Source organism: Herbiconiux sp. 11R-BC (assembly GCF_049472555.1).
Classification (GTDB): domain Bacteria; phylum Actinomycetota; class Actinomycetes; order Actinomycetales; family Microbacteriaceae; genus Herbiconiux.
The window spans coordinates 283,585-514,270 of the sequence record NZ_JBCEBO010000001.1 but is presented as its reverse complement, the minus strand read 5'-3'; the positions used below and the strand labels follow the sequence as shown (position 1 = coordinate 514,270).

Here is a 230,686-nt window from a genome sequence, read left to right as displayed (position 1 = left end):
GGCGATCATCACGATGCCGACGACACGCTGCCGCCGGAGACTCTGGCGCTGCTGAAGGAGTGAGGGTTCCACGATGCATCCAGTACACCCGAATGCGGCCGCTCACGCGAATCGACGGCTCGGCCCCGCGAACCCCGCCGCAGGCATCCGGCCACCGCGCATCCGCCCCGGGGCAGTGCGGGCCGGGAAATCCCCACCCGCCGGCCCGCCACGCCCGGTTGATCGGATCGCTGTTCCAGACGTGCGCCCACGCGCCTTCCGGGGGAAAGGTGCGCACGCGACTTCACTCCCCATTGAGTGCGTGGTCGCCCTCTTGCGGGTTCGGGCGAACGCTCCGATGCTACTCAGCCCAGTGCCCCAGGGGAAGAGCCGATGCGTGCAAAGGCATGCAAACCGTGGTCAGGCGCTCTGCAGCGGAGCCTTCGACGCCTGCGAGACCAGGTTCGTCAGCACGAGCATGATCGTCTCGGTGCTGGCCTGCGAAGAGAGGTGCGCAGCGGCGTGCGGCCACCGCTCCGCGAGCCGCCCGGTCACCGGATGCGCCACATCGATGGCCACGAGCAGCCCGACCTCCGAGGCGATCGCGTCGATCTCCACGTCGTGGTTGTGGTCGGCATCCGTCGAATCCACGAACACCACGGCGAGATCGATGGCCGGATGCACCGGCAGCGGTCCGTGCGAGCTCGACGAGCGCACGGCGACCTCGAACTCGGAGGGCCGTCGGTCGAGGGCGTTGACCAGCGCGGGCGCGGGATGCCGGCGGCGTGAGGCAGGCGGACGCCGGTCGATCAGGGCAACTCGTGCGCGCTTCATCCGTCGCTCCACTCGTGCGGTTCGGGGCGTCGTCGGCGCCCTCGAGACCAGTGCCGGCAACCGCCGGTGAGGCGATCGTATCGAGCGCTTCTTGGAGCAACATGTCAGGCGGGTTACGACTGTGAGAAATTCAGTCGTTCGTCTGGCGAAAGCTGCGGTGCTCTCGGTGCCGCGGCGCGCCTCCGGCCCGGCGGAGCCGCCTCAGAGAATGACGCCGCGGCTCGCCGCGATCACGAGCAGAATCGCCGTGAGGGCGATGAGCCCGGTGACGCCGAACACCTTGACGGCGAGGTTCGAGCGGAGCTTCTCGCCCTTCGAATACAGCTCCGGCCGGTAGAAACGGCCCTTCGGATGCGACGGGCCGGCCTTCGGCTCGGCCTCGCGAGCGGTCTGGATGCGCTCGACGTCGATGATGAACTCGTCGCCTCCGCCACCCGGTGGGGTGGGGGAGACGGTTCGATCGTCGTTGGCCATGTCGCTACTGTACCCCGAAGGGGGTACTTCGACCCAGACGGCGACTCAGTCGGCTCTGTAGATCGGGTACGGGATGTCGCCCGCGGGCGTGAAGAGCACCGGGAACCAGGGGAATGTGATCGATGCAGTGCCGACAGAGCAGCTGAACATCGACCAGGGCACCGTGTTGGTGGTGTCGACCACGGTGAAGTCGACCTGGGAGTACGCGAGATCCCAGGCGTCTCCCACAGCCGTCTTGAGGGGCCCCATGCTCACGTCGTCGGGCATGTTGGGCGGGAAGGGGGAAGGCCCGAACTCGTCGATCAGATCGGTGGCCGAGATGTCGATCCCCGGTAAGGCGAACTTTCCCATCCAGCTGTTGGTGATCGTCACCCATGAGTTGAAGGGAGGTTGGCACGGCAAGGCGGCCCAGGCGTACTCCTCGTCGAAGCTGTCGCCGAACGAGGCGCTCTCGACCTCGACCGCCTTGCCGTTCCCCGTGAACAGCGAATCTGAGACGAACACGACGTTCCATTGCCCCACGTCGATGGCTGTGGAGAGATTGCGGAAGACCACTCCGCTGATCGTTGCTTCGGCTCGGTTCTCTGTGGCCGGATCTCGGTCGTGGAAGGCGATCGCGACGGAACCGGAAGGCCCGCCGCCACCGTCGTGACCGACGTTCGTATCGCCCTCGATGGCGTCATCCTCCAGGGATGTGAAGATCACGGGATCGTCATCCGTGCCCTGCACATCGAGTGACGCGCCGGGCAACACCGACAGCGTCCCGTTCTTGAAGACGGTGCCTGGGTTGACGTGGAGGGTTCCGGCGATGGTGAGTGCATCGGTGAAGATGGCTCCGCTATCGGACCCTATCGTCCACTCGGTGCCGGGCTGCACGGTGGAGAATGTGAACGAGACCAGGCGGGATTGGGCGTCGCCCACGAAGCGGTTTGCGTCGGTGCCGGCGAGCGCCACGCCCGTGATGTCTGCTCGTTCGAGCTGCAGGGCCGGGGTGGCAATAAGCGGCAGGCGGGGGCCCCACGAGTAGGGCCGGATGTCGAAGGTGTTGCGCACGATCTCCACCTCGCCCTCGAAGTCGCGCAAGAAGACGCGACCCCGCGAACTCGAATCCGCGATCCGAAGACGGGACCCCTCCGTGGAGACGCCTGGAGCGGTCACGTTCGCTGCCACCATGCTCACGCTCCAGTCCACTGTCGCGTGCTCGATGTCGATGGTGCTGTGGGGCCCGCGGAACTCGAAGAGAGGGAAATCGGTGGAGACGTTGCTGGTCGGCTGAACCGGTAGCCCATCGCTGTCTCCGCCGGCCGTGTCATCGAGGAGGCTCGTGAAGATCACCGGACGTGCTGCGGTTCCGTTCACGTCCACGGTGCCGCCGTCCATGACCATGAACCGCGAATCCTTGAAGATGGTGCCGGGCTCCACGGTGAGGGTGCCGCTGACTGCTGTCTCGAGCGTGAAGAGCGCATTGCTGTCGGGCGAGAGCCTCCACTCGGTACCCTCCGGCACGAAGCTCGACCCGCCTGCGACGAACACATTGGTTCGGCCGCTCCCGATGAACGTGTTCATGTCGGGCCCATCGAGGATGATGCCGTCCAACCGACCGGACGACACCTCCAGTGCCGGGGAGACGGTCTGATCCGGATCGGCCGGCACATCGAACACGGTTCTGGTGATGGAGACAGTCGCCTGCTGTGCCGAGACCCGAATCTGCCCGCGAGTGATGGAGTCGCTGATGCGGAGACGTGAACCCTGCTGAGCCTCGGCTTCGTGCCAGTAGACGGCGTTGCCGTGGTCGAAGGTGGCATGGTCCACCGTGACGACTGCAGGCGATGTGAGCGCTGCTGCCTCGATGAACGAATGACCACGCATCTCGGCGTCGGGGATCGGCACTGCGCCGGCCCCATCGCTGTCGCCCGCGATGCTGTCGTCGTAGTAGCTGGTGAAGTGAACCGGGTCGGCCTGTGTGCCCTCGACCGACAGCGAGCCCTCTGTGACCTCGAAGTGTCCGCCTTTGAAGATGCTCCCCTTCGCCACCGTGACATGGCCGCTCACGCCGATGGTTCCGGTGAAGACCGCCCCACCGTCCGAAGCGAGTGCATACGACTCGCCTTCGGGCACGGTCCCGCCCAGGCTCACCACTCGTGCGGCACCGATCCCGGCGAAGGAGTTGCGGGTGCTCCCCGTGAACGAGACCCCGGTCAGGTCCGTGTCCCACACCGATAGGGGCTGAGCGATCCCGCCGAACGAACTGCTTCGCACTTCGACGTCACTGCACCGTTGTGAGATCAACCGAGATCGATCGAAAGTGGTGGACACCGCGGACAACGAGACACAGCTGGTGAGCTCGAGGTCGAGGCCACGAACGGTGGCTCCGTCAAGACGCAGAGTGCCGCTCCCGGTGAGCTGAGCACGCCCACTCCCAGCAGCACGAATGACCGCGCTGTCACTCCCGCGCGCAGTGACGAGGCTGCCCGCAACCCCGATCCCGCGGCCAGCGGGGATGATCACGTCTGCACTGCCGGTGAGAGTGACGGTGGCACCCTCCGCTACCGTGACGTCGCAGGCGAGAGTGACCTTCGACGCCCACGTCTCGTCGCGCGAGATCGTGCCACAGGTCGTGGGCGTCGGTGGCACAGTGGGTGGGACCACGAACCGCGCGAGCTGCTCCTCCACCCCGGTCGAGACACTGTTCGGGCCTCCCAGAATCACGATCCGCCCCGGATTGAGTCGTTCGAGCTCGGCGATGATCGGTGCCGGGATGCTCGTGCCCGGCACCAGCAAGACGGGTCCCCTGGTGATGCCGGCCACCGGCGCTCCGGAGAGCGCATCGGCGAACGTCGCGCCCGTCGCGATGTATGCCACCGGCACACCCTCGGCGAACGTGCTGCGGGAGATGAGCGCGGAGACGTCGTAGCGATCCGCGCCGGAGATTCTGGTCACCGCACCATCGGTGTACGGGTCGAGGGAGGCTTCGACTGATGTCGAGACGCTATTCGGGCCGCCCAGGATGACGATCCGACCCGGATTCAACCGGTCGAGCTCTGCGGCGATGGATGCCGGAATCAGGGTGCCCGGCACCAGCAGCACAGGCCCCCGCGAGATCGCCGCCGCCGGCGCCCCCGAGAGCGCATCCGCGAAAGTCGCTCCGGTCGCCAGATAGGCCACAGCCACACCGCTCTCAAAGGAGCGTCTGGATATCTCCGCAGACACCTCGTAACGATCCGCTCCCGCAATCCGCTCGACCGAGCCGCTGGTCAATCGTCGCAATTCGGCTTCAACGTCCGTCGAGACGCTGTTCGCCCCGCCGAGAATGACTATGCGCTGAGGCTTCAGCCTCTTCAGTTCGGTGAGGATCGCGTCGGGCACCCGATCCTTCGTGACCAGCAGCACCGGGCCCCCGGCAGCTCCCGCCGCCGGTGCACCCGAGAGCGCGTCGGCAAAGGTCGCACCGGTCGCAACGTACGCCACGGCGACATTCGGCGTGAAGTTCTTTGCCGAGATCAGCGCGGAGACCTCGTATCGATCCGCTCCGGCCAGCCGTTGCACAGGTGACTCGGCCGCCTGAGCGGGGAGGAACGCAAGAAGAGTGGACAGAGCGAGCGCCACTGCGGCCGCGAAGACCGCCGACAGACGACGAGACACGTGATTCCCCTGGTCGGTGTGTGGGTGTCGCAGCACGGACGAAGCAGATCCCCGCCCCTCCCCTGCGGCTCGTGCCAAGCGTGGCAACTCCGCCACCGACCGCGCAAGGAGAGGCATCTGGGCTAGGAAGCGCAGGCGGTGAGCGACTCCACCGCGGTGGTGAGCGTCGCCGTGCCGCCGAGCAGCGTGACGTGCGTCACGCCCTGGGCGCTCATCGCCGAGAGGGTCGCCTGCGGCACGCAGCTGCTGTTCACCACGTAGAGCGGGGCGCCGATCGCGCCCGCCCAGGCGGAGCCGGCCAGGGCATCCGGGAACTTCAGGCCGGTCGCGAGGAACGCCCGGCCGGCCGTCGGGAACGCCCGGTTGTTGATGTTGGCCGAGGCGGCGAAGCGGTCGGCGCCGCCGTCGCGTACCACCGAGGTGATGCCGGCGACGGAGGCCAGGGAGGCTTCGACGCCCGGGCTGACCGAGTTCGGCCCTCCGGCGATCACGACGTTCTTCACGCCGAGGGTCGCGAGGGTGGCGATAGTGGCCGCATCGAGGCTGCCCGCGCTGCCGTTCACGAGCACCACCGGGCCGTAGGAGTTCGCGGCGGCCGCGCCGGCGCTCAGGGCGTCGGGGAAGTTCGCGCCGGTGGCCACGTAGGCGGTCTCGGTGTGGCTGCCGAAGGCGTACTCGCTCAGCTTGCGCGAGACCTCGAAGCGGTCGGCGCCGTCGATGCGCTCGGTGTTCGACTGGATGCTCTTCAGCTGGTCGAAGACGACGCCCGACACGGAGTTGGCGCCGCCGACCACCACGATGCGACCCGGCTGCAGGCGTTCGATCTCGGTGCGCACACTGCTCGGGAGCGCATCGGAGGGAGTGAGCAGCAGGGGTGCGTTGAACCGCGCAGCGGCCGGCCCGGCGGAGAGGGCGTCGGGGTAGTTCGCGCCGGTGGCGACGAACACGGTGAAGGCGCCGCTCGGGTAGGCGCGCTTCGAGATGTTCACGGCCACCTCGAAGCGGTCGGCACCGGCCACGCGGTCGGGCCCGGCGGGCGGGGTGAGCACGGCCGAGGCGAAGAGGTCGTCGCCGCCACCGCATCCGACGGGCCCGGATGACGGGTCGCATCCGGTGCTCGTGTACAGAGCGATGACGAGCGGGTCGGCCCGGTTGATCGTGTAGCTCTGTGTGAAGTGGCCGCTCTGCTTGGTCGCGGAGGTGGCATCGAGGCCGAGGGCGGGTTCGTCGTAGAGCAGGGGCGGCCCGCCGATGACGGGAGCCGGCCGAACCGGCGTCGAGGCGTTGCCGTAGTCGACCAGCAGGGTGACCAGCCCGCCGTAGAACAGGTTCGGAATGGTGGGGCTCGGCACGGAGGCGTAGTCGAAATCGACCGTGAACCCGTCGCTCGTCGCGGTGATCGCGAGGTTCTGCACCTCGGGCCCGTTCCAGTCGCGCGGCCCCAGCGTCGGGGGAGTGGCGTAGCGGATCGACAGCGGCCCGTTCGAGTCCGCGAGCTGCGGCGTCGCGGTCGTCGCGGCACCGGCACTGGCACCGGCGACAGCGGCACCGGCGACACCGGCGGCCGAGGCCGAGGCCGGCGCGATCAGAGCGAGGGCGATCACGGCGATGGCCGAAGCGGCGACGGATGCGGTGGTTCTGAACACAGACGGGTTCCTCTCGAGGAGCGACACGGGCCGCCCTCACGCTATCGAGCGCATCCGCTCGCCTGCTGCCCACACTTTCAGGGGCACCTCGTGCGGAACCGGCCGCTTGGCGTGTCCGCCTCGCATGCGCTACTACTGGATATTCGAACATATGTTCGATTCGATGTTCGAGCGGGAGAGAGCGGGAGTCCGATGAATCAGGCAGTCCAGACGGACGAGATCACCCTGTGGCAAGACCACTCCGGCATCCCGCTGCGCATGATCTGGCGCGGTCGTCGCTGGCGCGTCTCCGACACGCCCACCGAGCCCGAGGGCTTCTACTGGACCACGCATCTCCCGCCGATGCAGTCGTGGCGATTCCAGGCCACCGCCGACGACGGAGGCTCCCTGGTCTTCGACATCGTCGAGCGGGCGGGCACGTGGCACGTCGTGCACACCTACGGCGACTCCGACTGAGCGCCGAAGACCGGAGCGGCCCCTGGCCACGCGAGTCGCGTGACGAGGGGCCGCCGGCAGTGGGCAGTCGCCAGTCGTCAGTCGGCAGGCTACGAGGCGCAGGGCTTCAAGGCCGCGACATCCGGAGTCAACGACGCCGGCCCGCCCAGCAGGGTGACCCGGTGCACGTTCTTGGCCGCAATGTAGTCGAGCACGCCTTGCGGCACGCAATCGCTCGGCACGACGAAGAGCGGCGCTCCGACGCTGCCGGCGAAGGCGCCGCCGGCCAGCGCATCGGGGAACTTGTAGCCGGTGGCGAGGAACACCCGTCCGGCCGTCGGGAAGGCGTCGGCGTTGATGGCGAGCGATGCGGCGAAGCGATCGGCGCCACCGAAGCGATGCACGGTCTGATCCTGGGCGAGCTCGGCCTCGATCCCGGTCGACACCGAGTTGGGACCTCCGGCGATGTTCACCGTCGGCACGCTCAGGTCGGTCTTCAGTATCTGGGCCGACGGCGCGTCGAGGGTGGGCGCCGCACCGTTCACCAGCACCACCGCCGCTCCGGCCTGGCCGGCTGCCGGCCCCGCCGACAGCGCGTCGGGGAAGTTCGCGCCGGTGGCGACGTAGGCGACGGATGCCGCGGAGGCGCCCGAGAAGTAGGCCAGGTTGCGCGACGCCTCGTACCGGTCGGCTCCCGAGATCCGGGTCACGGATGCCTGCGGGATCTCGCTCAGCAGCGCGGCTTTCACGTCGTCCGACACCGAGTTGGGTCCGCCGACGATGACGAGGTCCGTCGCCCCGAGGCGTTTGATCTCCGCCAGCACCGCGGGCGGAAGAGTGTCCGTCTGGGTCAGCAGGAGCGGGCCGCCCAGCTTCACCGCGGCCGGCACTGCGCTCAGCGCGTCGGGAAAGTTCGCTCCGGTGGTGATGAACGCCGTCGACGAACCTGACGAGTACGCCTGCAGGGAGATGTTGACCGCCACTTCGAATCGGTCTGCCCCCTCGATGCGGTCGACGACCAGCGCCGGCGGCGCCCCCTGCGCCGAGCTCGGGCTCTGCGAGAGCAGCGCCCCGAACGCGAGCATGAAGACGATGAACCCGAGGAACGCGGTTCTCCACCTCCGCGTCACGGCCTGCTCCTGCGGCGAGACGGATGAATCGGGTCTTGTCAGCATGTTTCCCCCAGTGAATCGGTGCTGCGGCGGGCATGGTGCCCGACCGCATCCGCTGCGACGCCTGTAGGCAGCGCGGCCTGGCTTCCGACACTAGGTGTGCGGTTGTCGGAGGAACACCCGCCACTTCAGGTGCCCACGGTTCCGGGGGCGGCCGGCCGGATGCGGCGCTACGGGGTCGATTCGGCGTCGCGCGCCACCTCGTCACGCAGCGCCGAGGCCTCCGGATCGGCGGGCGAGAGCTCGACGACGCGGTCGAGAGTGGCGAGCTCGCCGATCAGATCGCCGGCGGCATCCTGCGACGAGGCCAGTGCTCGCAGCGCGGGGAGGGAGTCGGGCGTGACGGCGAGCGCCCGACGTGCCCATGCCTCGGCGAGCGGAGCTGCACCGGGAACGCCTTGCACGGCCGTGCTCGAGAGCGTCTGTGCGGCGATCGACGCGACGTCCGCATCCCACGGTCGCAGGTTCTGGGTGGTCTCGAACGCGGCCTGCGCGCCCGCGATCGAGCCGCGCTGTGCCAGCACGAACGCCTGTGAGAACGGGATCTCGGCGGCGGCCGAGACCACGAGCCAGAGGGCCCACGCGCCGAGGAGTCCGGTGAGCGCGAGGCGGCGCATCCGCGGCGGCGGGGCACCGGGCTCCGCCGCCACCAGCGCTCCGACCACGAGACAGGCGAGAACGGCCGTCGCGGGCACCGTGAACGAGGTGAGCAGCGCGACGGCGATCGCGGCCAGCGCGGCGATGCCGCCTGCGAGCAGATTCGCGCGCCCGACGACCACCGGGGGAGTCGCCGGCCGTGCCCGCCCCTTCGCCGCCGCGGGCCTGATCGAGGCCGCGACCGCGCCGCGCCACCGCCGCACGCCACCCCACAGCACCGCCGATCCGGCGGCCAGCAGCACCAGGGGCAGCACGATCCCGCCCCCGAGGGCGGCCTGCAGCAGCACGTTGTGAGGAGAGTCGAGCACCGTCTGCGAACCGACCACGCGGTACCAGGTGGCGTCATGGATGCGCGGCGCGGCATCCACGAACCCGCTCGGCCCGACGCCCACCAGCGGTCGCTGTGCGACGAGGATGAGGGCTTCCTGCCAGATGGTGAATCGGTCGGAGATCGTGCGGAACGACAACGGGCTGAACCCCAGCAGCCGGTCACGCGTCAGCGGCACGGCCAGCGCGATGCCGGCCACGACGACGAGCATCGCGCCCGCGACGAGGGCGGCGCGCACCGAGCCGCGTGACGATGGGGTCGAGCCGGATGCGCGACCGCGTGCCCGTGCCTGCACGAGCAGCAGCGCGGCCAGCACCACGACGGCCACGCCGGCGGCGAGGAACGCCGCCCGTGATGCCGAGACGATCACGGCGGAGAGGCCGCCAGCGAGGCCCCCGCCCATCAGCAGCACTCGTCGGATGCGGGCGCGGCCGCCGAGCCATTCGCCGAAGACCGCGATGCCGGGCGGAACCAGCAGGGCGAAGAGTGCCGCCCCCACGATGCCTTGGTCGGTGGCGTTGCCGAGCAGGGCGCCGGCGCGGTCGAGGTTCGTGGCGATGGGGCTGAGTCCGAGCGCCTCGAGCACGCTGACGGCCCCGAGGGCGATGGCGGCCGTCGAGACGGCCGACCACCACGAGATCAGTCGTCGTTCTCCGGCCGATGGTCCGAGAAGCCGGGCGCCCGACCACACGGCAACCGCATAGACAGAGAGGGAGACGATTCCTTCATAGCGCGGCCATCGCCCCCAGAGCGCCGCCCACGGGCTGGCCGAGAAGGCGACCCCCACCGCGAGCAGCGCGACGGTCATCCCCATGGCCACGAGCATCCACCGCGGCAGCCGCCCCTTCGCCACCGACGCGGATGCGACGACAGCGGCCACGGCGAGCATCGCGTCTTTGGGCAGGAACCACCGGAAGAGCCCCTCGGGCAGAAAGACGATCACCGCCCCGACGGCCACCCAGATCGCCACCCGCGCGATCGTCTCCGATCGGGCGGAAGGTCCGACCCGCACGACCGTCTCCGTTCGCGCGGCACTTCTCGGCATTCGCACTCTGCATCCCCCGCGAGCGCTCTCGCTCCCCCCGAATTCTCACTCCCGCCGCGCTTGGTCGACAGCCCCTCACCGGGTGCCTACAGAACCAGGGGCACCCGCCGCTTGCGGAGAAGCAGAGCGCTGTCTGCAGGGATGGCGGTGGTTCAGCCTCCCAGGTACCGCCGCAAGATGATCTCGTGCGTCTGGAACCGCCACCGAACCCGCACCATCGTGATGCCTTCGTCGCGCATCTCCTGCGCGGTCTCCTCGGTGAGGTTGATCTTCGAACCGACGGGCTGCCATCCGCCTGCACCGGCGTAGACGCCGGTGATCTGAGGTGTGGCGGTGGCCTTGCCGAACTTGTGTTGCGCGTAGTTGGAAACAGCGTTGGATGGCACGAGTGGCTCCGGCATCGGGTCATTGGCTGGAGGTCTCGGCTACGACGCCTCGGCATCGCTTTGGCGACGTAGCCGAGGTATCGGGGAGGGCCCCGGGTGGGGTTGGGGCCCGTCGATGAGTTAAGGGTATGTCGCGGCGCTCGATGCATACGCATCAGAACCACCCCCAGAACAGGGCACCCCGGAAACGCGGGCGCGAGGTTCTGAAAGGACCGACCCGGTGCACCGTTCGGTGGGGCGTTCGGCGCACCGGATCCCTCTCAAGCTACGCGACTATCCGTCATCTGTTGCTCCCCCAGTACGGGGCACGTGAGGCATTGCAACACCCTCGTTTGTCGAGAGAATCCGGCGCGGGATGCGTTGATCTCGACCTGAGGTGGGTGGTGCGCGGAATCATCGGATGGTTCGGGTTCTCGCGTGCGGCAGGGGCAACGATGAGCGGCATCTGGTGGCCGATCAGCCAGGCGGCGGATCGGCGTCGCGCTGTGGACGAGACGGCAGTGGAGGGGCGGAGAACCGCTCGGGCAGCCACGGGCGGATCCGCCGGTCGGAGGCGCGCCCGGGCGGCCCGGATGATCCGAGAGCTGCAGCCGCTACGGCGGACGCGCTCGCCAGCCCGGGCATCATCGTGCGTCGGCGAGTGCACGCGATCGGAGTCTGGCGCGGGTCGACGAAGGCCGGTGGCACCAAGTGCGGCACACCGTCATCCATCACCAGCTTCCAGCTCGATTTGTGGAGCCGAGCGTGGTGGAACGCGCACACGAGCGCGAGGTTGTCGATGTCGGTTCGCCCGGGTTCGTAGGCCGCGGATTTCCAGGCGTCGACGTGGTGGGCCTCGCAGTAGGCCGGTGGCCGATCACAGCCCAGCCAGACGCATCCGCCGTCGCGCGCGGTGGCCGCGCGAACTTGCGCCGCGGTGAACAGCCGGCGGGCCTTGCCGTGGTGGAGAACCGCGCCGCGGCCGCTGAACACGGTGCCGACGAGGGGAGAGTGGCACAGCATCCGCTCGACGACCGAGGGCGCCAGCGGCTCGTCGATGCCGTCGGCCCAGCCGGCTCCGTGGCCCCGGTCGTCGTCGGTGGCGACGGTGTGAACCTGCACGAGCGTTTCGGAGCCGGCCACGCGCGACATGTCGGATGCGCGAGCGGCGCGGGTGATGAGTTCGGTGAAGGCGTCGCACCGCTTCTGAGTGGCCGTGCGGTCGTCGGCCACGAGCATCCCGTCGACGAACTCGTCTTCGCCGGCTGCGCTGCCGGTGCCGGCGCCGGCGCCAGCCCCGGCATCCGCTTCGGCCCGCGGAAAACGCGGCCCGGTTCGCGGGCTGTTGATCGCGCGTTCGGCCGCGATCCAGACCGCCGCCTGGTCGGGCGGAAGCAGCCCGACCACCCGGTACATGCCGTCGCGGGTGTGGGTGATGCTCATCGACCGGCGCAGCTGCTGACGCTCCTCACGCGGTTCGGCGCCGTCGGGGTCGAGGTGGGCCCGGATGCGGCAGGCAGCTCGAGCCACGTCGTCGGCCCCGAGCATCGGCTGACGCGCGACGTCGACGAGCACCCTCTCGGCGTCGGCGACGAGTTCCGCGCACGCGCCACCCTGCGCCAGCGTCCCGCACTCCTTCGTGATGACCCGGGCCGCACCGACGTCGATGTCGCCGTGAGCCAACGCTTCAGCCACGGCAGGAAACGGCTCGGCACCGGGCATCCCACCGAGAAGCTCCCGCCGCCGAAGTGCCTGCCCCACCTCGAGCCGCTGCTTCGCGTCGTGGGCGCTCGCTCCGGTGAGCGCCACCACCAACTTCACCGGGCTCGTGAAATTCTCCGCCCGGCTCAGCCCCTCATCACCCAGTTCTGACCGCGATCGATACCCGACCTCCCCGGCAGCCGCCACCTCGATCGCCTCGCCCAACCGCCGGATCTTCGCCCCCTCGGCCAAGCGCCGCATCAGCTCGTCGTCGGTCGACCCGCTCGTGGGCGCGCCGACGAGGGAGAGAAGACCATCAATGATCTCCCCCACGCTGAGCGGCGACGTTTCCATGTCTTCATCCCATCACCAACGACTGACATTCACTCACTTCCCGAAGTGAACCCTTCGATAGGTGGCTAAACCATCCAGTCCGACGCCGCGCCACCAGCAACGCCTGACCAGGCCCCACCCCGAGCTCGGACTTCGCGCCCCCTATATAAGGAGTATCGAGATCCGGTCTCTACCCGTGCTCAGGACACCCGTCCTTGATCCACAACTCGTCCGCGCAATCCTCCGAGCATGCACGCGCCCAGTAGACCATCTCGTCACGCGGAACCCGGATGCCGCAGTGCCGGCACCGCCGCAGCCGCCCGTTGAATCGAGTGGCGATTGTAGTCATCTCTGCTCCCTCATCTCGACCGTGTTCTCGCTTGCTTCGCGGAACGATGCATAGTGCTTCATGGCATCGCTGATGACAGCCTCGGGCGACTGCTCAAAGCGAAGCGCAACCGCTGCCACGAGTTCGCACACTGCACCCTCCAAGCGAATCTCGGGAGGTGTCATGCACCAATTCTAGTAGGTGCAACACACCTTCGCAAGAGATCCTCATGTCACTATTGGTGCATGCCAAATCAGCCGAAGACCCCGACGCGAGCGTTCCGGATCTCCGACGAAACCTATTCGGCCATCGTCGAGTTGGCCCGCGCCCGCAACCTCACCGTCAGTGACGTCGTCCGCGAAGCTCTCGAGAAGTATTTGCGAGACGAACTCTGGGAAAGCAGATAGCCCTCGCTGAGCTTCGCGTTATGACTGTACGGAAGCTTTAGCCCCACGCCTACCAACGATCGCGAACATCGCCGTCCGCCACGCACCCATACGCTTCTCGGATATCAAGAAGAGCGGGTATGTCGCGGCAACTGCTATCGCCGCAGTTGCGTAGATCATCACTAGCAGCAGTGGGGGTGGTGCATCGGGCAGGAGCAACGCGAACAGCTTCACGATAGGAAGATGGAAAACGTAGATGGAGAACGACCACTCGCCTATCCAAGCGAGGGACATGAACAGCCTTCTTGACCGTCGTGGCGCTGGGTCAGTGAGCGCGAGTATTCCGATGAGGGGTGCTGTCGTTAGCCCGATGATCGCGAACTTGATCGGCTCTACCACGTGCAAGAACGACGGCGCCACTATGCCGACTAGTGCGAGCGCGAGCGCAAGTGTGATCGCCATCGCACGGTGCTGAATCGATCGGGACCGCATCGAGACGACGGCTGCGACGCCGACACCCACAAGCCAAGCTGGTATGAGCGCGAGTAGCTCAATTCCAAACAACAAGACGCACGCTAAGCCAACTGCCGTGGCGATTGCGCCGGCAAGCCATTTTTTGCGGAGGAAGAAGCTGCCGCCGACCGCGACAGCTGCGAAAAGGATGTAGAACCAGAACTCATAGCCGAGTGACCATAGCGATTCGTCGGTGCCATACGCAAGACAACGTGTGGGCATGAGGAATGCGGCATTGCACAGTGCCGTCAGAGGGTTGTCGTCAGCGATATCCAGAAGACGAAGGTTTCCTGGCAATATCGACCTAATAACGATGTCAAACGCGGCGGTGAAGATCAGCCCCGGAATAAGGACGGACCAGAGTCTTGAGAGCCGCTTGACGCCATAATCGACTGCATCAAATTTCCCAGCTTTCACAAGCCGAACCACTTGGCCACCCACAAGAAAACCGCTTAGCACGAAGAAGATCGCGACGGCTTCTCGGCCGAAGCCCGTCGGGGCCAGCAGCAACTGTGCCCAGGATGGCAACGAATTCAGCGGTGTTCCTGTCGCTGTGAGGCTGTACAAGCGAGCGTGACTGACGACGACGAGAAGTGCGGCCACGCCGCGAACGACGTCGAGACTGTGGTTGATGTGCCGAACCTGGCGTATTCCCGCAGTAGTCAAAGTGTGGATCCCCCATAGATCAGATCGCACCGGCGTTCGGTGCTCGATTCCACGGCGAACCATGTAGATCGTATGCGGGCGCCCACCTAGTCACATGACGCGCCGGTTACGGCTGTGAAAAAACTCCGCGCGCAGGGCGACCTGATTGCCTGTCGTTTCTCGCTAGGACTCAAAGCAAGTCATCAGGAAACCGTAGCGCCGACGAAATGTGGTGGTAGCGGAGCATCGAATGCCATGTGAGACGATTGTCGCGACACATCTGTGATCTCGGTGCGTTTCGTTATTGGGGAGAGGGCACACCTGCGTGGAACTACGTGACTACTTAAGAGTTTTGCGCAAGGGATGGATCTTCATCGTCGCGTTGACCCTTCTCGGTGTCGCAGTCGGATCGATCTATTCGATCCTCAAGCAGCCCGAGTATCAGGCGACGTCGAAAGTCTTTGTCTCGGTGCAGTCATCGGGCTCCATCAGCGAACTGACTCAGGGGAGCAGCTTTGCTCAGGGGCAGGTCAAGTCGTATGCCGACATCGTCACGACACCGGTGGTCTTGCAGCCTGTCATCGCGTCCCTCGGTCTGAATCTGGATGTGCAGCAGTTGGCGGCGAGGGTTTCGGCGACGTCACCTCTGGATACGGTCATCGTTGAGATCACAGCGACGGACCCCAACGCCAGGACCGCGTCAGAGATCGCAAATGCAGTTGCATCCAGTTTTCAGAGCACGGTTGCTAACCTGGTGCCCGCACCGACCGATGGAGTTCCGCCGGTAAAGATCACGGTTCTTCAGCAGGCTTTGATCCCAGCAGCTCCATACACGCCGAACGTCCCGCTGAACATCGGGATCGGGGCTCTCATCGGGCTGCTTCTGGGTGTGGGCGTGGCGATCCTTCGTGAAGCACTGGACACCCGCATCCGAAACGAACACGACGTCGAGGCGATCACCGACGCGCCGATCCTCGGTGGCATAGCCTTCGATGCGCGCACTCCGCAGAACCCGCTCGTTGTGAAGGACGATCCGCGAAGCCCCCGGGCAGAGTCGTTCCGAACGTTGAGGACGAACTTGCAGTTCCTCAACGTGGGCGACACCGAGCGGAGCTTCGTGATCACCTCCTCCGTGCCAGGAGAGGGAAAGAGCACCTCCGCGGCGAACCTCGCGATCGTCATGGCCTTGTCAGGGCAGAAGGTCTTGATCATCGACGCAGATCTCCGAAAGCCGAAGCTCGGGAGTTACCTCGGCCTCGAGGGTGGAGCAGGTCTCACGGACATACTCGTCGGGCGCGCTCAACCCAATGAGGTCATCCAGCGTTGGGGTGAGACGAACCTTTATGTCCTACTTGCAGGAAAGATCCCGCCGAACCCGAGCGAGTTGCTGGGATCAAAAGCCATGGTCAACCTCATCTCCGCATTGGAGAACACCTTCGACACCGTCTTGTTCGACGCTCCGCCCTTGCTTCCCGTAACGGATGCTGCTGTGCTCGCGAGGAACACCGGCGGGGCACTCCTGATGGTCGCAGCAGGACGCGCCCACAAGTCGCAGTTGCGAGGCGCGGTCACTGCACTCACGAATGTCGGGGCCAAGACGGCCGGAATTGTGATCACTATGCTGCCTACTCGAGGCCCGGATTCGTACGGCTACAGCCGGTACGGGTACGGGTATGGCTACGGGTACGGGTACTCATCTGTCGATGACACGGAGCCCGCGACATCGAAGCCTAAGAAGCGGGTGCGGTGAGTCGGAATCGCGGTGGCAGAGGGGGTCGTGTCGCGGCCCCACTCCTCGTCTGCGTTTTGGCTGTCGCCGCGTTTCTTCTCGTGGTGTATGCGCTCCGCAGTCCCGTTGTCCCGGGTAGTGGGGAGCTACCAGGACCTGCACCCACGTGGGGTGGGCAAGACACGTCGACCTCGACGGCTCTAGCCCCTACTCCGACTCCGACGGCGGAGCTGACGGCGGTGGGGCAGACGACGACGTTCCTGGAGATGTACGACGGCAATCTGGGAGCGAGAGCGACGGCGGGGTCATGCTCGGGAATCAGCGCCACTCTCGAACTGACGGCCGACGGCGGCTCCACGTGGGTTCCTGTGAGTTTCGGAGCGACAGTGGTCAGGAACGTGCTGTCCTTGACCTTTGTGAGTGACACCCAATTGGACGTCGTCGCCAAGGTGGGAACGGCATGTTCTCCCGCTGTCGTCACCTCCTACACCTCGGGTCAGTTCTGGCAGGCCTACCCCGACCGTCTGGCTGGATCGACGTACGTTGATCCGTCTGCCCCGTCGAGCATTTCGCTCCAGGGCGTGCCGATTGCCTCCCCGTGCGCGCAGGTCTTGCAACTCGAACCACTGGGCGATCAGGTCGTCGCCCGATGCGCTGAAGGTCTTTTTCTCTCTGGTGGTGGTACGTGGACCCACGTGACTCTGGACCCGACGATCGCGATTGCGGTCGACCAAACCACTGGCCGTCTCTTCGGAGCCACGGTCGGCGGTGCTGACTGCGACGGGGTTCTGATACGAAACTATTCGCCGACTGCGGACGGTGCCCAGATAACGGACACCGGATGCGTCTCAGTTGCCGAGCCCATAGCCGACCCTGCGATCGAATGGGTTGGGACGACCGCATGGTTCTGGAACAAGGGAGTGCTGCACACCTCGACTGATTCGGGGGCGACGTGGAGAACGATTCCGTGAAAAACAGTCTCCACGGATTCGCTATTGTGAAAAACGAACGCTGACGTTCTCGCACGGGGCTTATTGATGGGGGAATGATGGTCAGCGACACGGGTAAGGCAACTGTTCGCGAACGAGCAGAGTTCGAACAGATTCATTGGCGCAGGCTGTTCGCGCGGCGGCTGCTCGTAACCGACCTGCTCGTGCTGATCTGGGTGGTCTTCGGGGTGCAGATCGCCTGGTTTGGTGTCGATTCGGCCGATGTGTCGTTGCGCCAGGACCTCGGAGGACTGGCGGTCAGCTACACCACTATCTCGATCGTCATTCTGGTGAGTTGGCTTGTCGTGCTCCAGATCTACGGCACCCGCGGCTACCGGGTCATCGGCACGGGGACGCAGGAATACCGCCTCCTCGCGGACGCGACGCTGAGGCTCTTCGGCCTCGTCGCCATCGTTGCGTTCATCTTCAAGATCGATTTTGCTCGCGGTTACGTCTTGATCGCGCTCCCGCTCGGTCTACTGGTCCTGATCTTCTCGAGATGGATGTGGAGGCAGTGGCTCAACGTGAAGCGGCTGCAGGGGTCGTACACCTCGCGTGTTCTTCTGGTCGGATCTGCGGAATCCGCCGTGCACATTGCGCACGAGCTGAATCGTCAACCTGAGGCCGGCTACATGGTCGTCGGAGCGTGTGTCCCGACGTCGCTCGTCGGTGATGAGCTGCCGGGAACGTCGATCCCGATCTATGGGAATCTCGATCGGGTGATGAGAGCTTTGGAAGTGACGGGCGCCGACACGGTTGTGATTACCAGCGCCGACGAGCTTTCGCCGCAGCGGGTCCGGGAACTCAGCTGGGGGCTTGAGCCCGGACGGCAGCACCTCGTCGTTGCGCCGAGTCTGATAGACATCGGCGGCCCTCGAATTCATACGCGCCCCGTGGCAGGGCTCCCTCTCATCCACGTAGAGACGCCACGCTACGAAGGCGGCAAACGGTTCGCCAAGCGAACGTTCGATGTCATGGCAGCGAGTATCGGAATCCTCCTGCTCTCTCCCATCCTCGCGCTTATCGCAATGATCGTGCGTCTGAGTACGCCTGGGCCGGTCTTGTTCAGGCAGGAGCGTATCGGCTATCACGGCGAGAGATTCAACATGCTGAAGTTCCGGTCGATGGTGGTTGATGCTGAACAGCGACTGGTGGGACTGCAGGACGAGAAGCGCGATGAGGGCAACACAGTGTTGTTCAAAATGAAGGATGATCCGCGAGTGACTCCCGTGGGCAAATTCCTGCGTCGATACAGCCTCGACGAACTGCCCCAGCTCTTCAACGTATTCGGCGGAACGATGTCGCTGGTCGGACCCCGTCCGCCACTCGAGCGCGAGGTCGTGCAGTACGAGACCCATGTTCATCGCAGATTCCTTGTGAAGCCGGGCATCACCGGACTCTGGCAGGTCAGCGGGCGCTCGAACCTCTCGTGGGAGGATACCGTCCGCCTGGATCTGTACTACGTGGAGAACTGGTCGCTGACCGGGGACATCGTTATTCTGTGGAGGACGGCGAAAGCAGTCCTGGGTAGCGATGGGGCCTACTAGCTTGATGAGCTGCATCGGAGATCCTTGCCGAGCCCGAGCAGGGGAGTGTCATCGTGTCGACTAATCTGGCGGCGGCTGGCGCGCGCGGCGGACTGGTGACGATTTTCTCGCAGGTGCTGTCGCTCATCACGCGCATGGTGGGTCTGATCTTCTTGGCCCGGCTCCTTCCGCCCGAAGTCTTCGGACTCGCCGCCATCGTGGTCGCGATCACCACGTTTGCGTCTGCAGTCATCTTCCTCGGGCTTCCCATGGCGACGGTCCAGGCCACCACACTCAGCCAGCGCGCAAAGTCGAGCCTGTTCGTCATCAACACTGGGTTGGGTGTCGGTCTAGGGCTCATCTTGTTCTTCTCCGCGGGATTGATTGCGAGCTACTACGGAGATGACCGCCTTGTGCCAATGGTGCAGTGGCTGGCCCTCGTGCCGACCTTGAGCGGAATCCAGTCGCAATTCCGCCTACAGTTGGTGCGAAATCTTGAGTTCACGGGGCTCGCGGCGAGCGAGGTCGTTTCACAGCTCCTCGGCACGTGCAGCGCGATCGTGCTCGCTCTGATGGGCAAGACCTATGAAGCGATCATCGCCCAAAGTGTCGTGCAGTCTCTTTCGCAACTCCTGATCGTCACGATCCTGTCGAGGTGGTTGCCCACCATCCCAGGAGCATGGGCGACAGAGGTCAAGGAGCTCTTGATCATCGGCCTTCGGATCTTCGGAACGAATCTCCTGCGGGACGGCTCCCGAAGCATAGTGGTGCCGATCATGGCGGTGTTCAATTCGCCAGCGGCGATCGGAAATTACGATCGCGCCCAGCAACTCGCCATTGTCCCGATCAATCTGACCGTGGATCAGTTGCAGCGGGTGGCGATTCCGATCCTCTCGCAGTTCAGGGATGCTCCGGCGCGGATGCTCGCCTATATGCGCCGAGCTCAACTCGCTGCCGCCTATGGGACCGCAACCGGCTTTCTCGTTGGCGCGGCGCTCGCACAGCCGTTGCTCACGTTCCTTTTAGGACCAGACTGGACTCTCGCAGGCACGATCCTGCAAGCCTTGGCCATCGGCGCCGTGTTCAGGACTCTAGGTCAATCCATGCAGTGGATTTTCATCTCTGCAGGCGCGACCAAGCAAGGATTCACCTTCAGCCTCTGGTCGCAGCCCGCGATCGTGCTCATTTCTCTCGCCGGCCTCCCGTGGGGCGTCTTGGGTGTGGCCATCGCGAATGCCATCGCGTGGTCTCTGTATTGGCCTGCCGCCACGATCGTGGCGTCCAGGGCCGCTGGGTTTGCGTCCGCGCCTTTGATCACGGACGCTCTGAGGGCCTTCTCCTGCTTCGGAATACCCGTGGGTCTCGCCGCCCTCATCGCGAGGTTCCTCGGGCTCGACGATCTCCCGACGATTCTGGTGGGCATCGGCTTCGCGGTGGTCATGGCGGCGCTCCTAGCCATTCTGATTCGACCGATCAGAAACGATCTCTTGGCGCTCCTCGACGTATTGAAACTTGCACTGCAGAAGCGTTAGCCCTCTGTAGCCGTCCCCAATAGTGACTCCAACCAGCCAGATAGGAACTGAATTGAACGAGCGCAGCCCGAGTGTCCTGTTGATTGGCGCATATGAGCGTGAGAACTTTGGCGACCTACTCTTTCTCCTACGCACGCGCGCGTACCTCGGTGACTCCGAGACCACTGCATCCGCACCCTTTAGCGGCGAGATGCTGGAACTTCTAGGTGAGCGGATTCCTGCCTACTCTGAAGCGCTCGCGGAGCGCCCGCACGATGCGGTCTGGGTCGTCGGCGGGGAAGTCGGGGGCACTACGGTCTCTGACGCTTATCGTATGTCGGCTACGGACGAAGAGTGGACGCAGTATCAGCAATCGCCGCAGAAGGAACGCTGGGCGCGACTGGAGCAGGTGTCGGGGATGCGTGTCGCTGCTTCTCCCTACTTGCCCCGGATGTCGGCATTTCCCCAGACGTATGGCTCCGCTCTCGTCGTGAATTCTGTGGGGCTCAGCGGAATGCGCCGACTGCTGGGAGACCGGCGGGACGAGACTCTGGGAGCCGTGCGAGAGGCGGCATTCGTGTCGGTCCGTGACAGGCAATCCAGCGATCTGCTTCGTCAGCTCAGCATCACGCATACCTTGGCGCCGGATCTGGTCCACACCTTGACTATCGACGAGCCGGGAATCGCCGACAAGCAGTCCGATCTGGCATTAGTCCAGGTGAAGGGCAACGTCCTTTCTCGATACGGGGCAGCTGAACTTGCGCGCGTCCTCGCGACGAGCCGGAATCTTGCGGACTACCGGATCCGGCTCTTCAGCGCTGGCTCAGCGCGTGGGCATGATTCGTTCGAGCTCTACCAAGACGTGGTCGACGAATTCAGGAAGATGGCTCCGGGCCGTCAGATTGACATCTCGACCCAGATGCGGCCGATGGACAAGGCCGCCGAGATCGCCAGCGCGGGTCTCTGGTTGGGTACGTCGCTCCACGGTCTCATCATCTCCACGGCATACGACGTGCCGCGGGTCGCCCTCGAACTCGACAAACTCGTGAGGTATGCCGAGACGTGGGAAGAGACAATGCCCTTCGGTGTTGCGCTCGATGATATCGATGCTGCAGTCGATTCCGCCTTGGCTGCGTCGGAGGCGTCGGTCAAATCGAAAAGATCGCTCGATCTCGCGCAACAGGCGCAATCCAGTATTCGTGAAGCGGTTTCCGCCGCGGCATCGGGGTTGTCGCAGGCGGACTTGAGCGCCCGACGGGAGCGCATCGCCCGCCGAGTCGATCGTCGCCGCAAGTCTCCGGTCAACGCTCTCGTCCGAGCTGTGAGGCCCGGAATCTAGGGTTTCTTTGCGATCGAGGTCTCGATCGCGCGAGCGAATGACGGAGAGATACTCGTCACCGCGAAAATTTCGAGGGCGCGACGACGCATCTCAGCACCCAACTTCGCTCGCACCGATGGGTCTTTGAGCAGTAGCAGCTGTTCCGCCATCGCCTCGGCATCTTCATGGGGTACTACGACCCCTAGTTCTCCAACGGCCCAGGGCAGAGGATCGACGTCGGTCACCACGACGGCGCGTTCCAGCATCATCGCGTCCACAAGCTTCACCGGCAGTTGCCCGATTGAGTTCGCGTTCCGCTTGCTCGGAATCGCGACGATGTCGGACTCCGAGACGATCTGAAGCCCGCGCTCGAACGGGACGTTTCCGATCCAGTTCTCCCAGGGAGCAGCGTCTGCGGGAGCCTCATCGGTGATCGTCAGGGTGAATCCCTCGTCTGCGACCGCTTTGGTGGCCTCGCGAAGAACGTCGATACCCTTGTGCGCGCGGGCGGTCCCGACGAACGCAATCGTCGGAGTGTCCGACGTGTGGGCGTGGATGGCGATGTCATCGAGCCGGGCGTGCGGCACAATGATTCCGCCATACCTCGCCTCAAGGGTTGGGTTGCTCACCATGATCGTGGCTCGACGGGCCAATCGCCCTTTGCCGCGAACCGAGGTCCAGAATCGGAAATAGCGAAGTCGCCACAAGAGCGCCCGCCACAACGGCTTCCAGGCCAGGCGAGCTTCAAGGTCTGGGTCATCGATATCCACGACGAGTGGGAAAGGTCTCTTCTTGAGGGCGCTCAAGGCGAGCCCGAGTGACTGCCTGAGTGGTTTCACCGCGACGACCGCGTCGTACTTTTGCGCTTCTTCGAGGAGGTAATCAACCTGCGCGCTTCGACTTGTCAGTCGGACGCGATGACATGCCGCGGCGAATTCTGTTCCGCTTAGCGGGCCCCAGACGTCCTCACCGTGGAAGGAGATCACGGTCGCGTCCCACCCCAGCGATTTTGCCAGCAGCCACAAGGAATAGGTTCGTCCCGTGGAGTTATCGTCAAGAAAAGGCGTGAGAAACAGGACAGAGCGAACCGGCGCTGTGGTGTCCAATCAATGGCTCCCTGGTTTTCATCGTACGGGGGCTGAAGCGGAACTTTCGGTGTCGGACCCGATTGTTCTTGCAGTCTAGTTGTGAATCAGGACGGTCTCGAATAGAGGTACGTTATAGCTGGGGATCACGGATGGATTCAACCAATCGTGACAGTTCACCATTGTTATGCGCTCCCACCAATCCACACTTCATGTGCCGACTGAGAGAGACAGAATCTAATGGCAATTGCGTCGAACGTCGAATGGGGCGGACTGCGGTTTACCGCTGCGAACGTTGACACTGCGGCTGACATGGTGTTGAAGATGGCGGCGGAGAGCTCGTCCGGTCATGTCCATCTCTGCAACTCTTGGACGGTCGTCGTAGCCAACGATGAGCCCGCCGTCATGGAGGTGTTGAAAGACGCCGGAGCCGTAAACCTCGTCGATGGCGTGCCTCTCGCCAAGGTGCTCTCGGCCAAATCGGGATCGGAATTCTCCACCTCGCGGGGCCCGAGCCTGTTCGAGACAGCCGTGCCGCGAATTGCGAACGCAGGGCTAAAACAGCTGTTCCTCGGGTCGACTCCAGAGGTACTTGCGCGAATCGAAGGACGTCTCGGCGGCCTGGGCCTCGATCCCAGCCTCTTCGCCTTCAATTCCCCGCCATACGCACCGGTAACACCGGAGAGCACCGCTGCGATAGTCGAGATCGTGTCCGATGCCCGGCCGGACATCGTATGGGTGGGTCTCGGAACACCTAAGCAGGACTTGATTGCCCGTAACATCAGTGAGGAACTCGGCATTCCGGCGATCTGTGTCGGCGCCGCATTCGACTTCTACGCGGGATCTGTCAAGGAAGCGCCCAAGTGGGTGCAGGGGTCAGGCTTCGAGTGGCTGTACCGGTTCGCCGCAGAACCTCGCAGACTATGGCGGCGATACACCTACGGAAACGTCAAGTTCGTCCGCCTAGCTCGAACCGTCAAGTAGACGATGGCAGCGAAGCCGAGGGTCCTTCTCTTCGCCTACGCGTGCGATCCTCGTCGCGGCAGTGAGCCGGGTGCGGGTGCGACTGTCGCGGGGGTGGTCTCCGAGATAGCCGAAAGCGTCGTCGTGATCACGAGGATCGAGGCGGATCTGCCCCCAGAGGAACTGCAGAAGCAGTTGGGCTCGAACGTCCGCGTCATCACAACGGGACCGCGAACCGGTGGCATGCCAACCTACCTCCGCTACTTCCTCTGGATTCTCGCGGCGTCGAAGGTGGCTCGCAAGCTCCGCTCCGAGAGTCAATTCGACGTTCTTCATCATGCGACCTACGCCACCGATTGGTTCGTGAACCCCTTCGTCTTCCTTCGGAAGCTCGCCACCGAAGTCTGGGTCTGGGGACCTGCCGGAGGTGCCAGTTACGCGCCCGCCGCCGTCTCCCGCATCGTTCTCGAGTCAGCGGCTCTCAGTGAGCGTGTGCGTACTTGGTCTACCAACAGCATCAGGGCCGTCGTGCACAGGCTCTTGCGGGCGAAGGTAGACACCGCCATAGCGTTGAACCTGGATTCTGAGAGGAGCTTCGTTCGTGGAAAGTTCGCAAAGGTACTCACGCACTCGAATGCGGTGCTCGACTACGAAAACTTGCCGGTTCGCGGTGTTCCCGATGAGCGCGTCTTGGTCTACGCGGGGCGTGGGGTGTCCTGGAAAGGTCTCACGATTGCGATCAAGGCAATGGCTTTCCTCCCCGATTGGAAGTTGAAGATCGCGGGTCCGGGAACCAACTCCGACTCCTATCGGGCGATGGCGCGCGAGATCGGCGACCGAATCGAGTTTCTCGGGGCTCTCGATAGAGCGAGTACATTGTCGCTCTTCGCGAGTGCAACGGCGATGGCGTTGCCGAGCTTGCATGACTCGGCGCCGTGGGCGGCGGGTGAAGCCGCCGGAATCGGAACTCCGGTTGTGTGCCTAGACCTCGGGGGAGTGGCGACGATGGCAGGTTCGATGGCGGTGGTGGTTCCGACCGGCTCGGACGGCGATCTCCTCCAGAAGTTCGCGAGTGCAGTCAGAACAACTCCTCATATGGACGCTGCGCCCGACCGATCGCACACCAAGCTTGCGCTAGCCGAGACCTTCGTCAACGCATATCGGAGGTCGCCCCGGTGAAGGTGCTGATGCTGTACAACGACTACCTTCAGGCGGGTGGCGAGCGGGTCTCTGTGGCGACGGAGTTTGAGGCTCTTCGTGCCGCCGGCGTCGATGTCCAGATGCTCTCCGTCAGCAACGAAGACCTCGCTGCTTCCGGCGCGATCGGAAAGATCAAGGCGACCTTCCCCCGAGAGCAAGCACGCACACAAGTGGCCGCCGCGATCGCGGAATTCGAGCCCGACTTAGTACATGCACAGAATCTCTTTCCGCAGCTCGGAGCTGGCGCAGTGCGCGCGATTCGCGACGCAGGCTTGCCTTGGGTGAGAACGATTCGAAACTACCGCAAGGGTTGCATTGCCGGCACTCTGGTGCGAGACGGACAACCATGCACGGACTGTGCTGGGTCTCTGGGACGACTCCCGGGTGTCATCCACGGTTGTTACCAAGGAAGTCGAGCAGCTTCGGTCGGCGCGACGAACTATGCGTATTGGGACGCGGCCGCTGAGAACGAGCACCCGCCCGCTTCGTACATTCTCATCAGCCAAGCGATGTGCGAGAACATCGAGTGGGCCCTGAACGCGACCCCGAATGTCACAATCTCACACAATGCGGTTTCTGCAGAGGACAGAAAGCGGCGGCGAATGGAAGAGCGCCGGTACGACATTGCATTCATCGGGCGACTGACTCGAGAAAAGGGCGTCCATATCGCGCTTGAGATGGCGCGAATTCAACGATCTCGGCGCTTCATCTTTGTGGGTAGCGGACCGATGCTTGGAGAAGTGGAAGCGGCCGCAGTTGAGCTGGAGAATGTCGAATGCCGTGGGGTACTCAGCCCCCATGAAACAGCCGAGGTAATGGAGAACTCTCGGTTGGTGATCGTGCCGTCGATGTGGGAGGAACCGTTCGGGCGCGTTGCGGCGGAGGCCCTCGCGTACGGCGCAGTTCCTGTCGTCTCGTCGCTCGGGGGCCTTCCGGAGATTGCTGAGCCGCTTGATCCGGCGCTAGTCGTTAGGTCCTCGGAAGCGAAAGATTGGTCAAGGACGGCTGAACGTATCCTTTGTGCATCATCGATCGAGCTGCAAGATCGGTCAGATGCGGCTAACGATCGCTGGCGCTTGCACTTTTCGCCAGGGTCACTTGCGACGCGTCTCGCCGCGATCTACTCTGCAGCCCTTTCGCTCTAACCGTTGGACTCGGCCACGCGCTGTGGCAACGCGTTGGATCGGCTCACTTGTGCCTGGGTGCGAGGGTCGGCCTGATCGATACCTCGTTGAGATGCCAACGCGATGGCGAGGGCCATCGTCATGTATCCGAAGGGGGATTCGAGGATCACTCCTGCTGAGGCTGCTGAGAGCAGCCCGATAGCCAGTCCCAGACCGATCGAATTCAGCCCTCGATACTTGATCGCTCGGCGAATTGCCAAACCGAGCCAGCCGGCGAATGCGACGATGGCCAGGCACAACCCGACAAGGCCCACCATTGCGAACCATGTCACCCAGTTGTCGTGTGCAGCTCGAACAGATGGATCGCCCGACAGATAGCGGACCGCTCCACTGTTGAGTACTGGGTTCGCTCCGAACCCGAAGCCCAGCCAAGCGGTGCTTCCGTGATCAATTGAATAGTTGATCAGCAGAGCCCATGCATCCAGGCGGGCCGTCCAAGTGTTTTGCCCGGACTGGTAGACCGAGCTGCTGTTAGGCACCAGTTTCTGGAGTGCTACAGCCCATTCGGGAGGGGCGCTAGTTACGGCGACCACAATCAGAAGCAGTGGGGCCGCTGCGAGAGCCGTAACCGCCAATCGAATGGGGCCCTTTTTCGCGTCCGAGAATGGGCGTTCCAGCAGGGCCACAACCGCTATTAGGACGACAGCGGAGATCAAGCCAGCGCGACTACCGTTGAAAAGGATCGCCGCCGACCCAACAAGGCACAGTGCGCCTCGCAGAAGTGACGGCATGCGCCTGTCCATAGCTATGACGACCACTGTCAGGCCGCCGATGAGGAGATCGAAATCGCCGCGAGGCTGAAAAGCCGCCGTGCCCCCGATGAGCGGGATGGTAACGGACGGCAGAATTTTGAACACCGCTGGAGCAAACCAGAGAAGGTGAAGAAGCAGGGCGTTCCGAAGCCACCGGAACGCGCGCTCCCGGCCCAAGGACTCAATCGCGCGGTAGAACACAGGGATCAGAAGGAAGTAGACGAACGGAAGAGAATCGCGAATAGCGAAGATCGAGAAACCCGGACTTCTGAGTGCGCCAATCAAGAAGATGGCTCCGGCACAGAATGATCCAACCAACAGCGCTCGTGGGATCGGTGGAGGTGACATTCGTAGAGCCGCTGAGCGAGTATCGAGCCGCGATAGCAGAACGAAGAGAACGCCGAGGAATACCGACAGATCTGAAAAGTAGATCGGTACGCCGGGCAGGCCGAGATAGCTTCCCCACCGCCCGCCTGCCACGGCGATCAGCGGACCGATGACGATCATCCGTAGACCGATGTGATGGAGGTCAAGCAGCCGGGAACCGCTGCGAGGCAGCGAAGCGACGCTTTTCTCCGACATTAAGGGTTTCCTCACCGACATCGGGTGGCTGACGTGTGTGCAGTACTTTTCGTTGAGTCTATTCAAACCACAACCACGGTCGAGCCGATTCGGCCAAAGGCCCGGCTCTATGACGTAACTGGCATGAATCGGTCACAGGCACGCAATCAGATCGTAATGTTCTGCCCATTAGGCTTGGATCACACGGCGACTGGGGCTCTCGCCTCGTGGCTGCATCAATCATGGGGAGAGACTTGGGCAAGCGCGCGTTCATCACAGGAATCACGGGTCAGGATGGCTCATATCTCGCAGAGTTGCTCCTGCGCAAGGGCTACGAGGTCCACGGACTGATCCGCAGGGCTTCGACCTTCAACACCGCTCGGATTGATCACCTCTATGTGGATCCGCATGACCCTAAGGCGCGGCTCTTCTTGCATTACGGCGACCTCAGCGACGGGGCGCGCCTAGTGACGCTGCTGTCCGAGATCAAGCCTGACGAGGTCTACAACCTGGCCGCTCAGTCTCACGTGCGCGTGTCGTTCGATGAACCGGAGCACACCGCGGACACAACCGGTACGGGCACTATCCGCCTCCTGGAAGCCGTGAGGCTGGCGGGCATCGAGACGCGCTTCTACCAGGCGTCTTCTTCGGAGTTGTACGGGGCAACCCCGCCGCCGCAGAATGAGGAGACGCCCTTCTACCCGCGCTCGCCCTATGGCGCCGCCAAGCTCTACAGCTTCTGGATCACGAAGAACTACCGCGAGGCGTACGGAATGTTCGCAGTGAACGGCATCCTCTTCAACCATGAGTCTCCGCGACGCGGTGAGACGTTCGTGACCCGCAAGATCACCCGGGCGGTCGCGGCCATCAAGGCCGGCACTCAGGATGCGGTCTATCTGGGAAACCTCGACGCGATTCGCGACTGGGGCTACGCAGCCGAGTACGTCGAGGGAATGTGGCGCATGCTTCAGGCCGATGAGCCCGATGACTACGTTCTGGCGACCGGGGGTAACTTCACTGTGCGTACCTTCCTCGAAACCGCGTTCTCCCACGTCGGCCTCAACTGGGAGGACCACGTCCGATTCGACGAGCGTTACCTGCGACCGACTGAGGTGGACGCCTTGATTGGAGACGCCACGAAGGCCAAGGTGAAACTGGGTTGGGAGGCGACTGTGGACACGGCCGAGCTCGCCAGGATCATGGTCGACGCTGATGTCGCTGCGCTGGAACACTCCGGCAAGCCGTGGATCGACTCGGTGAAGCTGGCTAGCTGGGGGACGGCATGACGATCTCAGATGATGTCGCGTACTCGCCAGCGCCACTGGACCGTTCGGCACTGATTTACGTCGCTGGTCATCGAGGCCTTGTCGGATCGGCGATCTGGCGAAATCTCGAAGCCGAGGGCTTCACCAATCTCATCGGGCGTTCATCCGCTGAGCTCGATCTGAAGGATCGCGACGCCGTCTTCGCCTTCTTCCGTGAGCACAAGCCGGATTACGTCATCCTTGCTGCGGCCAAGGTCGGTGGCATCCTGGCCAACAGCACATACCCCGTCGACTTCTTGAGCGAAAATCTGCGGATCCAGGTCAACGTGATGGATGCCTCACTTGAGGCCGACGTAGAGCGCCTACTATTCCTGGGCTCCTCGTGCATCTATCCGAAATTCGCGGCCCAGCCTATTCGCGAGGACTCCCTGCTGACGGGGCACCTCGAAGAGACCAATGATGCCTATGCGATCGCCAAGATCTCGGGCATTCTTCAGATTCAGGCCGTGCGGCGGCAGTACGGCAAGCCATGGATCTCCGCCATGCCCACGAATCTCTACGGGCCAGGCGACAACTTCTCGCCGAAGGGGTCCCATGTGCTTCCCGCGCTCATTCGTCGCTACGACGAGGCTGTGAGTAACGGCGAGTCCGTGGTGACGAATTGGGGTACAGGTACTCCGAGGCGCGAATTCCTCCATGTTGATGACATGGCGGCAGCATGCCTGCACCTGCTCGAGAATTACGACGGCCCGGAGCAGGTCAATGTCGGTACAGGTAGCGACGTCACCATCAAGGAGATATCCGAGGTGATCGCCAAGGTCGTTGGTTTCGAGGGCGTCACGGAGTGGGACACCGATAAGCCGGACGGTACGCCCCAGAAGCTTCTCGACGTATCCAAGCTCGCGGGTGCTGGATGGACCTCCAAAATCGGCCTGGAAGATGGATTGCGCTCGACGGTGGACTGGTACCACGAGCACATCGATTCCATCCGCCAGTAGATACGCAGCGACACGCGACGCCTGGCTGGGATTCGTCAGCCGAACCAGAACCACGTTAGGAAAAGATGAAGATCTCTGTTGTCGGTTGCGGATACTTAGGGGCCGTTCATGCGGCGGCGATGGCGGAATTGGGTCATGACGTCGTCGGCATTGACGTCGATACGGCCAAGATCGAGTTGCTCGCTAGCGGGCGGGCGCCGTTCTTCGAACCCGGGCTACCTGAAATCCTCACTTCCGCCCGAGACTCGGGTCGGCTGCGATTTACAACGGACATGTCCGAGGCTCGAGGGTCGTCCGTGCACTTCATCGCTGTGGGCACTCCGCAGAAGAAGGGTGAGTACGCCGCGGACTTGACGTATGTCAATTCGGCTGTGGATGCTCTGATCCCGTTCTTGACCGACGGCGATCTAGTGGTCGGGAAGTCGACGGTTCCCGTGGGAACCGCCGCCGACCTCGCCGTTCGGGTGTCCAGCGGGGCCCCCGGCGCGATGCTCGCCTGGAACCCGGAATTCCTCCGAGAGGGCTTCGCTGTCAAGGATACGATCTCGCCGGACAGGCTCGTCTACGGAGTCAGTTCGGATCACGATGGCGCTGTCGCCAAAGAGATGTTGGACGAGGTTTACGCCAAGGCCCTGTCGGAAAATACACCACTCGTCGTGACGGACTATGCGACCGCGGAGCTGGTCAAGGTCTCTGCGAATGCCTTCCTGGCGACCAAGATCTCGTTCATCAACGCCATGGCGGAGATCGCGGAGGTCGCGGGGGCGGACGTCACCCAGCTCGCGGACGCGATCGGATATGACGCCAGGATCGGGCGTCGGTTTTTGAACGCAGGCGTGGGATTCGGAGGTGGTTGCCTCCCGAAGGACATCCGGGCTTTCTCGGCGAGAGCTGAAGAGCTTGGTCGCGGTGAGTCAGTCGCTTTCCTGAAGGAGGTCGACGCCATCAACCTTCGCCGTCGGCAGCGCGTTGTGGACATGGTTCGTGAATCCCTGGGTGGTGAGGTGTACCAGAAGAAGGTCGCCGTTCTCGGTCTTGCCTTCAAGCCAGATTCGGACGACGTTCGCGACTCGCCTGCACTTGACGTCGCGGTTAACCTCCACGGCCTTGGAGCAGACGTCGTGGCCATGGACCCGCAGGCGATCGAGAACTCCAAGCGTCTGCATCCCCAACTGCTTTTCACCGAGAGCGTCGAAGCTGCACTTCGTCACGCGGACGCCGTCGTGATTGTCACCGAATGGAAGGAATTTCGGGAGCTTGATCCTGTAGCCGTCAAGGCGTTGGTCAAGTCTCCCGTGATCATCGACGGCCGAAACTGTTTGGACGCCATCGCGTGGCGAGAGGCTGGCTGGACATATAGGGGAATGGGGCGACCCTAGTTCTCAGGCATCCTCTGATTGAATGGTGCCCGTGACGGACGAGGCTGGTGACCTGGAGCGTAGGTGGGCGGATTCTGAAGCTTCGCCTCGGCGCTCGAGCGGGCGTGGTCACTCATCATCAGGCCGTCGGCGTGGAAGCAGACGCCGGAGACAGCGCAATCGTCGCATTGTCATCTGGAGTGTTGTCGGAGCACTCGTGCTTCTGGCGCTCGTCGCTGGGTGGGTTGGAACCCGAGCCTGGTTGGCAAAGGGGGAACTCGAGGCGGCTGTGCCGTTGGCTTCGACCATTCAATCGGAGGTCGGATCCGGCAAGGTCGACGAAGCCCGCGCGACAGCCGATGAGCTTCGCAGACATGCCCAGTCCGCCGCGTCGCTGACGGATGATCCGATCTGGCGTTCTGTGGAACTTCTCCCCTGGGCCGGAAGCAATCTCACTGCGTTCCGCGAAGCGGCCGCCGTGACCAACGATGTTGCCAGTAACGCTGTCTGGCCGCTGGTGTCCAACGTGGCCCAGCTGGGAGTGGGCAGCTTCCAGCCGGTCAATGGCACGATCGACCTTGCAGCGCTTGCATCGGCGGAGGCCAGCGTCACGAGCGCTGCAAGTGCGCTGGACCGAGCCGCTGTCGACGTGAATGCCATCGACACCTCAGCGACCATCGTGCCGGTGACTCAAGCAGTTGGTCAGTTGCAGGCCACTGTGCAGCGCGTCGACGATCTCATGGCCGGAGTGAGTAAGGCGGTCACGCTGATTCCGCGGATGCTCGGGGCAGAAGGCCCACGGAATTACCTTCTCCTGTTCCAGAACCCTGCTGAGCTGCGGGCGGGCGGAGGAATCACCAGCGCGCTCGCCTTGGTCTCGACGCAAGATGGGTCCGTGCGTCTAGCCAGCCAGGCCTCCTCGAGTAGCTTCCCGGTGTTCCCGAGCCCGGTGCTCGCCCTCCCGGACGAGACCCGCGGGCTCTACACGGATCGTGTATCCCGTTATGTGCAGAACACGACGCTGACACCAGACTTCGATCTCTCGGGCCAGATCGCGTCGACGATGTGGACAGATCGATTTGGTGGATCGGTCGACGGCGTGATCTCCTTTGATCCCGTTGCGCTGAGCTACCTCCTGAAGGCCACCGGCCCGGTCGTGCTGCCTTCGGGAGACAAGCTCACGGCTGAGAATGCCGTCAAATTCTTACTCAGCGACGTGTACACGCTCTACCCGGAGCCGGTTGTTCAAGATGCCGTTTTCGCATCGGCGGCGAAGGCGGTGTTCGATCGCGTGGCTGGTGGTGACATCGATCCCAAGACCCTCATCGACGCACTCGTTCAATCGGGTCAAGAAGGCCGCTTCAAAATCTGGAGTTCTCACAGCGACGACCAGGCACTCTTGGCTGGGACTACGCTCGCCGGAGGTATTCCCGGTAATGCCGGCGACAGCACTGGCATAGGCGTCTATTTCAACGACGCTACGGGCGCGAAGATGGACTACTACCTAACAACTGCGGTCGATGCTCAGTCGGAAGTGTGCAGAGCGGATGGGCGGCCGGCGATCCGGGTTCGAGTGACGCTCACGAACACTGCACCGGCCGATGCAGCAACATCCTTGCCGGCCTACGTCACCGGCGGCGGCGGATTCGGCATTGCACCCGGCAACATCAAGACCCTGGTTTACGTGTACGGGCCGCACAGCTCTGGTGAGATGAATGACGCCACGATCGTCACGAGCGTCGATCCCGGAATCCCCGGTGGGACCTACCGGGCTGCCCTCGATCAGGGGTACCTGGTTGCCGAAGTGCCAGTCGAATTGGCGCCGGGAGAAACGCGAACGGTCACGGTTGACTACCTCGCGCAGCCGGGGGACTCCTTGCTGCTCAACGCGCAGATAACCCCTACGATCAACCCAACTGTTTACTCAACCGAAATAAACACGGGTTTCTCAGGCTGCCCTATCCGCTAGCATGGTGAAAGATTCATCTGCAACACGACAGCGTCGGTCGTCAGACTCGACGCTGTTTTTACGCGCTGAACCTTAAACAACAAAGGGTGGGGAACCTCAATCATGATGAAAAAAGCACTGGCCGTCGCGGCTCTCGCGATCGTCGCCATCTTCGCAGTACCGACCGCAGCCAACGCTTACGTGCCGCCGTCGAACATCTCGTCTCCGGGCTCTCTCGCTCCGGGTGAAACGGGAACCGTCAGCTTCGCTCCGGGCTCGTTCACTCCGGGTGAGCCTGTCTCGTTCACGCTCACCGGTGAGAACGCATCCGGTGCCACGCTCGCTTCCGTGGTGAGCGCAGTCGACTCGCAGTCGATCACCAAGTCGGCGGATGCCAGCGGCTCCGCAGCACTCTCCGTTACTCTTCCGCTCAACGCTTCCGGCGCTTACAGCATTACGGCGACGGGCCTTGAGTCCGGTCGCATCGCGACTGTCGCGATCTCCACGGGTGCCCCCAGCGATAGTGGAACCGGGACCACCAGTGGCACCGGCTCTTCGTCGGGCAGCCTGCCCAACACGGGTGCCATGGACCCGACGCTCGGCATCTGGGCCGGTGGCGGACTGCTCGCCCTCGGCGCGGCGTTCGTGATCGTTCTCACGATCGTCCGTCGCCAGAAGTCCTCGGTCAACTCCTAGTAGCCGCGAACATCCCATACCCGATGCCCGGGGCCCTCGCCGAAAGGCGGGGGCTTCGGCATTTAACCCGAGCGTCACCAGTGCAGTGGCGGCGGCTTGTATACAACCGGCGTAAACTCTCCTCGTGAGCACAAAGAATGTCGACGTCGCATTGATTGGCGGTGGCATCATGAGTGCCACCCTCGGCACCATGATCAAGCAGCTGCAGCCCGACTGGTCGATCATGATCTTCGAGCGCCTGAGCGACGTGGGGCAGGAGAGCTCGAACCCCTGGAACAACGCCGGCACGGGCCACGCCGCCCTCGCCGAGCTCAACTACATGCCCGAGGCCGCCGACGGCAGCATCGAGCCCACCCGGGCCGTGAAGATCAACGAGCAGTTCCAGGTGAGCCGCCAGTTCTGGGCCTCACTGGTGGAGCAGGGCATTCTGCCCCACCCCACCTCCTTCATCAACCCGACCCCGCACATGACCTTCGTGCGCGGGGAGGACAACGTCGACTACCTGCGCCGCCGCTACGAGCTGCTGAAGAACGAGCCCCTGTTCGCGGGCATCGAGTTCAGCGACGACCCGAAGGTGGTCTACCAGTGGGCGCCGCTGCTGGTGCGCGACCGCCAGAAAGGCGAGAAGATCGCCGCCACCCGCGTGCCCTCGGGCACCGATGTCGACTTCGGCTCGCTCACCCACGAACTCTTCGACTACCTCGTGGCCAACGGCGCCACGCTGCGACTCGACACCGACGTCAAGAAGCTCAAGAAGCAGAAAGACGGCAGCTGGAACGTCTCGGTGCGCGAGCGCATCGGCAACACCCCCTACACCGTGAACGCCAAGTTCGTGTTCGTGGGCGCCGGCGGGCACGCGCTCCCGCTGCTGCAGAAGTCCGGCATCCCTGAGATCAAGGGCTTCGGCGGCTTTCCGATCAGCGGCAAGTTCTTCCGCACCGACAACCCCGCCGTCGTCGCCGAGCACCACGCCAAGGTCTATGGCAAGGCCGCCGTCGGCGCCCCGCCCATGTCGGTGCCGCACCTCGACACCCGCGTGGTCGACGGTCAGTCGTCGCTGCTCTTCGGCCCCTACGCCGGGTTCAGCCCCAAGTTCCTCAAGTCGAGCTCGTGGCTCGACCTGCCGGCCAGCATCCGGGCGCACAACATCGGGCCGATGCTCGCCGTGGCGCGCGACAACGGCGACCTGATGAAGTACCTCATCGGGGAACTGCTCGCCTCGCGCAAGAAGAAGCTCGCCGCTCTGCGCGAGTTCATGCCCACCGCCGACCCCAAGGACTGGTACCTCATCACCGCTGGCCAGCGGGTGCAGGTGATGAAGAAGGATGCGAAGAAGGGTGGAGTGCTGCAGTTCGGCACCGAGGTCATCACCGCCGCCGACGGATCCATCTCGGGGCTCCTCGGGGCCTCGCCCGGCGCATCCACGGCCGTGCCGATCATGCTCGACCTTCTCGCGAAGTGCTTTCCCGAGGAGTACCCGGCGTGGGAGAAGCAGCTCGGCAAGCTCATCCCCTCGCTCGGCACCCAGCTCAATGAGCACAAGCGCCAGGCCGAGAAGACCCTCGAGTCGACCGCAGAAGTGCTGGAACTGACCCGCGGATGAGTTCTCCCCCGGGAGAGGCCAGCGCCCTTCCCGGGCCGGATGCTGCTGCCGCGGCCGGGCCGGGCCGCATCGTCGGGCTCGACCTGGCGCGGTTCGTGGCTATTGCGGGCATGATCGCCACGCACACCTGGCTCTACGCCGACATGCCGTCGGGGGAGCGCATCGCGGGGAGCGCTCTGTTCGACGGGCGCGCATCCGCTCTGTTCGCCGTGCTCGCGGGGGTGGGCATCGTGCTCTCGACGCGGGTCGCGGTGGCCTCCGGGCGCGTGGGCTCGGCGCGGATGATGCTGCTCGGGCGGGGAGCTGCGCTCATCGCGCTGGGGCTCACGCTCGACCTCGTCGACGTGCGGCTGCTCGTGATCCTCGTGTACTACGGCGTGATGTTCTGGCTGATCGCGCCGCTGCTGACGGTGCCGACGTGGGTGCTGGCGGTGGTCACGGGGGTGGTGGCCGTGGGGGCGCCGGTGCTCGCGTGGCTGGTGGCGTTGTGGAGTGCACCGTCGATCGGCGCTGCCCGGGCGGCGGGGGAGCACGTGGTGAGCGGCAACGTCTCGTGGGCCGACCTCGGCGACCCTGTGGGGGTGCTGCGCGAAGTGTTGTTCACCGGGTCGTATCCAGCCATCATCTGGCTGGCATATGGGCTCGGCGGTGTGCTGATCGGGCGGGCTGTGGTGCGCATCCGGTCGGTGGCGGCGCTGCGGTCGGTGGGGGTGCGTGTCGCGCTGGCGGGGGGTGCGGTGTGGGTGCTCGGGATCGTGGTCAGCCTGCTCGTACTCGGGCCCGTGGGGGCCGCGGCCGGCGTGGCGGCGGATGCGCGCATCCCGGCCTCGCAGGGTCTCGGCCTGCTGCTGCAGTCGGGCAGCGGGCATCCTTCGGCCAGCAGCGCCTGGTATCTGCTGACGCCGGCGGCGCACACCGGGTCGACGGTCGACCTGCTGCTGACCGGCGGGTTCGCGGTGACGGCCGTCGGGGTGCTGATGCTGGTGGGAAGCGTGCTCGGGCTTCTCGCGCAGCGCATCCTGACGCCGGTGATCGGGGCGGGGCGAGCGCCGCTCACGAGCTACACGGCGCACGTGCTGCTGGTGGCGGTGGTGACGGGGCTGCTGCTGCCGGCGCCGTGGTCGTCGCTGAGCTACGCCGACTACGTGGCGCTGGGAACGCCGTGGTATCTGTCTAGCTTCGGGATGTTCGCGCTCAACCTCGGGCTGGTGCTGGTGATCGGCACGGTGCTGGTGCTGCTGGGGCGGCGGGGGCCGCTCGAGTTCTGCGTGACCTGGGCGGGGCGGGCTGCCGGCGGGTTGGTGAAGGCGCGGCGGTAGTGGTTTGGGAGTGGGGGGTCTCGCGCCTTCCGGCCTAGGCTGAATGAAAGTAAGGAGATCGATGCGTTCATCTACTCCGATGCCGGGCAATCCGTGGCCGCACGACATGCAGCTCACGATCGAGAACTCGCCGCACGCGCTCCACGAGCTTCTCTGGATTCGAGAAGCGTGGGGCTTGCAACCCGAGGGGGAGGATCTCCCGCCTCTGCTCTCGGACACCCCCGCTGCGGTTGAGGGCGATCGCCCTGGCGCCTGGACGGACTGGCAGGAGGCGTGGCCGGAGCTGTGGGGGGCGTGCGTGGCGCACGCGGGAATCCCGGCCGACCCGACCATCTTCGACCGGCTCACGGCTGCGACGGTCGGGTCATCGGAACGGGCCGAGCTGCTCGCGCAGCTGGTGGGACCGTCTTGGCGTGAGCGATTCGGCGACGACGCGTTGACGACGGAGTTCAACGACTGGGAGGCGGCGCGATTCGAGGAGCTTCGCTCGCAGGTGCACACACCGGCTGCGGAATCTCCCGAGTGGAAGGCGCTGGACGCCCTGGTTCCGGCCTGGCGGGCGGGGCTCACCAAGCTGGTTCTCATCCCGTGCCGCGGGTCGTACACGCGGCCGATCGGTTCGGCGGGCCTGCTGCTCACCGAGGAGACGCGGAACGATCCTGCGCGCTACCAGGCGGCCCTGCGAAGCCGGTAGGTGTGCGGCCCGACGCGCGGCTCTCGACGCGGTCGTTCGCCTCGACGAACAGTTCAGCGAGCGCGCTTCGCGCGCGATGTCGCCAGACGGTAGCCGCCCCAGAACGCGAGGGCGGCCAGCCCGAGCACGGCGACGACGGCGCCCGCGACCGCACCCCGACCGACGACGAGGGCGGCATGGGGAGTGAAGACCGTGCCGGAGAGCGGGGCGTAGGCGAACCATCCGAAGGATGCGTCCTGAGACGTGGAGATCACGATCGCGATGACCCCTGCCACCATCAGCACGACGGCGGCAACGGGGAGAACGAACAGGGTGCTGCGACGAGTCGGGGCCATGTATCCACGCTAACTTCTGCGCTCGCAGACGACTAGGCGCGGACGGACGGCGCGGCCGGGTCAGCGCCGGGTCAGCGGCCGAAGAAGTCGTCGAGGCCGGGGAGGGTGAACCCGGATGCGAGACCGCTCACCTGGTCGCCGAGACCGCTCACCTGGTCACCCAGGCCGGCAACCGACTCGCCTGCGCCCGTCGCCAGTTCGCCGACCCCGCCGGCGACGCCATCGAGTCCGCCCGTGAGGCCCTCGAGATCGAGGGAGCCGGCCAGGGCGTCGAAGTCGACGCCGAACGAGGCGGCCTGCTCCAGGAGCGGGCCGGCCACCGAGCTGACGACGGCGCCTCCGGCGACCGCGGCGAGCACGCCGCCCGCCGCAAGACCGGCACCCGCGACGGCGCCGGCGCCGGCGCCGCCGGCGAGCGCACCCCGGCCGATTCCGCTTCCGTTGCGGTAGCCGCCACCACCGGGTCCTGCCGCGACGCCGGCGCGGGCCAGCAGGCCGCGGAGGGCTCCAGGCCGCGACGCCTCCGTGCGGGTGGCTGCTCGTGCGAGGTCGTCGGGCCCGGATGACCGAGGGTGTTCCGATCCGGGCAGTTCGGCGCGCATCCGATCCTCGATCTGGGCGCGCTGGGCTGGGGTCAGCCGCGCGAAGGCCTCCCGATGGACCTGTTCGATCTGGTGGGGGTCGGCGGTCTGCAGGAGGTAGTCGTAGCGGGCGATCGCCGCCCGGTCGGCCTGGGTGGCCGGGGCGGAGGGGGCCCCACGGCCGGCTGGGGCCGTGTGCGGGGAGGGGGAGGCGGCCGAGGTGCGCCCGGTCTGCGCGCCAGGGGCGGCGGAACGCCCCTCGCCCGTCAGCGCATCCGCCGCGCTGCGCACGACTGAGCGCCAATCGGGCTGCCCGGATGCGCCACCAGGAGTGGAGCCTGACCCGGACCCGGAGCCGTCGAGAGCCTTCTTGGCCAGATCGCCGAGTTTCGAGAACATGCTCACTTGGAGGCATCCTTTCGCTCGAGAGACGAGGCAGAGGATGAGGGAGGCGTCGCCGCGGCGACCGGTTCGCGCCGCCCGTCGGCCCGCGTCTTCAGCAGGCTCGCGGTCGTCGCGACGGCGATCGTGGCTCCGATGAACAGCAACGAGAACCAGATCGGGATCTCGGGCACCCACAGAACGGGCTCACCGCCGTTGATGAACGGCAACTCGTTGACGTGCAGGGCGTGGAACACGAGCTTGACCCCGATGAACGCCAGGATGACGGCGAGCCCCTGCGAGAGGTACACGAGGCGTTCGAGCAAGCCTCCGATGAGGAAGAACAGCTGCCGGAGCCCCATCAGCGCGAACGCGTTCGCCGTGAACACGATGTACGCCTCGTTGGTGAGGCCGTAGATGGCGGGGATGGAGTCGACCGCGAAGATCAGGTCGATGAAGCCGATGGCGATGATGGTGAGCAGCATCGGCGTGACGAAGCGCTTGCCGCTCTTCACCACGGTGAGCTTGTCGCCGTCGTACTCGTCGCTGACGGGCAGGATGCGGCGCACGAGACCCATGAAGCGACCGTTCGCCGGATCGGACTCGTGGTTCGAGAAGGCCTGCCGGTACGCGAGGAAGAGCAGGAGAGCGCCGAAGAGGTAGAAGATCCACGAGAGGTTCTCGATCAGCGTCGCACCGACCGCGATGAACCCGCCGCGCAGGATGAGCGCGATGACGATGCCGATCATCAGCACCTTCTGCTGATAGGCCTTCGGCACCGCGAACGCCGACATCACGAGCAGGAAGACGAAGAGGTTGTCGATCGACAGGGCCTTCTCGGTGAGGTAGCCGGCGAAGTACTCGCCGCCGTAGTTCCAGCCGGAGACGGCGCCGATCCCCACCCCGAAGAGCAGTGCGAGGCCGATGTAGAACGCCGACCAGCGTGCGGACTCGGCGATGGTGGGCTCGTGCGGCTTTCGCACATGGGCGAAGAACTCGTAGACGAAGAAGGCGATCGTGACGAGGATCGTGATGATCCAGATCAGCGGGGTGACCTGCATGGGTGTACTCCAAAGGGAATCGGCGTGAACGATGACGCCAAGGTCTCCTCCGCCCCGATCGAGATCGGAACCTGTGGCCCGGGACGCTTCGACGCATCCGTATTGACGGGCTCACCGCAGACGGGAGTACTCCCCTTGTTGCCTCCACGATACCGCACGCCGCCCGGAGACGCGACTCGGAGCGCGATCGGCCGGTGGCGGGCGAGCGGCTGCGAGAATCAGGTGTGAGCTCGGACTCGGCGACAGCGGCGGAACGTCTCCTACGGCGCGGGCGCGCACTGGAGATCGCGACACTCGCCTGGAACGTGGTGGGGGTCGTCGTGCTCGCGGTGCTCGCCGTGAGCGCTTCATCGGTCGCGCTGCTCGGCTTCGGGCTCGACAGCCTGATCGAGATCGGCGCGAGCACGGTGGTGCTGTGGGAGCTCTCCGGCACCGGCGAAGCGCGCCAGCGGCGGGCCCTGCGCTTGATCGGCATCGCCTTCGTGCTGCTGGCGGCCTACCTGTTCGTGCAGTCGTCGCTGGCCTTGCTCACGGCGCATCACGCCTCGCCGAGCACCGCGGGGATCGTGTGGACGGGGGTGACCGCACTGGTCATGTTCGCCCTCGCCTTCGGCAAGGCGCGCACCGGGCGGGCGCTCGGCAATCCGGTGCTGATCACCGAAGGCCGGGTCACGCTCATCGACGGCGTGCTGGCCATGACCGTGCTGCTGGGCATCGCCGCGGACGCCGCACTCGGCTGGTGGTGGGCCGACCCGGTGGCCAGCTTCGTGATCGTGTACTACGCCGTCCGCGAGGCCGTGCACATCTTCAGACCGGCGCCGGCGTGACGACCCGGATGCGCCGGCTCAGTCGGCGCGACGGCGCAGCCACGCCCGCGCCAGCAGGGCCCCGACGAGAGCGCCGAGGGTGTTCGCGATGACGTCGTCGACGGTGCCGTAGCGGCCGGGGAGCAAGAAGAACTGGGCGGTCTCGATGAGCGACGACACCCCGAAGCAGATGAGGACGGCGAAGCCCCAGCGGTGCCGGCCGAACAGCACGCCGATGAGCAGACCGAGCGGCACGAACATCGCCACGTTCGCGAGGAACTCCACCTGCGCGTAGTTGATGAACATGAGCACGTGCAGTTTGTGCACGGCCCGGAGCAGCGCCAGCAGCGTCGAGTGCGAAGGGGCGTCGACAGGCGTCGGCCACGCCACGATGAGCAGCACCACGAGCGAGTAGGCGATGAGCAGCCCGGCCGCGATGGGCCGCGCGTGCCGGCGTGACGGAGTGGGGGAGGAAGGCTTCGGCGACGGCCGTGGCGACGACGCCGTCGGCATGGTCAGGGCGTCTCGCTCTCGAGCGACAGGGGCAGCAGCAGTCGCTGCGTACCCGGCTCGGGCACTCCGCCCGCGCCGCCGCTCTCGCGCACCCGGTCGAGCTCGCTCGTGAGCGGCACCACCACGACGGTGTCGCGCAGCAGACCGTCGACGTCGGCGGCGCCGAGCCCGGCCAACAGCGTTCGCCACAACGCCTTCAGCTCGCGACGGCTGTCAGCGGCCTGCAGCCCGCGGTTCTCGGCCTCGAACAGGCCCAGGCTGGCGTTCAGGATGATGCCGGTCGCCGCGCTCACCTCGGTCGCGTCCGGCAGCTGGCCGAGCCGCACGGCCTCGTTCAGCTGTGTTCGCGCCGAGGCCCGCCATCCGAAGGCCCCCGGCGGCAGCTCGAGGCCGTTCGACTGCCGCTCGAGCAGCAGCCGCAGTGCCGCCAGGCCCAGCGGGTTCTCGCGAGCGTCGAGCGCGGCCGTCAGCAGCAGGCTCAGCAGCCGGGGCACGCCGGGCCGCACGCCGTTCTGCACGGCGACCCGCAGCTCTTCCCAGCGCGCGTTCTGCAAGTGCACGACGGCTGCCGCGAGCTCTTCTTTCGAGCGGAACTGGTGGTAACCCAGCGCCGACTTCGGCCGGCCCATCGCCTCGGCGATCGACGCGAAGCTCGTGCCCCGGTAGCCGTGCACGCCGAACTCCTGCGCGGCGGCCTGGATGATCTGCGCGCGGGTCTCGGCTTTCTGCTCGTGTCGCGTCGGCATCGCCCCAGCGTACCGGGCGCACCCGGGAGCCCGATCCACGACGAGAGGGCGGTGCGCCGACACCGGGCGTTTTCGCTATACGATCGCCTTGTGGCGAACGTCGGGGGGATCCCGAGCATGCAGGCGGGGCTCGCTCCGGCCATCCTGGCGCGCGCCGTTCTCGTGACCGGCACTTGTGTCGATGTGGTGTCGGATCCCGGCACGCGGGCCACCTCCGAGACCTGGGAGTTCCGGCTGCACCTCGGCGACGGTGACGGCCTGGTCGTGGCCGTCGACCGCGTCGCGCTGCCCTCGCCGACCACGGCCGAGGTGCTGCACGAGGCCGCCCGGGCCATCTACGAGCCGCACGGCCTCACCATCGCCCACATCTCCGCGCGCCCCCGCCTCGGCGTCTTCACCGCTCAGGTGCATCGGGCGCCCCCGCCCTCGTAGGCTTGTTCCAGGGGGAGACGATGACACTGGGGATGCCGCACGGCTCGGGCGCGGAGAGCGCGGCGAACGCCCTCTCCCGCGCCACCCTCGCGCTCGGCTCGAGCGCCCTCATCCTGGCCGCCGCCCTCGTGGCCCTGCGCAGCATCAACGCGCACGGGCCGGGGCCCTGGCCGGCGCTGCTCCTGCTGATCCCGATCGCGGCGCTGATGGTGACCACCTTCGTGCGCCGCGACCTCCCGAGCATGATCGCGTATCTCCTGCTCGGCAGCGCGAGCATCGGCGTCTACACGGCCGTCATCCTGCACGACGCCACGAACACGATCGCCGACTCGCCCTACATCCTCGCCCTGCCGCAGATCGCCTTCATCTACACCATCGCCCCCACCGTTCTGGGTGCGCGGGCGCTCGCGTTCATCGTCGCGGCCTACGTCGCCGGCCAGGCTGCCACCCTTCTCGCCGCGCTGAACGCCGGCGTCGCCCTCTCCTTCGACTTCATGACCGCTGCGGCCGCCGTCGTGATCACCGTCACCTCGGGTGTCAGTCTGCTGCTCGACCGCCGCAACGGCCGCGAGCTGCGCACCGTCGAACGCGCGCTGCGGGACACGAGCGCGATGAGCTATCAGCAGGAGATCGAGAGCCAAGTCGTGGCCCTCTTCCACGACACCGTGCTGAGCGAGCTCACGGTGCTCTCCCACCAGCAACCCGGGCCCCTGACCCCGGCGCAGCAGGCCGCGCTGCGCCGAGACCTCGCGATGATCGCCGACGGCGCCTGGTGGCCCGACGACGAGGCCGCAGCCTCGCCCGACGACGGCATCCCGCCCCGCGTCGCCGCCGTCTTGGCCGAGACCCGCGCCGGCGGGTTCAGCGTCGACGTCGCCGGAGACCTCGCCTCACTGCACCGGCTCACGCCGGCCGTGGCCACCGCGGTGTCGCTCGCGCTGCGGCAGGCGCTCGTGAACGCGCGGCAGCATTCCGGCGTGCAGCGCGCCGAGGTCGTGGTCGACGGGGCTCCGGATGCGGTGGTCGTCATGGTCTCCGACGCCGGCCGCGGCTTCGACCCGGCCGCGGTGCCGCCCGACCGTCTCGGGGTCGCCCAGTCGGTGCTCGCGCGCATCCGCGACGCCGGCGGCGAGGTGCAGCTCTGGACCGCGCCCGGCAACGGCACCGCCTACATGTTCACCCTGCCGGTGGCGCCCGAGCACGCCTGGGAGGCCGAGGAATGAGAGGGTTCCTGTTCTGGCGCGGGGTGCCGCAGCGGTCCGATCCGGTGACCGCCCGGTCGCTCTACCCCCTGATCGTCTGCGCGGGCGTGGGGGCGCTCGCCTACGCCCTCGTGCGGACGGTCGGCGAGGTCGACGCCATCACCGACCCGTTCTTCGCCCTGACGGCGCTGTTCTTCGTGATCGCCGCCACGGTGCTGCTGATCGTGGTGACCGACCCGGTGAACACTCCCGTGCGCTTTCTCGGCTTCGGCGTGGTCATCGCGGCGGCGAACCTCGCCAGCGTCGCCGCGAGCCTCGGGACCTGGGGCGTACCCGGCCACTTCTGGCAGAACTGGGGCCCGCTCGTGATCGGGGTGTTCATCCTCGCGTTCTCCGAGTTCCGGCCCGGGCGCGACCTCGCGCTCGCCACCGTCGTCTCCTGCTTCGTGGTGGGGGCGATGGCGGGCCTGCAGACCGCACTCGGCCCGGCGGACGGGGTGCTGCCGTTCTCGTCGTCGATCATCGCCGTGATCCCGGTGGTGCTCTTCGGCGTGGGCGCCTCGGTGTTCTCCTACCGGCTGAGTCTCGGGCTCTCCCGGGTGGCCGAGACCGCTGCCCGGGAGCAGAGCGGACTGAGCCGGCGGGTGCGCATCCGGCTGCGGGAGCTGCTGAGGGAGTCGGGGCGCGAGGCCCTGTCGGTGGAGCTGGTGCCCTTCCTCGAGGGGGTGCTGGAGCGGGGCGAGGTCACCGAGGCCGACGCTGCCCGGGCCCGCCGCATCTCTGCGCTGCTGCGCTCGGTGATCATCACCGACATGGGGCTGCCCTGGCTCGAACGGCTGGCCCGCGCGCATCCGGGCGACCTCGTGGTGCACGACGACACCGCGCTCGCCGACCGCTTCACGATGGAGCAGAAGGTGGCGCTCAGGGCTCTTCTGGCAGCCCTTCTCGCGGCCCGCGCCGAGCAGCTCGGATCGGCGCCGGGCGAGGCCCCCGAGGCCCCCGGTGCTGCCGGTGCTGCCGCCAGGGCCGCAGCGGCCGCCTTGGAGCCGCCCCACGTGCGCGTGAACGGGGTGGGGCGTCACCGCAGCGTGTTCGTTCGTGCGCCGTTCGACGGCGGCGACACCGCCGTGCGCTCGCAGTTCGGCACCGCCATCACGGTCATGAACTCGGTCTTCGGGCGCGCCAACGTCACCGTCGGCGGCGGCGAACTCCGGATGCTGTTCGCCTACGAACCCGAGTCGTCGATTCCGTCGTAGTCGCGGCTGCGCGGCTGCACCACCGGCATCTCGTCGATACCCGAGCTGAGGCGGGCGATGGCCGCTTCGGCGTCGTAGTTGGGGTCGGGCACGATGAACGCCATGATGATGGCGTGGTAGGAGATCGCCGCGAGCGACACCTCCGCCGGCCGGCCCTCGTTGTCGACGTTGTAGCGCGCCTCGACGAGGTCCGGGATGGTGGTCCGCGAGATTCCGAGGCCCTCGATGATGGCCGCGGCCGCCACCACCAGGGGGCGGTAGTCGTCGTTGAGGTCGGGGCGCAGGCGGTAGCCCACCGCGGGAACGATGTTGCGGTAGAACACCTCCATCTGGTCGAGGAAGGCCAGCTCGCTGTTGCGCAGCGCCTCGATGATGCGCTCGCGCACGCGCGTGTCGGGATAGGAGAGCGCGGTCGACGAGAGGGCGACGTAGGTGCGCCACTGCACCGAGGAGGTGACCGATTCGAAGTTCTGCTCGGCGGCGATACCGGTGACGTCGACGAGGATGCGGCGGCGGCCCTCGGCGGTGCGCAGCTCGTCGGCGCGGAAGCCGAGGTACTCCCAGGTGGCGACGAGCGATTCCTCGTCGGCCCGGCCCGGAGAGACCTGGTTGGCCACTTCGCTGAGGAGCTCTTCGAAGAACGCCTCCTTCGACTCCCAGATCCGGTACACGGAACTGCGCGGAACCCCGGCCTCCTTGATGAGGTCGTCCATCAGCAGGTGCTCAAAACCGACCGTGAGGCCGTTGGCCTGCACGAGGGACATCGCCGTGTCGAGCAGCTTCGTGCGCACTTCGTCTTTGGGCACCCGGGTGCGGCCGGCTCCGGACTTCGTCCAGCTGTTTTCAGACATAGTTGCCCCTTCTCAGCACCATTTTGAGACATAACGTCCCAAGTTGCAAACGAATTGCCGCGCTTCTATGCTCGGGACAACGGCAGCGTGCTTCGCGCGGACACGCCGGACGGCCATCCACTCCTTGATTACGGAGGATCTGAAGTGCTCCGGTTGATGACTGATGTGATGGCAAAGGCTCGGAAGCTGACCGGTGTCGCGAATTGATCGTTCGGTAACCAACGCGGAGGTCATACCGGTCATCGCCGATTCCGCCGCGTTCGCGGCCGACCCCGAGGCTCGCCTCGCGACGGGGATCATCGGCATCAACGGTGTCGCGCTCCCCGGTTTCGAGACGGCCTACCGGGAGCACTTCGAGTTCCGGCGGCGCGTCTACGTGGATCAGACCGGCCAGCTCGCGCCGTCCGACCTCTCCTCCGACGGCACCGACCGCGACGACGACGACGCCCGCTCCATCACCTTCGGTGTGCTCGAGAACGCGCCCGACGGCGTGCGCGTGGTGGGCGTGGCCCGCACCATCATCAAGGGGAACGACGGTACCGACCGGCCCCTGCCGGTGGAGGAGTTCTGCCCCGAGCTGTTCGCCGACGACCCGCTCGACCTCGGCAGCGTCGAGGTCTCGCGCGTGATCGCGCGGCACGAGCGCGTGGCCATGCAGGAGCTCATCCAGTGGCACCTGTTCGCCCTCATGTCGGCCTACTTCTCTGGCCACGACGTGGGCCGCACCTTCGCCATCATCGAGCCGTGGCTCGAACGCCACCTCGCGGGCTGGCTCGCCATCTCGCGCATCGGTGAGCCCCGGTACATCGAGCACTACCTCGACTACAACCTGCCGGTCGAGTTCGACCTCGCCGGATCGGCCGCGCGCATCACCGAGCGCAACGCCACCATCCTCGGCACGCTGATGGCGGCCGACGGCGAGCTGGAGTACTTCGGTCGGGTCTCGCGGGCGCAGCGCGAGGCAGCGGCCGCACCCGCGCCCGTCGCGGAGTTCGCCGCGACGGCGGCGGAGCCGGCGACGGCCGTCGACGGCGGATGAAATCGCTCGGCTCCCCGGAGTTCGCCCGCAACTACGGGTTCTGGAACGAGGCGGAGCAGCAGGCCCTGATGGGCGCCCGGGTGGCCATCGCCGGCGTGGGCGGCGTCGGCTTCCAGGTGGGCCTCAAGCTCGCGCGCATGGGCGTGGCGAGCTTCAGCATCGCCGACCCCGAGGACTTCGAGCCGCAGAACGCCAACCGGGTGCCCGGAGCGACCACGGCGACCTACGGTCGTGCGAAGGCGGAGGTGTTCCGCGAGCAGGTGCGCGAGATCAACCCGGCCGCGGTCGTGCACATCTACCGCGACGGCGTGACGGTCGAGAACGTCGGCGAGTTCCTCGACGGGGCGACGCTCGTGTTCGACGAGTCCGAGACCACGCATCCTGAGATCGGCACCACCATCGCGCGCACCGCGCGGCTGCTCGGCATCCCCGACCTGCTCGTGGTGAACGTGGGGTTCGCCGCGCAGGTGACGGCGTTCCATCCGCGCAGCCGCTTCACCTTCGAGCGCTTCATGGGGCTCCCGGCGGAGGCTTCACTCGAGGAGATCGCGGCCTCCACCGTGGACTACTCCAGGTTCCTGCCCTACATCCCGCCCTACAGCGACCTGCGGGGCCTGGTGGCCATGACCACGGATGCGCCCGACGGCTCCCGCATCTCGCTTCCGTCGATCTCGCCCGGCGTCGACCTCGCGAGCGCCATCGGCACCACGCAGGCGTTCCTGCACCTCACGGCGGCGGCCGGGGTGGACAACCGCCGCCGCAAGCCCATCTGGGCTCCCCGGCTGGCCTACCTCGACGCCTACTCGCTGCGCGGGCGCGTGCTGCGTGCGGGCCGCGTCGCCCACCTCCGGCACGTTCTGCGCGCCGCCGTGCGCGACCGTTTCGGCCGCAACCCCCGCGCGGCCTACAGCCACGACGACATCGCGCGCCGCGCCTCCGGCTCCGAGTAGCGGCAGCGCGGGTTGAGGAGGAGCGACGCGGGCTGTTAGTGTCGTGGGGCTATGAAGAGATGACGCCCCTCCGTCCCGCGCCCGAGGCCGGCTGATCGCGATCGCGGTCGCCAGCGCCCGGCGGGATCCCTCGTTCTTCGAGAAGGGCGGCCTCCGTGGCCCACCGCGACAACTCTGCCTCTGCGCCCGCAATCGGGCCTCTGCACCACACCACCGGCGGCCCGGAGCATCTGCGCGCCGACGGCGTCTCGCACGCGTACGGCGATCTTCCAGTGCTCTCCGGCGTGAGCATCGTGGTCGACCCCGCCGAGCGTCTGGGCCTGATCGGCGAGAACGGGGCCGGCAAGTCGACCCTGCTGCGCATCCTGGCCGGCGTCGAGGTCCCGGATGCGGGACTCGTCTCGCGTCCGGCATCCGTGGGCCTGCTCTGGCAGGAGCTGCCGGCGCCCGACTCGCAGACCATCGGCGCCCTGCTCGACGACGCACTCGCTCCGGCCCGCGCCGCCGTACGCGAGCTCGAGGAGGCGGCTCTCGCGCTCGCCGGGCCTCCGGCGGGCGAGGATGCCGGGACCGGGGCCGGGGCGACGGGGGACACCGCGGCGCGCTACGCGAACGCGCTCGAACGCGCCGAGCGGCTCGACGTGTGGGCCGCCGAGGCGCGACGCGACGAGGTGCTCGCCGGGCTCGGCCTCGCGGCGCTGTCGTTCGAGCGCCGCCTCGGCGAGGTGAGCGGGGGCCAGCGATCCCGCCTCGCGCTCGCCGCCCTGCTGCTTCGCGCCCCCACGGCGCTCGTGCTCGACGAACCCACGAACCACCTGGACGACGACGCCGTCGACTACCTGCGCCGCGCCGTCGTGAACTGGCGCGGCCCCGTGGTGTTCGCGAGTCACGACCGGGCCTTCCTCGACGACGTCGCCACCACGGTGGTCGACATCGACCCGGGCGCCACGAGCCCGGCCCGCCGCTACGGCGGCGGCTTCAGCGACTACCTCGCGGTGAAGGCGGCCGAGCGCGGCCGCTGGCAGCAGCACTACGAGGCCGAGCAGCAGGAGCTGGTGCGCCTCCGTGCGGCGGTGGACATCACCAGCCGCCAGGTCTCGCACGCGGCCCCGCGTCGCGACAACGAGAAGATGAACTACGGCACCACCGGCAATCGCGTGCAGGCGCAGATCGGCCGGAGGGTGCGCGACGCCCGCGGCCGACTCGACGCGCTCACCGCGTCGCAGACCCCGAAGCCGCCGGCCCCGCTCTCGTTCGCGGGCATGCCGCACGGCGCGCATCCGCTGCCCGACGACGCGGGGCCGCTGCTGGTGCTCGACGGCGCCCGCATCGACGGCCGCCTCGCCTCCGTGAGCATCGCCGTGGAGCCGCGCTCGCGCATCCTCGTCACCGGAGCGAACGGCGCCGGCAAGTCGACGCTGCTCGGGGTGCTCGCGGGCAGGGGTGCGGGAGGCGGTGCGAACCCGGGCGCGGGCGTCGGGCTGGAGACCGTCGACAGCGGCACGGTGTCACGCCGCCGGGGACTGCGGGTCGGCCTGCTCACCCAGGACGTGCGCTTTGCCGACCCGGATGCCTCACCCCGCGTCCTCTACCGGCGGGCTCTGGGCGAGGCGGCCGCCGAGCGCATCCCGCTCGCCTCCCTCGGGCTGTTGGCCCCGCGCGACCTCGACCGCGCTGCGGGCGCGCTCTCGGTAGGACAGCAGCGCCGGCTCGCCCTCGCCATCATCGTGGCGAAGCCGCCGCACCTCTTTCTGCTCGACGAGCCCACGAACCACCTCTCGCTCGGCCTCGCGGGCGAACTGGAAGACGCGTTCGGCGACTATCCGGGCGCGGTCGTGGTCGCGAGCCACGACCGGTGGCTGCGCCGGCGCTGGAACGGTGAGGTGCTGGCGCTGCGAGGCGCGTCAGCCGTCGAGGCGCCTCAGACCGCGAGACGCGGGATGGGCCCGGTCGCCTCGACCGGCGTGTAGTTCTCGGCCGCGTCGGCGGGCGAGGCGTACGGCCCCGACCACGCGAACCGGTCGTGCCGGTGCGTCAGCTTCATGTGCCAGCCGTCTTTCAGCAGATAGACGGTGGCCAGCGGCGTGCTGGTCTCCGGGTCGTCGCCCGCCCGCCCGAGCGTGGCGATGGTGCCCGTCTGCGCGAAGATCACAATGTCGTTCACGATTCCCCCGATCGATTCCCCTGTTCTCATTATCGAGCGTATCCACCCCGTATTGACACTGTGTTACGAGAATAATAAGAATCCGAGACGCCGCCGAGGGTGCGACGACAGGCTTCTGTCAACCCGCTTCCGTGAACCGCCCGACCGTGTAATGTGAGGCCAACGGGGACGTCTGAGGCGGGCCTGGATCATGGCCGTAAGGGTAACGGCTCAACATGGCAGGTCCGTTGGCGTCTCCTTGCGGGATGAGAGTATCGGGTCCTCTCATCCCGCTAAATTCTTTAAGCCCGCTCGGTGGTCCGGCCCGCTACGGTGTCTGGGTGAGACTGAATCGCGTGCACCACATCGCCGTCATCGCCACCGACTACGAGCGGTCGAAGGCCTTCTACCTCGACATCCTGGGGTGCACCCTCCTCAGTGAGGTCTACCGGGCCGAGCGCGACTCGTGGATGGGCGACCTCGCCCTGAACGGCGAGTACCTCATCGAGCTGTTCTCCTTTCCCGATCCGGCCGTGCGCCCGAGCTGGCCCGAGGCCACGGGCCTGCGCCACCTCGCCTTCGAGGTGGACTCGGTGGCGGAAGCGCGGGCCGAGCTCCTGGCGGCGGGAGTGCCCTGCGAGGAGCTGCGCACAGACCCGCACACGGGGCGCGCGATGATGTTCTTCACCGACCCCGACGGGCAGCCGCTCGAACTCTACGAAGCGGCCCCCGCTCTCTGAGCGCGGCCGCCGCCGGCCGCGGCGCGGTCAGGATGCGGGCAGCGCGCAGCGGTAGAGCGTCGACGCCCCGAGGATGAACAGGTCTCGCCGGTGATCGACCCCGTCGGGGTTCGCCGGGTCGAGCAACCACTCGAGCGTGGCCACGTCCTCGTCGTTCAGATACTGCCGGGTGTCGCCCGTGAGGTGGTGCTGCAGCGTGGAGCGGATGTGCGCGCGGGCCTCGTCGGAGACCGGCGCCGGGACATCCCAGAGAAAGCTCTTCGTCTCCTCCACCACGAGCCCGGCGCTCTCGAGCACGACGTTCCAGCCGTAGCGCGAGGTCACCGGATGCTCCAGCTCGCGTCGCATGCCCGTGAACCGCGCCGACTCCGCGGCTTCCAGTCGCGACATGAGGCCCGGGCGGCCGTGCCCGAGCTCGAAGGGCAGGCAACTGGTGGGCAGGCCGCCCTCGCCGACGATCAGGCGGCCTCTCGGCGAGAGCCGGGCGGCGAGCATCCGGAGCCCCTCGACCTGGTCGGGGAGGTGGTGGGCCATCTTGCGGGCGATCACGAGATCGAACGGGCCGGGCTGGCTCCCCGGATCGAGCGCGTCGCCGTGCTCCACGAGCACGCGGTCGCCGAGCTCGAGCGAGGCCACGAGCGAGCGAGCGGCGTCGAGGGACTCGTCGTCGTGGTCGGCGCCCACGATGTGCGTGCGCGGGGCCGCGTCGGCCAGATAGGGGAGCAGGCCGCCCGGGCCGCAGCCGATGTCGAGCACGGTGGCGTGGGCGGCCGGGTCGATCCACGCGGTCATCGCCTCGTAGAGCGCGGCGGAGAGGCGATCGGTCGCCTGGATCTGCGGAACCCAGCTGTGTTCGTGGGCCATGGTGTCCACCGTTCTCGTGTTCTGCTCGCTCGCGCCGGACGCGCTCTGATCATTGTGCACCTTGACGCCCGTTCGAATATCTGTTCGAATGTCGGCATGCGTTGGACCGGCCAGACCCTCGACTCGGAAGCACCGTCCACCCTGCCCGGGTTGGCGCGTTTGAACAACCTCGTGCGCTCGGTGCAGACACCCGAGTTCGCGGGGATGACCTTTCACGAGGTGCTCGCCAAGAGCGCGCTCAACCATGTTCCGGGCGCCAGCAAGGTCATGCCGTTCGCGTGGACCGTCAATCCCTACCGGGGCTGCTCGCACGCCTGCGTCTACTGCTTCGCCCGGCCCACGCACAGCTATCTCGAGCTCGACGCCGGCAAAGACTTCGACCAGCAGATCGTGGTGAAGCTGAACGTGGGCGAGGTGCTCAAGCGCGAGCTCGGCAAGAAGTCGTGGGAGCGGCATCCGGTGGCCCTCGGCACCAACACCGACCCCTATCAGCGCGCGGAGGGGCGTTACGCCCTCATGCCCGGCATCATCGACGCCTTCGTGAGCTCGGGCACGCCGTTCTCGGTGCTCACCAAGGGGTCGTTGATGCGCCGCGACCTCGAGCTGATCGCCTCGGCGGCCGAGGTGGTGCCCGTGAGCCTCGCGATGTCGATCGCGATCTACGACGACGAGCTGCAGCAGTCGATCGAGCCGGGCACCCCGAGCACGAAGGCGCGGCTCGCCACGGTGACGGCCGTGCGCGAGATGGGCCTGGAGTGCCAGGTGTTCCTCATGCCGATCTTGCCGCTGCTCACCGACACGAACGAGCACCTCGACCGGGCACTCGGCCTGGCGGCCGCGGCCGGGGCGTCGAGCGTGGTCTATTCGGCCCTGCACCTCAAGCCGGGGGTGAAGCAGTGGTACTTCGCGTGGCTCAGCCGCGAGCATCCCGAGCTGGTCGCGCCCTACGCGCGTATCTACGCCAAGGGAACGTATGCGCCCAAGGAGTACCGCGATTGGCTCGCCGCCCGAATCAAGCCCCTCGTGCGCAAGCACGGATTGCAGCGCGGGCGTCCGTCGGAGGTCACCGGGGGAGTGGCGCCCGGGGTGCCGCTCGCCCGGCCCGGCCGCGCCGATGCGCTCACCGTGCCGAGCTTCGGGCCGGTGGGCGACGCGCAGCCGATGCTGTTCTGAGGGCGACGCCGGATGCGCTTGAAGACGCCGAAGAGGCTTCCCGTCGAAGGCCGCCCGTTAAAGAAGGGCGGCCGGCCGCAGGATGGGGAACCGAGCGGCCGGCCGAGTCGATCGGCCATTGAGGATGGGGAATCTTCGGCCGATCTGCAATTCGGGTGAACTGATGAATCAATGGTGCGCTCCGAAACCGGGAGTTGACCGCATAACAGGGGTCAATTCACCCTCGGAGTCACCCTCGAATGAGGGCATAGGGTGTTCGAGTGGCGAAACTGTACTTCCGATTCGGGGCGATGAACAGCGGCAAGAGCACCGCGATGCTCCAGGCCGCCTTCAACTACGAGGAGCGCGGCCAGCAGGTGCTGCTCGCGAAGCCCGCGATCGACACCAAAGGCGACGTGCAGATCGTCTCCCGGCTCGGCGTAACCCGTGACGTCGACTTCCTCATCGCACCCGACACGGAGGTGCGGGTGGAGTTCGCCGCCCGCCGCGAGCAGGTGCTGACCGAGACCGGGGTCGACGTGAGCTGCCTGCTCATCGACGAGGCCCAGTTCCTCAGCCCCGCCCAGGTCGACGACGTCTTGCGCATCGCGATCATGGACGGCGTGCCGGTGCTGGCCTACGGCATCCGGAGCGATTTCCAGACGGCCGGCTTCCCGGGGAGCATCCGCCTGCTCGAGATCGCCCACAGCCTCGAAGAGCTGAAGACCATCTGCCGCTGCGGCCGCAAGGCCATCTTCAACGCCCGCAAGGTGGGCGACTGGTATCTCTTCGACGGCGCGCAGGTGGCCATCGACGGGGAAGACGTGACCTACGAGTCGCTCTGCGGGGCCTGCTACCTCGAGGAGTCGCACGGGGTGCTCGGCCGCGCCTGAGCGCCGCCGGGGCGGAACGGGCCCCGAATGCTACCTTTAGCCGTTGGAATCGAACACCAGGGGGCAGCAATGCAGAACACATCGACCCGGATCCTCGCCGCCGCCGCGCTGGCCGCGGCCGCTGCACTGGGTCTCGCTGCCTGCTCTTCGGGCTCCGGCGACAGCGGAGCGGCGACACCGACCGCGGTGGCGCCGTCGAGCAGCGCCTCGAGCACGGCGGGCTCCGCCGGCATGCTCCCGCCCATCATCGTGAACGTCGCCGACATCGACGGCACCACGGTCGACGTTCCGCTCGGCAACACCATCGACCTCGTGACGGCGAGCGGCGAAGACCCCACGGTCTGGACCGCCAAGATCGCCGACCCCGCGATCGCGGAGTTCGTGCCGGGAAAGAACGACGGCAGCGCCACCTTCAACCCGGGCATCACGCCGCTCGCGGTCGGCTCGACCGACGTGGTGCTGTCGAACCCCACCACCGACGCGCGGGTGTCGTTCACGGTGAACGTCACCGCCGCGAAGTAGCTGCGGGGCGGCGTCGGTGACCGAGCCCGTTCCGCCGGGCGCCGGTGAGGCGCATCCCGTTCCGAACGGCCGGCGTCCGCTGCCTCCGCTGAACCCGGTGCCCGGCGAGAGGGCCCCGGCTCCACGCGCTCAGCGCGACCCCCTGATCGAGCGAGTGGCGGCGCGCGTCGAGGGCCGGCATCCGGGCTGGGTGGTCGAGCACTCCTTCGCCGCCGGCTGGATCTGGTTCCTGGCCTGGTCGCTGCTGCTCGTGCCGGCCTGGTTCCTGCAGTGGCACGCGGCGGTGTTCATGGCGATCGGCGCCGTGGCGAGCCTGCCCACGGTCGTGGCCAGTTCGATCTGCCTCTGGCGTACGCCGGAGTCGCACCTTCGGCGGGAGTCGTCGGTGCTCGGGCACTTCCTCTCCCGGTTCTTCGCCTACGTGTTCGGCTTCGGAGTGTGGACCCTCTCCGTGGTGGTCAGCACCGTGCTCGCACTCGTGCTGCCCTCGCTCGACCGCCACAGCGACGCGAGGGCGATCGCGAACGGCTTCGACATCCTCGTGGCGTCCATTCCGCTCGTGGCCTCGCTGCTGCTCGTCATCCTGACCGTGCGGTGCGCCTACTTCCTGTTGCGGCTGCGCGGGCTGGCGCGCCGCCCGAGCCACACGCGGATGCCCGAGCACTTCCTGAGCGAGAGCCCGCGCACGCACCGCCTGCTGATCGGCCTCGCGCATCCGCTTCTGCTCCTCGCGGGAGGGGGGCTCACCTCGCTGATCATCGTCGTCGCCACGGTGATCGACATCACGCTGCGCTTCGTCTCGCAGGTCTGAGCGCACCGCGCGCCGCGCCCGGGAACCGCTGCCGGGGTTGCTGGTCGAGGGCCTCGGGGGCAGGGTTGAGGACATGAAGAGTGTCTCGTATGCCGGTCTGACCTTTCAGACCGCCGATGCCATCGCCGATGCACTCCTCCAGCTCGCCGCGGCGCTCGGGCAGAACGAGCGCGCCGAGACCGTGGACATCCCGGTGATCGACGACAGCGGGAGGCCCACGTCGGTGCAGCTCGTGATCGGCCCGGCGAGCCAGTTCATCAGCCGCCCGGTGGAGTCGCCGTTCGACGATCCGCAGGGCGAGGAGATCATCGACTACCTGCAGCGGCGCACCCGGCTGCTCGACCTGCCCCGCGCAGCCGCGATGTCGGTGAGCGAGTTCGACCGCTTTGATCTCGACACCCCGAGCTGACGGAGCTCCTGGCGCCGCGGCGTGACGGGAGACGCAAGAAGCCGGTCAGAGAGTGATTCTCTGACCGGCTTCTTTCTGTCGGGGTAGCGGGATTCGAACCCACGACCTCCTCGTCCCGAACGAGGCGCGCTACCAAGCTGCGCCACACCCCGAAGTGGTTCGCCGTGTCTGGAAGACCCGGCTGAGGCCTCAATAAGGATAGCCGATATTCTCGCGCTCCGGGACCGCCCCGCTCAGCGGGAACGCGCCGTGAGGGTGAGCAGGCTCGCCTCGGGCGGGCAGGCGAAGCGGACGGGGGCGTAGATCGAGGTGCCGAGCCCGGCCGACACGTTGAGGAACGCCGAGTGGAAGCCGTGGCGCCAGAGGCTCAGGCCCTTCACCTGCCTGCGCGGGATGTCGCAGTTGGTGACGAGCGCGCCGTAGCCGGGCACGCAGACCTGCCCGCCGTGGGTGTGCCCCGCGAAGATCAGCTCCGCGCCGTGGGTGACGAAGGAGTTGAGCACGTACTGGTAGGGCGCGTGCGCCACGCCCACCGTGAGCCGGGGACCGCGGTCGTCTTCTTCGCGCAGCTCGTCGAGCGCGCCCGGGATGCGGTCGAGTCGGTCGAAGTGCCGGTGCGGGTCGTCGACGCCGAAGAAGTCGATGATGGTGCCGTCGATCTCGACGGTGGCGGCCGCGTTGTTGAGGCCCTGCCAGCCGAGCGAGGCGAAGTAGCTCTCGAGCGCTGCGGTATCGAGCCGTTCGGCTTCGTGGGCGTGCTTCGATGGGCCCATGAAGTAGCGGAGAGGGTTCTTGAACGTGGGCCCGAAGTAATCGTTCGAGCCGTTCACGTAGACCCCCGGCACGCCGTGGAACACGTCGAGGGCCGCCTGCACGCCGCGCAGTCCGTCGCGGTGGCCGAGGTTGTCCCCGGTGTCGACGATGAGATGCGGGTCGAAGCGCGCCAGGGCCCGCACCCAGGCCTGCTTGTCACGCTGCCATGGGGCCATGTGCAGGTCGGAGAGGTGCAGCACGCGGATGTCGGCGGCGCCCGGCGGGAGCACGGGCACCGTCGCGGTGCGTAGCGTGTAGCGCTTCCGCTCGACCGCGGCGCCGTAGGCGAAGGCGCCGAGGCCGGCCGTGGCCGCTACTCCCAGAGCGGCGGCCACGGCCCGCGACGTGCGTGTCACTTTGTGGTGATGCGGAGTTGGTCGGTTCCGTACCGGATCACGCTGCCGCCACCGGGGTTGGTGCCGGTGACGATCGAGTTGTCGTTGTTCGGGCCCTGCACGATGATCTGGTTCGCTTCGATGCCTGCGCCGGTGATGGCGGCCTTGGCATCTTTCAGGGACTTGTTGTTGACATCCGGAACCGTGCGGAGCTGCCCGTTCGAGGTGTAGACCACCACGGTCGAGCCCTTGTTCGTCTGGCCCTCCGGATTGCTGCTCGCGACCGTGCCGGCCGCGGCGGTGCCGTCGACCTGACCGCCGTCCTGGAAGTCGAAGCCGGCGGCCGTGACGGCGGCCTTGGCCTGGTCGATGGTCATGCCTGCGAGGTTCGGGATGGCCACCTTGACGCCGTTGAGCAGGGTCTGATCGGGCGCCGGGAAGGCGTCGCCGCCGTACTTCCCGTCGGCATCGGTCATGTACTGCTTCCAGATGTAATGGCGAACGTTGCCGCCGGAGTTCCCGGCGATCGTGGTGTTGCGGATCGAGACCTTGCCCACCACGTTGCCCACCCAGACGGCGGTGGCGAGGGTCGTGCTGCCGCCCACGAACCAGGTGTCCTTCTCGGAGTCGGTGGTTCCGGTCTTGCCGAAGTGGGGGATGCCGTCGTTCGGGTTCGACAGCGTCGCCGTTCCGCCGTTGATCACACCCTGCAGCGCCGTCAGCATGGTGGAGGCCACGTTCGCGGGAACCGCCTGCGAACAGGTGGACGTGGGCGCAGGGAGCTCTGCGCCGTTCGCGTCGAGGATCTTCGAGATGGCGATCGGGGTGCAGAAGTTACCGTCGGCCGCGACGCCGGCGAAGGCGGCGGCCATCGTGAGGGGCGCGACCTCGTTGGTTCCGAGCACGTCGGACGGGAACTCGGTGAGCGCACTTCCGTCGGCGCGATGCACTCCGAACGACTCGGCCGTCTTGCGGATCTCGCACTGGTCGAGCTTCTGCGCCATGCGGAGGAACGCGAGGTTCACCGAGTTGGCCGTCGCTTGCATGACCGTGACGTTGCCGGGGTTCGAGCCGCCATCGTTGACCACGGCGTACGGGCCGGAGTTCGGGTCGTTCAGGCAGCTGTCCTTGAACTGCGCGAGGTTCAGCGTGCCGGCGTTGCCGTTGATCACGTCGTTCAGCGAGTGACCCGTCTTCAGCCACTCGGCGAGCGTGAAGATCTTGTAGGTCGACCCCACCTGGAAGCCGGTCGATCCGCCGTAGTCGAAGTCGGTGCTGTAGTTGATGGCGGTGGCGCCGTCGTTGGTGGCCGTGACGTCGGGGTCGGCGCTGAAGTCCTTGTTCTGCACCATCGCGAGCACCTTGCCGGTGCCCGGCTGCACGGTGACGAGCGAGGAGCCGAGGTCGAAACCGGCCTCGGCCTTCGACTTCGGTACGTAGCTGTTCATCGCCGCCATGGCCGCGTTCTGCAGGTCCATGTCGAGCGTGGTGTAGATCTGGTAGCCGCCGGTCTTGAAGTTGTTCCAGCGGGTGTCCTCGTCGGCGCCGAACGCGGGATCGTTCTTCACGATGTGCGTGACGTAGTCGCAGAAGAAGCCGGCCGCGTAGTCGTTGGCGGTCTGGCATCCGGTGGACGGCTGCGAGATCTTCGGGGTCACCGGGGTGGCGATGGCCTCGTCGTACTGCGCCTGCGTGATGGTGTGCTCCTTGAGCATCGACGGCAGGACGTCTTTGTCGCGACGGGCCTGGTTGTCGGCCACGTTGGCGGGGTTGTCGATGTTCAGGTCGTTGGGCGCGTTCACCGTGGCCACGAGGCTCGCGGCCTGGGCGATGGTGAGGTCGGAGGCGTTGACACTGAAGTAGTACTGCGCGGCCGACTGGATGCCGTAGACGCGGCCGCCGAAGGGAGCGATGTTGAGGTAGCCGAGCAGGATGTCGTCTTTGGAGTACGACTTCTCGAGGCCGATCGCGAGCTTCATCTCTTTGAGCTTGCGGTCGATGGAGGTCTTGGTGGCCTCGGCGTAGGCGGCGTCGCGCTGCGCCGGGTCCTGGATGGCCTCGGCCTTCTGCACCTGGATGTTGCGCACATACTGCATCGAGATGGTCGACGCGCCGCTGGCCGAGGTGCCGGCGGCGTTGCCGGCCGCCGCACGGAGGCTCGACGCCACGTCGACGCCGCCGTGGGTGTAGAAACGCGGGTCTTCGGTGGAGACGACGGCGTCTTTCACGTACTGGGAGATCTGGTCCCAGCCCACCTCTTCGCGGTCCTGCTCGAACACCGAGGCGAGCAGCACCGGGGTGCCGTCGCTCTTGGTGGCGAAGATGTTGGTCTTCTGCGCGAGGGTGTCGGGCTTGATGTAGCTCGGCAGGTTCTCGAACATACCGATGGAGTTGTTCGCGGCAATGCCGGTGACAGCGAGTGCGGGCGTGACCATGGCTGTGACGAGGATGCCCGCGATTGCGCTCATACCGACGATGCCCAGAATGGCTCCGACCACACCGCTAGCCGAGGCTTTTGGGGCAGACATAGGATCAAGGGTAAGTGACAAACCTGCGATTAGCCGTGAAAGGGGCCCCGTGCCTGCCTGGGAATACGTTACGACGCCACTGATGATCCACAACACCGCCGCGATTCTCAACACCTGGGGTTCTGACGGCTGGGAGCTGGTGCAGATCGTGACCGGGCCCGAGGGAGGGCTCGTCGCCTACCTCAAGCGGCCCGCCGCGACCGCCGGGGCGGGTGCCTGATGTCCGAGCTGAGCATCCGTCTCTCCGAACTCGGCGTCGAGATCCCCACCGTCTCCGCACCGGCAGGGGCCTACGTGCCCGCCGTGGTCACGGGGAACCTCGTCTACACCGCCGGCCAGCTGCCGTTCGTGGGGGGAGTGCTTCCCGCCGTGGGCAAGGTGGGCGAACTCCCCGGCCTGGTCACGCCCTCCGAGGCCAAGGCGCTCGCGCAGACCGCCGCGCTCAACGCGCTGGCCGCCGTGCAGAGCGCCATCGGCTCGCTCGACCGGGTGACCCGCATCGTGAAGGTCGTCGGGTTCGTGTCGTCCGACCCGTCGTTCTCCGGGCAGCCCGGGGTCATCAACGGCGCATCCGAGTTCCTGGTCGACGTGTTCGGCGAGATCGGCGTGCACGCCCGCTCGGCCGTGGGCGTCGCGGTGCTGCCGCTCGACTCGCCCGTCGAGGTGGAGCTCATCGTCGAGTTCGCGTAGCGCTCCGGTCCTCCTCGCGAGTCGCCAAAAAACGCCCTAAAGCCTGCGGCTTAGGGCGTTTTTTGGCGACTCGCGAGGAGGACTACTTCATGGTGTCGGTGATGGCCGACATCACCATGGTGTCAGCCAGGGTGGTGGTGTCGCCGACCTCGCGGCCCTCGGCGACATCGCGGAGCAGGCGCCGCATGATCTTGCCCGAGCGCGTCTTCGGCAGCTCGTTCACGATGAAGATCTGGCGAGGGCGCGCGATGGCGCCGATCTGCTGCGCCACGTGGGCCCGCAGCACGCTCGCCGCGTTGTCGGCGTGGGCGGCATCCGCGTGGCTGGCCCGCGTGATGACGAACGCGACGACGGCCTGGCCCGTGGTCTCGTCGCTCGCGCCGACCACCGCCGCCTCGGCGACCATCGGATGCGAGACCAGGCTCGACTCGATCTCCGCGGTGCTCAGGCGGTGGCCTGACACATTCATCACGTCGTCGACCCGGCCGAGCAGCCAGATGTCGCCGTCCTTGTCTCGCCGCGCGCCGTCGCCGGCGAAGTAGGTGGTGGGCCCGAACTTCGACCAGTAGGTCTCGATGAAGCGCTCGGGGTCGCCCCAGATGCCGCGGAGCATGCTCGGCCAGGGCTGCGTGATGACGAGCAGGCCGCCTTCGTCGGCGCCGGTGGAGTGGAACCGCTCGTCGACCACGTCGATCTCCACGCCCGGCACCGGCACCTGGGCGCTGCCCGGCTTCAGGGTGATGACGCCGGGGAGGGCCGAGATCATGATGGCGCCCGTCTCGGTCTGCCACCAGGTGTCGACGACGGGGGTGGTGCCGCCGCCGATGACGTCGCGGTACCAGACCCAGGCCTCGGGGTTGATGGGCTCGCCCACGCTGCCGAGGAGTCGGAGGCTCGACAGGTCGAACTGCTGCGGGATCTGACGGCCGAGCTTCATGAAGGTGCGGATGGCGGTGGGTGCGGCGTAGAGGATCGTCACCTTGTGCTTCTGGATGATCTCCCACCAGCGCCCGGGGTGCGGGGTCTCGGGGGTGCCCTCGTAGAGCACCTGGGTGGCGCCGTTCGCGAGCGGGCCGTAGACGACGTAGCTGTGGCCGGTGATCCAGCCGACGTCGGCGGTCGACCAGTAGACATCCGTCTCCGGTTTGAGATCGAAGACGTTCTTGTGGGTGTAGGCCACCTGGGTGAGGTAGCCGCCGCTCGTGTGCAGGATGCCCTTGGGCTTTCCCGTGGTGCCGCTCGTGTAGAGGATGAAGAGGGGGTTCTCGGCCGGGAAGGCCTTGGCCACGTGCTCGGTGTCGACCTGCGCGATCTCGTCGTGCCACCAGAGGTCGCGGCCCGGAGTCCAGTCGACGTCGTTGCCGCCGCGCTTCACGACGAGCACGTTCTGCACCGTGCTCGGGGTGATCTCGCCCTCCATGGCGAGGGCGGCGTCGACCGCGGGCTTCAGCGGGAAGACCTTGCCCTTGCGGTAGCCGCCGTCGGCGGTGATGACGAGCTTCGCGCTCGCGTCGTCGATGCGGGCGCGCAGGCTCTCGGCGCTGAAGCCGCCGAACACCACGGAGTGCACGGCGCCGATGCGCGCCACGGCGAGCATGGCGATGACGGCTTCGGGGATGAGTGGGAGGTAGATGGCCACGCGGTCGCCCTGACGGATGCCCAGGGCCGTGAGCAGGTTCGCCGCCTTCTTCACCTCGGCGGTGAGCTCCGCGTAGGTGAAGGTCGTGCTGTCGCCGGGCTCGCCCTCCCAGTTCAGGGCCACGCGGTCTCCGTTGCCGGCCAGCACGTGGCGGTCGAGGCAGTTGTAGGCCACGTTGAGCTCGCCGTCGTCGAACCAGGTCGCGAAGGGCGGGTTCGACCAGTCGAGGGTGCGGGTGAAGGGCTTGTGCCAGTGCAAGGACCTGGCCTGCTCGGCCCAGAAGGCGAGCCGGTCTTCGGATGCCCGGGCGTAGATCTCGGGCTGGGCGACGGCCTGTTCGGCGAACTCCTCCGCCGGCGGGAACCGCCGCGATTCGTGCAGCAGGTTGTCGATGTTGTTCACCGTCATGCGGATAGTCGCTCCTTCGCGAGTCACAGAACCTCTTCGACGATACTGCACCCGGTGCGGGGCGGGGTTGCAGAGTGTTGCCTGCTGTGACGGGGGCGGGGTGGGGCGGGGCCGGTGTCTGGGTCTGGTCGGTCTCTGGGCCTGGCCGGGGGCAGGGCCGGTGTCTGGTCGGGCCTGAGGCGGGTCTGGGTCGGAATCGCTGAGAATTCGCTGGAGCGATTTGCGTGAATGTTTCGGGCGGGTAAACTCGTTCCTACCAGACCTCGTGTCTGGATGCAGCGCAACAGTGATTCCCCCCAATCCAGCGTTGCTGCGGCGGCACCCTTCCCCCCATTGGGTGCCGCCCCTCTCTCTTTAAGCGGTGTGCTCGGCGATGCCGGTAGCTCTTCTCCCGTCGGTCGGTCGTTCTCCACAGGGCGAGCCGGCGCCGTCTTCTCCACAGATCGGGCAGCTGCCCCTCGGATCCCGGATGCCAGACCGTAGCGTCGGCGCATGACCAACCGGCCCCGTGCATCCGCCGACTCCTTCGGCCCACTCTCGCCCTATCTCGACGATCCGCGCGTCACCGACCTGTTCGTGAACGGCCACGAGAGGCTCTGGGTCGACCGGGGCGGGGGAGCGGAGCGCGAGGCGTCGTGGTCGTGCCCGAGCGAGGCGCGGCTGCGGGAGTTCGCGGTGCGCCTGGTGTCGAAGGGCGGGCGGCACATCGACGAGGCCGCGCCGTGCGTCGACGTGCGGGTGGAGGGGTTCCGGGTGCACGTGGTGCTGCCGCCCGTGGCGACGGCGGGCACGCTCATCTCGGTGCGGGTTCCGCAGCGCGGATGGCCGAGTCTCGACGAGCTCGCCGCCCGGGGGCTCTTCGGTGCGGGTGTCGCGGCCGACCGGCGGCGGGAGGTGGTCGAGCGGGCCGTGCGGTCACGCACGAACGTGCTGGTCACGGGTGCCGGGGGCAGCGGCAAGACGACGTTCCTCTCGGCCTTCCTGGCGGCGGCCTCTCCGGCCGACCGCATCGTGGTGATCGAAGACGTGGCGGAGCTGCGCATCGCGCATCCGCACGTGGTGGCGCTCGAGGCGCGCCAGCCCAACCTCGAAGGAGCGGGCGGCATCGGCCTGGCCGAACTGGTGCGGCAGGCGCTGCGCATGCGGCCCGACCGCCTCGTGCTCGGGGAGTGCCGGGGCGCCGAGCTGCGCGAGCTGCTGGCTGCGCTCAACACCGGCCACGACGGCGGGGCCGGAACACTGCACGCGAACGCCATCGCCGATGTCCCGGCACGGCTCGAAGCGCTCGGAGCCCTGGCCGGGCTCGACGCCACGGCCGTGGCGCGGCAGGCGGTGAGTGCCATCGGCCTCGTCTGCCATCTGCGGCAATCGGGGCGGCGGCGTGGGATCGAGGAATTCGGGCGGTTCGCGCTCGACGGGCGCGATCGCCTGAGGGTGGTGCCGTTGTCGGGGTTGCTAGAGGCGCCTGAGGTGTCTGACGTGTCTGAGGTGCCGGGTGTTGTGGGGTGCGCGGTGCCGCGTCTTGTGGGGTGCGCGGTGCCGGGCGCAGGCGTGCGGGGGGAGGTGCTGTCGGTGCCGGTGCCGGTGCCGGAGCCGGTCCTGGTGCCGGAGCCGGCGCGCGCGGAGTCGCCGGGGGTGAGTGCGCCTGCCGGGGTGCCGGGCGGTGGTGCGGTCGGCGCCCGTCTGCCGCGAGGGATGCCGCACGTGATGTTCGCTGCTGCCTCGAGCGCGGTTTCGGAGCCGGCGATCGCGTGCGCTGGCGCCCCGGGCAGGGAGCCGTGATGCGCGCGGGCCGGCGGCCGGCCAGCGAAGAGCTCGGGGCCACCGTGGAGAAGCTCGCCGTTCTCGTGGGAGTCGGGATCTCGCCGGCGCAGGCGTGGCGCTATCTCGCGGAAGCGGGCGAAGAACCGGCGGCCACGGAGGTCGTGCGCATGCTCGACCGAGGGGCATCGGTGCCGGAGGCGGTGGCCCGCATGGCCGGTGCGGGTGTGGCGGCCGGACGGCCTTCCCGCCGCGGCACCTCGCGGACGGAGCACGGTGCGGTGGCGTCGACCCGAAGGGCTTGGGCCGTGCTCGCCACCGCCTGGGCCGTGGCGATCGAGGCCGGTGCGCCGCTCGCCCGGTGCCTCGGCGACATCTCCGACGCTCTGCGCGCGGCCGGGAGGGTCGAGCGCGACATCACGGCGGCGCTCGCGGGGCCGACGGCCACCACGAGGCTGGTCGTCGCACTGCCGCTCGTGTCGCTCGCCGCGGGCGCACTGATGGGGCTCGACACCCTCGGTGCGCTCCTCGGATCGGCCGCGGGCATCATCTGCCTGCTGTTCGGACTCGCGCTCGTCGTGGTCGGCCGGCTCTGGAGCGGGTGGTTGCTCCGCCGCGCCCGCACGACTGAGCCCGTCGCCGGTGTCGCGCTCGATCTGGTCGCGGTCGCGCTCTCGGGCGGCGGATCGCTCGAGGCGGCGACGGCGCTGGTTCACGAGCGCTGCGGGGCCCACGGGCTCGCCGCCGAGAACGATATCCCGGCGATGCGCTCCGTACTGGTGCTCGCCGCCCGGGCGGGGGCGCCGCCGGGCGAGCTACTCCGTCACGAGGCCGCCCGAATCCGGCGCGACGCCGTGAGTGCGGCCACCGAGCGGGCCGCCGCCCTCGGTGTGTGGCTGATGGTGCCGCTCGGCGTGTGCATCCTGCCGGCGTTCTTCCTGCTCGCGGTGGCTCCGGTACTGCTCGGGGTGCTCGCCTCGACGGCCTGGGGGTGATCGCCCGGTCAGAACACACCGTCGTTCGGCGACGCCTCTCTCGCTCATTCGTGCCCATCGAAAGGAAAACCCATGACCACCGCCCAGAACACGCTCGTGACGCCTCGAGTCCTCCGAGATCCGGCCGGACGGTCGGCCGTGCGCCGGCTGGCTCGCGCCCTGGCCGACGAATCCGGCGCCGCCACGGCCGAGTACGCGATAGCCACGCTCGCCGCGGTCGGACTCGCGGGCCTGCTCGTCGTCGTCCTGCGCGGCGACGACGTCAAAGGCCTGCTCGTCGACCTCATCCACCGTGCGCTCACTTCGGCGGGCTGAGCGGTGGCGATCGGGCCCGGGGAGATCGGGCTCGGGGAGATCGGCCCCGGGGAGATCGACCCCGGGGAGATCGGCTCTGGGGAGATCGGCCCCGCGGCGATCGGGTCCGGCCCGGCCGGCGCCCGGGCGGTCGGAGTCGGCCCCGTGGCGGTCGGAGTCGATCCCGGCGGGCCCGTGGTGGTCGGCGTGGCGATCGGCGTCGGCCGCGACGGGCTCGTGGCGATCGGAGTCGGGGTCGGTCACCGCGGAGTTCGCCATGATCCTGCCCGCGATCGGGCTCGTCCTCGCTGTCGGGCTCGGGGCTGCGCAACTCGGAGTCGTGCAGGTGCGGCTCACGGATGCGGCGGCCGACGCGGCGCGGATGCTGGGCCGCGGCGAAGGGCCGGGAGCCGCATCCGCGCGCATCTCCCAAGCGCAGCCCGCCGCCGCGATGGCGATCGCCCACTCGGGCGAGCTGGTCTGCGTCACCGCGTCGGCGCAGCCCTCGCTCGGGCTGCTCGGCGCGCTGTTCGCGGTCTCGGGCACAGGCTGTGCGCTCGACGATGCCGACGATGCCGACGATGTCGGCGGTGCCGAATCCGGGTGACGCTCGCTCGGACGTTCGCGTCGCGCCGCACACCCTCACGGCTGAGGCCGACGCCGGCCGACCGCACTGCGCTCGCCGGCGAGGAGGGAAGCGGCAGCGTCGCCGGGGTGGGAGTGCTGCTCGCCGTGTGCGCGGTCCTGCTTGCGCTCGCGCCCCTGGGGGCTGCCGTCGCCGCCCGCCAGCGGCTCGTCGGTGCGGCCGACTCCGCGGCACTCGCGGCCGCCGATGCGAGCTCTGGGCGACGACCGGACTCACCGTGCGGCATCGCCGCCGCTGTCGCTGCGGCAGACGGGGCGCACCTGACCGCCTGCGCGGTCGATCCGGCGGGTGTCGCGGCCGTCACCGTCTCGACCACCGTGGTGGGCTGGCCGATCACGGCCGCGGCGCGCGCCGGACCTCCCCCCGGTCAGTCGACGATGGCCTCCACGTAGCGGTACTCCACCGCGCTCGGCCGGTCGGAGTCGGCGAACTCGAGGCCGGCGGACCGCCGGTAGAGGTAGGTCTTCTGATTCGCCGCCGCCGGGATGCTCAGGCGCGCCTGCGGTTCACCTGCATCCGTGAAATCGGTGCGGACGGTCTTGCCTTCGAGCGGACCGTCGGTGAGTTTGGCGGTGTAGGAGGTGTTCTCCAGAGCCATCGGTTGTGCCCCTCTCCATTGATGTGGACACCCCCATTCTGCGCCGTTACGCCGTGGGCGCAATGGGCGTCGTTTCCTCCTCGGCGAACCCGGAGATTAGGTTCCTGCGGGGATGGTGTGTGTATGGTGTGCCTGATGGACCAGCGGGTCCGTCATCGGCCGGGAGCGTGCACGGAGCGTTCCGACGCCCCTCGGCCGCGAGTGACATATATAAGGAGAACAGTTGCCCGGCCAGAGAAAGCTCGTCATCGTCGAGTCCCCGACGAAGGTGAAGTCGATCGCCCAGTACCTGGGCGAGGGCTTCGACGTGATGGCTTCCGTCGGGCACATCCGAGACCTCGTCGAGCCCAAGAACCTGCCGGCCGAGCTCAAGAAGGGGTCGCTCGGCAAGTTCTCGGTCGACGTCGAGAATCGCTTCGAGCCCTACTACGTGGTGTCGGATGCGAAGAAGAAGACGGTCGCCGACCTCAAGAAGGCGCTCGCCGGCGCCGACGAGCTCTACCTCGCCACTGATGAAGACCGCGAAGGCGAAGCCATCGCGTGGCACCTCCTGCAGGTGCTGAAGCCCAAGGTGCCGGTGCGCCGGATGGTGTTCCACGAGATCACCAAGGAGGCCATCGAGCAGGCCCGCGACAACACCCGGCAGATCGACGACGCCCTCGTCGACGCCCAGGAGACGCGCCGCATCCTCGACCGTCTCTACGGCTACGAGGTGTCGCCCGTGCTCTGGCGCAAGGTAGGCCCCGGGCTCTCCGCCGGCCGTGTGCAGTCAGCCGCCACCCGCCTGGTGGTCGACCGCGAGCGCGAACGCCTCGCGTTCACCAGTGCCAACTACTGGGACCTCACGGCCCAGCTCGCCCCAGACGCCGCCACCCCCGAGATCGACGCCTTCGAGGCGCGCCTCGTGCGGCTCAACGGTGAACGGGTCGCCTCCGGCCGCGACTTCGACGAGTCGGGAAAGCTGAAGAGCAAGGCGGTGGCGCTCGCCGAGCCCGCCGCATCCGCCCTCAAGGCCGCGCTCTCCGCCCCCGGCGTCGAGATCGCCGTCACGAGCCTCGAGTCGAAGCCCTACACCCGCAAGCCCGCCGCGCCGTTCACCACGTCGACGCTGCAGCAGGAGGCCGCGCGCAAGCTGCGGTTCTCGGCACGGCAGACCATGAGCGTGGCCCAGTCGCTCTACGAGAACGGCTACATCACCTACATGCGAACCGACTCCCCGTCGCTCTCGCAGCAGGCCATCAACGCCGCCCGCGCCCAGGCCACCACGCTCTACGGTGCCGACACCATCCCCGAGAAGCCGCGCCTCTACACCGGCAAGGGCAAGAACGCCCAGGAGGCCCACGAGGCCGTGCGCCCCGCCGGCGAGGTGTTCAAGACCCCGTCGGAGCTGAGCGGCGTGCTGCGCGGCAACGACTTCCGCCTCTACGAACTCATCTGGAAGCGCACGGTCGCCTCGCAGATGGCCGACGCGAAGGGCTCAACGGCCTCCGTCACCATCAGCGCCGGCCCCGTGACCGTCGACGAGCTGGGCGGCGCGACCACCGCCGAGTTCTCGGCCTCCGGAACCGTCATCACCTTCCGCGGATTCCTGCACGCCTATGAGGAGGGCCGCGACGAGGAGCGCAACGCGACCGCGGAGCCCAGCGAGGCGAAGCTGCCGCCGCTGAAGGAGGGTCAGGCGCTCGCCGCCGTCGAGATCGACGCGGCCGGCCACGACACCACCCCGCCGCCCCGTTACACCGAGGCCAGCCTCGTGAAGGCTCTCGACGAGCTCGGCATCGGCCGCCCGTCGACCTACGCCTCGATCATCTCCACCATCATCGACCGCGGGTACGTGACCCCCCGCGGCCAGGCCCTGGTGCCGAGCTGGACCGCGTTCTCCGTGGTGCGCCTGCTCGAGGACTTCTTCGCCGACCTCGTCGACTACGACTTCACCGCGGCGCTCGAGGCCGACCTCGACAAGATCGCCGACGGCGAGGAAGACCGTGTCGACTGGCTCAACGGCTTCTACTTCGGCAGCGAGGGCCACCCCGGCCTCCGCAACGTGATCGACAACATGGGCGAGATCGACGCCCGCGCCGTGAACTCGGTCACCATCACCGACGACATCACCCTCCGCATCGGCAAGTACGGCCCCTACCTCGAGGTGCTCGACCCCTCGGGCGACCTCGACGCGCCCCCGCGCCGGGTGAACCTGCCGCAGGAGCTCGCGCCCGACGAACTCACCCCCGAGAAGGCGCGCGAACTCGTCGACGCTCCTGTGGTGACCGACCGCGTGATCGGCGTCAACCCTGCCAACGGCAAGGAGATCGTGGCGAAGGACGGGCGCTTCGGTCCGTACGTGACCGAGCTCGAGCCGGCCCCCACCGAGGCGGAGGCCGCGACCGAGGCCGCAGCTGCCGCCGCCGTTCCGGCCGCCGAGACCACCGAGGCCGGCGCGAGCGCCGCGCCCGCGAAGAAGGCCCCGGCGAAGAAGGCTCCCGCCAAGAAGGCGGCGGCCGCCGTGAAGCCGCGCACCGCATCCCTGTTCAAGTCGATGGACCTGGCGACCATCGACCTCGACACCGCGCTGCGCCTGCTCGACCTGCCCCGCACCGTCGGCGAAGACCCGGAGTCGGGCGAGCCGATCACCGCCCAGGGCGGCAAGTTCGGGCCCTACCTCAAGAAGGGCACCGACACCCGCTCGCTCGAGAGCGAAGACCTCATCTTCGAGATCGACCTGCCGGGCGCCCTCGAGCTGTTCGCCCAGCCGAAGTACGGCGCGCGTCGCGCCTCCAGCGCCCTCAAAGAGTTCGAGGCCGACCCCGAGAGCGGCAAGCCGATCCGGGTGAAGGACGGCCGCTTCGGGCCCTACGTGACCGACGGCGTGACCAACGCGACCATCCCGCGCGGTGAGACGGTCGAGGAGATCGACTTCGAGCGCGCGGTGCAGCTGCTCGCCGACAAGCGCGCCAAGGGCCCAGCCAAGCCGCGCGCGAAAGCCGCCACCACGGCCGCGAAGAAGCCGGCGGCCCGTAAGGCTCCCGCACGGAAGGCCGCCCCGAAGAAGTGAACGGCGTGTTCATCACGCTCGAGGGCGGTGACGGCTCCGGCAAGTCGACGCAGGCGGCCCTGCTCGAGGAGTGGCTCACCGCTCGCGGGCGCACGGTCGTGCGCACGCGCGAGCCCGGCGGGACCGATTTCGGCAACGAGGTGCGCGAGATCGTGCTGCACAGCCGCGGCCACATCTCTCCGCGCGCCGAGGCGCTGCTCTACGCCGCCGACCGCGCCCACCACATCGAAACGAAGGTGCGCCCCGCGCTCGCCCGCGGCGAGATCGTGGTGCAGGATCGCTACCTCGACTCCTCGGTCGCCTACCAGGGCGCCGGCCGCGTCCTCGACGGCGACGAGATCCGCTCCTTGTCCCTCTGGGCCGCCGAGGGGCTGCTGCCGCAGCTGACGATCCTGCTCGATCTCGACGAGGCCACCGCGCGGGCCCGGCTCGACGGGGCCAACAAACGCTTCGACCGGCTCGAGGCCGAGAAGAGCGACTTCCATCGCCGGGTGCGCGCCGCCTTCCTCGAGCTCGCCGCCCGCGAGCCCGATCGCTTCCTGGTGGTCGACGCGGCGCTCCAGCCCGAGGAGATCGCCGCCGCCATCCGAGCCCGGGTCGAGCCGCTGCTCGCCGAGTGATGCTGCGGACAGCCGCCTGGGAACTGTCAGCGGCGGACGATAGGTTGAACACATGAGTGTGTGGGACGACCTCACCGGCCAGTCGGCCGCCATCGAGGTGTTCCGTGCTGCCGCGAATTCCGCGGGCCCGGCGGGCTCGACGCCCGCCTCCGCATCCCCGGGCGCGGCCACCGCCCCCGATTCCATGACGCACTCCTGGCTAGTCACCGGCCCTCCCGGTTCGGGTCGCTCCAACCTCGCCTACGCCTTCGCCTCGGCCCTGCTGTGCCGCAACGGCGGATGCGGGGTGTGCGCCGACTGCCGCCAGGTCGCGGCCCGCACGCATCCCGACCTCGCCATCCTCGCCACCGACCGCGTGATCATCTCGATCGACGAGGTGCGCCGGCTGGTGTCCTCGAGCCAGTTCTCGCCCTCGGTGTCGCGCTACCGCGTGGTCGTGATCGAAGACGCCGACCGCATGGCCGAGCGCACCTCGAACGTGCTGCTGAAAGCGCTCGAGGAGCCGCCCGAGCGCACGGTATGGATCCTCTGCGCGCCGAGCGAGGCCGACCTGCTGCCCACCATCCGCTCCCGCGTGCGCTCGGTGCGCCTGCGAGTTCCGAGCACGGCCGACGTCGCCGCCCTGCTCGTGAAGCGCGACGGCGTCGACGAGGCCACCGCCCTGCGCGCGGCCCGGGAGTCGCAGAGCCACATCGGCATGGCCCACCGCCTCGCCACCAACGACGAGGCCCGCGCCCGCCGGGCCGAGACCATCCAGCTCGCGCTCTCGGTGCGCTCGGTGGGCGACGCCGTGCGCGGGGCCGCCCGACTGCTCGACATCGCGGGCGCCGACGCGCAGGCCATCACCGAGGAGCGGGATGCCGAGGAGCGGGCCGCCGCACTCCGCTCGCTCGGCATTGAACCCGGCCAGGCCATCCCGCCGGCGCTCCGCTCGCAGATCAAGAACCTCGAAGACGACCAGAAGCGGCGGGCGACCCGCAGCCTCCGCGACGGCATCGACCGCATCCTCACCGACCTGCTCTCGCTCTACCGCGACGTCCTGCTCGTTCAGCTCGGGGCGCAGATCGAACTCGTGAACGAGGCCATCTCGGCGCGCGTGCGGGCGCTCGCCGAGGGTAACGATTCGTCATCGACTCTCGCGGCGATGGACGCGATCGCCGACGCCCGGCGCAGGATCTCGGCTAACGTCGCACCAGCGCTCGCCCTCGAGGCCCTGCTCGTCACGGTCGCCGCGGCGAACAGCTCCGCTCCACGAAAGGTGCCCCAGTGACCCGTCGTTCTTCTCGCACCCCTGCTCGCGCCCGCACCCGCGCCGTCGGTCTCGTCGCGATGGCCGCCGCGGCCGCCCTCGCGCTCAGCGGATGCGTCTCGTGGTTCGCCGGGCAGAACGGCGCGAGCGTCGCCCCCACAGCATCCACCTCGAGCCCCACCGGCGAGAACGTGCCCGCCGCCCTCCAGCAGTTCTACGGCCAGGTGCTCGACTGGCAGCCCTGCGGCGGCAGCTTCGTCTGCGCCGACGCCACGGCCCCGCTCGACTGGGCGAACCCGGGCAGCGCAACCGTGAAGCTCGCCCTCATCAAGAAGCCCACCACCTCGTCGAACAAGCTCGGCACGCTCTTCGTGAACCCGGGCGGCCCGGGCGGCTCGGCCTACGACTTCGTGCAGCAGTCGGCCGACTACGCCGCCCACCCCAGCCTGCAGGCGCAATACGACCTCATCGGCTACGACCCGCGCGGCACCGGCCACTCCGACGCCGTGCACTGCCTCACCGACGCCGAGCGCGACGCCTACCTCTACGACATCATCCCGGGCACCCGCGGTTCGCAGCAGTGGATCGACGCCTACACCGCCACCTCGAAGGACTTCGCACAGAAGTGCGCCGCCAACACCGGGCCGCTGCTGCAGTTCATCGACACGGCGAGCACCACGCACGACCTCGACATGCTGCGTGCGGTGGTCGGCGACCCCAAGCTCAACTATCTCGGCTACTCCTACGGCACCTTCCTCGGGGCCGAGTACGCGAACAACTTCCCCGACAAGGTCGGCCGCATGGTGCTCGACGGCGCCGAAGACCCCACCTCGAGCGGCTTCGACGTCAGCATCTCGCAGGCCGTCGGTTTCGAGCAGGCCCTCAAGAACTATCTGAGCGATTGCGTGAGCCGATCCGGATGCTGGTACACCGGCACCGCAGACGCCGCGCTCACCGAGATCCAGCGTCTCCTGGCGCAGGTCGACGCGAGCCCGATCCGCGCCTCCGACGGCCGCGAGCTCGGCTCGACGAACCTGCTCACCGCGATCTTCTACCCGCTCTACAACAAGGGCAACTGGCCGAGACTCGACGACCTGTTCACTTCCGTCGAGGCCGGCCAGGCCGACTACGCCTTCCAGCTCGCGGATGCCTACAACAGCCGCAACCCCGACGGCAGCTACGCCGACAACCTGATCGAGTCGTTCAACGCGATCTCCTGCGCCGACTACCCGGCCACCACCGACCCGGCCGTCATCGCGCAGCAGAACGCCCAGATCGTCGCCGCCTCGCCGACCGTCGGCCCCTACTGGACCTACGGCGACATCCCCTGCGCCCAGTGGCCCTACCCCTCCACCCGGGTTCCGGCCGCCGTCACCGCGGCGGGCTCCGACCCCATCCTCGTGGTCGGCACGACCGGCGACCCGGCCACCCCGTACAAGTGGGCCGAGGCGCTCGCGAGCCAGCTCGAGAACGGCCACCTCGTCACCTTCCAGGGTGACGGCCACACCGCCTACAACTCCTCGAGCTGCGTGGCCGCCACGGTCGACGCCTACTTCCTGCAGGGCACGGTCCCCTCCGCCGATCCGAAGTGCGCCGCATGACGAGCGGGGGAGAGGGCGCGAACACCGCTGCGGGCGCGGTGGCCGGCCGCGACAGCGAGGAGCTCGGACTGCGCGAGCGCAAGCGGAGGGCCACCCGCCGCAACATCCAGCTCGCCGTGCTTCGGCTCACCGCCGAGCGCGGTCTCGACCAGGTGACCGTCGACGACATCAGCGGAGCGGCGGGCGTCTCGCCCCGCACCTTCTTCAACTACTTCCCCACGAAGGAGGCCTCGCTCGCCGGCGACGCGCCCTTCATGCTCACCGAGGCAGTCACCACCGCCTTCGAGGCCGCCGGGCCCGACGGCGATCCGCTCGAAGACCTCATCGCCATCATGGCGGCGCAGGCGACGGAGGAAGACGCGCTCGACCCCGAGCTGCACCAGCTGCGCCGCGCCGTGATGAGCGACTACCCGCAGATCGTGGCGGTGAAGATCGACCGGATGCGCGAGTTCGAGGCCGAGCTCGCCGCCTCGGTGGTGCGCCGGCTCGAGATCGACGCCGAGAAGCGCGGCACCGGCTTCGACCCGGCCGACGCCGCCGAGCGTGCGCGCCTGATCGCTCTGCTCTCGCTCACCATCGCCCGCGCCGCCTGGATCTCGTGGGCCGCGCATCCCGACACCGAGCTGTTGCCCGAGCTCGTGATGCGCAGCTACGAGCGGCTGCGCGAGGTCGTGGGAGTGCCCGTGCGCCTCTGATCCGGTGTCACGGGAGGCCCCACGGATCGGCTATGCTTTGTTGCTGTGCCGCGCACCGAGTGCCGGCCAGGCCGCCTTAGCTCAGTCGGCAGAGCGATTCACTCGTAATGAATAGGTCCCGGGTTCGATTCCCGGAGGCGGCCCCAGTTCTGCTCCACCGCGGTACCCACCTCTGCCCGAACGGGAGACATCGATGTCAGAATCCATTCGCTGGGGAATCCTCGGCACCGGCTGGATCGCCGAGACCTTCGTGACCGACCTTCTCGCCGCCGGACTCTCGGTGACGGCCGTCGGCTCGCGCAGCCAGGAGTCGGCGGATGCCTTCGCCTCGCGCTTCGGCATCGCGACGGCCCATCCGAGCTACGAGGCCCTCGCGGCCGACCCCGAGGTCGACGTGGTCTACGTGGCCACCCCGCATCCGCTGCACGCCGAGAACGCCCTCCTGGCGATCGCCGGCGGCAAGCACGTGCTGGTGGAGAAGCCCTTCACGCTCAACGCGGCCGAAGCGCAGCAGGTCGCCGACGCGGCCGCCGCGGCCGGGGTCGTGGTGATGGAGGCGATGTGGACGCGCTTCCTGCCGCACATGGCCCGGCTGCGCGAGATCATCGCCGCCGGCACCCTCGGCGAGGTGCGTACCGTCATCGCCGACCACGACCAGAAGCTGCCGAGCGACCCGGCGCACCGCATCAACAACCTCGCCCTCGGTGGAGGCGGTCTGCTCGACCTCGCGATCTACCCGGTGTCGTTCGCGGTCGACGTGCTCGGGCTGCCCACGCGCATCCTCGCCCACGCCACGATGAGCGCCACCGGTGTCGACCGGCAGACCGCGCTCATCTTCGAGCACGAGGGCGGCCGGCAGTCGATCTCGCACAGCGCCATCGACGCCTCGGGGCCGGTGCGCGCGGCGGTCATCGGCACCGACGCCTGGATCGACATCGAGCGCTGGTGGTACAACCCGACGCCGTTCACGGTGTTCAGTGCGGAGGGCGAAGTGCTCGAACGCTTCGACCAGCCGGTGGAGTCCCGCGGGATGCAGTTCCAGGCCATCGAGCTGGAGCGCGTCATCCGCGCCGGCGAGAGCGAGAGCCCGCTGCTGCCGATCGCCGAGACGGTGGCCATCATGGCGGTGCTCGACGAGGTGCGCGAGCAGATCGGACTCCGTTTCCCGTCGGAGTGATGAGGGACGCGGGACGCGTGGCGAAGGGCTCGTCACGAGGGGCTCGCAGCGACGGCGAGTGACCGGTGACGGCGCCGAGGGGGTGCGGGTACCATGGCTGGGATGTCCGACGACCAGGTGCCTCTGACGCGGCGTGAGCTGCGAGAAGCCGAAGCGCGCGCTGCTGCGGCCGCTTCGGCCGACGAGCAGGTGACCGGCGACACCCTTCCCACTGCGCGATTGCCGAAGGTCGGCAGCGGGGCCGCGCCTACGCTCGTGGTGCCCGCCGCCATCCCGCCCTCGGTCGCCGCGATGGCCCTCGACGACGATGCGGCGACGGCGACGGCGGCGACGGGCGGTGCCGCGGCAGGCCGCGGGGCCGGTGGTGGCTTCTGGGCGCTGGTGCGCCGTCATCCGCGGATCTGGGGCGGATCGACCGCCGCCGTCGCCCTGCTCGTGCTGGGCGGCGGAGCGTTCGCCGCGGGCGCCGCCGTGGCGGGCGGCTCGAGCGCGCCGGTGGCCGTCGTCGACAGCGCGACCGCCACGCCCACCCCGAGCGCCACGGCCACGCCGACCCCCTCGGTGACGGCCCGGGCGCAGCCGCAGGCGGCCGGGGCGCCGTCGCCCATCCGAACCTGCTCGGTCGCCGACCTCGCCACCGACTCGCGCCTCGGCACCTTCCTCGGCAGCGTGCGCAACGCCGCCACCGGCGAGGTGCTCTTCGACCGCAGCGCGAACACCTACGCCCGCACCGCCAGCGTGATGAAGGTGCTCACGAGCTCGGCCGCACTGGCGGTTCTCGGCCCCGACTACCGCGTTCCCACCACCGTGGTGAAGGGGGCGAACCCGGGCGAGGTCGTGCTCGTCGGGAGCGGCGACATCACTCTCGCGAGCACCGGGTCGAACATCTACCAGGATGCCGCGAGCCTGCCCGAGCTCGCCGCGCAGGTGAAGGCCGCCTGGGCCGCCGACCCCTCCACCGCCGGCACGCCCATCACCTCGATCGTGCTCGACGCCTCCGCTTTCTCGGGCGACCGCTGGCAGCCCTCGTGGAACCGCAAGGAACTCTACGACGGCTACTCCTCCGAGGTCACGGCGCTGCAGGTCGACGGCGACCGCGACGACCCTTCGGCCAACGTCTCTGCCCGCAGTGAGAACGCGGTGCTCCGGGCCGGCCAGAGCTTCGCCATCTCGCTCGGCGTGCCGAACGCGACCCTCGCGGAAGGCACGGCATCGGCGGGCGCCGCGCAGCTCGGCCAGGTGCTCTCGGCGCCGGTGTCGACGATGATCCCGGATGCGCTGCTGCGCTCCGACAACACCGAAGCCGAGATGCTCGCCCGGCTGGTGGCCGTGAAGCTCGGCGTCGGCAGCGATTTCGGCGCCCTGCAGAAGGCCATTCCGCAGGCTCTCGCCACCTACGGCCTCGACACGAGCGGTCTCACCATCGTCGACGGATCGGGCCTCAGCGACGACAACGGGGTGTCGCCGAACTTCCTCAGCCAGCTCTTCATCAAGATCGACGACCGCGAGGGCAATCTCGGCATCATCGCCGACGGCCTGCCGGTCGCGGGCCGCTCGGGAACGCTCGCCGGCCGGTTCAACGGCACGCCCGCGGCGGGCAACGTCATCGCCAAGACCGGCTGGATCGACACCGGCTACACGCTCTCCGGCATCATCGATGCCGCCGACGGCTCGGTGCTCACCTTCGCCTTCTTCGCCCTCGACGACGTCGACGACAGTGCGAAGACGGCCATCGACGCCCTCACGAACGGTGTCTACGCCTGCGGGAACAACCTCGCCAACACCTGAGCGCCCGGGTCGTCAGGGCCTGTGCGGCCGTAGAATCGATCCAGAACGGTTCGACGGATTCGGGAGTCAACGATGTCCAAAGCCCTCTTCATCATCGACGTGCAGAACGACTTCATCGAGGGCGGGGCCCTCGGGGTGGAAGGGGGCACCGCGGTCGCGAACGGCATCTCGCGACTGCTGGCGGAGCATCCGGACACCTATCAATTCGTGATCGCCTCGCGGGACTGGCACGACCCCGACAACGACAACGGCGGCCACTTCGCCACCGATGCCGAGCCCGATTTCGTCACCACCTGGCCGGTGCACTGCGTGGCCGGAACGTACGGCGCCGAGTACCATGACGAGCTCACCACGCGGTCGATCGACCACCACGTGCGCAAGGGGCAGGGGCAGCCGGCGTACTCGATCTACGAGGGCACCACCGAAGAGGGCGGCACCGTGCACGAACTGCTCGACGCGAACGGGGTGACCGAGGTCGACGTGGCCGGGCTCGCCACCGACTACTGCGTGCGCGCATCCGCCCTCGACGCGATCGAGCACGGCCGGCACGTGCGCATCATCACCGACCTCGTGGCGGGGGTGTCTCCTGAGGCGTCACGCGCGGCCATCGCCGAGCTCGCGCACGCGGGAGCCGACCTGGTGACCTCGGAGCTCGTGGATCGCTGAGCTGCCGGCGGCTTCGGCGCGCGGCTGGGGCTGCGGGGCTCGCTGCGCGCCGCTGCGAGAGGTGAATGGGCGCGTGCGGGTCAGCGCGCAGCCGAGACGGAACCGGCCTGCAGCAGCACCCAGAGCTCGGCTCGGTCGGCGAAGCGGTCGACGTCGAGGTCGAGGAGCTCGCCGAGTTCGGTCATCCGGGCCTTGAGGCTGTGGCGGTGCAGCCCCAGTTCGCGCGCCGCGGGCTCCCAGGCGCCGTTGTGCCGGAGCCACACCTCGGCCTGCCGAAGCAGCCCGGGGCCGTCAGGGCGAGCCTGCACCGGTGTCAGGCGAGCGCGGGCGAGGCTGCCGAGCGCTCCTCCGGGCATGCCGGTGCCGGTGCCGTCGTCGGCGTCTCCGCCGCCCCCGCTCGAGGTGCTCAGAGCGCCGAGGAGGCCTAGCAGCCCGCCGGGCACCGTGTCGGCGAAGTCGGTGACGCCGGTGTGGGCGTCGGCACCGCCCGCTGCGCGGAAGGCGCCGGCGCTCAGGGCGGCGGCCGACTGCGTGAGCCCGGTGTCGAGCTCGCTCCAACCGAGGCGTCCGGAGGCTCCGGCCGTGGCGCCGCGCCGCTCGAGCAGCCGGCGCAGGCGGGGCCAGCGCTGCTCGTCGACGAGCAGCACGAGGTGGGATGCGCGCCGCACCACGAAGACACCGCTCGCCGCGGAGGCGGCCTGCCGCTCGATCCAGTCGACGAGAAGCGGAGGCTGATCGGCCTCGATCATGCTCACGACCACGAAGTGCTCCTCGGGCAGCGACACCGGGAGCGCGGCTGTGGCCTTGCGCACCGCGCCGAGCTGACCGTCGAGCAGCAGCTCGAAGAGCTGCTCGGAAAGCGCACGAAGGCTCTCGCGCACGAACTGGGCCTGCTCGAGCGAGACCTCGGCCAGGGCGGCGAGGGTCGTGAGCACCGAGAGATCGGCCCGGTCGAACGTGTGATCGCGGCGCGCGACGAGCACACCGCGGAGCCGGCCCGTGCCACCGAGGGTCTGGAGCACCGCGTGGCCGCCACCCGCCGTTGCGGCGTCACCGCTCGGGCCGGCGAGGCCGGGGTTCTTCATGGTCTCGGCGGCGATCGTCGGCTCCTCGTCGCGGGCGCCGCTGCCGTGCCGCGGCCCGCCGGGCGCCGGGGCGCCGTCCGGAGACACGCCCGTGGCCGGGTCGTCGGCGCCGAGGGCGATCCGGGCGCGACGGCCGGCACGCAGCAGCCTCCGCACCTGGGGCAGCAGCTCGGCGAACGGGGCCGCCGCGCGCGCATCCGCCGCCGGGTCGCCGGCCGCGATCACCTCGCCGTCGGGGTCGAACACCGCCACCCGGCACGCCAGTCGCTCGGCCGCCCGGGCCGCCGCCGCGCCGAGGCCGCCGTTGCCGAGGATGGCGAGCGAGAGCTGACGCTGCGACTCGAGCGCCGCATCCAGACGCGCTCGTTCCTCGGCGGCGTTCGCCTCGGCGACCCACCGGGCGAGAGCGATGAACGGGGTGCGGTAGGGAACCTCGAAGAGCGGCATGGCGTGGGCGCGGCACGCGCGTTCGAGTTCGAGCGGCGTGCCGTCGCGCACCACCTCGGTGCCGAAGCCGAGCGCCACCACGCCGAGCTCGCTTAGGCGCCGCACGTAGTCGTCGAAGCGCGCGGCCGGCCAGTCCCCGAACTGCCGGCCCGTCGTGAGCAGCAGCTGGCCGGCAGCGAGGAAGGGAGTGGGGTCGTCGAGGTCGGATCCGTGGGCCCAGGAGATCGCGACGGCGGGCGGATGCGCGGGGCCGAGCGGGCGCAGCCCGAACGTCGGCTGCGCCAGGAGCTCGGCGAGGGTGGCGGCCATGCGACGAGCCTACGAGAGAATGCCGGATCGGCACAGCCGTGCATCCGAATTGCCACAATGGCAGCAACGGTGGAGTCCGCTCGGGCATAGTTTCGAGAGCGGGGCCTGCCGACCGTGCCCGGCCCGCGAAAGGACCACGATATGAGCGCCGCATCCGAATCCGAGCTCCTCGCCACGGTTCCCGACCGCTTGTTCATCGGCGGAGAATGGGTCTCCGGCTCGGGCGGCGGAAGCATCGACGTGCGCGACCCGGCCACCGGCGCGGTGCTCAAGACCATCGCCGACGCGACCCCGGCCGACGGCCTCGCCGCCCTCGACGCGGCCGTCGCCGCCGCCGACTCCTGGGCCGCCACGGCGCCCCGGCAGCGCGGCGAGATCCTGCGTGGAGCATTCGACCTTCTGCAGGAGCGGCGCGACGACGTGGCCCTCCTGATGACTCTGGAGATGGGCAAGCCGCTCGCCGAAGCCGCCGGCGAGGTGAGCTACGGGGGAGAGTTCCTGCGCTGGTTCAGCGAGGAGGCGGTGCGCATCTCGGGGCGCTACGGGCGCAACCCCGAGGGCACCGGCCAGATGGTGGTCTCGCAGCGCCCGGTGGGGCCGTGCTACCTCATCACGCCGTGGAACTTCCCGCTCGCCATGGCGACGCGCAAGATCGCACCGGCGCTCGCGGCCGGCTGCACGGTCGTGGTGAAGCCCGCCGAACTCACGCCGCTCACCACGCTCTACGTGGCGCGCCTGCTCGAAGAGGCCGGCCTGCCCGCCGGAGTGCTGAACGTCATCACCACCTCCACCTCGGGGGCGGTGTCGGAGCCGATCATCGCCGACCCGCGGCTGCGCAAGCTCAGCTTCACCGGCTCGACGCCGGTGGGCCGCACGCTCATGAAGCAGGCCGCCCAGAACGTGCTGCGCACCTCGATGGAGCTCGGCGGCAACGCGCCCTTCGTGGTGTTCGGCGACGCCGACCTCGACAAGGCCGTCGAGGGTGCTCTGCTCGCGAAGTTCCGCAACATCGGCCAGGCATGCACGGCTGCGAACCGCTTCATCGTGCACCGCTCGGTGGCGGCGGAGTTCTCGCGTCGCGTGGCGGAGCGCGTCGGCGCGATGCGCATCGGGCGGGGCACCGAGGAGGGCGTGGCGATCGGTCCGCTCATCGACGACCGGGCCGTCGACAAGGCCGACGAGCTGGTTCAGGATGCCGTCTCCCGCGGCGCCACCCTCGTGGCCGGCGGGCACCGGGTCGACGGGCCGGGCTCGTTCTACGAGCCCACCGTGGTGACCGCGGTGCCGCTGGACAGCGAGATCCTCCGCGAGGAGATCTTCGGCCCGGTGGTGTCGGTCGTCGAGTTCGACGACGAGGAGGAGGCCGTGCGGCTGGCGAACGACACCGAGTACGGGCTGGTCTCCTACGTGTTCACCGAGAACCTCGCGCGCGGCCAGCGGATGATCGACAAGCTCGACACCGGCATGATGGGCCTCAACGTGGGCGTGCTCTCGAACGCGGCGGCGCCGTTCGGCGGGGTGAAGCAGTCGGGACTCGGCCGCGAGGGTGGCCTCGAGGGCATCCACGAGTACCTCTCGACCAAGTACACGCTCATCCCGAACGGCTGATCCTCCTCGCGACTCGCCAAAAAACGCCCCAAACCTCAGGTTTTGGGGCGTTTTTTGGCGAGTCGCGAGGAGGTCACCAGCCGAAGGTGAGCACCTCGTCGAGGGTGTCGGCGAAGAAGTCGGCGCTGGCGATGGTGAGGGTCATCGGCGGCTTGATCTTGAGAACGCATTGGCGGTCGGAGGTGGGCTGCACGATGACGCCGAGTTCGAGCATCCGCTCGCACAGGGCCGCCGTCTCCTCGGTGGCCGGTTCGCGGGTCTCGCGGTCGCGCACGAGCTCGACCCCCAGGTAGAGCCCGCGGCCGTGCACGGCGCCGATCAGCGGATGCCGCTCGCCGAGCTCCTCGAGTCGCCGCTTGAGGTGGGCGCCCACCTCGCGGGCGTTCTGCTGCAGGCCCTCGTCGGCGAGGATGTCGAGCACTGTGAGCCCCACCACCGAGCTCACCGGGCTGCCGCCCGCGGAGGAGAAGAAGTAGCCCTGCGAGCGGTACTCGTCGGCCACCTCGCGCCGGGTCACGACGGCGCCGAGCGGATGCCCGTTGCCCATCGCCTTGGCGATCGTGACGATGTCGGGCACCACGCCTTGCAGCTCGAAGCCCCAGAAGACGTCGCCGAGGCGGCCGTAGCCCACCTGCACCTCGTCGGCGATGCAGAGGCCGCCGTGCGCGCGGACCGCCTCGTAGACTGCGGGGAGGTAGCCGTCGGGGAGCGGCATCCCGCCCGCGTTGCCGTAGAAGGCCTCGGCGATGAAGGTGGCCGGCGGGCGGCCGGCCGCGGCCAGCCGTTCGATCTCGGCGACGGCCTCGGGGGCGTAGTGCCGGGCTTCGTCGCCCCGGTGTCGTCCGCGGTAGGCGTTCGGCGCGTCGAGGGTGTGCACCCACTCGGGGCGGGTCTCGAGCGCGTTCGGATTGTCGGCCACGGAGGTCGAGACGGCGTCGCTCGCGTCGGACCAGCCGTGGTAGGCCTCGCGCACAGCGACGACGTCGCGGCGCTTCGACCAGGCCCACGAGATGCGCAGCGCCAGATCGACCGCCTCGGTGCCGCTGTTCACGAGGAAGACGGTGTCGAGCGGGTCGGGGAGCAGGACGGTGAGGCGCTCGGAGAGCTCGACGATCGCCTCGTAGTTGAATCGGGAATTGGAGTTGAACAGGCGCAGCTGACGGTCGACGGCGTCGGCGATGCGCGGATGCGCGTGGCCGACCGCGGCGACGTTGTTCACCATGTCGAGGTAGGGGCGGGCCTCGGTGTCGAAGAGGTTGTGCCGCCAGCCGCGCTCGATGCGGGGCGGATGCGCGTAATAGTGCTCCTGCACCTCGGCGAGCGAGCGCTCGCGGCGCGCGAGTAGGGCATCGGTGCCCTCGGAGACGCCCGCGTCGGAGGAGGGCGCGGCGACGCTCTCGCGCCCGCCACGCTCGGAGGCGACGGCTGCCGTCGTGCGGGATGCCGGGGTTTCCGGAGCGGTGGAGGGCGCGGCGATCAGCGGGGTGGGGTCGAGGGCGATGCTGCGCCAGCCCGGTGCCAGCTCGGCAGTGGCGAACCACGGTACCGCCGCGGGGTCGGTGCCGGCGGCGAGGAGCCGCACACCGAGCCGCTGCCCGGCTGTCGTGTGGCCGAGCGCGGCGCCGGCGGGCACGGCGGCAGCGGCGGGCGTCGAGGGTTCCACCCCGGTGAGCTCGAGCGTCGATTCCGCGCCGATCAGCAGCAGGCGGTCGCCGTCGCGGCGGAGCGTGCCGGGCCAGGGGGCGAGGACCGGGGTGGAGGAAGCGGTCCACAGCTCGACGCCGAGCGCCACGCACGGGTGCGCCTCGCGTGACTCGCGGAAGGAGCGGGTGAGGCGGCGCTCGCCGAAGCGGGTGAGGACGACCGCGGCCCCGGCGGCCAGGGCCTCCGCCGCCAGGAGCGCCTCGACGTCGGGGTGTGTGAAGCGGCCGTCGTCGAGAGCCCGGCTCGTCGACGAGAGGTCGAGCGTCACGATGCCGTGGGCGTCCGGTCGCCCGGCGCCGGCAGTGGCGGCTCCGGCGCCGGGCGTCGCAAGCGGCACGGCCAGCAGCGCGTGGGTGGCCGTCGGGGGCGTGATCCGGGGGCCGGTGGGCGCGTCGGGGGTCGCCCTCCCGGCGGCGCTGCCACCCGCCCTCGCACTCCCGGCGGCGCTGCCACCCGCCCTCGCACCTCCGGCGGCGCTGCCACCCGCCTTCGCGCTCCCGGCGGCTCCGGCGGCATCCGCGGCACGGGCGGCATCCGCCGTCGTCGCCGCGTGAGCCGTCGCGGCCCGGGCGCGGGCCGCATGTCCGGTCGCGTCGAGCACGAGCCGGGTCATCACCGCGAGCGGCACGCTCGTGGCCACGTCGAACACCCGGTGCTCGTGCTCGGCGTTCTCCCGCGTGTAGTCGTTGGCCGGGTCGATCGCGGCGGCGTGATGCGCGCTCACCACGAGTGTCGCTGCTCGCGCCACCACGAGGGGCCAGAGCACCTCGGCCTCGGCGCCCGAGAGTGGGCGCAGGGAGTGGAAGGCGCGCACCGCCGGCAGGATCGACGCCGGCCGCGCGCGATGGTGGTGCTGCAGCGAGGAGCAGGTCACCGCGAGCTCCGCCACCGCCCAGCTGCGCATCACGTCGCCGAAGTCGATGATGCCCACCGGATCGAGCCGGCCCGCCGCGGTGCGCCGGCCCACCACGTTGTCGTCGGTGAGGTCACCGTGGACGGCCTGCAGCGGCAGCTCCTCCTCTTCGAGCGCGGCCAGGGCATCCTGCGCTGCGCGACCGGCCGAACGGATGCGCGCGGCCAGCCCCGCATCGCCGACGAACGGGAGCAGCTCGGTCACGAGCCGCCCGGCGTTCCGCAGGTCCCACTCCAGGTCGCGCTCGATGCCCGGATGCTCGAAGCCGGCGAGCGCCCGCACCGATCGCGCGGCCAGGGCGCCGAGGGTCGCCGCTGTTGCGGCGTCGATGGTCTGCGGCCCCGAGAGCGGGGTTCCTTCCACGAAGCTCAGCGCCCGCACGAGCATCGGCGTGCCGCCGACGTCGACCTGCTGCACGAGCTCTCCGTCGGCACCCGGGATCGTGCGGGGAACGAGGATGCCGGGCTCGGCGCGGCCGAGTCGCTCCGCGGCGAGCGACTGGGCCACCAGTTCCTCGGCGGTCGTGACCGGGTTCGCGAACTTCAGCAGCATCCGCTCGCCCGCGCCGCCCGGCTCGGGTTCGAGCACGAAGTTGGCGTCGTGCTGGCTGCCGAGAGCGCGCACCGCGCCGACCGTCGCGTCCGTGCATCCGAAGCGCTCGCGGGCCACCCTGGCCGCCTCGGCTCGGGAGACCGCCGGAGCGGCGGTCACCGTCTCGGCGAAGGAACGTCGGCTCCGGGGTTCCGAGGGGCTCATGCGCTCCATCATCCCAGAGGGCCCGGGGCTTGACACAGGGCTTCCAGCCTGATTGGTTAGTTACATGACTAATGAACCAACAAGGTGGTGCGGCCGTGGATGAGTCACGGCCGATCTTCGTTCAGATCGCCGAGCTGATCGAGAACGACATCATCGCGGGGGCTCTGCCCGAGGAGTCCCAGGTTCCGTCGACCAACGAGTTCGCCGCGTTCCATCGCATCAACCCGGCCACCGCCGGCAAAGGCGTCAACCTGCTGGTCGACGAGGGAATCCTCTACAAGAAACGGGGCATCGGAATGTTCGTCGCCACAGGCGCCCGCGACACGCTCGTCGCGAAGCGCCGCGATCGCTTTCAGAACGAATTCGTGCGACCGCTCGTCACGGAGGCCGGCAAGCTCGGCATCACGCAGGCGCAGCTGGTCGAGATGATCAGAAGGGAAGACTCCGAATGAGCGCCGTCGTGGAGGTTCAGAACCTCTCCAAGCACTTCAAGAACGTCAAGGCCGTCGACGACGTGACCTTCTGTGTCGAGGAGAACACCATCTACGGTCTCCTCGGCCGCAACGGCGCCGGCAAGACCACGGTGATGCAATTGCTCACCGGGCAGGACTTCGCGTCGGGCGGCAGCATCCGCGTGTTCGGCGAGTCGCCCGTCGAGAACGCACGGGTGCTGCAGAACATCAGCTTCATCAAGGAGAGCCAGAAGTACCCCGACGAGTTCCAGCCGAAGCACGTGTTCCGCAGCGCCCCCTGGTTCTTCCCGAACTGGGACGCCGCGTTCGCCGAGCGGCTGATCGACGACTTCCGGCTGCCGCTGAACCGCCGCATCAAGAAGCTCTCCCGCGGGCAGCTCTCGGCCATCGGCGTGATCGTCGGCCTCGCCTCGCGGGCGCCGCTCACCTTCTTCGACGAGCCGTACCTCGGCCTGGATGCGGTGGCCCGGCAGATCTTCTACGACCGCCTCCTCGAGGACTACGGCGAGCATCCGCGCACCGTCATCCTCTCCACGCACCTGATCGACGAGGTCTCGAACCTGCTCGAGCACGTGCTCGTGATCGACGAGGGCCGCATCATCATCGACGAGGAGGCGGAGGCGCTGCGCGGCTCGGCCACCACCGTGGTGGGAACCCGCGCGGCCGTCGACGCCTTCACCGCCCCTCGCGAGGTGCTGCACTCCGAGTACCTCGGCGGACTCGCCTCCGTCACCGTCGGCCGGCTCAGCCCGGGCGAGCGCGTCGAGGCGGCGGAGGCCGGCCTCGAGCTCTCGCCGGTGTCGCTGCAGCAGCTGGTCGTCCGCCGCACCAACGTCTCCCAGAAGGAATTCGAGCAGAGCGCATGAGCACCGTCACCGGAATCGGAAACGAACCCCTCGAGCCCGCCGTCCCCCGTACGGCGCGCGCCGCCGGCCGCATCCTGCCGGTGTTCCGCCTGCAGTTCGTGAACCGCTGGAGCGCCTTCGTCATCCCGTGGCTGGTGCTGGCGTTCATCTTCCTGGTGAACTTCGCGATCTGGCTCATCATCGTCGCGAACGTGCAGAACCCTGCAGACCGGGCGGATGCGCAGAGCGGGCTGCAGTTCAGCGGAGCCTCGTTCTACGTCTTCGTCTACCTCGGGATCTTCGCGGCGCAGGCCATCGCGTTCACCTTCCCGTTCGCGCTCGGCTACAGCACCACCCGGCGCGAGTACTACCTCGGCACCGCCCTGGCTTTCGCCGGCATGGCGGCCCTCTACGCCGTGGCGCTCACGGTGCTCTCGGTGATCGAGACCGCGACGGGCGGCTGGGGCGTGGGAGGCCAGATGTTCTCGGCCGTCTACTTCGGCGGTCCGGATGCGCCCTGGTGGGTGAGGCTGTTCATCTTCTTCTCGGCCTTCGCCTTCTTCTTGTTTCTCGGTTCCACCATCGCCGCGGTGTACATGCGGTGGCGCAACAACGGCATGCTGATCTTCTTCGCCGCCGCCGCCCTCATCGTGCTGGGTCTCGTCGCGCTCGCCACGTTCACGAACAGCTGGCCGCTCGTGGGGGAGTGGTTCGTGGCGAACGGGGCCCCCGGTGTCGCCGCCTGGCTGTTCGCGCCCACCGTGCTCTCGGCGCTGGCCGGCTATCTCGTGCTGAGCCGGGCCACGCCGAAGAACTGATGTCAGGCCGGCGCGCGCAGCGCCTGCACCGCCTCGGTCACGATCTCGCCGACCGGGGCGGCGACGTCGATGTCGACGCCCGCCTCGTCGGCCTCCAGGGGCTCGAAAGCGGCCAGCTGCGATTCGAGCAGGGAGGCCGGCATGAAGTGGTCGTGGCGAGCGGCGATGCGGGCCGAGAGCAGCTCGCGCGATCCCGAGAGCGTGATGAAGCGCACCCCGGGGGCGACGGCGCGGATCGTGTCGCGATAGCTCCGGCGCAGGGCCGAGCAGGCCATCACGATGCCGCTGTCGCGGTGCTCGGCGATCACCTCGCCGATGCGCACCAGCCAGGGCGCCCGGTCGTCGTCGGTCAGCGGGGTGCCCGCCGCCATCTTGGCCACGTTGGCCTCCGGATGCAGCGAGTCGGCATCGACGAACGGCACATCCAGGCGCAGGGCGAGCGCGGCGCCCACGGTCGACTTGCCCGAGCCGGAGACGCCGCCCACGACGACGAGCTCGCGCATCAGAGCCGGCCCTGCCGCACCGTTCCGGCGGGGATCGGAGCCAGGCGGGTGACCTCCGGCGGCGAGGCGAGCATGCCCACGAGCGAGGCATCCATCGTCGCCACCCGTTCGCCCGCGGCGTGCGCGTCGAGCTCCGCCGCCGTCGTCCACTTCTCGAGCATCACGATGGTGCCGTCGGGGGCGTCGTGGATGGCGTAGAGCTCGCAGCCGTCCTCCTCGTGAATGCGGGCGATGCCGGCCGAGAGTGCCGCGACGACGGCATCGTGCGCGCCGGCTGCGGGGCGGAAGGTGACGGTGACGACGACGGGGTCGGACATGGGAGCTCCAGGATGTTCTCGGTGACGGATGTCGGTGATGGTGACGAGGATCGAGCGGGCGGCCGGCCCGGGGGGCGGGCGGCCGTCACCGCCCCGGCGGCGCGCTGCTGCTCCGAGGCACGAACTCGGCCTGCACCGCGACCGTGCGCGGGCCCACCGGCATCCTGCCCTGCATCCGGCCGAGCACCAGGTCGACCGAGTGGCGCGCGAGCATGTCGATCGGCTGGCGCACGACGCTGAGCGGCGGCGTGACCAGCTCGGTCCACGGATTGTCGTCGAACACGACCACGGAGAGCTCGCCCGGGATGTCGATGCCGGTCTGGTAGAGCCGGCGCATGCTGCTCTGCACCTGCGCCGTGTTGGCGACGATCAGGGCGGTCGGGCGCTCGGGCAGGGCCAGCAGGGCTGCGACCGCGTCCGCCCCGGCGTCGCCTCGGAACGGAACCCCGCGGATCAGTTCGGGGTCGGACGGCACGCCGGCCGCGGCCAGCGCGGCCTGGTAGCCGGCGATGCGGGCCTGGCCGGTGGAGGTGGTCACGGGCCCGGAGATGAGGGCGATGCGCGTGTGTCCGAGGGCCAGGAGGTGCTCGGTGGCGGTCGCCGCCGACTCGTCGTTCTGGATGCTCACCACGTCGGTGTTCTCGAGCGCGGCGATCGAGCGGTCGACGAACACGAGATCGACGCCCAGCTCCTGCAGGCGCACCCACTGCTCGATGTTCGCACCCGTCGGTGTGGCGATGACGCCGCCCACGGAGCGGTCGAGCAGCGTCACGAGCGACTCCGCCTCGACGTGCGAATCCTCCTGCGTGGTCATCAACACCACGGGCACGCCGCGGGCGCGCGCCTCCCAGACGATGCGATCGGCGAGCCGGGCGAAGAAGGGATTGGTGAGGTCGGCGAGCACCAGGCCGATGGTGAGGGCGTTTCCGTTGAGCTCTCGCGCGGCGGCGCGCGGCCGGAAGCCGAGCTCGGCGATGGCGGCGACCACCTTCTCCCGGGTGGCGACGGCGACCGGCCCCGAGCCGTCGTTGAGGACGCGGGAGACGACCGAGACCGAGACCCCCGCCGTGGCGGCGACATCCCGGATCGTGGGTGCTTTCTTCACGTGACCCCCTCGTCGTGATCGTGACCCGTTCCCGTCGGCACATCCTATTCCGGGCCCCGAAATGCGGGATCCGGGGGTGCCGTTGACACATCGTATCAGCCGGTGGTACAAAAGTGGTACCGGTTCCACCGGGTCGAATCCATACCGACGAACACCGCGACGAGGGAGTTGCGAGGCACGCGCCTCTGCTCCGGATCGAACGGATCAGAGAGGTCACCGTGAATCTGCACAAACTGCTCGAAGGCCGAGAGCGCGAGGGGCGCCCCGTCCGCGTGGGGCTGATCGGCGCCGGGCGCTTCGGCACCATGTACCTGTCCCAGGCACGCAACATCCCCGGCGTGCACGTGGTCGCCATCGCCGACATCAACGTCGAGCGCGCCAAGGGCGCCTTCGCCCTCGTCGACTGGCCGGCCGATCAGATGGCCGGCGACATCGCCGAGGCGCTGGCGAACCGCACCACCACGATCGTGGCCGACGCCGCCGCGCTTTTCGACGCCGACATCGACGTGATCGTGGAGGCCACCGGCAACCCCATCGTCGGCATCCGTCACGCCCTCGCGGCGATCGAGACCGGCAAGCACATCATCATGGTGACGGTCGAAGCGGATGCGCTCGCCGGCCCCGCGCTCGCCAAGCGTGCCGAGAAGGCGGGCGTGGTGTATTCGATGGCCTACGGCGACCAGCCCGCGCTCATCATGGAGCTCGTCGACTGGGCCCGCACGAGCGGTTTCGACGTGGTCTGCGCCGGCAAGGGCGCCAAATACCTCGAGCACTACCACCAGATGAACCCCGACAACGTCTGGGAGAACTGGGAGTTCTCGAAGGAGCTCACCGACTCGGGGCAGCTGAACCCCTACATGCACACGAGCTTCCGCGACGGCACGAAGGCGGCGATCGAGATGGCTGCGGTCGCCAACGCGGCCGGCCTCGTGCCCTCCGACAACGGGCTGACCTTCACCCCCGGAGACGTCGAGGAGATCGCCACGATCAGCCGCCCGAGCTCCCTCGGCGGTGCCCTCGATCACGAGGGCACGGTCGACGTGATGTCGAGCGTCAACCGCGACGGATCCTGGATCCCTCACAACACCCAGGAAGGCGTCTACGTCGTCGTGAAGGCGACCAACGCCTACGTCTCCACCTGCTTCGACGAGTACCCCTGGCACCCCGACCCCACCAAGCAGTACGCGGCGCTCTACCGCCCCTACCACTACGTGGGCCTCGAGCTGAACGTCTCGATCGCCAACGCCGCCCTCCGGGGCATCTCGACCGGGCACCCCGACGGGTTCTACGGCGACGTGGTCGCCACGGCGAAGAAGGACCTCAAGGCCGGCGAGTTCCTCGACGGCGAGGGCGGCTACACCGTCTACGGCAAGCTCGTGTCGGCCCGGCACTCGGTCGCGACCGGCGCGCTGCCGGTGGCCCTCGCGCACCACGTCGAGCTCCGCAACGACATCGCCCAGGGGGCGACCGTCGGCTGGGACGACGTGATCATCGACGACTCCCTCGCCGAAGCGCTCGAGCTGCGCCGCGAGACCGAGGCGCTGCTCGCCGCCGAGCCGGTGCACGCCGGCTGATCCCCTTCCCCGGGATCATCCTCCCTCCGAGCCGCACCGGATGCGCCTGCGAGAATCGAATCGAGCAGGCGGCGCGCGGCTGAACACAGCACGACAGAAACCTTCCAATGAAGAAAGGCTCCTCATGAAGAACCGCACCTTGGGCGTCGCCCTGGCCGGTGGCGCCGCCATCGTCCTCCTCGCCGGATGCTCGGCGACCGCCGACGGCTCCCCGTCGGGAACGGGGGCTGCCAGCTCCCTCGTCTCGCTCGTCGACAGCTCGGCGAAGATCGACGTCGACACCCTCACCGCCTCGCTCGGAGCGCCGACCGCACCGGCCGGCGCGAAGCTCTGCTACGTCACCCGCACCCTCTCCAACGAGTTCTGGGGCTTCGAGCGCGACGGCTTCGAGAGCCGCGCCAAGGAGCTCGGCGTGAGCTACCAGACCTTCGACGTGACCGACGAATCGTCGATCACCGAGCAGCTCGACAAGGCCAAGAGCGCGATGAACCAGGGGTGCACCGCCCTCCTGGCCTCGCCGATCTCCGCCACCGGCCTCGACACGGTGTTCCAGGATGCCCTGGACCAGGGCATCCCCGCCATCGTTCTGAACGACGCCAAGAGCAGCGTTCCCGGCGTGGTCTACGTGGGGCCCGACGCCACCACGATCGGCGCCACCGCGGCGGACTACATCGCGGGGAAGCTGCCGAACGGCGGGAAGGTCGCGATGATCGAGGGCGACCCCGGCTCCTCGAACGCGATCAACCGCGGGGACGGCTTCACGGCTCAGCTCGCGACGCACCCGAACCTGCAGCTCGTCGCCTCGCAGACGGCGTCGTGGGACCAGACCAAGGCGCAGGAGATCGCCACCACGATGCTCACCGCGAACCCCGACATCAAGGCGTTCTACTCCCAGAACGACGGGATGGCGCTCGGCGTGCAGGCGGCCATCGCCGCGAAGGGCCTGACCGGCCAGGTGCTGCTCGTCGGCACCGACGGCATCCCGCAGGCGAAGAAGCAGATCGCCGACGGCGGCATGACCGCGACCGTGAGCGAGCGGCCCACCACCGAGGGCGCGACGGGCGTCGACGTGGCCCTGTGGCTCCTCGCCGGCAAGAGCGTGCCCGGCTGGGTCGACGTTCCCGCCTTCGTGATCGACTCCGCGAACGTCGCCCAGTACCCCACCGGGATGCCGTAGACCGATCGACCGGTGGGCGCCTCCTGCGGGGGCGCCCACCCCTCTTCATCCACTCGAACCAACCCGACGAAAAGGAAGGTGCGCCATGACCGAGCCTCTGCTCCTGGTGCGCGACATCGCCAAGTCGTTCCCCGGGGTGCGCGCCCTCGACGGCGTGAGCTTCACCCTCGAACGCGGCGAGATCCGCACCCTGGCCGGCGAGAACGGAGCCGGAAAGAGCACGCTGCTGTCGATCCTGGGCGGTGCCCTCCGGCCCGACCGCGGCTCGATCTACATCGACGGCGTGCGCCGGATGGAGTACACGTCCCGCCGGGCCCTCGCCGAAGGTGTGCGCATCGCCCAGCAGGAGCCCGCCATCGTGCCGCAGCTCACCGTGGTGCAGAACCTCCTGCTCGGGATCGGCCGGCGGCAGCGCGCCACCGCGGCCGCCGACATCGAGCAGGCCCTGAAGGACGTGGCCCAGATGGGGTTCCCGATGGCGGCCCGCACCCCGGTGTCGCGACTCAGCCCGGCCCAGCGGCACGCGCTCACCATCGCCCGGGCCTTCGCGTTCGGCGCCAAGATCGTCGCGCTCGACGAACCCACCACGAGCATGCTCGAGCACAACGTCGCCGAGGTGCTCGCGCGGGTGCGGGAGATCGCGCACGGCCGGGGAGTGGGCGTCATCTACGTGTCGCACAAGATGCCCGAGGTGATGAGCGTCTCCGACACCGTGGTGGTGCTGCGTGACGGCAAGCCCGCCTTCGACCGGCCCATCAGCGACACCTCCTCGGAGGAGATCGTGCGCCGGATGGTCGGCCGCGAGCTGCTCTCCTTCGAACGCCGGCATCCTGTTCAGGACTCCGCCCCCGTGCACTTCGAAGCGACCGGCGTCACCCACCCCACCGGCGTCGGGCCCCTGTCGATCTCCGTGCGCGCCGGCGAGGTGGTCGGCATCGCCGGCCTCGTCGGCTCCGGGCGGACCGAGTTCCTCCGCGCGCTGATCCGGGCCGACGAGGGCACCCGCAGCACCGTGTCGATCGACGGGAAGAAGGTGCGCATCCGCTCGCCCCGCGACAGCAGGTCGGCCGGCATCGCCTTCATCCCCGAAGACCGGAAGGCCCAGGGACTGGTGCTGCAGACGCCCGCCTACGCGAACGTCGCCCTCACGGCCGACCACCAGCTCAACGCCTTCGGCCCCTTCATCAGCCGGGCGAAGCAGATCGCGACGGCGAAGGCGATGGGCGAGCGCATGTCGCTCCGGCCGGCGAACGTGCGGCTCAACGCCCGTCAGTTCTCGGGCGGCAACCAGCAGAAGATCGTGATCGCCAAGTGGATCTGGCTCGGCGCATCCGTCTACCTCTTCGACGAGCCCACCAAGGGCGTCGACGTCGGCGGCAAGGTCGAGATCTACGAACTCATCGACCAGCTGGCCTCCGAAGGCAACGCCGTCATCGTCGTCTCCAGCGATCTTCCCGAGATCATCTCGGTGAGCGACCGCGTGCTGGTGATGAAGGCCGGACGTTTCGTCTCCGAGCACACCGGGGACCAGATCAACGAACACAGCATCGTGGCGAACGCCATGGGTGTCGCCACCGAGGCCGACGCCGTCGGCGCAGCGAAAGGAACATCATGAGCAGCGGCAAGCCAGACGGGGTCGCCACGGCGCCCCGGCGGCAGATCAACTTCCAGGCACTCGGCATCTACATCGCCGCGATCGTGCTCTTCATCATCTTGGGCGTGCTGAACCCCAACTTCCTCACTCCGGGCAACCTCCGCGACGTCGCGGTCTCCGCCAGCGTGAACGCCATCATCGGCATCGGACTGACCTTCGTGATCATCACGGGCGGCATCGACCTGTCGGTCGGCGCCGTGGCCAGTTTCGTCGGCATCGTGAGCTCGACGCTGATGGTGAACGGCGGCATCCCGCCGCTCCTGGGCCTGCTGGCCGGCCTCGTGCTCGGCATCGTCTGCGGCGCCGTCAACGGCCTGCTCGTCACCAAACTGCGGCTCCCTCCGTTCATCGCCACCCTGGGAACGATGAGCGTCTTCCAGGGATGCGCCTACGTGGCCACGAACGGCAAGCCGGTCTACGACGTGCCCAAGGAGTTCGTGCTGATGCTCAACAGCTACGTGCTCGGCATCCCGGTGGTCGTCATCATCGTCGCCGTCGTCGGGATCGGCGCCGGGCTGCTGCTGCGCAAGACCGTGTTCGGCCAGAACGTCATCGCCGTCGGCGGCAGCGAGGAGACGGCCTGGCTCTCCGGAGTGCGGGTGCACCGCGTGAAGATCGCCGTGTACTGCATCGCCGGTGGTCTCTCGGCCCTCGCGGGCCTCGTGATCGTGGCACGCATCAACGCCGCGCAACCCGATGCCGGGGCACCGTATCAGCTCACCGCCATCGCCGCGGCCGTGATCGGCGGAGCGAACCTGATGGGCGGGGAGGGGCGCATCGCCGGAACCCTCGTCGGCGCCGTCATCCTCGGAGCCCTCACCAACGGTCTCGTGCTGCTCAACGTGCCGAGCTTCTACGAGCAGATCGTGACCGGACTGGTGGTGCTCATCGCCGTGTCGCTCGATCAGGGCAGCAAGGGCTGGCCGATGCTGAAACGGGCCGGCAAGAAGGACAAGGACACCACGGCCGCACCGCCCACCGCCTCGACCTCGGCCGTGGCATGACCGGATCGGGTCCGGGCGGCTCGTTCGACTCGCTCTCCGGCGTCTCGGTGCTGGTGACCGGCGGGGCCGGCCTGATCGGGCGGGCGGCGGTGACCGCGCTGCTCGCCGAAGGAGCGCGGGTCACCGTGTTCGACCGCGGCGGCCTCGCGCCGGCGAGCCGGGTCGATCCGGCGGCGGCCTTCGTGGCCGGCGACGTCACCGACCCCCTCGCCGTGCGGCAGGCGCTCGCCGGAGCCGACGCCGTCGTGCACCTCGGCGGGTTCGCCGGGCTCGGCCTGGCCGACGCGGCGGAGACCTACCGGGTCAACGCCGGCGGGACCTTCACCGTTCTGGCGGAGGCCGCTTCGGCCGGTGTGCGCAAGGTCGTCTACGCCTCCAGCATCAACGCCAACGGCTATCCGCTCGGTGCGGCCGCCGTGCTGCCCCCGGTCTTCCCCTACGACGAGGATGCCCCGCCCCGGATCTCCGACGAGTACTCCCTGTCGAAGCAGGCCGGAGAAGACGCCGCACGCGCGGTGCATTCCCGGTGGGGCATGTCTCTCACCGGCCTGCGCTTTCCTCTCGTGCGGGAGATCGGAGTCGACGGCGGGCGCGTGTTCGGAGCACATCTCCGCGATGCCCTTGCCGGCGACCCGCGTCGCCAGGCCGCGGAGGGCTGGAGCTACCTCGACGTCGCCGACGCCGCGCGCGCCATCGTCCTCGCGCTCCTGCGCGAGACGCCGCCGGCCCCGGGCATCCTGGTCGCGGCCCCACTCACCTACCTGAGCACGCCCACCGAGCAGGCACTCGAGCTGTTCGCACCCGAGGTGCCGCGGCGGCCTCTCGCCGGCCGCTCGGTCGGGCTTGACCTCGGGCGTTCGGCCGAGCTGCTCGGCTTCGCGGCCGCGGTGCTGCTCGATGACGTGGCCCCGGAGCAGCTCGTCGACGTCACGGCGATGGCGCACGGAGCCGGCAGGGGGGTGCCCCGGTGAACGGGACGCCCGCATCCGGATCGGTCTCGCTGCTCGGCCTCGGCCCGATGGGCGCGCCGATGGCGGAGAACCTGCTGACGGGTCTGGGTTCGCTGACAGGTCTGGGTTCGCTGACGGTCTGGAACCGCACGGCCGCGAAGGCGCACGCGCTCGCTGCGCGAGGAGCGGTCGTCGCCGCGACGCCCCGGGAGGCGGCGGCGGAGGTGACCCTCACGGTTCTGCCCGACCTGCTCCAGGTGGAGTCGCTGCTCGGAGGCGACGACGGGCTGCTGGCCGGCTGGGCCGAACGCGGCATCGCGCATCCGGTGCTGGTGATCCATGGAACGGTCTCTCCGGTGGCGGTGGCCGCCTTCGCCGCCAGGATGCGCGACGAGCACGGAGTCGTGGTGGTGGATGCGCCCGTGAGCGGCGGAACGGCCGGCGCCCAGTCGGGCGGCCTCAGCATCATGGTGGGCGGCGACCCCGCGGTGATGCCCCGGCTGCTTCCGCTCTTCGCCCTGCTCGGCAGCACGGTGCGGGTGCTCGGGCCGAGCGGTGCCGGAGAGCTGGCGAAGGCCTGCAACCAGATCGTCGTGGCCGGCGTGGTGTCGGCCGTGTCGGAGGCGATGCTGCTGGCGCGCACGGCCGGGCTCGACCTCGAGACGCTGCGTGAACTCCTGCAAGGTGGCCTTGCGGCGACGGCCGTGCTCGAGCAGAAGGGCGCGAAGTGGATCGACGAGGACTTCGCCGCCGGGGGCAGCGCCAAGAACCAGTTGAAAGACCTCGGCTTCATCGCCGAGGCGGCCGCGGAACGGCAGCTGAGCCTGCCCGTGACCGCGACGGTCACCGGGCTCTTCCAGGCGATGGTCGACGCGGGGGACGGCGAACTCGACCACACCGGCGTCTACCGTACGATCGAGCGTCGGAGAAGGGATCCTGACCGTGGCTGAACTCGAGATCATCGACGCCCACCACCACCTCGCCGATCTGAGCCGCTCCTATCCCTGGCTCGAGGGCCCGGCGGAGCCGTTCCGCTACCACGGCGACGACCGCCCGCTGCGCCGCTCCTACTTCCTCGACGACTACCTCGCCGACACCCGGGGCTACGCCCTGATCGGCTCGGTGCACATCGAGAACGGCGCGGCCGATCCGCTCGCGGAGACGCGCTGGATCGATGAGGTGGCCCGTGCGCACGCCCTGCCGAGCGCGCACGTGGCGAAGGTGTCGCTGCTGCACCCGGATGCGCCGGCCCGCCTGCGCGAGCAGGCCGGCTTCGGCCTCGTGCGGGGCATCCGCGACATCCTGAACTGGCACCCCGATCCGGTGCTGACCCATCGCGACCGCGGCGACATCATGGCCGACCCGGTCTGGCGGGCGAACTTCGCGCTCCTCGAAGAGCTCGGCCTGTCCTTCGATCTGCAGGTGTTCCCGTCGCAGCTCGAGGAGGCGGCGCGACTCGCGGGCGAGCATCCCGGGGTGCGCATCATCCTCGACCACGCGGGGATGCCGATCGGCCGTGACGCCGGCTCGCGCGCGGAATGGGCGAGGGGGATGCGCGCGCTGGCCGGCCATCCGAACGTGGTCACGAAGGTCTCGGCCCTCGGCACGAACGACCACCACTGGACCCGGGAGTCGATCGCCCCGTTCGTTCTCGAGACCATCGACATCTTCACCCCGCAGCGCACGATGTTCGGCAGCAACTTCCCGGTCGACAGTCTCTACTCGAGCTTCGGTGAGCTGTTCGCGGCCTTCGATGCGCTCACCGCCGACCTCGACCAGGCCGACCGCCGGGCGTTGTTCGTGGGCACCGCGGCGCGCGCCTACCGTCTGTGACGACGGCGGCTCGTGAAGGGGCTTGACGGCACCAAGTCAAGTCCCTGCAGAGAATTCGTCGCTCTGGGAGAATACGAACGACCCGAATGCCTGAACGACCAAGAAGGGCTCCGATGGGAAAGCTGCTCTACGGCCCCCAGCAGCGTGCGCTCGAGATCGACGACCGCCTGCTCGCGCACCTCAAGATCGTCATCCTCACCAAGCTCCGGCGCGGCGAGAGCTTCGCGTTCTCCTGGGAGAACGAGGTCGCCGAGGGCGGCGGGCGCGGCACCATCTGGCTGAATCCCGGCATCCCGATCGAGTTCACCTTCTACGGCGGCCGGCGGCCGGCGATCAATCGCGCGTGGCTGCAGGCGCTCACCGCCACGGTCGAGCGCGGCGAGCTGCACGCGATGCCGGAGATCGAGGAGACGGGCTCGGCGAGCCCCTCGAACCAAGCGCGCTGGTAAGGCGGGGCTGCATCGCTCAGAGCGGATCAGGGTATCCGGGTCGCTCGGCGACCACGGGCCGGGCGGTGTTCGACGGCGTGCGCGCGAGCATCCCGAGCCGCTCGACCAGCGCATCGTCGACCGGCTCGGCGACCGCGGGCCCGGTGCCGGCATCCACCGGCTCGATGACGAGCTGACTGGCCGGCCCGATGAGGAAGGATGCGCCGACCCGCGATCCCGTCTCGGTCACCACCGGCACCTCGACGATGGCGGCGTCGCCGGCGCGGGCGAGGGCTTGGGCGTAGTGCAGCAGCGCCTCGGCGATGGCCGTGCCGCTGAGGAAGGATCGTCCCGCGTAGTGGATGAGGTGCATGCTTCCGGCCTACCGCCCTCCATCGCCCCGAGCAGGGGCCTTGACAGACCGCGCGAAACGCCTTCTGAGACGTCGAGGGAGCGTCGTGAAGCGCTTCATGTAGACTTCACGCGAGCCGATCGAGCGGAGGACGAGTGAAGAGCACGGACGAGCGATCGCCGAAGCGGAGATCGTCCGTGACCATCAGTGACGTGGCCGCGCACGCCGGCGTGTCGATGGGAACCGTCTCCAATGTGCTGAACCGGCCGGGCAACGTCGCCCCCGAGCTCGTGAAGCGCGTGCAGCGCTCGATCGCCGAGCTCGGCTACGTGCGCAACAGCGCCGCCCGGTCGCTCGCGGCCGGCAACAGCAACTCGGTGGCCTTCGTTCTCGTCGACCTCGCGAACTCGCTCTTCGTCGACATGGCGCGTGGGGCCGAATCCGTCGGCCAGGCAGCCGGAATGTACCTGCTGCTCGCCAACAGCGATGTGGACGCCGAGAAACAGCGCGCCTACCTCGACCACTTCTCGCAGGAGCAGGTCGCGGGAACTCTCCTGACCCTCGTGGGCGACGATCTCTCCGGGCTCGAGGAGGCCACGCGGGCGGGTCAGCACGTCGTCATCCTCGACGCCGATCCGCGCCTCGTGGATTGCTGTGTCGTGAGCACCGACTACGAACTCGCGGGGTATCTCGCCACCCGGCACCTGATCGAACTCGGCCGTTCGAAGCTGGTGTTCGCCGGTGGCCCGCTCCGCTCGACCGCCATCGGCGACCGGTACCGCGGTGCGCAGCGGGCCGTCGCCGAGGCGGGCGCGGCTGTCCGTCTCACGCATCTCGACAGTGCCGACATCCGCGTCGAGGACGGGCGCCGCATCGGGGAGGCGATCCTCGCTCAGCCCGTCGCCGATCGGCCCGACGGCTTCGTGGCCGCCGCCGACCTGGTGGCGCTCGGCGCGATGCAGGCCCTGGCCGTCGCCGGGGTCACCTTCCCCGGCGACATCGCGTTGATCGCCTGCGACGACAACAAGTCGGCCTACGGCAGCGTGGTGCCGATCAGCACCATCGACCTGCCGGGCTACGAGATGGGTCGCTCCGGCATGCAGCTTCTGCTCGACGAGGTGAGCGCCCCCGACGACCACGTGCACCGGAAGGTCACCATCCTGCCGCGGCTGACGGCGCGCGAGAGCACCGTCGGCCGCAGCGAGCTGCGCTAGGCGGCCGCTGCCCGGTCGGCTGCGAGGTGTACGTCGACGAGGAATTCGTGGGTCCCCGATCCGACCTCGAGCACGGTGCCCGCGGCATCCGGAAGCACGATCTCCGCCGAGGCGCCGACGGGAACCTCGACGTCGAGGCGCAGTCGTCCCTCGGCCAGGCTCCAGTCCGCTGACGCGATGCCGTACGGGGTTCGGTGGCGGGCGCTCGCCCGGGTGAAGACTCCGCCCGGCTGCGGCGCCACCCGGAAGGTGCGGTAGCCGGGTGCGGTCGGTGCCAGGCCCGCCACCGTGCGGTGGAGGAAGTCGACCACGGCGCCCAGCGCATAGTGGTTGAACGAGGTCATCTCGCCCGGGTTCACCGATCCGTCGGGGAGCATGCTGTCCCAGCGCTCCCAGATCGTGGTCGCCCCCTGCGTGACCGGGTAGAGCCAGGAGGGGCACTCCCGCTCGAGCAGCAGAGCGTAGGCGTCGTCGAGATTGCCGGTCGAGGCGAGGGCGTCGCAGATCACGGGGGTTCCCACGAAGCCGGTCTGCACGCGGTAGCCGCCCTCGCGCACCAGCTCGGCGAGCCTCCGGCCCGCCCGCAGCCGCTGTGACGGCTCGTGCACGAGGCCGAACACCAGGGCGAGCGAGAGCGAGGTCGGGGTCTCGTTGACCATGCGCCCGGATGCCGTCACGTACTCCTGGCGGAAAGCCGTCGCCGTCGCCTCGGCGAGAGCCGTGTATCGCTCGGCGAGTTCGTCGAGCCCGAGCACCGCCGCCGCGTGCGCGGTGAGGCGTGAGGAGTGCGCGAGGTAGGCCGAGGCGACGAGGTACTTGTCGGTGATGCCCGCGCCCGGGTCCTCCGGCGGGGCGGCCGGGTCGAGCCAGTCGCCCAGCTGCATCCCCTCGCGGATGAGGCCGCTCGAGTCCGCCATGCCCGCCAGGTGGTCGACCCACGCACGCATGCTCGGGAACTGGACCTCCAGCACGCCGAGGTCGCCGCCGCGCAGGTACAGGGTCCAGGGCACGATCACCGCTGCGTCGCCCCAGGCCGCGGACGAAGCCTCGGGGAAGCCGCAGGCGATCCACGGGACGAAGTTCGGCACGGCTCCCTCGGCCGACTGCTCTGCGCCGAGGTCGCGGAGCCAGCTCGCGATCGTGCCGGCGCTGTCGAACAAGAAGCTCGCCGCCGGGGCGAAGACCTGGATGTCGCCGGTCCAGCCGAGCCGCTCGTCGCGCTGCGGGCAGTCGGTGGGCAGATCGACGAAGTTGTCGCGCATGCTCCACACAGTGTTCTCGTGCAGGCGGTCGACGAGCGGCTCGCTCGAGTCGAACCATCCGGTGCGCTCCATGTCGGAGTGCACCACGAGCGCCTCCACCGCGGTGGCGTCGAAGGCTCCCGGCCAGCCTTCGAGCTCGGCGTACCGGAATCCGTGCACGGTGAAGCGCGGGCTCCACTCCTCGCCCGCCGGATCTCCCTTGAGCACGTAGCGGTCGACGGAGGGCGCCGAGCGGAGCGGGCGGATGGCGAGTTCGTCGTTCTCCAGCACCTCGGCGTGGTGCAGCACCACCTCGGTGCCGGCTTCTCCCCGCGGACGGATGCGCAGACGCCCGGCGATGTTCTGCCCGAAGTCGAGCCGGATGCGGCCGTCGGCCCGGTGCTCGACGGCGACCGGCGAGAGCGATTCGATCACACGCACCGGAACGCCGACCGGGGCTTCGAGCGCCGCGGGGAACGTCGTGCGCTCGAGCAGTGTCGGGGTGGCCCAGCCGCTGTCGTCGAACCCCGGGCTCGACCAGCCCTCGGGCACCAGTCGCGCGTCGTAGTGCTCGCCGTCGTAGAGACTCGCGGCGACGACCGGGCCGGAGGAGGTGCGCCAACGGTGGTCGAGGGGAACGATCCGCAGCGATCCGTCCTGCAGCGTCAACTCGAGCTGCAGGAGAAGCGAGAGGTCGGAGCCGTAGTTGTCCCAGAGGCCGCCGTGAAAGCCGATGCGGCCGCGGTACCAGCCGTCGCTGAGCTCGGCGCCGAGGGCGTTCGGGCCCTGGCGCAGCAGCTCGGTGACGTCATAGCTCTGGTAGCGCAGCCGGTGCCGATAGCTCGTCCACCCGGGTGCGAGCTCCTGGTCGCCGACGCGCCTGCCGTTCAGCTCGAGCGTGTAGAGGCCGTGAGCGGTCGCGTGGATCCGAGCGGCCCGGACGGCCGTCCCGGCATCCAGATCGAACTCGGCCCGCAGGAGGTGTCCCGGCCGCACTCCCTCCGGGGCGGCCTCGACGGAGGGGGAGACGAATTCCGCAGCCCAATCCTCCGGGTGCAGCAGCGCCACCTCGATCGGGAGGGGGGCGCTCCATCCGGAGACGCTCGCGTCGGATGCCCAGACCCGTACTCGCGCGGTGACCGCTTCCCGCGAGCTCAGCGGCGCGAACGGCCAGCGCACGAAGACCTGCTCGGTGCTGTCGACCCGTCCGGTCGACTCCACCGAGGCATCCGGATGCACGATCTCGATCTCGTAGGCCGTCTGCGTGAGTCCGGGGGCATCCGAGCCGATCGTCCAGGAGAGCCGGGGGATGGGCGTGCCGATGCCGAAGGCCTCCGGGCGGTACTCGGCCTGCAGTCGTGTGACGTGCACGGTCATCCTTTCACCGAGCCTGCGGTGAGGCCCTTCATGATCTGCTTGTTGAGGAAGAGGTAGATGAGCAGCGTTCCGAGCACGCTCACGGCGATGCCCGCGAACGTCGGGCCGTACTGCACGGCGCCGTACTGGCCGGTGAAGTTGAGCAGACCGGCCTGGATGGTGCGCAGGCCCTGCGAGTTCGTGAAGGTGAGGGAGATCAGCAGGTCGTTCCAGAGGAAGAAGAACTGCACGAGCCCGATCGTGAACAGGGCGTTGCGCACCAACGGGAGGCCGATCGACCAGAACAGCCGGAAGATCCCGGCGCCGTCGATCGTCGCGGCCTCGAAGACGTCTCGGGGCACCGCGCGGAAGAAGGTCGCCATCATGAACACGGTCAGGGGCAGTCCCAGACCGACATAGGTGATGAACAGCGGCCAGAGGGTGCCGCTCAGGTGGAGGCGGAAGTAGATCGTGAACAGCGGCAGGAGGATCATCTGCGCCGGAACCATCACGCCGGCGAGGAAGGTGAGCAGCACCGCACCGCGTCCGCGCCACACCATCACCTCGAGCACGAAGCCCGCGGCCGTTCCGAGCAGCAGGATCGCTGCGAGGGAGGGGAAGACCACGATGACGCTGTTGAGGATGTAGCGCCCGAGACCTCCGGTCACGAAGGCGTCGGTGTAGTTCTGCAGCCCGAAGCTCTCGGGAAGCGCCCAGAAGGGGGAATTGAGGAATTCGAGCTGCGACTTGAACGAGCTGAGCACGAGCCAGAGGATCGGGTAGATCACGGCCACGAGCAGCAGGGCGATCACGATGTTCAGCGGCAGGCGGGCGAAGAAGCGCCGCACGGAGCGGGCGCGGCGCGAGGGGGCGGTTCGCATGGTCGTCATCCTTTGGTCAGGTCGCGACGGGTCGAGCGGAAGATCGCGACGGTCACCAGCAGACAGAGGATGGTGAGCACCATCGCGATCGTGCTGCCGTAGCCGTATTCCCCGTAGCTGAACGAGGTCTGGAACATGTACAGGGTCAATGGCGTGGTGGCGTTGCCCGGGCCGCCGTTGGTGAGCGCGACCACGGTGTCGAACACCTTGAGGGTGCCGTTGATGCTGAAGATCAGCGACGACAGCAGAACCGGCAGCGACAGGGGGAGGATGATGTTCTTCAGCAGCTTCAGGCCCGAGGCGCCGTCGATGCGGGCCGACTCGAGCAGTTCGTCGGGGATGTCGACGAGCCCGGCGTAGAGAAGGATCGCGTAGAAGCCCATCGAGCGCCACAGGTCGAGCAGGATGATCACCCAGAACGAGGTGTCCGCGTGCCCGAACCAGTCGACCGAGGCCATGCCGAAGAAGTTCAGGATGCCGTTCACCGGGCCGGTCGTGGGCGCCGCCTCGAAGATCTTCTGGAACAGCAGGCCCACGCCGACCGTCGGGAGCACCACCGGGAAGAAGATGATGGTGCGGATGAACGACGAGGCGTGCTTGATGCGGAACGTGTACAGCAGCGCGAGCAGGTAGCCGAAACCGACCTGGGCGATCGTCAGGATGATCGCGTAGCGGAGGGTGAACCACACCGCGTCCCACGCCGCCGGGTCTTGCGCGAACTTCACGAAGTTGTCGAAGCCGACGAAGGTGAAGCCGGTGAGGATGCCGCCGTCGAAGACGGTGTAGCCCATCGACCAGAAGATCGGCACGAGCATCACGATCGAGTAGACGAGCAGCGCAGGCCCGAGCAGCACGAGGATCGCCCGGCGGTCGCCGAGTACTTTGTTCATGGTTCGCTTTCCGGTGGAGCGGGGCTCCGGGCGGTGCGCCCGGAGCCCCGCATCAGTGGGGGGAGGATGCGTCGGCCGCGGGGTCTCAGCCCTTGTTCGCGTCCTGCACGAGCTTCATGAACTGCTCGCCCGTGAGCGTGCCGTTCGCGAGGCCGCCGCCGTTCGACTGGCTCACGGTGGTGGCCTGAGGACTCATCAGCGCCTCGAACCACAGAACGCTCGACGGGGCGTTGGCGATGGTGTCCTGCACCAGCTTGGTGGTGGCCGGCAGGTCGGCCGGCGGGTTGTCGATGGCGAAGCCGGAGACGACACCGCTGTCCTTCAGCACCACGTCACCGTAGTTGGAGACGATGCACTTCAGCCACGCCTTGTCGGCGTCGCCGAAGTCGTTGCTCGCGAACATGGTCGGGATGCCGACGTTGGCGGGCACCTGGTCGGAGCTGCCCTTGCCGCCGGCCACGTCGGGGAACGGCACGAAACCGATGTCGTCGGCGCCGATGAGGTTCTGGGTGGGGTCGTTGAACGCGGTGAGCGCCCAGCTGCCCATGTAGAAGAAGGCTGCCTTGCCGGTGAGGAACAGGTTCATCGAGGTGTTGTAGTCGATGGAGGTGGGGGCGTCACCGAAGTACCCGGCGGATCCCAGCGCGGCCACCGCATCCGCGGCCTTCACGTACTCGGGGTCGGTGAGCGAGGCCGAGCCGTCGGCGACCTTCTGCAGGGCGTCGGGGCCGAGGTCGCGGAAGAGGTAGTTGCCGACGAGCCGGGTGAGCGGCCAGCCCTGCTCTCCGGAGGCGGAGAACGGCTGGATGCCGGCGGCCTTGAGCTTCGCGGCATCGGCGACCAGCTCGTCCCACGTGGTGGGCGGGGTGATGCCGTTCTGCTCGAGGAGGCTCTTGTTGTACCAGAAGCCCTCGATGTTGAACTCGGTGGGAAGCGCGTAGATGTCGTCGGTGCCGTGCAGGGCCTCGATGGTCGACTTGGCTGCGGGGAGGATCTTGTCTTCGAGCCCGTCGGCCGCGAGCTCCTTCGAGATGTCGACCACCTGGCCGGCGTCGATGAACTGCTTCATCAGGGCGGGGGTGCCGGCAGCCATCGAGAAGTTGGACAGGCCGTTCTGGCCGGCCAGCAACTGGAGCTGCTGGTCCCAGGTGGTGCCCGGAATCGAGTCCGGCGTGAGCGTCGCGGCGGCGTTCTCCGCCGAGCACTGATCGGTCGAGAGGGTCTTGAGGGTGTCGACGATCGTCGTGTTCTCGTTCTGTCCGAGATAGGTGAACGTGCCTGATCCCGTCGAGCCCGAGCCACCGCCGTCGGCGCACGCGGTGAGCGCGAGGGCCCCGACGCCGAGCAGGGCGAGGGCGGGCAGGGCGCGCCTTCTCAGGCGTCTGGTTGCTGTGTTCACAATTCCTCCTTGAATGTGGCGCCGTCATGAAGCGCTTCATGGAGAAGATAGGCAAACGGACGTCCTTTGTCAAACCTATCGCATCACCTTCGAGTTCATTGGCCGAAACAGGGCGCTCCAGGGCGTGGAATTTGGCGCTTGACAGAATGAAGCGCTTCACGGCACACTGACACCCGTCGATCGATCTAATGGAGGATCACCATGCGCTTGCCGCGAAGAATGCGACTCATGACCGTGGCGGTTGCCGCGACCGGCGCCCTCGTGGCCGTCTCGGCTGTCGCCGGGATCACCGCCACGGCGTCCGCCTCGACCGGCGCGGGCGGAAAGGTCGACGTGGTCTACAGCGGCTACAACGAGGCCGCCGCGAGCTACCGGCTCTCGCCGCAGACGCCCACCGTGCTCAGTCCCGTGTCGGACGCCCAGGCGGCCCTTCCCACCATCGCGCTCGACCCGTCGATCACCTACCAGACCTGGGACGGCTTCGGCGGCTCGCTCGAGGACACGAGCGTCTACAACCTCAGCCAGCTGTCGTCGTCGAACCGCGCATCCGCTCTCTCGGCGCTCTTCGACCCGAGCACGGGCAACGGCTTCAACCTCATGCGCCTGCCGATCGGCTGCGCCGACTTCTGCCGGGACGCACCCGCCTACTGGACCTACGACGACAACGGCGGCTCGGCAGACCCGACGCTCGCGAACTTCTCCATCCAGAAGGACGTCGACAACGGCCTGATCGCGATGCTCCAGCAGATCCTCACCCTCAACCCGCAGGCGAAGTTCTACTCCTCGATGTGGTCGGCGCCGGCCTGGATGAAGACCACGAACAGCATCATCGGCCCGGCCTCCGGCGGCCTCTGCCCCACCGACGGCACCGAGCCGCGCGTGCACCACGGCGCGTCGACCGGCTCGAGCGTCGACTACTACCCGGTGCTCGCGCAGTACTACGTGAAGTACATCCAGGCCTACCAGGCGCAGGGCATCCCGATCTACGCGGTCACCCTGCAGAACGAACCGAACATCACGATGCCCTACCCCGCCACCTGCTTCAGCCCGGCCCAGCTCGCCGACTTCGCCGTGGTGCTGAAGGCGGCATTCACCTCAGCCGGCATCGGCACGAAGATCTGGGGCCTCGACGACAACGAGAACAACTCCTTCCCCTACACGGATGCGCTGCTCGCGAATCCCGGCGCGAATGCCGCCGTCGACGGGCTGGGCTGGCACAACTACGCCGGCACCGAGGTCTGGCAGCCGAGCGCCGTCGAGGCGCTCTACCCGGCCAAGACCGCGCACATCACCGAGATCACGAACGGCGCCGACCGGCTGGTGGAGTACTTCCGCCACAACGTGTCGAGCTACTCCTACTGGGTGACGCAGTACCAGTTCATGCCGGGCCCGGGACCGGGCTACTGGCAGAACTCCTCGAGCACGAACTCCGACTTCTACACGCCCTCCGTCGTCTCGTTCGGTTCGGGTGGCACCAGCACCTTCCAGCTCAACGCCTGGTACTACTCCTTCGGACAGTTCTCGCGCTACATCCAGCCCGGCGCGGTGCGCATCGACAGCACCGACCGCCTGAACGGCAACATCACCAACGTGGCCTTCCAGAACCCCGACGGGACCATCGTCACGGTGGTGGTCAACCGCATCCCCACCTCCACGAACAGCGCGGTGCAGAACACGCCGGCTGCCACCATCCGGGTGGTCACGCCCGACGGTCAGTTCACCGACACGATCCCGGGCGACACCGTCGCCACCTACGTGTACACCCCGACCACCGGCAGCGCCGTGTCCACGGCCGGCGCCACGGCGACGGCCTCGGCGTCGAAGGCCGGCTACGGCGCCACCCAAGCCCTCGACGGCAGCACGGGCACGGTCTGGACCTCGGGGGCGGATGAGGCCGCCGGCCAGACCTTCACGGTCGACCTCGGCGCGGCGAAGACCTTCGACCAGCTCACGCTGAACGCGGGAAGCCTGGCGTCGGATGCGCCGGCGGGCTACCAGGTGCAGCTCTCGAACGACGGCACCACCTGGGGTTCCGCCGTCGCGACGGGGTCGGGTACGGCGGCGGTGACCAATGTCGCGTTCGCGTCGCAGACCGCGCGCTTCGTGCGGGTGACGCAGACCGGCACCGCGTCGCACTGGTGGAGCATCGCCTCGTTCTCTCTCTACGACTCCACACGAGGGCTGCTGCCGATCGTCGGCGCCACCGTGACGGGCTCGCCGTCGTCGACGACGGACACCGCAGCCAAGGCCGTCGACGGCATCCAGTCGACCCGGTGGTCGACCGGGGTGGCTCAAGCTCCCGGCCAGAGCTTCACCGTCGACCTCGGCTCCGCGCGGTCGGTGAACGCGCTCGAGCTCGACAACGCGGGCAGCCCGGGCGACCAGCCGCGCGGCTACTCCGTCGCCACCTCGACGAACGGAACCGCGTGGAGCGCGGCCGTCGCAGTGGGAGCAGGGTTCTCGACCACGACGAAGATCGCCTTCCCCACGACCACCGCGCGATACCTGCGCGTCACCCAGACCGGCACCGCGCCGGCGAACTACTGGAGCATCGCGGAGCTGCGCGTCTACAACCTGAGCCCCGTCGTGCTGGACCGCACCGGATGGACCGCCACGTCGTCGACCGGGAGCGGCGCCGCGAACGTGCTCGACGGCAGCGCGTCGACCCGCTTCACCACCGGCTCGGCGCAGGCCTCGGGGCAGTGGTTGCAGCTCGACCTCGGGCGGAGCATCCAGACGACCGGCGCCGACCTGGACGCCACGACGTCGACCGGCGACTACGCGCGGAGCTACACCGCCGCGGTCTCGCTCGACGGCACGAACTGGACGACCGTGGCGCAGGGCGCCGGCCAAGGGGCGGACGTTCGAGCGCAGTGGCCGACGCGTGACGCGCGCTTCGTGCGCATCACCCTCGGGGCCGCGGCCACGGCGTCGTGGTCGGTCGGGGAGTTGAACGTGTGGGGCGCGCCGACGACGGCCGCCCCCGGCACGCCCCTCTCGCGCACCGGCTGGTCGGCGACCGCCTCGGCCTCGGCGGCGGCCTCGCCGGCCTCCGCCGCGATCGACGGCCTGCTCGACACCCGGTGGAGCGACGGCTCCGCCCAGGCCGGCGGGGAGTGGTTCCAGCTCGACCTCGGCTCGGCGCAGACGTTCTCGAAGGTGCAGCTCATCGCCGCGGGCGGGCTCGACAACGCCGACGGCGACTACCCCCGTGGCTACGAGCTCTACCTTCCCGACGGCAGCGGCTGGAAGCTCGTGGCCGCCGGCAGCGCATCCACCAATGCCGTGACCATCACGGTGCCCACCCAGAGCGCACGCTACCTGAACATCCACCAGACCGGGACGGATGCCGGTCACTGGTGGTCGATCGCCGAGATCCAGGTGCTGCAGTGACCTTCGCCCACCCCTCCATCCACCATGATCAAGACAACAGAGAGAACGAGAACGATTCGATGACGACCCTGCAGAACTCCATCCGGCCCGGCCAGGTCTGGCTCGACACCGCCGGCAACCGCATCCAGGCCCACGGCGGCTCGATCATCACGGTCGACGGCGTCTTCTACTGGTACGGCGAGAACAAGGAGTTCACCACCCCCGGCAGCGACATCTGGCACTGGGGGGTGCGCTGCTACTCGTCGACCGACCTGGTGAACTGGGACGACCGGGGTCTCATCATCCCGCCCGACGAGAACGACACCGAGTCGCCGCTGCACCCGACGAAGTACGCCGACCGGCCGCACATCATCTTCAACGAACGCACCCGCAAGTTCGTGTGCTGGATCAAGGTGATGACGAAGGGCTCGGTTCAGCGCTCCACAGTTCTCGAGGCCGATTCGATCCTCGGCCCCTACGAGATCGCGCGCACCTGGCTGCGTCCGCTCGGCATGAGCGCGGGCGATTTCGACCTCGTGGTCGACCCGCACGACGGCAAGGGCTACTACTACTTCGAGCGCGTGCACTCGGAGCTGATCTGCGCCGACCTCACCGACGACTTCACCGACGTCACCGGCTACTACTCGACGCACTTCCCGCAGCCGCAGCCGCCGTTCGTGCGCGAGGCACCGGCCTACTTCCACCGCAACCGCCAGCACTACCTGCTGACCTCGGGAACCACCGGCTACTACCCGAACCCCTCCGAGTCGGCCGTGGCGCGGAGCTTCCACGGACCGTTCGAGGTGCTCGGAGATCTGCATCCGACGGATGCGTCGCGCACCTCGTTCCACTCGCAGATCTCGTCGGTGTTCGAGCACCCGACGAAGCGCGACCTCTACATCGCGCTCGGCGACCGCTGGCTGCCCGGCTACCTCGACCACGGCTCGCGGGCGCAGGAGGCCTTCGCCGAGCACTTCGCGCCGGGCCGCGACAGCGACCTTCCGATGGAGGAGTTCGCCGAGGTGAACACCTCCATCGCGGACTACGTGTGGCTGCCGCTGCGTTTCGACGGCGACCGGCCGGTGATCGAGTGGCGCGACGAGTGGAGCCCCGAGGAGTTCGCCGACCGCTGAGCCGCAGCGGCCTAGACCAGCAGCTGGTGCTTCGCCAGCTCGCGGTAGAGCGGGGTGGAGGCCACGAGCTCGCTGTGGGTGCCCACGCCCACGACCCGGCCGTGGTCGAGCACCACGATCTGGTCGGAATCCACCACCGTCGAGAGGCGGTGCGCGATCACGATCAGTGAGCGGTTCTCGGCCACGGCGTCGATCGCGCCGCGGAGCATCTGCTCGTTGAGGCCGTCGAGCGAGGAGGTCGACTCGTCGAGCAGCAGCACCGGGGGAGCGGCCAGCAGCGCGCGGGCGATGGCGAGGCGCTGACGCTCGCCGCCGGAGAGCATCACGCCGTCCTCGCCCACGGCGGCCGACAGCCCCTCGGGGGAGCGCGAGAGCACCTCGCCGAGGTTGACCGCCTGCAGGACGGCGACGCACTCCTCGTCGGTGGCGTCGGGCGAGGCGAGCAGCAGGTTCTGGCGGATGCTTCCGGCGAGCACGGGGGCGTCCTGCTCCACATAGCCGATCTGCGAGCGCAGCTCGACGCGGTCGAGCTGACGCACGTCGACGCCGCCGAAGCGCACGGAGCCGGCGTCGGCGTCGTAGAAGCGCTCGATCAGGGCGAGCACGGTGGACTTGCCGGCTCCCGAGGGGCCGACGATGGCCGTGCGCTTGCCGCGGGCGGCGGCGAAGCTGACGCCGTGCAGCACGCCGGCCTCGGGGTCGGCAGCGGTGTCGGAGGCCTCGGCTCCGTTCGCGTCGGTGGTGGCGTCGGGGGTGCGCGCCGCGCCGTAGGAGAAGTGCACGCCCACGAACTCGATGGCGGGCGCCTCCGCCGACGCCGAGCCCGGTGCCGCCAGGGCGGCGATGGCGCGGTCGTCCTCGCCCTCCACCGGCAGGTCGATGATCTCCTGGATGCGGCCGAGGGCCCCGAGCGCCTGGTTCACCGAGTTGAGCGCGCCGAAGGCCTGCCCGAGCGGCATGATCATCATGAACAGGAACAGGATGAACGACACCAGGCTCGCGATGGTGATCGCTCCCGAGGCCACCCGGAAGCCGCCCACGCCGAGCACCACGAGCAGCGAGACCTGCAGGGCGATGCCGGCGATCGGCACCACGAGGGCCGAGATCTTCGCGACCTGAACGCCCATCTCCCACGCGCCCCGCGCATCCGTCTCCACCGCCGCGATCTCACGGTCGGTGGCGTTCGAGGCGCGCACCGTGCGGATGGCGCTGATCGAGCGCTCGACCGCGGCGGCCAGGTCGCCGACCTTCTCCTGCTGCTTGCGGCTGGCGACCCGCACGCGGCCCGAGATGGCGACGACGGTGATCACCGAGACCGCGATGACGAGCACCGTGAGGCCGAGCAGCACCGGGTCGATGATGAGCATCGCGACGAGGGCGCCGACGAACACCAGGGAGCCGCCGACGGCATCCACGAGCCCCTGGGTGATGACGGCGTAGAGCAGGGTGGTGTCTGAGCCCACGCGCGAGACGAGATCGCCGGTGCGGCGGGTGTCGAACTGGCTGATCGGCAGGCGCAGCATGCGCCGCACCAGTTGCTGCCGGGCCGAGAGCACCACGCTCGTGCCGGTGCGCTGCAGCAGGTAGTGCTGGAAGCCGCTGATGATGCCCGACACCACGACGAGTGCCACGAGCGCCCACACGAGCATGTCGAGCGGCCGCCCGGCCTGCACCACCGTGATGACCTGGCTCACGAGCAGCGGCTGAGCGAGGCTCGCCGCCGCGCCCACGATGCTCAGGGCGATGACGACCGCGAGCACCTTCTTATGCTCGGCCAGAAAGGGGAGCAGCTGGCTGAACTTCGCGCGCGGCCCGTCGTCGGGCTTGCGTCCGCGGCCGAACGGGCTTCTCGAGCGCGACGAGGTGGTGCTGGTGCTCATGCTCTTCTTCCTTCGATTCCGAGACGGATGCGCGGACGGCTCAGCTCGGGCGGCTCAGCTCAGACGGTCGGCGAAGTCGACGTCGTCGGCCTTCTGCGGCTTGCTGATCAGCAGGGCCGCGAGGGTGATCAGCGCCATCAGCGACAGGTAGTTGCCCACGAGCGCCGTGCTGCCGTTCGCGGCCTGCCAGAGCGCCACCGCGATGAACGGCGCCACGGCCGCGCCGAGGATGGAGGCCACGTTGTAGCTGATGGCGGATCCGGTGTAGCGCACGTTGGCGGGGAAGAGCTCGGGCAGTTCGGAGCCCATCGGCCCGAAGGTGAGCCCCATCAGCGTGAAGCCGATGATGAGCAGGGCCATCACGCCCACGAAGCCGCCGGCGAAGAGCGGCACGAAGAGCAGGCCGAAGGCGGCGATGCCGATCGTCGTCCAGATGAGCGCGTTGCGGCGGCCGACCTTCTCGGCCAGCGGGCCGGAGACCAGCGTGAAGATGCCGAAGAACACGCAGCCGACCACGAGCATGATCAGGAAGTCGTTGCGGCTGTAGCCGAGGCCCGGCACCGCCGCATCCGTCTTCGTGGTGCCGAAGGTGAGGGTGAAGGTCGTCATCAGGTAGAACAGCACGTAGGTGGCCAGCATGATGAAGGTGCCCAGGATGAGCGGGCGCCAGCTGGTCTTGAACACGCGCGCGAGCGGCAGCTTGGCCACCTCGCCCTTCTCCACGACCTTCTGGAACGTCGGCGTCTCCACCAGGCGCACCCGCACGTACAGACCCACGATCACGAGGATCGCCGAGACGAGGAACGGAACCCGCCAGCCCCACGCGAGGAACGCATCCGGCGCGAGGGTGGTGCTCAGGATGAGGAACACGACGTTCGCGATGATGAAGCCGATCGGCGCGCCCAGCTGCGGGAAGGTGCCGTAGATCGACCGCTTGCCCTTGGGCGCGTTCTCGGTGGCCAGCAGCGCGGCGCCCGACCACTCGCCGCCGAGGCCGAGTCCCTGGCAGAAGCGGAGCAGCACGAGGAAGGCGGGGGCCAGGATGCCCCAGCCCGGCGTGAGGCCGGTGGGGAGCGCACCGATGAGCACGGTCGCGATGCCCATGGTGAGCAGCGAGGCCACGAGGGTGCGCTTGCGGCCGATGCGGTCGCCGAAGTGGCCGAACAGGATCGAGCCGATCGGGCGGGCCACGAAGGCGACACCGAAGACGGCGAACGACTGCAGCAGCGAGATGGTGGGGTCGGAGTTCGCGAAGAACAGCGTCGGGAACACCAGCACCGCGGCGGTGGCGTAGACGTAGAAGTCGTAGAACTCGATCGAGGTGCCGATGAGGCTCGCGAGGATGACGCGGCCGCGGGTGTTGGCAGGAGCAGCGGGCGGCGCGTCGAGGACAGTGGCAGACATGAAGGGCTTTCAGGGGATACGGATGAGGGTGGTGCCCGGAGGAAGGCGGCACCGGTCGGGCATCGCGGGGCACCGGCGTTGGCGTGTGGCGAGGATCGCTCGCAAACCGCCAGTTTACGCCTCTGGGACACGCCCGGGCGCCCACTGGGACGGATCCGTGAGCCCGGCAGGGCGCATCCGCTCGCCCTAGGATGCTGTGGGTACGTTTCGAAGGAGTTGTCGCCGTGGGTGCTGTCGTCGTGGTCGGTTCACTGAACATCGATTCGACGGTGGCGGTGGAGCGGCATCCGCAGCCCGGCGAGACCCTGCTCGGCGGAGACCTGGTGAAGAACTTCGGCGGCAAGGGAGCGAACCAGGCGATCGCCGCGGCCCGTGCCGGAGCCAAGGTGGGCTTCGTCGGCCGTGTCGGCGACGACCCCGACGGTGATGCGTACCTGCGCCGGCTCGCGGGCTACGGCATCGACACCACGCACGTCGCGCGCACCACCGGCGTGCCGACGGGGCACGCGGCCATCGCCGTCGACGCCCGCGGGGAGAACACCATCATCGTCTCGCCCGGCGCGAACGGCCGGCTGACGGTGGGCGACCTGGCGCCCCTCACGGGGCTCGCGCCCGGCGACGTGCTGCTGGCCTCGCTCGAGGTGGCGACCGACGTGGTGGCCGAGGCCGCGCGCATCGCCGCCGCCCGCGGGGCCCGCGTCATCCTGAACCTCGCGCCCTACGCGGGTCTGCCGGGGGACGTGCTCGAGCTGGCCGACCCGGTCGTGGTGAACGAGCACGAGAACGAGCTGCTCGCCGCCGACGGCTACGCGCCGCGCTCGGTGCTCGTCACCCTCGGCTCGCAGGGCTCGCGCTGGGGTGCGGAGACGGTCCCGGTGGGGACGGTCACGACCGTGCTCGACACCACCGGCGCCGGCGACACCTATTGCGGCACCCTCGCGGCGGGCCTGGCCGCCGGCCTCGCGCCGCGCGACGCGATGGAGGCGGCCTCGACCGCCGCCGCCCTCTCGGTCGGCTGGGTCGGCGCCCAGCCCTGAGCGACTAGCCCCTGATCGTCCGCAGCGTGAGCGCGGTCGCGATGGCGGCCTCGGCCGCCTCGGCGCCCTTGTCCTCCTTCGAGCCGGGCAGGCCCGCGCGGTCGAGGCCCTGCTGCTCGGTGTCGAGGGTGAGCACGCCGAAGCCCACGGGCTTGCCGGTGAGGATGCTCACCTGCGTGAGCCCGCTGGTCGCGGCGTCCGAGACGTACTCGAAGTGGGGGGTGCCGCCGCGGATGATGACGCCGAGCGCCACCACCGCGTCCGCCCCGGCCTCGAGGGCGGCGCGCGAGACGACGGGCAGCTCGAAGCTGCCGGCCACGCGAACCTCGGAGACGGTCACGTTGGCGGCGGCGAGGGCGCGGCGGGCGCCCTCGAGCAGTCCGTTGGTGATCTCCTCGTGCCAGGTTCCGGCGACGATGGTGATGTTCAGGCCGGTGCCGTCGACCTTGTCGAGCGACGGGGCTCCTGCTCCGCTCATGGCGAGTCCTTTCGGGGTTCTCTGTTGGGAAGGAAGGGTCAGTGGCCGCTGGGCAGCAGGTGCCCCATGCGGTCGCGCTTGGTGTCGAGGTAGCCCTGGTTGAACACCGAGGCCCCCACGAGGAGCGGCACCTGCTCGGCCACGGTGATGCCGTGGTCCTCGAGCTGGCGCACCTTCTCGGGGTTGTTGGTGAGCAGCCGGATGCGCGTGGCGCCGAGATCGGCGAGGATCGCGACGGCCGCGCCGTAGTCGCGCGCATCCGCCGGGAGCCCGAGGGCGACGTTCGCGTCGACGGTGTCGAGCCCGTCCTCCTGCAGCCGGTAGGCGCGCAGCTTGTTGACGAGGCCGATGCCGCGGCCCTCGTGGCCGCGCAGGTAGACCACCGCTCCGCCGTGCTCGGCGATGAGGTCGAGCGAGGTGTCGAGCTGGGGCCCGCACTCGCACTTCAGCGAGCCGAAGGCCTCGCCGGTGAGGCACTCGGAGTGCACGCGCACGAGGGAGGTGGCCGCGGCCGGGTCGCCGGAGAGGATGGCGACGTGGTCGGCGCCCGTGAGCAGGTCGCGGTAGGCGCGCATCCGCAGCGGGCCGTGCGTGGTGGGCACCGTGGTCTCCACCTCGAAGTGCACGCGGGGCACCTCGGGCTCGGCCGGGGTGGCCGCTGCGGAGGCGTCGGTGGCGGAGTCGGCGTCGGCGTCGGCGTCGGCGTCGGCGTCGGAGGAGGAGACGCCCGCGGCGACGCCCGTCGCGGCCGCGAGCCGGGCATCCGTCGCCGTCTGCGCATCCGGCGTCTCGTCCTGCTCGTTCAGCCACTCGATCAGCAGCTCGATCGTCGTGATCGGCAGTCCTTCGCGCGCCGCCGTGGCGTGCAGCTCCTCCAGGCGCATCGCGGAGCCGTCGTCGGCGATCATCTCGCCGATCACGCCCACCGGTGAGAGCCCGGCGGCGCGCATCAGCTCCACCGCGGCCTCGGTGTGGCCGGGGCGGTCGCGCACGCCGCCGTCGACCGCCCGCACGGGCAGGATGTGCCCGGGCCGGATGAAGGTCACCGGCGTCGACGCGGGGTCGGCCAGCAGGTTGAGGGTGCGCGCGCGGTCGTGGGCGTTGATGCCCGTGGTGATGCCGGTGGCCGCGTCGGCGCTGATCGTGTAGGCGGTGCGCCGGGTGTCCTCGTTGTTCACGACCATGGGGGGCAGCGCCAGCCGGTCGGCGAGCTCGCCCGGCATGGGGGCGCAGAGGTAGCCGGAGGTGTTGCGCACCATCCAGGCGATCCACTCGGGGGTCGCGAGCGCGGCCGAGAGGATGGCGTCGCCCTCGTTCTCGCGGTCGGCCGCGTCGGAGACGAGCACGGGCTTGCCGGCGCGCAGCGCGTCGAGCACCTCGGACATGGGGGAGAACGTGGTCGTCATGAGTGGCTCCTCTCGGCGCCGGGCAGGGCGCTCCCGACCAGACCGAGCGACACGAGCCGCTCGACGTGCCGGGCCAGGATGTCGGTCTCGAGGTTCACCCGGTCGCCGACGGCGAGGCCGCCGAGCGTGGTGGCCGCGAGCGTCTCGGGGATGAGCGACACCTCGAACCAGTGCGAGCCGTCGGCCTCGTCGCCGAGGCCCGAGACCGTGAGCGAGACGCCGGAGACCGAGATGGAGCCCTTGTCCACAACGAGCGGCGCGAGTTCGTCCCCGAGGCTGAAGCGCAGCACGCTCCAGGCCTCGCCGGGCGTCACGCTCAGCACCCGGGCGGTGCCGTCGACGTGGCCCTGCACGATGTGGCCGCCGAGGCGGTCGCCCACCCGGGCGGCGCGCTCGAGGTTCACGCGGTCGCCCGGCGCGAGGCTGCCGATGGTCGACATGCTGAGTGTCTGCTTCATCACGTCCGCGGTGAAGGTGTCGTCGGTCTGGCCGATGACGGTGAGGCACACGCCCTGCACCGAGATCGAGTCGCCGTGGCGCGCGTCGCTCACCGCGAGAGGCGCGCGGACCGTGATGACGGCCGCGTCGGCGGTCTCGTCGAGGGCGAGCACTTCGCCGAGCTCTTCGATGATTCCCGTGAACACCGCTACTCCTTCGTGGGCGCCCAGGCGCCCGGTCGTGGTCGTGCGACGAGGCGGATGTCGTCGCCCAGTCTGCTGAGGTCTGTGATGGTGAGACGGCGCTGCGCCTCGATGGTGCCGACGCCGAGTTCGGTGAGGGCCGTGCGGGGGCCGCCGAGCAAGGTCGGGGCCAGGTAGACGAGCACCTCGTCGGCGAGGCCGGCGGCGAGGAACGCGCTCGCCAGCGTGGGCCCGCCCTCCACGAACACCGAGCGCACCTCGTCGGCGTAGAGCGCGTCGAGCACGTCGGCGAGTTCGTGCGTGGCGTAGTGACGGAGGGGCAGCGGATGCTCGCGCAGCCGCGACCCGGAGGGCACGGCCCGCGTGCCGATCACCACGGGCGCGGGCTGATGGGGGAACAGTGCGCCGTCGGCGTCGGGGTCGCGCGCCGTCAGCGCCGGGTCGTCGGCGAGGACGGTGCCGGTGCCCACCACGATCGCGTCGGCCTCGGCGCGACGCCGGTGCACGTCGGCGCGGGCTTCCGGGCCCGTGATCCACTGGCTCGTGCCGTCGGCCGCGGCGGCACGACCGTCGAGGCTCGACGCCCACTTCACCGTCACGAAGGGCCGGTGCAGGCGCACGCTGGTCAGCCACGGGCGGATGAACTCCTCCGCCGCTTCGGCGAGCAGGCCCTGCTGCACGTCGACGCCGGCCGCGCGCATCCGTTCGGCGCCGCCCGCGGAGCGCACACCCGGATCGGCGATCGCGAACACGACGCGGGCGACCCCGGCCTCGATCAGGGCGATGCTGCACGGGCCGGTGCGGCCCTGGTGGTTGCACGGCTCCAGGGTGACGACGGCGGTGGCTCCTGCGGCGAGCGCCGGGTCGGTCAGCGCGCTCAGCGCGTCCACCTCGGCGTGCGGCGTGCCGGCGCCGCGGTGCCAGCCCTCGGCGAGCACCTCGCCGGCGGGGGAGAGCAGAACACAGCCGACCTGCGGGTTCACGCCGTGGCGCGGGCCGCGCGACGCGAGTTCGAGCGCGCGGGCCATGGCCTCGGCCTCACTCAGAACTGCGCTCATCTCGTCCTCGGTCTCGTCATCGACGGACTCCGGGGTTGCGCTGAAGCAGCGCCCGCGGGTCGCCAGGAACGACGGAACCCGCGCGTGCATCCTCCCATCCGGACTGAGGCTGGTCTTCCGACCTGCCATAACCGTCGGTCTCGGAATTCCACCGAATCAACCTCCGGCGCCCTGTCACCAGGTCGCCGTCAGCTCGCGGACTGTCACCGCCGGTTCAGAATCTCACTGACCCCGGAGCACGTTGCTTACATCTCTTTATAGCTCAACGCGCGGGCCGGACGCATATTCCCGGTCACTTCACGACGCATTCGGATGCGGGAAAGACCGTGACCGTCTCGTGACCTTCTCGAATCGCCGCTTCGGAATCAGTCAGGGTATCGTGAAATCGTTCGGGTTCGCGATGTGGCGCTGAAAGGGTCATTGGCGTCTTCTGTTCGGTTTCCCCAGCTACGCTCAGCATTCCCCTGGAAGATACGACAAGTCCTCTTCTTGTATTCGTACGTCAGAATCGGTTGATCATCCATGAGCAGTGCCTCTCTTACACGGACCCGTGTCCGCATTCTGGCAACGGAATTCATTCGCTTCGGTCTTGTGGGTGGCCTCGGATTCATCGTCGACTTCGGCGTCTTCAACCTCTTGCGCGCCACGGTCTTCGACCCCGCGGTCGTGCACGGCGGTTCGGTCATGGCCAAGATCGTGTCGACGGTGCTGGCGATCCTCGTCAACTGGCTGGGCAACCGCTACTGGGCCTTCAAGGAGCGCCGTCGGGCCGACATGGCCCGCGAGAGCTTCGAGTTCTTCTTCGTGAGCCTGCTGGGCATGGGCATCGGCCTCGGCGTGCTGTGGGTGTCCCACTACGGCCTGCACTTCACCTCGCTCTTCGCCGACAACGTGGCCAACGTCATCGGCCTCGTGCTCGGCGCCGTCTTCCGCTTCGCGCTCTACCGCCTCTGGGTGTTCGCACCGGGCCGCTCGAGCGCGGGTGCCGCGGCCACCGCGGCTGCGGCGGCGGCCGCCAAGGTGGAGTCGGTGGGCAAGACCACCTCGATGTCCTGAGCTCGCTCCCCGTTCGCCGCTGAACTGCCGGCGGGCGCCCCTCTGGCGCCGCACCTGTCGATGAGGTAGGTTCGGGCCCATCGAACACGCCTTCGTGTCACGGCGGGAGAGTCCTCCCGAGAACCGTCGGGCAGGCGCCGTAGGAGCAATTCCTCTCCGGGAAACTCTCAGGCCCCCGCACCGCCGTGGCCGGCCCTGACTGCCACCGGCAGGCGGAGCCGGGCGACTCTGAAGAGCGAGCCGAGTGGCGCATCCGCAGCACCCGGCTCCACCGAAGGGGCAAGCGGCCACCGCCGCGGAATCTCTCAGGTCAGGGACAGAGTGGAGAGGCAGAACCGGCGTCGCATCGGCGACCCCGGCCGCCTCGGCAGGAGTCCCCATGACACTCAGCGTCTTCGACCTCTTCTCGGTGGGCATCGGCCCGTCGAGCTCGCACACCGTGGGGCCGATGCGGGCGGCCGCGTCGTTCGTCGCGGGCATCCGGTCGCTCGTCGACGACGTGGCGTCGTTGCGGGTCGACCTCTACGGATCACTGGCGGCCACCGGAGTCGGGCACGGCACACCGATGGCGGTGCTGCTCGGGCTGGAGGGCTACCGGCCCGAGACGGTGACGCCCGAGGAGGTGGATGCGCGGCGCGCTGCCCACGAGCGCGGCGAGCCCGTGCTGCTCGGGGGAACGCATCCGGTGCCGTTCGGGCCTGAATCGCTCGTCATGCATCCGCTCACCGTGCTGCCGCGGCACACCAACGCGGTGCGGCTGACGGCCTTCGACGCCCAGGGGGAGGCGCTCGCCACGGAGACGTACTACTCCGTCGGTGGAGGATTCGTAGAGCGCGACGGTGGGGATGATGCGCCGGAGGCATCCGGTGCGGTCGTCCCGTACCCGTTCCGCACCGCGTCCGAGCTGGTGGGCCACGCCCGGTCCACCGGTCTCGGCTTCGGCGGAGTGATGCTCGCGAACGAGGTGGCGCTCGGCGGCGATCGCGACTCCGAGCGGCGGCCCGGCGCCGTCGGTGACGCCGTCGACGAGGTGCGGGCGCGGCTGCTCGCCATCCGTGACGTCATGGATGCCTGTGTGCAGACGAGCCTGGCGCGCACCGGCGTGCTGCCCGGAGGCCTCGGCGTGCGGCGCCGTGCGCCCGAGTGGCGCGAGCGACTGCGCCGGGAAGACCCCGAGCGCGCGCCCGAGTTCTGGCAGGAGTGGGTCAACCTCGTCGCACTCGCCGTGAACGAGGAGAACGCCACCGGGGGCCGCGTGGTCACCGCCCCCACGAACGGCGCGGCCGGTATCGTGCCGGCGGTGCTGCACTACGCCCGGCGCTACCTCGCCGTGGGGCTCTCCGACGACGAGGTGTGCGTCCGGTTCCTGCTCGCCGCCGCGGCCGTCGGCGTGCTCTACAAGGAGCAGGCCTCGATCTCCGGGGCAGAAGTGGGCTGTCAGGGCGAAGTCGGCTCGGCCTCGTCGATGGCGGCCGCCGGGCTCGCCGAGGTGATGGGCGGCACGCCCGAGCAGGTGGAGAACGCGGCCGAGATCGCGATGGAGCACAACCTCGGGCTCACCTGCGACCCGATCGGCGGGCTGGTACAGATCCCCTGCATCGAGCGCAATGCGATCGCCGCGTCGAAGGCCATCAACGCGGCCAAGATGGCGCTCTGGGGCGACGGCAGCCATCACGTGAGTCTCGACCAGGTGATCGCGACCATGCGGGAGACCGGGCGCGACATGAGCTCGAAGTACAAGGAGACCTCGCTCGGCGGCCTCGCCGTGAACGTGGTGGAGTGCTGACGGCCGGGTGCTGACGGCCGGGTGCTGACGGTTACTGTGGAGTGGTGACGTCGAACGCCGGTTCTGCTCGCTGGGCGAGTCTCGCCCGGGCCTCCCTCGCGCCGGCGCGCGCCTTCCAGGCCTCGGCCCGCACGCCGCTGCTGCAGGTGCTGAAGACCGCCGCGGCCGCCGTCATCGCCTGGATCGTCTGCTCGCTCATCGCGCCGGGGCAGCCGCCCGTGTTCGGTGCGATCGCCGCGATCATCGTGGTGCAGCCGAGTGTGAACCAGTCGTTCAGCCGGGCCGTCGAGCGGTCCATCGGCGTGATCGTCGGCGTCGTGGTGGCCTACCTCGTGGCGCTCGTGTTCGGGGCGCCGAGCTGGCTCATCCTGGCCGCCATCGTCATCTCGCTGCTGATCGGCTGGGCGCTGCGGTTCCCGCAGTCGTCGACCGTGCAGATCCCGATCAGCGCGATGCTCGTGCTCTCGATCGGTGCGAACACGCCGGGCTACGCGGTGGAGCGCATCATCGAGACCATCATCGGCGCGGTGCTGGGCGTCATCGTGAACTGGCTGATCGTGCCGCCCGTGGCCATCCGCCCGGCCCACGAGGCCGTCGCGGCGCTCGGCCGCGAGGTGGCCGAGACTCTGGACGGTCTCGCGGTGGTGCTGAGCTCGCCCACCGACGAGAAGTACCGCGTGCAGCTCCTGGTGGAGGGCCGGCTGCTGCGGCCGATGCAGGCGAAGGCGCAGGCCGCCATCGACACCGCGCTCGAGAGCCTCAAGTTCAATCCTCGGCGCAACACCCACCGTCAGGTGCTCACGACCGACGCGGAGCTGCTCACCATGCTCGGCATCGTCGTGACCCGCGTGCTCGGCATGGCGCGGGCGCTCAACGACCACTTCGACGAGGCCCTGCACGAGGAGCCCCTGGCGACGGCGATCGCCGAGGAGATCCGCCGGGCCGCCCACGATCTCCGGCTCGTGATGGTGAACGCGGCGCTGCCCGTCGGCGAAGCCGAGACGCTCGCCGACGAGGTGCCCGCGCTCACCTCACCGCTGCAGGCGGTCGTGCCCGACCCGAGTCACTGGATCCTGATCGGGTCGCTGCTCGAAGACCTGCGCCGGGTGCGCGAGGAGATCGTGGGCGCGAGCGACGAGGCCCGCTGAGGGCGCGCCGCCCTCAGCGGTGGCGGCGCAACGGCGGCAGGAAGCCGACGCGGTCGTAGACCGTGGCGAGCGTCTGCTCGGCGACCGCGTTGGCCTTCTCGGCGTTGGCGGCGAGGATGCGATCGAGCTCCGCCGGGTCTTCGAGCAGTTCGAGGGTGCGGGTGCGGATGGGCTCCACCGTCTCGACCACGATCGCCGCGAGGGCCTTCTTGAGCGTGCCGTAGCCGCCGCCCGCGAACTCCTCGACCACCGATTCGATGCTGCGGTTGCCGAGGATCGCGAACAGCGTGAGCAGGTTGGCCAGCCCCGGCTTCGCCTCGCGGTCGAAGCGCACCTCGCCGTCGGCATCCGTTACTGCGCGCATAATCTTCTTCTCGGTGACCTTCGGCTCGTCGAGCAGCCAGATCAGCCCGGTCGGCGACTCGGCCGACTTCGACATCTTCGCGCCGGGGTTCTGCAGGTCGAAGATCTTCGCGGTGTCTTTGAGGATGTAGGGCTTCGGCACGGTGAAGGTGTCGCCGAAGCGCGAGTTGAAGCGGGTCGCGAGGTCGCGGGTGAGCTCGATGTGCTGCCGCTGGTCTTCACCCACGGGCACGTCGACCGCCTGGTAGAGCAGGATGTCACCGGCCTGGAGGATGGGGTAGGTGAACAGGCCCACAGAGGCGGCCTCCTGCCCCTGCTTGGCGGCCTTGTCTTTGAACTGGGTCATCCGTGCGGCCTCGCCGAAACCGGTGAGGGTGTTCAGAACCCAGGCGAGCTCGGCGTGGGCGGGCACGTGCGACTGCACGAAGAGGGTGGACTTCGCGGGGTCGATGCCGGCGGCGATGTACTGCGCCATGGTGCGGCGGGTGTTGGCGCGCAGCTCGGCCGGGTCCTGCGGCACGGTGATGGCGTGCAGGTCGGCCAGGAAGAAGAAGGCGTCGTGCGTCTCCTGCAGGGCCTTCCAGCTGAGCAGGGCGCCGATGTAGTTGCCGAGGTGGAGCGAGTCGGCGGAGGGCTGCATGCCCGAGAGCAGGCGGGGGCGTTCGATGTCGGGGCGTTCGATGTCGGTCAGGGGGCTGTCAAGCGGCATTGTGCTGTCAATCGGCATTGTGCTGTCAATCGGTGAGTAGAGCTGCGGGGTGGGTAAGGTCAGAGCGCGTAGTCGACCACGACGGGGGCGTGGTCGCTCCACCGGGTGTCCCACGACGGGGCGCGGTCGATCGCGTAGTCCGTGACGGTGGCGGCGAGCTCGGCGGTGGCGAGCTGGTAGTCGATGCGCCAGCCGGTGTCGGTGTCGAAGGCCTTGCCACGCTGAGACCACCAGGTGTACGGCCCCTCGACCTCGCCCGCCCAGCGGCGGCCCACGTCGACGAAGCCGAGACCGGCGCCCTTGTTGTAGTCGGGGTCGTCTTCGGCGCCGAGGAACTTGTCGAAGTAGGCGCGCTCCTCAGGCAGGAATCCGGCGCGCTTCTGGTTGCCGCGCCAGTTCTTGATGTCGAGGCGGCGGTGGCCCACGTTGAGGTCGCCCATCACGACCGCGAGCGGGTTGTGCTCCTGCAGCAGCGGAAGGTGCACGAGCATGGCGTCGAGGAACTTGTACTTCTCGACCTGCTTGGGGGTGTCGGCCTCGCCGGAGTGCACGTAGGTCGACACCACGGTCACGAGCTTGTCGCCCCACTCGTAGTCGGCCTCGAGCCAGCGGCCTGCGCTGTCGAAGTCGTCGGGCCCGAAGGTGACGCGGTGGATGCGTGCGGGGGCTCGGCTCAGAAGCGCGACTCCCGCCCGGCCCTTGGCGGTGGCCGGATCGTGGAGGATGCTCCACTCGGTGCCCACGAGCGCCTCGATGTCCGAGGTCTCGGCCCGCACCTCCTGCACGGCGACGATGTCGACCTCCCGCGACTCCAGCCACTCGCCCATGCCCTTGCGGAACGCGGCACGGATGCCGTTCACGTTGACGGAGGCGATACGCAGAGGCTTCGACGGCATGCCTCTACTGTACCGGCGACCCCCGACGGCCGGCCGACCCGGGTCAGCGCTTCTGGAGCCGCACGGCCTCGGCCTGCTCGAGCTCGCCGAGCTTCGCGAGCTCCTTGGTGAGTCGCCGTCGGCGGAAGCCCTTCGACCCCTCGAGTTCGCCCTCGAGTCGCGCTCGTTCCGCCGAGACGAGCACGTCGCGAGCGTCGGCCACTCTGCGCTCCCGCTCGGCCGCGAGCTCCTCGGGTGACAGGTGACGCACGTCGATGCCCGCGTCGTCGAGCCCCACGGCGATCCAGGTGGCGGAGATCAGGATGACGCGGCACACCAGGTTCAGGAAGATCATGATTCCGATGATCACCGCGAACGACGCCAGCAGCGGGTTCGAGGTGGCGCCGCCGAGCAGCGCGCTCCCGAGGAACTTCAGCACCCCGAGCGCTGCGCCACCGATCGCCGACCCCACCACGAGCCGTCGGAGCGGGATCCTCACTCCCGACAGCACCCGGAACGCCAGCGCCAGAACGATGGTGTCGAACACGAACACGATCAGGATGCCCAGAGCCTGGCCGGCGAACAGGGCGAACGGCGACTCGTTGTCCACTCCCGCGAGGCTGAACACGAGCGACAGGCCCTGACTGCTCGCGAGGGTCACGGCGGAGGAGATCACGATGGCGACGCCGAAGCCGAGCGCGAGCCCGAAGTCCTTGAGCTTCAGCAGTACGAAGTTCGTCTTAGGCGGCTCGAGGTGGAAGATGCGGCGGATGGCGTCCCGCGTGGTCGCCAGCCAGCCGACGGCGGTCAGCACCAACCCGACGAGCGCGATCGCGCCCGTCCAGCCGAAGATGCGGGCCTGGGAGAGAGCCGCCGGGTTGAGGGCTCCACCGTCGCCGATGAGTCCCGGGATGGCGTTGCTCAGCTGCTTCACCACGGCGTCCATGAGGTCCTGGTTGCCGGCGAGCACGATGCCGAAGATGGAGAAGCCCACCCAGATGCCGGCGAAGATCGCGAAGACGGCCTGGAACGACATCCCCGAGGCCATCAGCTCGCCACCGGTCGCTCCGAAGCGCAGGAACACCCGCACCGGCCGCAGCCCCATCACCCACGCGATCAGCTTGGCGATCCCGGTCTTGGGCTTCGAGGCCGCGTCGTCGCCGGCTCCGCCCGTACCGGCCTTCGCCGCGCGCGATCCCGCCTGAGGAGTGCCCGCCTCTGTGTTCACTGCGCGCGTTCCGGCCTTCGTCTCGGCGTCGACTGCCGTCGCCGATCCACCGGCGTCGCCGGTCGCGACCGTCGAATCGCGTCGCGCGGTGCCGGCGGTGGCGCCATCGGCCTTCGCCGGCATGCCGTCAGCGGCGCCCGCCCCCGCCTTCTGCCGCACATCGCTCATGCCCCCAAGCCTAGGCACGATCACCCCCGCCCCGCCCGCACACCAGCTGCCCGCTCGGCGCCCCGCCCGCCCATTCGCCTCCCCGCCCCGCCCGCTCGGCGCCCCGCCCCGCCCGCTCGGCGCCCCGCCCCGCCCGCTCGGCGCCCCGCCCCGCCCGCTCGGCGCCCCGCCCCGCCCATTCGCCTCCCGGCCCGCCCCCTGCCCGCTTCCACCACCCCCGCTCTCCTCCGAAACGACGGAGGTGGCGGTCGCAACACCGAAACGACGGACTCTGAGGCCGACGCGGGCGATGTATTCCGTCGTTTCGGGCTGGGCCAGGCCGGGGCGCGGCGGGCCGCGGCGGCGGTCAGCGGGCGCACAGGGCGGCGCGGATGGCGGCGAGGCAGGCGGGCCAGTCGTAGAGCACCTGGGCGTAGCTGAAGCGGAGCACGCGATAGCCGCGGCGGGTCAGCTCGGCGTCGCGACGGCGGTCCTTCTCGAACGTGGACTCGGTGTCGTGGAACTCCTTGCTGTCGAGCTCGACGACCAGGCGCCCGGAGATCAGCAGATCCACACGGTGCACGCCGATCTTCACCTGCAACGCGGCCTCGATGCCCGCGCTCCGCAGACGCTCCCGGGCCACCGATTCCGTTCCCGACTCCGCACGCGCGTCGAGGTGACGGAGCGCCTTGGCCAGGCGTGGTGCGGTCTCGAACTCGGTACTGAGCTCCCACGTGGTGCAGAGACCCTTGCGGACGGCGGAGTCGAGAGTCGCGACGGCGAACGCCGGATCGAGGTCGGTGGGGAGGTGCCGGAGGGCGCGGGGAAAGGCGACGATGCCGCGGGGCGCGCGGGGCGCGCCGGGCGCGCCGGTCGCGGAGGCCGTGGCGTTCTTCCAGTGGACGACGACGTCGCTTCGCGGCACCAACGGCCCGCCCGAGTCGGGATCGCGGAGGGCGCGGGCATGAGCGGCGACCGCCACGTGCAGGCGCTCGTCGTCAGGGGGACACCATGCTCCCCATTCCTGCACCGCGGAGAACGAGGTCAGCGCGCCTCCCAGTCGCACGGCGCGGGTCGGCTGAGCACGGGCATCCGGGCGGGCGTAGACGCCGTGCCGCACGCGCACGAGCGCCCCGGTGCGATGCAGCGACCGGATGCCCTCCTCGGTGAAACCCAGTCGCCGCAGCGACGGCGTCGTCGAGAACTCGGGAAGGGGAGAGGCAGGCACTCGCCCACCTTGCCCCGGCGAAGGCACGGCAGAGGGCCCCGGCGCCGACTCTGTGGACAAGCCGTCGCACCGGCTCAGGTGTGGAGAAGTGGAAGCGCTCAGTCCGGGTGCTCGTAGCGACGGAGAAACGCCGCACAACCCGGAAACGACGGAGGGTCGGCCCGCAATCGGGCCGACCCTCCGTCGTTTCGCGGCAGCGGCGCGTGCCGCGTGCCGCGTGCCGCGTGCCGCGTGCCGCGTGCCGCGTGCCGCGAGCAGCAGGAGCCTAAGGCTTGCCGCGCATGATGGCCTGCTTGACCTCGGCGATGGCCTGCGTGACCTGGATGCCGCGGGGGCAGGCATCCGTGCAGTTGAAGGTGGTGCGGCAGCGCCACACGCCCTCTTTGTCGTTCAGGATGTCGAGACGGGTCTGGGCCGCCTCGTCGCGCGAGTCGAAGATGAAGCGGTGCGCGTTCACGATCGCGGCGGGCCCGAAGTACTGCCCGTCGGTCCAGAACACGGGGCACGACGAGGTACACGCGGCGCAGAGGATGCACTTGGTGGTGTCGTCGAAGCGGGCGCGGTCGGCGACCGACTGGATGCGCTCCTTGTCCTTCGGCGGCGCCGTGTTCGACTGCAGGAACGGCTGCACCTCGCGGAAGGACTCGAAGAACGGGTCCATGTCGACGATGAGGTCCTTCTCGAGCGGCAGGCCCTTGATGGCCTCCACGTAGATGGGCTTCGTGATGTCGAGGTCTTTGATGAGCGTCTTGCAGGCCAGGCGGTTGCGGCCGTTGATGCGCATCGCATCCGAGCCGCAGATGCCGTGCGCGCACGAGCGGCGGAACGTGAGCGACCCGTCCTGCTCCCACTTGATCTTGTGCAGGGCGTCGAGGATGCGGTCGGTCGCGAACATCTGCACGTCGAAGTCCTGCCAGCGCGGCTCGTCGTCGACGTCGGGGTCGAAGCGGCGGATGATCAGCGTCACGGTGAACGCCTCGATCGGCGCCTCGGGGGCGGGGCCCGATGCGGGCGCGTCGGCTAAGAGTGTCATCAGTACTTCCTCTCCATCGGCTGGTAGCGCGTGATCACCACGGGCTTCCAGTCGAGCCGGATGTGGTCGGCGGCGTCACTCGAGTGCGGGTCTCCGGAGAGATACGCCATCGTGTGCTTCATGTAGGTCTCGTCGTCGCGCTTCGGGTAGTCGTCGCGCATGTGGCCGCCGCGCGACTCCTGGCGGTTGCGGGCGGAGTAGACCACCACTTCGGCCAGGTCGAGCAGGAAGCCCAGCTCGATGGCCTCGAGCAGGTCGGTGTTGAAGCGCTTGCCCTTGTCCTGCACCTGGATGTTGCGGTAGCGGTCGCGCAGCCGGTGGATGGTCGCCGTCACGGCCGCGAGCGACTCGTCGGTGCGGAACACCTGGGCGTTCTTGTCCATCTCGTCCTGCAGCTCCTTGCGGATCGACGAGATGCGCTCGGTGCCGGTTCCGTTGCGGAGGGAGGCGACGAGCGACACGATCGCACCGGCCGGGTTCTCGGGCAGCGGCGTGAAGTCGACCGTCTTGACGTAGGCGGCGGCGTTGTTGCCGCTCCGCTTGCCGAAGACGTTGATGTCGAGCAGCGAGTTGGTGCCCAGGCGGTTCGAGCCGTGCACCGACACGCAGGCGCACTCGCCGGCGGCGTAGAGGCCGGGGACGACGGTGTCGTTGTCGCTCAGCACCTCGGCCTTGATGTTGGTGGGGATGCCGCCCATCGCGTAGTGGGCCGTGGGCATCACGGGCACCGGCTCGACCACCGGGTCGACGCCCAGGTAGGTGCGGGCGAACTCGGTGATGTCGGGGAGCTTCGTCTCGAGCACCTCGGCGCCGAGGTGCGTGCAGTCGAGCAGCACGTAGTCCTTGTGCGGGCCGGCGCCCCGGCCCTCGGCCACCTCCTGAACCATGCACCGGGCGACGATGTCACGCGGTGCGAGGTCTTTGATGGTGGGGGCGTAGCGTTCCATGAAGCGCTCGCCGGAGGCGTTGCGCAGGATGGCGCCCTCACCGCGCGCCCCCTCGGTGAGGAGGATGCCGAGGCCTGCCAGCCCGGTGGGGTGGAACTGGAAGAACTCCATGTCCTCCAGCGGCAGCCCCTTGCGCCAGATGATGCCGACGCCGTCGCCCGTGAGGGTGTGCGCGTTGGAGGTGGTCTTGTAGATCTTTCCGAAGCCGCCGGTGGCGAAGATGACCGCCTTCGCCTGGAAGACGTGGATCTCGCCGGTGGACAGCTCGTAGGCCACGACGCCCGAGGGCTTGTCGACACCATCGACCGAGGTCATCACGAGGTCGAGTACGTAGTACTCGTTGAAGAAGTTGATGCCCAGCCGCACGCAGTTCTGGAACAGCGTCTGCAGGATCATGTGGCCCGTGCGGTCGGCCGCGTAGCAGGCCCGGCGCACCGGCGCCTTGCCGTGGTCACGGGTGTGGCCGCCGAAGCGCCGCTGGTCGATCTTGCCCTCCGGCGTGCGGTTGAAGGGCAGACCCATGTTCTCGAGGTCGATGACCGCGTCGATGGCCTCCTTCGCGAGGATCTCGGCCGCATCCTGGTCGACCAGGTAGTCGCCGCCCTTCACCGTGTCGAAGGTGTGCCACTCCCAGTTGTCCTCCTCGACGTTCGCGAGCGCCGCGGCCATGCCGCCCTGCGCCGCTCCGGTGTGCGAGCGGGTGGGGTAGAGCTTCGAGATGACCGCGGTCTTGGCCTGCGGCCCCGCCTCGATCGCCGCGCGCATCCCGGCGCCGCCGGCGCCCACGATCACGATGTCGAACTGGTGGTAGTGCACGCCGTCGATCACGGCGCCGTCTTCGTATTCAGCCAAAGGAAGGACTCACTTCGTGGTAGATCGGGCCGGCTAGACGACCGGGCAGAACGAGGGCAGCACGTCGGCGGGGGAACCCGCGGGGCAGGGGTCGAAGCCGAAGATCACCCAGGTGCCGAGGATGATCTCCGCGACGACCGAGACGAGGATGGCGCCCAGCAGGATCTTGCGCGTGAGCGGCCGGGTGGCGTAGTCGTTCACGATGGTGCGCATGCCGTTGCCGCCATGGATGAACGCCAGCCACAGCATCAGCAGGTCCCAGACCTGCCAGAACGGGCTCGCCCACTTGCCGGCGACGAAGGCGAAGTCGATGCCCTTGACGCCGTCGCCCATGACGAGGTTGACGAACAGGTGCCCGAAGATCAGCACGATCAGCACGACGCCCGAGGCGCGCATGTAGATCCAGCCCCACTTCTCCCAGTTCACGCCGCGCTTGCGGGGAACGGAGTAGGGGGCGCGGGGGGAGTCGATCGTGGTCGCCATCAGCCGGACACCTCACTCAGGATCACCATGATCTGGCGCGGCGCGAAGCCGAGCATCAGCACGACCCAGAGGCCGATGACCACGTAGAACATCACCCGCTGGTACTTCGCGCCCTTCGACCAGAGGTCGATCAGGATGATGCGGATGCCGTTGAACGCGTGGAACGCGATGGCGCCCACCAGGGCCAGCTCGCCGAGTCCCATGATGGGGTTCTTGTAGGTGCCGATCACGGCGTTGTACGCCTCGGGGGCGACTGCGACCATCGACGTGTCGAGCACGTGGACGAGCAGGAAGAAGAAAATCGCGACTCCGGTGATGCGGTGCAGAACCCACGACCACATGCCTTCGCGGCCGCGATAGAGGGTTCCGGCTGGCCGCCTCGGCGTCATCGTCCCTGCCGAATTCTCAGGCATGAACAACCCTCCTTGGCTTCGGTTGAGTTCGTGTCCGCCGCACCGCGTTCGATGCGCACTCAGCCCACGATCGGAATCAGTCTACGCTCAGCGGGAGGCCTTCGCTTGTAAGGCACGCCTTATTTGTATACAAGGGCACCCGGATGCGACTCCCGCGCAAACACAGGGAAGAAACGCCTCTGAATACCCAGTTGTATTCAGGCGTGTGAGCCAACCGTGGCCCGTTTGCGGGCTTTCGACACCGTCGCCACCGAGGCGTAGTGGCCGAGCAGCTCGTCGCAGAGAGCCTGCCACGACTTGCCGATCACCGCCCGCCGGCCGGCCTCGCCCATGCGCATCCGCAGCGCCGGGTCGTCGACCAGCGAGCCCACGCGCATCCGGAAGTCGGCGGCGTCGGACGGGTCGAAGAGGTAGCCGTTCTCGCCGTGCCGCACGAGGTCGATCGGTCCGCCGGCGCGCGGCGCGATCACCGGGAGGCCGGAGGCGTGCGCCTCCTGGAGGGTCTGCCCGAAGGTCTCCTCGGTGCCGGTGTGGGCGAACACGTCGAAGCTCGCGTACGCGTCGGCGAGGTCGGCGCCGGACAGCCGGCCCAGGAAGGTGGCCGGCATGCCGTGCAGCAGGGAGCGGATGTGGCCGTCGCTCGGCCCGTCGCCCACGACGGCGAGGTGGAGACCCGGCATTCCGCGGAGGGCGGCGAGGCGCTCGAGCCCCTTCTCCGGCGCCACGCGCCCGACGTAGCCCACGACGGTGTCCCCGGCGGGGTTGCCGGTGGCTCCGGCGAGCACGGCGTGCAGGGCCTGGGCCGTGGGGCGCATCCGGTTGTTCGGGTGGTAGCGGGTGAGGTCGACGCCTCGCCCCCAGAGGGCGATGCGCTCGACGCCCGCACTCTCGAGGTCGTGCCGGGAGGCCTCGGAGGGCACGAGGGTGAGGTCGGCGCCGTCGTGGATCCACTTCACGAAGCGCCAGGCGAGCTTCGATGCGGAGCCGAGGCGGTTGCGCTTGGCGTACCCGGCCACATCCGTCTGGAAGACCGCCACCGAGGGGATGCCGAGCCGGTTCGCCGAGGCGATGCCCTGGGCGCCCAGTAGGAACGGCGAGGCGGCGTGCAGCACGTCGGGGTCGAACTTGGCGATCAGCCGCGCCACCAGCGGGCTCGGGATGCCCACCGGGAACTGGCGGTACGCGACCGCCGGCACCTGATGCACGGGGAAGCCCCGGTAGCTCGCGGGCGAACCCGCGGCCGGGGCGATGACGATGGCGTCGTGACCGTTGTCGGCCAGGTGGTCGAGCACCTTGCAGACGCTGTTGGTGACTCCGTTGACGGTGGGTAGGAAACTCTCACTGATGATCGCTACGCGCATGACGTGCCTCCGCAGTCGCCGTGCGGCCTCATCCGGCCACGTTCCGAAGCTACGAAGGCCAGGTGGACCGGTGGTGACCCCGAGGTGGCGGCTCGGTGAGCGTCGGGCCACGATCCGGCGTCGGGGCCCCTGTCCGACGGGTGTCGTCTTCGTGACCGGTCGGTCATCTGCGGTCGGTAGGGTGGCCCTATGGAATCGTCTCGCTCCGCCCTCGAACGGCTGTACAACGTCATCCCGGCCGGCGGGATCGGATCCCGCCTCTGGCCGCTCTCGCGTGCCGATGCGCCGAAGTTCCTGCATGATCTCAGCGGCTCCGGCCAGAGTCTGCTACGAGACACCTGGGACCGCCTGGCCCCCTTGGCCGGCGAGCAGCGGATCATGGTGGTCACCGGCCGTGCGCACCGCGCCGCCGTGGAGGAGCAGCTGCCCGACCTCGCCGACGAGAACGTCGTGCTCGAGAGCGAGCCGCGCGACTCGACCGCCGCGATCGCCCTCGCCGCCGCCATCCTGGAGCACCGTGAGCCGGGCGTGATCATCGGCTCCTTCGCGGCCGACCACGTCATCACGAACCCCGAGCGCTTCCGCGCCGCCGTGGCGGAGGCCGTCATCGCGGCCGACGCGGGCTACATCGCCACCATCGGCATCACCCCCACGGATGCGGCGGTCGGCTTCGGCTACATCCGCTGCGGCGAGGAGCTCGCCATCGAGGGCGCCCCGCGCGCCCTGCGGGTCGACAACTTCGTCGAGAAGCCCGACCTGGCCACTGCGAAGCGCTACCTCAAGGCCGGCAACTACCTCTGGAACGCCGGCATGTTCATCACCCGCGCCGACAAGCTGCTCGAGCACCTCGGCGCCTCGGAGCCCGAGCTGCTCGCCGGCGTGCTCGAGCTCGCCGAGGCGTGGGACACCCCGCGCCGAGGTGAGGTGGTCGACAAGGTCTGGCCCACGCTCAAGAAGATCGCCATCGACTACTCGGTGGCTGAGCCCGCGGCCGCGGCCGGCGCGCTCGCCGTCATTCCGGGCGACTTCGACTGGGACGACGTGGGCGACTTCGCCTCGATCGCCAAGCTGCACTCCTCCGGCCGCGGCACCGACCTCGCCATCCTCGGCAAGAACGCCCGGGTGCTCGCCGACTCCTCCTCGGGCATCGTCGTGTCGCAGTCCAAGCGCGTGATCAGCCTCATCGGGGTGCACGACATCGTCGTGGTCGACACCCCCGACGCCCTCCTGGTGACCACGAGCGAGCACGCCCAGCGCGTGAAGTCGGTCGTCGACGCCCTCCGCGCCGGCGGCTCGGGCGACGTCCTCTAGAAGTCGAGCTGCAGAAGGAGAGATCAGGATGCGCGGAGCGCTGCTGAAGACCGGGATCCTCGCCGGGGCGGTCGCCCTGGCCCTCACCGCCTGCGCTCCGGCGCCCAGCTCGACGACCGGGGCATCCGCCAGCCCGGCCGCGAACGGCTACTGCGCGCGCATGGTGACGAACTCGGGCGGCCTCGACGACCGCTCCTTCAACCAGTCGAGCTGGGAGGGCCTGCAGAAGGCCCAGCAGCAGTTCGGCATCGACGCGCAGGTGCTCGTGTCGACCGGCGAGACCGACCTCGCACCGAACGTCACCCAGGCGGTGGACAGCGGATGCGCGTTCGTGCTCACGGTGGGCTACGAGCTCGCCGACGCCACGCTCGCCTCGGCCACCGCGAGCCCGTCGACGCACTTCGCGATCGTCGACGAGACCGTCACGGCGCCGAACGTGAAGCCCATCCTGTTCGACACGGCCCAGGCCTCCTACCTGGCCGGCTACCTCGCCGCCGGAACCTCCAAGACCGGCAAGGTGGCGACCTTCGGTGGCGGCAACCAGCCCCCGGTCACGCTGTTCATGGACGGCTTCGTCGACGGCGTGGCCAAGTACAACGCCGTGCACGGCACGGGCGTGGTGGTGCTCGGCTGGGACAAGGCGGCCCAGGACGGCTCGTTCACCGGCGACTTCGAAGACATCAACAAGGGCAAGACCCTCACCCAGAGCTTCATCGACCAGGGCGCCGACGTCATCCTGCCGGTGGCCGGCCAGGTGGGGGAGGGGGCGGCCTCGGCCGCGCTGGAGCACGACGGGGTGTCGATCATCTGGGTCGACAACGACGGCTACGACACCCTTCCCGCGCAGTACCGGCCCATCCTGCTCACGAGCGTCATGAAGAACACCGGCGACGCGGTGGTGCAGATCGTGGGCGACGACATCGGCGGTTCGTTCAGTGCAGACCCCTTCGTGGGCACGCTCGCCAACGGCGGCGTCGCGCTCGCGCCGTTCCACGACCGGGCGGATTCGGTGCCGGCCGCCCTCAGTGCGGAGCTGGATGCGCTGAAGGCCGACATCTCCGCCGGCACGATCGTGGTGCAGTCGCCCAGCACCCCCTAGCGGCGTGCCCGGGGGGCTTCGCGCAGCTCTTCGGCGTTTTCGCTGATCGCGATGGACATTTCGCGCAGATTACGGCGTGATCGCGGCTTTGTAACGCTTACGCGGCGAAGTCACCCCACCCCTGTCCTGGGGCGTCACATTAGGTAACGTGTGTAGTCACACAGCCCCTGCGCACCATTGCAGGGCAGCATCTTGGAGGACATCTTGAGCATCAATCTGCGCCGCGCCAGCCTGGCCGGCTTCGCCACCCTGGGTGTGGCGGCTCTTCTGGCCGGGTGTGCGTCGGCACCGTCGACGAGCAGCTCGTCTTCGGCCACCGCCGCCGCCAGCGACTTCATCCCCTGCATGGTCTCCGACTCGGGCGGATTCGACGACAAGTCGTTCAACCAGGCCGGCTACGAGGGCATCCTCGAGGCCTCCGCCGCTCTCGGCGTGACCCCGGTGACCGTCCAGTCGAACGCCGACACCGACTTCACCCCGAACATCGACCAGCTGGTCTCGCAGAACTGCAACCTGATCATCTCCGTCGGCTTCCTCCTCGCCGACGCCACCAAGGCCGCCGCCACGGCGAACCCCTCGGTGAACTTCTCGATCATCGACGACTCGTCGATCAGCCTGCCGAACGTCAAGCCGATCGTGTTCGACACGGCTCAGGCCGCGTTCCTCGCCGGCTACACCGCCGCGAGCTACAGCAAGTCGGGCATCGTCGGAACCTTCGGCGGCATGCAGATCCCGTCGGTCACCATCTTCATGGACGGCTTCGTCGACGGCGTGAACTACTACAACCAGCAGAAGGGCACGACCGTCAAGCCCATCGGCTGGGACGTCGCCGCTCAGACCGGTTCGTTCACGGGTGGCTTCGCCGCCGGTGTCGAGGCCAAGACCGCCGCTCAGGGTCTCATCGACCAGGGCGCCGACGTCATCATGCCCGTCGGTGGACCGATCTTCCTCTCCGCTGGTGAGGCGATCAAGGACTCCGGCAAGGACATCGCCATGATCGGCGTCGACTCCGACAACTACCTCACCGCTCCCGACATCAAGTCGCTGTTCCTGACCTCGGTCATGAAGGGCGTCAAGGCGGGCACGGAAGACGTGGTCAACTCGGCCGCTGCGGGCAAGTTCGACGCCACCCCGTTCATCGGGACGCTCAAGAACGACGGAGTGGGCATCGCCCCGTTCCACGACTTCGAGAGCAAGGTCGCTTCGACCCTGCAGGGTGAGCTCGACAAGATCAAGGCCGGCATCATCGACGGCAGCATCACGGTCACGTCGCCCTCGACCCCGAAGTAGGGTTCTCGCGTCGCCGACGCGGATCCGGTCGGGGGGACCAGCTTGCTGGTTCCCCCGACCTATTTACTTAATGGACCCACAACGGGGAATAGGTAGATTGACTCTATGAAGCTCGAACTCCGGGGCATCACGAAGCGATTCGGTGCCCTCACCGCGAACGACCACATCGACCTCACGGTCGAGCCGGGCGAGATCCATTGCCTCCTGGGCGAGAACGGCGCCGGCAAATCGACACTCATGAACGTGCTCTACGGCCTCTACCAGGCCGATGAAGGCGAGATCGTGCTCGACGACGTCGTCCAGCACTTCGCCGGCCCGGGCGACGCCATGGCCGCCGGCATCGGCATGGTGCACCAGCACTTCATGCTCATCCCCGTGTTCACCGTGGCCGAGAACGTCATGCTCGGCCACGAGCAGACCGGCTTCGCCGGGAGCCTCGATCTGAACGCCGCCCGCAAGCGGGTGCGCGAGATCAGCAACCGCTTCGGCTTCGACGTCGACCCGGATGCGCTGGTCGACGACCTCCCCGTCGGCGTGCAGCAGCGCGTGGAGATCATCAAGGCGCTCTCCCGTGACGCCCGCGTGCTCGTGTTCGACGAGCCGACCGCCGTGCTCACGCCGCAGGAGACCGACGAGCTGATGGCGATCATGCGCCAGCTCCGCGACTCCGGAACCTCCATCGTCTTCATCACCCACAAGCTCCGCGAGGTGCGCGAGGTGGCCGACCGCATCACCGTCATCCGGCTCGGCAAGGTCGTGGGCGAGGCATCCCCCACCGCGACCAACGCCGAACTCGCCTCGCTCATGGTGGGCCGTGCGGTGGAGCTCACCGTGCACAAGGAGCCGGCGAAGCCCGGCGCTCCCGCTCTCGTGGTGCAGAACCTCACGGTGCTGGATGCACGGGGCCAGGTGATCGTGAACGACGTGTCGTTCGACGTGAAGGCGGGCGAGATCCTCGCCATCGCCGGCGTGCAGGGCAACGGCCAGACGGAGCTCACCGAGGCGCTCCTGGGTCTCCAGGACCGCGTAACCGGCGAGGTGTCGCTCGACGGCAAGTCGCTCGTCGGCCTCAGCGTGCGCAAGGTGCTCAACTCGGGCGTGGGCTTCGTGCCGGAAGACCGCAAGGAGGACGGCCTGGTGGGCGAATTCACGATCGCCGAGAACCTCATGCTCGACCGCGCCGACGGCGCCCCCTTCGTGAAGGGCGGCGGGGTGCAGCGCGCCTACCTGAACGCCTTCGCCGAGGAGAAGTCGAAGGAGTTCGACGTGCGCTCGCAGGGCATCCTGACCGAGGTCGGCCGTCTCTCCGGCGGAAACCAGCAGAAGGTCGTGCTCGCTCGCGAACTCAGCCGCGAGCTGCGGCTGTTCGTGGCGGCGCAGCCCACCCGCGGCATCGACGTGGGCTCGATCGAGTTCGTGCACAAGCGCATCGTCGCCACGCGCGACGAGGGGATCCCGGTCATCGTGGTCTCCACCGAGCTCGACGAGGTCGTCGCGCTCGCCGACCGCATCGCGGTGATGTACCGCGGCGGGATCGTGGGCATCGTGCCGGGCAACACCCCGCGAGACATCCTGGGCCTCATGATGGCGGGCGAGAACCCGCCGGCCGAGCTGCCGATCGACCCGACCGCCCCCGCCGACATCGAAGGGATCATCGCGTGAGCGACGAGAACCAGACGCCCGCGGCTCCCGCCGCGGCATCCGCGGCCCCGGCCGCTGCACCGGCGACGCCGCCTCTCGAGGTCGAGCCGCCCTCGCGCTGGCGGGTGACCTTCAACGAGATCATCGGCGGAAGCGTGATGATCTCGGTGCTCGCCGTCGTGCTCGCGATGGTGGCCGGCGGCATCCTGATCGCCGTCACCGACCCCGACGTGCAGAAGGCGGCGGGCTACTTCTTCGCCCGCCCCGGCGACACCTTCGTGGAGATCTGGAAGTCGGTGTCGGGCGCCTACGTGGCGCTGTTCCAGGGCTCGGTCTTCAACCCGACACGGCCCGACTTCGTGGCCCAGATCAAGCCGATCACCGAGACCCTCACCTTCGCCACCCCGCTGATCGCGGCCGGTCTCGGCGTGGGCCTGGCGTTCCGTGTGGGCATGTTCAACATCGGCGGCCGCGGGCAGATGCTCATCGCCGCCGCCTGTGCCGGCTGGGTGGGCTTCACCCTGCACCTGCCCTGGGGCATCCACATGATCGTGGCCGTGCTCGCCGGCCTCATCGGCGGTGGCATCTGGGGCGGCATCGCGGGTCTGCTGAAGGCCCGCACGGGAGCGCACGAGGTGATCGTGACGATCATGCTCAACTACGTGGCGTTCTACCTCGTCTCGTTCCTGCTGCGCACCCCGATCCTGCAGGCACCGGGCTCGAACAACCCGAAGTCGCCGCCGATCGACTCGACCGCCGTGTTCCCCGACCTGCTCGGGCCGCAGTTCAACCTGCACTTCGGCTTCATCTTCGTGATCGCGGCCACGGTGTTCGTGTGGTGGCTGCTCAACCGCTCCTCGCTCGGCTTCAAGTTCCGGGCCGTGGGCATCAACCCCAACGCCGCCCGGGTGGCGGGCATCGACGTGAAGAACATGTACGTCTACGCGATGCTCATCTCTGGTGCGCTCGTCGGCCTCGCCGGTGTGGCCCAGGTGCTCGGCACCGTGCAGACCGGCTTCAGCTCGGGCATCGACGCAGGCATCGGCTTCGACGCCATCACGGTGGCGCTGCTCGGCCGCTCCAAGCCGTGGGGCATCTTCATCGCCGGCATCCTGTTCGGCGCGCTCAAGGCCGGCGGCTTCGCCATGCAGGCCTCGCAAGGCATCCCGATCGACATCGTGCTCGTGGTGCAGTCGCTGATCGTGCTCTTCATCGCGGCCCCGCCGCTCGTGCGCACCGTGTTCCGGCTGCCCGATCCTGCGAATCCCAAGAAGCCGAAGGCGCGCAAAGCGACCCCGGCATCCACCACGACCGGTGAGGCGGTGACGGCCAAGTGAGCGACTCCTTGCCTTCGAGCAACGTGACCACCAACAACCTGGCGCCCACCGGCAGCCTGCCGCCCACCGAGCACAACCACCCGGATGCGCCGCTCGGCGCCCCGGCGCGCGTGGTCGTGAAGAGCTGGAAGGCCCCCATCGCCTTCGGCGTCTTCGCCATCGGGGCGATCCTGCTCTTCGTGGCGTTCGGGCGCGACGGCGACAGCACCTTCCCGCTCTCGACCGACAGCGACCTCATCCAGCTGCCCGCCGTGGTGCTGCCGACCCGGGCGACCGGCATCGTCATCGCCGTGCTGCTCGTGCTCCTCGCCGCCGTCAGCGCGTGGATGGTGGCCTCGGCCCGCAAGATCCCGCTCTGGTTCATGGCCGTGTTCGCGGTGCTGTTCCTGGTCGGCTTCCTCACCTGGGCGTCGGCGGGGCAGTCGATCCCGATCCCTGGGCTGCTCATCGGAACGGTGTCGCTCAGCGTGCCGCTCATCTTCGGTGCCCTCGGCGGCGTCATCTCCGAGCGCGTCGGCGTGGTGAACGTCGCGATCGAGGGTCAGCTGCTGGCCGGCGCCTTCGTGTCGGCGGTGGTCGCCTCGGTCACCGGCAACCCCTTCGTGGGGCTCATCGGCGCCGTCGTGGCGGGCGGCCTGGTGTCGTTCGTGCTCGCCGCCTTCTCGATCAAGTACCTGGTCGACCAGGTGATCGTGGGCGTCGTGCTCAACGTGCTGGTGACCGGGCTCACCTCGTTCCTCTACTCCCAGGTGCTCACGAACAACGCGACGGTGCTCAACTCGCCGCCGCGCTTCGACCGTCTGCCGATCCCGCTGCTCTCCGAGATCCCCATCATCGGCCCCACCCTGTTCCGGCAGACCATCGTGGTGTACTTCATGTACGTCGCCGTGGCGCTCGTGTTCTGGGGGCTGTTCAAGACCAAGTGGGGCCTGCGCGTGCGGGCCGTGGGCGAGCATCCCCAGGCCGCCGACACCGTGGGCATCAAGGTGAACCCCACCCGCTTCTGGAACGTCATGCTCGCGGGAGCCATCACCGGCCTCGGTGGGGCGTACTTCACGCTCGGCTCGGTGGGCGCGTTCAACAAGGAGATGACGGCGGGTGCCGGTTATATCGCGCTGGCCGCTGTGATCTTCGGGCGGTGGGACCCCATCCGGGCCACTCTCGCGGCGCTGCTGTTCGGTTTCGCGTCGAACCTGCAGTACGTGCTCGGGGCCATCGGTTCGCCGGTGCCGTCGGAGTTCCTGCTGATGCTGCCCTATGTGGTGACGATCTTCGCGGTCGCCGGCCTGGTGGGTCGGGTTCGCGGGCCGGCCGCATCCGGTAAACCATACGTGTCGTCCTAGGAGGAGTGTCATGACCGACATCGATTGGGACGCGCTGCGCGCGGTGGCCCTCGAGGCGATGGAGAAGGCCTACGTGCCCTACTCCAAGTTCCCCGTGGGCGTCGCCGCGATCGTCGACGACGGGCGCGTGATCGCGGGCTGCAACGTGGAGAACGCCTCCTACGGGCTCACCCTGTGCGCCGAATGCACGCTCGTTTCGGCGCTCACCATGACCGGCGGCGGCAAGCTCGTGGCCTTCACCTGCGTCGACGGGCACGGCAACGCGCTGATGCCCTGCGGCCGCTGCCGTCAGCTGCTGTTCGAGCACTCGGCCGAGGGCATGTTGCTCGAGACCGTGTCGGGCATCAAGACGATCGACGAGGTGATCCCGGATGCGTTCGGGCCGCGTACCCTCGTCGAGTACCGCGCCGCCTCCAACGCCGAATAGTCCCCATCCGTTCCACCCGGCTCACCCGGTTCCACCCAGTCAGGAAGCACCACCATGGCCACCGAGCAGTTCGACGTCGTCGACCTCATCCGAACCAAGCGCGACCACGGGGTGCTCAGCACGCCCGAGATCGACTGGCTGATCGACGCCTACACCCGCGGCTTCGTGGGCGACGAGCAGATGGCGGCGCTCGCCATGGCCATCCTGCTGAACGGGATGTCGCGGCAGGAGATCCGCGACCTCACGCTCGCCATGATCGCCTCGGGGGAGCGGATGAGCTTCGCCGGGCTCGGCAAGGTCACCGTCGACAAGCACTCCACCGGCGGGGTGGGCGACAAGATCACCCTGCCGCTGATGCCTCTCGTGGCCTCGTTCGGTGTTGCGGTTCCGCAGCTCTCGGGGCGCGGGCTCGGCCACACCGGAGGCACCCTCGACAAGCTCGAGAGCATCCCCGGGTGGCGCGCCTCGCTCTCGATCGAGGAGATGTTCGCGCAGCTGCGGGACGTCGGCGGCGTCATCTGCGCGGCCGGCTCCGGCCTCGCCCCGGCCGACAAGAAGCTCTACGCCCTGCGCGACATCACCGGCACCGTCGAGGCCATCCCGCTCATCGCCTCGTCGATCATGTCGAAGAAGATCGCCGAGGGCACCGACTCGCTCGTGCTCGACGTGAAGTTCGGCTCGGGCGCCTTCATGCAGGACATCGCGCGCTCGCGGGAGCTGGCCCAGACCATGGTCGACCTCGGCAACGACGCGGGGGTGGCGACAACGGCGCTCCTCACCGACATGAACGTTCCGCTCGGGCTCGCCATCGGCAACGCCAACGAGGTGCGCGAGTCGGTGGAGGTGCTGGCCGGGGGCGGACCCGCGGATGTGGTGGAACTGACGCTCGCACTGGCATCCGAGATGCTGCGGCTCGCCGGGCAGCCGGATGCCGACGTGGCCGAGGCCCTCCGCGACGGGCGGGCGATGGACACCTGGAACCGCGTCATCCGGGCCCAGGGCGGCGACCCCACGGCGCCGCTGCCGGTGGCGCGCGAGACGCACACCGTGGTGGCGGCCTCGTCCGGCGTGCTGCTGCGGCAGGAGGCCCTGCCCTTCGGCATCGCCGCCTGGCGCCTCGGCGCCGGCCGTGCGCGCGCCCAGGATGCGGTGCAGCACGCCGCGGGCATCGACCTGCACGCGAAGCCCGGCGACACCGTGACGGCGGGCCAGCCGCTGTTCACCCTCTCGGCCGACGAGCCGTCCCGCTTCGCGCGCGCCCTCGAGTCGCTCGAGGGCGCCTACGAGATCGGCGCCGCGAGCGACTTCGTCGCGCGCGGCCCCCTCGTCGCCGAGCGCATCTCCTGACCCCCAACCCCTCTCCCCGGCGCCCGGCGCCCGCAAACGACGGAGCTTCGGGCTTCTGACGGACTGAGGCTCCGCCGGTTCTGTGCTGGCGGCTGATCCTCCGTCGTCTCGGGCAGGAGATCTGGCGGCTGGGTTCGGGGAGTTGGCAGGAAGTCGGGCCGGGGTGTCCGGAAGGCGGTGGAGCGGGGCCACGTGCGCGCCGTAGGGTGGCGGCATGGCGATTGTTCCCGACACCAAGAACTGGACCTGGGTTCTCGAGCGCGAGTGCTCCGAGTGCGGTTTTGACTCCTCGGTCACCGCGGCCGAGGAGGTGCCGGCGCTGCTCCGCGCGAACGCGGCGGCCTGGCCGGCGGTGCTGGGCCGTGACGACGTGGCCGTCCGGCCCGACGACACCACCTGGTCGGCCCTCGAGTACGCCGCGCACGTGCGCGACGTCTTCCGCATCTTCCGCGTGCGACTCGCGCTCATGCTCGAGAACGACGGCCCCGAGTTCGCGAACTGGGACCAGGACGCGACCGCCGTCGAGGAGCGCTACAACGAGCAGGATCCCGCCGTCGTCTCCGCCGAGCTGACCGGGGCCGCCGAGGCGTTCGCCGCCGCCATCGAGGCCGTGCCCGATGACGCCTGGGAGCGCACCGGCTTCCGCAGCGACGGCTCGTACTTCACGGTCGACACGCTCGTGCGGTACTTCATCCACGACCCGGTCCATCACCTGCACGACGTGCGGGGCTAGAGCCGGGCCGGCTCCTCTCAGGCCGGGGCGGGCTCGCCGATGCGCTCCAGCGCGTCGACGATGAGCGCCCAGAACTTCGCGTGGTCGAGCTCGACCGCCACCTGCGTGGTGCACGATTCCGGTGCGGGCGCGCGGAAGTCGGCCACCGTCATTCCGAGCGTCAGGGCTCCGGAGAGCTCGACGTCGAGCGGTGTGCGCCGCACGGTCATCACGGAGGGGTCGATCACCCGCGCCACCGCGCAGGGGTCGTGCACGGGCGGATGCTCGAAGCCCTGCGCCGCGAGGTAGGTGGTGCCGAAGAACTCGAGCAGCTCCACCACGAACTGCGCGGGGGAGGTGCCGATCGAGCGGATGCGCTCCACCACATCCGGGGTCGCGAGGGCCTGGTGGGTGAGGTCGAGCCCAACCATGGTGAGCGGCCACGACTCGTTGAACACGATGTGGGCGGCCTCGGGGTCGATGATGATGTTGAACTCGCTCGTGGCGCTCCAGTTTCCGCCGTGGTAGCCGCCACCCATGAGCACCACCTCCTTCACGCGTGGCACGATGCGCGGCTCCTTGCGGGCGGCGAGGGCGATGTTCGTGAGGCCGCCGGTGGGCACCAGGGTGACCGTGCCGGGCTCGTGCGCCATGATCGTGTCGACGATGAGGTCGACGGCGTGGCGCTCGTCGAGCTGGAGCACGGGTTCGGGCAGCTCGGGGCCGTCGAGCCCGGATTCGCCGTGGATGTCGGGGGCCACCTCGACCGTGCGCACGAGCGGCCGCGCGCAGCCGGCGGCGAAGGGGATGCCCGTGATGCCGGCCACCCGCGCCACCGAGAGGGCGTTGCGCGTGACCTTCTCGAGCGTCTGATTGCCGACCACGGTGGTCACGGCGAGGAGCTCGATCGCCGGGTTGCCGTGGGCCAGCAGGAGGGCGATGGCGTCGTCGTGCCCCGGGTCGCAGTCGAGGATGATCTTCGAGGGCTGAGTGGACATGTCCTGAGCATATATGAAATCAACATTCACCTGTGCAATACTCGCTGCATGAACGCAGAGCACACGCCCGGTACGGCCCTCGACGAACTCGCGGCCAAGGGTGCCGCCCGCATCGAGTGGATCCGCTCCCGAATGCCCCTGCTCGCCGCGGCCCGCGCCGAGCTCGCCACCTCGCGCCCGTTCGAGGGGCACCGCATCGGCATGTCGCTGCACATCGAACCGAAGACCGCCGTGCTGCTCGAGACCCTCGCGGCCGGGGGCGCCGAGGTGGTCGGCACCGGTAACCACGGCTCCACGCAGGACGACGTGGTCGCCTTCCTGCGCGGGCAGGGCATGACGATCTTCGGCTCCCGGGACGACACGCTCGAGCAGCACCACGCGAACGTGGCGAGCGTGCTCGACGCCGCCCCCGACATGCTGCTCGACAACGGCGGCGACCTCGCGGCCGGCGTGGTGGCGCGCGGGGTGACCGGCAGCATCCTGGGCGGCACCGAGGAGACCACCTCGGGCGGTGACCGTCTGCGCGGAGAGCTCTCGGGCGCCGTGCCGTTCCCGATGATCGTCATCAACGACTCCCTGCTCAAGGCGATCGGCGAGAACAAGCACGCCGTGGGCCAGTCCGTGGTCGAGAGCTTCATGCGCATCACCAACCTCATGGTGCCGGGGCGCCGCTTCGTGGTGCTCGGCTACGGCTGGTGCGGCCGTGGTGTGGCCCACTACCTGCGGGCGCTCGGTGGCAAGGTCGCCGTGGTGGAGATCGACGAGCTGAAGGCCTTCGAGGCCGCGCTCGACGGCTTCCGGGTCTCGACCGCCGTCGACCTCGCACCCTGGGGCGAGGTGTTCATCACCGCCACCGGCCACGCGAAGGTGCTCACCATGGAGGCCGTCGAGCGGATGGCCGACGGCGCCGTGCTGGCCAACTGCGGCCACTTCCCGTGGGAGATCGACGTCGAGTCGCTGCGTGCCGCCGCGGTGACCACCCGAGAGGTCGACGACGCCATCGAGCGCATCGAGCTGCCGAACGGCCGCCACGTGGTGCTCATCGCGGGCGGCCGCATGTTCAACCTCGCCGGGCGCGAGCCCAAGGGAAACTCGCTCGAGTCGATGGATCTCGGCTTCCTGCTGCAGACCCTCTCGCTCGAGCGCGTGGCCACGGCGGCGGCATCCCTCACCCCGGGTGCACAGCCGGTGCCCGACGACATCGACCGCACCATCGCCCGGCGGATGCTCACCGCCATGAACGCCGCGGCCTAGGCGCCGAGCGCCGAGCGCCGAGCAGCGACCTGAGAGACGATCGAGGACCGCCCGCATGCCCCCCGACTACGCCGTCCCCGCCCTCGACAAGGCCCTCGACATCCTCGAGACCCTCGCCGACCGCCCTCACGCCCTCAGCCAGCTCGAGATCGCCCAGGCCGTCGACCGCTCGCCGAGCCAGATCTTCCGCGTGCTCACGACGCTCGAACGCCGCGGGTACCTGCACCGCGATCCGCAGAGCGGCGCGTACTCGCTGTCGCTGCGGCTGTTCGACCTCTCCCACCGCCAGGAACCACTGCGCTCGCTGACGGATGCGGCCCTCGGCCCGATGCGCGAACTCGCGAATGCCACGGGCCAGTCCTGCAACCTCAGCGTGCTCGAGAGCGGCGGGGTGCGCGTGGTCGCGCAGGTCGAGAGCCCGGGCGACTTCGGCTACCGGGTGCGCGTGGGCGCGCTCTTCCCGCTCGAGACCACGGCGACGGGGGCCGTGCTCGCCGCTTTCGACGCGAGCCGCGCCGCGCCGCAGGAGGCGGCGGAGGGAGAGCCGGATGCGCCGGGCCGCGCCATCCGCGACGACGGCTTCCTGGAGCGCCCTGACCCGCTGCAGCCCTCCATCACCGATGTCGTGTTCCCCGTGCTCAACCGCGAGCGGGCGGCGCTCGCCGCTCTCACCGTGCCCTACGTGGCTACGAGCTTCAGCGCGGTTCCGGCAGCCCGGGTGCGCGAGCTCGCGAGCACGGCCGCCGCACGCATCACCGAGGCGCTCGGTCTGTAGCCCGAGCGCACGCAGCGGGCGGGCGGGCGCGCATCCGTCGGCGAGCGATCCCGCCGTCGGGCGCAGCGGCTCAGCGGCTCAGAGGCTCAGAGGCTCAGAGGCTCAGGCCCGGGATCTCAGACGCACTGAGCGGCGACCGCGATCTGCTCGTCACTCGGACGGCCGTAGGCCTCGATGCCGGCTCCGGGCAGGTCGAAGCCCTGGCTGATGGCCCACGCGGTGGCCCACATCTCGTGGTCCTGCGCGAAGGCGGGCCCCTCGAAGAGCGAGCGGCATCCGGGGCGAACCACCTGCGCGTGCCCCACCTCGTGGGTCACGAGGGCGCGGGCGTTGTCGTCGTCGCTCCAGTCCTCCTCCACAGGGAAGTTGAGGCTGATCGTGGCCCAGCCGCCGTCGCCGTCCCACATCTCCGCCGTGCCCGAGAGCCAGCCCTCGCCGCGCCCCGACACCTCGGCGGCCCACACGAAATCGAGCGTCACGCCACGGCTGATCGACCGGGCGTAGGCCTCGATCTCGTTCCGCACCGCCAGCGCGGGGTCGGCGGCCTCCGCGGCCTCGGTGACCGCCGAGTCGGCGACCGCGCGCTCCGCGGCGGCGATCGAGGCGAGCAGGGCGGCGTCGTGCGACAATCGCAGCCCGGGATCGTCGGCCACCTCGATGATCCGGGTGAGCGCCACCTGCAAGGCCTTCGTCGAGAGGGCGCTCGCCGCGATCGTGTCGCGGCCGTGCGCGGCGACGGAGGAGAAGTAGGCGGTCTCGGCGGTCTCGAGAGCCTTCTCCGCAGCAGCGGCAGCGCTCGTGTCGGCGACGAGCGCCTCGGTGGAGGAGGTGGCCCGGGCGGCCCGGGCGTCGGCCTCCGAGGTCTCGGCCATCAGCTGCCACGGTGGGGTGTAGCCCTCCGCACCCGGGGCGGAAGACTCCGTCGGCGCACCCGTCGCCGGGGGAGCGCCGGCCTCGGAGGCCGCCGCTGCGGCGACGGAATCCGGATGCGCCGCCACCGTCTCGCGGATCGACGCGAACGCGGCGACGGCGGACCGGAACGGCTCCGCCTGGGCGGGGCCCTGCGCCGCGAATTCGGGAGCCGCCACGACGCTCTGCACCCGGCCGAGCTGACCGTCGACGCTGCGCATCCGGGCGTCGAAGGCCTTCTCGGCCGAGCTCTGCTCCGCGATCGCGGAAGAGAGGCGGTTCTGTGCCTCGTCGGCCTGCGCTCGGGCGAACACACTCCAGCCCCAGAACGCGCCCGCGAGCACCCCGGCGGCCGCGAGCGACACCCCGGCGACGAGGAGCGGGCGCCGGGCGCGGCGTCGTGCGCCGGCCGTTCCCTCGAGGTCGTCGATGCCGTCGGGCGCTGCGCCGGCGCCGGCTGTGTGCACGCCCTCGGCCGGCTCATCGAGCGCCGTCGGCGGGAATTCGGGCAGCCGGGCAGGGCCGGGCAGGTCGGTGCTCATCGGGGGGTCCTCTCGATCCGCGTGCTGTCGCGGTGCGCTCATCCTAGACAGGAATGCCACGCCTGTCGGTCAGGCGCAGGCCGGACGCGCTCTCGCCCTCGCTCTCCCCCGAGCGCATCGCGCACCCCCACGGGACCATCGCGCACCCTAGGCTGGAGCCATGAACTCGAGCTCTGAGGAATACCTCGTCCCCGGCACCGCGATCAGCTTCAACTCGCTGCCGAAAGTCTCCCTGCACGACCACCTCGACGGGGGCCTCCGCGCCGCCACCATCATCGAGCTCGCGGATGCGATCGGCTTCGCCGTGCCCTCGACCGACGAGATCGAGCTGGCCGACTGGTTCGAGGACAGCGCCGACTCCGGCTCGCTGCCGAGCTACCTGGCCACCTTCGACGTCACCATCGGCGTGATGCAGACCCGCGAAGGGCTGCAGCGCGTGGCCCGCGAGTTCGTGAACGACCTCGTCGACGACGGCGTGATCTACGGCGAGGTGCGCTGGGCGCCCGAGCAGCACCTGCAGCGCGGACTCAGCCTCGACGAGGTGGTGGAGGCCGTGCAGGAGGGCATCGAGCAGGGCACGGATGACGCCCGCGCGGCCGGCCGCAGCATCCGTGTCGGGCAGCTGGTCACCGCCATGCGCCATGCGAACCGCGGTCTCGAGATCGCCGAGCTCGCCGTGCGCCACCGCGACCGCGGCGTCGTCGGCTTCGACATCGCCGGCGCCGAACTCGGCTTCCCGCCGAAGAACCAGCTCGCCGCCTTCGACTACCTCGCACAGAACTTCTTCCCCGTCACGGTGCACGCCGGCGAGGCCGACGGCCTCGACAGCATCCGCGGCGCCCTCTTCGACGGCCGCGCGCTGCGCCTCGGCCACGGCGTGCGCATCGCCGAGGACATCGAGATCGAGCGCCAGGACGACGACAACACCTACGTCTCGCTGGGTCTGCTCGCCCAGTGGGTGAAGGACCGCGAGATCGCCCTCGAGCTCTCGCCCTCGTCGAACCTGCAGACCGGCGCGATCGCGGAGTGGGGCGACGACCTCGTCGACCACCCCTTCGACCTGCTCTACCAGCTCGGCTTCCAGGTGACCGTGAACACCGACAACCGCCTGATGAGCAACACCACCATCAGCCGCGAGCTCGCCCTGCTGACGGATGCCTTCGGTTACGACCTCAGCGACATCGAGGTGTTCCAGCTCAACGCCGCCGCCGCGACCTTCCTGCCGATCGAAGATCGTGAAGACCTCGCCGACGCCATCTCCGAGGGCTTCGAAGAAGCCTAGGCAGCGCTCCGCCGCCGGGACCGGGCCGCACGAGAGGTCAGTTCGACACGACCCCGTTCGCGGCCTGGTACTCGGCGAGCTTCGCGTAGTCGGGCAGCTGCTGCAGCGCCCAGGTGTTGCCGTCGGGGTCGGCGAAGGTCACGAAGCGGCCCCAGGCCTGCTCGTCGACCTCGCTGCACTCGACGCCGTTCGCGAGCAGGTGTGCGCGGGCCTCGTCGGCATCCGGAACCACCACCTGCACGCCCCGCTGCGAGCCGGGCGCCATGTCGGTGATGCCGCGACCGAGCGCGATCGAGCAGGCCGAGCCCGGCGGCGTGAGCTGCACGAAGCGGATCTCGTCGCTGACGGTGGAGTCGTGGTCGGCGTGGAAGCCCACCTGCTCGGCGTAGAAGCGCTTGGCGCGGTCGATGTCGGTGACGGGGATGAAGACGACTTCGATCTTCCAGTCCATGGCCGGTTTCCTTTCGTGAAGCGGATGCCCGTGGCCGGCGAACAGAGCCCGCATCGCGAACGAGACGGAGACGGCGACGGCCGGAGCGAGCGTTGACATGGCCTGAGTCTAGGAAGCAATGAGGACAGTTCCTGTCCGCTTCTCGGGCAGAATCGGAGCATGGCGGAAACGACCTCGCGCATCCTGAGTTTGCTCAATCTGCTGCAGACGCACCGGCAGTGGCCGGGGGGCGAGCTCGCGCAGCGGCTCGGTGTGACCGCCCGCACCCTGCGGCGCGACATCGAGCGCCTGCGCGAACTCGGCTATCGCGTGGAAGCCACGCGAGGGGTCACCGGCGGCTACCGGCTCGAGGCGGGCACCCAGATGCCGCCCCTGCTGCTCACCGGCGACGAGGCGGTGACCATGGCCATCGGTCTTCGGGTGGCCGCGGCCACCGGGCTCGTCGACGGCGAGCAGACCACGCTGAGCGCCCTAGCGAAGTTCGAGCAGGTGCTGCCCGCCGAGCTGCGGCAGCGGGTGAGCGCGCTGAGCGCCTCCGTGCAGCCGCTGACAGCCGGGAGGCGCGGTGCGCCGGTCTCGCACGACCTGCTCGGAGTGCTCGCGCTGGCCTGCCGCGACCGGGCGCGCATCCGTTTCCACTACGTCGCCGGCGACGGTGCCGAGACCGACCGCCTGGTGGAGCCGCACACGCTCGTGAGCGCGGCCCGCAGCTGGTTCTTCCTCTGCTGGGACCTGCAGCGCGACGACTGGCGCACCTTTCGCGTCGACCGCATGAGCGCGTTCTTCGGCACCCGCGTGCACTTCGAGCCCCGTGAGCTGCCGGCGAAGGATGCCGCCGCCTACGTGGCGCAGGCGATGGCGGGCCTCGGCCGCCGGCACAGCGCCGAGGTGCGGTTGAGCATTCCGCTGGCCGAGTTGCAGCGCCGCCTGGGGCCTTACGCGAACGGCGCGCGGGCGATCGACGCGCGCACCAGCGGCTGGCCGCTGCACGGCGACAGCTACGAGAGCATGCTCGCCTCGATCGCCTGGATCCCGGCCGACCTCGACTACGAGCTGCGCGGCTCACCGGAATTCCTCGCCTTCGTGCGAGCGGCGGCAGAGCGGATGCTCGGGGCGGGTGCAGCGGACTCCCTGGTTCCGTCGGGCGCGGACTGAGATACTTCAGGAACGATGACGTCGACACCCCCCTCGCTCGAGCAGCTCCCCGACCCGGCCATCGTGCTCCGGGCCACCGCACCGGACTGGCGTTCGGCCATCCGGGTCGCGGCAGGCGCCTTCGAGGTGTCGGGCATGGCCGACGAGTCGTACGGCGACCGCATGATCGCCCTCGTCGAGGAGTACGGCCCCTACATCGTGATCGCCCCCGGCCTCGCCATGGCGCACGCGCGACCGGGGCCGGATGTGCACCGCGCCGGCATGGTGCTCGTCACGCTCGCGGAGCCGGTGGCCTTCGGCCACGCGCACAACGACCCCGTGTCGGTGGTGCTGGGGCTCGCCGCCACCGAGGCCGACCAGCACGTCGCCGCCGTCGCCGCCCTGGCGAACGTGTTCAACGACGAGGCGCTCGTGCCGGCGCTCGCCGCCGCCACCTCGAAGGACGAGGTGCGGAGTCTGCTCGGGGCCACCGCGGCCGGGTGACCTATCCTGAAGACATGAAGATCGTCGCCATCTGCGGTGCGGGAATCGGCACCTCCGAGATCCTGCGGGTGAACGCCGTGCGCGCGCTCGAGCGGCTCGGCATCGACGCCGAGGTCACCGCCACGGATGCGGCGAGCGTCGGCGTCGCGGCGGCCGACGCGCAGGTCATCCTGACCTCGGCCGAACTCGTGTCGGCGGTCGGCCGCACCAACGCCGACGTCGTGGTGATCGAGAACTACTTCGACCTCGACGAGATCACGGCGAAGCTCGAGCTCGCCGTCGGCTGATCCGGCGGTGCCGCCGGCCGCTGCTCAGTCGAACAGCCGCCGGAACACGTTGGTGTCGGCGAGGTCGACGAGCTCGTCGCCCCGGCCCGACATGATGGTGCGGATGGCGTAGAGCCCGAAGCCCTTCACCTGCTGCGCGCTGATCGCGGGCGGCACCGACAGCTCCTGCCGCGCCGTCACGACGTCGACGAGCGCGGGGCCGTCGTGGGCGAACGCCGCCCGCAGGGCTCCTTCGAGATCGTCGGGCTTCTCGACCCGCTGTCCGAAGATGTCCAGGGCGGTGGCGACGGCGGCGAAGTCGGGGTTCTCGAGCCCGGTGCCGAAGTTCACGAAGCCCGCCGCCTTCATCTCCAGCTCGACGAAGTTGAGCGAGGAGTTGTTGAACACCACGATCTTCACCGGGAGCTTGTTCTGCCGGATGGTGAGCAGCTCGCCGAAGAGCATCGCGAGCCCGCCGTCGCCCGAGAGCGCCACCACCTGGCGGCCCGGATACGCCGACTGCGCCCCGATGGCGTGCGGCACCGCGTTCGCCATGGTGCCGTGGCTGAAGGAGCCGATCAGCCGGCGCGACCCGTTCATCCGCAGGTAGCGGGCCGCCCACACGACGGGGGAGCCGACATCCGGGATGAACACGGCGTCCTCACTCGCGAGCTCACTCACGAGCCGGGCCACGTACTGCGGGTGGATGGGGGTGCGATTGTGGTCGTTGTCGGCGAGACCGTCGAGCTCCTTGCGGGTCTTCGCGTAGTGCGCGAGCGAGGAGTCGAGGTGGCGGCGGCTGCTCTTCGCTTCGAGCAGAGGCAGCAGGGCGTCGATCGTGTCGCCCACGTCACCCACCAGGCCCAGGTCGATCGGCGTGCGCGCCCCGAGCCGCTCGCCGCGGATGTCGACCTGGATGACCGTCGCCTTCGAGGGGTAGAACTGGGGGTAGGGGAAGTCGGTGCCGAGCATGAGCAGCACTTCGCAGCTCTCCATCGCGCGGTAGCCGGAGGAGAAGCCCAGGAGGCCCGTCATGCCCACGTCGTAGGGGTTGTCGTACTCGAGAAACTCCTTGCCGCGCAGCGCGTGCACGATCGGCGCTTTGAGCGTCTCGGCGAGGGCGAGCACCTTCGCATGCGCGCCCTCGGTCCCGGCCCCTCCCAGGATCGTCACCTTCTTCGCCCGGTTCAGGATGCCGGCGGCGCGCTCGAGCTCCGCATCGCCGGGGCGCACCACGCTCTGCGTCGCGAGGATGGGCGCCGACTTCGGACGGCCCGCGCTCGCCTGCAGGAAGATCTCGCCCGGCACCACCACCACAGCCACCCCGCGCCGCTCGACGGCGGCCCGCATCGCGATCTCGAGCACGCGGGGGAGCTGCTCGGGCACGCTCACGAGCTCGGTGTAGACGCTGCACTCGCGGAAGAGCTCCTGCGGGTGCGTCTCCTGGAAGTAGTTCGACCCGATCTCGCTCGCCGGGATCTGCGCGGCGATCGCGAGCACGGGCACCCGGCTGCGGTTGGCGTCGAAGAGCCCGTTGATGAGGTGCAGGTTGCCGGGCCCGCAGCTGCCGGCGCAGACCGCCAGGCCGCCCGTGAGCGCGGCCTCGGCCGCCGCGGCGAAGGCTGCGGCCTCCTCGTGCCGCACGTGCGCCCAGGTGACGCTGCCGTGGCGACGGATGGCGTCGGTGAAGCCGTTGAGGGAGTCTCCGGGCAGGCCGTAGATCCGCTCCACTCCGGCGTCGGCGATGATCTCGACCATGGTGTCGGCGATTGTGCTCATGCTCCGACGCTACGGGGAGATCGCGCTGGGCGCATCCGTTGATCGTCGCAAGATCGATCGGATGCGCCCGGCATCGAGCCGCGAGCGGAGGCCGGCGAGCAGCGGGCCGCGGGGCCTGTGCGGGTCAGGCCACGCGGGCGCGCATGCCGGCGTCGAGCGCCGCGAGCGTCGCCTCGGCGTGCGCGCGCCGCTCGGCCACCGTCCCCTCGGTGCTCCACGCGTCGAGGTACACCTTCAGCTTCGGCTCGGTGCCGCTCGGCCGCACCATCACGCGGGCGCCGGGCAGCAGGATGCGCAGCACGTCGCTCGGGGGCACATCGCCCTCGCCGTGGGAGAGGTCGTCGATGCGCTCCACGGGCAGGCCGCCGATCTCGGTGGGCGGGTCGCTTCGCAACGCGGCCATCACCCGGTCGATGTCGGCGAGGTCGGTCACGCGCACCGAGATCTGCTGCGAGGCGTAGTGGCCGAAGCGCGCGGCGAACTCGTCGAGCCGGTCGGCGATCGTGCGGCCGGAGGCGGCGAGGGTATCGGCGAGGTCGAGGAAGGCGATCGCCGCCGAGATGCCGTCCTTGTCGCGCACGGTCTCGGGGTTCACGAGGTAGCCGAGCGCCTCCTCGTAGCCGAACACGAGGCCCGGGGTGCGGGAGACCCACTTGAAGCCGGTGAGGGTCTCGGCGAAGCCGAGCCCGTGGTCGCGCGCCACCGCGCCGAGGGCGGGGGAGGAGACGATGGAGCAGGCGAGGGCGGCGGGCAGGCCGTCCGAGCCCGTACCGCCGGCGGCGACGGCGGCCTCGGCCGCGCGCCAGCCGAGCAGCTGGCCCACCTCGTTGCCGCTCAGGCGGCGGTAGCCCTCGGCCTCGCGGTCGTCGGGCACGGCGATGGCCAGGCGGTCGGCGTCGGGGTCGTTGGCGATGATGAGCTGCGCCCCCGTCGCGCGTGCCCGTGCGTAGGAGAGGTCGAGGGCGCCGGGCTCCTCGGGGTTGGGGAACGCCACGGTGGGGAAGGCGGGGTCGGGCTCGATCTGCTCGGTCACGAGCGCGGGCGCCGGGAAGCCGGCCCGCTCGAGCACGCGCGCGAAGGTCTCCCAGCCCACCCCGTGCATGGCCGTGTAGACCACGCTGAGCGGGGGCGCATTCGTCGACGGGCGATGCGACGAGAGTGCAGCGGTGGCCTCGACGTACCGCTCGACCAGGCTCTCCGGCGCGATCTCGTAGTCGCTCGAGCGCGGCAGCTCCGGAACGGTCGTCGAGCCGGCCACGCGCAGGATCTGGGCGGCGATCTCGCCGTCGGCGGGCGGAACGATCTGCGAGCCGTGGTCGGCGTCGCCGAGGTAGACCTTGTAGCCGTTGTCGCGCGGCGGGTTGTGCGAGGCCGTCACCATCACGCCCGCGCTCACCTCGAGCTCGCGCACGGCGAACGCCACGAGCGGGGTCGGCAGCAGGCGCGGCAGCAGCACGGCACGCACACCCGCTCCCGCCATGATCTCGGCCGTGTCGATCGCGAAGACGCGGGAGTTCTTGCGGCCGTCGTAGCCGATCACCACCGAGGGGCGGGTTCCCGGATGCGCCCGCTCGAGCAGGAACGCGGCGAGGCCGGCCGCGGCCTGCGACACGAGCACGCGGTTCATGCGGTTGGGGCCAGCCGCGAGCTCGCCGCGCAGGCCCGCCGTGCCGAAGGCGAGGCGGCTGCCGAAGCGCGAGCGCAGCTCCTCGGCGGCGCCCGGCAGGCTCGAGCCCACGCGGCGCAGCAGCGCGGCGAGCTCGTCGTGGGTCTCGGGGTCGGGGTCTTGGGCCATCCAGGCCAGCGCCGACTCCACCAGCAGCTCCACGTCGTTCGGCGACTCGTCGGAGCCGGCGGCGGGGGTGCTCTCGGTGCTCATGGTGCTCTCCGAGATCACAGGGTGGCGACGACCCGGGCGAGCAGGTCGCCGATGGCCGCCTCGGCGTTCTTGCCGGCCTCGATCACCTCGGCGTGGCTGAGCGGGGTCTTCTGGATGCCGGCGGCGAGGTTGGTGATGAGCGAGAAGCCGAGGATCTCCATGCCGGCCTGGCGCGCGGCGATGGCCTCGAGGGCCGTCGACATGCCGACGATGTGGCCGCCGACGGCCTTCGCCATCTGCACCTCGGCCGGCGTCTCGTACTGCGGGCCACGGAACTGCACGTACACGCCCTCGTCGAGGCTGGCATCCACCGTGCGGGCGAGCTCGCGCAGGCGCGTGGAGTAGAGGTCGGTGAGGTCGACGAAGGTCGCACCCTCCAGCGGGGAGTCGAAGGTCAGGTTGATGTGGTCGCTGATGAGCACGGGGGTGCCGGGGGTCCAGCTCTCCTTGATGCCGCCCGCGCCGTTCGTGAGCACCATGATCTTCGCGCCCGTGGCGGCCGCGGTGCGCACGCTGTGCACCACGCGGCGCACCCCGTGGCCCTCGTAGTAGTGGGTGCGCGCGCCGATCACGAGCGCGTGCTTGCCGTTCGGCAGCAGGATCGAGCGCAGCGTGCCCACGTGCCCCGGGACGGCGGGCATGCCGAAGCCCACGACGTCGGTGGCGGGAACGTTCGCCACGGTCTCGCCGAGGAGGTCGGCGGCCCGGCCCCAGCCGCTGCCGAGGGTGAGGGCGATGTCGTGGCGTTCGACACCGGTCAGCTCGGCGATCTGCGCGGCGGCTTCGCGGGCGACATCGAAGGGATCGGTGTCGGGCAGGTCGAGCGGATTGGGGAGGGAGGTAGACATCCCTCCACTCTATTCATTCGGGCGGCGGGCCGCTCCGGGGGGCGGCCGTTCGCCATCCGTTGGTTTGGCGGCACTGCGGCAACACGCAAGAATGGCGTCATGGCCTATGAGTTCGAGCGCAAGCAGAGAGTCGCCGTCGTCGGAGGCGGGCCGGGAGGCTACGAGGCCGCGATCGCGGGAGCCCAGCTGGGCGCCGAGGTGACGCTCGTCGAGCAGGTCGGCGTGGGCGGCTCGGCCGTCATCACCGACGTGGTGCCCTCGAAGACCCTCATCGCCGTCGCCGAGGCCACCAACGCCATCGGCGAGGCCGCCGACCTCGGCGTGCAGTTCTTCGCCCGCAACGATGCCGGCCGCCCGGTGCGGCCCGAGGTCGCGGTGAACCTCGCCCAGGTCAACAAGCGCCTGCTCGGGCTCGCCCGGCAGCAGTCGGAGGACATGCGGGCCAACCTCATCCGCGCGGGCGTCAAGATCATCTCGGGGCATGGCCGGCTCGACGGGCCGGACTCCGTCATCGTCTCCACCGCCGCCGGCCCCGACGGCACCGACTTCGACCAGGTCGACGCCGACACCATCGTCATCTCGGTGGGCGCGAGCCCGCGCATCCTGCCCTCCGCCGTTCCCGACGGGGAGCGCATCTTCACCTGGACCCAGCTCTACGGCCTCACCGCGGTGCCCGAGCACCTCATCGTGGTCGGATCCGGTGTCACCGGCGCCGAGTTCGCCTCGGCCTACACCGCGCTCGGCTCGAAGGTGACGCTCATCTCCTCGCGCGACCAGGTGCTGCCGGGCGAGGATGCCGACGCCGCCGCCGTGATCGAGAACGTCTTCAAGCGCAACGGCATGACCGTGCTCTCGAAGTCGCGAGCCGACTCCGTGGAGCGCACGAAGACCGGCGTCGTCGCCACGCTCTCCGACGGCACGAAGGTGGAGGGCTCGCACTGCCTGATGGCCGTGGGTTCGATCCCGAACACGAAGGGGATCGGCCTCGAGCAGGCCGGCATCCAGCTCAGCGACTCGGGGCACATCCGGGTGAACCGGGTGGCCCGCACGAGCGCGCCCAACATCTACGCGGCCGGTGACTGCACCACGTTCCTGCCCCTGGCCTCCGTCGCCTCGATGCAGGGGCGCACCGCGATGTTCCACGCCATGGGCGACGCCGTGTCGCCGACCGAGCTGCGGAACGTGGCCTCGAACATCTTCACTCAGCCGCAGATCGCCACCGTGGGCTGGACGCAGCGCCAGATCGAAGAGGGCATCGCCCAGGGCGACATCTACAAGTTGCCGCTCTCGTCGAACCCGCGGGCCAAGATGATGGGCATCAAGGACGGCTTCGTGAAGCTCTTCGCCCGCACCGGCTCCGGCACCGTGATCGGCGGCGTCGTCGTGGCCCCCAACGCCTCCGAACTCATCTTCCCCATCGCCCTGGCCGTCGAGCACCGCCTCACGGTCGACCAGGTCTCCCGCGCCTTCACGGTCTACCCCTCCCTCTCGGGCAGCATCTCCGACGCCGCCCGGGCCATGCACATCGTGCTGTGATGCTGGGCTGGCTGCCGGAGGGGCCGTGCTTCGCGCGGCCCCTCCGGGCCGCGCCGGTCCCCGCCCGGCGCGGCGCGACATGTTCGCGTGCGGTCGCTTCGCGGCCGCGCGCTCACCCTGGGTCGTCGACAAGGGCCTGTTGCGTTGAGTTCTGCCTCTACAGCGCCGTCGAGAAGTCCTCTACAGCGCCGTCGAGGAGTCGCACAGGGCCCCTCAACATGAAGGTTCGGGGGCCTTTGCGACTGGTCGCTGAGCTCAGGCGATAGACAGCAGCACGTGGCCGGAGGAGACGGTGGAGCCGACGACGGCGGCGATGTTCGCGATGGTGCCGTCTTTGTGGGCCGTGATGGGCTGTTCCATCTTCATGGCCTCGAGCACGAGCACAAGGTCGCCCTTGACGACCTTGTCGCCGTCCTCGACCGCGATCTTGACGACGGTGGCCTGCATGGGGGCCTTCACGGAGTCGCCCGTGGCCGCCGAGGAGGCCGTCGAGCCGGCGCCGCGGCGCTTGGGCGGGGCCCCCGCGCTGCGGCCGGCTCCGGATGCGGCGCCGTGGCGGGCGCCGGCGGCAACCAGACGGGCGGGGAGGGCCACCTCCACGCGCTTGCCGCCGACCTCGACGATGACCGTGCGGCGCTCCGCAGCGGGCGCCGGGTCGTCGAGCGAACCGCTCCACGGCTCGGCGGGGTTGTCGTAGTCGGTCTCGATCCAGCGGGTGTACACCGAGAAGGGCTCGCCGTCCTCGGGGGCGAAGGCGGGGTTGCGCACGACGTCGCGGTGGAAGGGCAGCACGGTCGGGAGGCCGGCCACCTCGAACTCGTCGAGGGCGCGACGGGCGCGCTCGAGCGCATCCTCCCGCGACGAACCGGTCACGATGAGCTTCGCGAGCAGCGAGTCGAAGGAGCCCGAGATGACGTCGCCGGCCTGGACGCCGGAGTCGACGCGCACACCGGGGCCGCCGGCGGGCTTGAACACGTGCACGGGGCCGGGGGAGGGCAGGAAGCCCCGGCCCGGGTCCTCGCCGTTGATGCGGAACTCGAAGGAGTGGCCGCGGGGCGCCGGGTCGTCGTAGTCGAGCGTGCCGCCCTCGGCGAGGCGGAACTGCTCGCGCACGAGGTCGATGCCGGTGACCTCTTCGGAGACCGGATGCTCCACCTGCAGCCGGGTGTTCACCTCGAGGAACGAGACGGTGCCGTCCTTGCCGATGAGGAACTCGCAGGTGCCGGCACCGAGGTAGCCGACCTCCTTGAGGATGGCCTTCGACGAGCTGTAGAGCAGCTCGGTCTGGGCGGCGCTGAGGTAGGGCGCGGGCGCCTCCTCGACGAGCTTCTGGTGGCGGCGCTGCAGCGAGCAGTCGCGGGTGGAGACCACGACGACGTTGCCGTAGGCGTCGGCGAGGCACTGGGTCTCGACGTGGCGGGGCTGGTCGAGGTACTTCTCCACGAAGCACTCGCCGCGGCCGAAGGCGGCGATGGCCTCACGGGTGGCCGAGTCGAACATCTCGGGCACCTCGTCGACGGTGCGGGCGACCTTGAGGCCGCGGCCGCCACCACCGAAGGCCGCCTTGATGGCGACGGGCAGGCCGTGCACGGCCACGAAGTCGAGCACCTCCTCTGCGCCGGTGACGGGGTCGATGGTGCCGGGCGCGAGGGGCGCCCCCACCTTCTCGGCCACGTGACGGGCGGAGACCTTGTCGCCGAGCTTCTCGATGGCCTCGGGGCTCGGGCCGATCCAGGTGATACCGGCGGCGATCACGGCGCGCGCGAAGTCGGCGTTCTCGGCGAGGAAGCCGTAGCCCGGGTGAATGGCGTCGGCACCCGAGCGGCGGGCCACCGAGAGGATCTTGTCGATCACGAGATAGGTCTCGGCGCTCGTGGTGCCGTCGAGGGCGTAGGCCTCGTCGGCGAGCTGGGCGTGCAGCGCGTCCCGGTCTTGATCGGCGTAGACGGCGACCGACGCGATGCCGCTGTCGCGCGCTGCGCGGATGACTCGGACGGCGATCTCGCCTCGGTTGGCGATGAGGACCTTGGTGATTCGCGGCATGATCCCCCTAGCTTATTGCCGCTCTTCATCCCTCCTTTGGCATGTAGTCACAAAAATGGGGTGGCGGACACTGGCGGTGTCTACAACGCGGCGCCGCTGCGCAGCGAGGTCCACGAGACGCCGACCTCGTTCAGCAGATCGCGCAGCACCGGCAGCGAGAGGCCGATGACGGCCGAGGGCGCCCCGGTGATGGTGCGGATGAACGGGGCCGCGACGCCGTCGATGGTGAACGCCCCGGCCACCTCCAGCGGTTCGCCGGTGGCGATGTAGGCGTCGATCTCGGCCTCGGAGATGTCGTCGGCGAAGCTGAGCTCCGCGCGGTCGGCGCGACCCGCGGCGCCGTTGCGGCGCCCGCCCCGGTGGTCGATCAGCCAGTGCCCGGAGTGCAGCACCCCGGTGCGACCGCGCTGGGCGAGCCAGCGCTCGCGGGCCACCTCGGGACGGTGCGGCTTGCCGTAGGCCACGCCGTCGAGCTCGAACGCGGAATCGCCGCCGAGGATGAAGCCGTCGATCGGCTCGCCGTCGGGCAGCGCGCCCACCACGGCCTCCGCTTTCGCCTCGGCCAGCAGCAGCACCATCTCCTCGGCCGTGACCGGGCCGCCCGCCGCCACCGCGCGCTCCACGGCGGCCTCCTCGTCGACCTGAGAGGGCACGATCACCGGCTCGATGCCGATCTGCCGCAGCAGGGCGAGGCGGGCCGGAGAGGTGGAGGCGAGGTACAGACGCACGGAGCGGGCCTTTGCTGTGGGATGCTCGAAGGATGGCTGAAGACCGGAACGAGCTCGTCGAACTGAACATCGACAATGTAGCCCACGGCGGCGTGACCGTCGCCCGGCTCGACGGGCGCGTGGTCTTCGTGGCCGACGCGATTCCGGGGGAGCGCGTTCTCGCGCGGGTGGCCGACGACGCGAAGTCGTCGTTCTGGCGCGCCGACACGGTCGAGGTGCTCGAGGCCTCGCCCGACCGCCGGCCGCACGTCTGGGCGGCCGCGGCCCTCGAGCGCGACCCCGAGCAGCGCGCCGGCGGGGCCGAGTTCGGCCACATCGCCCTCGAGCGCCAGCGAGCCCTCAAGCAGCAGGTGCTGCAGGACGCACTGCAGCGCTTCGGCAAGGTGGAGCGCACCGTGGAGGTCGAGGCGATCGGTGCGGATGCCGTGGCCGGCCCGGGCGAGGCGCCATCCGATTCCGGGAGCACGGCCCGCATCCCCGGCACCCGCTGGCGCACGCGGGTGCGCCTGCACATCGCGCCCGGTGGCCGGGTGGGGCCGTACGCGGCGCGCTCGCACACCGTCATCCCGGTCGACGAGCTGCCGCTCGCGACCGAGGCGATCGAGGCCGAGGCGCGCGAGATCGCCGAGGCGCTGAGCCTCGGCTCGCAGGGCGCCGCCGCCGTCGAGTTCGTGGAGACCTCGGGCGGCGAGGTGCGGGTGTCGCTCGTGGCCGCCGAGCAGTCGAAGACCGGCCGGCGCGAGCCGCGCCGGGGCGAGCGCGGGGCGCGCCCGGGCGGCGCCGGCCGCGGCGGGCGAGGGCCGCGCGGAGCCTCCCCTGAACGCGCCGGCGCCGCGACCGGCGCGGGCGCCCCGGCCGGCGAGCCCGCGGCCACCATCGTCGAGCAGGTCGGCGACCGCGAGTTCCGCCTCGCCGAGAACGGGTTCTGGCAGGTGCACCGCGACGCGGCCCGCACCTTGAGCGAGGCCGTGCAGAGCATGACGCTGCCGGAGCTCTTCGACCCCCGCGCCGCCAACCACGACCTCTACGGCGGGGTGGGTCTGCTCGCCGCGGCCCTCGGCGACCGCTTCGGCCCGGCCACCCGCATCACGAGCGTCGAGAGCGACCGCGTGGCCACCGACAACGCCTCCGAGAACCTCGCCGAGTGGCTCGGAGCGCGCGCCGTCACCGCCCGGGTCGACTCCTACCTCGCCGAGCTCGAGCGCTCGGCCACCGCCGAGGAGCGCAAGCGGCTCTCGGCCGCCACCATGGTCATCGACCCGCCGCGCTCGGGCGCCGGAAAGCTCGTGGTGGGTTCGCTCACCCGGCTCGGCGTGGCGCAGGTGGTCTATGTGGCCTGCGACCCCGTGGCCTTCGCGCGCGACGTCTCCCTCTTCCGCGAGGGCGGCTACGAGCTGGGCGGCCTGCGCGCCTTCGACCTCTTCCCGCACACCCATCACGTCGAGACGATCGGCGTGTTCACCAAGGCCTGACCCGCCCGCGCGGGAGTCACCGGGCCTGACGGCGGGGCCCGGCCCCCGGCCGGATCCGCCGCCGGCAGATCGACGGCCGTAGGATGGAGGCCGGTCTTCGCGAGGAGTTGACGGTGCACGACGAGAGCAGCCCGACGCCGGCAGCGGATGCGCAGCGCAGCGCGTCCGCGCCCGTGCTGGTGGCCATCGTCGACGACCACGAGTCGGTGCGCCTCGGCATCCGGGCCGCGTGCCTCGACGCCGGCTACGAGGTGGTGGCCGCGAGTGCGTCGGTGAGCGAGCTGTGGGTGGTGCTCGCCGGCCGGCCCTGCGACGTGGTGGTGCTCGATCTCAGCCTCGGTGACGGCTTCACGGTCACCGAGAACGTGCAGCACGCCCGCTCGATGGGCGCGGCCGTGCTCGTGCACAGCATCGCCGACCGGGTCGCCCTGGTGCGCGAGGCGCTCGCAGCGGGTGCCGCGGGCGTCATCCCGAAGTCGGCGGCCACGAGCACCGTCATGGCGGCCATCGCGGCCGTGGCCCGCGGCGACGTGCTCAACAACCTCGAGTGGGCGAGCGCCATCGACGCCGACCGGGAGTTCGGCAAGGCCCAGCTGGCGCAGCGTGAACGCGACGTGCTGCACCTGTACGCGAGCGGGCTGCCGCTCTCGCAGGTGGCGCTCAAGCTCAACATCAAGGTGTCGACGGCCAAGGAGTACCTCGACCGCATCCGTGCCAAGTATGTGGAGGTGGGCCGGCCGGCCCGGTCGAAGGTCGAGCTGCTGCGCCGGGCCGTCGAAGACGGCATCCTCGCCCTCGACGAACACGGGCATGTCGAATAGGGCCGTCGACGAACCTCCCGCCGGCGCGGCATCCGCACGGTGGAGCCGGATGCGCGCGACCCGCCCCCCGCGCGCCGCAGCCCTGCGCCGCACCCAGCTCGACACCACGCTCGCACGCCTCGAGGGGCTCTTCGGCTTCGTCTTCGCCCTGCTCTCCCTGCCCGCGCTCGCCGCCACCGCCGGCACGCTGAAGCCCGAGTGGGCGTGGGGGATCGCGATCGGGATCTTCGGGTCGATCGGCGCCGCCCTCGTGTGCTCGATGGTCGGCCGCGGCATCCGGGTGAGCATGATCGTGGTCGCCGGTGTCTTCGTCGTGCTGCTCCTGCTCTGGCCGTTCGCCGTGCTCTCGCCCACGGCGGCGCTCGGCCGGCAGCCCTGGCTCTGGTACGTGGTGCTCGTGGCCATCGCCGCGGCGGCCATCGCGCTGCCCACCGTGTGGGCCGCCGTCTACACGGTCGTGGTGCCGCTGATCTTCGCGGGCCTGCGGATGCTGCCGAGCGGCGGCGGCGCATCCTGGCAGCTCGCCGTGCTCGACGCGGTCTATGTTCTGCTGCTCGGCGCGTTCGCCCTCATCGTAATCACCGCCTTGAGGGCCACGGCCTCGCGGGTGGATGCGGCGCAGACCACCGCGGTGGCGCGGTACGCCGAGGCGGCGACCCGGCACGCGGCCGAGCAGGAGCGCACGCGGGTGGACACCGTCATCCACGACCGGGTGCTCTCCACCCTGCTCGCGGCGGCGCGCAGCAGCTCCCCGGCCGACCGCGAGATGGTGGTGCGGATGGCGGAGCGCGCCCTCGTGGCGCTGCAGAGCGCCGACGCCGAGGCCGAGGGCGGTGCCGATCTGCCGCTCGCCGTGCTCGTGGAGCGCTGCCGGGCCCTCGCCGACACGCTCGACGCCGAGATCGCCTTCGAGGCCACGGGGGAGCTCGGCGGCTCGGCGCCCGCGCGCGTGCTCGAGGGCGTGTACACCGCGACCGTGCAGGCGATCGTGAACAGCATCCAGCACGCCCGCGAGGGCGCCCGGCGCTCCATCACGGTGGCGGGCCGTGACGCGGGCGAGTCCGGAGGCTTCCGCTTCCGCGTGGTGGTCGCCGACGACGGGCAGGGCTTCGCGGTCGCCGAGGTCCCCGCCGACCGCCTCGGTCTGCGCATCTCCATCCGCGAGCGGGCGGGCTCGGTGGGCGGCTCGGTCGACGTGACCTCGGCACCCGGCCTCGGCACCCGCGTGCAGATCGCCTGGCCGGCCGAGCGCTCCGACGAGGAGGGGAGCGGATCATGATCTCGATGCCGCGCATCCTGCTGGTCGGGCTCGCCGCCCTGTTTTCGGCCTACCACATCGTGCTCGGCGTCTATGCGATCGGCGTGCCCGCTTCGCCGTGGCCGTCGGTGGTGGCGATGGCGCTCTACGGCGCCGCCAGCGCCCTCAGCCTCGCGCCCTCGCCGGCGCTCCGGATGCCCCTGGGCGTCGCCGCCGTGAACCTCGCGGTGACCGCTGTGGGCTTCATCCTCGTGCTGCCGCAGCTCGACCCGGCGGCCGACAACGGCTACGCCACCTGGTTCATCGGCGCGGTCGGAACCCTGATGACCATCACGGTGGTGCGCCAGCGCCCGTGGTTCGCCTGGGCCGGCATCGTGGTCATGCTCGCGGCCGTGCTCGCGTGGTCTCACGACCCCCTCGCGCTCGCCGCCCTCGGAGCCATCGGCGGCCCGATCTGGGTGGGCGTGGCCCACGTGACCACGGTGTCGATCGTGCGCTCCTCGCGCGAGGCGGCGCTCTTCGAGCAGGCCGAGCAGCGTGCGGCGGAGTGGCACGCCCAGGAGGAGGCCGAATTCTACGAGCGCCGGGTGCGCCTCGGTCAGATGGACCGGATGGTGGCGCCCATGCTGCGTCTCATCGTCACGAGCGACGGCCGGCTCGATGAGGCCGAGCGCGAGGAGTGCCGGCACCTCGAGGCGGCGATGCGCGACGAGATCCGCGGCCGCCGCCTGCTCGACGACTCCGTGCGTCGCGAGGTGCTCGCGGCGAGGCGCCGCGGCGTGGAGGTGACGCTGCTCGACGACGGCGGCATCGACGACCTCGACCGGGCGGAGCACGCGCGCATCACGGCCGTGATCGCCCGCCAGATCGGCAGCACGACGGCCGACCGGGTCGTGGTGCGCACGGCACACCACGACGACGACGAGGTGGCCGTCACGATCGTGGGCCTGCGCACCGCGGAGGCGGGTGCGGCCTCCGCCTCGGCCTCCGCCGACGGGCCGAGCGACGACACCGAACTCGAACTCTGGCTCGAGGTGCCCCGACATGAAGAACCGGGGGCCGATTCGCATCGACCCCCGGAAAGCTTCGAGTCAGGACGATAACCCGAATACCGCCCTGACTCGCCCCCGGATACGGGCCCGCTTACCCTAGTCGACCTGTGTCCGGCGGTGCGATTCCGAAGAAACCACACCTAGCGATATCCATCCTGCTCGGCCCGAGACACGGGCACAGTAGGCATTTCGGTGGACATTTTCGCGATCTCGTCCAGAGAGCGCCCAGCAAGCATCCAGAATCGATGCGCGGGAGTCAGCCGGCGAACGAGCGCCACTCGCCGGGGCCCGGATGCAGGGGTGTGCGCAGGGCGCGCTGGCTGCGCTCCCAGGCCGATGGCCCGATCTGCACTTCGTCGAGAACCTCGGCGAGCTCCTCCGCGACCGCGGCGTCGATCACCGCGGTGACGGCGGCCAGTTCCTCCGGCGTCAGATTCGCCGAGAGCACCCGGATCGCGGGCTCGGACGGGGATGTCGGGGTCGAGTCGTTCACGACGACGAGGCTACATTAGAACCCTGGGATCAGAGGGGAATCGTCAGCATGCGCAACACCGTCACCTTCGCGCGGGACTACCTCGTGACGATCCCGTTCAGCCTCGCCTTCGCGGCGGTGGTCCTGGTGGTGTCCCTCGTCACCGGCACCTTCTTCGGGCCGGCCTCGGCCGACACCCAGGCCTTCTGGACCGCCGGCGTCACCACCGTCGTCGACATGGGCAACTGGTGGACGATCGTCACCGCCCTCTTCGTGCCGTGGGACCCGTTCCAGCTCGTGCTGTCGATCCTCGCCTCGATCGTGCTCCTCGGCGTCGCCGAACGTCTGCTCGGCTGGCGCCGCCTGCTCCCCGTGTTCTTCGTGACCGGGCTGCTCGGCGTGGGCCTCGGCGTGCTCGTGCAGTGGATCGGCTCGCTCGCGGGGGAATGGTGGGCGAACGGCACGAGCTTCGACCTCACGGGCGACCCGATCACTCCGATCGTCGGCGCGCTGCTGGCCGCGAGCGCCTTCATGGGTCCGCTCTGGCGCCGCCGGGTGCGTCTGGTGTCCTTCGGCTTCCTCATCATGTTCGCCCTCTACGACGGCGACACCTCGAACGTCTACCGGCTCATCGCGGCCATCTCGGGGCTCGTGATCGGGCATTTCCTGATCGGCCGAAGCCGCCGCCGGGTGGTGTGGTTGAGGAGCTCCTTCGGCGAGGTGCGCGTGCTCATCGCCACCATCGTGCTGATCACCGCGCTCGGCCCCCTCATCTCGCTGCTCAACCCCGGGTCGAGCGGCGCGTTCGGCCTCGCCGGCAGCTTCTACGGCGACATCTTCCCGAGCGCGCGTGACATCACGGAGCTGTGCTCCAGCTCGACCTCCGCCATCTGCGAGAGCATCAGCCGTCTCTCCACCCTCGGCGGGCTCGGCCCCGTCGTGCTCACCTTCGTTCCGCTCGCCCTGCTGCTCGTCTCGGCCTGGGGACTGCGCCGCGGGCGGCGCTTCGCGCTCTGGCTCGGCATCGTCACGAACCTCGCCCTCATCGTCCTGGCCTTCGTCTTCCTCGGCTTGGTGGCGGGCTTCGTCGACACCGCGACCTCCGAGCCCGACCTGCAGGCGATCGACATCGGCGAGTACGTCGTGTGGGGCGGCTCGACCATCGCGGTGCCGTTCGCCGTGGCGCTGATGCTCTTCCTCTCCCGCCGTCGTTTCGCCCTCAAGGCGCCGCGGGAGGCGTTCATCCGGTTCGTGGTCGTGGTGGCGGGCGCGTTCGTGGTTCTCTCGGCGATCTACCTCGTGGCGGGTTCCTTCGCGCTCGACAGCTACAACCCGCCCGGAACCACGATCGTCGAGCTCGTGCTCGACGTGCCGCGGCGGTTCCTCCCGGTCACCCTGGTGGGCATGACGGGCTTCCTGGCCGTGCCCACGGCATCCGTGGTGCTCTTCCTCTTCCAGTGGATCGGCCCGGTCTTCTGGGCCGTGTTCACGGTGGCGGCGATCCAGCTGCTCACCGCGAGCGAGCAGTCGGTGCGTGTGGGCGACCCGCAGCGCATCCGCGCCCTGCTGCGCCGGGGCGGCGGGGGAACGCTCGGCTGGATGACGACGTGGCCGGGCAACGTCTACTGGTTCAACGAGGCGGGCGATGCGGCGGTGGCCTACCGGGTGATCAACGGCGTGGCCATCACGATGTCCGACCCGGTGTGCCTGCCGGGCGCCGAGAAGCAGGTGGTGCTGGACTTCGCCGCCTTCTGCGACGCGCGCAGCTGGGTGCCGGTCTTCTACAGCGTGCACGAGCAGTTCCTGCCGGTGTTCGAGGGAATGGGCTGGCTGCACATGTCGGTGGGCGAGGAGACGCTCATGCACCCGCAGACGCTCGAGATGGCCGGCAAGTCGTGGCAGAACGTGCGCTCCTCGCTCAACAAGGGCGTGCGCGAGGGCATGACCGCGGTGTGGACCACCTACGACGAGCTCTCGCGCAGCAAGGTGGCGCAGATCAACGCCATCTCCGAGGCCTGGGTGTCGGAGAAGGAGCTGCCCGAGATGGGCTTCACCCTCGGCGCTCTCGAGGAGATCAAAGACCCGGATGTCGCCCTCATGCTCGCGATCGACGCCGAGGGCCGCATCGCGGCGGTCACGAGCTGGCTGCCCGTGTACCGCGATGGCGTGGCGATCGGCTACACACTCGACTTCATGCGCCGGGCCGACGGCTCGATGCCCGGGGTGATGGAGTACCTCATCGCCTCCTCGGCCCTGCACATGAAGGAGCTCGGCGTGGAGGTGCTGAGCCTCTCGGGCGCCCCGCTCGCGCAGCCGCCCGTGCCGAAGGGCGAGGAGCCGCCGGCGCCGACCGTGATGACGGAGCTCTCCGAGTTCCTCGCGCGCACCCTGGAGCCGGCCTACGGCTTCTCCTCGCTCTTCAAGTTCAAGGCGAAGTTCAACCCGACGTACGACACCATCTACATGGCCTATCCCGATCCGTTGGCCCTGCCCACCATCGGCGGCGCGATCGGCCGGGCCTACCTGCCCTCGATGTCGGCGAAGGAGGCCGTCTCGCTCGTCAGGACGCTGGTGCGGTGAGACGGGGGTTCCCCTCCGGACGATAGGGTTTCCTCTGGACATTCGAGCGGGAGGACACCATGACCTGGCTTGTCACAGGCGGAGCAGGATACATCGGATCGCACGTGGTCGCGGCCCTCGGCGAAGCCGGGATGCCGTGCGTGGTGCTCGACGATCTCTCGAGCGGCCATGAGAGCTTCGTGCCGGCCTCCGTCCCGTTCGTGCGGGGCAGCATCCTCGACGCGGCCCTGGTGAAGCAGACGCTCGCCGAGCACGAGGTCACCGGGGTCATCCACATCGCCGGCTTCAAGTACGCCGGTGTCTCGGTGCAGCGGCCGCTGCACACCTACGAGCAGAACGTCACCGGCATGGCCGTTCTCCTGCAGGCCATGCAGGACGCCGGCATCGACCGTGCGGTGTTCTCGTCGAGCGCCGCCGTCTACGGCACCCCGCCCACCGACATCGTCACCGAAGACACCCCGAAGAACCCCGAGAGCCCTTACGGCGAGTCGAAGCTCATCGGCGAGTGGCTGCTGCGCGATCAAGGCGTGGCCGCCGGCCTGCGGCACACCTCGCTGCGCTACTTCAACGTGGTGGGCTCGGGCAGCGTCGAGCTCTACGACTCGAGCCCGCACAACCTGTTCCCGCTCGTGTTCGACGCCCTGCTCGCCGGCCGCACGCCGCGCATCAACGGCGACGACTACCCCACCCCCGACGGCACCTGCGTGCGCGACTACATCCACGTGGCCGACCTCGCCCTCGCCCACGTGGAGGCCGCGCGCAAGCTCGACGAGGGGTCGCTCCTCCTGGCCGCCTACAACCTGGGGTCGGGCGACGGCGTCTCGGTGCGCGAGATCATGATGGCCGTCGCGGCGGCGACGGGCATCCCGTTCGAGCCGGAGATCACCGCGCGGCGCCCCGGAGACCCGGCCCGCATCGTGGCCACCGGCGAGCTCGCCGCCCGCGACCTGCAGTGGCGGATGCGTCACACCCTCGACGAGATGGTGCTTTCGGCTTGGAACGCGCGGCAGCACGCCGCGGAGACCGCGACCGCCTGACCTGTACTCGTGCCGCGTGGGCGGGCCCCGGCGCCGGCGGCGCCGGCCGTCAGGCCGGGAGGCCGATCGCGATCGAGGTGCCCTCGCCGATCGTGCTCGAGATGGCAAGGGTTCCGCCATGGGCGACCACGATGGCCTTCGTGATGGTGAGGCCGAGCCCGACGCCCTGAACGGCGTTCTTGGTGGCCGTCGAGGCGCGGAAGAAGCGCTCCGACAGGCGATCGAGCTCGTCGGCCGGGATGCCCACCCCCGTGTCGGTGACGGTGATCACCACGCGTGCTTCCTCCCGGCGCGCTTCCAGGCGCACGGTGCCGCCGCGGCGGGTGAACTTCACGGCGTTCGAGACGAGGTTGTCGACCGCCTGCCCGAGGCGGGTGGGGTCGGCGGTGAGCCGGAGCGGCCCCTCTCCGTCGACGAGCTTGAGCGCGATGCCCGCCTTCTCGGCGTTCGGCCGGGCGCTCTCGGCCGAGGCTTTGAGCAGGGCGCGCAGCTCGACCGGGACGGCCGCGATCGAGAACCGGCCGGCCTCCACTTGGGCGGTGAACAGCAGGTCGCCGACGAGCTGCAGCAGGCGTTTGGCGTTCCGCTCCACGACGCCGAGATACTTCTGCTGCGATGCGCTGAGCGGCGGGTCGTCGTCGAGGCGCAGGAGCTCGGCATAGCCGAGGATGGAGCTGAGCGGGGTGCGGAGCTCGTGCGAGATGAGTCCGGAGAACTCGTCCTTCAGGCGTTCGATCTCCTTCGCCCGCGTCTCGTCGGTCGCGACGAAGATGAACCCGGAGGGCCGGCCCAGCGCATCCGTCCGCTGCGTGATCGCCACCTGGGCGGGGAAGGTGGAGCCGTCGCGGCGGCGGTAGGTCCAGTCGCGGACGTCGGCGGCGCCGTCGCGGGCGACGTCGGTGAGTGCGGCGAAACGGCCGGGGAACGGACTTCCCCCGGCGCCGGACTCGGCAAGCACCTCCTCGCGCAGGTGCAGGTCGACGATACGCATCCCCGAGAGCGCTTCCTGCTCGGAGTAGCCGAGGATCTGCGCGGCGCCGCCGTTCCAGACGTCGATCGCGCCGTCGAGGTCGGTGCCGATGATGGCCTGCTCTGTGATCGCATCCCACACGCTGTTCATCAGGCGCGCGGCCACCGCCGCTTCCTTCTCGCTGTGCTCGGCGACGCGCACGGCCTCGGCGAGGGAGTCGATGAGCTCGTCGCGCTCGGCGAGCAGGGCGTCCGCGCTGCGCTGGCGGGAGCGCGAGACCGAGCTGAGCTGGTTGATGAGCGCCGCGGCGATCGTGAAGGTGATCGGGGTGAAGGCGACCCGGATCCAGTCCTCCGCGCCCGAGACGTGCGACTGCCCGATCGCATAGGGCAGGGTGAGATTCGCGGCGACGGCTGCGAGCACGATCGCCACGTTGCGCCGGCCCTCCTCGGCGGCGATCCAGACGATCGGCAGCAGGATGAGCCCGCCGTAAGGAGACTGGGCTCCGCCGGTGGCGATGCGCAGGACGATGATGGCGGCGATGCTCGCGAGCGGCACGATCAGCTGCCAGCTGCGGCCGTGCCGATCCCACGGAACCACGAAGGCGAGCACAGTGGCGATCGCCACGACGAGGTCGGCCACGAGAACCCCGGTGGGGCTCGCCTCGACCGAGCCGTCCGACCCGGGTAGGAGGATGAAGACGTTCGCCAACAGGAAGGCCGCCGCCGTGGGCACCTGCTTGATCGCCGGCCGATCGGCGGTGTCGAGAAAACGGCGGGCCCGCGCCCGAGCGGTGGGCATCAGAGGCGATCGGCCACGTCACGCACGAACGCCACCAGGTCCATCACCACGAACGGCTTGGTGATGAGGCCGTTCGCGCCGGCGAGGTGCACGGCCTCCGCGGTGCTCGGCTGCACGTTGGCGGTGATGATGAGGATGCTCAGCTCCCGCAGCTCGGGGTCGGCTCGGATCTTCTCCGTGAGCTCGAGGCCGGTGAGCTCGGGCATCGAGATGTCGAGCACGGCGAGGTCGACCTCGTCGCTCTGCAGCAGGTTCCAGGCCTCCGCGCCGTTCGACACGGCCGCGACCACGGTGTAGCCGGCCTTCTCCACGGCGATCGTGATGAGATCGCACAGATCCTGGTCGTCGTCGGCAATCAAAACCCGCATGGTGTCCCCTTGTCTCTGTGGCGCCCCTCGCGGATGCTAGGCGGCGAACATCCGGTCGAGCTCAGCAGCCAGCTGGGCGGCGCTGAACGGCTTCGGCAGCACTCCGTCGACCACCGGGTACTCGTCGAGCTCGAGCACGCTCGTGACGAGCAGCAGGCAGCCGGGTACGTCGCGCTTCATCGCGGTGACGAGCGCCCAGCCGTCGATGCCGGGCAGCAGCAGATCGACGATGGCGATCTGGGGCTCGAGGGCGGCGTAGGCCACGATGGCCGCCTCGGCCGTGTTCACGGTGACCACCGCGTAGCCCAGGCGCTGCAGGAGAAGCTCCACGAGCTCGGCCTGTTCGGGGGTGTCGTCCACCACGAGGGCGTTGCGGGCGTTGCTCGGAGCAGACACGGGCATGCGGGTGGTTCGTCTCCTCCGACGCCGCGGATCGAGGCGATCCGTGTTCCCCCATGGATGACGTCTGAGACCATTGTGTCAGTTCCCGGTCGATCATCTGACCGCACCCCGTGCATCCGCTGAACCGGATGCGGGCACCGGCTAGAGCGGGATGTTGCCGTGTTTCTTCGGCGGCAGGCTCGCGCGCTTGGTCTTGAGGGCGCGCAAGGCCTTGGTGACGGCCACACGGGTCGCCGCGGGCTCGATCACCCCGTCGAGCTCGCCGCGCTCGGCCGCGAGGAAGGGCGAGGCCACGTTGTAGGTGTACTCGTTCGCGAGCTTGGTGCGCACGGCCGCGACATCCTCGCCGGCCTCCTCGGCCCGCTTGATCTCACCGCGGTAGAGGATGTTCACGGCGCCCTGGCCGCCCATCACCGCGATCTCGGCGGTCGGCCAGGCGAGGTTGATGTCGGCTCCGAGCTGCTTGGAGCCCATCACGATGTAGGCGCCGCCGTAGGCCTTGCGCAGGATGACGGTGACCAGCGGCACGGTGGCCTCGGCGTAGGCGTAGAGCAGCTTCGCGCCGCGGCGGATGACGCCCGTCCACTCCTGGTCGGTGCCGGGCAGGTAGCCGGGCACGTCGACGAGGGTGAGGATCGGGATCGAGAAGGAGTCGCAGAAGCGCACGAAGCGCGCGGCCTTCTCGCCGGCCTCGATGTTCAGGGTTCCGGCCATCGCGCTCGGCTGGTTGGCCACGATGCCGACGCTGCGGCCCTCGATGCGGGCGAAACCGACCACGATGTTCGGCGCGTAGAGCGGCTGCGTCTCGAGGAACTCAGCGTCGTCGACGAGGTGCTCGATGACGGTGTGCACGTCGTAGGGCTGGTTCGGGGAGTCCGGGATGATCGTGTTCAGCTTGCGGTCGGCATCCGTGATCTCGAGCTCGGGAACGCTGTCGTAGACGGGGAGTTCGGCCAGGTTGTTGTCGGGGAGGTAGCTGAGCAGGGCCCGGGCGTAGTCGAGCGCGTCGTCCTCGTCGCTCGCCAGGAAGTGCGAGACGCCCGAGATCTTGTTGTGCGTGAGCGCGCCGCCGAGCTCCTCCATGCCGACGTCTTCGCCGGTGACGGTCTTGATGACGTCGGGGCCGGTGACGAACATCTGGCTGGTCTTGTCGACCATGATGACGAAGTCGGTGAGGGCGGGGGAGTAGACGGCGCCGCCCGCCGCCGGGCCCATGATGATGGAGATCTGCGGGATAACGCCGCTCGCGGCCGTGTTGCGGCGGAAGATCTCGCCGTACTTGCCGAGGGCCACCACGCCCTCCTGGATGCGGGCGCCACCGGAGTCGAGCATGCCGATGATGGGAACGCCGGTCTTCAGCGCCAGATCCATCACCTTGATGATCTTCTCGCCGGCCACCTCGCCGAGCGAGCCGCCGAAGATCGTGAAGTCCTGCGCGTAGACGGCGACCTGGCGGCCGTGGATGGTGCCGGTGCCGGTGACGACCGCGTCGCCGTAGGGGCGGGACTTCTCCATGCCGAAGGCGTGGGTGCGGTGACGCACGAACTCGTCGAGCTCGACGAAGCTGCCGTGGTCGAGCAGTTGCTCGATGCGCTCGCGGGCGGTCTTCTTTCCGCGCTTGTGCTGCTTCTCGATCGCCGCCTCGCCCGATGCCGTCACGGCCTCGTGGTAGCGGTTCTTGAGGTCGGTCAGCTTGCCCGCCGTGGTGTACATGTCGGGCTGCGTCGTCAGATCTTCACTCACGCCGTTCACTCTACCGGCCAGCCCTCGGGCCATCCCGTTGCCGAAACCCTACAAAAGCCGTGGCCGGGCTTGTGAGTGGGTAGTTTGGCGGCATGGAACTCCCGCTCTCCTCCGCCCTCGCCGCCCGCCTCGACTGGCTGCCGCAGGCCGGGTCCACCAACGACGTGCTCGCCCAGGCCGCCGCCGGGCCGTCGGCCGCCGCCTGGCCCGACCTCTCGGTGGTGGCGACCGACGACCAGGTGGCGGGCCGCGGTCGCCTCGGCCGCAGCTGGGTGGCGCCGGCCGGGGCCTCGCTGGCCGTGTCGCTGCTCGTGCGGCCGCGCGGAGCATCCGGGGAGCCCGTGCCGGTGGAGCGGTTCGGGATGCTGTCGCTGCTCGCCGGGGTGGCGATGGCGCGGGCCGTGGCGGGGGTGCTGGGGGAGGCATCCGGTGGTGTGGGGTCGAGTGTGGGCGCGGGCTCGGGTGCGGGTGCGGGTGCGGGTGCGCGCGTGGCGCTCAAGTGGCCGAACGACGTGCTGATCGGCGAGAAGAAGGTGTGCGGCATCCTCGCCGAACTGCTGCCCGGAGCCGACGGCGTGGTCATCGGCACCGGGGTGAACCTCTCGCTCGAGGCGGCCGATCTGCCGACGCCCACGTCGACCTCGCTGCTGCTCGCCGGGGCCCGGCCCGAGGATGCGGCAGCCGACCGCGTGCTGTCGGCCTACCTCCGCGAGTTCACGGCCCTCTACGCCGCGTGGCTCTCGAGCGACGGCGACCCCGAGGCGAGCGGGCTGCTGGCCGCCGCCACGGAGGTCTCGGCCACGCTCGGGCGGGCGGTGCGGGTGGAGCTGCCGGGCGGGGTGTTCCGCACCGGGGTCGCCCGGGCGATCGACGCCACCGGGCGTCTCGTGGTCGACACCGGCGACGGGGGCTCGCCGGCCGAGCTCGTGGTCTCGGCAGGCGATGTGACGCACCTCCGGCACGACGACAGCTGATTCCGGGCGGCGCGGTGGAGAATGAGCGCCATGGCCCGGTCGCAGCGCTCATCAGACTCCTTCGAGTTGCTGCTGCGCGGCGGCGCACCGGCACCGGCCGCGGCCCCGCGGGGCACCGCCCGCCGTGACGAGGCGAACGCCACCGAGCGCTTCGGCTGGGGGGCCGCGAACGCGGGCGGGCCGGCGGATGCCGACGCCGGATCCGGCCAGGCCGGGCCGCTCCACGGCGGGGCACCCGCGCACCCGGGCCCCGCGCATCCGGGGTACGGCGGCTACACCACCGCGGTCGAGCCCCTCGCCGAGACCGTGCTGCTGCGCACGCGTCCGCACGCGCGGCGACTGGTCCTCCCGGTGCTCGTGCTCTTCGCGACGGTGACCGCCTACGGCTGGTACGGCTGGCGCCTCCCCGAGGAATGGCAGAACTGGACGGCCTTCGGGGCGGCCTGCGGCCTCGTGTTCTTCGTGGTGCTGCTGCCGTTCCTGGCGTGGCTCGGCCACCGCTACACCGTGACCTCGCGGCGTGTGATCGCCCGCCGCGGCCTCCTCGTGCGTCACCGGCAGGACGTCTATCTGGCCCGCGTGAGCGACGTGCGCCTGCGCCGCGGCCCGCTGCAAGCGGCCTTCGGCACCGGCGACGTGCGGGTGATCGCGGGCCCCGAGCTCACCCTCGTGCTGCACGACGTGCCCTCGGCGCGCTTGGTGGCCGAGCTCTTGGGCGAGCTCACCGAGCACCCGGGTCAGGGGCTCTGAACGGAAGGAGATTCGGGGGTCTCAGCGACGAATCGGGTGGATTCGCGCCGAATCTCCTTCCATCCGGAGGTCTCGGCGCCGCGAGTAGGCTGGGTGCGTGACTTTCAAAGTGGGCGTGATCGGTGGCGGACAACTGGCGCGGATGATGGTGCCGCCCGCGATCGAGCTGGGCATCGACATCCGGGTGCTCGCCGAGGCCGAGGGGATGTCGGCGGCGATCGCCGCCACCGCCGTCGGCGACTACACCGATCTCGAGACCGTCGAGGCGTTCGCCGCGGGCGTCGACGTCGTCACCTTCGACCACGAGCACGTGCCGCAGGCCGTGCTGCGCGCCCTGCTCGACGCCGGGGTCAGCGTGCAGCCGGGTCCGGATGCGCTGCAGTTCGCCCAGGACAAGCTCGCCATGCGCGAGCGGCTCGGCGAACTCGGCATCCCGATGCCCGACTGGGCCCGCATCGAGACACCGGAGCAGCTCGACGACTTCATCGCCGAGCACGGCGGCCGGGCTGTCGTGAAGACCGCCCGCGGCGGCTACGACGGCAAGGGCGTGCGCGTCGTGGAGAGCGCTGCGCAGGTGGAGGAGTGGTTCCTCGCGCTGGATCAAGACGGTGGTCCGGATGCGGGAGCGCTGCTCGCCGAGGAGCTCGTCGACTTCCGGCGCGAACTCGCGCAGCTCGTGGCCCGGCGCCCGAGCGGCGACACCACCCTCTGGCCCGTCGTGGAGTCGGTGCAGCGCGACGGCGTCTGCGCCGAAGTGATCGCTCCGGCGCCCGGCTCGGCCGGCAAGGTCGCCGAGATGGCCGCCCGCATCGGCATCACGATCGCCGAGGAGCTCGGCGTCACCGGCGTGCTCGCGGTCGAGCTGTTCGAGACGACGGATAAGCGCATCCTCGTCAACGAGCTCGCCATGCGCCCGCACAACACCGGCCACTGGACCATCGACGGCAGCACCACGAGCCAGTTCGAGCAGCACCTGCGCGCGGTGCTCGACCTGCCCTTCGGCGCCACCGGGCACCGCGAGCCGTGGTCGGTGATGGTCAACATCCTCGGCGGCCCCGCCGACGGCGACCTCGACGGCCCCGCCGCGCTCGCGCTCGCCGACCAGCCCACGGCGAAGCTGCACCTCTACGGCAAAGAGCCGCGCCCCGGTCGCAAGATCGGCCACGTGACGGTGAGCGGCGACGACCTCGACGAGGTCGTGTTCCAGGCGCGCGCCGCCGCCGCGTTCTTCGCGAACTGACACCGTACACGCGGGTTCGGCTACGGGGTTCTCGCCGGAGCGCGACCTAGCATGAGGGACATGCCCTCAGACGAACCCGACATCCGGCCCCTGGTGGGCGTCGTCATGGGGTCGGATTCCGACTTCACCGTCATGAGCGACGCCGTGCAGGTGCTCGCCGACTTCGGTGTGCCCTGCGAGGTGCAGGTCGTCTCGGCGCACCGCACCCCCGAGAAGATGATCGCCTATGGCCGGTCGGCCCGCGAGCGAGGCCTCAAGGTCGTCATCGCCGGCGCGGGCGGGGCCGCCCACCTGCCCGGGATGCTCGCTGCCGTCACCACGCTCCCGGTGGTGGGTGTGCCCGTTCCGCTCGCCAAGCTCGACGGCCTCGACTCGCTGCTGTCGATCGTGCAGATGCCCGCGGGCATCCCGGTCGCCACGGTCTCCATCGGGGGCGCGAAGAACGCCGCACTCATCGCTGTCAGCATTCTCTCGATCACGGATGATGGGCTGGCCTCCGCCCTCGACCGATACCGCACCGAGCTCTCGGAGCTCGTCGAAGAGAAGAACACGAGCCTCCAAGCCCGCCTATGACCAGTACGACCGCGAGCCCGATCCGCTACCCGGACACCTCCAGCCGCAAGGCGATGACGGTGCGCGGGTGGTGGCTCGTCGCGCTCAACTTCCTCATCCCGGGCTCCGCGCAGGTGCTCGCCGGCAGTCGCAAATTGGGGCGTCTAGGCCTCTACTTCACGTTCGCCCTGTGGATCTTCGCCGTCATCGGCGTGATCGTGTACTTCATCTGGCCGCAGGTCATCTACTCGATGGTCACGCAGTCGCTCGCCCTGCTGTTCGTGCAGATCGTGCTCGTGGTCTACGCCATCCTCTGGGTCGTGCTCACCCTCGACACCCTGCGCCTGGTGCGTTTGGTGCGCGCTGGCCCGCGGGCGCGCCCGGCGCTGGCGCTGTTCTCGGTGCTGCTGCTGGTGGCCACCTCGGGCACGGCGGTGTTCGGCGCCTACATCGCAGGCGTCTCGCGCGGGGTCGTGGGCAGCGTGTTCTCGGCGGCCAGCGCATCCGTTCCTCCCGTCGACGGGCGCTACAACATCCTGCTCCTCGGCGGCGACGCCGGGCCCGACCGCGACGGCATGCGGCCCGACAGCATGACCGTGGTGTCGATCGAGGCCGACACCGGCCGCGCGACGATGATCGGCGTGCCGCGCGATCTACAGCAGGTGCCCATCAAGGAGGGTTCGCCCCTGATCGGCAGCGACTATGCGCCCGACGGCACCTACGACTGCGGTGAGGACTGCCAGATCAGCTTCCTCTACCCGCGCGTCATGGCGTTCGACCAGGATCTCTACCCGAACGCCGACGCGGCCGGCTCGAACGCCGGCGTCGAGGCCACGAAGGACGCGATCGAGGGGGCCCTGAACATCTCGATCCAGTACTACGTGATGATCGACATGCAGGGCTTCGCCGACCTCGTCGACGCGCTCGGCGGCGTCGACATCAACGTCACCGAGCAGCTCCCCATGGGCGGCGACGAGCAGGGCAACGAGATCGAGGGCTGGATCTGGCCCGGCGAGCAGCACATGAACGGCTACACGGCCCTCTGGTACGCCCGCTCACGGCACACCACGAGCGACTACGACCGGATGCAGCGCCAGCGCGAGCTGCAGACGGCCATCCTGCAGCAGTTCGACCCCGTGAATGTTCTCACGAAGTTCCAGGGCATCGCGGAGGCCGGCGCGCAGATCGTGCAGACCGACATCCCGCAGTCGATGCTGCCCTACTTCGTCGACCTGGCGCTGAAGACCAAGAACCTGCCGATCGACAACGTCGAGCTCACGCCGCCGCTGATCGACCCCACCGACCCCGACTGGACCCTGGTGCGCCAGACCGTCGCCAACGCCATGGTGCTCTCCACCGCCACCACGGCCCCCGCCGGCTGACCCGCCTCCTGCCCCGGCACTCTCCAAGAACAAGGAGGAGGGGGCGGGGCTAGAGGTCGGCGTGCAGCTGCCAGACCTTGTCGGCCGAGTCGCGCCAGGAGAAGGCGCGGGCGCGGTCCAGGCCCGAGATGGAGAGGCGGGTGCGCAGCGCGGCATCCGTCGTCACCGTGTGGATGGCGTCGGCGAGCTGCCCCGGGAACTCGGCAGGAGTCGTGCGCTCGACAACGAAGGTCGACCCGGCGGCCACCTCGAGCAGCGCCGGGACGTCGGCGTGGATGACCGGGGTGCCGAAGTGGAAGGCCTCCACGAGCGGCAGCCCGAAGCCCTCGGCCTGGCTCGGGTAGACGAACACGGTCGCGCGCTCGATCGTGAGCGCGAGGTCGGAGTCGCTGAGGAAGCCCAGCACCCGGATGCGCGAGGCATCGACCCCGGCCGAGGCCGCGACCGACGCCACGTCGAACTCGCCCCAGCCCTCGGGGCCGGCGATGAGCAGCGGCAGCTCGTCGGTGGCGGGCGACGCGAGCGCCTGGATGAGCGCGGCGAGCCCCTTGCGCGGCTCGAGAGTGCCGACGGCCAGGATGTAGCGCTCCGGTAGCCCGAGCGCGGCCACGCGCGAAGCGGGGTCGGCCGGGAGCCGCAGCTCGTCGCTGACGGCGCCCCCGATCACACGCAGGCGGTCGCCGAAGTTGAAGTAGCGCGAGAGCTCCTCGGCCACGGCGTGCGTCGGCACCACGACGGCGTCGGCGTACTTCGAGGCACGCTTCGCCATGGCCTTGTGCCAGCTGACCCCACGGGGCGTGAGGGTCTCCGGATGCGTCCACGGCACGACGTCGTGAATGGTCACCGCCGTCTGGTTGCCGAGTTCCTCGCGCCGGTCGTGCTTGCGCAGCGGCGCGAGCAGGCTGGTGGCGTGCACCATGCCTCCGCCCGAGGAGCCGATGATGCCGTGCTGCCACGCGGCCGCGAGCTCACGCCGCGGCAGGGTGGCGCGGTGCAGGCCGGCGAGTCCGGGCAGCTTCTGCTGCACCTCCTCGGCGGTCTCCGACGGCACCGCCGAGATGATTCCCTCGACGTCGCAGTCGCGCGGAGCGGTGGCGATCAGCTGTCGCGTGAGCTCGAGCGTGTAACGCCCGATTCCGCCAGGTACGGGGGCGACCAGCTGGTCGACGATCACCCGCAGCGTGGCCATTACTCTCCAAAAACTCCCGAGCTCGCCGCGTCATGGAGCGCGGCCCGCCAGCTGCGCATGGGTTCCAGGCCTGCTCGGGACCACGCGTCGTGCCCGAGTACGGAATACGCGGGACGCGGGGCAGGGCGGACGAACTGCGAACTGTCGGTCGGCTTGACTTTATCAGGGTCGATTCCGGCTTCCTGAAAGGTTGCCTGGGCGAAGTCGAACCAGGAACCCTGACCGGAGTTGGTGCCGTGGTAGACGCCGGCCGGCGCATCCGCGTCGACGAGGGCCACCAGCTGGCGCGCGAGGTCGGCGGTCCAGGTGGGCTGTCCGACCTGGTCGTGCACCACCGAGACGCTGTCGCGCTCGCGGCCGAGGCGCAGCATGGTCGCCGGGAAGTTGGCGCCGTGGGCGCCGTAGAGCCAGGCCGTGCGCACCACGTAACCGCCGGCCGGGTTCAGCCGCAGCACGGCTTCCTCTCCGTCGGCCTTGGTGCGCCCGTAGGCGTTCAGCGGGTCGCGCGGCTCGTCTTCGGGGTAGGGCGAGGTGGCCGAACCCTGGAAGACGTAGTCGGTGGAGATCTGCACGAGCTTCGCGCCGTTCGCCGCGGTCGCCTCGGCGAGGGTGGCGGGGCCGTCGGCGTTCACCGCGTGCGCGGCGGCCTCGTCGGTCTCGGCCGCATCCACCGCCGTGTAGGCGGCGCAGTTGAACACCACGTCGATGCCGGAGAGGGCGGATGCGACGGCCGCGGCATCGGTGATGTCGAGCTCCGAGCGGCTGAGCGCCACCACGTCGCGGCCGGCGAGGGCCTCCTGGAGGTCGCGGCCGAGCATCCCGGCCGCGCCGGTGATGAGATAACGCGTCATGTCAGCGAATCCTCTCCGGCCCGATCAGACCAGGGCGGCGCGGGCCTTGAGGGGCTCCCACCACTGCCGGTTGTCGCGGTACCACTGCACCACGTCGGCCAGGCCCTGCTCGAACGGCACGAGAGGCTCGTAGCCGAGCTCGTTCTGGATCTTCGAGATGTCGACCGAGTAGCGCAGGTCGTGGCCGAGGCGGTCGGCCACGCGGTCGACGTACGACCAGTCTTTTCCGGTGGCGTCGAGAAGGAGCTGCGTGAGCTCCTTGTTGGTGAGCTCGGTGCCGCCGCCGATGTTGTAGATCTCGCCGGCGCGGCCATTGACGAGCACCATCGCGATGCCACGCGTGTGGTCGTCGACGTGCAGCCAGTCGCGGATGTTGTTGCCCTCGCCGTAGAGCGGAACGTGCTTGTCGTCGATGAGGTTCGTGACGAACAGCGGGATGACCTTCTCGGGGAAGTGGTAGGGCCCGTAGTTGTTCGAGCAGCGCGTGATCGAGATGTTCATGCCGTGCGTGCGGTGGTACGAACGGGCGAGCAGGTCGCTGCCGGCCTTCGAGGCCGAGTAGGGCGAGTTCGGCTCGAGCGGCCGGTCCTCGGCCCAGGAGCCCTCGGCGATGGAGCCGTAGACCTCGTCGGTGGAGACGTGCACGAAGCGGGGGAGGTTGTTGCGCAGCGCCGCGTCGAGCAGCTGCTGCGTGCCGAGGACGTTGGTCTCGACGAAGATCGACGCGTCGCGTACGGAGCGGTCGACGTGGGATTCGGCGGCGAAGTGCACCACCGCATCCAGGCCCGGGAACAGGTCGTCGAGAAGCTGGCCGTTGCGGATGTCGCCGTGCACGAAGGCGAGGCGCGGTGAGTCCTTCACCGGAAGAAGGTTGTCGAGGTTGCCGGAGTAGGTGAGCGCGTCGAGCACGACGACCTCGGCGCCTTCGAGGCCGGGGTAGGCGTCTTCGAGCGTGCGCCGGACGAAGTTGGAACCGATGAAACCGGCGCCGCCGGTGACAAGAATCTTCATGTGGGGGAGGTCTCCTCGCATTGTGGTCGCGTCGATTCTAGCCGGAGCCCCTCGCCGCCTCCTGTCGTCACGCCTCCGGGCGGTTGCGCGGATGCCGCGAGGCGAGGATCTCGCGCAGCGTCGGCAGCACGCGCTGGTCTTTCGGCCGGTTCGCCGCCTGCTTCGAGCGGATGACGTCGGCGAGCGACGCCACCCGCACCACCACGCCCTGGACGGACACGTCGAAGGCGTCCCGTGCGAGATCCGGAAACCCTGTCGTGCCGTCCGGATGGAACGAGATGTCGAGGCGGCCGAACGACGTGGCCAGGTTCCAGACCTCGGACCGGCCGAGCGATGCGCCGTCGTGACCGAACGGCACTCCGAGAGGTTCGGTTGAGGTATAGACCCGGGCTTCGAGTTCATCGAGGGCTCTCGACAGTCTGTCGAGGTTCTCGGCTGACCTCTCCGGTGTGACGTCGACGTCTTCGGTGGGGAATGGGGAGCCGCTCGCGATGGCGGCCAGGCCGCCGATCAGCACGTAGCGCACCTCGTGCCGGGAGAGCGTGGCGAGGATCTTCTCGAAGTCGAGATCAGTCATGAGCATTGATCACATTGAGCCCGGAGGAACGGAGTGAGGAGAAACGCCGTATCGTCGCGGCGTGGTGCGCGAGGCGCTCCTCGGGTGTCAGCTGCTCCAGGTCGGCGACGAGCCCTCGATCTGACTCGTCGCGCTCGACGAGCATGAGGTCGAGGTCGAGCCCCATCAATCGGAGATAGCGGATGACGTCGTCGAAGCTCGGCGAGGTGCGTCCTGATTCGAGGCGGGCGATCGCCGACTGCGTCGTGCCGGCGAGCTCGGCCAGTTGTCCCTGGGTCAGCGCGACCCGCCGTCGGCCCTCCCGGATCAGATCGTTGCCGATGCCCTTCATGGTGAAAGCATAGCAATAGTGCGCTATAGCGATAGCGCTATGTGCGACACGGACACGTGTCGTGAGGCCGGCTCGCAGCTTTCGAGCCCTAGAGTTGCCCCGTGACACTGCCGGACGAGAACGGCGCAGACCGCTCGGGGCTCGTTCTCCGCCTCATCAAAGACCAGCGCGTGGCCTTCCTCCTGGTGGGCGCCACGAACACGGGCGTCGGCTTCCTCTTCTTCGTCTTCTTCGACCTCACGGTGGGAGCCTGGGCCGACCAGGCCTTCAACCCCACGATCGGCTCGCTCGCCACCCTGGCCTGCGCACACGTGCTCGGCGTGCTCTTCGCCTTCGTGCTCTACCGGCGCTTCGTGTTCCGGGTGACCGGCCACGTGCTGCGCGACCTCGCCCGCTTCGAGAGCGTCTACCTCGTGTCGATCGGGATCAACGCCGTCATCCTGCCGGTGCTCGTGGGCTTCGGCTGGAACCGCATCCTGGCGCAGTTCTCCATCCTCATCATCACCACTCTGATCAGCTACTTCGGGCACAAGGGCTTCTCCTTCCGGCGCGAGGTCGAAGCGGCCACCGAGATCGACCTCGAGCACGACCAGCACCACGACGTCGAAGAGAAGAAGGAACGCGACTGATGCCCCGCCTCTCCGTCGTCATCCCGGCCTTCCAGAACGAGGCCTTCATCGCCGACACCGTGCGCTCGGTGCTCGAGCAGAGCTACACCGACTTCGAGCTCGTGGTGGCCGACCACGCCTCGGCCGACGCCACCCTCGAACGACTCGAGCCCTTCGCCGGCGACCCGCGGCTGCGCATCCTGCACACCCCCGCGGGTGGTGGCGCCGAGGCGAACTGGCGCCGGGTCTCCGAGGCGGCACGCGGTGAGTTCTTGAAGCTCCTGCCAGGCGACGACCTGCTCTACCCGGGCGCCCTCGAGGCGCACGTCACGGCGCTCGCCGAGAACCACGAGGTGGTGCTCGTGTCGAGCCCCCGCGACATCCTCGACGCCCACGGGCGCGTCACCATCAAGAACCGGGGCCTGCAGGGCGTCGCGCGCCGCGTGCAACCGGGCGTGCAGGTCATCCGGCAGACTGTGCGGCGCGGCACGAACGTGTTCGGAGAACCCGGATGCGTCACCTTGCGCCGCGCGACCCTCGAGCAGGCGGGCGGCTGGGATGCCCGGTTCCCCTACCTGATCGACCAGACCACCTACTCCAAGGTGCTGCTGCGAGGCGACTACCTGCCGATCGACCGCACGCTGGCCGGCTTCCGGGTGAACCAGGGCCAGTGGAGCGTGGCCCTCGTGAACGAGCAGGCGAGCCAGGCGAAGGCCTACCACGCCTGGTGCCGCAGCAAGGCACCCGACACCATCAGTCCCTCCGACGTCTGGCTCGGCAACCGCCGTGCCGAGGTCATGGCGCTCGCCCGGCGCGCCTACTACACCGTCAACCGAAGCCGCATGAGCGCGGAATGAGCACGGAGCACCACCGCATGACTACTCACACCGCCGCGGCCGCCCCCGCGGCATCCGGTTTCGACCGCTTCAGCGCCCGCCTCGCCTCGTTGCCCTGGTTGCCGTACGCGCTCGCGGCGCTCTTCTCGCTGCTGGCCGTCTGGTTCGGCCTGAACCTGTGGACCCTCGACTGGAGGGTGCCGCTCTACTACAACGGCGACGCCCTGGCCGTCGCCTCCCACTTCAAGACCATCATCGAGACCGGCTGGTTCACCCACCAGGCCGACCTCGGCGCCCCGTACGGGCAGTTCTACAACGACTATCCGCAGGCCGACAACCTGCACTTCATCGCCGCGAACCTGCTGCGCGTGTTCACCGGCGACTTCGGCGCGCTGATGAACATCTACTTCATCGTCGGCTTCCCGCTCGCGGCCGTGACCGCGGTGTGGTTCCTGCGCCAGGTGGGCGTCTCGCGCACGCTGTCGGTGGCGCTCGCCGTGGCCTACTCCATTGCGCCGTACCACTTCATCAAGGGCGAGGGGCACCTCTTCCTGGCCGCCTACTTCGTGGTCCCGCTCGCTCTGGGGCTGCTCTGGCGGGTGGCCAACGGGCTGCCGCTCTGGCGGCTGCGCGGGCCGGAGGAGCGCGGCGGGCGGTGGCTGCGGGTGGTGACGGCCCGGAACGCGGCGACCATCGGCATCCTGGCGCTGCTGGGCACCGCCTCGAGCTACTACTCGGTGTTCGTGGCGCTCGTGCTCGCCGTGGCGGGGCTCGCGAAGCTCTGGCAGACGCACTCGTGGCGGCGCTTCTTCGGGGCGGCCGGGGCCGGCCTCGTGATCGTGGTCACCATGGCGATCAACCTGCTGCCCGACTTGCTCTACCGTCTCGCGAACGGGGTGAACGAGGCGGTTCTGGTGCGCAGCCCCCCGGAGGCCGAGCTCTACTCGTTCAAGCTCTCCGCGCTGCTGCTGCCCGTGCCGGGTCACCGCTTCGGGCCGTTCGCCACGCTCCGGCAGCTCTACGACGCCCACTACCCGTTGCCCTCCGAGGAGCCCGCGCTCGGCCTCATCGCGTCGGCCGGGTTCGTGTCGCTCGTCGTGATCGCCGTGTACCTGCTGCTCACGGCGGGCAAGCCGCGCTGGCGGGCGCCGAAGAGCTACGTGCGCGCCCTATCCGTGCTAGCGGGGCTGACCCTCGTGGCGTTCTTGTTCGGAACCGTCGGCGGGCTCTCGACCCTGCTCTCCTTCGTCGACTTCCCCATCCGCTCCTGGAACCGCATCGCCATCCTGATCGCGATGCTCGCGCTCGCCGCGCTGGGTCTGCTGCTCGACCGCTTCGTGCGCTGGGTCGTGAAGCGGATGCGCCGCCGGAGCCCGGGCGTGCGCCGTGCCTTCGTGGCGGTGCCGCTCGCGCTCCTGCTCATGCTGCTCGCGGTGTGGGACCAGATCCCGCCCATCTCGGCGGAGGCCCGCGCGGCCACGGTGGCGAGCTTCGACTCCGACGCCTCGTTCACGCAGCAGGTCGAGGCGACGGTCGCGCCGGGATGCCTCATCTACCAGCTGCCCTACATCGCGTTCCCCGAGTCGCCGCCCGAGAACGGCGCCACCGACTCCGACGAGCTGCGCATGTTCCTGCACTCGACCGACCTCCGCTGGTCGGCGGGCGGCATCAAGGGCCGCGCTCCGATCGACTCGGTGGGCGCCTACGCCTCGCTGCCGGTGCCGGAGATGCTGCAGAAGCTGCAGGGCATCCAGGCCTGCGGCATCGTCGTGGACCGGGCGGCTTACGCCGACGGCGGCGTGAGCATCCTGTCGCAGCTGCAGGCGGCGCTCGGCATCTCGGTGCCCCGGTTCGACTCGGCCGACGGCCGCTTCGCGTTCATCGGAACCGGCTCGTGATAGCTTCGGGTCCCGTGGACGCCGCAGCCCCTCAGGACGTCACCGAGTACACCCTCTCCGTGGTGATCCCGGTGTACCAGGGCGAGCGCACCCTCACGGCCGTGGTCGAGGAGCTGCTGCCGTACACGCGGGGGGCCGTCACGCCGGGCGGCGTGGCCTACCGGGTCACCGAGGTCATCCTGGTGCACGACAACGGTCCCGACCACTCCGACGCGGTGATGCGGGCGCTCGAGGTGCAGCATCCGTTCGTCAGCATCCTCTGGCTCAGCCGCAACTTCGGGCAGCACGCCGCCACCATCGCGGGCATGGCGGCGTCGACGGGCCGCTGGATCCTCACGATGGACGAGGACGGCCAGCACGACCCCGCCTCGATCGGCGACTTCCTGGACACCGCCATCCGAGAGCGCGCCGGCGTCGTCTACGCGCGCTTCACCAACGAGCGCCCGCACGGCCTCTTCCGCAGCGCCGCCTCGAAGTCGTCGAAGCGGATGCTCGGAGCCGTCTTCACGCTGCCCGACGCCACGCAGTTCCAGAGCTACCGCCTCGTGCGCGGCGACGTGGGGCGCAAGCTCGCGGGCTTCGCGGCGACCGGTGTCTACCTCGACGTCGCCCTCTCCTGGGTCACGAACCGGGTGGCGACGAGCCCGACGGTGCTGCGCAGCGACGACGGCCGGGTCTCGGGCTACTCGCTCGCGGGCCTCTTCGCCTACTTCTGGCGGATGGTGCTCACGAGCGGCACCACGGGCCTGCGCCTGGTGAGCGTGCTGGGCGGCATCCTGGCCCTGATCGGGCTCGTCGTCGCGGTCTACGTGGTCGTGTCGCTGCTCGCCGGCGCGAACACCGGCACCGAGGGCTGGGCGTCGCTCATCGTCGTGGTGCTGCTGTGCTCGGGTGCGATCCTGGTGTCGCTCGGCGTGATCGCGGAGTACATCGGGGTGTCGGTGAACGTCTCGATGGGGCGGCCGCTCTACCTGGTGGTCGACAACCCCGAGACGATCATGCCGGAGTCGGGTGAGCCCGGCGAGTCAGGCGAGACGGAGCATCCGGGTTCGGGCGAGCCGGAGGAGGGCCGGAATGCCTGACGACATCGTCTTCAGCCGCCCGTTCCGCACGCCGGCCGAGCTGCCGAACCTCGAAGCGGTGCTCGCCTCCGACCACGCGCACGGCGACGGGCCGTTCACCGCTTCCGCCACCCGGCGCCTCACCGGGCTGCTCGGGGTCTCGGATGCGCTGCTCACGACCTCGGGAACCCACGCCCTCGACATGGCGGCCCTGCTGCTCGAGCTCGAGCCGGGCGACGAAGTGGTGTTGCCGAGCTTCACCTTCTCCTCGGGCGCCACCTCGGTGGTGCTGCGCGGGGCCACGCCCGTGTTCGTCGACATCGACGAGTCGACCGGCAACATCGATCCGGAGCAGGTGGCCGAGGCCGTCACGGGGCGCACCCGAGCGATCTCGGTGACGCACTACGGCGGTGTGCCGGTCGCGCTCGACGAGATCGGGCGCATCGCCGCCGCCGCGGGCATCCCCGTCATCGAGGACAACGCGCACGGCCTCGGCGGCCGCACGGGCACCGGCCCGGATGCGCGCATGCTCGGCTCGGTGGGCGCCTTCGGCATGCAGAGCTTCCACGACACGAAGAACGTGCACTGCGGCGAGGGCGGCGCGCTCATCGTGAACGACCCGGCATTGCTCGAGCGGGCCGAGATCATCCGGGAGAAGGGCACCAACCGGGCCCGGTTCCTGCGCGGTGCGGTCGACAAGTACACCTGGCAGGATGCGGGCTCGAGCTACCTGTTGTCGGAGCTCAACGCGGCCGTGCTCGACTCGCAGCTCGCGTCCTTCGCCGAGATCCAGGCCCGGCGCCATCGCGTCTGGAACGCCTACGCCGACGGCCTCGCCGGCTGGGCCGACGACCTCGATCTGCGCTTGATGTCCGACGACCCGGGGCTGTCGCACACCGCGCACATGTTCTGGGTGCTGATGCCCGACCACGCCGGTCAGGGCGCGCTGATCGACCACCTGCGCGCGCTCGGAATCCGGGCCGCCTTCCACTACGTGCCGCTGCACTCGTCTCCGGCGGGGGAGCGCTTCGGCCGCACCGCGCATCCCGACGGCGTGCTCGCCCGCACCGACTCGTTCTCGTCGCGGCTCGTGCGGCTGCCTCTCTGGGCGGGCATGACGGATGCGCAGGTCGAGCGCGTGCTCGAGGGCGTGCGGGCCTACCGCACCGCCTGAGCGACCGGCTCGGGTGCAGTGGCGACCGCGAGCGCACCCGGGCGTGAGCCGAGCCTGAGGCGCAGTGCCATCGCGCGCTTCTCGACCAGATGCCAGGAACCGAACGCGAAGCACGCTGTCACGGCGACGACGACCACCAGGTTGACGACGACCGGGATGGCGCCGAACGTCGCGATCACCGCCTGCTGCACAGGGAAGGCGTAGAGGTACATGCCGTAGGAGAGGTCGCCGAAGCGGGCGGTGCGCCGGAGCACTGGTGTGTTGGCGAGCCCGAACGAGAGCACGACGTAGGGCATCAGGAGCCAGCCCACGACCGTGGGATCGATCACGCCCAGGGACGGAACGGTCAGCCAGAGCACGGTCGCGAGGAGTGCGACGTCGAGACGGAAGAACGACCGCTTCGCGGCGGCCGCGAAGAGCGCCCCGACCGCGAAGAAGCCCCACAGGCGGGCCGCCTCGTTCACGAGCGTGCCCCACACGACCACCGGCTCTCCGGCGCGCAGCACGAGCAGCCAGCCGAGCGTGGCCGCGAGCCCCAGCACGACGATCGTGGGCAGGATCAGGCGCCGGGGCAGGAACCCGATCAGCAGCACCACGACGTAGCAGAAGAACTCCGCCGGGAGCGTCCACAGTGATCCGTTCACGGCGATCGGATATGGGAGGCCGCCGAACACTCCGGGCAGCGTGTAGGCGGGGCGCAGTGCGATGTTCCAGAGGTAGTCCCAGGTCGCCGGATCGGTGAAGTACTGCCGCACGGAGAGGGTCGAGAACACGATCCCGAGCACGACGATCGAGGCGAGCACTACGGTGATCAGCGCGGGGAAGATGCGAAGCAGGCGGTTCACGGAATACTGCAGTGCCGTGTTGCGGCCGAGGCGGCTCTTGGTGATGAGGTAGCCGCTGATCACGAAGAACAGGCCCCGAAGACGTGGAGCGGCACTCCGCCCACGATCGGGGTGAGTGCGGGGTTCCCGCGAAGAGCGAAAGAGTGGCCGACGATGACGGCGACTGCGGCGACGATCCTGAGGAAATCTAAATTGTTCTCCCGCACCGAACTCCGCGATCGCGCCATCCGCCCAGAGTAGCCGCACGCGTTGGGACTTGTGGTCCCAACGCGATCGGAGCTGGGGCCGTACCATGAGAGCGCGTTTGCGCAACATGGACTAATCGGCAGCCGTCGACTAGCGTTGCTGCCGGGACAGGCGGAGTGGGCCGAAAGTGAGAATGAGCGAGTTCACCAGCATCACCGTGCAGTCCGTGTTGTTCCACACTCCGCCGGAGGCGCTTTACCGCAGCCTGGAGAGTCTCGACCGGGCGTCACAGCTCGCCCAAGGCGCCGGCGAGCACGGCGTCGTGCATGTGGCCTACGGCGACTGCTCGCCATCGCCCACGTTCTCGGGCGGCGAGCTCGACGAGCTCGTCCAGCGCTTTCCCGGAATCGGCCGCGTGAGCTATCAGTACTTCGGTGAGAACCTCGGCCACGGCGGTGCGCAGAACCGCCTGGCCACATCCGCGGAGACCGAGCTGATGGTGACCGCCAACCCCGATGTGATCGTGTCGCGCCGCACGCTCGGCCTCTTGACGAAGGTGCTCGATGACCCGACGGTCGGTGTCGCGGAAGCGAAGCAGCTTCCCCTCGAACACCCGAAGGACTACGACGAGCTGACCGGCGCTACGTCGTGGGCTTCCGGCGCCTTCTCTATGTTCCGGGTGCGCGAATTCCTCGAGATCGGCGGGTTCGACCACTCCTCGTTCTTCATGTACGGCGATGACGTCGACTTGTCCTGGCGCTATCGTCACCGCGGCTACCGGGTGATCTTCCAACCGGCCGCAGCGGTCTTCCATGACAAGAGGCTGGGCCCGGACGGCGAATGGTTGGCCTCCGGCACTGAGCGCTACTTCTCGGCCGAGTCGGCTTTGTTCCTGGCCTACAAGTGGTCGCGAGACGACGTGCTCGAGCGACTGCTGGAGGCGATGACCGACTTCCCGGATGCGACGATCCAGAAAGCCGTTGCCACATTTCTGCGCCGTCGCGACGCGGATGACCTCCCCGAACGGTTGGACCCCGAGGGGAAGACGGCTGAATTCGTCGACGGAAACTATGCGGTGCATCGATGGTGAGTATTCCTGTGACTGAGCGCAAATACGACAACGCCTACTCGGCGGAGAATCTCTATGGTCACGCGATGGCCTTGCTGCGGGATCACGCCGACCCTGCTGCCGGCGACGCCATCCACCTCGACATCGCCTGTGGCTACGGCGCCATCGCCGAGGTCGTGGAGGCGGAGCTCGGGCTCCGCTATGTGGGAGTCGACATCGACGAACCGGCCGTCGAGGCACTGCGAAAGCGCGGCTTCGAGGCGCACGGTGCGAGCCTCGCCGAGCCGGGCACGGTGCTCGCCGCGCTCCGGCGGATCGTGGCCGGGCGGTCGGTGGCGTCGATCACCGTGCTCGACGGGCTCGAGCACTTCCCGGACGGCACGGAACTGCTCGCCGCCCTTCGTGCTCTTCTCGCGGAGAACAGCGCCGTGGTCGTTTTCAGCATCCCGAACGTCACGCACCGCGACGTCGGGTACAAGCTCGCGCTTGGCAGCTGGGAGTACACCAGCACCGGCCTGCTCGACAACACGCACGTGCGCCTGTTCGGCGAGCTCGAACTGGAGAGAGTGCTGCGCGCTGCGGGCCTGCACCGGGTGGGCCGGAACGACTTTCTGCTCTCCCGCAGTGATCAGCACTACCCGATAGGGCATCCGGTGCTCCAGCCCGGAACCACGATCAACCAGTTCTTCAACGAGCTGCGGGATCAGGCAGAGCCCAACGGACGGGTGAATCAGTTCGTCTGGGCGTGCGTGCCCGGCCCCGCCCGTGAGTCGAGCTCGGCGAGCGCCCCCGCAGCTCCGACCGCCGATCCCTTCCTCTCCGTGGTCGTGCGCACCCAGGGCCGGCGACCCGCCGAAATCGAGGAGACGCTGCTCTGCCTCGCGGGGCAGACGAACACCGACTTCGAAGTCGTGGTGATCGCGCACAACGTGGATGTCGCCACCCAGATCCAGATCGAGGGAGCCATAGAGGGTTTGCCCGACTGGCTCCGGGCCGCGAGCAAGCTCGTGCTCGTCGACCACGGTAATCGCGCGACGTTGCTGAATACCGGGCTCGACGAGGCCCGAGGCCGCTACGTGGTGGCGCTCGACGACGACGACCTCGTGTTTGCCCATTGGGTGGAGTCATTCGCCACGTTGGAGAAGAAGTATCCCGGGCGGGTGCTGCGGAGCGTCTGCGGCCGTCAGGAGAGCGACCGTGTCGCGGTGCGGCAGGGCGCGGGCACACGGGCTGAATCCGCGGTCTCGATGATCTACGCCAAGGAGTTCTCGTTCATCGAGCACCTCTCGCTGAACAGCAGCCCGTTCATGTCGGTGGCCCTGCCGCGGGCACTCTCGCGTGATCTCGGCATCCGCTTCGACGAATCGCTGACGACCACGGAGGACTGGGACTACCTGCTGCGTGCCGTCTCCACTGTCGGGGTCGCCGATTCCGGGCGCTTGACCGCGATCTACCGCGGCTGGGCGGCACAGGAGAGCTCGATCACGGAGCACGTGCGCGAGGAATGGCTGCTCAACCAGTACGCCGTCGACCGCAAGATCGACTCGCAGCCGATCCTGCTGCCGGCCGGGGAGACCCGCGCCATCCGCCGGCTGGTGCGCGAACGGCAGACACCGCCACCGCCACCACCTGCTCTGGAGCCGGTGCCGGAGCGCGATGTCGACGCCGAGATCAACGAACGACTCCGGGAGCGCGACGCCCTGCACCACCGGCTCGTGAGCCTGCTCGAGTCCCGATCATGGAGAGCTAGCGGTGCGATGCGGGCCGTCGGCGTGTTGACCGGCCGCGGGCGCCCGATCAAGGCGAGCGCGGTTCTGCTGATGACCAACGATGAGCTGCGCGCCGTCATCGAGTCGATCGAGTCCTCGCGATCATGGAAATGGACGAAAGCACTCCGTCGCGGCTGAAGCCCGCCGGGTTGGTTAGACTCGGGGGCGTGCAATTTCGCGAACTGAGCATCCCAGACAGCTACGAGATCACGCCGAAGCAGTTCGGCGACGACCGGGGCGTGTTCCTCGAGTGGTACCGCTTCGACAAGCTCGAGGCCGAGATCGGTCACTCGATCGACCTGGCGCAGGCGAACACCTCGGTGTCGAAGCGGGGTGTGGTGCGCGGCATCCACTTCGCCGACATCCCGCCGTCGCAGGCGAAGTACGTCACGGCCACGCACGGGGCGGTGCTCGATTTCGTGATCGACATCCGGGTGGGGTCGCCGACCTTCGGGCAGTGGGACTCGGTGCTGCTGGACGACAAGGATCGCCGGGGCATCTATCTCGCCGAGGGTCTCGGGCACGCGTTCGTGGCGTTGACCGACGACGCGACGGTCTCCTACCTGGTGACCTCGACCTTCGCCGCGGAGCGCGAGCACGGCATCAACCCTCTCGACGAGGAGGTGGGGCTGGTGTTCCCGGAGGTGGCGGGCGAGTTGCTGCTGTCGCCGAAGGACACGGATGCGCCGGGTCTGTCGGAGGCGGCGGCGAGCGGCCTGCTCCCCACTTGGGACGAGGCGCGCGCGTTCTACGCCTCGCTGAACGAGAAGGGCCGCTGATGCGCGGGATCATCCTGGCCGGCGGTTCGGGCACCCGGTTGTGGCCGATCACGAAGGGCATCTCGAAGCAGTTGATGCCGATCTACGACAAGCCGATGGTGTACTACCCCTTGTCGACGCTGATGATGGCGGGCATCAACGAGATCCTGATCATCACGACGCCCGAGTACAACGAGCAGTTCAAGGCGCTGCTGGGCGACGGCAGCGAGTTGGGCATCCGGCTCGAGTACGCGGTGCAGCCCTCGCCCGACGGCCTCGCGCAGGCGTTCATCATCGGTGAGGAGTTCATCGGCGACGAGTCGGTGGCGCTCGTGCTGGGCGACAACATCTTCCACGGGGTGGGGCTCGGTTCGTCGTTGCGGGGCAACGGCGAGATCGAGGGGGCACGGATCTTCGCGTACCATGTGGCCGAGCCGCGCGCCTACGGGGTGGTGGAGTTCGATGAGAACTTCACGGCGCTCTCGATCGAGGAGAAGCCGGCCCAGCCGAAGTCGAACTACGCGGTTCCCGGCCTGTACTTCTACGACAACTCGGTGGTGGAGATCGCGAAGTCGATCGAGCCGTCGGCGCGCGGTGAGCTCGAGATCTCGACGGTGAACGAGCGTTATCTCGAGCGCGGTGACCTGCACGTTCAGGTGCTGGACCGGGGCACGGCGTGGCTGGACACGGGCACCTTCGAGTCGATGATGCAGGCCTCGGAGTACGTGCGGGTGATCGAGGACCGTCAGGGCTTCAAGATCGGCTGCATCGAGGAGATCGCGTGGCGCGCGGGCTGGATCGACACCCCGCAGCTCGCGAAGCTCGCCGCTCCGCTCGTGAAGAGCGGCTACGGCGCCTACCTCGAGACCCTGATCGCCGCCTCCGCCTGAGGCGCCTTGCTCGGCGGAGTCGGCCGGGGCGCGCGTGGCGACCCGGGCTCCGGGAGGCCTGCCCGTAGCGTGGACGGGTGCGAGCTCATCCGTCTTCCTCCGCCCGTCTCTTAGCGCTCGGCCTGAGCGCGCTCGTCGCGGCGGGTGTGGTCGCGGGCCCCGCCTTCGGGGCACAGGCGGCGACCTCGACGACGACGGCGGCGCAGACGGCCGCGGCGGCCACGGCATCCGCCCCGGCCGACTCCACGCCTCCTCCGGTCGAGCTCCCCGCTGACCCGCCGCGCATGTCCGACTACTCCGCCGGGCAATTCTCGGCGCAGGCCGCCGAACTCCCGGCCGAGCTCTCGACCGCCGTCGCGCGCGACCTCGGCGAGACCCCGGAGCAGTACCTCGCCCGCACCGCCGCGGCCGTCGACGCCTCCGATGTCGTGGCCGCCCTGCAATCGAGCGGGATGCCCGTGCTCGGTTCGCGCCTCGACGGCACCTCTCTCGTGGTCAACGTCGCGAACGAGACGGATGCGCAGACCGTGCGCTCCCTCGGCGCCACCGCCGAACTCGGGGCGCCGGCGACCCCCGACTACTCCGGTGCCACGCTGAACGCGCTCGCCGACGCCCCGCCGCCGCTCGTGGGCGGTCAGGGCTTCCAGTTCCTCTCCAGCGGCTACACCTGGGTGTGCTCCGTGGGCTTCACCGGCCGCTACAAGCCCTACCCGCAGCCGCAGTTCGTGACGAGCGGGCACTGCATCGAGCCCGAGCACAGCGGCGACACCTACTACTACGAGTCGAAGCAGGCCTCGGCCGGCACGGGCTACTCCCGCGGCTCCATCATCGGCGCTCCGCTGCCCACCCAGTACAAGTTCGGCGGCGGCTCCGACGTGGGAGCCGTCGCGATCTCGCCCTCCTGGAACCCACTGCCGCAGGTCTCGACCTGGGGCGGGGGCGCCGGCGCGATCACCGACGGCACCCCGGTGACCGTCACCGACATGACCACCGGCATCGTGGGTTCGCCCCTCTGCAAGTCGGGCCGCACGACGGGCTGGACCTGCGGCACCATCCTCGTCGTCGACGAGTCGTACCCCGTCTACAACCGCGCCGGCACCCCGCAGTACGTCAACCTCACGCTCACCGACGTCTGCATGCTGCCCGGCGACAGCGGGGCAGCCGCTCTGATCGGCACCGCGGCCTTCGGCATCGGTTCGGCCGGCGACTACACCGGAAGCTGCGACCGCTCCGGTCAGCCCGACGCCATCACCGCGTTCTTCCCGCTCGTCACGGCGAACGGCAGCCCGAGCGTGAGCTCCACCCTGCCCGACTGGGAGCTCGGCGTGCAGCTGGCGCAGCCGACGTACGTGCGCCCGTCGTTCGTGGGCGACAGCATCAGGGGCACCCTGGCGAACAGCGGGCCGCGACACCGCGTGATCGTCACGATCGACAGCTCGGTCTACAGCGCGACGCCGGATGCCTCGGGCGCGTGGTCGGTGCCCGTTCCGGCAGCGATGCAGACCGGCTCGCACACCTTCACGGTCGGCTCGAAGTGGGGAGACGTCACCACCTCGCCCGTCGTCACCGACAGCTTCCAGCTGCAGGCGAGGCCCGCGGTCGAGCGCATCGACGGTGCGACCCGCTTCGACGTGGCGCTCGCGGTGTCGCAGCGCGCGTACCCGGGCACCGCATCCGTCGTGTACATCGCGAACGGCGGCAACTACCCGGATGCGCTCAGCGCGGCCCCGGCTGCCGTGAAGCAGGGCGGTCCGCTGCTGCTCACCACGGCCGACCAGGTGCTTCCCTCGGTCGCCTCCGAGATCTCGCGCCTGAAGCCGTCGACCATCGTCATGGTGGGCGGGGTGAACTCCCTCTCGGATGCCGTGCGGGCGCAGTTGCAGAATCTCGCGCCCACGGTCACCCGGCTCGACGGCGCCGACCGTTTCGCGGCGTCCCGGTCGGTCGCCGCGTACGCGTTCGGAACCGGCACGGGAACGGGTGCGAGCGCCGGCAAGACCTTCGTCGCGACGGGCCTGAACTTTCCCGACGCCCTCTCCGCCGGCTCCGCCGCGGCGTCGCAGCGTGTGCCGATCACGCTCGTGAACGGGCAGGCCTCCGCGGCCGACCAGGCCACCCTCGACCTCTTCCGGAGCATCGGCGTCTCGAAGGTCACCATCGCGGGCGGCCCGAACTCCGTCTCCACCGGCATCCAGAACTCGCTCGGCTCGATCGGGCCGGTCGACCGCCTCACGGGCGCCGACCGCTTCGCCGCCTCGCAGGCCATCAACCGCTCGGCCTACAGCTCGAGCGCGACGGTGTACCTCGCGACGGCCTACAACTACCCCGATGCGCTGGCCGGCGGCGTGCTGGCCGGCACGGGCGCGGCGCCGCTCTACATCGTGCCCGCCGACTGCGTGCCGCGCGGGGTGATCTCGGATCTCGCGGCCCTGAAGGCGAGCAAGGTGGTGCTGCTCGGCGGGGTGAACTCACTGAACGGCTCCGTGTCGAGCCTCACCGCCTGCGCCTGGTAGCGCCCTCCGCAGAAGCCGGGTATCCGTGCTGTGGCGGCCGTTGTACCGCTGAAACCTCGCCGGGGCTAGGCTGAACGCGTTCGGTCGCGCTAGTCCATCGGGGGATGGTTCATGCACCTTCGTACGGTACGGGTATCCATAATTTCCATAGTGAGTGTTCTGGCGGTGGTCCTGGGTGGGGTCCTCGCCTCTCCGGCGAGCCCGGCGTACGCCGGTACGCAGGAGGACGGGGTCTATGACCTCGTGAATGCCCAGCGGGTGCAGGCGAGTCTGCCGATGCTCATCCGCGACCCGCAGATCGAGGCCGCGGCGGAGGAGTGGGCCAACTACATGGGCACGCTCGACCCACCGCTCACGCACAGCACGAGCGAGTGGCGGGCCTCCCGCCTCCCGGCCGGCTGGCGGGCGAACGGGGAGAACATCGCCATCGGCCAGACCTCGTCGGCGCAGGTCATGACCGACTGGATGAACTCGGCCGGGCACCGCGCGAACATCCTCGACGGGCGGTTCACCCGCATCGGCATCGGCTATGCGGAGACCGGCAAGGGGCGCATGTGGGTGCAGATCTTCGCGGGCTACAGCGGTGACGTGGCGCCGACGACGCAGCCGCTGAACCCCACGCCCACTCCCACGATCTCGGGCACTCCGGCCGTGGCCCAGACGCTCACGGCGTCGGCCGGCACCTGGGGGCCCGGGCCCGTGTCGCTGAGCTACCAGTGGAACGTCGGTGGCGCCTCGGTGCCGGGCGCCACCCTCGACAGCTACCTGCCCGATCAGTCGGCTGTGGGCCGGACCGTCACCGTGACGGTCACCGGGTCGCGGCAGGGCTATGCCTCGGCGAGCCGCACGAGTGCGCCGACAGGGGCCGTCACGAGTTCCTTCACCACCGGCCGGGTGTCGGGTGCCGACCGCTACGAGGTCGGGGTCGCCGTTGCCGCGCGGGCCTATCCGGGCGGAGCGCCCGTGGTCTACGTGGCCACCGGCACCAACTATCCGGATGCGCTGAGCGCGGGCCCTGCTGCCGCCGCCCAGGGCGGGCCGCTGCTCCTGACGTCCCCGGATGCGCTGCCCGCGTCGGTCGCCGCGGAGATCGCGGCGCTGCATCCCTCCACCATCGTGATCGTGGGAGGAACCGCATCCGTGTCGCCTGCGGTGGAGGGTGCCCTGCGCGGCCTGGCTCCCACCGTCACACGGCTGAGTGGCGCCGACCGCTTCGAGGCCTCGCGAGCCATCGTGAATTACGCCTTCCAGGCCTCGGGGGCATCGACGGCCTACGTGGCGACCGGATTGAACTTTCCCGACGCGCTCTCGGCGGGCGGTGCCGGTGGGCACACGAAGAGCCCGGTGCTGCTGGTGAACGGGCAGGCCTCGGGGGCCGACGCGGCCACCACGGCGACGCTGCTCGGGCTGCACACGCAGAGCGTGAAGGTGGCCGGGGGCCCGGCATCCGTCAGCAACGGCATCGCCACCTCGCTCTCCCTCGTGGGCTCGGTGACGCGGCTCTCGGGCGACGACCGCTACGCCGCGTCGGTGGCGATCAACCGCGACGCCTACAGCTCGGCGTCGCGGGCCTACCTGGCCACCGGTGTGACCTTTCCTGACGCCCTCTCGGGCTCGGCACTCGCCGGCGCGGAGGGCGCGCCGTTGTTCGTGGTGCCGCCGGACTGCGTGCCGCGGGCGGTGCTCTCGAGCCTGCGCGATCTCGGCGTGACCGACGTGCAGCTCATCGGCGGCCCGGCGTCGCTCTCGGCGGCGGTGCAGAACCTGACCGCCTGCGCCTGGTGAGCGAGGGTTCGGGAGCGGTGCTCTCGAACATCCCTACCGGGTATCTGCTGAGGTGAACTCCTCCGGTGGAAGATCGCGGGCGGCATATGGATGTGTCGGGCGTGCGGCCGGCAAACGAGCGTGACGGCGGGCCGCGGCTGGGCCGAGTACGGCTCGAGCCAAGCCTCGGCGAGACTTTGCACCTGGTCAGCTTCGCACAGCGTGTCTCGAGCGCTGAATCGGTCAGTGTTCGGTGAGGGCTTTGGCGTATGCCGATACCGAACGGTTGTATCGGGGAAGGGTCGGTTCGACGGCCTCAATAGCGACGCGGAGCGCCTCGTCGTAGTGACCGGCGCTGTGAAGTGCGAGCGCGAGAAAAACCTTCGGCGCCGCCCCGGTGCTGGGATGCTCGCTTGCGTCGCGGAGCATTGCAATCGCCTCGTCGATGCGGCCGAGGTTCCGGAGGGTCGAGGCGTGTTGCACGACCAATTGCGCGGCCCGGTCGGGGTCCACGATGTCGAGACCGGCCGTCGTCGCGGCGGCGTAGTGGACGGCGGCCTCCGCCTCGTCGCCGGCGGAGTCGAAAGCACCGCCGAGTTCGAACTCGCCTATCGCTGGGTGCGGGGCTGCCTCGGCGAGGCCCTTCATGTCGTCGATCCGCTGCTGGTCGGTGACGGTGTCGTCAACCCAAAGCGCGGCGACACGGTGTTCCCACTCTTCTGTCTTCATCTATTCAGACTATTGGCCACATCGAGGCGCCCGCCAGGCGGCCAGTCAGTAGGCAATATGCACTTGCTCTCAGCAGATACCCGAACATCCGTTCTATTAAGCGAGCATTCTTCGGGTTAATTTGATAGAATATCAGTATGCCCCTCCCCTCCCGCCTCGATGAGGTCTTCGCCGAGCTCGGGGTGATTCTCGGGGTCGACCTGGCCGGTCTTTCCGACACCGATGTGCTGGGTGATCTGGCGGCTGTCGAGCGGGTGGGGCGGCTGGTCGATGCGGCGCGGGTGCGGTTCGCGGGCGAGGTCGGTGCCCGTTCCCGGGCCGAGCTGGGTGATGAGGGCTTGTCGCGATCACAGAACTTCACGAGCCCCGCGAAGCTGGTGTCGGCGGTGACGGGTGCGTCGGTGTCGGAGTGTCAGGCCCGGTTGAAATTCGGTGCCCGGTTGCGGGGCGCTCTGCTCCTGGGTGGGGTGGTCGGGCGGGAGCCGTTCCCGTGCGTATCGGAGGCGTTGGGTCGGGGCGTGTTGGCGGTGGAGGCGGCCGAGGCGATCGTGCGGCACTGCCTGACCCTGGCCGAGCGGGGCCTGGGCCCGGATGTCGTGGCCGACGCCGAGCGCACCCTCGTCGACGAGACCATCGCCGGCCGCCTCACGGCCGATCAGACCGGCAAGCTCGCGCTGCACCTGCGTGAGCTCCTCGATTCCGATGGGGCGGAACCTCGCGCAGAGCGGCAGCAGCAGTTGCGCTTCCTCACATTCGCGTGGTCGGCCGATGGGATGCTCCGGGGGCGCTTCGCCCTCACTCCGGACCAAGCGGCCGTGTGGGTGGGCAGCATGCAGGTCTTGCAGAGCCCTCGGGCGACGGGTCCGCGATTCGCCGCCGATCCGGCTGGCGCTGCGGAGAGTCGAGACGGCGGTGCGACTTCAGCCGAGCCCGACGAGCACGCCGTCGCAGAGAACCGGGTCGCTGCCGCGGACTCGGTGGCCGCTGAGGGTCGAGCTGCCGCGAGTGACGCGGCAGCTTCCGTGGGCGGCACGACCGCCCGCACGGCGGAAGACGAAGCCGTGGCCACTGCGGCGCTCGGCGATGCCCGCACGGCGGGGCAGAAGAATGTCGACACCCTCACCGAACTCCTCACTCGTGCGGCGGCTGCTCCTGAGATGCCGCGGCTGGGCGGGTCGGCGACGACGGTGAATGTGCACGTCACGCTCGCCGACCTCGAGGAAGGCCGCGGGATGGGCTGGATCGACGGGATCACCGAACCCGTGCCGGCGTCCACGATCGCGCAGTTGCGCTGCCATTCCGCCACGGCCGCGACGGTCTTCGGTGACCACGGGGAGGTCCTCCACCACGGCAAGACCCGCCGGCTGTTCAGCCCGGCTCAGAACCGGGCCCTCGCCGCCCGCGACGGTGGTTGCGTGTGGGGCGACTGCGACCGGCCGCCTTCCTGGTGCGAAACCCATCACGTCACCGAATGGGTCTCCGAGAACCACCCGCCGGGCCGCACCGATATCGGCAACGGGGTGCTGCTGTGCCACTTCCACCACAGCCACCTCCACAGATCTTCGTGGGCCCTGATAATGCGCGGCGGAGTCCCGCACCTCGTCCCACCGGCCTGGGTCGACGTCGGCCAGACACCGATCCCCACCACCAGACGCCGCACCACCCTGGGATCCCACGCGGTCGGCACAGCGCTCAGAGGGCGCGCAGGGAGCGGTAGAACTCGCGCTTGAGGTCGCCGAGGTTGTGGTGCTGGTTGGTCTCGGCGAGAACGAACTCGACCTCGACGGGGAGCTTGGCGAGCCGGTAGCCGGCGCGCGTCACGAAGAAGGTGAACCACACGTCGTCGAGCAACCAGTAACGTTGCGGCAACTCGGTGAAGAAGCGGTCGTCGAGGAAGATCTCGGACGAACAGATCATGCCGCCCGGGCCCACATGGTGGACCCGGTCGCCGACGCCCGCGGGCGTGCGGTCGAAGTAGTCGCCGGTCTCCGGGTTCACGGTGAAGGCCCACCAGGCGTGCACCGTCTTCGGCTCGTACAGCGAGAGCGCGGTGCTCACGAAGTCGGGGCGGATGTCCTCGTCGTCGTCGACCACCACGATCGGGCCGGGCCCCTTCGTGGCGGCGAGCATCCGCGCCCAGTAGAAGCGGGCGATCGAGCCGAGGTTGTAGGGCGTGCGCACCAGACGGATGGAGGTGACTGCGCCCCGCGCCTCGAACTCGCGGATGACGAAGCGGTAGTAGGTGTGGTCGACCTTGTTGTTGTTCCACAGGTAGACGGCGATGCCCGGCGTGCCGGTCTGGGCATCCAGGCTCTCGAGCATCGCCCGCAGCCGCTCGGGGCGGTTCCAGAGGCACATCAGCACCGGGATCTCGGCTCCGTTCTCACCCATCACGAGCTCGTCGGAGGGCGTGAACCGCCCGTCGAGCAGCCGACGGCGGATGCGGGACTTCGCGCGTTCTTCGAGCCAGTTGCGGATCATCGCTCGCCTTCCCCGTGCATCCACTCGATCGTGGCCCGGAGCCCCTCGGCCAGCGGGATCGGCCGGAGCCCGGGAAAGAGCTCGGCCAGTCTGCGGCCCTCGGCCTGCGAGTGCAGGATGTCGCCCGTGCGCGCCGGGGCGAACTCGATGTCGATGGGTCGCCCGAGTGCGGTCGCGAGCTCGTGCACCAGCTCGAGCAGGCTGGTGCGCACTCCGAAGCCGAGGTCGACCGGCTCGTCGTGGGCCACCCGCCGCACCACGGCATCCGCGATCACCTCGGCGACCGACTCGACGTAGGTGAAATCGCGCGACTGCTCGCCGGTGCCGAAGATCGTGACCGCGCCGCCGTCGAGGGTCCGCTCGAGAAAGGCGGGCACCACCGCGGGGTAGGCCGCCCCGGCGTTCTGGCGCGGGCCGAAGACGTTGAAGAAGCGGAAAGCGAGCACTGGCAGCCCGTAGCTGCGCTGCCAGGTGAGCGCGTAGCTCTCGGCGGCGAGCTTCGTGGCGCCGTACGGGCTCTCGGTGCGCGGGCGCAGCCCCTCGTGCTTGGGCAGCTCCGGGCCGGAGCCGTAGACCGACGAGGAGGAGGCGATCACGGTGTGCACGAGCCCGGCCGCGCGGGCAGCCTCGAGAACCGTGAGGGTGCCGGTGACGTTCACGCGGTGCACCTCGAGCGGCCGGTCCAGCGACTCCTGCACCGAGGCGATCGCGGCGAGGTGCACGACCGCGTCGACGCCGGCCATCGACTGCGCGAGCAGGGGTTCGTCGAGCACCGAACCCTCGATCAGGGTCGCCGGGACGCCGCTCAGGTTCGCGGGATCGCTGGAGGAGAAGTCGTCGAGCGCGACGATCTCGGTTCCGGGCCGGCGGGCGAGCACACGGCACACCGCGCTCCCGATGAACCCGGCGCCCCCGGTCACGAGCACGCGCAGCGGCCGGTCGAGCGGGTGCCGGAGCGTCGGCGCCGTGCCCGCAGAAGCCTCAGCCGGCACGGCGCACGATCCGTCGCAGCTTCCGCCCGGCCCGCACCTCGAAGCGGCCCGAGAGCTGCTCGAGCGAGGTCTCCAGGCTCTTGGCGTGCACCTCGGTGAGCCGCTGCCGTTCGGTGAGGGTGAGCACCTCGCCCAGCAGATGGTTCTTCTCGCCGATCAGTAGCTCCTTCTCGGCCTCGAGGGCGTCGTAAACGGCCTGCATCGCCGCACTCTGCTCCTCGAGATCGGCCAGGCGCTTCTCCTCGGCAGCGGTCGAGGCCGCGAACGAGCGGGCCTCCGCGTCGCGCAGGGCCGGCGCGAAACGCTCGAACAGAGTGAGCGTCTCGGGGTCTAGCGGCGCATCCGGCTCCGGCGAGGCGAGGTACTCGGCGAGAACCCGGTCTTCGACGAAGTGCCCGGCGGCGAGGCCCGCGGCGAGCTCGCCCGCATCCGGATGGCGCAGCAGGTAGAACGGCAGCAGAGCGCCCGCCTGCAGCCGCGCCCAGTCGCGCATGCCGTGGTGGTGGGGGCTCGGGGTGAGCTCGGGGTTGCTGTCGTAGGCCCGGCCGGCGTTCTCCACCTTCTGGGCGTACTGCTTCCACGAGCGCCACGGCAGGTGCAGCACCTCGATCGCGAGCTCCTCGGGCGGCAGCCCTTGCGAGGCGAGGCTCACGAAATGGTTGCCCTGGATCACCTCAATCGAGGGGTCGCCCACGTGGACGGCGTCGGCCGTAGGGTGGTCGCGCAGCCCCGTTGCCCGCAGCGCGGCCACCGGTCGCTGGTCGCGGTAGACGAGCCGGCCGATGCCGGTTCCGGATGCCGCGGGCGGCCCGGTGAGGTTCGTCACGGGCACGAGGAACGCGGCCAGACTCTTGTCGAGCCGGGTGAACACCTCGCGGAGCGTGAGTGAGCGGTCGACGGGCAGGAAGAACTCGTCGGCATCGGCGTTGATCACCCAGTCGGCGCCGTACATCGTGGCGGCGTCGCGCGCCATCTGCGTGACCACGGGGCTCTGTTGCTTGCGGTGCACGGGGTCGTGGCGCAGGTCGATCAGGCCCTGGTCGGCGTAGCGCTGGAGGATCTCGGCGGTGCCGTCGACCGAGCCGTTGTCGGTGACGATGAGGGTGTCGACGCCCTGGGCGAGGTGATGGTCGATCATCGCGCCGACGATGTCGGCCTCGTCGCGCACCATGAGGGTCATGGCGAGTCTCATCGCGTTCGTCTCCCTGTGCTCGAGTCCTGCGGACGTGACCGGTCGTTCTGCGCCGCAGGGTTCGCTCCCCATACCCTACTGGTCGCCACGACGCCGTCCCCGGTCATCGCGTGGCCTTGCGCCGCACGAGCGCCGAGCGCACGGTGAGGCCCAGGGAGAGGGCGGTGCGAACGGGCCAGCGCAGCGGACCGGAGTACTTGCGGGCGAGAAAGCGTTTGGCGCTGTCGTGATGCGCTTCGAGCATCCGTGCCGCCGAGTCGCCCGTGGTCGAGTGCGCTCCGGTGTGCAGCACGACGGCGTTCGGCTCGTAGACGTTGCGCCGGCCGAGACGGCCGAGCCGGTAGCCGAGGTCGACGTCTTCGAAGTACATGAAGTAGCCGGTGTCGAAGCCGTCGAGGGCGTCGAAGACCTCGCGGCGGATGAGGAAGCACGAGCCCGAGAGCCAGCCGGCGTCCCGGCGCACCGGATGCTCGCCGAGCGGTGGCCGGTAGGCCCGCGTCCACGGGTTGCCGGGCCAGAACGTGCCGAAGATCGCGTGACCGATGCCGTTGCGGAGCGAAGGAACCGGCCGCGCCGAGGGATAGACGCTGCCGTCGGTCTCGACGATCTTCGGGCCGACCGCGCCGGCATCCGGCAGCTCGTCCATCGTGGCGACGAGCGCGTCGACGGCTCCCGGATGCAGCACCACGTCGGGGTTCGAGACCAGGACGAACGGGATTCCGGCGGGCAGCGTGTCGACGACGGCGTTCACGGCGTGGCCGTAGCCGAGGTTGCCGGTCATCGGAACGTAGTGGGCGCCCGCCTCGGCCGTCATCCGCTCGATCGCGGGTCGGGCCGGGGAGTCGGGCTTGTTGTCGGCCACGTACACGGCCACCGCGGTGCCGGAAGCTGCCGCGGGGATCGAGGCCAGGAAGGGCTCGAGCACGGCCGCCGAGTCGTAGCTGACGGTCACGACGGCCACGCGGATGCCGGGGGTGGTGCCGGGTTCGGCGCTCTGCGGGCCGGTCACGCGGCGGCCTCCGTGCGCACTCCGGCGTCGGCGTAGGCCTCGAGGTGCACGCGTGCGCAGGCCTCCCAGGTGAAGTCCGCGGAGCGCACGAGCGCCGCGGCGCCGAGGCGCCGGCGCTCTGCGGGCGCGTCGAGCAGTGCCGAGATCGCGGTGGAGAGCGAGGCCGCGTCAGGCTCGGCGTAGGCCACGGCGTCGCCGCCGACCTCGGGGATGGAGAGCCGGTTCGTGGTGAGCACGGCGGCTCCGCACGACATCGCCTCGAGCACGGGGAGCCCGAAGCCCTCGCCGAGCGAGGGGTAGACCACGAGGGTCGCCCCGCCGAGGAAGGCGGAGAGCTGCTCGAGCGGCAGGTAGCCCGCTTCGATCACGCCGTGCTCGGGCGTGAGTGCGTCGAGCAGGCGGGCGGCGTCGTCGTCCCAGCCGCGCGAGCCCGAGAGCACCAGGCGCGGCGTGGGGGAGCCTTGGGCCAGCCGCTCCGAGCGCACCCGCGCGTAGGCGCGCAACAGCTCCGGCACGTTCTTGCGGGGCTCGATGGTGCCGAGGAAGGCGATCCAGCCCTCCACGGGCGGCAACTCGTGCGCGGCGGCGAACGCCTCCACCGCGCTCGGGGCCGGGCGGGTGAAGACCGCCGGGTCGACGCCGAGGTAGGCCACCCGGATGCGCGCGGCACCGCTGCCGACGGCCTCGCGCACCGCCGTGGCGGTGGCCTCGCTCGGAGCCACCAGAGCGGCGGCGCGGCGCGCGGCGAGCCGGATCCAGGTGGAGAAGAAGGTGCGTTTGAGGCGCGAGTGCACGGCGGGGTCGGTGAAGAAGGTGGCGTCGTGCAGGGTGACCACCCGGCGGGCCCGGGTGACGAGCGGGAAGGTGTAGTGCGGCGAGTGGATGGCCGTCACCCCGAGGCGGCGCGCCAGGACGGGCAGGCCGAGCTGTTCCCAGGCGAACCGCACCGGGCGCATCCGGATGGCCTGGGGTGCCGCATGGTAGCGATGGCCCGCAGCGGCCGCGCGCAGACGCGGGATGTCGGCCGCCTTCGCGACCACGTGCACCGACGTCCCGGCGCTCTCGAGACCCGTGAGCACACCCTCGATGTACCGTGCCACGCCGCCCCACGAGGGCGGCAGAGACGTCGCATCGAGAAGCACGGGGATCGGCTGGCTCACTGAGGGTCCTTGCAGGTGTTCAGGGGCCGAGAGCCCGAATCGAGCAAGCCACCAGCATACCCGCCGGTCTCCGGGAGCCCGGTGTGTGCCGCCGGTGCCGCCAGTGCAGCCGGCGCCGGATGCGCGGTCAGTCGTCGACCAGGAACGCGGCCACGGCGGCGCGCGGGACGGTGGCCGCGTGGTCGACGCGGCGGCGCTCGGCGAGGGCGGCGGGGAGCCCGCGGAGCGCTGCGGCGAAGGAGCGACGACGCCGCCGGGCGTCGGCCGAGGCCCCCGCGGAGCCCCCTGCGCGCAGTGTGGCGCGGGCGGTGGCCGCGGCCGTCCGCGCGAGCGCGGTCAGCGCCACGCGGGCCGGCGCGTGCTGCGCCGCCACGAGCACGCGGTTGCGCTCGTTGTAGAAGCGGAAGGTCTCCGAGCCCGTGCCGCTCGATGCCGCATGGGCGTGGCGCGCGACCGCTTCAGGGGCGAAGCGGATGCGCCAGCCGGCCCGCCGCATCCGCCACGACAGCTGGGTGTCCTCGTAGTACATGAAGAGGGACTCGTCGAAGAGGCCGACCTCCTCGAGCGCGGCGGAACGGAGGGCGGCGGCGCCGCCGGAGAAGCCCAGGACCTCGCCCGCGCCGCGGCCACCCACCGGAGCCGAGGCCGTCGGGCCCACCGGCGCCAGCCAGTCGCGGTCTCGGCCGTTGCCCGAGCGGGTCATCTCGTTGCCGGTGCTGTTGACGAGCTCGACGCCGCCGGCGAGCCGGGCGTCCGAGGCGACACCGACCCAGCGCGTGCCGTCGGCGGCCACGAGGGCGCCGGCTTCCGTCTCGCCGGCCGGCCGGTAGCGCCCCTGCAGCAGGATCCGCGCGGTCACGGCGCCGGTCCGCGCATCCGCCAGCAGCGCACCCACGAGCGAGGCCACGAACGAGGCCTCGGCCTCGGCGTCGTTGTTGAGCAGCACGATCGCGACGGGGTCCCACTCGGCCGCGGCCCGGATGCCGGCGTTCACGCCCGCGCCGAAGCCGCCGTTGCGGCCCGCGTCGACCACGAGATGTTCCGGATGCCGGGAGCGCAGTTCCTCCAGCGAACCGTCGGCCGAACCGTTGTCGACCACCACGATGCGCAGCTCGACCGGCTCTCCGGCGGGTCCGGCGGTGGCGAGGCCCTCCTGCTGCTCGAGTGAGCGCACAGCCGACGAGGTCAGCGCGGGCTGGCGCCAATTGACGACGACAGCAGCCACTCTCACGGGGTCGGCGGCCGGCGAGGAACCCTCGGGCACCTCAGGCCTCGGACGACCCGAGGTCGCGGATCTCCGGCACCGCGTGCAGCAGGCCGACCGCGAGGTCGTAGTAGGGCACGTCGAAGGAGACGGCCTGCGGCACGTCGGCGAGGTGCACTTTCTCGCTGTTCATCAGGGTGGAGTTGATGAAGTACTTGCCGGCACCGAACTGCACGTCGCGCAGCACGAACTCCACTGTGCGCGGTTCACGGAGCCGGCCGAGGTTGACGCCCGTGCGCAGCGAGGCCGATCCCCACACGGGAACGCCCTGTACGTTGTCGATCTGGATGGCCGCGATCCAGTTCTCGATACCGCGCGGGTGCTCGTAGGTCACGCGGACCACGAGGTCGTCTCCCGGCTGCACCGCTTCGCCCTCGGCGCGGCCGTGGGCGTGAACGGTGGTGGAGACGATGCGCCCGTTGTCGACGGGCTCGACCTTCTCGTCGTGCGCGGCATTGTGCGCCTCGACCTCGCCGATGCGGCGCTCCTCGAGCACCTCGCGGAAGTCGCGCACAGCCTCATGGGGTGCCCCGTCGAAAAGCACTTCGCCGCGGTTCAGCAGCACGGCCCGGTCGCAGAACTCCGTGATCTGCCCGAGCGAGTGGGTGACGAGCACGATGGTGCGGCCCTCACGCTGGAAGGATCGGATCTTGTCGAGGCATTTGCGCTGGAAGGCCTCGTCGCCCACTGCGAGCACTTCGTCGACGAGCAGCAGATCGGGGTCGACGTGCACGGCCACCGAAAAAGCGAGCCGCACGTACATGCCGGAGGAATAGAACTTCACCTGGGTGTCGATGAAGTCGCGGATGCCCGAGAACTCCACGATGTCGTCGAAGTAGAGGTCGGTCTGCTTGCGCGAGAGGCCGAGGATGGAGGCGTTCAGGTAGACGTTCTCGCGGCCCGTGAGGTCCTGGTGGAACCCCGCGCCGAGCTCGAGCAGCGCGGCGAGGCGCCCGCGGCGGCGCACGGTGCCGGAGGTGGGCTGGATGATGCCGCCGATGGTCTTGAGCAGTGTCGACTTGCCCGAGCCGTTCGGGCCGATCAGGCCGATGGTCTGGCCCGAATCGATCTCGAGGTCGACGTTCTTCAGCGCCCAGAAGTCCTCTTTGAACTGCTTCGAGCGCCCGGCGTTGACGAGGCGCTCTTTGAGGCTCTTCTCCTTGCGGATGACGAAGCGCTTCGAGACGTCTTTCACCTCGACGACGGGGACATTACCGCTCACTGGTCACAGCTCCTGTGCGAAGTCGCCCTGCAGGCGGCTGAAGACTCGTTGTGCGCCCAAGAGCGCGATGATGCCCACAGCGCCGGCGATCAGCATGCGGAGCGCCAGGTGCGGGAGGGGCACGCCGTGCGAGGCCTCGGACCAGAAGGCCTCCTGGAAGCCGAGCACCGCGAGAGTGATGGGGGAGTTGACGTAGATCTCGAGCAGCCATCCCGGCAGTACCGCCGCAGCCTGCTGCCAGGAGTAGAGGATTGGTGAGGCCCACATGAGAAGCAAGAGCACCACCTCGACGAGGTACTGGATATCACGCAGGTAGACGTTGAGGGCGCCCAGCAGCAGCGCTATCGCCGTGCCCCAGACCAGGATCAGGACCAGCGCGCCGAGCCCGAACATCAGCTGCGGGCCGAAGCTGAGCGTTCCGAGGACCAAGGCGGCGATGATCAGGATGACGAACTGCACGACGAAGTTGAACAGCGCCGACCCGACTGCGGCGAGGGGGAAGATCTCCCGTGGCAGATAGACCTTCTTCACCAGACCCGAGTTCGCGATGATCGACCCTGTGCCGGCACCGACAATCTCGCTGAAGAGCGTGTAGACCGTCAGCCCGGCGAAGATGTAGATGGCGAAGTTCTCGATGCCGCGGGCGGCGCCGAGGAACTGCCCGATGACGATGTAGTAGATGAATAGCTGCGTCAGCGGCTTGGCGAGGCTCCAAAGGAACCCGCCCGCACTGTCTTTGTAGCGCGACTTGAGCTCGCGGCCGGTGAGCAGACGGAGGAGCCTGCGCTGGGCCCAGATCTCACGGACCGACGCGATGGTGCCGCCGATTCCCGGTGTCGATGCGCCGTCGTGCTGCCAGGGCTCCTTCTCGAGGCGTGCAGCCCTGTCTGCGGGGGACTCCAGCGTGATAGCCATTTTTCACGGCCTCCAAGCCACTTTGTCGGGCAGCGGGAATCTGCCGGGATAGAGAATACATGACCGCTCCGCACGCTCCTCCCAGACTCGGCGGAGCGGGAGGAGCAGGCGTCCGGCGGCTTTCAGCCCTTCGCGGCCCGGCTGTGCTGCAGCCGCGAGCGCACCTTGGCTCCGAGCGAGGAGAGCCCGCCGTTCGTCAGGTAGTGCCCTGCGAGGGCGATATCGCGCCGGATGCCGTGCCGCCTCGTGGAGATGGCCTGGAACTTCTCCTCGGCCGTCACCGGGCGGGTGCGGCCCGCGCGGGCCACGTCGAGCGGCGCCGACAGGGAGCCGAGCACGCGGTCGGCGGCGGGGCGCGGGTCGCGCACGAACTCCACCAGGGGGCGCAGCGTCTCGTCCCAGGTGAAGCGCTCGCGCACGCGTGAGACCGCCTGCTGGGCCGCCTTCCGGGCCGGGGCGTCGTACAGCATCGACTCGAGCGCATCCGCCAGCGCGTCGACGTCCCGCTCGGGAACCGAGACGCCGAGGCCCTCCTTCTCGACGAGGTCGCCGAAGCTGTCGCCGCGCGTGGTGACGATCGGCAGGCCGGCCCAGAGGTAGTCGAGGATGCGCGTGCGGAACGAGAAGGTGGTCTCGATGTGGTCGAAGTGGGTGCTCACTCCGACGTCGGCCTCGAGCAGGTAGTTCTGGCGGTCGTCGAGGTCGACCCAGGTGTCGTTGAAGAACACGTTCTTGCCCGTCAGCCCGAGTTCCTCGGCGAGCTGCCGGGTCTTCTGCACGATCGCCATCTCGGGCACATCCGGGTTCGGATGCGCCACGCCCATGAAGAACAGCCGCACGTTCTTGCGGCGCTCGGCGAGCCTTCCGATCGCCCGCACGAGGGTGAGCGTGTCGAACCAGTTGTAGATGCCCCCGCCCCAGATGACGACCTTGTCGGTCTTGCCGATGCCGGGCACCACACCCCGGATGGCGTCGCGCGTGTGCCGCGGGGGAGTCGCGTCGAGTCCGAAGGGGGCGATCGAGATGAGCTGCTCGAGCGAGTCGTCGGCCGCGTAGTTGGCCGGGTTGATACGGCCGAGGGCCGCGAGCTGGCCGAGCCAGAACAGGCGCTGGCGTTCGGAGGCGCAGAGGAAGAAGTCGGCCCGGGCCAGCTGCTGGTTGAGCACCTCGGTGGCCGAGCGCACGATGTTCGTCCATCGTTCGGTGCCGAACTCGCGGCCCTGCTCGAGCTGCTCGAGGTGCATCGGGTCGTAGATGTCGGCGACGATGATCTTCTCCGACTTCTGCAGCGTCGTGAAGTGGTGCAGCGCGTAGCCCTGGAAGAAGATCACGTCGGCCCACTGCTCGTGCACCTTCATCTGGCGCTCGTTCTGCAGCTGCACGTGCTCGACCTCGAAGGCGTCGGAGCTGCGGGCGGCCGCGTTCCAGGTGACCAGGCGCACCTCGTGCTCCGCCGAGAGGGCCTCGCTGATCTTCCAGGCGCGCAGACCCGGCCCGGCCATCTTCTCACCGAGCGAGTCGCCCGTGATCACGAGCACGTGCCGGCGGTCGGTGGAGGACTCGATCTCGAAGGCGTCGACCACCGAGCGGAACCCCGAGAGATAGGAGGAGCCGCCGAGCAGCGGGTGGATCATGTTGCCGAACAGGCGGAAGAGGTCGGCATCCGTGCGCCGCCGGCCGGCCTGGACCTGGTCGCGGGTGACCGAGAGCGATTCCAGGTCCTCGACGAACTGATCGAGCGCGAACAGTCCCGCGAGCGACTCCTTCGACACCGGGGTGGTCTCGTCGAACTCGCCCTCGGCGGTGCTGTCGAAACGCCGGATGTCGAACAGCTGCGAATCGAGGTCGCTCTTGGCGACCGCGCGCCGGGCGAGCAGGGCCATGGCGCCGGGGAGGAACTTCGCCAGGTTCTCGGCCGAGAGGTTCTTGTAGAGGGTGGCGAGGGCGTTGCGCTCGAGCAGGTAGCTCTCGCGGTACGGCCCGAAGCTGCGCATCGAGGCGTGGTGGCGGTGGTAGACCACCGAGGCGGGCGCGAAGCGCACCCGGTAGCCGAGCAGGTTGAGCCGCCAGCCGAGATCGACGTCCTCGTAGAACATGAAGAAGCGCTCGTCGAAGCCGCCCACCTCGGCGAAGGTGGAGGCGCGCACGAAGAGGGCCGAGCCGGTGCCGTAGAGGATGTCGCGGGGCTGGGCGAAGCGCTCGTCGTCGGGCTGGTTCTCGTGGTCCTTGTAGCCCATGCCGAACCAGGTGAGGCTGCCGCCGACGAAGTCGACGACCTTCCCGTCCCAGTCGAGCACCTTGCTGCCCACCGCGGCCACGGCGGGGCTCGCGTCGAACTGCTCGAGGGCTCCATGGATCCAGGACGCGTGCGGCTTGGCGTCGCTGTTGAGGAACGCCACGAACTCGCCCCTCGCCTCGCGGGCGCCGAGGTTCGATCCGCCGGCGAAGCCGAGGTTCACGGCGGACTCGATCACCCGCACCCGCTCGTCGCCGGCGAAGGCGGCGGTGAGCCGGGCGAGGCTGTCGTCGCCCGAGCCGTTCTCCACCACGACGACGTCGAGCTTGCCGGCCGGCCAGTCCACCGCGCCCAGCTGCGAGACGCACTCGATCGTGTCGTCGGCGCCGCGGAAGTTCACGATGACCACCGAGACGACCCCGGGCTGCGCTGCGACCGCTGAATTCTTCACCCGTTCAGCCTATCGTCGGAGCGTCAGCGGGCATCCGGTGGCCTGGTCCTTAGGATCGGGAACATGGCTCCGTCGACTCTCCTCCGCTTCTCCGTCAGCTCCCTCGTCGTGCTCGCCGCGGCCGTCGGCGTCACCGGCTGCGTGGCCGGATCGGGCGGCGCGACCACGACTCCCACGGCGACCGCCAGCTCGACCCCGACCCCCTCGGCCACGCCCACGAAGACCCCCACGAGCACGCCGAAGCCCACCACCCCGGCGCCCACGGCCACCCCCAGCGCGCCCGCAGTGGCCACGGTCTCGGTGCAGATCCTCAACGCGGCCTACGACCCGTCGTCGAGCTCGATCGCGGTGGCGGGAATGGTGACCGACCTCGTGAGCGACTCCGGAGTCTGCACCGCCACGGCGACGCAGGCCGACAAGACCGTCACGGCCCAGGCCCCTGGAATGGCGAACACGGCGGAGACGTACTGCTCCAACCTCTCGATCGCGCTGCCGGCCGGCAGCAGCGGTTCCTGGGCCGTCACCCTCGACTTCGCCGACGCCACCCACTCCGGCACCGCGACCACGACCGTCCAGGCGGGCTGAGCTCCAGCGGGGCGCCCGCTCCGCACCGGGCACTCAGGCGGCTCAGGTCGAACCTGGATACCATGGTGTCGTTTCCCTTGTACGAAAGTGCGGTAGCCGCATGAGCTCACGAATCTCCCCCACGGGCGATGGCGCATCCCTCGCCCCGGCGACCCTCGACGCGCCCGGCGCAGCGGAGCTCCAGAACGAATTGCGCGAGCTCCGGCTCGAAGTGGCCGCGCTGCGCACCCAGCTCGCCCGTCGCTCCGCCGAGGCCGAATCGCACCGCCGCCGCCTCGTCGCGGCCCGCAACGAGGCCGAGCGCTACGCCTCCCAGCTGAGGGCGCTGCGCTCCTCCACCTCGTGGTCGATCACCCGGCCGCTGCGGATGCGCCGGCGAAAAGCACTGAACAACGGCTGGACCTGAGCGGCGTGGCACCGAACGTCCTGGAGCTGGTACTCCCGCGAACCACGATCGAGAGCGATCGCACCACCCTTCCGAAGACGGACCGGGTGGCGGTCGTGGCGAGCTTCGGCACCGGGCCGCAGGTGTCGCTCTCGCTCTCCTGGATGGTGGCGCGCCTCGAGGAGGCCGGCTACAGCGTGGTCGTGGTGCGCGCCTCCGACGACGACACGCCCCTCGACTGGTCCCGCGGCCCGGCGAATCAGGCGATCGTGGTGCGCAAGCCCAACATCGGCTACGACTTCGGCTCCTGGGCGACGGCGCTCGAGCTGTTCCCACAGATCCGCTCGCTGCCCTACGTCATCATCACCAACGACTCCCTCGTGGGGCCGTTCACGAGTCTGGGGCCCATGGTCGCCGACTTCGAGAGCAGCTTCTACGACGTCTGGGGCGGCACCTTCACGGCTCAGTACATGCCGCACCTGCAGAGCTTCCTGCTCGGCTTCCGGAACGGCGTGCTCGAGGATCCGGCCGTCAAGTACTTCTGGCGCAACCTGCCTCCGCAGAGCAAGAAGTTCGACATCATCGACAAGTACGAGCTGGGACTCAGCCGGCTGCTGCAGGGCGAGGGCTTCGTCACGGGCGCCTGGTTCGACTACGAGCTCGTGGTGCACTGGACGCAGAACCCCACCATCTCGGGCTGGCGGGGGCTGCTCGAGCTGGGCTTCCCCTTCGTCAAGCGGGAACTCATCACGAATCCCGCTATTGTTGCTGACGGTTTCGACATTCCGGCTGTCGTCGAAGAGAAGTTCGGCGTGCGGCCGGCGGATTGGCTCTGAGGTTTGAGAAGAATCACGATCGGCGGGGTCAAGCGCCGCACCGGGCGCGCCCTGCGCAGCGTCGGTGAGCGTCTGGCGACCCCTCCCGCGCCGGATCGCAGCGACGAGTTCCCGGCGAGTTTTTCCCGCTGGTCGTACAACCGCAGTGCCCGCCTGAAGGCGATGTATCCCGGCGCCTGGAAGAAGCAGTTCTTCTCCGAGCCCACCAGCGCGCGCATCGCCGCCGTCGTGCACGTCTACTACATCGACCTCCTGCCGCAGATCGTCGAGGCGCTCGCCGGCATGCCGGTGCCGTTCGACCTCATCGTCACCAATGCCTCCGGTCAGGCCCTCGAGATCGACGAGAGCCGGATGCCGCAGCTCGGCCGCCTGCAGGTGCTCGACATCGAGAACCACGGCCGCGACATCCTGCCCCTGATCGCGGTGGTGAACGCGGGTCTTCTCGACCCCTACGAACTCGTCTTCAAGGTGCATACCAAGAAGAGCGTGTGGCGCGAGGAGCACACCGAGTTGAGCGGCTCGGGCGACCAGTGGCGGGAGAGTTTCTTCAGCGAGCTGGTCGGCTCGGTCGACGTCGTCACGCGGGTGCTCAACGAGTTCGCGTCCGACCCGGGCCTCGGCATCCTCACCTCCACCGGCAACGTGCTCGGTCCGGAGTTCTGGGGCGGCGACCGAGACATCGTGGGTGCACTCCTCCGGCGCATCCAGATGGAGCTCGACGAGGACGCCCTGCGTTTCGCCGCCGGCTCGATCTACTGGGTGCGCGGATTCCTGCTGCAGGGGCTGCGTTCGCTCGAGCTCGTGGCGGCCGACTTCGACGAGGAGGCCGGGCAGGTCGACGCCACCACGGCGCACGCGATCGAGCGCATCCTCGGCATCGTGGCCGGCGAGGCCGGCTACGACATCCGCGAGGCCGGGTCGCTCAGCGCCGACGTCGCCGACCCGCAGGCCTACCGGCGTTTCGCGCCCGAGTTCGAGGCCGTGCCGCGGGCGCGTGTCATCCCGTTCTACCTTCCGCAGTTCCACACCTTCCCCGAGAACGACGAGTGGTGGGAGAAGGGCTTCACCGAGTGGTCGAACGTGGCCGCGGGAACGCCGCTCTACCCGGGGCACATCCAGCCCCTGCTGCCCAGCGAACTCGGTTTCTACGACCTGCGGACGCCCGGCGTGCGGGACGCGCAGTTCGAGCTCGCGACCTCGATGGGCATCGAGGGCTTCATGTACTACTACTACTGGTTCGCGGGCAAGAAGCTCATGGAGATGCCGGTCGAAGACCTGCTCGCGAGCGACGCCGACCAGAAGTTCTGCATCATGTGGGCGAACGAGAACTGGACCAGGCGCTGGGACGGCAGCGAGCAGAACGTGCTCATCGCCCAGGACTACGACCGTGTCTCGGCGAAGCAGTTCATCGACGACGTGCTGCCGCTCATCACCGACCCGCGCTACATCCGCATCGACGGCAAACCGGTGATCGCCGTCTACCGCATCACGCAGATCCCCGACCACGTGGCCGTGATCGAGCACTGGCGGGCTGTCGCGGTCGAGGCCGGGCTCCCCGGCCTGACGCTCGTGACCGTGGACGTCGGCACCTCCATGCAGGGGGTCGAGGGCGAGCTCGCCGAGCACGGCCTCGACGCCTACCTCGAGTTCGCGCCGCACAACATGTTCTGGAGCTCGTTGCCGCGCGACCACCGCGGACTCGACGGGCGCTTCCAGGGCAACTTGCTGAGCTACAACGCCATGGCCGAAAAGGCCGAGGAGCGGCTCAACACGGAGGCGCCCGACCACCGCTACCCCGGTGTGATGGTGAATTTCGACAACACCGCACGCCGCCAGTGGCAGCCCGACATGTGGTACGGATCGAACCCGTACACCTTCCGCCGCTGGCTGAACACCACGGTCTCGGCGGTCGCCGACCGCGACCGCGATCAGCGGGTGGTGTTCGTCAACGCCTGGAACGAGTGGGCCGAGGGCGCGGTGCTCGAGCCCTCGCAGCGCTACGGTCGCACCTACCTGCTGGCCGTGCGCGACGTGCTCTACCGCTGAGCGGCCGGTCGCGGGCCGACCGCGAACGCGTTCATGATCGTCACCGAATGTTCGCTTGTGAGGCCGGTTGACGGCTAGCTATCCTACAACCGTCGTCGGGTCGTGCTTCGGAGCTGGTCTGGAGTAGCAAGGCTCGACAGCGGAACCCGCCGGTCTTTCGCTCGAGGTCTATGAATCTGCGATGAAGATCCGCGAGGTGGGGCCGAGCATGTTCCCCTCGGTCTATGGCGGCATGGCCACCGGGAACGAAGCAACTCAGGACATTCTCGAGGTGTATCTCAGCGAGCCCGATCCTGACGTCGAGAAGCAGATCCGAGATCTGGTCGGACTGCCCGCGGAAAAGCTCAGCTTCGAGACCGCGCGGCAGAATCTCAGCGACGCTGAGGCTCTCAACAAGCGGGTCACCGCAGACATCAACGACGGCAAACTCGAGGGAGTGATCACCTGGGGTGTCGTCCGAGACGTGAGCGTCCTCATCGGCTTGAGCGACAAGACAGACGAGCGGGTGGAAGCGTTGAGGGAGGAGTACGGACAGGGCGTGAGCGTGCAGACGGGTCTCACGCCCTCGACCGCAACATCCGGGCGCGCCGACGACTCGCCAGAGTGGTACGGAGGCGACTTCGTCTCGAACAGCACTGGCACGTGCACCACTGCGTTTCCCGTGAAGTGGCAGAGCAACAAGTACATCCTCACGGCGGGTCACTGCTTCGGACTCACAGAGTCCGTCTACAACTACGCCGGATGGCCCATCAATCGGGGATTGAATGGCTACATCGGGGGAATCACCAATCACTCCTTCGGCAACGGCGTGCCCGATGCCGAACTCATAGCCGCAGATGGATCGCGTTCGATCTGGGACGGCGGCACTCTCGGGAGCGGGTTGAACTCTCCCGTGGTGGGTTTCAGCGACCCATGGAACGGTGCTCCGATGTGTCTCAGTGGGGCCTTAGACGGGCAGTACTGCAGCTTCACCGCCAGCAACGTCGGACTACCGGTGACGGTGAACTACGGCAGCGTCACCTATACGGTGTCCAATACCTCGCTGATCACTGGCCCGTCTGTGCAGGCGATCGGCCCCGGCGACAGTGGTGCACCGGTGTTCGGTTCGATCGGCGGTTCGCAACTGGGGTTCGGGATTCTCATCGCGAGTTCGAACGCGGGAGCGGTGCCCTGCTCGAACTGGTCGGCTCAGTACGCCGCTGCCGGAGTCTCGCGCAACTGCAACAGCAGCGGGTACATCACCAACATCGGAGCTGTGCTCAACATGTGGGGCCTCTCGCTCGACTGATCGGTTCGGGAATCGATCGACGGGTTCGGGGCGGCCGCTGATTCAGTGGCGGCCGCCCCGAGCCTGCGAACGATGACCTCACCCGAATGGCGATGACGATCGGACACGCCGATGCGGGGCGACTTCCCGGGCTGCGCCGAGGCGCTACCTAGGATGGAGCCGATGAGGCGACCGGGTGCCCCAGGATTTTCGAACCTGTGATCTGCGCGCACTTCGGCCACGACCGACAGGGGAATCCAGATGCCGCACCGCCAGTCCCGACGAGGCCTTCTCGCCGCCGTGCTGAGTGGGGCGCTGCTGATCTCCGGGCTCAGCTTCGCCACGACGAACGCCGCGGTCGCGGCCGTTCCCGCTGACGCGGCTGCCGCATCCGTTCCGGTCGATGCGGCCGCAGCGTCGACCGCCGTGCCGGCTCTCGCCTCCGTTCCGGCGGCGAACGCGAGTGACTTCGACCCCGGCAACATCATCAGCGACGCCAACTTCTTCAACGGCAACGCCATGTCGGCCGGTGCCGTTCAGAACTTCCTCAACGCCCAGGTCTCGAGCTGCCGATCGGGCTACACCTGCCTGAAGGACTACACGCAGTCGACCTACTCGCGCCCGTCGGACGCGATGTGCAACAGCTACTCGGGCACAGCCAACGAGTCGGCGGCCACCATCATCGCCAAGGTCGGCCAGGCCTGCAACGTGAGCCAGTCGGTGCTGATCGTGCTGCTGCAGAAGGAGCAGTCGCTCATCACCGACTCCTGGCCGAGCCAGAGCCAGTACAACTCGGCCACCGGCTTCGCCTGCCCCGACACCGCGCCGTGCGACGCCGAGTACACCGGGTTCTACAACCAGGTCTACAAGGCGGCCTGGCAGTACAAGCGGTACTCCAACCCGCCGGGCACCTCGGCGTTCTTCAACTGGTTCCCCGTGGGCAAGTACTCCAACGTTCGCTACCACCCGAATGCGGCCTGCGGTTCCTCGCCCGTGCTCATTCAGAACCAGGCCACCGCGGGCCTCTATTACTACACGCCCTACCAGCCGAACGCCGTCGCGATGTCGAACGTCTACGGCGGCCAGAGCGACGGCTGCTCATCGTACGGCAACCGCAACTTCTGGCGGCTGTACACCGACTGGTTCGGTGACCCGCGGGGCGTGAACAACCCCAACGGCGCGTTCGACACGGCGGTGCCGGTTGCGGCCGGTATCCAGGTGACCGGCTGGGCCGTCGACCCCGCGTCGAGCAACCCCGTGGGCGTCACCATCACGGTCGACGGGCAGGCCACCGCGGCCACCGCCGACGTGCGACTGGACTGGATCCCCATCCTCTATCCGAGCGCCGGGCCGAACCACGGTTTCAGCGCGATCGTCGGTGGCGGCCCCGGCACGCATACGGTCTGCGTGTCGAAGTCAAACGGCACCGACCTCGGCTGCAAGACCGTCTCGGTTCCGAACACGACGGCAATGGGCTACCTCGACGTGGCCGACGGCGTCGTGGGCGGCGTGCACATCTCCGGCTGGTCGCTCAACAAGGCGGCGGGGGGCCAGACCTACATCTGGGTCGATGTCGACGGCAGCGGTCAGGCCTTCAAGGTCGACAAGCTGTTGAGCTGGACACCGGTGCTCTACCCGAACGTCGGAAACCTGCACGGCTTCGATCGCATCGTATCGGCTTCGCCGGGCACCCACCGAATCTGTGTCTACGGCTATGCTTCGGTTCTCCTCGCCTGCAAGACCGCATATGTTCCGGCGAACGAGGTCGGGGCGGTCGAATCGGTCACCACCACGCTCGGTGCCATCACGGTCAGCGGCTGGAGCCTCGACAAGCGTTACACGGTTCCCACCTACGTCTGGGTCGACGTCGACGGCTCCGGCAAGGCCGTGTACGCGGCCGACAACTCGGAGACCGCTGGCTCTGCCTGGCCGCCGAACGGCAAACGGCACGGATTCACCACCACGATCGCGGCCAAGCCGGGAAACCACCAAGTCTGCGTCTACGGCACGCTGGAGAATACGTCCTACGGATGCCGCACCGTGACGGTTCAGAACAACGAGGTTGGCTCGTTCGACACGGCCACAGGCGTGTTCGGCGGCGTCAACGTGAGTGGATGGTCGCTCGACCAGACGAAGGCCGATTCGACCTATGTCTGGGTCACCATCGACGGCGGAGGCGGCGGCGCGATCTGGGCCGGAGGCCGGCTCAACTGGATCGAGGCGATGTTCCCCGGCAAGGGCCCCAAACACGGCTTCAGCGGCTTCTTCCCGGCCTCGGCGGGCGTGCACAACGTCTGCGTGATCGGAACCTCGGAGAATGTCTCCTACGGCTGCAAGCAGGTGACGGTACCCTCGACGGGCGCGGCGTCGTGGGACACCCTTACCGCCAGCGATCAGCAGATTAACCTCACCGGCTGGGCCGTCGACCGCAAGTCGAGCGACGCCAAGTACGTCTGGGTGACCGTCGACGGCGTGGGCGGACCGTACATGGCCGGGAAGGGCCTGCCCTGGATCGACGCCTACTTCCCCGGCGTGGGGTCGCGGCACGGATTCGACATCAGCCTCAAGGCCGCGGCCGGCGTGCACACGGTCTGCGTGATCGCGACCTTCGACAACCAGGACCTTGGTTGCCGCACGGTAGACGTACCGTCGACCGGCGCCACGAGCATCGACTCGGTCACCGGGGTCAGCGGCGGCGTGCGCATCACCGGATGGTCGGTCGACCGAAACTCCACCGCCACCACATACATCTGGGTCAACATCGACGGTGTAGGCACTCCCATCGCCGCAGCGAGCAAGCTCGACTGGATCAACGCCTACTTCCCCGGAGTCGGCTCGAACCACGGCATCGACACCACGCTCCCGGCCCGGTCGGGAAGTCACCAGGTCTGCATCACGGCCACCTTCGACAATCGCAACATGGGCTGCACGACCGTCACTGTTCCCTGACCCCTCAGCGGAAGCGCACCGCAGTGGCGGGCCGTGCCCGGCGCGCGAGCAGGATCGGCCCGACGAGAACAAAGACGAGGCCGATGGTCGCCAGCACGGCCGCCGAGATCGACAGTCGGGCGGGCTCTTCGGGCGTGGAGTACTTCAGGAAGTACACCGTCACGAAGGCGGCCGCCTGCACCCCGATGAGAGTGAGGCCGAGTCGTGGTCGGCGCTCGAGCAGCCATGCGAACGGCACGATGGCGAGCACGAGCATCCAGCAGTGCGAGCCCTGGGCCACGATCGTCGCGTTCGCCGAGAAGAGTACTGTGGCCCAGACCGCGATGCACACGAGCATGGCGGCGACCACGAGCAAGCGCTGCCGAGCGATGTCGTCGAGCTCCCGGACGCGCACGAGGTGCAGCACGAGAATGACGATGCCGGCGGCGACCGCGATCGGCCCCAGGGCGAAGAGCGTGCTCGTCCAGTCCTCCACCCGCAGGGCGACGAACGGCCGCGCGCCCGGGCCCGTGAAGCGGTACGCCTCGTCGAGCCCGAAGAGGGTGCCGACATTGGCCAGCCTGTTTCCGATCAGCTCGGAGACGGGCGTGGAGGTGTACTGACGGACGAGCACGTCGACGAAGGAGTCGGGCGTCACAGGCACCCAACCCGCGAGATGCCACTTCAGCAGCCGATCGCCAGGGGGGTCGACGAAACGCTGGTAGGCCGCCCATGGGGCATAGAGCAACAGGCCGCAGGCGGCGCCCCAGGAGATGACGCCGAACGACGGGCGGATGCCGCGGCCGCGCAGGGCGTAGAGACCGATCAGCACGAGCGCGGGGATGGTAAAGGCCGCCGCTCCGTGCGCGAGCACGGCCAGGGTCGCTGCGATGACGGCGAACAGGAACGGCCAGAGCGCTGCCGTGCGATTCTGCCGCACCGCCAGCAGGAAGCCGATCGCGGTGAGCACGAGCCCCGCCGAGAGCATCTTCGGCCAGGTGAATACCGTGTTCACGAGGATCGAGGGGATCATCAGTGAGAAGACGAGTGAGGCGATCGCGATCCAGGAACGGAAGCCGAGAAGCCGCAGCAACACATAACCCGCCGGGATCCAGAGCACTTGGGCGAGCACGTCGGCCGCGAAGGCGGCGCCCATCGGCATCGTGCCGCCGAAGCCCACCACCGCGGCGCCCGAGGCGGCCTGCTGAACGGCCACGAGAGGGCTGAACAAGAGTTCGAAGCCGGTCTGCAAAGGCGGGCGGTCCCCGCCGTTCCAGTCGCCTGTGAGCAGCGTGGTGCTCTGCCCGAGGCTCAGCTTCTGCCCGAACAGCATGGGAATGGTGTTGTCGCTCGGCAGGAGGAAGTGAAAGAAACGACCGGCGACGAGCGAGTACGGGTCGTTCCCCGCCCCCCAGAGGTAGCTGAACGACACGGCGAACAGCAGCCCGCCGGCCATCAAGGCAAGCACGGGCAGCGCCTCCCGCCAGCCGCGCCAGATTCCGCCGCGAACGAAGACCACGGCCGAGGCGATGAGTGTCAAGGAGCACAGCATGAACCCGGCCGGAGGCCAGGCCCACCACGCCAGGAAGGAGAGCCAGGCCGCGAGGGCGAGCCCCACGATTCCGAGCAGCGGGGCGAGCAGCGGTGTGTGCCGCCAGAGCGCGTGCGTGAGGGTCAGCGTCGCGAAGAATATGAGCGCGGCCGGCACGGCGAGCACCGGGATCCAGATGCTGACAACCCACAAGGACATGAGATCTGAACTCTACAGCTGTTGGCGAGCCGGTGAAGACACCCGATCGGGGCGCGGCTTCGCGGATGTCAGCGTGCGGTCTCGGCGGACCTCAGGATGTGCAGTGTCACGTCGTCGAGCTGCACCACATCGAAGTCGGCCGCCCGGGAGTCGAGCAGCGCCGTGACCGCCGGGTCGATCGGGAACCGAGGGGAGTCCTTGGTGGCGACGGCAACGAGCGTCGCGCTCGACGCATCCGTGGTCTCGCGTCCCGCGAAGTAGGGCGAGTACTCCCAGGGCGCCATGCCGGCCACCAGGATGCCGCCGTTCGGGGCTCCGCGATCGTCGAGCGCGGGCACCACGAGTGCCACCCCCGTGGCACGCTCGTTCGCGATGGAGACCGAGGTGTAGGCGCCGCATCCGGCTGCCAGAACGAGCAGGGCGGCGGCCAGGATGCGCGTGGCGGTCGTGCGCGCCCGGTCGCGCGCGTGCGCCACGAGCACCGCGATGCCGATGCCGGCGAGCACGCAGAACAGCCACACCCAGGCGTAGTAGTAGTGGGTGAGGGCGATCGCGGAGACGCCGAGGTAGAAGATCCACAGCAGTGCCACGGCTGCGCCGAGATACAGGGGCAGCTGCCTCCGCCGCGCGAAGAACGCCGCCACGGTGCCGGCGAGCAGCACGACCACCGCGACCACGCCCATCCCGTCGACGGAGAAGAGCAGGTTGGCCCACCACGGCGGATGCGCGTAGACGTCGCCGCCGACCACCACCGGGTGCCCGAGGGTGTCGTGCGTCCGCTGGAAGTCGATCATGTAGCCGATGGCCGAGCGGATGCCGAGGGGCAGGTAGACGAGCACGAAGACCACCGCGAAGATCGCGAGGAACACGACCGCGCCGAGGAGCGCATCCCGCCACCGCTTCTCGAGCACGGGAAGCAGCACGACGACCGGCAGCAGCACGATCGTGGAGAGCTTCGAGGTCACCGAGAGCGCCATCGCCACCGCGGAGAGCGCGAGCCACCACCACGAACGGGTGCGGAACCAGCGCCAAGCCGCGGCCATGCCGGCGATGGCGAAGAACACCATCACGGGTTCGAGAAGCGCGAAGCGGTCGATGCGCACCCCGCTCGACACCCCGTGCGGCAGCACGAGCCAGAACCCGGCGGCGGCGAGGGCCCCGATCCAGCCGAACTCGCGACGCACCCAGAAGTAGATGATTACGCCGGCGAGCACCGTGAGCACGCCCACGAGTACACGGCCGGAGAGTGCGCCCTCGCCGCCGATCACCTGCACCAGGCCGAAGAGGTACTTCGCGGTGGGTGGATGCTCGCGGTTGAGGCTGAAGTCGCCGTGCACGTAGGCCCAGCCGGCCTGCAGGTAGATAGGCTCGTCGGCGTTGTAGTTCGCGGCGCCGAGGTTCCAGAACGACTGGTAGAGGCCCCAGAGCAGCAACGCCAGTCCGGCGGCGAGTTCGACCGGTGGCAGGACTGGCCGGCGCGCCGCGGTCCCGGGCCGCACGTCGGATGCCGGGTTGTGGCTCACTGGCAGAGCCGCACGGCCTGATCGCCCGTGGTCAGGGTGGCCGAGCGGTCGACGACGCTCGTGATCTCGGTTCCGCCCTCGGCGACGGCCACAGCGCGGCTTGCCGCACTCGTGGGGTACTGGATGGTGAGCACGGCGCCGGCCGTCGCGGTCGTGCCGGGCACGGGCGTGGCCACCAGCTGCGTCACTCCGGGGCTCACGGAGGCGGCGCTGTGGGGCTCCACGACCTCGCAGGCCGTCGGTACCGACGCCGGTGTGGTGGACGAGGTCCACTGCATGGTGAGGGAGAGCTCGTCGGCGGTCAGGGTAGCCGGCGGCGCGGGATCGAGCTTTCCGCCGGCGGCCATGGCCTGGAGCTCGCTCCAGCTGACGGTGGGGGCCTGCGCGGGCGAGGGCGCGGCGTCGGAGGCCACGGGGAATCCGTTCAGGCTGAGATAGGCGGCACCGTCCAGGAGCGCCGGGTTGCTGGTCTTCCAGGCGGCGAGATCCCGCGCAGAGGTGTCGAAATGGGCGGCGCCGATGGCCGTCCAGCCGGCGAGCAGGAGCACGATGGTGCCGACGGCGATGCGCGAGCCCGAGGTGAACCGCACGATCGAGGCGACGAAGACGGGGATCGCTGCGATCAGGATGAAGTAGTTGTAGCCACCGTTGGTCGAGTCGGCGAGATCGCGGCTGAGCCGCCCGACGAGGGTGATGACGAGCGAGAGCGTCAGCGCGAGCAGCAGGAACAGGTAAGTGCGCCGTGCCCGTGAGCTGCCCCCGGGCGTCGGTCGGCGAGCGAGGAAGGCGAGCACCCCGAGGGAGCTCACCACGATGATGGCCGTGGTGAACGAGGCATCGATGGGGATGGAGTCGTTGATCGCCTTGTTGAGCAGCCCGAACACGAAGTCGGGGCCGTCGCGGAGCACCTGGCCGAGGTCGTGGGCGCTGTTGTAGCTCGGGATCTTCCAGAGCAGCCGCACGAGCACGAACCAGACCGCGGGGATGAGCACGGTGACGACGCCGAGAACGTAGCGCCCGAGGCTCAGCAGCGCCAGGCCAGCGGCGACGCCCAGCGGGATGTAGGCGGAGCCGCTGAAGTTGCCAAACAGACCTAGCAGCACGATCACGATCCACCACAGCCGATGCGTGGTCCGCGGTGACACGGCCAGGTAGAGCACCCACAGGCCCGCGGCGGTCGCGCCGGTGTACTGGAATTGGCCGGCCCAGGTGAGGGTGCCTACGCCGGCCGCCATGAAGAAGAGAGGGGCGACGGCGGCGAGCGCGATGATGCGAGAGGGGATCACCAGGCGCAGCAGCTTGAACACCGCCAGACCGCCGGCGAGGTGGCAGAGGATCATCGGCAGTGCGTAGAGCGAGTAGCCCCGGAGACCGATGGTGTTGTAGAGCGTCGAGAACCAGAGCTTGGTGAACACGATGGTGTGCTCGTTGTGCGGCGCGATGATCCAGCCCGGAAGACTGGCGCCGACGGGCGGCGCGAGGTAGTCGAACTCGTCGTAAATGAACCATTGGGGCCGCACCTCGACGAAGAGGAAGACGGCGGCGCCGATCATCAGAGCTGCGAGGGCTACGGCGGTGGCCACGTCGGGGCGCACTCGGTGCGTGGCGCGCAGCACGGAATCGCGCGCGCGGAGCACCAGCGCGCCCACGCGTTCGTCGATGCTCACGGTGCGGGGGTCTGCTGCGGATCGGCCACTCATCGCGGTGTTCTCCATCGGTCGTAAGGCGGGAACGTTCGACTCTATCGCTATGCGCCGCTCATCCTGAGAGGATGCGCGCGCACGGGACAGCGAATGTGAAGCCGGCGGGAGCCTCCGGTACGGCGACCGTCGCGCTGGGGTCGGCTTCGCACACGGGGCGGAACCCGGGCACCGAAGTCGTGAGCTCGGGCACTCCGGCCTTGTTCTCCGGCGTTCGGTAGTCCACCACACCGGGAGAGATCAGAAGAGCAGCCACGGCGAGGGCGACCACGACGCCGAGGACCCTCGGGGCGCGGCGTGCGTTCGGCGCCGACAGCCAGCTGTTCACCACCGCCACGATGGAGGTCGCCAGGAGAAGGCTGGGGACCACGAGGTAACGACCGCCGAGGAAGACCTCGACCCCCAGCGGTTGGCGGCCGATCGACACCCAGGTGAGCACGGCCGTGACACCCCAGAACGCCGCCGAGGCGCCGAGGGCGAGCACCGCGAGCCCGGCCCGCCGCCACCGGACACCGATGAAGACCGCCAACGCGACGACCACGGCCCCCGCGATCAGCACGACGGACGTGCGGCCGAGTAATTCATAGAGCCGGGTGGCGTCGCTCGGCCCGAGCAGATCGCCCCAGACCACACGCACGAGATAGGTCGCGAGCTGCGAGCCGGGCTGCAGCTGGGGTTCGCCGCGGTTGCGTTCGGTGCTCAGCGCCATCAGTACCTGAACGACACCGGCGGCGGCGAAGGCGATGCCCACGATGTTCTCGCGCACGCGAGGCATCGCGATCACCCGCGCGACCACGAGCGGCGCGAATGCCAGCGCCAGAGGATCGCTCATCACCGCCGCTGCGACCAGTGCGGAGCCGAAGACGATCCGTGCCGATCCCGGCCCGCTGCGCGCGGAGAGCACCATGAACAGGGCGAAGATGAGGAACCAGTGCGAGTTCGAGACGTTCGTCGCCACCTCCATCGAGCCGATCGGGACGAGGAGCACGAGCAGCCAGAGCAGGAAGCGCAACGGCAGCCGCACACGATCGCGCGTGAACACGAAGGCGGCGCACGCGGTCGTCGACCACACGGCGGCGCCGGCGATGTTCATGGCGAGCCCGAGCTGGGTCGTGGGCACGAACGCGGCCACGATCTGCGCCGCCGTGCGCGGCACGAAGTGCATGTAGCCCGCGTATGGGGTGAACAGGTTGCCGAGGTATCCGGAGCGGAAGGCGCCCTCGAGGAACTGGTTGCCGTCCTCGGACCACAACACGTTCTGCTGCTCGGGAGGAAGCCGGTAGAGCACCACGAGCAGGCCGGCAACGAGCATCCCGCCGCCGACGAGGAGGCGCATGAGCAGGGCGCGGGGCGCGCCGAGCGGCTGACCGAATACCCAGTCGGCGACGCGCGTGCGGCGGCTCACGGCGCCGATCCTTGCACTCCGGGCGCCGTGTGGCCTGTGAGGCGGGCCAGTGAGAGGTCGTAGGCCGCCGGCGTCCACGGCCCCGCGGGCAGGTACCCGCCGTCGACCAGCGCGCGGAGGTCGCCGACGGTGAGGCTGGGAGCGGATGCGGGATCGGGGTACGCGCTGTCGGAGACACGGAGCGCCGGGTCGTGCATGATCGCGATCGAGGCGTTCAGGATGTCCCGGGCGCCGAGCTCGGTGGCCGCCTGCTGCCGGCCCTGCACGAGCATGACGTGGGCGCCGGAGACGGCCAGCGCGGCGAGGCTCGCCACGACCACCCACTCCGCGGCCCGCCGCAGCGAGGCCAGGCGCGTGAACGCCGCACCACCAAGCGGGACGAGCAGCACGGTCGTGAGGTAGATGTACCGCCCGGAGGTCGAGGTGTCGGCGCTGAAATCGATGCGCGACGCCGCTGTCACGATCGCGAACAGCACCGCCGCGGCCGAGAGCCCGACGATCATGGGCATCGCGCTCCACAGGCGACGCGCCGTGAACGCCGCATAGAGGATGAGTGCGGCGAAGATCATCCAGCCGAGGAATGGGACGGGACTCAGACCCTGGAAGCCCCCCACGAGCATCCGCACCGCGAAGGCCGGAACATCGATGAGCACCTTGTCGGCGGAGTCGATGCGCATGCCGGGCGGCATGAAGTACACCGGATGCAGCTTCACGTACGCGTACCAGACCGCGTACACCGCCGCCGATGGCGCGAGGATCAGCACCGCGCGCCAGAACCGCACACGTCGCCAGACCACGAGGCCCACGGCCGCGAGCATCGGCAGAGCGGTGCCCGAGAAGGTGAGGGACACCGCGGTGAGCAGGATGATGCCAGGCGCCCTCCGACGGTAGTTCTCCCGGCTCAGGCCGTCGGCGAGCAGAACGGCGATCAGCCCGATCAGCACCGCGCCGAGGAAGCCCACCTGGAAGGCCCAGAGAACGTTCTCGGCGCCCGCGCCGTACAGGGCGACGACCGCGCCGAGGGCTGTGGCGATCCACGGCGTCACCCGCGCGCGCAACATGATGCGCCACAAGAGGTGCGCGATGCCGAGATGGATGAGGATGGCCGGAACCAGGTAGGGCCAGTAGCTTCCGAGGCCGATGGTCTGCCGAAGCGCCGCGGTGAGCAGCATCGGCGCTGTGCTCCAGTGTCCGAGATGGGGGGTGAGGAAGTCCGTCGACGAGAGTTTGAGGAAGTCCCATTCGTCGTAGAAGAACCACTGACCCCGCGCACAGAAGAGGATCCACACCAGGGCGACGACGAGCGTCGCGTAGTGCGCTGTGCGCGGGGTCAGTACCCGCCGGAGACGGGAGGGGCTAGATGGTGCCGTCGGCAACGGCGTTCTTGATCCACGGGATGACCTCGTCGAGCATGTCGTCGAGGGTCGTGGTGGCCTCGAAGCCGAGCAGCTCCTTGGCCTTCGAGACGTCGGGAACGCGCTTCGCCACGTCGTACTCGAAACCGGGGTCGCTCGTGTAGTTGAACGGCACATCCGGGCCCTTGATCTTGCGCCAGATGGTCTCGGCGAGTTCGAGCACCGAGTGGCCCTCGGCAGTCGAGACGTTGAAGTCGTTGTTCAGCGCCGCCGGGTGGTCGAGCGAGAGCACGATGCCGCGGGCGAGGTCGCCGCCGTAGGTGTAGTGGCGCACCTGCTCACCCGAGCCGAGGATGTGCAGCGGGTCCTGGCCCTTGAGCACCTTCTGCACGAGGTCGGGAACCACGTGGCTCATGGCGAGCTTCACGTTTCCCGAGTCGATCTCGACGTCGCCGAGGGCGCGGCTCTCGCCGATGCCCACGCAGTTGAAGGGGCGCAGGATCGTGTAGGGCAGCTTGTACTGGTCCCAGGCGGCACGGGCGAAGTACTCCACCGCGAGCTTCTGGAAGCCGTAGGAGGACAGCGGCGGCGGAACCTCGCGCTCGTCGCCTTCCTTGGAGGGCCAGCGGTCGGTCGACTCGAAGACCATCGAGCTCGACATGTAGGTCACCTTCTCGAGGCGGCCCTTCTTGTGGGCGGCGATGGCCGCATCCACGCTCGAGGCGATGATGCGCTCGTTCTGCGCCAGCAGGTCGTAGGCGTAGGTGTGGAAGTAGGAGATGCCGCCGATGAGGGCCGCACCCGCGATGAAGTGGTCGCAGTCCTCGAGCAGGCGCGTCATCAGCTCGACGTCCTGCACGTCGCCGATCACGAGTTCGTAGTTCGGGTTGTCGTCGTAGGACTTCTTGACGGGGCCGTACTTGGAGTAGTTGTCGACTCCGACGACCTGGTAGCCCTTCTCGAGGAGCTCTTCGACGATGTAGCCGCCGATGAATCCGGCCGAGCCGGTGACGAGGACCTTCTTCATGCGATCTGTTTCCTTCTGAGTGCGGTGTAGGGGGCTGAGGGCGGGTTACGGGGTGGTGTTCTTGTCGGCGAGAGCACGGAGCTCCTCGACGGTGAGCTGCTTGCCGAAGGCGAAACGGTACCAGCGGAAGTACTTCGGCAACCACTTCGCGAGCTTGAAGTTCGACTGCCCGAAGGCGCGATCGAGCCAGATGGTGGGGATCTCGGCCACGGGCTGGCGCAGGCGCCGCGCCTTCGCGGTGAGCTCGAGACCGATCTCGAAGCCGTCCTGGGAGTTGATGCCCACCTGCCGCACGAACTCGGCGTTGTAGGCCTTGAACGAGTTCGTGGCGTCGCGGGTGCCGGCGTTCGTGAAGAGGTTGAGGGTGATGCCGGCCGTGCGCGAAAGGAAGCTCTTGAAGCGCGGACCGCCGACCTGCTGGCCGCCCGGCATGTAGCGCGAGGCGGCGGCCACCACGACACCGCGCTCGACCAGGCGCACGAGGTCGTCGATCTGGCGCGGGTCGTCGCATCCGTCGGCCATCGTCACCACGACCGTCTCGCTCGTGGCGTGGTCGATGCCGTACCGGATGGCGTACGCGGGACCGCGACCGTAGTCGTTGATGAGGATCTTGAGCCGCGGCTGGCTCTCGGCGTAGCGCTCGACCACGGGAACGGTGGTGTCGGTGGGTGTGTCGACCACGACGAGCACCTCGGATTCGAGGTGGACCGCCTCGAAGATCCGGTCGAGGCCGGGAACGATGTCCTCGCCCTCGTTGTAGGCGGGGATGACGATCGAGGCGCGCAGCCCGTCGGTCAAATCACGACTCCCTGGCCGAGGATGTTCCACACGTCGGCGACGGGCTTCGAGGTCTGCAGGCCCCGGTACTCCTTGTGCGGCGTCGCCACGATGAGGATGTCGGCCTTCTCGAGCACTGCATCCAGCGGCAGCAGCGTGTCGTCGGTCTCCTCGGACACGTACGGGTCGGTACCCAGCACGGCCTTCGCGCGGAACTTCAGCACACGACGCAGCTTGTAGGACAGGCTCGAGCGGATGTCGTCCGACCCGGCCTTGAACGACATGCCCAGGATGCCCACGGTGAGGTTCTCGAGGTCGAAGCGCTTCTCGAGCTGGGTGACGATGTAGAGCGGCAGCCCCTCGTTCACGAGCATCGCCGAGTGGCCGAGCGAGAACTTGTTGTCGCTGAACGCCGCGAGCTGCATGGTGTCCTTGAACAGGCACGGCCCGGCGGCGAAGCCGGGGCCGGGCAGGTCCTTGGCTCGCGGGTAGTCGTGGGTGAGGCCCTTGCGGATCTTCTCGAAGTCGAGTCCGCGGTCGTTCGCCATCATGTAGAACTGGTTGGCCGCGGCGAACTTGATGTAGCGCCAAGTGTTGGTGAACAGCTTCGCGAGCTCCGCCTCCTCGGGTTCGAGGTCGACGATCTGCTCGGTGAGCGTGAGGAAGAGCTTGGATGCGCGGGCGCGGCCCGACTCGGTGCGGCTCGAGACGATCTGGGGGAGCGTGAAGAGTTCCTCCATGGCCTTGTGCTCGGCGATGCGCTCGGGGCAGAAGGCCACCTCGGTGGAGAGACCGGCCTCGCGGAGGCGGCGCTCGACCAGGGCAGTGACGCCCGGGTAGACGGTGCTGCGCAGGATGAGAAGCTGCTCGTCGCTGAAGAACGGCATGCAGGTCTCGAGGGCCTTGGGGATGGCGTTCGGGTCGGGGTTCAGGTGCTCGTCGACGGGCGTGCCGATGACGACGATGACATTCTCCGCGGTGGCGACCACGCTTGCGTCCGTCGAGGCCGTGAACATGCCGTCGGCCAGCACCTTCTTCAGCACGGGCTCCGCTCCTGGCTCGCTGAACGGCATTCGCCCCGCGTTGATCCCCTCGACGGCGCGTTCGCTGACGTCGTAGACGACGACTTTCGAACCGCGGTCTGCGAGGGCAATCGCCAAGGGAAGGCCGACGTGCCCCCCTCCGCCGATGACGACTACGTCTCTGTCAAAGTTCGTGGGCAAGCGTGTGACCTCGTTATTGGTAGGGGATGATCAGCCTGATTGTGCCGTGTCGACAGCGGTAGAGCAAAGGTAAGGATACATGGCCGGTTATCATTTTGAGGGGTCGGCACGCTGCCGACACCTGTTGAAGAGGAATGGCCCGCCGCGTGAAGAAGATCTGGGACTACCTGTGGGAGCGCCTCGTGCGCTACGCCGTGAAGTTCGGGGTGGTCGGATTGGCCGGATATGCCATCGACGTCGGTGTGTTCAACATGCTGCGTCTCGGTGCCTTCGGAGACGACGCCTGGTACGCCGGTCCGATCGGGGCCAAGGTCGTCTCGGTCACCCTCTCGACGATCGCGACCTGGTTCGGCAACCGCTACTGGACCTTCCGCGAGCACCGGCGCAAGAACTTCATACTGGAGCTGTTCGAATTCAGCGTGATCGCTGTGCTCGGCCTCGGCATCTCGCTGGCGTGCCTCTGGGTGTCGCACTTCATGCTCGGCTTGAACAATCTCGTGGCCGACAACATCTCGGGCAACGTCATAGGCCTCGTGCTGGCGACCGCGTTCCGCTTCCTGCTCTACCGCTACTGGGTGTTCGCGCCGCACCGGGCAGATGGCTACACGGCGATGCAGAACGCGCGGCTGGAGGCCGATGCGGCTGCAGCGATGGCAGCAGGGGGTGCGGCGCCCGGTGAGGCCGCGGATGCCGCGGCGCTCCAGCCGAGCGAGAACTCCTGAGCCGACGGCCCCTGTCCGGCGGCGACTCCTAGGACTGGCCGCCCACGGGCGGCTCGCCCACGAACTCGTGCGACTCGCGGGCGAGCTCCGGCCAGAGCTGGCGGTCGGCGACGCGCACCCACTCGCGTGAGGGGTGCCCCGCCGCGCGGAACGCGGAGGCGATGCCACGCGTGCGCAGGTCGGTCGACCGCACCTCCGGCAGCTCCACCACGAGGTCCTCGCCCTCGAGGAAGACGAAGAGTTTGCCGTGCACCAGGAGGCCGTCGGGGGTGACGGCCACGCCGTCCTCCTCGCGCAGGCTCAGCACGAGGTCCTCGTAGGCCTGGACCGCTGCTTGGTTCACCATGTCGGTTGTTCCTTTCGATCGGACAGATCTCGGCGCTCGGATCGGTCGCGCCCGGCGATCACGATGTTCGCCGCGAAGGCGGCCGCCGCGAGGGCGAAGAGCACGATCGTGAGAACGGTGCCGAGCGGGGGCGCCCAGGCGCCCGGCTCGAGCATCGCGCCCCAGACGCTCGCGTAGCCGGAGGTGAAGCGGTGCATGGTGGTGATGAAGCCGTAGGCGATGCCCACCGCCCAGGCCGCGCCCGTGCCGATGCCGAGCACGGTGAGCAGCACGAAGGCGCGGTGCGCGCGCACGCCGGCGACCCATCGGAGGAAGCGGGGCGAGGCCGCGATGCAGGCCGCCATGCCCAGCAGCAGCGGCATCAGCAGGATGAGCGTGTAGCGCCCCTGCCAGATGAACCCGCCCTTCGTCACGTAGAAGGCCTGGATGAGCGGGGGCAGCAGGAAGAAGGCGGCGGCGAGGGCGATCAGGAACACGAGCTTGCGCCCGCGCACGAAGATCACCACGCCGGCCACCAGGGCGAGCATGAAGGCGTACCAGGCCAGATAGACCACCGGGTGCAGGGTGGTGTCGAGCCAGCCCAGGATGCCGATCATCTGCCGAAGCTGCAGGTAGAAGTCGCCGAGCAGGCCGAAGAAGCCCTCGATCGGGCTGAGCCCCACACCGTGCGAGGTGGGGGTGGTCTCGGGCGCGGTGCTCGGCCCGGTGCCGAGGGAGTTGCTCTTGAGCGTCCACCAGATGGAGAACACCGCCGTGATGACGATGAGCAGCACGCTGATGATCACCGAGGGCCGCTTGAACAGCGCTCCGAGCTCGCGGAGCGTGAGCAGGATGAGCGGCAGCACGAGCAGCACGGCCACCCAGAGCGGCGAGATGCCGCGCGTGTTCGACACCAGCGCGGCCGCCACCACCACGATCGCGAGTCTCGAGCCGAGCAGCCTCGGGTTGGGCTCGAGCACGATGCTCAGCATCCCGGCGAACATCGCCAGCCCGCCGGTGAACTCGAGGGCGTTGGGGTTCACCGTGCCCATCAGGTAGAGCGCCATCGGCGTGATGGCCACGAGCACGCCGAGGCTCGGCACGCGGCGGGTGCGCCAGGAGCCGATCATCCAGAAGCAGGCGGCGAGGAAGAACGAGGTGAGCACGGCGCTCACGATGCGCATCGCGAAGATCCCGTTCACGTCGGGCATGGCGAGCGAGGGCCAGCCCACGAGCCAGTAGTAGACCGGGTTGTAGAGGCTCGCCGCGGAGTGCGTCTCGACGATCGCCGAGGGGTCGCCGGTGAACGCCGGGGCGCAGGAAGCCGGGACGTCGGGGTAGAACGCGAAGCAGCCCTGCTCGAACTCGTCGGCGAAGACGGCCGGCGCGTGCAGCACCCCGCCCTCGGCGATCATCGTGGCCGGCAGCAGCTCGCCGCGCACGACTGAGGCGGCCTTCACGACGTGCGCCGGCTCATCCGGCGAACCGCCGATGGGAGTCGCCAGAGCCCAGAGCGCGCCGAGGATCGACAGCAGCAGCCAGGGCAGCAGGAAGAGGGTGACGACCGACCGCCGCGGCGTCGTCGGTGCGGTGGGAAGGGGCGCCACGGCGGATGGTTCGAACGTCATTGATTCCTTCGGGACTCGAGGGCCTCGGCGAGCGCCTTCTCGAGTTCGGTGATGCGGAGGTCTTGCAGGGCCACGGATTCAGCGAGGGTGCGGGTCTCGCTCTCGAGCTCGGTGAGTTCGCCCGAGTGCTGGATGGACACGAGGAACAGCACGGCGATGCTGAGGAAGAAGACGAGGTTGGTGGGCACCGTGACGCCCACGAGCGAGGCGGCGGCTCCGAGGAGGTCGGGGAAGACGCCCACCACGAGCGCGACGACGCCGGCGAGCAGCCACCAGATGGCGTGCCGCTCGCGCAGGTGGTGGCGGCGCAGGGATTCGATGACGACCGCGAGGACGATGAGGGCGGCGACGATGCCGAGGATGTAGCTGGCGAGGGTCATGCGATGACGGCGGCTTCCGCGGGAGGGCTGACGGTGACCGGCGGGCGGATGAGGGCCACGAAGAGGGCCATGCCGGCGCGACCGAGGTAGACCGCGGCCTTGTAGGGGTTGTGCGAGGGCACTCCACCGGCCCGCGGGCGCATGGCCACCGGCACCTGGGCGACGGTGAGCTTGGCGCGGGAGGCGATGACGAGCGACTCCACGGTGTCGCCGAGGTATTCGGACGGGTAGTGCTGCGCGAACAGCGCGACTGCGCGCGGCCCGCTGGCGCGGAAGCCCGAGGTGGTGTCGGTGAGCTTCGTCTTCGTGAGCCCGCTGAGGATGGACGAGAGCACGCGCATCGCCCACTGCCGGGGCCCGCGCACGGCGTAGTCGCCCACTCCGGCGAAACGGGCGCCGAGAACGAGGTCGAAGCGGTCGAGCTCGTTCACGAGCTGCTCGATGCCCACGGGGTCGTGCTGCCCGTCGGAGTCGACCTGCACGACGTTGGCGAAGCCCTTCGAGAGGGCGTACTTGAAGCCCGCGCGCATGGCGCCGCCGACACCGAGGTTGATCGGCAGCCGCAGAACCCGGGCTCCGGCGGCCCCGGCGACGCGTGCCGTCGCATCCGTCGACCCGTCGTCGACCACGAGCACCGAGACGCCAGGGGCCTTCTCGTAGACCTCGCGCACGACGTCGCCGACGGCTTCCTCTTCGTTGAACGCGGGCATGACGATCAGCGTGCGTTCGAGGGCGGTCGGCATGACCCCCATCATAACCATCGAGGCTCCGGGAACCCGGGAGTTCGGCGGGCGGTGCGGCCCGTCGCCGGATGCGGGGGAGCACCTGTCAGGGGCGCTCCCGGAGGCGCTGCTCGAGGGCGGCCGGGATGCGCCCGGTGCGGCCCGCCCAGCCGTCGCGGAATCCGGCGAGAACCGCCCGCGCCCGTGCCGCCCGCCCGGGAACCAGCGCGACGGCGATGGTGCAATGGCGGAGGTCGGCGACGGTCTCGCGAACGGCCCAGCGCAGCCGGCCGCGGCCGTGCATCCGGTTCATCAGGATGCGGTTGCGCACCAGGTAGTAGTAGCGGAAGGTCGCGCTGTGGACGAGCGAGAACGGCTGCCCGCCGACGACGAGCGGATGCCCGAACAGCGTCGGCGTGTGCCGCCGGCCCAGGCTGTGGCCGAGCCGTGTTCCCGGAGCGAGCAGCACCACGAGACCCGCCTCTCGGGTGCGGAGTGCGAAATCGGTGTCGAC

General features: G+C 69.2%; 203 protein-coding genes, 2 tRNA genes and 3 riboswitches (2 of these 208 running past the window's edge). Of the genes, 112 read left to right on the top strand and 93 right to left on the bottom strand.

The genetic code is table 11. From position 1 onward, the window contains the following. From VD659_RS02300 to VD659_RS02280, 5 genes are all read right to left on the bottom strand, one after another. Positions 1-72, bottom strand: partial view of a hypothetical protein gene (locus VD659_RS02300; RefSeq protein ID WP_423259527.1) — the 5' end (the start) only. It extends 198 nt beyond the left edge of the window; 72 of the gene's 270 nt are visible here — the first part of the coding sequence; the start codon lies at positions 70-72; its stop codon lies beyond the left edge, outside the window. Positions 73-399: 327 nt separating this feature from the next. Further along, the gene (locus tag VD659_RS02295) at positions 400-813 is read right to left on the bottom strand and encodes a hypothetical protein (RefSeq protein WP_137836938.1); all 414 of its coding nucleotides are present in this window, start codon (positions 811-813) and stop codon (positions 400-402) included. Positions 814-1,014: 201 nt separating this feature from the next. After that, entirely contained in the window at positions 1,015-1,287 is a 273-nt protein-coding gene (locus tag VD659_RS02290; RefSeq protein ID WP_423259526.1) for a hypothetical protein, read from the bottom strand. A gap of 45 nt (positions 1,288-1,332) precedes the next feature. After that, entirely contained in the window at positions 1,333-4,929 is a 3,597-nt protein-coding gene (locus VD659_RS02285) for a cell wall-binding repeat-containing protein (protein ID WP_423259525.1), read from the bottom strand. Positions 4,930-5,051: 122 nt separating this feature from the next. Then, the gene (locus tag VD659_RS02280; protein ID WP_423259524.1) at positions 5,052-6,575 is read right to left on the bottom strand and encodes a cell wall-binding repeat-containing protein; all 1,524 of its coding nucleotides are present in this window, start codon (positions 6,573-6,575) and stop codon (positions 5,052-5,054) included. A 192-nt stretch (positions 6,576-6,767) separates the two neighbouring features. Here VD659_RS02280 and VD659_RS02275 point away from each other — a divergent pair, with 192 nt between their 5' ends. Then, positions 6,768-7,031, top strand: a complete 264-nt coding sequence (locus VD659_RS02275; protein WP_423259523.1) for a hypothetical protein — start codon at positions 6,768-6,770, stop codon at positions 7,029-7,031. Between the two features lie 89 nt (positions 7,032-7,120). Here the strand turns inward: VD659_RS02275 and VD659_RS02270 are convergent, their stop codons facing one another. The 5 genes from VD659_RS02270 to VD659_RS02250 all read right to left on the bottom strand — a co-directional run bounded on the left by VD659_RS02270 (position 7,121) and on the right by VD659_RS02250 (position 13,124). After that, on the bottom strand, positions 7,121-8,185 hold the full coding sequence (locus tag VD659_RS02270; protein ID WP_423259522.1) for a cell wall-binding repeat-containing protein: 1,065 nt from the start codon (positions 8,183-8,185) through the stop codon (positions 7,121-7,123). 167 nt (positions 8,186-8,352) lie between these two features. After that, positions 8,353-10,179, bottom strand: coding sequence for an O-antigen ligase family protein (locus tag VD659_RS02265; protein ID WP_423259521.1), 1,827 nt, complete (start codon positions 10,177-10,179; stop codon positions 8,353-8,355). Positions 10,180-10,364: 185 nt separating this feature from the next. Beyond that, a complete protein-coding gene (locus VD659_RS02260) occupies positions 10,365-10,598 on the bottom strand; it encodes a hypothetical protein (protein ID WP_423259520.1) in 234 nt (77 codons plus the stop codon). A gap of 456 nt (positions 10,599-11,054) precedes the next feature. Beyond that, positions 11,055-12,632: a DUF222 domain-containing protein gene (locus VD659_RS02255; RefSeq protein ID WP_423259519.1), complete on the bottom strand. Its 1,578-nt coding sequence runs from the start codon at positions 12,630-12,632 to the stop codon at positions 11,055-11,057. 324 nt (positions 12,633-12,956) lie between these two features. Continuing rightward, entirely contained in the window at positions 12,957-13,124 is a 168-nt protein-coding gene (locus tag VD659_RS02250) for a hypothetical protein (RefSeq protein ID WP_423259518.1), read from the bottom strand. Positions 13,125-13,184: 60 nt separating this feature from the next. On the opposite strand from VD659_RS02250, the gene VD659_RS02245 reads away from it, so the two are divergent. After that, the gene (locus VD659_RS02245; RefSeq protein WP_423259517.1) at positions 13,185-13,346 is read left to right on the top strand and encodes a ribbon-helix-helix protein, CopG family; all 162 of its coding nucleotides are present in this window, start codon (positions 13,185-13,187) and stop codon (positions 13,344-13,346) included. An 18-nt stretch (positions 13,347-13,364) separates the two neighbouring features. On the opposite strand, the gene VD659_RS02240 is transcribed toward VD659_RS02245, so the two are convergent. Continuing rightward, a complete protein-coding gene (locus tag VD659_RS02240) occupies positions 13,365-14,567 on the bottom strand; it encodes an acyltransferase family protein (RefSeq protein ID WP_423259516.1) in 1,203 nt (400 codons plus the stop codon). Between the two features lie 241 nt (positions 14,568-14,808). On the opposite strand from VD659_RS02240, the gene VD659_RS02235 reads away from it, so the two are divergent. The 5 genes from VD659_RS02235 to VD659_RS02215 all read left to right on the top strand — a co-directional run bounded on the left by VD659_RS02235 (position 14,809) and on the right by VD659_RS02215 (position 21,577). After that, positions 14,809-16,233 carry a polysaccharide biosynthesis tyrosine autokinase gene (locus VD659_RS02235; RefSeq protein ID WP_423259515.1) on the top strand — a complete coding sequence of 475 codons (1,425 nt, stop codon included), beginning with the start codon at positions 14,809-14,811 and terminating at the stop codon, positions 16,231-16,233. A 218-nt stretch (positions 16,234-16,451) separates the two neighbouring features. Continuing rightward, entirely contained in the window at positions 16,452-17,183 is a 732-nt protein-coding gene (locus VD659_RS02230; RefSeq protein WP_423259514.1) for a hypothetical protein, read from the top strand. 77 nt (positions 17,184-17,260) lie between these two features. After that, a complete protein-coding gene (locus VD659_RS02225; RefSeq protein ID WP_423260036.1) occupies positions 17,261-18,748 on the top strand; it encodes a sugar transferase in 1,488 nt (495 codons plus the stop codon). Positions 18,749-18,801: 53 nt separating this feature from the next. Next, on the top strand, positions 18,802-20,259 hold the full coding sequence (locus VD659_RS02220) for an oligosaccharide flippase family protein (RefSeq protein WP_423259513.1): 1,458 nt from the start codon (positions 18,802-18,804) through the stop codon (positions 20,257-20,259). Positions 20,260-20,311: 52 nt separating this feature from the next. Further along, on the top strand, positions 20,312-21,577 hold the full coding sequence (locus VD659_RS02215; RefSeq protein ID WP_423259512.1) for a polysaccharide pyruvyl transferase family protein: 1,266 nt from the start codon (positions 20,312-20,314) through the stop codon (positions 21,575-21,577). On the opposite strand, the gene VD659_RS02210 is transcribed toward VD659_RS02215, so the two are convergent. After that, positions 21,574-22,662, bottom strand: a complete 1,089-nt coding sequence (locus VD659_RS02210; protein WP_423259511.1) for a glycosyltransferase family 4 protein — start codon at positions 22,660-22,662, stop codon at positions 21,574-21,576. The two genes, VD659_RS02215 and VD659_RS02210, sit on opposite strands and share 4 nt — an antisense overlap. Positions 22,663-22,881: 219 nt before the next feature. On the opposite strand from VD659_RS02210, the gene VD659_RS02205 reads away from it, so the two are divergent. The 3 genes from VD659_RS02205 to VD659_RS02195 are packed head-to-tail and all read left to right on the top strand — an operon-like array spanning position 22,882 to position 25,949. Continuing rightward, positions 22,882-23,625 carry a WecB/TagA/CpsF family glycosyltransferase gene (locus VD659_RS02205; protein ID WP_423259510.1) on the top strand — a complete coding sequence of 248 codons (744 nt, stop codon included), beginning with the start codon at positions 22,882-22,884 and terminating at the stop codon, positions 23,623-23,625. Between the two features lie 3 nt (positions 23,626-23,628). Further along, complete coding sequence (locus VD659_RS02200) at positions 23,629-24,783, top strand: glycosyltransferase family 4 protein (protein WP_423259509.1); 1,155 nt, start codon at positions 23,629-23,631, stop codon at positions 24,781-24,783. Continuing rightward, complete coding sequence (locus tag VD659_RS02195) at positions 24,780-25,949, top strand: glycosyltransferase (RefSeq protein ID WP_423259508.1); 1,170 nt, start codon at positions 24,780-24,782, stop codon at positions 25,947-25,949. The genes VD659_RS02200 and VD659_RS02195 overlap by 4 nt, the downstream gene beginning before the upstream one ends. Here VD659_RS02195 and VD659_RS02190 read toward each other — a convergent pair. Next, positions 25,946-27,322, bottom strand: a complete 1,377-nt coding sequence (locus VD659_RS02190; protein ID WP_423259507.1) for an O-antigen ligase family protein — start codon at positions 27,320-27,322, stop codon at positions 25,946-25,948. The genes VD659_RS02195 and VD659_RS02190 overlap by 4 nt on opposite strands. Positions 27,323-27,555: 233 nt before the next feature. On the opposite strand from VD659_RS02190, the gene gmd reads away from it, so the two are divergent. The 8 genes from gmd (at position 27,556) to VD659_RS02150 (ending at position 37,182) form a co-directional block, all read left to right on the top strand. Further along, positions 27,556-28,587: a GDP-mannose 4,6-dehydratase gene (gene gmd, locus VD659_RS02185; protein WP_423260035.1), complete on the top strand. Its 1,032-nt coding sequence runs from the start codon at positions 27,556-27,558 to the stop codon at positions 28,585-28,587. Continuing rightward, positions 28,584-29,564, top strand: a complete 981-nt coding sequence (locus tag VD659_RS02180) for a GDP-L-fucose synthase family protein (RefSeq protein WP_423259506.1) — start codon at positions 28,584-28,586, stop codon at positions 29,562-29,564. Before gmd ends, VD659_RS02180 begins: the two co-directional genes overlap by 4 nt. A gap of 65 nt (positions 29,565-29,629) precedes the next feature. Next, positions 29,630-30,943, top strand: coding sequence for a UDP-glucose dehydrogenase family protein (locus tag VD659_RS02175; protein WP_423259505.1), 1,314 nt, complete (start codon positions 29,630-29,632; stop codon positions 30,941-30,943). A gap of 196 nt (positions 30,944-31,139) precedes the next feature. Then, positions 31,140-32,891 carry a DUF4012 domain-containing protein gene (locus VD659_RS02170; RefSeq protein ID WP_423259504.1) on the top strand — a complete coding sequence of 584 codons (1,752 nt, stop codon included), beginning with the start codon at positions 31,140-31,142 and terminating at the stop codon, positions 32,889-32,891. Positions 32,892-32,993: 102 nt separating this feature from the next. After that, entirely contained in the window at positions 32,994-33,566 is a 573-nt protein-coding gene (locus tag VD659_RS02165) for an LPXTG cell wall anchor domain-containing protein (RefSeq protein ID WP_423259503.1), read from the top strand. 124 nt (positions 33,567-33,690) lie between these two features. Then, positions 33,691-35,169, top strand: coding sequence for a malate:quinone oxidoreductase (locus tag VD659_RS02160; protein WP_423259502.1), 1,479 nt, complete (start codon positions 33,691-33,693; stop codon positions 35,167-35,169). Beyond that, entirely contained in the window at positions 35,166-36,488 is a 1,323-nt protein-coding gene (locus VD659_RS02155) for a hypothetical protein (protein ID WP_423259501.1), read from the top strand. Before VD659_RS02160 ends, VD659_RS02155 begins: the two co-directional genes overlap by 4 nt. A 79-nt stretch (positions 36,489-36,567) precedes the next feature. Beyond that, positions 36,568-37,182, top strand: coding sequence for a hypothetical protein (locus tag VD659_RS02150; RefSeq protein WP_423259500.1), 615 nt, complete (start codon positions 36,568-36,570; stop codon positions 37,180-37,182). A gap of 53 nt (positions 37,183-37,235) precedes the next feature. On the opposite strand, the gene VD659_RS02145 is transcribed toward VD659_RS02150, so the two are convergent. The 3 genes from VD659_RS02145 to VD659_RS02135 all read right to left on the bottom strand — a co-directional run bounded on the left by VD659_RS02145 (position 37,236) and on the right by VD659_RS02135 (position 39,540). Next, complete coding sequence (locus VD659_RS02145; protein WP_423259499.1) at positions 37,236-37,517, bottom strand: hypothetical protein; 282 nt, start codon at positions 37,515-37,517, stop codon at positions 37,236-37,238. A gap of 71 nt (positions 37,518-37,588) precedes the next feature. Then, positions 37,589-38,497, bottom strand: coding sequence for a hypothetical protein (locus VD659_RS02140; protein WP_423260034.1), 909 nt, complete (start codon positions 38,495-38,497; stop codon positions 37,589-37,591). 2 nt (positions 38,498-38,499) lie between these two features. Further along, positions 38,500-39,540: a TerC family protein gene (locus VD659_RS02135; protein WP_423259498.1), complete on the bottom strand. Its 1,041-nt coding sequence runs from the start codon at positions 39,538-39,540 to the stop codon at positions 38,500-38,502. A gap of 224 nt (positions 39,541-39,764) precedes the next feature. Here VD659_RS02135 and VD659_RS02130 point away from each other — a divergent pair, with 224 nt between their 5' ends. Continuing rightward, on the top strand, positions 39,765-40,367 hold the full coding sequence (locus VD659_RS02130; RefSeq protein WP_423259497.1) for a cation transporter: 603 nt from the start codon (positions 39,765-39,767) through the stop codon (positions 40,365-40,367). Between the two features lie 18 nt (positions 40,368-40,385). On the opposite strand, the gene VD659_RS02125 is transcribed toward VD659_RS02130, so the two are convergent. Beyond that, on the bottom strand, positions 40,386-40,859 hold the full coding sequence (locus VD659_RS02125) for a VanZ family protein (RefSeq protein WP_423259496.1): 474 nt from the start codon (positions 40,857-40,859) through the stop codon (positions 40,386-40,388). 2 nt (positions 40,860-40,861) lie between these two features. Beyond that, a complete protein-coding gene (locus VD659_RS02120; RefSeq protein ID WP_423259495.1) occupies positions 40,862-41,605 on the bottom strand; it encodes a TetR family transcriptional regulator in 744 nt (247 codons plus the stop codon). A 90-nt stretch (positions 41,606-41,695) separates the two neighbouring features. Here VD659_RS02120 and VD659_RS02115 point away from each other — a divergent pair, with 90 nt between their 5' ends. Genes VD659_RS02115 through VD659_RS02105 form a run of 3 tightly spaced genes read left to right on the top strand, consistent with a single transcriptional unit; the run spans position 41,696 to position 44,495 of the window. Continuing rightward, on the top strand, positions 41,696-42,037 hold the full coding sequence (locus tag VD659_RS02115) for a hypothetical protein (RefSeq protein WP_423259494.1): 342 nt from the start codon (positions 41,696-41,698) through the stop codon (positions 42,035-42,037). 20 nt (positions 42,038-42,057) lie between these two features. Then, a complete protein-coding gene (locus VD659_RS02110) occupies positions 42,058-43,260 on the top strand; it encodes a sensor histidine kinase (RefSeq protein WP_423259493.1) in 1,203 nt (400 codons plus the stop codon). Continuing rightward, complete coding sequence (locus VD659_RS02105; RefSeq protein WP_423259492.1) at positions 43,257-44,495, top strand: hypothetical protein; 1,239 nt, start codon at positions 43,257-43,259, stop codon at positions 44,493-44,495. The genes VD659_RS02110 and VD659_RS02105 overlap by 4 nt, the downstream gene beginning before the upstream one ends. On the opposite strand, the gene VD659_RS02100 is transcribed toward VD659_RS02105, so the two are convergent. Beyond that, positions 44,465-45,346, bottom strand: coding sequence for a TetR/AcrR family transcriptional regulator (locus tag VD659_RS02100; protein ID WP_137836974.1), 882 nt, complete (start codon positions 45,344-45,346; stop codon positions 44,465-44,467). The two genes, VD659_RS02105 and VD659_RS02100, sit on opposite strands and share 31 nt — an antisense overlap. A 193-nt stretch (positions 45,347-45,539) precedes the next feature. On the opposite strand from VD659_RS02100, the gene VD659_RS02095 reads away from it, so the two are divergent. The 3 genes from VD659_RS02095 to VD659_RS02085 all read left to right on the top strand — a co-directional run bounded on the left by VD659_RS02095 (position 45,540) and on the right by VD659_RS02085 (position 49,305). After that, positions 45,540-46,385 carry a hypothetical protein gene (locus VD659_RS02095; RefSeq protein ID WP_423259491.1) on the top strand — a complete coding sequence of 282 codons (846 nt, stop codon included), beginning with the start codon at positions 45,540-45,542 and terminating at the stop codon, positions 46,383-46,385. Continuing rightward, entirely contained in the window at positions 46,382-47,335 is a 954-nt protein-coding gene (locus tag VD659_RS02090; RefSeq protein ID WP_423259490.1) for a ThiF family adenylyltransferase, read from the top strand. Before VD659_RS02095 ends, VD659_RS02090 begins: the two co-directional genes overlap by 4 nt. Positions 47,336-47,490: 155 nt before the next feature. Further along, a complete protein-coding gene (locus VD659_RS02085) occupies positions 47,491-49,305 on the top strand; it encodes an ABC-F family ATP-binding cassette domain-containing protein (protein WP_423259489.1) in 1,815 nt (604 codons plus the stop codon). Here VD659_RS02085 and VD659_RS02080 read toward each other — a convergent pair. Beyond that, a complete protein-coding gene (locus tag VD659_RS02080; RefSeq protein WP_423259488.1) occupies positions 49,257-49,499 on the bottom strand; it encodes a hypothetical protein in 243 nt (80 codons plus the stop codon). The genes VD659_RS02085 and VD659_RS02080 overlap by 49 nt on opposite strands. Before the next feature lie 320 nt (positions 49,500-49,819). On the opposite strand from VD659_RS02080, the gene VD659_RS02075 reads away from it, so the two are divergent. Next, positions 49,820-50,218: a VOC family protein gene (locus VD659_RS02075; RefSeq protein ID WP_423259487.1), complete on the top strand. Its 399-nt coding sequence runs from the start codon at positions 49,820-49,822 to the stop codon at positions 50,216-50,218. A 27-nt stretch (positions 50,219-50,245) separates the two neighbouring features. Here the strand turns inward: VD659_RS02075 and VD659_RS02070 are convergent, their stop codons facing one another. Beyond that, positions 50,246-51,082, bottom strand: a complete 837-nt coding sequence (locus VD659_RS02070; RefSeq protein WP_423259486.1) for a class I SAM-dependent methyltransferase — start codon at positions 51,080-51,082, stop codon at positions 50,246-50,248. Positions 51,083-51,178: 96 nt separating this feature from the next. Between VD659_RS02070 and VD659_RS02065 the strand changes: the two genes are divergently transcribed. The 5 genes from VD659_RS02065 (at position 51,179) to VD659_RS02045 (ending at position 54,869) form a co-directional block, all read left to right on the top strand. Continuing rightward, positions 51,179-52,255 carry an Rv2578c family radical SAM protein gene (locus VD659_RS02065; RefSeq protein ID WP_423259485.1) on the top strand — a complete coding sequence of 359 codons (1,077 nt, stop codon included), beginning with the start codon at positions 51,179-51,181 and terminating at the stop codon, positions 52,253-52,255. A gap of 260 nt (positions 52,256-52,515) precedes the next feature. Then, positions 52,516-53,127 (top strand): thymidine kinase, encoded by a 612-nt coding sequence (locus tag VD659_RS02060; protein WP_423259484.1) that lies wholly within the window; start codon positions 52,516-52,518, stop codon positions 53,125-53,127. Between the two features lie 69 nt (positions 53,128-53,196). Further along, positions 53,197-53,649 (top strand): hypothetical protein, encoded by a 453-nt coding sequence (locus VD659_RS02055; RefSeq protein ID WP_423259483.1) that lies wholly within the window; start codon positions 53,197-53,199, stop codon positions 53,647-53,649. Positions 53,650-53,665: 16 nt separating this feature from the next. Then, positions 53,666-54,460, top strand: coding sequence for a hypothetical protein (locus VD659_RS02050; RefSeq protein ID WP_423259482.1), 795 nt, complete (start codon positions 53,666-53,668; stop codon positions 54,458-54,460). A 73-nt stretch (positions 54,461-54,533) separates the two neighbouring features. Further along, positions 54,534-54,869: a hypothetical protein gene (locus VD659_RS02045; RefSeq protein WP_423259481.1), complete on the top strand. Its 336-nt coding sequence runs from the start codon at positions 54,534-54,536 to the stop codon at positions 54,867-54,869. A 78-nt stretch (positions 54,870-54,947) separates the two neighbouring features. Here VD659_RS02045 and VD659_RS02040 read toward each other — a convergent pair. The 3 genes from VD659_RS02040 to VD659_RS02030 form a co-directional block, all read right to left on the bottom strand. Further along, positions 54,948-55,021 (bottom strand) — tRNA-Pro (locus tag VD659_RS02040). 81 nt (positions 55,022-55,102) lie between these two features. Next, entirely contained in the window at positions 55,103-56,038 is a 936-nt protein-coding gene (locus tag VD659_RS02035) for a metallophosphoesterase (RefSeq protein ID WP_423259480.1), read from the bottom strand. Beyond that, positions 56,035-58,485 carry a transglycosylase domain-containing protein gene (locus tag VD659_RS02030; RefSeq protein ID WP_423259479.1) on the bottom strand — a complete coding sequence of 817 codons (2,451 nt, stop codon included), beginning with the start codon at positions 58,483-58,485 and terminating at the stop codon, positions 56,035-56,037. Before VD659_RS02030 ends, VD659_RS02035 begins: the two co-directional genes overlap by 4 nt. Positions 58,486-58,627: 142 nt before the next feature. Between VD659_RS02030 and VD659_RS02025 the strand changes: the two genes are divergently transcribed. Continuing rightward, a complete protein-coding gene (locus tag VD659_RS02025) occupies positions 58,628-58,765 on the top strand; it encodes a hypothetical protein (RefSeq protein ID WP_423259478.1) in 138 nt (45 codons plus the stop codon). Beyond that, complete coding sequence (locus tag VD659_RS02020) at positions 58,765-59,235, top strand: RidA family protein (RefSeq protein ID WP_423259477.1); 471 nt, start codon at positions 58,765-58,767, stop codon at positions 59,233-59,235. Before VD659_RS02025 ends, VD659_RS02020 begins: the two co-directional genes overlap by 1 nt. An 82-nt stretch (positions 59,236-59,317) precedes the next feature. On the opposite strand, the gene acs is transcribed toward VD659_RS02020, so the two are convergent. Further along, the gene (acs, locus tag VD659_RS02015) at positions 59,318-61,282 is read right to left on the bottom strand and encodes an acetate--CoA ligase (protein ID WP_423259476.1); all 1,965 of its coding nucleotides are present in this window, start codon (positions 61,280-61,282) and stop codon (positions 59,318-59,320) included. 492 nt (positions 61,283-61,774) lie between these two features. On the opposite strand from acs, the gene VD659_RS02010 reads away from it, so the two are divergent. From VD659_RS02010 to VD659_RS01990, 5 genes are all read left to right on the top strand, one after another. Further along, entirely contained in the window at positions 61,775-63,064 is a 1,290-nt protein-coding gene (locus VD659_RS02010; RefSeq protein ID WP_423259475.1) for a TadA family conjugal transfer-associated ATPase, read from the top strand. Beyond that, positions 63,034-64,038: a type II secretion system F family protein gene (locus VD659_RS02005; RefSeq protein ID WP_423259474.1), complete on the top strand. Its 1,005-nt coding sequence runs from the start codon at positions 63,034-63,036 to the stop codon at positions 64,036-64,038. Before VD659_RS02010 ends, VD659_RS02005 begins: the two co-directional genes overlap by 31 nt. 72 nt (positions 64,039-64,110) lie before the next feature. Beyond that, positions 64,111-64,353, top strand: a complete 243-nt coding sequence (locus VD659_RS02000; RefSeq protein ID WP_423259473.1) for a DUF4244 domain-containing protein — start codon at positions 64,111-64,113, stop codon at positions 64,351-64,353. After that, positions 64,331-64,939, top strand: a complete 609-nt coding sequence (locus tag VD659_RS01995) for a TadE family type IV pilus minor pilin (protein WP_423259472.1) — start codon at positions 64,331-64,333, stop codon at positions 64,937-64,939. Before VD659_RS02000 ends, VD659_RS01995 begins: the two co-directional genes overlap by 23 nt. Continuing rightward, positions 64,936-65,370 (top strand): Rv3654c family TadE-like protein, encoded by a 435-nt coding sequence (locus tag VD659_RS01990; RefSeq protein WP_423259471.1) that lies wholly within the window; start codon positions 64,936-64,938, stop codon positions 65,368-65,370. The genes VD659_RS01995 and VD659_RS01990 overlap by 4 nt, the downstream gene beginning before the upstream one ends. Here VD659_RS01990 and VD659_RS01985 read toward each other — a convergent pair. Next, entirely contained in the window at positions 65,346-65,576 is a 231-nt protein-coding gene (locus tag VD659_RS01985) for a hypothetical protein (protein WP_423259470.1), read from the bottom strand. The two genes, VD659_RS01990 and VD659_RS01985, sit on opposite strands and share 25 nt — an antisense overlap. Before the next feature lie 223 nt (positions 65,577-65,799). On the opposite strand from VD659_RS01985, the gene topA reads away from it, so the two are divergent. The 9 genes from topA (at position 65,800) to VD659_RS01940 (ending at position 76,424) form a co-directional block, all read left to right on the top strand. Continuing rightward, a complete protein-coding gene (gene topA, locus VD659_RS01980; protein ID WP_423259469.1) occupies positions 65,800-68,628 on the top strand; it encodes a type I DNA topoisomerase in 2,829 nt (942 codons plus the stop codon). Then, positions 68,625-69,248 (top strand): dTMP kinase, encoded by a 624-nt coding sequence (tmk, locus tag VD659_RS01975; RefSeq protein ID WP_423259468.1) that lies wholly within the window; start codon positions 68,625-68,627, stop codon positions 69,246-69,248. Before topA ends, tmk begins: the two co-directional genes overlap by 4 nt. A 52-nt stretch (positions 69,249-69,300) precedes the next feature. Continuing rightward, positions 69,301-70,518 (top strand): DNA polymerase III subunit delta', encoded by a 1,218-nt coding sequence (locus VD659_RS01970; protein ID WP_423259467.1) that lies wholly within the window; start codon positions 69,301-69,303, stop codon positions 70,516-70,518. Further along, entirely contained in the window at positions 70,515-72,098 is a 1,584-nt protein-coding gene (locus VD659_RS01965) for an alpha/beta hydrolase (protein ID WP_423259466.1), read from the top strand. The genes VD659_RS01970 and VD659_RS01965 overlap by 4 nt, the downstream gene beginning before the upstream one ends. After that, complete coding sequence (locus VD659_RS01960) at positions 72,095-72,793, top strand: TetR family transcriptional regulator (RefSeq protein WP_423259465.1); 699 nt, start codon at positions 72,095-72,097, stop codon at positions 72,791-72,793. The genes VD659_RS01965 and VD659_RS01960 overlap by 4 nt, the downstream gene beginning before the upstream one ends. A gap of 70 nt (positions 72,794-72,863) precedes the next feature. Beyond that, a tRNA-Thr gene (locus VD659_RS01955) sits at positions 72,864-72,939 on the top strand. A 47-nt stretch (positions 72,940-72,986) separates the two neighbouring features. Next, positions 72,987-73,970, top strand: coding sequence for a Gfo/Idh/MocA family protein (locus tag VD659_RS01950; RefSeq protein ID WP_423259464.1), 984 nt, complete (start codon positions 72,987-72,989; stop codon positions 73,968-73,970). Positions 73,971-74,072: 102 nt separating this feature from the next. Beyond that, positions 74,073-75,758 carry a D-alanyl-D-alanine carboxypeptidase/D-alanyl-D-alanine endopeptidase gene (gene dacB / locus VD659_RS01945; RefSeq protein ID WP_423259463.1) on the top strand — a complete coding sequence of 562 codons (1,686 nt, stop codon included), beginning with the start codon at positions 74,073-74,075 and terminating at the stop codon, positions 75,756-75,758. A gap of 72 nt (positions 75,759-75,830) precedes the next feature. Further along, on the top strand, positions 75,831-76,424 hold the full coding sequence (locus tag VD659_RS01940) for an isochorismatase family protein (RefSeq protein ID WP_137837000.1): 594 nt from the start codon (positions 75,831-75,833) through the stop codon (positions 76,422-76,424). Positions 76,425-76,504: 80 nt separating this feature from the next. Here VD659_RS01940 and VD659_RS01935 read toward each other — a convergent pair whose 3' ends face one another. Further along, the gene (locus VD659_RS01935; RefSeq protein WP_423259462.1) at positions 76,505-78,265 is read right to left on the bottom strand and encodes a PucR family transcriptional regulator ligand-binding domain-containing protein; all 1,761 of its coding nucleotides are present in this window, start codon (positions 78,263-78,265) and stop codon (positions 76,505-76,507) included. 141 nt (positions 78,266-78,406) lie between these two features. Between VD659_RS01935 and VD659_RS01930 the strand changes: the two genes are divergently transcribed. Beyond that, on the top strand, positions 78,407-79,873 hold the full coding sequence (locus VD659_RS01930) for an NAD-dependent succinate-semialdehyde dehydrogenase (protein WP_423259461.1): 1,467 nt from the start codon (positions 78,407-78,409) through the stop codon (positions 79,871-79,873). A 73-nt stretch (positions 79,874-79,946) separates the two neighbouring features. Here the strand turns inward: VD659_RS01930 and VD659_RS01925 are convergent, their stop codons facing one another. After that, the gene (locus VD659_RS01925; RefSeq protein WP_423259460.1) at positions 79,947-83,246 is read right to left on the bottom strand and encodes an aminotransferase class III-fold pyridoxal phosphate-dependent enzyme; all 3,300 of its coding nucleotides are present in this window, start codon (positions 83,244-83,246) and stop codon (positions 79,947-79,949) included. Positions 83,247-83,317: 71 nt separating this feature from the next. Here VD659_RS01925 and VD659_RS01920 point away from each other — a divergent pair, with 71 nt between their 5' ends. Genes VD659_RS01920 through VD659_RS01910 form a run of 3 tightly spaced genes read left to right on the top strand, consistent with a single transcriptional unit; the run spans position 83,318 to position 85,382 of the window. Further along, complete coding sequence (locus tag VD659_RS01920) at positions 83,318-83,698, top strand: GntR family transcriptional regulator (RefSeq protein ID WP_423259459.1); 381 nt, start codon at positions 83,318-83,320, stop codon at positions 83,696-83,698. Continuing rightward, a complete protein-coding gene (locus tag VD659_RS01915; protein WP_423259458.1) occupies positions 83,695-84,585 on the top strand; it encodes an ABC transporter ATP-binding protein in 891 nt (296 codons plus the stop codon). The genes VD659_RS01920 and VD659_RS01915 overlap by 4 nt, the downstream gene beginning before the upstream one ends. Beyond that, positions 84,582-85,382 (top strand): hypothetical protein, encoded by an 801-nt coding sequence (locus VD659_RS01910; RefSeq protein ID WP_423259457.1) that lies wholly within the window; start codon positions 84,582-84,584, stop codon positions 85,380-85,382. Before VD659_RS01915 ends, VD659_RS01910 begins: the two co-directional genes overlap by 4 nt. Before the next feature lie 2 nt (positions 85,383-85,384). Here VD659_RS01910 and VD659_RS01905 read toward each other — a convergent pair whose 3' ends face one another. From VD659_RS01905 to VD659_RS01895, 3 genes are all read right to left on the bottom strand, one after another. Next, positions 85,385-85,885: a gluconokinase gene (locus tag VD659_RS01905; protein ID WP_423259456.1), complete on the bottom strand. Its 501-nt coding sequence runs from the start codon at positions 85,883-85,885 to the stop codon at positions 85,385-85,387. Continuing rightward, a complete protein-coding gene (locus tag VD659_RS01900) occupies positions 85,885-86,202 on the bottom strand; it encodes a putative quinol monooxygenase (RefSeq protein ID WP_423259455.1) in 318 nt (105 codons plus the stop codon). The genes VD659_RS01905 and VD659_RS01900 overlap by 1 nt, the downstream gene beginning before the upstream one ends. Before the next feature lie 85 nt (positions 86,203-86,287). Continuing rightward, positions 86,288-87,307, bottom strand: a complete 1,020-nt coding sequence (locus VD659_RS01895; protein ID WP_423259454.1) for a substrate-binding domain-containing protein — start codon at positions 87,305-87,307, stop codon at positions 86,288-86,290. A gap of 218 nt (positions 87,308-87,525) precedes the next feature. On the opposite strand from VD659_RS01895, the gene VD659_RS01890 reads away from it, so the two are divergent. From VD659_RS01890 to VD659_RS01855, 8 genes are all read left to right on the top strand, one after another. Further along, positions 87,526-88,881 (top strand): NAD(P)H-dependent oxidoreductase, encoded by a 1,356-nt coding sequence (locus tag VD659_RS01890; protein WP_423259453.1) that lies wholly within the window; start codon positions 87,526-87,528, stop codon positions 88,879-88,881. 124 nt (positions 88,882-89,005) lie between these two features. After that, a complete protein-coding gene (locus tag VD659_RS01885; RefSeq protein WP_423259452.1) occupies positions 89,006-90,058 on the top strand; it encodes a substrate-binding domain-containing protein in 1,053 nt (350 codons plus the stop codon). An 85-nt stretch (positions 90,059-90,143) separates the two neighbouring features. Then, entirely contained in the window at positions 90,144-91,673 is a 1,530-nt protein-coding gene (locus VD659_RS01880; protein WP_423259451.1) for a sugar ABC transporter ATP-binding protein, read from the top strand. After that, positions 91,670-92,716, top strand: coding sequence for an ABC transporter permease (locus VD659_RS01875; protein WP_423259450.1), 1,047 nt, complete (start codon positions 91,670-91,672; stop codon positions 92,714-92,716). The genes VD659_RS01880 and VD659_RS01875 overlap by 4 nt, the downstream gene beginning before the upstream one ends. After that, positions 92,713-93,687 carry an NAD-dependent epimerase/dehydratase family protein gene (locus VD659_RS01870; protein ID WP_423259449.1) on the top strand — a complete coding sequence of 325 codons (975 nt, stop codon included), beginning with the start codon at positions 92,713-92,715 and terminating at the stop codon, positions 93,685-93,687. Before VD659_RS01875 ends, VD659_RS01870 begins: the two co-directional genes overlap by 4 nt. Next, the gene (locus tag VD659_RS01865) at positions 93,684-94,616 is read left to right on the top strand and encodes an NAD(P)-dependent oxidoreductase (RefSeq protein ID WP_423259448.1); all 933 of its coding nucleotides are present in this window, start codon (positions 93,684-93,686) and stop codon (positions 94,614-94,616) included. Before VD659_RS01870 ends, VD659_RS01865 begins: the two co-directional genes overlap by 4 nt. Then, positions 94,609-95,499 (top strand): amidohydrolase family protein, encoded by an 891-nt coding sequence (locus VD659_RS01860; RefSeq protein WP_423259447.1) that lies wholly within the window; start codon positions 94,609-94,611, stop codon positions 95,497-95,499. The genes VD659_RS01865 and VD659_RS01860 overlap by 8 nt, the downstream gene beginning before the upstream one ends. A gap of 113 nt (positions 95,500-95,612) precedes the next feature. After that, positions 95,613-95,948, top strand: coding sequence for an ATP-dependent DNA ligase (locus VD659_RS01855; protein ID WP_423259446.1), 336 nt, complete (start codon positions 95,613-95,615; stop codon positions 95,946-95,948). A gap of 16 nt (positions 95,949-95,964) precedes the next feature. On the opposite strand, the gene VD659_RS01850 is transcribed toward VD659_RS01855, so the two are convergent. Beyond that, positions 95,965-96,300, bottom strand: a complete 336-nt coding sequence (locus VD659_RS01850) for a hypothetical protein (protein ID WP_423259445.1) — start codon at positions 96,298-96,300, stop codon at positions 95,965-95,967. Positions 96,301-96,476: 176 nt separating this feature from the next. On the opposite strand from VD659_RS01850, the gene VD659_RS01845 reads away from it, so the two are divergent. Beyond that, a complete protein-coding gene (locus VD659_RS01845) occupies positions 96,477-97,493 on the top strand; it encodes a LacI family DNA-binding transcriptional regulator (RefSeq protein WP_423259444.1) in 1,017 nt (338 codons plus the stop codon). On the opposite strand, the gene VD659_RS01840 is transcribed toward VD659_RS01845, so the two are convergent. From VD659_RS01840 to VD659_RS01825, 4 genes are all read right to left on the bottom strand, one after another. After that, positions 97,490-100,111, bottom strand: a complete 2,622-nt coding sequence (locus VD659_RS01840) for a family 78 glycoside hydrolase catalytic domain (protein ID WP_423259443.1) — start codon at positions 100,109-100,111, stop codon at positions 97,490-97,492. The two genes, VD659_RS01845 and VD659_RS01840, sit on opposite strands and share 4 nt — an antisense overlap. Continuing rightward, positions 100,108-100,971: a carbohydrate ABC transporter permease gene (locus VD659_RS01835; protein WP_423259442.1), complete on the bottom strand. Its 864-nt coding sequence runs from the start codon at positions 100,969-100,971 to the stop codon at positions 100,108-100,110. Before VD659_RS01835 ends, VD659_RS01840 begins: the two co-directional genes overlap by 4 nt. Positions 100,972-100,976: 5 nt before the next feature. Then, the gene (locus VD659_RS01830; protein WP_423259441.1) at positions 100,977-101,861 is read right to left on the bottom strand and encodes a carbohydrate ABC transporter permease; all 885 of its coding nucleotides are present in this window, start codon (positions 101,859-101,861) and stop codon (positions 100,977-100,979) included. 85 nt (positions 101,862-101,946) lie between these two features. Further along, positions 101,947-103,260: an ABC transporter substrate-binding protein gene (locus VD659_RS01825; protein WP_423259440.1), complete on the bottom strand. Its 1,314-nt coding sequence runs from the start codon at positions 103,258-103,260 to the stop codon at positions 101,947-101,949. Positions 103,261-103,488: 228 nt separating this feature from the next. Between VD659_RS01825 and VD659_RS01820 the strand changes: the two genes are divergently transcribed. Continuing rightward, complete coding sequence (locus VD659_RS01820) at positions 103,489-106,653, top strand: discoidin domain-containing protein (RefSeq protein ID WP_423259439.1); 3,165 nt, start codon at positions 103,489-103,491, stop codon at positions 106,651-106,653. A 59-nt stretch (positions 106,654-106,712) separates the two neighbouring features. Further along, positions 106,713-107,765 (top strand): family 43 glycosylhydrolase, encoded by a 1,053-nt coding sequence (locus VD659_RS01815; RefSeq protein ID WP_423259438.1) that lies wholly within the window; start codon positions 106,713-106,715, stop codon positions 107,763-107,765. Between the two features lie 11 nt (positions 107,766-107,776). Here the strand turns inward: VD659_RS01815 and VD659_RS01810 are convergent, their stop codons facing one another. Next, positions 107,777-109,645 carry an ABC transporter ATP-binding protein gene (locus VD659_RS01810; RefSeq protein ID WP_423259437.1) on the bottom strand — a complete coding sequence of 623 codons (1,869 nt, stop codon included), beginning with the start codon at positions 109,643-109,645 and terminating at the stop codon, positions 107,777-107,779. 54 nt (positions 109,646-109,699) lie between these two features. Beyond that, positions 109,700-111,049 carry an MFS transporter gene (locus tag VD659_RS01805; RefSeq protein ID WP_423259436.1) on the bottom strand — a complete coding sequence of 450 codons (1,350 nt, stop codon included), beginning with the start codon at positions 111,047-111,049 and terminating at the stop codon, positions 109,700-109,702. 224 nt (positions 111,050-111,273) lie between these two features. On the opposite strand from VD659_RS01805, the gene VD659_RS01800 reads away from it, so the two are divergent. Beyond that, a complete protein-coding gene (locus tag VD659_RS01800) occupies positions 111,274-112,086 on the top strand; it encodes a PfkB family carbohydrate kinase (RefSeq protein ID WP_423259435.1) in 813 nt (270 codons plus the stop codon). Positions 112,087-112,090: 4 nt separating this feature from the next. On the opposite strand, the gene ribH is transcribed toward VD659_RS01800, so the two are convergent. Genes ribH through ribD form a run of 4 tightly spaced genes read right to left on the bottom strand, consistent with a single transcriptional unit; the run spans position 112,091 to position 115,669 of the window. Further along, positions 112,091-112,564: a 6,7-dimethyl-8-ribityllumazine synthase gene (ribH, locus tag VD659_RS01795; protein WP_423259434.1), complete on the bottom strand. Its 474-nt coding sequence runs from the start codon at positions 112,562-112,564 to the stop codon at positions 112,091-112,093. A gap of 38 nt (positions 112,565-112,602) precedes the next feature. Continuing rightward, positions 112,603-113,970 (bottom strand): GTP cyclohydrolase II, encoded by a 1,368-nt coding sequence (gene ribA, locus VD659_RS01790; protein WP_423259433.1) that lies wholly within the window; start codon positions 113,968-113,970, stop codon positions 112,603-112,605. Beyond that, positions 113,967-114,614: a riboflavin synthase gene (locus VD659_RS01785; protein WP_423259432.1), complete on the bottom strand. Its 648-nt coding sequence runs from the start codon at positions 114,612-114,614 to the stop codon at positions 113,967-113,969. The genes ribA and VD659_RS01785 overlap by 4 nt, the downstream gene beginning before the upstream one ends. 2 nt (positions 114,615-114,616) lie before the next feature. Next, on the bottom strand, positions 114,617-115,669 hold the full coding sequence (ribD, locus tag VD659_RS01780; RefSeq protein WP_423259431.1) for a bifunctional diaminohydroxyphosphoribosylaminopyrimidine deaminase/5-amino-6-(5-phosphoribosylamino)uracil reductase RibD: 1,053 nt from the start codon (positions 115,667-115,669) through the stop codon (positions 114,617-114,619). 81 nt (positions 115,670-115,750) lie between these two features. After that, positions 115,751-115,912: riboswitch (FMN riboswitch) on the bottom strand. 348 nt (positions 115,913-116,260) lie between these two features. Between ribD and VD659_RS01775 the strand changes: the two genes are divergently transcribed. The 3 genes from VD659_RS01775 (at position 116,261) to VD659_RS01765 (ending at position 119,659) form a co-directional block, all read left to right on the top strand. Next, a complete protein-coding gene (locus tag VD659_RS01775) occupies positions 116,261-116,725 on the top strand; it encodes a GtrA family protein (RefSeq protein WP_423259430.1) in 465 nt (154 codons plus the stop codon). 93 nt (positions 116,726-116,818) lie between these two features. Next, positions 116,819-116,918, top strand: a riboswitch (glycine riboswitch). A gap of 25 nt (positions 116,919-116,943) precedes the next feature. Beyond that, a riboswitch (glycine riboswitch) is annotated at positions 116,944-117,055 on the top strand. Between the two features lie 49 nt (positions 117,056-117,104). Then, the gene (locus VD659_RS01770) at positions 117,105-118,511 is read left to right on the top strand and encodes an L-serine ammonia-lyase (RefSeq protein WP_423259429.1); all 1,407 of its coding nucleotides are present in this window, start codon (positions 117,105-117,107) and stop codon (positions 118,509-118,511) included. Between the two features lie 44 nt (positions 118,512-118,555). Continuing rightward, positions 118,556-119,659 carry an FUSC family protein gene (locus tag VD659_RS01765; RefSeq protein WP_423259428.1) on the top strand — a complete coding sequence of 368 codons (1,104 nt, stop codon included), beginning with the start codon at positions 118,556-118,558 and terminating at the stop codon, positions 119,657-119,659. A gap of 13 nt (positions 119,660-119,672) precedes the next feature. Here the strand turns inward: VD659_RS01765 and trpS are convergent, their stop codons facing one another. From trpS to VD659_RS01720, 9 genes are all read right to left on the bottom strand, one after another. Further along, entirely contained in the window at positions 119,673-120,731 is a 1,059-nt protein-coding gene (trpS, locus tag VD659_RS01760; RefSeq protein WP_423259427.1) for a tryptophan--tRNA ligase, read from the bottom strand. A gap of 59 nt (positions 120,732-120,790) precedes the next feature. Continuing rightward, positions 120,791-121,627 (bottom strand): exodeoxyribonuclease III, encoded by an 837-nt coding sequence (locus tag VD659_RS01755; RefSeq protein ID WP_423259426.1) that lies wholly within the window; start codon positions 121,625-121,627, stop codon positions 120,791-120,793. Between the two features lie 43 nt (positions 121,628-121,670). Continuing rightward, positions 121,671-123,002, bottom strand: a complete 1,332-nt coding sequence (locus tag VD659_RS01750; RefSeq protein ID WP_423259425.1) for a YihY/virulence factor BrkB family protein — start codon at positions 123,000-123,002, stop codon at positions 121,671-121,673. Positions 123,003-123,348: 346 nt separating this feature from the next. After that, a complete protein-coding gene (locus VD659_RS01745; RefSeq protein ID WP_423259424.1) occupies positions 123,349-124,209 on the bottom strand; it encodes a DUF559 domain-containing protein in 861 nt (286 codons plus the stop codon). A 265-nt stretch (positions 124,210-124,474) separates the two neighbouring features. Continuing rightward, positions 124,475-125,242, bottom strand: a complete 768-nt coding sequence (locus VD659_RS01740; protein WP_423259423.1) for a succinate dehydrogenase iron-sulfur subunit — start codon at positions 125,240-125,242, stop codon at positions 124,475-124,477. Further along, positions 125,242-127,041, bottom strand: a complete 1,800-nt coding sequence (gene sdhA / locus VD659_RS01735) for a succinate dehydrogenase flavoprotein subunit (protein ID WP_137836082.1) — start codon at positions 127,039-127,041, stop codon at positions 125,242-125,244. Before sdhA ends, VD659_RS01740 begins: the two co-directional genes overlap by 1 nt. A gap of 33 nt (positions 127,042-127,074) precedes the next feature. Then, a complete protein-coding gene (locus VD659_RS01730) occupies positions 127,075-127,524 on the bottom strand; it encodes a succinate dehydrogenase hydrophobic membrane anchor subunit (RefSeq protein ID WP_137836081.1) in 450 nt (149 codons plus the stop codon). Beyond that, positions 127,524-127,937, bottom strand: coding sequence for a succinate dehydrogenase, cytochrome b556 subunit (gene sdhC, locus VD659_RS01725; protein ID WP_423259422.1), 414 nt, complete (start codon positions 127,935-127,937; stop codon positions 127,524-127,526). The genes VD659_RS01730 and sdhC overlap by 1 nt, the downstream gene beginning before the upstream one ends. A gap of 197 nt (positions 127,938-128,134) precedes the next feature. Beyond that, a complete protein-coding gene (locus tag VD659_RS01720; protein WP_423259421.1) occupies positions 128,135-129,298 on the bottom strand; it encodes a glycosyltransferase family 4 protein in 1,164 nt (387 codons plus the stop codon). Positions 129,299-129,487: 189 nt separating this feature from the next. On the opposite strand from VD659_RS01720, the gene VD659_RS01715 reads away from it, so the two are divergent. From VD659_RS01715 to VD659_RS01675, 9 genes are all read left to right on the top strand, one after another. After that, a complete protein-coding gene (locus VD659_RS01715) occupies positions 129,488-130,609 on the top strand; it encodes a mannose-1-phosphate guanylyltransferase (RefSeq protein ID WP_423259420.1) in 1,122 nt (373 codons plus the stop codon). A gap of 28 nt (positions 130,610-130,637) precedes the next feature. Beyond that, the gene (locus tag VD659_RS01710; RefSeq protein WP_423259419.1) at positions 130,638-131,708 is read left to right on the top strand and encodes a BMP family lipoprotein; all 1,071 of its coding nucleotides are present in this window, start codon (positions 130,638-130,640) and stop codon (positions 131,706-131,708) included. Between the two features lie 204 nt (positions 131,709-131,912). Then, positions 131,913-132,998, top strand: a complete 1,086-nt coding sequence (locus VD659_RS01705; protein WP_137836077.1) for a BMP family ABC transporter substrate-binding protein — start codon at positions 131,913-131,915, stop codon at positions 132,996-132,998. A 105-nt stretch (positions 132,999-133,103) separates the two neighbouring features. Beyond that, entirely contained in the window at positions 133,104-134,660 is a 1,557-nt protein-coding gene (locus VD659_RS01700) for an ABC transporter ATP-binding protein (protein WP_137836076.1), read from the top strand. Next, complete coding sequence (locus tag VD659_RS01695; RefSeq protein WP_423259418.1) at positions 134,657-135,976, top strand: ABC transporter permease; 1,320 nt, start codon at positions 134,657-134,659, stop codon at positions 135,974-135,976. Before VD659_RS01700 ends, VD659_RS01695 begins: the two co-directional genes overlap by 4 nt. A 23-nt stretch (positions 135,977-135,999) precedes the next feature. After that, a complete protein-coding gene (locus VD659_RS01690) occupies positions 136,000-137,319 on the top strand; it encodes an ABC transporter permease (protein WP_423259417.1) in 1,320 nt (439 codons plus the stop codon). A 10-nt stretch (positions 137,320-137,329) separates the two neighbouring features. After that, positions 137,330-137,746: a cytidine deaminase gene (locus tag VD659_RS01685; protein WP_423259416.1), complete on the top strand. Its 417-nt coding sequence runs from the start codon at positions 137,330-137,332 to the stop codon at positions 137,744-137,746. 54 nt (positions 137,747-137,800) lie between these two features. Beyond that, a complete protein-coding gene (locus tag VD659_RS01680) occupies positions 137,801-139,093 on the top strand; it encodes a thymidine phosphorylase (RefSeq protein ID WP_423259415.1) in 1,293 nt (430 codons plus the stop codon). A gap of 214 nt (positions 139,094-139,307) precedes the next feature. Further along, positions 139,308-139,826: a DinB family protein gene (locus VD659_RS01675; RefSeq protein ID WP_423259414.1), complete on the top strand. Its 519-nt coding sequence runs from the start codon at positions 139,308-139,310 to the stop codon at positions 139,824-139,826. Positions 139,827-139,843: 17 nt separating this feature from the next. Here VD659_RS01675 and VD659_RS01670 read toward each other — a convergent pair whose 3' ends face one another. Then, complete coding sequence (locus VD659_RS01670) at positions 139,844-140,803, bottom strand: nucleoside hydrolase (protein WP_423259413.1); 960 nt, start codon at positions 140,801-140,803, stop codon at positions 139,844-139,846. Positions 140,804-140,851: 48 nt separating this feature from the next. Between VD659_RS01670 and VD659_RS01665 the strand changes: the two genes are divergently transcribed. Beyond that, positions 140,852-142,057: an adenosylhomocysteinase gene (locus tag VD659_RS01665; RefSeq protein ID WP_423259412.1), complete on the top strand. Its 1,206-nt coding sequence runs from the start codon at positions 140,852-140,854 to the stop codon at positions 142,055-142,057. Positions 142,058-142,112: 55 nt separating this feature from the next. Continuing rightward, entirely contained in the window at positions 142,113-142,832 is a 720-nt protein-coding gene (locus tag VD659_RS01660; protein ID WP_423259411.1) for an IclR family transcriptional regulator, read from the top strand. A 116-nt stretch (positions 142,833-142,948) separates the two neighbouring features. On the opposite strand, the gene VD659_RS01655 is transcribed toward VD659_RS01660, so the two are convergent. Continuing rightward, a complete protein-coding gene (locus VD659_RS01655) occupies positions 142,949-144,283 on the bottom strand; it encodes a hypothetical protein (RefSeq protein ID WP_423259410.1) in 1,335 nt (444 codons plus the stop codon). A gap of 160 nt (positions 144,284-144,443) precedes the next feature. On the opposite strand from VD659_RS01655, the gene VD659_RS01650 reads away from it, so the two are divergent. Beyond that, entirely contained in the window at positions 144,444-145,565 is a 1,122-nt protein-coding gene (locus tag VD659_RS01650) for an adenosine deaminase (RefSeq protein WP_137836068.1), read from the top strand. A gap of 37 nt (positions 145,566-145,602) precedes the next feature. Here the strand turns inward: VD659_RS01650 and VD659_RS01645 are convergent, their stop codons facing one another. Then, positions 145,603-146,016, bottom strand: coding sequence for a VOC family protein (locus VD659_RS01645; RefSeq protein ID WP_423260033.1), 414 nt, complete (start codon positions 146,014-146,016; stop codon positions 145,603-145,605). Positions 146,017-146,175: 159 nt separating this feature from the next. Here VD659_RS01645 and VD659_RS01640 point away from each other — a divergent pair, with 159 nt between their 5' ends. The 3 genes from VD659_RS01640 to VD659_RS01630 are packed head-to-tail and all read left to right on the top strand — an operon-like array spanning position 146,176 to position 147,941. Continuing rightward, positions 146,176-147,171, top strand: a complete 996-nt coding sequence (locus VD659_RS01640; RefSeq protein WP_423259409.1) for a helix-turn-helix transcriptional regulator — start codon at positions 146,176-146,178, stop codon at positions 147,169-147,171. Between the two features lie 15 nt (positions 147,172-147,186). Continuing rightward, a complete protein-coding gene (locus VD659_RS01635; protein ID WP_423259408.1) occupies positions 147,187-147,654 on the top strand; it encodes a PTS sugar transporter subunit IIA in 468 nt (155 codons plus the stop codon). A gap of 14 nt (positions 147,655-147,668) precedes the next feature. Then, complete coding sequence (locus tag VD659_RS01630; RefSeq protein WP_423259407.1) at positions 147,669-147,941, top strand: PTS sugar transporter subunit IIB; 273 nt, start codon at positions 147,669-147,671, stop codon at positions 147,939-147,941. A 24-nt stretch (positions 147,942-147,965) separates the two neighbouring features. Here VD659_RS01630 and poxB read toward each other — a convergent pair whose 3' ends face one another. The 3 genes from poxB to VD659_RS01615 all read right to left on the bottom strand — a co-directional run bounded on the left by poxB (position 147,966) and on the right by VD659_RS01615 (position 152,426). Beyond that, entirely contained in the window at positions 147,966-149,699 is a 1,734-nt protein-coding gene (poxB, locus tag VD659_RS01625; RefSeq protein ID WP_423259406.1) for a ubiquinone-dependent pyruvate dehydrogenase, read from the bottom strand. 124 nt (positions 149,700-149,823) lie between these two features. Then, positions 149,824-151,578 carry a phospho-sugar mutase gene (locus VD659_RS01620; protein ID WP_423259405.1) on the bottom strand — a complete coding sequence of 585 codons (1,755 nt, stop codon included), beginning with the start codon at positions 151,576-151,578 and terminating at the stop codon, positions 149,824-149,826. A gap of 14 nt (positions 151,579-151,592) precedes the next feature. Continuing rightward, on the bottom strand, positions 151,593-152,426 hold the full coding sequence (locus tag VD659_RS01615) for a purine-nucleoside phosphorylase (RefSeq protein WP_423259404.1): 834 nt from the start codon (positions 152,424-152,426) through the stop codon (positions 151,593-151,595). Between the two features lie 99 nt (positions 152,427-152,525). Here VD659_RS01615 and VD659_RS01610 point away from each other — a divergent pair, with 99 nt between their 5' ends. Beyond that, positions 152,526-153,962, top strand: a complete 1,437-nt coding sequence (locus VD659_RS01610) for an NAD(P)H-quinone dehydrogenase (RefSeq protein WP_423259403.1) — start codon at positions 152,526-152,528, stop codon at positions 153,960-153,962. 255 nt (positions 153,963-154,217) lie between these two features. Here the strand turns inward: VD659_RS01610 and VD659_RS01605 are convergent, their stop codons facing one another. Both VD659_RS01605 and VD659_RS01600 read right to left on the bottom strand, forming a co-directional pair. Then, on the bottom strand, positions 154,218-156,005 hold the full coding sequence (locus tag VD659_RS01605; protein ID WP_423259402.1) for an acetyl/propionyl/methylcrotonyl-CoA carboxylase subunit alpha: 1,788 nt from the start codon (positions 156,003-156,005) through the stop codon (positions 154,218-154,220). 80 nt (positions 156,006-156,085) lie between these two features. Next, entirely contained in the window at positions 156,086-156,733 is a 648-nt protein-coding gene (locus VD659_RS01600) for a Maf family protein (protein ID WP_423259401.1), read from the bottom strand. A 32-nt stretch (positions 156,734-156,765) separates the two neighbouring features. On the opposite strand from VD659_RS01600, the gene VD659_RS01595 reads away from it, so the two are divergent. From VD659_RS01595 to VD659_RS01580, 4 genes are all read left to right on the top strand, one after another. Then, positions 156,766-158,205 (top strand): class I SAM-dependent RNA methyltransferase, encoded by a 1,440-nt coding sequence (locus VD659_RS01595; RefSeq protein ID WP_423259400.1) that lies wholly within the window; start codon positions 156,766-156,768, stop codon positions 158,203-158,205. Positions 158,206-158,378: 173 nt separating this feature from the next. Next, positions 158,379-159,026: a response regulator gene (locus tag VD659_RS01590; protein WP_423260032.1), complete on the top strand. Its 648-nt coding sequence runs from the start codon at positions 158,379-158,381 to the stop codon at positions 159,024-159,026. Beyond that, a complete protein-coding gene (locus VD659_RS01585) occupies positions 159,016-160,305 on the top strand; it encodes a sensor histidine kinase (protein WP_423259399.1) in 1,290 nt (429 codons plus the stop codon). The genes VD659_RS01590 and VD659_RS01585 overlap by 11 nt, the downstream gene beginning before the upstream one ends. Further along, positions 160,302-161,387: a hypothetical protein gene (locus VD659_RS01580; protein WP_423259398.1), complete on the top strand. Its 1,086-nt coding sequence runs from the start codon at positions 160,302-160,304 to the stop codon at positions 161,385-161,387. The genes VD659_RS01585 and VD659_RS01580 overlap by 4 nt, the downstream gene beginning before the upstream one ends. Positions 161,388-161,592: 205 nt before the next feature. Here the strand turns inward: VD659_RS01580 and VD659_RS01575 are convergent, their stop codons facing one another. Next, complete coding sequence (locus VD659_RS01575; protein WP_423259397.1) at positions 161,593-161,829, bottom strand: acyl-CoA carboxylase subunit epsilon; 237 nt, start codon at positions 161,827-161,829, stop codon at positions 161,593-161,595. A gap of 48 nt (positions 161,830-161,877) precedes the next feature. On the opposite strand from VD659_RS01575, the gene VD659_RS01570 reads away from it, so the two are divergent. Both VD659_RS01570 and galE read left to right on the top strand, forming a co-directional pair. Continuing rightward, entirely contained in the window at positions 161,878-164,388 is a 2,511-nt protein-coding gene (locus VD659_RS01570) for a phosphatidylglycerol lysyltransferase domain-containing protein (protein WP_423259396.1), read from the top strand. Between the two features lie 59 nt (positions 164,389-164,447). Next, positions 164,448-165,425, top strand: coding sequence for a UDP-glucose 4-epimerase GalE (gene galE / locus VD659_RS01565; RefSeq protein WP_423259395.1), 978 nt, complete (start codon positions 164,448-164,450; stop codon positions 165,423-165,425). 49 nt (positions 165,426-165,474) lie between these two features. Here the strand turns inward: galE and VD659_RS01560 are convergent, their stop codons facing one another. The 4 genes from VD659_RS01560 to VD659_RS01545 all read right to left on the bottom strand — a co-directional run bounded on the left by VD659_RS01560 (position 165,475) and on the right by VD659_RS01545 (position 169,742). Next, positions 165,475-167,196, bottom strand: coding sequence for an ATP-binding protein (locus VD659_RS01560; RefSeq protein ID WP_423259394.1), 1,722 nt, complete (start codon positions 167,194-167,196; stop codon positions 165,475-165,477). Beyond that, positions 167,196-167,564, bottom strand: coding sequence for a response regulator (locus tag VD659_RS01555; protein ID WP_423259393.1), 369 nt, complete (start codon positions 167,562-167,564; stop codon positions 167,196-167,198). The genes VD659_RS01560 and VD659_RS01555 overlap by 1 nt, the downstream gene beginning before the upstream one ends. A gap of 36 nt (positions 167,565-167,600) precedes the next feature. Continuing rightward, complete coding sequence (locus VD659_RS01550) at positions 167,601-167,966, bottom strand: response regulator (RefSeq protein ID WP_423259392.1); 366 nt, start codon at positions 167,964-167,966, stop codon at positions 167,601-167,603. A 141-nt stretch (positions 167,967-168,107) separates the two neighbouring features. Continuing rightward, positions 168,108-169,742 carry an acyl-CoA carboxylase subunit beta gene (locus VD659_RS01545; RefSeq protein ID WP_423259391.1) on the bottom strand — a complete coding sequence of 545 codons (1,635 nt, stop codon included), beginning with the start codon at positions 169,740-169,742 and terminating at the stop codon, positions 168,108-168,110. A gap of 59 nt (positions 169,743-169,801) precedes the next feature. Here VD659_RS01545 and VD659_RS01540 point away from each other — a divergent pair, with 59 nt between their 5' ends. The 5 genes from VD659_RS01540 (at position 169,802) to VD659_RS01520 (ending at position 174,607) form a co-directional block, all read left to right on the top strand. Beyond that, positions 169,802-170,683 (top strand): biotin--[acetyl-CoA-carboxylase] ligase, encoded by an 882-nt coding sequence (locus tag VD659_RS01540; protein WP_423259390.1) that lies wholly within the window; start codon positions 169,802-169,804, stop codon positions 170,681-170,683. 30 nt (positions 170,684-170,713) lie between these two features. Further along, the gene (locus tag VD659_RS01535) at positions 170,714-171,433 is read left to right on the top strand and encodes a PH domain-containing protein (RefSeq protein ID WP_423259389.1); all 720 of its coding nucleotides are present in this window, start codon (positions 170,714-170,716) and stop codon (positions 171,431-171,433) included. A 97-nt stretch (positions 171,434-171,530) separates the two neighbouring features. Further along, positions 171,531-172,673 (top strand): 5-(carboxyamino)imidazole ribonucleotide synthase, encoded by a 1,143-nt coding sequence (locus VD659_RS01530; RefSeq protein ID WP_423259388.1) that lies wholly within the window; start codon positions 171,531-171,533, stop codon positions 172,671-172,673. A 60-nt stretch (positions 172,674-172,733) separates the two neighbouring features. Then, entirely contained in the window at positions 172,734-173,246 is a 513-nt protein-coding gene (purE, locus tag VD659_RS01525) for a 5-(carboxyamino)imidazole ribonucleotide mutase (protein ID WP_423259387.1), read from the top strand. After that, positions 173,243-174,607, top strand: coding sequence for an LCP family protein (locus VD659_RS01520; protein WP_423259386.1), 1,365 nt, complete (start codon positions 173,243-173,245; stop codon positions 174,605-174,607). The genes purE and VD659_RS01520 overlap by 4 nt, the downstream gene beginning before the upstream one ends. Before the next feature lie 49 nt (positions 174,608-174,656). Here the strand turns inward: VD659_RS01520 and VD659_RS01515 are convergent, their stop codons facing one another. From VD659_RS01515 to VD659_RS01495, 5 genes are all read right to left on the bottom strand, one after another. After that, on the bottom strand, positions 174,657-175,796 hold the full coding sequence (locus tag VD659_RS01515; protein ID WP_423259385.1) for a glycosyltransferase family 4 protein: 1,140 nt from the start codon (positions 175,794-175,796) through the stop codon (positions 174,657-174,659). Next, a complete protein-coding gene (gene rfbD / locus VD659_RS01510; RefSeq protein ID WP_423259384.1) occupies positions 175,796-176,647 on the bottom strand; it encodes a dTDP-4-dehydrorhamnose reductase in 852 nt (283 codons plus the stop codon). Before rfbD ends, VD659_RS01515 begins: the two co-directional genes overlap by 1 nt. 24 nt (positions 176,648-176,671) lie before the next feature. After that, positions 176,672-177,658, bottom strand: coding sequence for a dTDP-glucose 4,6-dehydratase (gene rfbB / locus VD659_RS01505; RefSeq protein ID WP_423259383.1), 987 nt, complete (start codon positions 177,656-177,658; stop codon positions 176,672-176,674). Between the two features lie 67 nt (positions 177,659-177,725). Further along, positions 177,726-178,235 carry a hypothetical protein gene (locus VD659_RS01500; protein WP_423259382.1) on the bottom strand — a complete coding sequence of 170 codons (510 nt, stop codon included), beginning with the start codon at positions 178,233-178,235 and terminating at the stop codon, positions 177,726-177,728. Next, on the bottom strand, positions 178,228-178,566 hold the full coding sequence (locus VD659_RS01495; protein WP_423259381.1) for a helix-turn-helix domain-containing protein: 339 nt from the start codon (positions 178,564-178,566) through the stop codon (positions 178,228-178,230). Before VD659_RS01495 ends, VD659_RS01500 begins: the two co-directional genes overlap by 8 nt. A gap of 101 nt (positions 178,567-178,667) precedes the next feature. Between VD659_RS01495 and VD659_RS01490 the strand changes: the two genes are divergently transcribed. From VD659_RS01490 to rffA, 5 genes are read left to right on the top strand one after another with little or no spacing between them, the layout of a single operon-like run. After that, on the top strand, positions 178,668-179,195 hold the full coding sequence (locus tag VD659_RS01490) for a GtrA family protein (RefSeq protein ID WP_423259380.1): 528 nt from the start codon (positions 178,668-178,670) through the stop codon (positions 179,193-179,195). Further along, on the top strand, positions 179,195-180,031 hold the full coding sequence (locus tag VD659_RS01485; protein WP_423259379.1) for a glycosyltransferase family 2 protein: 837 nt from the start codon (positions 179,195-179,197) through the stop codon (positions 180,029-180,031). Before VD659_RS01490 ends, VD659_RS01485 begins: the two co-directional genes overlap by 1 nt. A 17-nt stretch (positions 180,032-180,048) precedes the next feature. Beyond that, positions 180,049-181,908 (top strand): hypothetical protein, encoded by a 1,860-nt coding sequence (locus VD659_RS01480; protein ID WP_423259378.1) that lies wholly within the window; start codon positions 180,049-180,051, stop codon positions 181,906-181,908. A 14-nt stretch (positions 181,909-181,922) separates the two neighbouring features. After that, positions 181,923-182,990, top strand: a complete 1,068-nt coding sequence (locus VD659_RS01475; protein ID WP_423259377.1) for a glycosyltransferase — start codon at positions 181,923-181,925, stop codon at positions 182,988-182,990. Beyond that, the gene (gene rffA, locus VD659_RS01470; protein ID WP_423259376.1) at positions 182,983-184,143 is read left to right on the top strand and encodes a dTDP-4-amino-4,6-dideoxygalactose transaminase; all 1,161 of its coding nucleotides are present in this window, start codon (positions 182,983-182,985) and stop codon (positions 184,141-184,143) included. The genes VD659_RS01475 and rffA overlap by 8 nt, the downstream gene beginning before the upstream one ends. Here the strand turns inward: rffA and VD659_RS01465 are convergent. Next, positions 184,128-185,051: an acyltransferase family protein gene (locus VD659_RS01465; protein ID WP_423259375.1), complete on the bottom strand. Its 924-nt coding sequence runs from the start codon at positions 185,049-185,051 to the stop codon at positions 184,128-184,130. The two genes, rffA and VD659_RS01465, sit on opposite strands and share 16 nt — an antisense overlap. 316 nt (positions 185,052-185,367) lie before the next feature. Between VD659_RS01465 and VD659_RS01460 the strand changes: the two genes are divergently transcribed. From VD659_RS01460 to VD659_RS01435, 6 genes are all read left to right on the top strand, one after another. Beyond that, the gene (locus VD659_RS01460) at positions 185,368-186,264 is read left to right on the top strand and encodes a hypothetical protein (RefSeq protein ID WP_423259374.1); all 897 of its coding nucleotides are present in this window, start codon (positions 185,368-185,370) and stop codon (positions 186,262-186,264) included. 8 nt (positions 186,265-186,272) lie between these two features. Beyond that, the gene (locus VD659_RS01455; protein ID WP_423259373.1) at positions 186,273-188,150 is read left to right on the top strand and encodes a methyltransferase domain-containing protein; all 1,878 of its coding nucleotides are present in this window, start codon (positions 186,273-186,275) and stop codon (positions 188,148-188,150) included. Between the two features lie 29 nt (positions 188,151-188,179). Then, the gene (locus VD659_RS01450) at positions 188,180-188,791 is read left to right on the top strand and encodes a dTDP-4-dehydrorhamnose 3,5-epimerase family protein (protein ID WP_423259372.1); all 612 of its coding nucleotides are present in this window, start codon (positions 188,180-188,182) and stop codon (positions 188,789-188,791) included. After that, positions 188,791-189,660 (top strand): glucose-1-phosphate thymidylyltransferase RfbA, encoded by an 870-nt coding sequence (gene rfbA, locus VD659_RS01445; protein WP_423259371.1) that lies wholly within the window; start codon positions 188,791-188,793, stop codon positions 189,658-189,660. The genes VD659_RS01450 and rfbA overlap by 1 nt, the downstream gene beginning before the upstream one ends. Positions 189,661-189,737: 77 nt before the next feature. Then, positions 189,738-192,173 carry a cell wall-binding repeat-containing protein gene (locus tag VD659_RS01440; protein WP_423259370.1) on the top strand — a complete coding sequence of 812 codons (2,436 nt, stop codon included), beginning with the start codon at positions 189,738-189,740 and terminating at the stop codon, positions 192,171-192,173. Positions 192,174-192,323: 150 nt separating this feature from the next. Continuing rightward, positions 192,324-193,958 carry a cell wall-binding repeat-containing protein gene (locus VD659_RS01435; RefSeq protein ID WP_423259369.1) on the top strand — a complete coding sequence of 545 codons (1,635 nt, stop codon included), beginning with the start codon at positions 192,324-192,326 and terminating at the stop codon, positions 193,956-193,958. A 222-nt stretch (positions 193,959-194,180) separates the two neighbouring features. Here the strand turns inward: VD659_RS01435 and VD659_RS01430 are convergent, their stop codons facing one another. Continuing rightward, positions 194,181-194,666: a tetratricopeptide repeat protein gene (locus tag VD659_RS01430; protein ID WP_423259368.1), complete on the bottom strand. Its 486-nt coding sequence runs from the start codon at positions 194,664-194,666 to the stop codon at positions 194,181-194,183. A gap of 137 nt (positions 194,667-194,803) precedes the next feature. On the opposite strand from VD659_RS01430, the gene VD659_RS01425 reads away from it, so the two are divergent. Beyond that, positions 194,804-196,396 carry a DUF222 domain-containing protein gene (locus VD659_RS01425; protein ID WP_423259366.1) on the top strand — a complete coding sequence of 531 codons (1,593 nt, stop codon included), beginning with the start codon at positions 194,804-194,806 and terminating at the stop codon, positions 196,394-196,396. Here VD659_RS01425 and VD659_RS01420 read toward each other — a convergent pair. The 9 genes from VD659_RS01420 to VD659_RS01380 all read right to left on the bottom strand — a co-directional run bounded on the left by VD659_RS01420 (position 196,359) and on the right by VD659_RS01380 (position 207,588). Continuing rightward, a complete protein-coding gene (locus VD659_RS01420; RefSeq protein WP_423259364.1) occupies positions 196,359-197,147 on the bottom strand; it encodes a glycosyltransferase family 2 protein in 789 nt (262 codons plus the stop codon). The two genes, VD659_RS01425 and VD659_RS01420, sit on opposite strands and share 38 nt — an antisense overlap. Further along, the gene (locus tag VD659_RS01415) at positions 197,144-198,139 is read right to left on the bottom strand and encodes an NAD-dependent epimerase/dehydratase family protein (protein WP_423259362.1); all 996 of its coding nucleotides are present in this window, start codon (positions 198,137-198,139) and stop codon (positions 197,144-197,146) included. Before VD659_RS01415 ends, VD659_RS01420 begins: the two co-directional genes overlap by 4 nt. Next, positions 198,129-199,331, bottom strand: a complete 1,203-nt coding sequence (locus VD659_RS01410; protein ID WP_423259360.1) for a glycosyltransferase family 2 protein — start codon at positions 199,329-199,331, stop codon at positions 198,129-198,131. The genes VD659_RS01415 and VD659_RS01410 overlap by 11 nt, the downstream gene beginning before the upstream one ends. 103 nt (positions 199,332-199,434) lie before the next feature. Beyond that, positions 199,435-200,340, bottom strand: coding sequence for a glycosyltransferase family 2 protein (locus VD659_RS01405; RefSeq protein ID WP_423259358.1), 906 nt, complete (start codon positions 200,338-200,340; stop codon positions 199,435-199,437). Beyond that, positions 200,337-201,500, bottom strand: a complete 1,164-nt coding sequence (locus VD659_RS01400) for a glycosyltransferase family 4 protein (RefSeq protein ID WP_423259356.1) — start codon at positions 201,498-201,500, stop codon at positions 200,337-200,339. Before VD659_RS01400 ends, VD659_RS01405 begins: the two co-directional genes overlap by 4 nt. Positions 201,501-201,627: 127 nt before the next feature. Further along, positions 201,628-202,725, bottom strand: coding sequence for a glycosyltransferase family 2 protein (locus VD659_RS01395; protein WP_423259355.1), 1,098 nt, complete (start codon positions 202,723-202,725; stop codon positions 201,628-201,630). A gap of 40 nt (positions 202,726-202,765) precedes the next feature. Beyond that, entirely contained in the window at positions 202,766-203,986 is a 1,221-nt protein-coding gene (locus tag VD659_RS01390) for an ABC transporter ATP-binding protein (protein ID WP_423259353.1), read from the bottom strand. A 3-nt stretch (positions 203,987-203,989) separates the two neighbouring features. After that, positions 203,990-204,901 (bottom strand): ABC transporter permease, encoded by a 912-nt coding sequence (locus VD659_RS01385; RefSeq protein ID WP_423259351.1) that lies wholly within the window; start codon positions 204,899-204,901, stop codon positions 203,990-203,992. Between the two features lie 122 nt (positions 204,902-205,023). Beyond that, complete coding sequence (locus VD659_RS01380) at positions 205,024-207,588, bottom strand: glycosyltransferase (RefSeq protein WP_423259349.1); 2,565 nt, start codon at positions 207,586-207,588, stop codon at positions 205,024-205,026. Between the two features lie 63 nt (positions 207,589-207,651). Here VD659_RS01380 and VD659_RS01375 point away from each other — a divergent pair, with 63 nt between their 5' ends. The 6 genes from VD659_RS01375 to VD659_RS01350 all read left to right on the top strand — a co-directional run bounded on the left by VD659_RS01375 (position 207,652) and on the right by VD659_RS01350 (position 215,656). Further along, entirely contained in the window at positions 207,652-208,173 is a 522-nt protein-coding gene (locus tag VD659_RS01375; RefSeq protein WP_423259347.1) for a hypothetical protein, read from the top strand. A 100-nt stretch (positions 208,174-208,273) separates the two neighbouring features. Next, the gene (locus VD659_RS01370) at positions 208,274-208,579 is read left to right on the top strand and encodes a hypothetical protein (protein ID WP_423259345.1); all 306 of its coding nucleotides are present in this window, start codon (positions 208,274-208,276) and stop codon (positions 208,577-208,579) included. A gap of 5 nt (positions 208,580-208,584) precedes the next feature. Beyond that, positions 208,585-209,394: a rhamnan synthesis F family protein gene (locus VD659_RS01365; RefSeq protein ID WP_423259343.1), complete on the top strand. Its 810-nt coding sequence runs from the start codon at positions 208,585-208,587 to the stop codon at positions 209,392-209,394. Between the two features lie 3 nt (positions 209,395-209,397). Beyond that, on the top strand, positions 209,398-211,440 hold the full coding sequence (locus tag VD659_RS01360; protein ID WP_423259341.1) for a glycoside hydrolase family 99-like domain-containing protein: 2,043 nt from the start codon (positions 209,398-209,400) through the stop codon (positions 211,438-211,440). Positions 211,441-211,621: 181 nt separating this feature from the next. After that, entirely contained in the window at positions 211,622-212,728 is a 1,107-nt protein-coding gene (locus tag VD659_RS01355; protein WP_423259339.1) for a hypothetical protein, read from the top strand. 240 nt (positions 212,729-212,968) lie between these two features. After that, positions 212,969-215,656 carry a hypothetical protein gene (locus VD659_RS01350; protein ID WP_423259337.1) on the top strand — a complete coding sequence of 896 codons (2,688 nt, stop codon included), beginning with the start codon at positions 212,969-212,971 and terminating at the stop codon, positions 215,654-215,656. Between the two features lie 4 nt (positions 215,657-215,660). Here the strand turns inward: VD659_RS01350 and VD659_RS01345 are convergent, their stop codons facing one another. The 8 genes from VD659_RS01345 to VD659_RS01310 all read right to left on the bottom strand — a co-directional run bounded on the left by VD659_RS01345 (position 215,661) and on the right by VD659_RS01310 (position 226,395). Beyond that, positions 215,661-217,385: a hypothetical protein gene (locus tag VD659_RS01345; RefSeq protein WP_423259336.1), complete on the bottom strand. Its 1,725-nt coding sequence runs from the start codon at positions 217,383-217,385 to the stop codon at positions 215,661-215,663. Between the two features lie 68 nt (positions 217,386-217,453). Continuing rightward, the gene (locus tag VD659_RS01340) at positions 217,454-218,908 is read right to left on the bottom strand and encodes an ArnT family glycosyltransferase (protein WP_423259334.1); all 1,455 of its coding nucleotides are present in this window, start codon (positions 218,906-218,908) and stop codon (positions 217,454-217,456) included. Then, positions 218,905-220,608, bottom strand: coding sequence for a hypothetical protein (locus tag VD659_RS01335; protein WP_423259332.1), 1,704 nt, complete (start codon positions 220,606-220,608; stop codon positions 218,905-218,907). The genes VD659_RS01340 and VD659_RS01335 overlap by 4 nt, the downstream gene beginning before the upstream one ends. A gap of 58 nt (positions 220,609-220,666) precedes the next feature. Further along, the gene (locus tag VD659_RS01330; protein WP_423259330.1) at positions 220,667-222,013 is read right to left on the bottom strand and encodes a hypothetical protein; all 1,347 of its coding nucleotides are present in this window, start codon (positions 222,011-222,013) and stop codon (positions 220,667-220,669) included. After that, positions 222,010-223,389, bottom strand: a complete 1,380-nt coding sequence (locus VD659_RS01325) for a hypothetical protein (RefSeq protein ID WP_423259328.1) — start codon at positions 223,387-223,389, stop codon at positions 222,010-222,012. Before VD659_RS01325 ends, VD659_RS01330 begins: the two co-directional genes overlap by 4 nt. Further along, positions 223,370-224,395: an NAD-dependent epimerase/dehydratase family protein gene (locus VD659_RS01320; protein ID WP_423259326.1), complete on the bottom strand. Its 1,026-nt coding sequence runs from the start codon at positions 224,393-224,395 to the stop codon at positions 223,370-223,372. Before VD659_RS01320 ends, VD659_RS01325 begins: the two co-directional genes overlap by 20 nt. A 45-nt stretch (positions 224,396-224,440) precedes the next feature. Next, complete coding sequence (locus VD659_RS01315) at positions 224,441-225,193, bottom strand: glycosyltransferase family 2 protein (protein ID WP_423259324.1); 753 nt, start codon at positions 225,191-225,193, stop codon at positions 224,441-224,443. Continuing rightward, complete coding sequence (locus VD659_RS01310) at positions 225,190-226,395, bottom strand: nucleotide sugar dehydrogenase (RefSeq protein WP_423259322.1); 1,206 nt, start codon at positions 226,393-226,395, stop codon at positions 225,190-225,192. The genes VD659_RS01315 and VD659_RS01310 overlap by 4 nt, the downstream gene beginning before the upstream one ends. Positions 226,396-226,541: 146 nt before the next feature. On the opposite strand from VD659_RS01310, the gene VD659_RS01305 reads away from it, so the two are divergent. Next, entirely contained in the window at positions 226,542-227,117 is a 576-nt protein-coding gene (locus VD659_RS01305; protein WP_423259320.1) for a GtrA family protein, read from the top strand. 28 nt (positions 227,118-227,145) lie between these two features. Here VD659_RS01305 and VD659_RS01300 read toward each other — a convergent pair whose 3' ends face one another. The 5 genes from VD659_RS01300 to VD659_RS01280 form a co-directional block, all read right to left on the bottom strand. After that, complete coding sequence (locus tag VD659_RS01300; protein ID WP_423259318.1) at positions 227,146-227,463, bottom strand: hypothetical protein; 318 nt, start codon at positions 227,461-227,463, stop codon at positions 227,146-227,148. Further along, positions 227,457-229,070: a DUF2142 domain-containing protein gene (locus VD659_RS01295; protein ID WP_423259316.1), complete on the bottom strand. Its 1,614-nt coding sequence runs from the start codon at positions 229,068-229,070 to the stop codon at positions 227,457-227,459. Before VD659_RS01295 ends, VD659_RS01300 begins: the two co-directional genes overlap by 7 nt. Further along, complete coding sequence (locus VD659_RS01290) at positions 229,067-229,450, bottom strand: DUF2304 domain-containing protein (protein WP_137836006.1); 384 nt, start codon at positions 229,448-229,450, stop codon at positions 229,067-229,069. The genes VD659_RS01295 and VD659_RS01290 overlap by 4 nt, the downstream gene beginning before the upstream one ends. After that, positions 229,447-230,193: a glycosyltransferase family 2 protein gene (locus VD659_RS01285; RefSeq protein WP_137836005.1), complete on the bottom strand. Its 747-nt coding sequence runs from the start codon at positions 230,191-230,193 to the stop codon at positions 229,447-229,449. The genes VD659_RS01290 and VD659_RS01285 overlap by 4 nt, the downstream gene beginning before the upstream one ends. 85 nt (positions 230,194-230,278) lie before the next feature. Further along, positions 230,279-230,686, bottom strand: partial view of a glycosyltransferase gene (locus tag VD659_RS01280; protein ID WP_423259314.1) — the 3' portion only. It continues 546 nt past the right edge of the window; only the last 408 of its 954 coding nucleotides appear in the window; its start codon lies beyond the right edge, outside the window; its stop codon occupies positions 230,279-230,281.

What these genes read in the sequence shown, in the direction of transcription:
- VD659_RS02295 (WP_137836938.1), bottom strand. Translation starts at nt 813, where the DNA reads ATGAAGCGCGCACGAGTTGCCCTGATCGACCGGCGTCCGCCTGCCTCA.
- VD659_RS02290 (WP_423259526.1), bottom strand. Translation starts at nt 1,287, where the DNA reads ATGGCCAACGACGATCGAACCGTCTCCCCCACCCCACCGGGTGGCGGA.
- VD659_RS02275 (WP_423259523.1), top strand. Translation starts at nt 6,768, where the DNA reads ATGAATCAGGCAGTCCAGACGGACGAGATCACCCTGTGGCAAGACCAC.
- VD659_RS02270 (WP_423259522.1), bottom strand. Translation starts at nt 8,185, where the DNA reads ATGCTGACAAGACCCGATTCATCCGTCTCGCCGCAGGAGCAGGCCGTG.
- VD659_RS02255 (WP_423259519.1), bottom strand. Translation starts at nt 12,632, where the DNA reads ATGGAAACGTCGCCGCTCAGCGTGGGGGAGATCATTGATGGTCTTCTC.
- VD659_RS02250 (WP_423259518.1), bottom strand. Translation starts at nt 13,124, where the DNA reads ATGACACCTCCCGAGATTCGCTTGGAGGGTGCAGTGTGCGAACTCGTG.
- VD659_RS02245 (WP_423259517.1), top strand. Translation starts at nt 13,185, where the DNA reads ATGCCAAATCAGCCGAAGACCCCGACGCGAGCGTTCCGGATCTCCGAC.
- VD659_RS02240 (WP_423259516.1), bottom strand. Translation starts at nt 14,567, where the DNA reads ATGGTTCGCCGTGGAATCGAGCACCGAACGCCGGTGCGATCTGATCTA.
- VD659_RS02225 (WP_423260036.1), top strand. Translation starts at nt 17,261, where the DNA reads ATGGTCAGCGACACGGGTAAGGCAACTGTTCGCGAACGAGCAGAGTTC.
- VD659_RS02205 (WP_423259510.1), top strand. Translation starts at nt 22,882, where the DNA reads ATGGCAATTGCGTCGAACGTCGAATGGGGCGGACTGCGGTTTACCGCT.
- VD659_RS02200 (WP_423259509.1), top strand. Translation starts at nt 23,629, where the DNA reads ATGGCAGCGAAGCCGAGGGTCCTTCTCTTCGCCTACGCGTGCGATCCT.
- VD659_RS02190 (WP_423259507.1), bottom strand. Translation starts at nt 27,322, where the DNA reads ATGTCGGAGAAAAGCGTCGCTTCGCTGCCTCGCAGCGGTTCCCGGCTG.
- VD659_RS02180 (WP_423259506.1), top strand. Translation starts at nt 28,584, where the DNA reads ATGACGATCTCAGATGATGTCGCGTACTCGCCAGCGCCACTGGACCGT.
- VD659_RS02175 (WP_423259505.1), top strand. Translation starts at nt 29,630, where the DNA reads ATGAAGATCTCTGTTGTCGGTTGCGGATACTTAGGGGCCGTTCATGCG.
- VD659_RS02165 (WP_423259503.1), top strand. Translation starts at nt 32,994, where the DNA reads ATGATGAAAAAAGCACTGGCCGTCGCGGCTCTCGCGATCGTCGCCATC.
- VD659_RS02155 (WP_423259501.1), top strand. Translation starts at nt 35,166, where the DNA reads ATGAGTTCTCCCCCGGGAGAGGCCAGCGCCCTTCCCGGGCCGGATGCT.
- VD659_RS02150 (WP_423259500.1), top strand. Translation starts at nt 36,568, where the DNA reads ATGCCGGGCAATCCGTGGCCGCACGACATGCAGCTCACGATCGAGAAC.
- VD659_RS02145 (WP_423259499.1), bottom strand. Translation starts at nt 37,517, where the DNA reads ATGGCCCCGACTCGTCGCAGCACCCTGTTCGTTCTCCCCGTTGCCGCC.
- VD659_RS02140 (WP_423260034.1), bottom strand. Translation starts at nt 38,497, where the DNA reads ATGTTCTCGAAACTCGGCGATCTGGCCAAGAAGGCTCTCGACGGCTCC.
- VD659_RS02135 (WP_423259498.1), bottom strand. Translation starts at nt 39,540, where the DNA reads ATGCAGGTCACCCCGCTGATCTGGATCATCACGATCCTCGTCACGATC.
- VD659_RS02125 (WP_423259496.1), bottom strand. Translation starts at nt 40,859, where the DNA reads ATGCCGACGGCGTCGTCGCCACGGCCGTCGCCGAAGCCTTCCTCCCCC.
- VD659_RS02120 (WP_423259495.1), bottom strand. Translation starts at nt 41,605, where the DNA reads ATGCCGACGCGACACGAGCAGAAAGCCGAGACCCGCGCGCAGATCATC.
- VD659_RS02110 (WP_423259493.1), top strand. Translation starts at nt 42,058, where the DNA reads ATGACACTGGGGATGCCGCACGGCTCGGGCGCGGAGAGCGCGGCGAAC.
- VD659_RS02105 (WP_423259492.1), top strand. Translation starts at nt 43,257, where the DNA reads ATGAGAGGGTTCCTGTTCTGGCGCGGGGTGCCGCAGCGGTCCGATCCG.
- VD659_RS02100 (WP_137836974.1), bottom strand. Translation starts at nt 45,346, where the DNA reads ATGTCTGAAAACAGCTGGACGAAGTCCGGAGCCGGCCGCACCCGGGTG.
- VD659_RS02090 (WP_423259490.1), top strand. Translation starts at nt 46,382, where the DNA reads ATGAAATCGCTCGGCTCCCCGGAGTTCGCCCGCAACTACGGGTTCTGG.
- VD659_RS02070 (WP_423259486.1), bottom strand. Translation starts at nt 51,082, where the DNA reads ATGGCCCACGAACACAGCTGGGTTCCGCAGATCCAGGCGACCGATCGC.
- VD659_RS02065 (WP_423259485.1), top strand. Translation starts at nt 51,179, where the DNA reads ATGCGTTGGACCGGCCAGACCCTCGACTCGGAAGCACCGTCCACCCTG.
- VD659_RS02055 (WP_423259483.1), top strand. Translation starts at nt 53,197, where the DNA reads ATGCAGAACACATCGACCCGGATCCTCGCCGCCGCCGCGCTGGCCGCG.
- VD659_RS02045 (WP_423259481.1), top strand. Translation starts at nt 54,534, where the DNA reads ATGAAGAGTGTCTCGTATGCCGGTCTGACCTTTCAGACCGCCGATGCC.
- VD659_RS02030 (WP_423259479.1), bottom strand. Translation starts at nt 58,485, where the DNA reads ATGAGCGCAATCGCGGGCATCCTCGTCACAGCCATGGTCACGCCCGCA.
- VD659_RS02025 (WP_423259478.1), top strand. Translation starts at nt 58,628, where the DNA reads ATGATCCACAACACCGCCGCGATTCTCAACACCTGGGGTTCTGACGGC.
- VD659_RS02020 (WP_423259477.1), top strand. Translation starts at nt 58,765, where the DNA reads ATGTCCGAGCTGAGCATCCGTCTCTCCGAACTCGGCGTCGAGATCCCC.
- acs (WP_423259476.1), bottom strand. Translation starts at nt 61,282, where the DNA reads ATGACGGTGAACAACATCGACAACCTGCTGCACGAATCGCGGCGGTTC.
- VD659_RS02010 (WP_423259475.1), top strand. Translation starts at nt 61,775, where the DNA reads ATGACCAACCGGCCCCGTGCATCCGCCGACTCCTTCGGCCCACTCTCG.
- VD659_RS02000 (WP_423259473.1), top strand. Translation starts at nt 64,111, where the DNA reads ATGACCACCGCCCAGAACACGCTCGTGACGCCTCGAGTCCTCCGAGAT.
- VD659_RS01985 (WP_423259470.1), bottom strand. Translation starts at nt 65,576, where the DNA reads ATGGCTCTGGAGAACACCTCCTACACCGCCAAACTCACCGACGGTCCG.
- VD659_RS01970 (WP_423259467.1), top strand. Translation starts at nt 69,301, where the DNA reads ATGAGTGTGTGGGACGACCTCACCGGCCAGTCGGCCGCCATCGAGGTG.
- VD659_RS01960 (WP_423259465.1), top strand. Translation starts at nt 72,095, where the DNA reads ATGACGAGCGGGGGAGAGGGCGCGAACACCGCTGCGGGCGCGGTGGCC.
- VD659_RS01950 (WP_423259464.1), top strand. Translation starts at nt 72,987, where the DNA reads ATGTCAGAATCCATTCGCTGGGGAATCCTCGGCACCGGCTGGATCGCC.
- dacB (WP_423259463.1), top strand. Translation starts at nt 74,073, where the DNA reads ATGTCCGACGACCAGGTGCCTCTGACGCGGCGTGAGCTGCGAGAAGCC.
- VD659_RS01940 (WP_137837000.1), top strand. Translation starts at nt 75,831, where the DNA reads ATGTCCAAAGCCCTCTTCATCATCGACGTGCAGAACGACTTCATCGAG.
- VD659_RS01935 (WP_423259462.1), bottom strand. Translation starts at nt 78,265, where the DNA reads ATGGCCGCCACCCTCGCCGAGCTCCTGGCGCAGCCGACGTTCGGGCTG.
- VD659_RS01930 (WP_423259461.1), top strand. Translation starts at nt 78,407, where the DNA reads ATGAGCGCCGCATCCGAATCCGAGCTCCTCGCCACGGTTCCCGACCGC.
- VD659_RS01925 (WP_423259460.1), bottom strand. Translation starts at nt 83,246, where the DNA reads ATGAGCCCCTCGGAACCCCGGAGCCGACGTTCCTTCGCCGAGACGGTG.
- VD659_RS01920 (WP_423259459.1), top strand. Translation starts at nt 83,318, where the DNA reads ATGAACCAACAAGGTGGTGCGGCCGTGGATGAGTCACGGCCGATCTTC.
- VD659_RS01915 (WP_423259458.1), top strand. Translation starts at nt 83,695, where the DNA reads ATGAGCGCCGTCGTGGAGGTTCAGAACCTCTCCAAGCACTTCAAGAAC.
- VD659_RS01910 (WP_423259457.1), top strand. Translation starts at nt 84,582, where the DNA reads ATGAGCACCGTCACCGGAATCGGAAACGAACCCCTCGAGCCCGCCGTC.
- VD659_RS01905 (WP_423259456.1), bottom strand. Translation starts at nt 85,885, where the DNA reads ATGCGCGAGCTCGTCGTCGTGGGCGGCGTCTCCGGCTCGGGCAAGTCG.
- VD659_RS01900 (WP_423259455.1), bottom strand. Translation starts at nt 86,202, where the DNA reads ATGTCCGACCCCGTCGTCGTCACCGTCACCTTCCGCCCCGCAGCCGGC.
- VD659_RS01885 (WP_423259452.1), top strand. Translation starts at nt 89,006, where the DNA reads ATGAAGAACCGCACCTTGGGCGTCGCCCTGGCCGGTGGCGCCGCCATC.
- VD659_RS01880 (WP_423259451.1), top strand. Translation starts at nt 90,144, where the DNA reads ATGACCGAGCCTCTGCTCCTGGTGCGCGACATCGCCAAGTCGTTCCCC.
- VD659_RS01875 (WP_423259450.1), top strand. Translation starts at nt 91,670, where the DNA reads ATGAGCAGCGGCAAGCCAGACGGGGTCGCCACGGCGCCCCGGCGGCAG.
- VD659_RS01870 (WP_423259449.1), top strand. Translation starts at nt 92,713, where the DNA reads ATGACCGGATCGGGTCCGGGCGGCTCGTTCGACTCGCTCTCCGGCGTC.
- VD659_RS01855 (WP_423259446.1), top strand. Translation starts at nt 95,613, where the DNA reads ATGGGAAAGCTGCTCTACGGCCCCCAGCAGCGTGCGCTCGAGATCGAC.
- VD659_RS01850 (WP_423259445.1), bottom strand. Translation starts at nt 96,300, where the DNA reads ATGCACCTCATCCACTACGCGGGACGATCCTTCCTCAGCGGCACGGCC.
- VD659_RS01840 (WP_423259443.1), bottom strand. Translation starts at nt 100,111, where the DNA reads ATGACCGTGCACGTCACACGACTGCAGGCCGAGTACCGCCCGGAGGCC.
- VD659_RS01835 (WP_423259442.1), bottom strand. Translation starts at nt 100,971, where the DNA reads ATGCGAACCGCCCCCTCGCGCCGCGCCCGCTCCGTGCGGCGCTTCTTC.
- VD659_RS01830 (WP_423259441.1), bottom strand. Translation starts at nt 101,861, where the DNA reads ATGAACAAAGTACTCGGCGACCGCCGGGCGATCCTCGTGCTGCTCGGG.
- VD659_RS01820 (WP_423259439.1), top strand. Translation starts at nt 103,489, where the DNA reads ATGACCGTGGCGGTTGCCGCGACCGGCGCCCTCGTGGCCGTCTCGGCT.
- VD659_RS01815 (WP_423259438.1), top strand. Translation starts at nt 106,713, where the DNA reads ATGACGACCCTGCAGAACTCCATCCGGCCCGGCCAGGTCTGGCTCGAC.
- VD659_RS01810 (WP_423259437.1), bottom strand. Translation starts at nt 109,645, where the DNA reads ATGAGCACCAGCACCACCTCGTCGCGCTCGAGAAGCCCGTTCGGCCGC.
- VD659_RS01805 (WP_423259436.1), bottom strand. Translation starts at nt 111,049, where the DNA reads ATGTCTGCCACTGTCCTCGACGCGCCGCCCGCTGCTCCTGCCAACACC.
- ribH (WP_423259434.1), bottom strand. Translation starts at nt 112,564, where the DNA reads ATGAGCGGAGCAGGAGCCCCGTCGCTCGACAAGGTCGACGGCACCGGC.
- ribA (WP_423259433.1), bottom strand. Translation starts at nt 113,970, where the DNA reads ATGACGACCACGTTCTCCCCCATGTCCGAGGTGCTCGACGCGCTGCGC.
- ribD (WP_423259431.1), bottom strand. Translation starts at nt 115,669, where the DNA reads ATGAGCGCAGTTCTGAGTGAGGCCGAGGCCATGGCCCGCGCGCTCGAA.
- VD659_RS01770 (WP_423259429.1), top strand. Translation starts at nt 117,105, where the DNA reads ATGACACTCAGCGTCTTCGACCTCTTCTCGGTGGGCATCGGCCCGTCG.
- trpS (WP_423259427.1), bottom strand. Translation starts at nt 120,731, where the DNA reads ATGCCGCTTGACAGCCCCCTGACCGACATCGAACGCCCCGACATCGAA.
- VD659_RS01755 (WP_423259426.1), bottom strand. Translation starts at nt 121,627, where the DNA reads ATGCCGTCGAAGCCTCTGCGTATCGCCTCCGTCAACGTGAACGGCATC.
- VD659_RS01750 (WP_423259425.1), bottom strand. Translation starts at nt 123,002, where the DNA reads ATGAGCGATGTGCGGCAGAAGGCGGGGGCGGGCGCCGCTGACGGCATG.
- VD659_RS01740 (WP_423259423.1), bottom strand. Translation starts at nt 125,242, where the DNA reads ATGACACTCTTAGCCGACGCGCCCGCATCGGGCCCCGCCCCCGAGGCG.
- VD659_RS01730 (WP_137836081.1), bottom strand. Translation starts at nt 127,524, where the DNA reads ATGGCGACCACGATCGACTCCCCCCGCGCCCCCTACTCCGTTCCCCGC.
- sdhC (WP_423259422.1), bottom strand. Translation starts at nt 127,937, where the DNA reads ATGCCTGAGAATTCGGCAGGGACGATGACGCCGAGGCGGCCAGCCGGA.
- VD659_RS01720 (WP_423259421.1), bottom strand. Translation starts at nt 129,298, where the DNA reads ATGCGCGTAGCGATCATCAGTGAGAGTTTCCTACCCACCGTCAACGGA.
- VD659_RS01715 (WP_423259420.1), top strand. Translation starts at nt 129,488, where the DNA reads ATGGAATCGTCTCGCTCCGCCCTCGAACGGCTGTACAACGTCATCCCG.
- VD659_RS01710 (WP_423259419.1), top strand. Translation starts at nt 130,638, where the DNA reads ATGCGCGGAGCGCTGCTGAAGACCGGGATCCTCGCCGGGGCGGTCGCC.
- VD659_RS01700 (WP_137836076.1), top strand. Translation starts at nt 133,104, where the DNA reads ATGAAGCTCGAACTCCGGGGCATCACGAAGCGATTCGGTGCCCTCACC.
- VD659_RS01685 (WP_423259416.1), top strand. Translation starts at nt 137,330, where the DNA reads ATGACCGACATCGATTGGGACGCGCTGCGCGCGGTGGCCCTCGAGGCG.
- VD659_RS01680 (WP_423259415.1), top strand. Translation starts at nt 137,801, where the DNA reads ATGGCCACCGAGCAGTTCGACGTCGTCGACCTCATCCGAACCAAGCGC.
- VD659_RS01675 (WP_423259414.1), top strand. Translation starts at nt 139,308, where the DNA reads ATGGCGATTGTTCCCGACACCAAGAACTGGACCTGGGTTCTCGAGCGC.
- VD659_RS01670 (WP_423259413.1), bottom strand. Translation starts at nt 140,803, where the DNA reads ATGTCCACTCAGCCCTCGAAGATCATCCTCGACTGCGACCCGGGGCAC.
- VD659_RS01665 (WP_423259412.1), top strand. Translation starts at nt 140,852, where the DNA reads ATGAACGCAGAGCACACGCCCGGTACGGCCCTCGACGAACTCGCGGCC.
- VD659_RS01660 (WP_423259411.1), top strand. Translation starts at nt 142,113, where the DNA reads ATGCCCCCCGACTACGCCGTCCCCGCCCTCGACAAGGCCCTCGACATC.
- VD659_RS01655 (WP_423259410.1), bottom strand. Translation starts at nt 144,283, where the DNA reads ATGAGCACCGACCTGCCCGGCCCTGCCCGGCTGCCCGAATTCCCGCCG.
- VD659_RS01650 (WP_137836068.1), top strand. Translation starts at nt 144,444, where the DNA reads ATGAACTCGAGCTCTGAGGAATACCTCGTCCCCGGCACCGCGATCAGC.
- VD659_RS01645 (WP_423260033.1), bottom strand. Translation starts at nt 146,016, where the DNA reads ATGGACTGGAAGATCGAAGTCGTCTTCATCCCCGTCACCGACATCGAC.
- VD659_RS01640 (WP_423259409.1), top strand. Translation starts at nt 146,176, where the DNA reads ATGGCGGAAACGACCTCGCGCATCCTGAGTTTGCTCAATCTGCTGCAG.
- VD659_RS01635 (WP_423259408.1), top strand. Translation starts at nt 147,187, where the DNA reads ATGACGTCGACACCCCCCTCGCTCGAGCAGCTCCCCGACCCGGCCATC.
- VD659_RS01630 (WP_423259407.1), top strand. Translation starts at nt 147,669, where the DNA reads ATGAAGATCGTCGCCATCTGCGGTGCGGGAATCGGCACCTCCGAGATC.
- poxB (WP_423259406.1), bottom strand. Translation starts at nt 149,699, where the DNA reads ATGAGCACAATCGCCGACACCATGGTCGAGATCATCGCCGACGCCGGA.
- VD659_RS01620 (WP_423259405.1), bottom strand. Translation starts at nt 151,578, where the DNA reads ATGAGCACCGAGAGCACCCCCGCCGCCGGCTCCGACGAGTCGCCGAAC.
- VD659_RS01615 (WP_423259404.1), bottom strand. Translation starts at nt 152,426, where the DNA reads ATGTCTACCTCCCTCCCCAATCCGCTCGACCTGCCCGACACCGATCCC.
- VD659_RS01610 (WP_423259403.1), top strand. Translation starts at nt 152,526, where the DNA reads ATGGCCTATGAGTTCGAGCGCAAGCAGAGAGTCGCCGTCGTCGGAGGC.
- VD659_RS01605 (WP_423259402.1), bottom strand. Translation starts at nt 156,005, where the DNA reads ATGCCGCGAATCACCAAGGTCCTCATCGCCAACCGAGGCGAGATCGCC.
- VD659_RS01595 (WP_423259400.1), top strand. Translation starts at nt 156,766, where the DNA reads ATGGCTGAAGACCGGAACGAGCTCGTCGAACTGAACATCGACAATGTA.
- VD659_RS01585 (WP_423259399.1), top strand. Translation starts at nt 159,016, where the DNA reads ATGTCGAATAGGGCCGTCGACGAACCTCCCGCCGGCGCGGCATCCGCA.
- VD659_RS01580 (WP_423259398.1), top strand. Translation starts at nt 160,302, where the DNA reads ATGATCTCGATGCCGCGCATCCTGCTGGTCGGGCTCGCCGCCCTGTTT.
- VD659_RS01570 (WP_423259396.1), top strand. Translation starts at nt 161,878, where the DNA reads ATGCGCAACACCGTCACCTTCGCGCGGGACTACCTCGTGACGATCCCG.
- galE (WP_423259395.1), top strand. Translation starts at nt 164,448, where the DNA reads ATGACCTGGCTTGTCACAGGCGGAGCAGGATACATCGGATCGCACGTG.
- VD659_RS01560 (WP_423259394.1), bottom strand. Translation starts at nt 167,196, where the DNA reads ATGCCCACCGCTCGGGCGCGGGCCCGCCGTTTTCTCGACACCGCCGAT.
- VD659_RS01555 (WP_423259393.1), bottom strand. Translation starts at nt 167,564, where the DNA reads ATGCGGGTTTTGATTGCCGACGACGACCAGGATCTGTGCGATCTCATC.
- VD659_RS01550 (WP_423259392.1), bottom strand. Translation starts at nt 167,966, where the DNA reads ATGCCCGTGTCTGCTCCGAGCAACGCCCGCAACGCCCTCGTGGTGGAC.
- VD659_RS01545 (WP_423259391.1), bottom strand. Translation starts at nt 169,742, where the DNA reads ATGGCCCGAGGGCTGGCCGGTAGAGTGAACGGCGTGAGTGAAGATCTG.
- VD659_RS01540 (WP_423259390.1), top strand. Translation starts at nt 169,802, where the DNA reads ATGGAACTCCCGCTCTCCTCCGCCCTCGCCGCCCGCCTCGACTGGCTG.
- VD659_RS01535 (WP_423259389.1), top strand. Translation starts at nt 170,714, where the DNA reads ATGGCCCGGTCGCAGCGCTCATCAGACTCCTTCGAGTTGCTGCTGCGC.
- purE (WP_423259387.1), top strand. Translation starts at nt 172,734, where the DNA reads ATGCCCTCAGACGAACCCGACATCCGGCCCCTGGTGGGCGTCGTCATG.
- VD659_RS01520 (WP_423259386.1), top strand. Translation starts at nt 173,243, where the DNA reads ATGACCAGTACGACCGCGAGCCCGATCCGCTACCCGGACACCTCCAGC.
- VD659_RS01515 (WP_423259385.1), bottom strand. Translation starts at nt 175,796, where the DNA reads ATGGCCACGCTGCGGGTGATCGTCGACCAGCTGGTCGCCCCCGTACCT.
- rfbD (WP_423259384.1), bottom strand. Translation starts at nt 176,647, where the DNA reads ATGACGCGTTATCTCATCACCGGCGCGGCCGGGATGCTCGGCCGCGAC.
- rfbB (WP_423259383.1), bottom strand. Translation starts at nt 177,658, where the DNA reads ATGAAGATTCTTGTCACCGGCGGCGCCGGTTTCATCGGTTCCAACTTC.
- VD659_RS01500 (WP_423259382.1), bottom strand. Translation starts at nt 178,235, where the DNA reads ATGACTGATCTCGACTTCGAGAAGATCCTCGCCACGCTCTCCCGGCAC.
- VD659_RS01495 (WP_423259381.1), bottom strand. Translation starts at nt 178,566, where the DNA reads ATGAAGGGCATCGGCAACGATCTGATCCGGGAGGGCCGACGGCGGGTC.
- VD659_RS01485 (WP_423259379.1), top strand. Translation starts at nt 179,195, where the DNA reads ATGCCCCGCCTCTCCGTCGTCATCCCGGCCTTCCAGAACGAGGCCTTC.
- VD659_RS01480 (WP_423259378.1), top strand. Translation starts at nt 180,049, where the DNA reads ATGACTACTCACACCGCCGCGGCCGCCCCCGCGGCATCCGGTTTCGAC.
- rffA (WP_423259376.1), top strand. Translation starts at nt 182,983, where the DNA reads ATGCCTGACGACATCGTCTTCAGCCGCCCGTTCCGCACGCCGGCCGAG.
- VD659_RS01460 (WP_423259374.1), top strand. Translation starts at nt 185,368, where the DNA reads ATGAGCGAGTTCACCAGCATCACCGTGCAGTCCGTGTTGTTCCACACT.
- rfbA (WP_423259371.1), top strand. Translation starts at nt 188,791, where the DNA reads ATGCGCGGGATCATCCTGGCCGGCGGTTCGGGCACCCGGTTGTGGCCG.
- VD659_RS01430 (WP_423259368.1), bottom strand. Translation starts at nt 194,666, where the DNA reads ATGAAGACAGAAGAGTGGGAACACCGTGTCGCCGCGCTTTGGGTTGAC.
- VD659_RS01425 (WP_423259366.1), top strand. Translation starts at nt 194,804, where the DNA reads ATGCCCCTCCCCTCCCGCCTCGATGAGGTCTTCGCCGAGCTCGGGGTG.
- VD659_RS01420 (WP_423259364.1), bottom strand. Translation starts at nt 197,147, where the DNA reads ATGATCCGCAACTGGCTCGAAGAACGCGCGAAGTCCCGCATCCGCCGT.
- VD659_RS01410 (WP_423259360.1), bottom strand. Translation starts at nt 199,331, where the DNA reads ATGAGACTCGCCATGACCCTCATGGTGCGCGACGAGGCCGACATCGTC.
- VD659_RS01385 (WP_423259351.1), bottom strand. Translation starts at nt 204,901, where the DNA reads ATGGCTATCACGCTGGAGTCCCCCGCAGACAGGGCTGCACGCCTCGAG.
- VD659_RS01375 (WP_423259347.1), top strand. Translation starts at nt 207,652, where the DNA reads ATGGCTCCGTCGACTCTCCTCCGCTTCTCCGTCAGCTCCCTCGTCGTG.
- VD659_RS01370 (WP_423259345.1), top strand. Translation starts at nt 208,274, where the DNA reads ATGAGCTCACGAATCTCCCCCACGGGCGATGGCGCATCCCTCGCCCCG.
- VD659_RS01355 (WP_423259339.1), top strand. Translation starts at nt 211,622, where the DNA reads ATGAAGATCCGCGAGGTGGGGCCGAGCATGTTCCCCTCGGTCTATGGC.
- VD659_RS01350 (WP_423259337.1), top strand. Translation starts at nt 212,969, where the DNA reads ATGCCGCACCGCCAGTCCCGACGAGGCCTTCTCGCCGCCGTGCTGAGT.
- VD659_RS01345 (WP_423259336.1), bottom strand. Translation starts at nt 217,385, where the DNA reads ATGTCCTTGTGGGTTGTCAGCATCTGGATCCCGGTGCTCGCCGTGCCG.
- VD659_RS01335 (WP_423259332.1), bottom strand. Translation starts at nt 220,608, where the DNA reads ATGAGTGGCCGATCCGCAGCAGACCCCCGCACCGTGAGCATCGACGAA.
- VD659_RS01320 (WP_423259326.1), bottom strand. Translation starts at nt 224,395, where the DNA reads ATGAAGAAGGTCCTCGTCACCGGCTCGGCCGGATTCATCGGCGGCTAC.
- VD659_RS01300 (WP_423259318.1), bottom strand. Translation starts at nt 227,463, where the DNA reads ATGGTGAACCAAGCAGCGGTCCAGGCCTACGAGGACCTCGTGCTGAGC.
- VD659_RS01295 (WP_423259316.1), bottom strand. Translation starts at nt 229,070, where the DNA reads ATGACGTTCGAACCATCCGCCGTGGCGCCCCTTCCCACCGCACCGACG.
- VD659_RS01290 (WP_137836006.1), bottom strand. Translation starts at nt 229,450, where the DNA reads ATGACCCTCGCCAGCTACATCCTCGGCATCGTCGCCGCCCTCATCGTC.
- VD659_RS01285 (WP_137836005.1), bottom strand. Translation starts at nt 230,193, where the DNA reads ATGCCGACCGCCCTCGAACGCACGCTGATCGTCATGCCCGCGTTCAAC.